Origin of the sequence: Paraburkholderia sabiae (genome assembly GCF_030412785.1) — a bacterium.
In the GTDB taxonomy this organism is placed as follows: domain Bacteria; phylum Pseudomonadota; class Gammaproteobacteria; order Burkholderiales; family Burkholderiaceae; genus Paraburkholderia; species Paraburkholderia sabiae.
This window is the reverse complement of record NZ_CP125295.1, coordinates 2470968-2701653: the sequence shown is the minus strand read 5'-3', so window position 1 is coordinate 2701653 and position 230686 is coordinate 2470968. Positions and strand designations below refer to the sequence as shown.

Here is a 230686-nt window from a genome sequence, read left to right as displayed (position 1 = left end):
AGCTGTGCGGTGCCGCGCTAATGGCATCGTATATTCGGCCAGTCGCATCGGCGCGATGATGTCAGGTTTTCTGATCGCTTTCCTGCTCAGGGACTTCGGCGTATCCGGAGTATTCGCGGGCATTACGGCTTGCATGCTTGCGGTAGTGATCTCGATCGGCATGTTCGGGCCGAAGACCAATGGTTTGCGTCTTGAGGAGTTGAACCATTGATCGACTGGCGTTCGATAGGGCCGTAAATATTCAGGAACTCGACTCGCGGCGTTCAGACAGGCGTGCAGCCGTGCGCGCCACATGTCCACGTCGGCTCACGTCCTGCAAATTCGTGAGCTGTTAGCCCGGCACCGCCGGGCACTTTTTTGAGCGATGAGAGCGATGAGAGCGATGAGAGCGATGAGAGCGATGAGAGCGATGAGAGCGATCAGGCGGCGGTTGTATCTTTGCGTGAGCGGGAGCCCGGTTGCGTCAAGCCCAAGTTCAGTCAACTCATTGCTCGTGCGACACCTCCTCGGGGCAAGCTAGCTGTAGCAGCCAATCGGGCGAGGAAAAATCCGTTGGGCGGGAATCAGATAAGGCGTACGTCCTGTCAATCCGCACAAGGGCGAACACCAGGAGATAGACCGTGAATCAACCGCATAACGAACCCTCTCATCCGGCACGAATGATTCGCTTCGAGGGACGGGTGCTGTTCCTGTCGCAGGACGCCTCTGTGATTGAGCGCCAACTACAGGGCGAGGACGTGAGCCTGGAGGAGGCGGGACCGTTGCGTAGCGATGTCTCGACGGACGAGATTACACCCGCCTACATCTGCTATCACTACAACGAGCAACTGGGTGAATATCCTTACCTTGGTCTCGAATGCTCCGGACGGCGGCCCGTGAAGCAGGGGGCAGTGAAGGCTGGCAATTTCCTGGTTACGGTGGCGGGTCGGCGCTATGGCAAGGGCTCTTCGCGAGAGGCGAGCCCATTTGCGGAATGGTGCGCGGGAGTCCGTCTTGTCATCGCGGAAAGCTTTGAGCGCATCTATCGGCAGAATTGTCGCAACCTCGGCATGCTCACGTCGACGGACTTCGGCCTGATTGAGCGCATCCGTCGGGGCGAGGAGATATCGCTTGATGAATTTACGCGGGGCGAAGACGAGCTGACTGCCGAACTGATCCGGCGAGGTGGGCTGTTCAGGCTAACGGAAGCGCGACGTGCTGGCTGGCGGCTACCCATGCCGACAGTTCCCGTTCGCCCGATGACCTACGCAGAAAAAGTCATTGCCAGGGCGAGCGGTTCCCGCCATGTGGCGACCGGGCAAAGTGTATTCGCGAAGACGGACTGGCGTTATGCGCACGAGTATGTCTCTCCGATGTCCATCAGTTTCCTGCAACGCGAATGCGGCGACGACATCAAGCTCCATGATCCGCATTCGATCATCTGTTTTTCCGATCACCTGACTTTCATTCACCGAAGCATGCCGCCAGAGCGACGCGCGCTGGGTTTGCTCGATCTGGCACAGCGGCTCGGGGAGGTTCAGGCAGCCTTTTGCGAGGAGTACGGCCTGCGTCATCATGGATTTCTGGCAGATCGAGAAGGCTCTGAAGGCATCAGCCATTCCATCATGGCAGAGCGCTATGTCGAACCTGGTCAGCTCGCGGTCGGCACCGATTCTCATACGCCTCACTGCGGCGCGCTGGGTGCGCTAGCGTTCGGGATCGGCGCCACCGAGATGGCGAATGCGTGGCTCACGGGTGATGTGCGTGTGAAGGTACCGGAGACCTGCCGCGTCAACCTGACGGGCGAACTGCCGCCGGGCGTCGAAGCGAAAGATATCGTGCTGCATCTGCTGCGGCTGCCTTACGTGAGAGAGGGGCGGGCGATCGGTCAGGTGTTCGAATACGCGGGCGATGCAGTAGCGCGGCTGACGACAGATGAGCGCGCGACACTGACAAACATGGTCGCTGAAATCGGTGGATTTACCGGCATCGTCGTACCCGACAGGGAGACGCAACGCTTCCTGCGAGAGCGCAGGGGCATCGAATTCAAGATCGAACCCTGGATGTACAGCGATCCCGATGCGCAGGTCGCGCACACAATCGAAGTGGACTGCTCACGGCTGGAACCGATGCTTGCCAGCCCGGGGGATCCGGGACGAGGCCTGATGGTTTCGGAACTGGGCAAAATCGTCAAAGTGGATATCGCTTATGGCGGCTCGTGTACGGGCGGAAAGCGCGAGGACCTCAGGCGCTGCTACGACGTGATCAGATGGGCGCTGGAGCATGGACTGAAAGTAGCGGAATCGACGCGTTTCATTCTGCAGTTCGGCAGTCAGGACGTTCGGGACTATTGCGTGCGCGAGGGCATGCTCGACATATTCGAGCGCGCGGGTGTTGAACTCATCGAGCCGGGATGCGGCGCATGCGTTAACGCAGGGCCGGGTGTTTCTGAGCGCGCAGACCAGGTGACGGTCAGTGCGATCAATCGCAACTTTCCGGGGCGCTCGGGGCCGGGACAGGTCTGGCTGGCGAGCCCGTCGACCGTTGCGGCGAGTGCAGTCGCCGGCCATATTACGAGCTTCGAACAGTTGCGATTGTCCGCCGGAGGTTGATCTGTAACTTCAGAAAATACCGCGCACCCAACGGATGAAATTGAAAGTTTGGTGCAGGTTGGTCGGCGTCGGCAATTCTCAGATCTGGCAGAAGAGTGCGGCTTTAGGCCACGTAAAGACAGGTGATTCACCGACGCTGCACGATGGTATATATCTGACACGCTACAAGTAATGCAATCCGTTGTCAGCGACGATGAACGGCCACGGTGCCGCGTATCCGGGGGCACGATACAAGGTGCAAGATTGTGAAGCGGTTATTGATCACGACCGTAAGGAAGTATGGCGATGCAACGCAATATATGCAAAGTTGCACTTCGATCTCGGAAAGATTTTATGTGTAACTCGGCCCACTGCAGCAAACGTCTGACGCGGTCGGAGCTTTAGGCTTGGCGACCACCTGTCGTCGTCAAGACGTCCGGATTGATGAGATTGGTCGGCGCACCCTTTTCGAAGGCGATTACATTGTCGAAGGCACCGCCGAAGAAAATTTCGTAAGTATCCTTCTCGACATACCCTAGATGAGGCGAGCAGACCACATTACGCATTGAGAACAACGGGTGCTCAATCGCCGGCTCTTCTTCGTAGGCGTCAACTGCAGCAAATCCCGGTCGACCCGCTTGCAGTGCAGCGGCAAGAGCACCTGTCTCGATCAGATCAGCTCGGCTTGTATTAACCAGTGTTGCAGTCGGCTTCATTGAGGCGAGATCAGCCGCGCTAATCCCCCAACGCGTCTCCGCATTGAGGCGCAAATGCACAGTAAGAACGTCGCTTCGCCGAAAGAAATCCTCCTTGCTTTCGGCGGCTTCGAATCCATCGTCGGCTGCACGAGACAACGAGCCTTCGCGTCCCCAGATGAGGACGCGCATCCCGAACGCCTTTCCGTACCCAGCCACGATCTTCCCAATTGATCCGTAGCCGAGGATGCCAAGGGTGCGCCCACGCAAGCTAGTACCGATCGTTTCTCGCTGCCATTTGCCCGCTCGCGCATTCGCGACCTCTTGCGGGAGGCGACGAGCCGAAGCCAGCACAAGCGCCCAGGTCAGTTCTGCTGGAGCGTACGAACTACCGCCACTCGCCGCGACCGCAATTCCTCGCCGCGTGCAAGCTTCTATATCAATGTGCGTAACACCTTTGCCGGTTTGACTAATGAGCCGCAGGTTCGGCAGGCGGCTAAGCAGCGCCTCGTCAATGATCGAGCGCTCGCGGATCGGCACCAGTACATCGGCGTGCTTGAGGCGCGCCGCGAGATGATCGATGTTCTTGACGAGGTCCGTGTAAATGTCCACTTGGTGGCCCGACAGTATGCTAAGAGCATCAAGATCCCGCACTGCATCCTGATAGTCGTCCGGAATAGCTATTCGCAGCGGCCGAGGAAGGTTGGTTTTTTGATCCATGATTAACTCACTTCGCGGGTTCAATGAGTTTTGCCTTAAATTTGTGCGGGATGTACATGTATCCATGTCTCGGCAAGGTTTCGGTCAAGCGAGACTTTTGTCTACATACCCATCAAGGAAAGTGCAGGGGACGTCGTGCACGCCGAGACTTAACTCCCGCAGACCCGCGAACGGGATTCAATCGGTCCGGAATATCGTGAGGTATTGATCATCACCGCCGAAGCATCGAGTCACGAAAAAGGGTGCATCGACGTGCCGTAGTTCCGACACAGCATTTTCATCGTGTGTGATTATATTCGTGTCTGACAATCAGTCAAGTGCTCATTCGGCAGCAGAACTGGATGAACAACGTCGTTGACACATACAGAGTCGTGAATAGAGCCGAAAAAAAGCCCGCTATAGCGGGCAAAAATCTCCTGGAGAAATGGAGGAAACTGAACCGACGGTCGGCACGATGGGCCGCAATCCGGCCGTCGGAGGTATTCGGATTCCGCCTACGCTTGAGATGTTCCTTCCTCGGCAGTTCTAGTAACGAAGCTCGGCTCCTAAACGTAAGGCGTCACGGCATCTGTGAGTTTTTCGCTCGATGCGTTTATGCCATGAATGGCGGGATCATTGATCGTATTGAGCGCCGAACTTGAGACACGGGCGAACTCGACTTCACGATCGAAATTTCGCATCAACGCGACATAGATCGTTGCCGAGATGAATAGCCCGACAGAAAAAGCGATGTCCGCCTTGTCCAGGAGGATGGCAAATGGACCCGTGTATAGAGAGGTACTGAAGAACGGGATCATTGCCAGAAAGCCGAAAGCGTAGCTAATGATGCCGGCTTCGTTCCACCGCCCATACATTCCACCATTTGACTGCATGATGTCCGAAATCGAATAGATGCCACGCCTCACGAAATAGTAGTCCGTAAGGTTGACGGCAGTCCAAGGTATGAGGAAGTAGCCGAGAATACTCAGAAATGCCGAGAATGAATCAAGAATGTTGGGCGGCATCAAGAGCACGGCGGCGATAGCCAACGCGCCACCGCAGACGATCGTGAAAGCACGAAGGCTGACCGTCGATTTCAATGGGCGAAATGCCTCGGCAGCACTCAGCAGCGCGACGGTGCCGCTATACAGTGTGATCGCACAGGTGATGAGGCAGGAGACTGCTGCCACAATCATCGTGGCAACGCCCAAGCCGAAGCCAAAGCTGTCGCCCAAATGTCGGATCGAAGCGATGACATCAGTATTCGGGAATGCGACCGAGAGTGCGGCGCCCAGGCTTTCCAGCCAGATTGCGGAAACCGACGTTCCGCAGAAAACCGCCGCGGATACTGCAGAACCGCGCGTTCTCGTTGGCAGATACCTGGTGTAGTCGGACACGATTGGGGCGATGGCGATCTGATAGGTAGCCGCCGCCCCGAACTGGGCGAGGAATGGCACCAATGCGAAGTGATGTTGCGACAACATTGAGCGGATCGGCAGAACCACGGAGGCCGCGATCGTCAGCAAGACCAAGTTGATCAGTGTCGCGTAGGAGGCAAACTTCTCAAAGCGCAGAACGAGCCGATAGCCGATCGTCGCGATCGCCATCGCTGTGATTCCGAATGCGATTTGAACGAGTGACGGGTGACTGATCCGCGTAACGTCGACAAAGGATTGTGCGCCTGTCTGGATGAAAAACACAGCGAACCCGAAATTGCATAGCATCGCGGCGAGCAAGGGAATGATGGCGCCGCGTGAGCCGAACTGCACACGTGACTGGATCATTTGGGGTAACCCCATTCGGGGGCCTTGGGCGCCGTGAAAGGCCTGGAAAAGTGTGCCGAATACAGTCCCTATGACTATGGCGGCTAACGTCCACGGAAGGTCCAGCTTGTACAGTGGGCCGACGGCGCCGGTAAATAGCGTGATGAGTGTAGCGTTCATCATGAACCATAGCTGCACCTGATTCATGACGTTGCCGTGTCGCTCCTGTTCGGGTATGAAGTCGAACGAACGAGATTCGATGACACTGGATTGACTCACGGGTACTCCTTTCATCTGGATGTTTTCGGTTGCTTCGTCCATGAGCCGTTTATCGACCGGATGCCTAAATGCCCGCTCAAGAACATCTGATGAGCAGTTCTTTGAACTTAAGCGTGGTCACGGCAAGGTTGGACGTGAGCTTTCCGCAGAGTACGATTGTCAATGTGCATCCACTGCGCTGGACGTGCCACTCGAATACGCCAGGCGTGCCAACTTGCATACGAAAGTATTCTGGAGGTGTCGTCTGCCCTGAGATGGCTGAGGCGCAGATTCAGTACACGTTCGGGGATCGGCAGAGCAAGATGCAAGAACACCGGCGTGCATAAGTTGCGTCGACATATAGATGCAGGTCGTTCGTCCGGAGGGCTGGATCGTCAGCTCGCAATACGCAAAACGGATGTTGAAGACGTTACTTCGCTTCAACTGCCGTCAACGTTACGCCCCTCGCGTGCCGAGTCAACAGCATGACTTCAACCCTCCGGCCAGCCGCATCAACGAACTGTTGCCACGCTGAACTCGCGTGCCTGGCCTTCTCGAGGCTCTTTTGTCTCTACCGACAGAGTCCTATGAACGCGGTGACATGCTCCGAGGCTCGGCGAGCGCATCAATGTGGCCCGGCCAGGCGCTCACGGACGCTTGGCGGAGTCGCTTGTGGGTCAACGCCATAAGGGTTTCACCCAAGGCAGTGATGTCGCGCGCAGGCCAACCGCTGGCACGCGTGGTCGGTCGCGTCCCAAGCCCCGCACCTATCATTCGTTCAGGTTTTCGTGCCACCTGAACGCCCAACTTCAGTCCACGCTATGCACACCATTGCCTTTCTATTCAAGCGACGCCCCGGCATGTCCCTGGCCGACTTTCACCACCACTACGAAAAGATCCATGGTCCGATCGCCCGGACTCTGCCGGGCCTCATCGAGTACCGTCAATATCCGATTCGCAGCGCTGGCCGGGGAGACGTGCACTTCAAGGACGCCTCCGGATTTGATGCATTGTCGATCTATGTCTTCGAAAACGCTGAAGCGGCCGACGCTGCATGGCAATCGCCAGAAAACGAGCCGGTGCAGGAAGACACCCTCCAGTTTATCGACCTCGACACCATGATCACGCTGCCGGTGACATTACGGACGGTGCTCGCGATGCGGGAGCTTGCGCGATGACTAAGCCTTGCGAGATCCCGGTCATGCCCGGCTGTGGGGTGCATCACGCAAAGATGTCTCCCAACTCCTAGCCAGTGCGTATCGGAAACACTATCGAGACATCGGGGCAGGGAGGGCTGGTTGCCCGGGACGCGGTTGACGCCCATGGATGATCGCGCCTGACAGGCACATTGAGACGGCGTGGCTAAGGGTTTTTATCGACCACGGCGGACAGTGCGAGTGTGGTTTGACTGATCTGGTAGGACTAACAGCAGGAAGGAAACGCGAAGTGAGTCAAGTCGTTGAGAAAATCAGGTTGCGCGTTGCCGAGAAGACAACGCTCACACCGCACGTTGTCGGCGTCCGCCTGGTTTCGGAGGCCGGGGAGCTGCCGCCGGCGGAACCGGGTGCGCACGTCGAGGTAACACTGCGGAATGGAATCTCTCGCCAATATTCGGTTGTACCGTCCCCAACTCGAGGTGATTGGTGCGTGGCCGTGCTACGAGAGGCCGATGGCAGGGGCGGCTCTGCCTATATTCACGACAAGCTTGCCGTGGGGGATGTTGTCGAAGCCACCAAACCTCGAAGCCTTTTTCCCCTCGAAGAAGCTCTGGAGTATCTCTTTCTCGCCGGCGGCATAGGGATAACTCCCTTTTTGTCGATGATCGAGGAAGCTGAGCGACGCGAGCGCCCTTGGAATCTCGTCTACACCGGGAAGTCGGCGGAGACCATGGCCTACGCGTCGGCCCTTCAGAGCCGTTACGGAGAGAGGGTCTCGATACACGAGACCCTGGGAGGAACGCGCATCGATTGTGCGAGTGTGATCTCTGCACATCCGCGAGCTGAGGTGTACTGCTGCGGACCATCGTCGTTCATCGATGGTGTGAAGACCGCTACCGAGGCAGCGAAGCGAGAGGTGCACGTCGAACACTTTCATGGAGAGGCGCACCCCCACGAGGGCGAGCAGGCTTTCGAGCTTGAACTCGTCGACACCGGGATCACCTTGATGGTTCCTGCAGATAGAACGGCCTTGGATGTCGTGGACGACGCGGGAGTGTTTGTGCCGTCGTCGTGCCGGGAGGGTACCTGCGGGACCTGTGAGACACCAGTATTGTCCGGCGAGATCGACCATCGCGACGTCGTCTTGAGCGCCAAGGAGAAGGCACAAAATTCGTGCATGATGCTTTGCGTTTCTCGAGCGGCAGCCGGAACATCTCGTGTTCGGATCAAGCTTTAATACCAAATACGGAGGAGTACAGAAACATGAACGGCGAAATGACGTGGCCCTCGACCGCCGATGAGTTCTACCGTCAATTTGATCAATACAACATTCCACACGGACCCGATGGCACGCCTTTCGAGTATCTGGATGCTTTCCGCGACGCAATCGCCGCGGAAGATCGATGGGTAAGCTGGTGTGAGAGTTACGGTGGCTATTGGCTGGTTGCCGGATGGGAAGAGGGTAGAGCAGTCTTCCGTGACACTCGAACTTTCGAGAACGGTGAAGCGCCAATTATCCCGACATGGGTCATGCCATCGGGGCGCCCTCAAATGCTGACTGGTTACGACGGTGCGAAGCACATGAAGTACCGGAAGCTGGTGCATGAGGCTTTCACTGCTCCGGCTGTCGCGAAAATGTACGACGAGCTGGTATCCGACGCGCGGACCCTGATTTCTCGGTTTGCGCGCGATGAGCGTGCGGACCTCGTCAAAGATCTTGCCACGGGCTTCGCTCATAAGATGGTTGCTCGCCTGACTGGTCTGCCGTTAAATGAAGCAGAGAAGTTCGGGCCGTGGGTCTATGCCATGTCGCACAGCAGTGCGCTCAGAAAAGATCTTTCGGCTGATCTCGAAGAGATGAATGCCAGATTCGAACGGCTGCATGCGGAACTTCGTCAGAACCCCAACGACAGCATCATGTCGCAGTTGATCAATTCTGGCGAGGTCGATGGGACACCCCTGACCTATGAGGACCTCCTCGACTGGTTCTCTGTATTCATGCTGGGATCCATCGAGAATACGTCTTTCATTATCGCGGACAGCGGTTGGCTGTTGGCTCAACGTCCCGATCTTCGCAAGAGACTTCTCGACGATCCTGACCTGTACGATCCATTCATTGACGAATGCATGCGTTACTTCAGTACAGCATCTGGCGCCGCGCGAACGGCTACTGTCGATACTGAAATCGGAGGCGTTAAGATCAAGGCCGGCGATAGGGTGTTCCCGTATTTGCCCCTCATCAACCGAGACCCTAGGGAGTTTGTCCATCCCGAAGTCTTCGACCCGACACGGACGCCCAACAGGCATCTCACGCTTAGTTTCGGTCCGCACCGTTGCCTGGGTGCAAACCTCATTCGCGTCGAACTGCAGGCGGTCGTGAAGACTCTCCTCGAAGAATTGCCTGATTTCAAGCTTGATCCGGGTGCGCCGTCTGTGTGGAGTCGCAGCCACGTGGCGGGAATGAGCTCGGTCCCGATCTTGATTGGGGGGTAGCTGTGACGCGGTTGAAATCTCTTTGGAACCTAGGCGATCAGCAGGGTTTGCGCAGGGTAGGCGCCAGTGTCGAACTCAGCGTGCTGTTCGGTCGAGTTCCGCTTCAATCAGGGGGATCAGTTGATTGACGATTCAGTTTCTGCCGCGTACAAGCAAAAGAAAACGCGCCTTCGCTGTCCCTGCGGAGAGTTCCTCCAGGCGGACACCCCCGAAGCACTTGTGTCTCTGGCTCGGGTGCACCTTGAAGAGGTGCACCCGGATTTTGCTGACAAGTATTCGGATGCCGATATTCTTTGGCTCGCTTACTAAACGATCCGTAGTCTCCCGGCGGCGACGCAGCGATCCTGCATCCATGCGATCGCGAGGTTCAGCGATTATTTTGAGCGACCGCCGGATAAGCTTACGCTCGACGACGTTCGGGCCGATCAGGTTCGATGCGGATCGAGAACGACAAGCGCGGCTAGCAGTGCAATGTCATGCTGTCGTCTGCGCTGTTCGGCAGTCTGCGCAGCTGTTGGCGGCTGGCGCGCCCGTCGCACCATCTATTCCCGGCCGAACACCCCATCAAGCCCAATTAGGCGACCGTGCAGGACGCGGCTTGCCGGTTTAACCGCCGGCGCGGTGGCTGGGATCGACAAGCGCGTCAGCGTGCATGTGCTGCAACTTTGGAGAGCGGAGCCGACATCCGCATCATCCAGGTTTGGTTGGGCCGCGAGAACCGTTCGGCGACGGCGCGTTACACCCGCGTCTCGACCGGCCTCGTCGTCGCGATGGCGAAGCCCCTTGGATCAGCTGGCACGGAAGCTGACGCCGTCGGAATAGGCCGTGCAGCCGGCGCTGGCGTCCGAGGTCGCGGACGTCATCCGCCGCCATGGCGAGACGCACGCGAAATAGCACGCTGGCCATCTCGCGCGCGTCGGCGAGGCGTGGAAGCGCCGTCAGGTTCCTCTCCACGTTACGACGACGGAGGGGTTGCACAAGTACCCGTTGCGACTGCTATCGAGAGGCCGTCGGCCACGGTTTGCAAGTGCCGTCCACGTTGTCCTTTGCCGTGACGGATGGCGACGGCACGTATCGGATCTTGTCGAGTTTCTTGCCGCCAAGCATTTCGGCCGCACTATCGACGGAGTAACGGGCCACGTCCATCGGCGACTGAAGGATGGTGCCGTAGAGCTTGCCCGACTTGAGCAGCCCCACGCCGATCGGCTCACATCCCAAGCCGACGATTGATAACCTGGACGGATCGAGGCCGGCTCGCTCGGCGGCGACGACTGCGCCGGCGGCCATCGCGTCTTCCTGCGCGAAGACCCCCTTGATGTCCTTCCCGAATTTGGTGAAGAGGCCCGCAGCTGCCGTGGCCGCCGTCCCTTGATCCCAGTTGCCCGGCTGCGAGCCGACGATCTTGATGCCGGGGGCAAGCTTGGCCAGTTCTTCGCGGAAGCCCTTGTCGCGCGCGATCACCTGCGCTTGCCCGACATATCCCGTGAGTTCGATGATGGAGCCGGAACTACCGAGGCCTTTCGCCTTGAATCCCTCGACCATCAGGCGGGCGGCAGCGCGGCCTTCCTCCTCGTTATTTCCGCCGGTGTACTGGAGCCACAAGGTGTCATACTTTTGGTCGGGCAAGACTTCGGTCAGCAGCAAAGGGATGCCCGCCGATTTGATCTTGTGCATGGACGGCAGGAGTGCCGTCCCGTCGATGGCCCAGAGAAGGATTGCGGCGGGCTTCTGCGCGATTGCCTGATCCACTTGGGCGGCTTGTGTGGCCGGGTCGAACTTGTTGGTGACCAGCTTCAGGTCGATGCCTTTCTGCTTGGCATATTCCATCGCTGTTGTGTTGTAGGCCGCGCAGTATCCGCAGACATCGTCTGCAGCGAGCAGGATGACTTTCGGATTTGCGGCCGCGGCGTGGGAGAGACCCGTCATCGAGACGGCCGCGACGGCGATCGCGGTGATCCGGCGTGCGAACGGAGCGCAAAGTTTCTGGATGGACATGACAGTGGGCTTGTGAGTTAGAAGGAGTGGGGTGCCAGGCATTACGGCATACTGGTTCACCGATCTCGGGCTCGGATTGCGATGACGCCTCGGATGAAGAGAAATGTACGTATGCGAAGTTCAAGGCACTCGATTAGGAATGCCATGTGTTGGACCAGGATCGCCAGTTTTTTCAGAGTTGATTGATTGGCTGTGTGCGGCGAGAGAGAAAACGTGCCTTGCCGGGCGACGCGGAATAACCCAAAGTTGCTGTTACGGGGCGGCGTTGTTCCCGACGGTAGCCCCGGGTTTCGAGGCGTAGTGCCCACGTTTGTGCAGAAAGGCCCGCCGAACGTGCGGAAGAGTTGCCCACTTCGTTGGAATGCTGCCGTACGAGTTTGTGCGTGTCGTGAGCCATATAGGCTCAGTTTTTGCGTGTGCTGTGCGCTTTTCCTTTTGGTATCGCTATGACTACAAGTTTCTCTACCTCTGAAATCGCGCCACAGGAGCGCCTCGAGTTCTGGCGGGACGTTGTATGTCGCACGTATGTGTCGGTGACTTGTGATCCGCTTGAGTGTGAGCTCGACGGTCAAGTCACGTTGTATCCGTTCGGCTTCACGCAATTGACTGATATTTCATCGTCGGCTGCGTCCTATAAGCGGACCGTGGAGATCATTCGCCAGTCTCCGAGCGAGGATTTGCAGTTCTGCCTCATCCTGGATGGCAGTCTTTCGATTGAACAGGCCGGCCAGCAGGCGGTGCTGGGGGCGGGAGATATCGGGCTTTACGACGCCGCCCAGCCGTTTTCACTGCATCTCGGGGAGCGATATCGCGCGCTGAACCTGAAGGTTCCCAGACCGGTTCTGCTGGCCCGCGTCGCCGACGTCGACAAGCTGATGGCGCGGCGGTTTCCGGGCGAGTCCAAGCTGGGAGCGCTCGTCAATTCCTTGCTTCGTGAGTCGGTCAGAGTCGGCGACTTCGCCGACGAGCAGCTAGCTGCTCGCTTGTGTGGCTCGGTCGTTGACATCTTGTCTGCAGCGATCGAGAACGAACTGCTGGGGTGCCGGGAAAACAACTCCCGACAGGGTGCACAACTCGACCGCATCAAGTGCTACATGCTTGAGCGACTCGGCGATACTGATCTCGATATCGCTACTATCGCCTCGGAATGCCATATGGCGCCACGTACCGTACATCGGCTATTTGCGATGGAAGGTACGACGGCTATCCGCTGGCTTTGGCAGCGGCGTTTGGCGGCGAGTTACCGTGCGCTAGCGGAAGGTCATGTCAGGCAGGTATCCGAAGCGGCCATCAATTTTGGTTTCAGCGATTTTTCACATTTCACACGTGCGTTCAAGAAGGCGTTCGGCATTGTGCCGCACAGCCTATTGTGCAAAACGCATTGATCGCCGTTCCTGCGGCGTCGCGTTTCTTCGTGGATCGTGGCGACGAATGTCCGTCATTCCGTTGAAGTGGGCAAATTTGGCCGGGTGAGCGATGGCCGACCATCCGTCAGATGATCAGAGGTCGGAGGCGCATGGGGCTGACGTAAAAAGCCGAAGGTGACCAGGCGGCCGCCTTCGGCGCAAATTCGACCGCCCAGGCGTTTCAGCTCAGACAGCCAGGCACAAGTACTTGATCACGACGTAGTCATCGATTCCATAGTGCGAGCCTTCGCGACCGATGCCTGACTGCTTCACGCCGCCGAACGGCGCGACCTCGTTCGAAATCAGTCCGGTGTTCACGCCGACCATGCCGTACTCGAGCGCCTCGGCGACGCGCCAGACGCGCGCGATGTCGCGGCTGTAGAAATAAGCGGCGAGACCGAACTCGGTGTCGTTCGCGTAGCGGATCACTTCGTCGTCCGAGCTGAACTTAAACAGCGGCGCGAGCGGGCCGAACGTCTCTTCCTTCGACACCTTCATGTCCGTCGTGACGCCTGTCATCACTGTCGGCTCGAAGAAGCTGTGGCCGAGCGCGTGACGCTTACCGCCGGTCGTCACGCGTGCACCCTTTGCGAGCGCGTCCTCGATGTGCTCCTCGATCTTCAGCACAGCCGCTTCGTTGATCAGCGGGCCTTGCGCGACGCCCGGCTCGATGCCGCGCCCGACCTTCAGCTCGCCGACCGCAGCGGTAAGCTTCTGCGCGAACGCGTCGTATACGCGCTCGTGCACGTAGAAGCGGTTCGTGCACACGCAGGTCTGCCCGCTGTTCCGGTACTTCGACGCGATTGCACCCTCCACCGCGGCGTCGAGATCAGCGTCGTCAAACACGATGAACGGCGCGTTGCCGCCGAGCTCCATCGATACCTTCTTGATCGTCGTCGCGCATTGCGCCATCAGCACGCGGCCGACCTCGGTCGAACCGGTGAACGTCAGCTTGCGCACGATCGGGTTCGACGTCAGCTCGGCGCCGATCACGCGCGACTTGCCGGTCACGACGCTCAGCACGCCGGCTGGCACGCCCGCGCGCTCGGCCAGCACGGCCATTGCGAGCGCCGACAACGGCGTCGCCTCGGCCGGCTTCACGACGATCGGGCAGCCGGCCGCGAGTGCAGGGCCGACCTTGCGGGTGATCATCGCCGCCGGGAAATTCCACGGCGTGATCGCCGCGCACACGCCGATCGGCTCCTTCGTCACGACAATGCGCTTGTCGACCGCCGGAGTCGGGATCGTGTCGCCGTACACGCGCTTGCCTTCCTCGGCGAACCACTCGAGGAACGACGCGGCGTACACGATTTCGCCCTTCGCCTCCGCGAGCGACTTGCCTTGCTCGGTCGTCAGGATCAGCGCGAGATCGTCCGCGTTCTCGACCATCAGGTCGTGCCATTTACGCAGGATCGCGGAGCGCTCCTTCGCAGTGCGCTTCCGCCAGGCCGGCCATGCGGCGTTCGCCGCGTCGATTGCACGACGCGTCTCGCTTTGGCCCATGAGTGCAACGGCGCCAATCAGCTCGCCGGTTGCGGGATTCACGACATCGAACGTTTTATCATCGTCCGCCGATTGCCACTGGCCGGCGATGTAAGCCTTCGTCTGCAGGAGGCTTGCGTCTTTCAGGTTCATCGTAGGTTTGCTCCAGAGTGTTCAGTAGACGCCAGCGGAGGATGTGCCACGGTCCGACGTTTGAATATTCTTCTGCTTGAAACGCTGCGAGAGCGAGGAAGCAGCTTGAACGAGGAGGGTGGTGTCGACGCCGACAGCGACGAACTGCGCACCGGCGTCGAGATACATCTCTGCCACCTGCTGGTTCGCCATCAGCACGCCGGCCGCCTTGCCAGCTGCACGGACGGTGTTGATTCCGTCGAGGATGGTTTGTTGCACGTCGGGATGATTCGGCTGGCCGCGAAGACCCATCGACGCCGAAAGATCTGCTGGACCGAAAAATACGCCGTCCACACCGTCGACCTCAACGATGGTCCGCAAATTCCTGATAGCGAGTGTCGTCTCCGCTTGCACGAGTAAACACATTTCGTCGTTTGCGCGATTAACGTAGTCCTCGATCTGATTCCAACGTGAAGCGCGCGCCAGCGCCGCACCCATTCCGCGGATGCCTTCTGGGGCGTATCGCATGGCGCGCACGATCTGTTCGGCTTGCTCGGCCGTATCGACCATTGGTACCAGAAGCGTTTGCGCGCCGACGTCGAGGTACTGCTTGATCAAGGACGTTTCACCGTTTACAGGGCGGACAACGGGGTGTACGGGATAGGGTGCCACGGCGCGTAGCTGTTCCAGGACTGTACGCACATCATTCGGCGCATGCTCGCCGTCGAATAGAAGCCAGTCAAATCCGCAAGTCGCCAGAAGTTCGGCGGAATTTGCGTCCGCCAGGCCGACCCACAACCCAATTCGGGTTTGTCCGGCGCGAAGTGCATCGCGAAAGGTATTGCCGAAATCTTTCATCTCGCGTCTCACACAAATTTGAAGCCAATCGCCCCAAGCGGACCGTAATCGACGTGGAAGGTATCCCCGGCGCGAGCCGCAATCGGGCTGGTGAACGAGCCACTGAGGATCACGTCGTTTGCATTGAGGCCTTCATCATAGGGCGCGATCTTGTTCGCGAGCCACGCGACGCCTGTCGCGGGATGATTCAGGACGGCGGCGGCGAGCCCGCTCTCTTCAATCGCGCCGTTCTTGTATAGCAGCGCACCGACCCAGCGCAAATCGACGTCCATCGGACGCACGGGGCGTCCGCCCATTACGATTCCCGCATTCGCGGCAAAGTCGGAAATCGTGTCGAACACCTTTCGCGGCGCTTTGGTCTCGCGGTCGAACTGCTCGATTCGTGCGTCGATGATCTCCACAGCGGGCGTCACGTAAGCGGTGGCATCCAGCACATCGAATAGCGTGATGCCGGGGCCTTTCAGGGGCTTGGAAAGAATGAACGCCAGTTCCACTTCGACGCGCGGCGCAATGAAGCGGTCGGCGCGAATGTCCTGACCGTTTTCGATAAACATACTGTCGAGCAGCGGTGCGTAATCAGGTTCGTCGATTTGTGACGAACGCTGCATCGCGCGCGAAGTCAGGCCAATCTTGCGGCCTTTGATCACGCGGCCTTCGGCCAGCTTGATCTTGACCCATTCGCGCTGGATCGCATAACCATCCTCGATGGTCATCTCGGGATACGCGGCTGAAAAATGGCGCAACTGCGTTCGTGTTTTTTCGGCCTGGTCGAGCTTCGCGGCAAGCTCGCGAATCGTCGTTTGGTCTAGCATGGTGAAGTCTCCCTGGTGCTGCTCAGCTTTTCAGGCGCACGTGCAGATTGTTGTGCTTCCAGGTGCCCGCTTCGCTGAACTCGTTGATTTCGAGCGAGAGCGCGAGCCCCTGTTTTTCGAAGGTCTGGGCGAAGTGAAGTTTGATCACTTCGAAAAGCGCGTCGCCCGTCGCTTTCTTCGCCGTCTCCGAACGGCCAGCGCCGATCTTCAGATTCGCGTGAAGGAATGCGGCTTCGGTTTTGCCATCGGCGATGCAGTACTGCTCGCAGCGCAATGCGCGCACGCGAATTCCGCCAGGTGGATACAGGCGCTGATCGTTCTCTCGTTGCGCATCGAGCGATTGTGCGAGCTTCCTGCAAAGGTCCCCGATCGATTCTTCATTCGCCAGATTGGCGCTGTATTCAAGCGTGAGATGTGGCACGTCGAACTCCTTCCGTCAGGCGGGCAACGGTGTCACGGGCAAAATCGCGTTGATCTGCCCGGTGCCGGAACTGCCGAAATATGGCGTAATCACCTCAGCCTTACCTTCATAACGGTCCCAACCGAGCGCGCCGAGCAGCATCGCTGTGTCGTGCATGCCGCCTTCGCCCCAGCACTTCTCGTTGTAGAGCGGCAGCATGCCGCAGAACGTCTTCCAGTCGCCTTTCTCCCAAAGCGACACGACGTGCCGGTCGGTCTGTTCGAGAAACGGGTCCCACACCTTGTGCATGAACTGTTCGGCAGTACCGTTGTTAGCGAAATGATGACTGAGCGAGCCACTTGCGAGAATCGCAACCGTGCCGTCGTAGTGCTCCTCGATCGCCTTGCGCACCGCGAGACCGAACCTCGCGCTCGTCGACAGGTCATGCCACATACACCAGCCAGCGACGGATACTGTTTTGAAGTGCTGATCCGAATTCATGTACCGCATCGGAACGAGTGTGCCGTATTCCAGGTCGAGCGAAGTCTCGCTGTGCGCCCGGCTTTTCACACCCATTTGATTCGCGACTTCTGCTATCAGGTTGCCCAGCTGCACATTGCCTGGATACGCGTACTCCATATTGTTGATGAAGTGCGGCAACTCATTGCTCGTATAGATCCCCTCGAATTTCGGCGCGCAGTTGATGTGATACTCACTGTTCACCAGCCAGTGCACATCAAACACGACGATCGTGTCGACACCAAGTTCGCGGCAGCGTCTTCCGATTTCATGATGACCCTCGATTGCAGCTTGGCGACACCCTTTGTGTGGTCCGTCCAGTTCCGACAGATACAACGAAGGCACGTGCGTTACTTTTGCGGCCAGTGCTAGTTTGCCCATTGCGATGTCTCCTCTGTGCGCACGCTCAAACGCCCCAACGCGGAATGTGATGCGAGCCGAGCGATACGCACACGTTCTTCGGCTCAAGGAATGCCTCGTAGCTCCACGTACCGCCTTCGCGTCCCACACCCGAGGCTTTTGTGCCGCCAAACGGCTGGCGCAAATCGCGTACGTTCTGGCTGTTCACGAAGCACATGCCTGCTTCGATGGAAGCCGCCACGCGCAGCGCACGGCCCGTGTTCTCGGTCCACACGTAGCTCGAAAGACCGTATGAAATATCATTGGCGAGGCGGATCGCTTCGGCTTCGTCCTCGAACGGAATCAGACACGCAACAGGACCGAAGATCTCTTCCTGTGCGATACGCATTCGGTTGTCTACGTCGACGAATACCGTGGGCTTGACGAAGTTGCCCTTCTTCAAAGCCTCAGGCAACGACGACGGCGCATCCAGCCCGCCGCACGCGAGCGTCGCGCCTTCCTTCGGACCGAGTTCGATGTAGCTGCGCACTTTCGCCAGATGCGCCTGGCTGATCATAGGACCGACGATCGTGCTGTCTGCCATCGGATCGCCGACAGTCAGCCCTTTTGCGCGCTCGACAAAGCGCTCCGCGAACTTCGCGTAGATCGACTTCTGCACGAGAATGCGCGAGCCTGCCGTGCAGCGCTCGCCGTTGTTCGAGAAGATCATGAACACGGCGGCGTCGAGCGCACGCTCGAAGTCGGCATCATCGAAGATCACGAACGGCGACTTGCCGCCCAGTTCCATCGAAAACTTCTTCAGACCAGCCGTCTGCACGATGCGGTTGCCCGTCGCCGTTGAACCCGTGAAGGAAATCGCGCGCACATCCGGATGCGCGACTAGTGGCTCGCCTGCGTCCTTGCCATACCCGTGCACGACGTTCAGCACGCCCGCGGGAATCCCGGCTTCGAGCGCGAGATCTCCCAGCATTGACGCTGTCAGCGGCGAAAGCTCGCTCATCTTCAGAACGGCCGTATTGCCGAACGCCAGGCACGGCGCGACTTTCCACGTCGCCGTCATGAACGGCACATTCCACGGCGAGATCAACGCGCACACGCCGACAGGAGAAAACAGCGTGTAGTTCAGGTGCGAGTCGGTCGGATAGGTGTGGCCGTCGACGCGCGTGCACATCTCCGCGAAGTACGTGAAGTTGTCGGCGGCGCGCGGCACCAGTTGCTTGCGCGTTTGCGAAATGGTCTGCCCTGTATCGCGCGTTTCTGAATCGGAGAGTTCGGGGACGTTCTTCGCGATCAGCTCGCCGAGCTTCCGCACGAGTTTCGCACGCTCGGCGGCGGGCTTCGCGGCCCATGCGGGGAACGCGTCTTTCGCGGCGAGCACGGCAGCGTCGACGTCCGACGCCGTGCCGCTCGCGACTTCAGCCAGCACTTCTTGCGTGGCGGGATTGACGGTTTCGAAATACTCGCGCGAAGCCGTATTTTTGCCGTTGATCAGATGTTCGATTCGCATTGGCATGTCCTTGTGAGTCAGTCGCGGTTGAAATCCGCGTCGGATGCAATTACGTTGGCGAGACGGCCAAGACCGTCAATCTCGCAGATGACTTCGTCGCCGACATCCACATTGACGATGCCATCGGGCGTGCCCGTCAGGATGATGTCGCCCGGCGCAAGCGTCATGAAGCTGCTGAGATATTCGATCAGCGCGGGAATGTCGGTAACGAGGTCACGGGTCCTGCCTTGCTGATGCAGCTTGCCGTTTACGTAGGTGCGCAATTCGAGCTGCGCTACGTTGGCAATATCCGCTGCGTCGACAAACCAGGGGCCGAGCACCGTACCCCCATCGCGGTTCTTTACGCGCAGGTTAGGGCGGTAGTAGTTCTCCAGATAGTCGCGGATGGCGTAGTCGTTCGCGATCGTGTACCCGGCTACATACTGCATCGCGTCCTCGCGCTTCACTTCTTTCGCGGGGCGGCCAATCACAACGGCAAGCTCGCACTCGTAGTGCATGAACGTGACATCGGCAGGACGGCGCGTTACACCGCGATGGCCAATTACGCCGCCGGGCCCCTTGAGAAACACGAGCGGCTCGTCCTGCTTCGAGAATTGCAACTCTTTTGCATGCTCGGCGTAGTTCAGGCCGAGCGCGAAGATCGTGCCGAATTCGATAGGCGCGAGCCACACGACGTCTTCTTCGCGACAAATTCGGCCATCGGCCAACCGCACGCCGCGTTCGTGCGGATACGCCTCGTGAATGGCGCCAGCGTATGCAACACGGCCTCGCATCATCGCGCGCCTCCTTGGGTGGTCATCGAAAAATCAAGCGGCGCCCAGTCGCCGATTGTGACGCGCACCTTGTCACCAGGAAGCGCTACGGGCGCACCGTGCGGCACGCCGAGTGTCAGGACGTCGCCTGGCGCGAGTGTCATGAAATCGGTGACATCGGCGATCAGCCGCGCGACGTTTCGAATCGACGTCGCGGTGTTTGCATGAAGCGTGTGCTTTCCTTCGATGCTGATTTCGATGTTCAACGCATCAGCATCGGCAACATGCCGACGCGCGACGATGGCGGGGCCGATCACGCAAAAACCATCGCGTGCGCGAAAGCGGACCGACGGCCGATAGACGCTTTCGTGTGGCACGCAGAGATCCGCGACGACGGTGTAACCCGCGACGAAGTCCAGTGCCTCGTCGACGTTCACGCGGCACGCCGTGCGTCCGATGACGATGCCCAGTGAACCGCCTATCTGTACGCCTTCGACGCCGTCTGGCACAACGATTTCTGTGCCATGCCCTGCGAGTGTGTTGCGCGGCTTGACGTACAGCACAGGGGCTTGTGGCGGCGCCTTGTACGGGGGCGCGTTCACCGCGCCGCCCAACGCATCGAGCGCGGCACGGTCGTTCAACAGTGTGCCGTAGACCGTACCGTCGACGGGGGTTCGGCAGGTTTTAACTTGCGCCAGCAGTTCACGGACGCGCCGCACATCCATATCGCGAGGCATGGGCTCCTCTTCGAGATGGATCAGATGGTCATTTACGACGAACATGGGCCTTGGTCGAAAAACACTAAGATGTTAGTGATTGTGCTCCTGTTACGATGGACGGTCAACGGGATTTTGTGGCGGGGTTTCCCCCATGACCGAGCACGAACGATCAATACACCATGCGAAATACGTCTGCTGATCAACTTTTGCACCGCAACCTTCCGATGCTGCTGTTGCGGGCCAGAGAAAAGATGATGGAACGCTTCCGTCCTTTGATAAGTGCATATGGACTGACCGAGCAGCAGTGGCGCGTAATCCGCGCGCTCGACGAGTGCGGGCCGTTGGAGCCACGGCAGATTTCCGACTTATGCACGATCTCGAGTCCCAGTATGGCGGGCGTTCTTGCGCGGATGGAGGCGCAAGACCTTGTTGTGAAAGAACGGTTTGCGGATGATCAGCGCCGCATTCTGGTTTCACTGACGGAGAAAAGCACGCAGTTGGTACTGACATTGTCAGCGGATCTTGAGGCCGAGTATCGGGTGCTGGAGCGTGACGTCGGTGCGCCCGTCGTCGACCGGTTGTATAAGGCTATCGACGAGTTGCTCGTCGGCCTGGATCGAGAGTGAGAATTCTCTTTACGCCTGTTCTTGCGCAGTCGGTCGGCGAGTTGGGGCGCCAGTCGGGTGTGTGAAGTCTCCTTGATGAGTACGGGTACTGATCGTCGATCATTCTTCGCCCTGCTAGTGGCAATTATGAACAGCAGGGCTACGCCATCACATTACGTATTGCTAGTCGCCGTCATCCTCACCAAGAGTTTGGGACTGAGGTGAGGGTTGCCGTATGCACGCCACATGCTGATCTGCCCACGGTACTCAGATTACGTTAACTGACTCCCCACCAGAACTGTCACGGTTGGCGCGCCCGGTCGATCGGATGGCACGCGAGACACTGTCAATTGAAATCTTTTGGCGTACGGTGGCCATCTAATGTCGCTGCGCCGTGCAGGGCGCGGGCTGCCGTCTCGATCCATCGATGCAGGGCCACGTTGCCCGGTCGATTCTTCGAGACAGGCCGCGCCTGATCACGAAAACGAGCGATTTTTCGAAGGGTCAAAATTGACAGGCCAAAGGAGACAACCGTGGCACGCTATATCAACGCCGACGATCGTGCGCTTATCCTCGATGCACTTGCAAAGTATTGCTGGGGCTACGACGAAGGCGATTTCGACATGCTCGCCGATGCCTTCACAGAAGACGCAACTACTGGCGGCACGGTAACGCATACCGATATCGGATGGGGCCCTGTAGTCGGGCGTGCCGAAATCGTCGCTGTCCTCTCTGGAATCCGCAGATCTCAGACGGATCAACGTCGCCACATCATCAGTACCGGGCGGTTCGAAGAGCAAACACCCACAACTGCGAAGCTCTCGATCTACATCGTCGTTCTCGCCTCAAAGGATGGCGAGACGCGTGTCGCGACGGCTGGCCGCTACCTCATTGAAGCCGTCAAGGAGACCGATGGCGAGTGGCGGATACGGCGGCTGGACGCGATTCTCGACAGCGCTTTTTGACGATTCTGTCGATAGCTGCGAGGACATGTATGAACAATGAAGTGTTTGACTACATCGTGGTTGGCGGTGGTGCGGCCGGGTGCGTCGTTGCGGGCCGGCTCAGTGAAGACCCAACCAAGCGGGTGTTACTGCTTGAAGAGGGGCCTCATGACAGGTCCATATTCATCAGAGCTCCGGGTGGATTCTTTAAGCTACATGGAACGAAGCGTACGTTCACATATGCAGGGGAGCCTGAACCTGCCTGCGGCGGTCGGACGTATCCGTTTCTTCAGGGACGCGTGTTGGGCGGGGGGCTCTCTATCAACGCGATGGTCTACATGCGCGGTCAGAAGGAAGACTTCGAAGACTGGCGAAACATGGGGTGCTCCGGATGGGGCTATGAGGATGTATTGCCGTACTTCCGGATGTCCGAAAGCAATGCACGCTATTCCCTGCCGTTTCACGGGGTAGACGGCCCGCTAACGATATCCGACGCCGATCACCGTCACGAACTTTCTAATGCGTTTGTCCGGGCTGCGCAGGAAGCGGGCTATCGTGACGGCCGACCGATTCCGTTCAATCCGGATTTCAACGGCGGTATGCAGGAAGGGGCAGGCTTTTATCAATCGTTCACGTACAGAGGAGAGCGCGTTAGCACCGCGCGAGCGTACCTGGACCGCAAGCAAAAAAATCTGGCTGTGCAGACGGACGCTATGGTGACCCGAATCATCGTGGAAAATCGTCGAGCGGTGGGTGTGGCCGTCAGGACGCGTTCTGGCGAACACAGGGTTTCGGCTCGAAACGAGGTGATACTCTGCGCGGGGGCCTTCATGAGCCCCAAGATCCTCATGCTCTCGGGCATTGGGCCTGCTGCGCATCTCGCTGAACTAGGTATCAAGGTTGAGGCAGACTTGCCGGGGGTCGGGGCGAACTATCAGGATCACCTGATCACACCCGTCGACGCGATCTTGAAAGAGCCTGTTAGTCTGATGGGGCAGGACAGAGGGTGGAATGCGGCGCGCAACGGTTTCCAGTGGTTAATGTTCCGAACTGGCGCACTGGCCTCGACCGTAGTCGAATGTGGCGGATATTTTGACATTGACGGCGACGGAAGGCCCGAGATCAATTTGAACGCGCTCGCTGTCTCTTCTGCGGGTTGGGGAGACCCGCTGCCTCAGGACGTGCACTGTTTTTCGCTTGCACCGTTATGCCTGACCTGCCATTCGAAGGGGGAAGTTCGTCTGCGGACCCGAGATGCGGAGCAACCACCACGAGTACTTGGAAACTTTTTTGCCCATGAGCAGGAAATGAGAAACCAGGTGGAAGGCGTCCGTCTGGCACGACATATAATGCGCGCGCCGTCGCTGGCGAAATATCTGAAATCAGAACAGCTGCCGGGGGCCGCTGTTTCGGACGAAACCAAGGATATCGAGGAGTATATTCGCGCACGAAGCTCCACCGGTCTGCACGCAGCCGGAACGTGCGCGATGGGCGTCACGAACGATGCTGTTGTTGATCTTCAACTGAACGTGCGGGGCATTGAAGGATTGCGCGTAGCAGATGCATCAGTAATGCCGAAGGTGGTTCGCGGAAACACCGCAGCCGCGACTATCATGATAGCCGAGCGAGCGGCAGATTTTATCCGCCGTTCCGGCAGTGGAAAGATTGAGAAACTCCAGTCTGTCGCAAGCGTTGCAACCGCGATATAAATCAGGCATGAAGTCTGGCGGATCTTAACGGAGACCGCTCGCGGCGCGCGATTGCTCACGATGTAACGGGGCGATGTGCTCGTTGAGTGTGACATTTGGCAAAAAGAGACGGTAGACATCAGTGTCTACCGTCTCTTTTTTGTCCATATGCCTTCCGAGTGATGAGTGAATTGGAGCGACGGGTTGTTGCTACCGTATTGAACCAGATGTGGTCACTGCCACTGATGTCGTTGGGTGTGGTCCATGGAAAGGATGCACCGCGCGATGTGCCGCGATGTGTACGGTATCGTCAGGCTCCAGCGCTCAGCAGGCGGGCGTCCATCGACTTACCCGCCGTCCAGTTTCGTGATGATCTAGTGCCGGAGGGCTAGCCGCGGGAATATCTGCCGGCCGTTGGAGACAAGAACAATGAACAGCAACCCACCATTCAGAAGGAGAATGGTCGCTGAAGGGACGCCGAGCAAACTTAAACCATTGTTCAATATCGCAAACGTCAGTGCACCCAAGGCAATTCCCGTTGGTGAACCGACCCCGCCACTGAGCGTAACGCCTCCGACAATTGCAGCAGTTGCAGCCTGGAGTACGAGGTCTGTGCCAAATCGCGAAGATGCCGTTGACAGGCTGATCGAAGTCAAGGCACCCGTCAGTGCGGCAAGGGCGCCCGACAAGGCGAACGCAACGTAAAGGGCAAGCGATACGTTTGCACCGGCCATTTCGGCGGCTCTCCGGTTACTGCCTGCTGCCCGGATGTCGCGGCCGACCCGCGTGAATGCCAGCATTCCTCCCGTCAGAGTGAAGACCCCGAGTGTGATCAGACTGCGTGTCGAGAGAATGCCGGCGATTGCTGAGTCCAGCAGATCGGCCTCCTCGAAATTGTTGTAGGCCAACACCTGGCCACCCTCGAGCCAGACAGCGACGCCATTGAGGAGGATCATCGAGCCGAGAGTAGTGACGAGGGAAGATACCCGCAACGTGCGCGTGAGACCGCCGTTTGCAAGGCCAATCGCGATTCCGGCTGCGAGGGCCGCCGCGATGCCAAGAATCGGGTGAGACTCTCCGCATTTTACGAGAACGAGGCCGGCCACCGCGGAGATGGAACCGACGCTCAGGTCGAACTCTCCGGCAACCATTGTTAGTGAAAGACCCAGCGTTACGAGGCCCAGAAGTGCGAACGACTGCAGCAGGGCGTAAACATTACCGAGCGACACGAAATCGCGATTGCTGATCGAGAAGATAAGCAGAAGAGCGATTGGCAAAAAGAGGCGCCACGGGGCACGCTGTATGAGTATGTTCATGGTGTTTGCCTGTCTAGAGAGGATTAGCGGCGCTTTCCGCTGAGGACGCTGCCGATCGCGACCGAGATGAGGACCGCTGCACCTTTGACCGCAAGTTGCGCTTCGTAGGGCAGGTTGTTGACGAGCAACAGGTTCCCGATTATCGCGAGGAAGAGGGCGCCGAATGCGGCGTCCGAAATCCTTCCCCGTCCCCCGGCAATACCGATTCCTCCAACGAGCACCGCGGCGATCGCGCTAAAGGTTAAATCGGTGCCGATCAGCAGATTTGCTGTCCCAGACTGTGATGCGACGAGAACGCCGGCCATCGCCGCAGTACCACCGGCCAAGGTGCAGCTGACAAGTGCAGTGAGCCGGGTTCTCAGACCTGCAATACGCGCGGCAACGCGATTGATGCCGACGAGCCGCAATTCACGGCCGAATCGGGTACGTTGCATAACGATCTCAAGCACAAGCGCCGCGACAACCAGAAGCAGCCCTTGATGAGGTAGCCCCGGAAACAACACACCCAGCCCAAGCCATGATACGTCGCCCTCGCCGATGATCGTCCTTCCGCCCGTGAGCAACGACGCCACTCCCGTAATCACTGATGCCGCTGCGATCGATGCGATGATCGGATTGCAACGCAGCAGTCCGACCGCTAGCCCTTGAAGAAAGCCGATGGTTAGCCCGACCGCCACGGCGGCAACGCATGCTGCGACCGAGCCAAATCCAAGCGCAGACACGAACACGATTGCTGCAAACGCAGCCGTCGCGCCGGTGGAGAGGAGAAATAGCTCGCCGCAAAGCGTAACGGCCGCAAGACCGATTGCCGCAGTGCCGATCGCCGCAGTTGAGTAGACGATCGAAGAGAGGTTGGCAGTTGAAGCAAAGTGCGGGACAACCATTCCCGCTCCGGCGAACACGATCAAACAAAGCAGCCGGACCGTCGTTGCCTGCACACGATTCGGGCTGAATTCGTTGCGTAACCAGATGCGGAATTGCGACTGGTTCGTTTTGGATGCGTTGGGGGTCGAAGAAATCACCATCTTCATACTGCCTCCAGGATACCACTGCCATGCAGAATGTCGTGCAGGATGTCGTCATTGGTCGCGGTTTCTCGCTCCCAAAATCGAACGATGCTCCCCCGGTAGACAGTTACGATTCGTTCTGCAACCTCCATAATCTCCTCGAGGTCCGTCGAATAAAAGATCACCGTCATGCCTCCTTCAGTGAGTTTTCGAATGCGCGTATAGATCTCGGCGCGAGCGCCGATATCGACGCCGCGCGTTGGTTCGTTTAGCAGCAGTAGCCGTGGTTTCGTGCTAACAGCCTTTGCAATTGCGACCTTCTGCTGATTTCCACCGCTTAGCGTCGAAACGTCGTGAGGTAGTCTGCTGGGGTCGATCTGGAATTCGCCGGCGAGGGACGACGCACGGTCGTGTTCTACCGGAGAAGAGATCCAGCCTCGCGTGCTCACTTGGGGAAGAATATGGGAGGTAAGATTGATGCCGATCGGCGCGTCCAGAAAGACGCCTTTTCCGGCACGATCCTCCGGAACGTAGGCGATGCCCTCCGCGTGCGCGGCTTCGATGCTATGCAATAGCACAGCTTTTCCGTCGAGTTCGATGTGCCCGGTATATGCTGGGTGCAATCCTGCCAGCGTTTCGATGAATGCGTCCGCTCCAGATCCTAATTGCCCAACGACGGCCACGATTTCCCCAGGGGCAAATGCCAGATCAAAGGCCTTGAATCGAGCCGCCAACGCGTGATTCCTTGTCCGGATGCGCAGTGTCCCGGAGTCGCGCGGCACTCTGGATGTGGCGTGGTCTCCGCGCACAAGATCGCGGCCGATCATGGCGCGAACCAGTTCATCGTTTGTGAGCTCGTCGGTCCGACGCGTCCAGACGTGCTGGCCGCTCCGGAACACCGTGACGCGATCGGTGAGGGCGAAGATTTCGTCAAGCCGGTGGCTTATGATGACTAGTGACGTGCCTGCATCCCTCAGAGTGCGGAGGACGCTGAACACGCGGCTAATTTCCGCATCTGATAGGGTTGCAGTGGGTTCATCGAGCAACAGTACCTTCGCACCCCGCGCGACCCCGCGTGCGATTTCGACGAGTTGACGCTCTGCCAGGCTGAGGGTAGAGGCAGGCTTCGAGGGATCGATGTGTGACAAGCCGACCGCGTCGAGGTGCTTGCGCACGATCGCATCGAAGCGGCTGCGCAAATAGATGGCTCCCACTTCCGGTGCTCCGAGCATGACGTTCTCGGAGACGGACAAGTGAGGGACGATTGATAGTTCCTGGTGGACGATGGAGATAAGGCGCGGGTCAACACGTTCACCAAGCGCGATCGATACTCCGTCGACCGTGACGGTTCCGGTGTCGGGTTTGACAAATCCGCCGAGGATCTTGACGATGGTGCTCTTGCCTGCGCCGTTTTCGCCGCACAGCCCATGGATTTCCTGACGTCTGAGTTCGAAGCCGACACTGCGAAGTGCTTGCACGCCGCCGTAGCGTTTGCTGAGATCGTGCGCGACGAGTATGGAATCGGTCATGATATTGCCTGCCAAGCAGAAGACCATGGGCGCGGTTTTGTACACCCATGGCACAAAATGGTAAAAAGTCGCCGCACTCGGCTCAGCTGGAGGATTTGGGCCAAGACTTGCAAACGCTATCGACACTCTCTTTTCCCGTTACCGCCGGATGCGGGACGTATCGCAGCTTGTCGGGCGCTTTTCCGTTGAGCAGGTCAACGACGCCATCGATCGCATAGTGCGCTTCGTCCATGGGCGACTGGAGAACAGTGCCGTAGAGCTTGCCCGACTTGAGCAGTTCGACTCCGACGGGCTCGCATCCCGAACCCACAATGGCCATCTTTGCGGGTGCCAGGCCCGCGCGCTCCGCTGCGACAATCGCACCGGCGGCCATGGCGTCTTCCTGCGCGTACACCCCTTTGATGTTTGCGCCGAACTTGGTGAACAGCCCTGCCGCAGCGGTGGTCGCGGTACCTTGATCCCAATTGCCCGGTTGTACGCCGACGATCTTGATTCCCGGTGCAATTTTGGCTAACTCGTCCTCAAAGCCGTGCTGGCGCGCAATGACTTGCGCCTGCCCCACGTATCCCGTAAGTTCGATGATCTCGCCTGTGGTACCCAGTCCCTTTGCCTTGAATCCGTCGACCAGCAGATGCGCTCCAGCGCGGGCCAGGGCCTCGTCGTTCACACCGCTGTATCCGGCCCACAGACTGTTATATTTTTGATCGGGAAGGACGTTCGTCAACAAGAGTGGAATGCCGGCACGCTGGATCTTGTGCATCGACGGAAGCAGCGCTGTGCCATCGATCGCCCACAGCAAGATCGCGGCCGGCTTCTGCGCGATTGCCTGGTCGACCTGCGCGGCTTGCTGAGCTGCATCGAATTTGTTGGTGACGATCTTCAGATCGATCCCTTTCTCCGTAGCGTATTGCCGCGCAGCGGTGTTGTAGGCTGCGCAATAGGCACAGACGTCGTCAGCGCCCAGCAGGATGACCTTTGCGTTGGCCGCAGCTGCATGTGCGGAGGTGGCGGTGGTAGCAACCAGCGCGATCACGGCGGTCGCGCGAGAGATTGTTGAAGCGAGACGTTTGGCGAGATGCATGATAGGCAATCCTTAGAAATGATGAGTCAGACCGATCAACGCTGTGTACTGGTTTAGGGACGTCATGTTTGGATTGTCGGTTCCCGTCCAGTAATACACTTGATCTCGAGCAGCGCCGCCTCTCAGTCGATATGTGTCGACTTCCGCATACAGAGCAGTGCGCTTGGAAAGGAAGTAATTGGCGGACAGCGCGAGAATGTTCGCGTGTCCGGCGCCACCGCCGCCTGAAATGCCAAAGATCTGGCCACCTCCGTTGCCCGATGCGACGGTCTGGCCAGCCGTACAGGTACCGGAACACGAAGATTGCTGATAGTAGAAGTAGCCACCAGACAGCAAAAATGCGGGGGTGACAGAGTACTGTGCGCCGCCGAAGTAAAGGTCTCTTCTCTGGTTATTTTGGCCGCTGTTAGAGTTATGCATGTAGCCTGCAAACAGTGTCGTTTTGCCAATGGCGTAACGGCCGCCCGCAGTCCAAACCTGTGCAAGGCTTGCGCCGTCAGCGCTCTTGTACTGATCGTACGCGCCGGCAATTTCGGCGCTTTCAAAGTTGTACGCAACGCTACCGCCTGCCGTCGCGCCCTTTGCGAGACTCCCGGGCTGGCCACCGAAGCCATAGTCAAGCTGAATCGCTACCGGACCAAAGGACTTCTTGTAGACTGCACTGCTGCTGATCCGGTAGCCGAGCGCCAGATTGTCGCCCGCGACATAAAACGGTGATGCTCCGTCGACCCATATCGGTGCATAGTCGAACAGGATATTCATTGCGTTGTACTGATGCCCGAACGTCAGTGCCCCGTACTTATCGCTTTCGAGTCCGACGTAGGCTTGACGTCCGAAGAGTTGTGGGCTTGTGCTGACAGGTGGGGCGGAACCATCGGCGCCTGAGAATTGATTTTCCAGGTCAAACACCGCCCGGAGGCCGCCGCCGAGATCCTCTGTTCCTCGGATACCGAATTCGTCGGGATTCATGCCACCTGATGCGAGGTACGTCTTGCTGTGCTGGCCGTCAATCGATGAAACGTAGCGAATCCCCGAATCGAAAATTCCATAGAGCGTTACGCTCGATTCGGCATGAGCGATGCCGATCGTTGCGGACATCAGTGCGCCGGCGAAAAAGTGGTGGCCCGCGCGTCGAAGGAAGGATGCGTCTCTAAAGGTCTTCCATTGTTGACGACATACGGAACTCCCGGCTAATTGGACTGGCATGTAATCTTCCCGATGATGTTGGTTATAGAAGGAATGGACGATTGAAATGTATGAAGGCGAAATTCTCTGTACTCGATCAGGAATGCCATCCGATGGACTTCGCTCGCCAGATTGGGTAAAAGAGTGATGGACCTGTCGACTCAGGCATTTGTGAATGGGGACACTCTCGAAGAGGACCCGCATCGATGGCGATGATGTTCGTCGACTGGAGCCGGCAAGTTCGGCTACCCGACAAGATGGGGGGCGATCTTTTTTGGGGATGCGTGACGGTTGCGCAGCCGACGAGCCTGTGCGCCGCCTATCGTGTTAAAGATCAAGGCGGCAAATGGTCAGCGGGATTGGAGGCGCGCGAACGTCGGCCCACCCGGCAGCATCGCGAAAGGTCCTGGTGGCGGGAGGTGGGCGCCATCAGGCGAACGGGCGTTCTAATATCGATATCTATTTTGGCCGCTCGCCATCGCCGGTCGGGAAAATGCTCATTGTGGGGCGCAGCGCATACGCGCACCATTTCCGATACGCTTCGCGAATATGGGGAACGTGTGTTCCTGGTATCGGTGGTGTGACCGATGCATCGCGCGGGGTGGCCGCTCGGTTTCTGTGCGCAGACGCTAATCGGGCACTGGTGGCCTGAAGATGGTCATCGAGATTGGCCTGAATCCTGCTTTGCATTTCACACCTTTCTAAATTCCTCTTCCCTCGCAGCTCATCCATGGCGACACATTTCTCAACCTCGCAGATTTCCGAGGATGACCGCTTCGACTACTGGCGTGACGTGATTTGCCGGACATATGTTGCGGTGACCTGCCTTCCGCTCGAGCGCGAACTGGACGCACGCGTATCAGTGCATGAATGGGGGCCAGCGCGACTCACGGATATTACGTCGTCTCCGATGGCTTACTCGCGGACGACCGACGACATTCGTCAATTGCCCAGCGACGACATACAACTCTGCCTGATCCAGGAAGGTAGTGTGGCGATTGCGCAGGATGGGCGCGAGACTACATTGGGGCCAGGGGATATCGGCCTTTACGACTCGGCGCGTCCATTCGGCATGCGTTTCGGAGAGCAGTATCGCGCGTTCGTCCTGAAATTTCCCCGTCTCGCGCTGTCGACCCGTGTGCCTTCCATTGACAAGGCGATGGCGTTGAAATTCGCAGGGGATTCCCGGCTCGGGGCGTTAGTTAACTCTGTGCTCCGGGAATCGGTAAAGGTCTGGGATTTCGCCGATGAACAGCTCGCCGCGCGGTTGAGCGGTCCAGTTCTTGACATTGTTTCTGTGGCAATAGAGAACGAGCTGCTGGGCGCGCGAGGGGTCGAATCGCGACAGGCAATGCAAGTCGAAAAGATCAAGCGTTACATGCTTGAGCGACTCGGCGATGCGGATCTCGATATCGCGACTATTGCGTTGGAATGCCATATTGCACCGCGCACGATTCATCGGTTATTTGCGGCAGAAGGTACGACCGCTATCCGATGGCTGTGGCAAAAGCGCCTTTCTGCAAGCTATCAGGCGCTATCGGAGGGCCGCGCAAGGCAAGTATCAGAGGCCGCCATCGACTGTGGGTTCAGTGATTTCTCGCACTTCACGCGTGCGTTCAAAAAGGCGTTTGGTGTCATGCCGAATAGCTTGTTGCGAAAGTCGCATTGAAGCCGCCCGTCCCATCGCGGATACGCGGCACACTGACTTGCGGAACGTCACACTACCGTGCGCACGAACAACGGTAATGTGACCATTGTCTCTACATCGATGAATTCGCGCGTGTCATGCTGCACCGGCTCGTTCGCCGGGGAATTCCACGCCGCTTCAGCCGCGCCCACGCTTTCGAACGTATAGATTGATAATGCGTCGAATCCGGATGGGACGTGTGCATGCACGTCACCCCGATTCGCCTCGCGGACCGGGCATTGTCGATACTCGATAAGGCCTGGCAGTTTTGCGACCATCGGGCCGTGCACTTCCTTGTAGTGATGCTCGAATGCTTCCCGTGTCATGCCCGGCTTGCGCTTGAAGAGAAAGGCGATAGTGTGCATAGCGTATTTGAGTCGGTGAAGGCGGCGGAGTTGCCGCCACCACAATGGCTCGGAAAGCGGAGCACTGCGGATCAATAATAGTCAGCGTAATCCGGTCAAAACAGCTGCACATGACTGGGAGCGACAATAGGCTGGTCTACGGCTGCCAGTTTAGGTCCGACGAGTTCTAACTGGGCGCACAGGCGACCATCTGAAAGTGCCGGCCTGCGGGGAATATGGGTGTTAGATTTCTTGCAGGCGTATGGTGCTCATAGATTACGTCACGACTCTGCATTTTGGCACTCAGGGTTTATTCCATTGGCACGCACAGCGAAGCCGCGTTCTTTCACCTACCTACACTTCTCATCAAGCGGTTTGATATTGAGTACATCAGTCTTACCGCGCCCAGTGCTGTTCTTGGAAATTGTTGATGTCGAGTGACGAAAATGGGACTTGGTGAAATATCCTTGCGGTCGCTGGTTGATAAATGGCTTGCGCCAACGCCTGCCAGACCGCTACACGTGAAGCAATTCGGACGCACCGCTAGCGGCGCGCGTTTCGTGGACATCGAGGTGGTGCGACTCGCGGGCCCGCTGAGGATCGCTTTCTTCTATCACGAGGATGGAGGTTGGTGTGTTTTTCCTCCAAACACCGGTGTCGCTCGAATGGCTCGATACGGGACATCTTAGTCTTGTAGGTCTTCGATGCATCCCGACTCGCGGATTATCGTGACATGACCGCTCGCCGCATTCTTCTCGGGCATCCCGTTTCGAACTCATCATCGACACAGACAGCATAGGAGTTGCTTCATGACCGAATCCAAAGACAAAACACTTCGTCTGATCTTTCCGCAGTGGCAAGGGGGCGACAATCCTCCCTACCATTTTGGCGCGAAGCTGCTTGCCTGGCTTGCTCCTGAGCCAACTGGTCCCGTCGAAGAGGTCCCGGTGGCGGCGCCTGGTGAAGAACCACTTCGGATGGAAGATGGCATCATTGCACGCGGTGCTCTGCTCGATCAGCAGCGTCAGGCGCGCCAATTGATTGATAAACATCAACCTGATCGAATCGTGGTGCTCGGAGGCGACTGTCTCGTCGACCTGGCGCCCTTTGCCTATCTCAACGAGCGCTATTCTGGTGAGTTGGCCGTGCTGTGGGTAGATTCCCACCCGGACATCATGACGCCCACGGAGTATTACAACGCACACGCGATGGTATTGGGTAACCTGATGGGGCAGGGCGACCGCGATTTTTCTCGAATGGTTAAGCATCCTATCAAACCGGAGAATGTCATGTACGCGGGTCTGCATGATCCGTCCGAGTGGGAAATGACCGAGATGAAGCGCATAGGGCTCAGGAACGTTGGGCCGACGCAACTTGCGCAAGAAGGCAGCAAACCTGTTCTGGACTGGTTCAAGTCCACAGGTGCGAAACACCTGGCAATCCATTTCGATCTCGATGTCCTGGACCCATCGATGTTCCGCGCACTTCTTTTCGCCAAGCCGGACCTGGCTGCTGACGCCTACATGGGCGTCGCGCGGGGCGAACTGACGATCGAGCAAACGGTGAAACTTCTTGGTGACGTTGCCAGTGTTGCCGACGTCGTCGGCCTTGGGATCGCGGAGCATTTGCCTTGGGACGCGCTCGCCCTGAAGGAAATGCTGGAACGGCTGCCCCTCATCGGCAATGCGACCGCTGTATAGTCGTCACAAGGCCTTATTGCAGCGCGTCAGATGTAGGGCGCCAGCGAAGAACTCCGTTCGCTCAGTTGGCGTTTCGCAATACTTCGTGAGGGAGCCGGCCGTAACGCTTCTTGAATGCGCGGCCAAAATGTGACAGGTCGTTAAACCCGCTATCAAAGGCGGCCTGGCTGACTTGCCGGACTTTTCCTTCGCTCAACAGCCTGTAACTGTTTGCGAGGCGCCGGGTCCAGATCCAGTTGACGGCTGTCGTGCCTTCAGCGGCGAACATCCGGTTGAGCGTTCGAACCGATACGCTGTTATGCACAGCGATCTGTTGGACGCTCAGGTCGGGATCAAGCAAATGCTCCTCCACATACTTTTTGACTTGAGAAAGCGGAACGGCACCTCTTGAGAGACTAGCCGTCGGCAAACTGTTTTCTATGACGGCTGTCAGGATTTCCAGTACACCATTGGCCAAGCGGCTGTCAGCAACATGATCACCCAGGTTTGCCGCGATGCATTCGCGAATCAGGGCACGGGCTATCGCTCCCCCGGGTGATGACCCGTCCAAGAGGTTTGCAGCTATGCGGTCGGTTGAACTGGTCCGGTCTTCCAGCAGCGAACTTGGGATTCTGATGACCTGGGTGGTGGATCCATTTGGGTAGCTGATTTCAGAAGCTTCCTGCGATCCGTATATGACCATATCACCGGGTCCGAACAGCGTGCGATTACCTCGCTGTTTAACAATGCCCTGGCCTTCCACCGCCAGTACAAGCAGGAAATGTCGCTCGTTTCCTGCTGCGATCTGGTTAGGGCCGCGGTGGTAGCTCATAGGAGGAGAGGTGACCTCACTCAGGTCGAGTCCTCCGACTCGACTCGCCCGAATGTTGCCGGCTAAGGACCGGTGATCAAGCCTCCGGCAGTCAACTGTCAGGTAGTTTTTGTAAATGGCGTCCTGCCAATACGCCATCCGTTGAAGTTCAGCTACCTCATTGAGACTGAACTTTGAAGCATTCATGGCTACCTCTCTCCTGACCACCAAACTGCGCGAGTGCGACCTTCGACGATGCGCGATCACTCATTCAGAGTAAATTGAAGTAAACCCTTAATCTTAAGCGGCACGAGCAGTCTAACGGTTGGCGCGAAAAGCAGAGTGGACATGAGCCTGCCGACGTATGGTCTGAGCCACGGTTCCTCGGCGATCCCTTTTGGAGCGCCGCCTGCTTTCCAACTGAGGACATATGAGTTCTATATTCACGCCGCTCACCCTTCGTAGTGTGACGATCAAAAACCGCATCGCGATGGCCCCTATGCTCATGTACACCGGCCAGGACGATGGACGGGTAACCGATCTCCATTTGGCGCATTACGGCGCCAGAGCGCTAGGTGGCGTCGGCCTCATCACGACCGAAGTGGTGGCGGTCGATCGCGCCGGGAGGATCAGCAAGAAGGATCTCGGCCTGTGGGACGACAACCAGATCGAAGGGCTCACTCGTCTTTCTGGTTTGATCCGCGCATGCGGCGCTGCGTCGGCACTGCAACTCGCGCACGCCGGACGCAAGTCGACGGCTGGCGAGCGGATTTTCGCCCCGTCTGCGATAGCTCACAGCGACGATGCGCTGCAGCCTGTTGCTTTGACGCTGGACGAAATCAAAGGCCTGGTGAACGCGTACGGAAATGCGGCTTCACGTGCTGCGCAGACCGGCTTCGATTGCCTGGAAATTCATGCCGCGCACGGTTACCTCATTCACGAGTTTCTCTCGCCGCTAAGTAACTTGAGAAATGACGAGTACGGCGGCTCGCGTGAGAACCGCTGGCGGTTCTTGCTGGAAATCGTCGAGGCGGTGAGGAAGGCATGGCCAGAAGACAAGCCACTTATCGTACGCCTGTCTGCCGAGGATAAGGCGGGCGAGGGTGGCGCGACAATCGTCGACACGATAGGTCTTGGCGAGCGTCTGAAGTCACTTGGAGTCGACGCGCTCAGCGTGTCGGCGGGAGGACTCACGCCCACGTTCGACGGCGAGATTTATCCCGGATATCAGGTTGGGTACGCGGAGCAAATCAGGCGCGCGCTCAATATCCCCGTCGGGTGCAACGGCTCAATCACTTCCAGTGAGCTGATCGAATCCATACTGCATCGAGAAGCGTCCGACCTTGTCTACATGGGCCGTGAACTTCTGCGAAACCCGTTCTGGCTCTTGAATGTGGCGAAATCGGCCGGCGCGAATCCGGAGCTGGCAATCCCCGCGTACGCACGCGCTACAGGCCCTTACGAGCGCGGACATTGAGTTCTTGCTCGCCTCAAGGGACATCGCATTTGCCTACGCGGGGCCATCTGACAAAGCGCACGACACTCCGCGACCGGGATATCCGCGTCATCACATATTGTTAGGGTCAAGCCCCGCGTGCTGGCCGTGGCGCGAGTGGTCGATCGAATGGCGCGGACGTCCGAGAGTAAAAAAAGCGAAGTACCTATAGTCCACCCTACTACCAGTAGATGAAAGTAAGCGGGCAGGAGACGTATGGAAAACGATACCTACGACTACATCATAGTCGGTGGAGGCGCTGCCGGCTGCGTGGTGGCGTCCCGCCTTAGCGAACTCAGTGGAAAGACCGTTCTTCTCCTTGAACAGGGAACACACGATCGAAGCCTGTCGATCAAGGTGAACGGTGCATATTTCCGCGCAATGGGTACTAAGCGCACGATTCAGTACTTTTCCGAGCCGCAACCTTACACGGACAACCGACCAATCCAGGTAATGCAGGCCAATACGCTTGGTGGCGGCCACTCGATTAATGCCATGCTCTATGTTCGTGGTCAGCAAGAAGACTACGACGGTTGGCGCGATATGGGGTGCCTCGATTGGGGGTACAGTGACGTACTTCCGTACTTCAAGCGCGCCGAAAACAACCTTCGAATCGCCAATCAGTACCACGGTAATGACGGCCCGCTCACGGTATCGGATACTCGATATAAGCACGTTCTAAGCGACGTTTTCATTGAGGCGGCAATACAGGCCGGTTCGCGCGCGGGGATAGATGTTGCCGCTAACGATGATTTCAACGGTGCTCGACAGGCGGGCGTAGGCTACTACCAGATTTCCAGTCGAAGGGGGGAGCGTGTTAGCACTGCACGCGCATATCTTCGGCCAGCGCAAGCACGTGGCAATCTCATCATCCAGACCGATACGCGAGTTCTTCGCGTAATCATCGAAAGCAAGCGTGCAGTGGGCGTGCTCGTTCGGGGCCACAACGGGTCCGAAAAACGCATCATGGCACGAGCGGAAGTGATTATTTCGGCGGGGGCGGTTGTTTCCCCCAAGTTATTAATGCTTTCAGGTGTCGGAAATGGTGACGAACTAGAAAGGCTCGGCATCAAGGTACACAAGAATCTGCCGGGAGTGGGCGAGAATTTTCAGGATCATCTGGTGGTGCCGGTGGACGGGGAGCTGAGATCTCCCATCAGCCTGCTTGGGCAAGACCGTGGAATACGAGCGATTCGTCACGGCCTGGAATGGATGTTGTTTCGAAAAGGTGTGCTCAGTTCGAATCTCGTCGAGGCGGGTGGCTTTCTCGATCTCGATGGTGACGGGCGGCCGGAAATCCAGATCCATACGCTGGCGATGGCCTCGACCAGTTGGGGAAAACTTGGCGACATAGCGCCGATTCATGGCTACTCGGTTGCGCCGTGCTGCCTGACAAGTTTTTCCCGCGGGTCGATCAAGCTGAGAAGTTCAGACCCGACGGAGACACCCATCATCGTCTCGAATTATCTGAAGGACGGTCGCGACGTGGAGAACTTGATCCGCGGGGTGAGATTTTCTCGCGAGGTCTTGAAGGCGTCGCCGCTCGCGAACTTCATTAGGCAGGAGACGCTACCTGGAGTCGCGGTCGGTAACGATAGACGATCGCTTGAGACGTATGTACGGCAACATGTACAGATGGCTTTTCACTGCGCAGGCACATGTGCAATGGGCAATACGGAGGATGCCGTCGTCGATAGTCGCTTACGTGTGCGTGGTATTAATGGACTGAGAGTGGTCGACGCATCGGTTATGCCGGTGCTGGTGCGTGGCAACACGACAGCTCCGGTTGCGATGATTGCAGAGCGCGCCGCCGACTTCATCAAGCAAGACGGGACAGACAAGAGTTTCGGTCTTGGTCAAGCATGCGCGAGTTCAGCCACTTACGTCCAGCCTCCGACCGGCGAGGTGGCGTGCATGGAAGCGAGACGCAGATCCGGATAACAGCTCTATCGGACGACGGCTGTGCCATCACATCGACGACATCATCGGGCCTCCGCTAGAAGCAGGACGGAAGAGGCAAATCGAACTTAGTGCCCCGCATAATCGGAGACAAACATATGGACACGCTGGATCACAATAAGACACTGGAAAGTTTGAAAGGTGTACCCGTCAGTAGGATATTCGTGGCGGCATTCATCACCCAGTTTGCGATGGGAATGATCATGCTGCTACGAATCAACGCTGCAACGGCCATCAAGAGCCAGTTCTTCGATGCGGTAGACCCCTTAACTTCGGGGGCACATATCGGAGAGATTCTCGGTGTTCTCTTTCTTGGCTTTGCGATTGCAAATTTTGTCATGTCTCCATTTGTCGACGCGCTCGGAATGCGTCGCGTACATATTGCCGGCATCCTGGTTTTTCTCGCGGGGACGGCTCTTCTGTGCGTCGCCCGTCCTACGGCCGAATCCGCTTATGCGTTGCTATGGGGAGGGTCACTGCTGCAGGGCCTCGCATGGGGAGCGTTGGAGAGTGTGCTCAATCCGCTTGTTGTGAGCATCTATCCCACGCGAAAGGTCGCAAAACTGAATCAGTTTCACGGTGCCTTCGCGTTGGGCGTTCTGGTTGCAGCTCCGCTGTGTATGGCGGTGGAGCGCTATGACCTTGGATGGCGTCTGCAACTTTGTACGGTGTTCCTCCCGTGCATGGTTGCAGTCATGATGGTGTTGCGGCTGAAGTATCCGTTGAGTGAGCGTGTTGTTCACGGAGTGTCGTTCCAGCAGATGTTGAAACATACGCTCAATCGGCCGCTGTTCTATTTTTGCCTGGTCGCGATGTTTCTAACGGCGGCAACAGAACTCGTTCCTAGCAACTGGATTGATCTTACGCTAACCAAAGTGGTTGGTATGCAAGGTTTCTGGTTGGTCGCATTTATCTACACCATTTCTTTCGTTGTAAGGCTTTTTGCGGGGCCGCTCAGTCAGCGCATCGGATCTGCAGGACTTCTGGTCTTCGCATCGGCGCTTGCACTCGCAGGACTGGTTTGCCTTAGCCAGGCGACAACGCCTACGAGTGGGCTGCTTGCGGCATTGCTGTTCGGATGCGGTACATCTTTGATGTGGCCAACGACCTTGGCGTCGGCCTCGGAGCGTTTCCCAGCCGGCGGCTCATTCGCAATCGGCACTATTGCGTCTGCCGGGATGTTGTCGACCTACGTAATGATGCCGATCTTCGGCAAGATGTTTGATGTTGCGAAAGTCAATGCTGCGGGCGGCGCGGCTGCATTCAAGAGCCTCGCAGCAGGAAGTGCGGCTTTCGATAAATCAATGGCAGTTGCCGCAATGACGATATTCAAGAGCGCGAGTGTCATGCCCGTCATCACCCTGGTGTTTTTCGCGTGCCTATGGTTTGCCGACAATCGTAGGCGTCAAAGACGCACGTCATTTCCTGAGTTGAGAGGGCTCAGCCGGTCTTAAGATTTTTCATGGTTAGAGATCCACTGACGCCTGTGTGGCCAGTGGATCGAGTTCATTTGGAGCGTATATGAGCAGTCTGTTTGATCAATTTCGTGTTGGCGACGTGACGTTGCCAAATCGTATTGTGATGGCACCCCTGACCCGTGCGCGCGCGGGCGAGGGTGACGTGCCCACCGAGTTAATGGCTGAATACTACGAGCAGCGAGCCAGCGCAGGTTTGATTATTTCGGAAGCGACGAACGTCAGTCCCCATTCACGTCCCTTCGATAGGGCTCCCGGACTGTACACCGCGGAACAGGTGGCCGGCTGGCGGCAAGTAACCGACCGGGTCCATGAAGCGGGCGGTCGCATTTTTGCCCAGTTGTGGCATGGCGGTCGCATTGGCGCAATGGGGTTGCTGAACTGGCAGGAGCCGGTTTCACCGTCAGGATTCAACGACGATATTGAGAATTTGCATGTTTGGGGGCTACTAGCCAACGGCAACTACGTCAGGGTTAGCGCCACTCCTTCGCGCGCAATGACGACTGACGAGGTCCAGGCAACGATCCAGGAGTATAAGACTGCCGCGGCGCATGCCAGGTCGGCTGGCTTTGACGGTGTCGAAATCCACGCGGCAAGCGGATATCTGCCGCATCAGTTTCTCTCTGCCCATGTCAACCGTCGTGATGACCAGTACGGTGGGTCGGTCGAAAATCGCGCGCGCTTCCTCGCGGAAGTTGTCGATTCCGTTTCGGAGGTGATGCCTCTGTCACGTGTTGGCGTTCGTGTCTCGCCTTACGCGACTTACAATAGTGCGCTGGATGACGCAGTGGAGGAAATGTACGGGCATGTCGCGGAGTTCTTGAACAATCGCGGGTTAGCTTACGTCCATATCGCCGATCAAAACGGCTGGTTCGGTGCTCCGGACATGGACAAGATACTCAAGATATTCTCGCCTCGGTTCACAGGGCCGCTGGTCGCTAACGGTGGCCTGACGATCGATACTGCGAAAGCGATGGTCGAGGATGGCGTTGTTCAACTGATCGCTTTCGGACGACACTTCATCGCCAATCCTGATCTGGTTGATCGGATCCGTGTAGGCGCCAAGCTTAATGCGCTGCAGGAAAAGGGATTATATGCGGGGGGAGGGGTGGGTTACACAGACTATCCAAGTATCTGACTAAGCGGTGGCCGCGCTGTCCGAAGACAGCGCGGCCCTTTGTCAGGTCAGAAGCGGTAACCTGTTTAACATATTCTTCATGGCTAGGGCGTCCCAAGGTAGATGCTCGGTGATTCCGAGGCCCACGACGTCGACTTCGACCGCAACGTCGCTGATAAGCCGGATGACCTGTTCGATCGACATGGATCCTTGAGGGACGCTATCCCAGGTGTGAGGAGCGTCGGCGGGATTTGCGAATAGCAGCGATCTGAATCCTGCCGGGTCAAGTACGTCAAGGTCGAAATGAATGGCCAGATGTTTCGCTCCAGTCTCTTTCAGCCAGCGGATAACCGGCGCGCTGTCCTCCGCCAGCTCTGCTGCTCCCGCGTGTCGGAGCCGTAGCCGACTAATAGATGCACTTTCGGCCTCCGACGTCTCCTTAAGACCCGCATACATGACGTTGCTCGGATTGAGTGGGCGGGGTACGTTCTTGACGAAATCGGGATCGCCTTCTCCAAGCAGGTTTGCGAGCACCATAGCATGCGCGTGCCGGAACTCGCGGGGCGTCATGATATCTGGATGAGCGTCGATCCATAGAACTGCAAGTTCGCCGTCATATCGCTCGTTTAGATAGGCGAACGGAGCCAGGTCGACCAGACAGTCGCCGCCGAAAACGACGATACGGTCAGGAGTGTGCCGTTCAATAAGCTCGCGTGCTGAATGCAGTTGGGCCAAAAGGGCGCTGCGGCCAACGATTCCTTCTTCCAAAGGCAAAGGAGACTCGTCAGGTGGAGTGATCGGCACCGTCTCAACCGGACCCTGTGCTGCCGGAGCTAGCCAGGACAAGAGCTGTGCCCCAAAAAAGTACGGCGGATTATTGCCGCCTTGCCACTGCGGCATGAGAAGACGTAGTGTAGTGTCGCTCTTGGATTTCATTTATCCCTTTCTCCCAACAATGGATATCCCCTGAGCTTCACACGCCGTTCTAGAACGGTCTCGACTGTGTGCGCCAATACATATGCTGAGCGCGCCAGCTCCTACGAAAAGGGCGGACTGACGAGAGATCAGGTGTTCACGAAAAGTCCATGGCTAGCGACCTCGTTTCGTCCGTACCCGTTTGTCAACGCGTGACGAGCAGGCGCAATCCTAGAAGGACAAAAACCGTTCCGGCGATTCGATCTAGGATTGCTCCTGCCTTAGGGCGCTTGTTGAACCATTGCCCGATCGCACCGGAAAAATTGCCTAGTAAGCCAAATAGCACCGCGGCCTGAGCAGTAAAGATCAATCCCAGGCCGGCCGTTTGAAGACCGATGTGGCCATTCTTTGCGATCACAAATTGGGGCAGAAAGGACAGGAAAAAAAGGACGACCTTCGGGTTGATCGCGTTCGCGAAGACACCCTTGAAAAAGAGCTTCGCGAGGGAGTTTTCCGCCAAATTTGCTTTCTCGACTTTCACGGCGCCCGCTTCACGAAGCGCGTTGACACCAAGCCATATCAAATATAGACCGCCGACGATCTTCAAAATGGTGAATGCGGTCGGTGAAGCGGCGATCAGCGCGCTGATACCGACAGAAGCAAGGAACGTGTGGCTAAGGCAACCAAGAGCACAACCAAGACCGAACACCATTCCTCGCGTTCGGCCCTTCGACATGCCCATTCCGAGCACGGCGAGATTGTCCGGCCCGGGGGTGGCTGTGATGAGGATTGCTGCGAACAGGAATCCGAATGACTGTTGTAGGGTTAGCATGGCAGACCGCACTTCTTGATAACGAACCGAAATTATAACGAGCCATCGCGACCGTCATGTTCTAAATTATTTCAAACCAGAACCATCAGGTAATAGGTGACACGACGGCACGCCTCACCATTCGTCGCGGACCCCATGGCGCGGGGAGAATATGGAACAGACCTCAAATCGATTTCCACATCCATAGTCTGATCGACGTCACGCTGTTGACGGAGGCGAAGCGGATCATGACGTGGAGCGGCATGTGTGAAAGGTGCTTGCAACAATGGCGTCATGCAAGCAGGCGTCTATCGCGCAGGGTGTGGTGCCCGCTAACGTTCAGGTCGTTAACGAAGGGTGGTGAACGTCGAACTGGTATTCGAATACTGTACTTGTCGATCGATTGAGACGTTCCCGTTCGGAACGAGTGACCTTCCAAAACATCGCTTCAATTTGTCACTCTGACGTTTTAGAGTTGGAGTGCATTGTGTCCACCGCTACGTGAATTTAAACGCCAGTGGATTCGCGAGTGGACTGGTGGGGCGTTTTTTGATTCGCTTGCTCGCTGTGTGATAGATGTGGACGCCAAACATGGAACTCAGTCATTGTGATAAAGAATAGTACCGCTCCCTTTGCAGCATTTCTTCTCAGAATAAGTCTCGGAATCCTCTTTCTCGCCCACGTAGGGCTTAAGATTTTCGTGATGTCGGTGCCTGGTTTTGTCGGATTCTTCGCATCGCTAGGGCTGCCTGCTATTGCTGCTTACGCGACCATATTCCTTGAGTTGTTGGGTGGCATCGCGCTGATTTTGGGAATCTACGCGTCATGGGTTGCGATTCCACTTGCACTCGAAATCGTAGGAACAGTCGTGATGGTCCACGGCAAGCATGGATGGCTATTCACGAACAAGGGCGGTGGATGGGAATATCCCGCCCTGTGGGCGGTCGCACTAGCTGTGCTCTTCTTGCTCGGGGACGGTGCGTATGCGTTGAAGCGGCCCTCGAGAAGCATGTCATAGTGCGACGCAACGCTGTCTAGGACTACTGGAAGCGTCGACGGATCCGACCGGGAAATCTGTCCGCCGCGGTCACGTCACGGGTGCCTCTAGCCTTCCGTAATAGCCGTTCGACGCGGTTCGAGGAGGAACACTAAGCGCGACAGGACCGCATAAGCCAACGGCTGGATTGTGGAATGAGCGACGCTGGGTGGATTCCAAAAAAACCTGGTGGCTCGGGTTGCGGAACGTCGGCCACGGCCACGCAGCCCGCAGAAGGCGAAATCCGCATCCTCCCCTGTGCCGAGAAGCTGCGCGCGGCTGCAGCGTGTCGCGAATCCAGCGCCCAGATTGCCGTGATAACCCGCGCCTTATCGCGGCGTCGGGCAACATCTATGGCGAAGATCTGTTTGCGACATCCTGCCGTGTGCGATTGCGGTAGGTTGGTAACTCGATTGCCATGCACACGGAAGCTGACCGCGTCCCTGAGCAGGCGGGCGATTCCGTGTCGTTCGGGGGCTTGTATCTGGAAAATTTATGCCCCATGCCTCGTAGAGACACTCCCAGCCGTGGCCTCTTGGAGGCATCCCGTTCTTTACCTTCCAGTACCAGTCCAGCGAATTTGCCGCCTGTTCCGTTCGGAGGCGACGCTCCCACTGCGCGCGAAAAATGGCTAAAAAGCGATGGTCGGGCAGTCGAACTGCGCCGGACAGGAGATATCGGTCTACCCCGCTCTCAAATCGGTTGATCCTCTTATCCACGTATCGGTTTCCTCTCTCGTATGCCGCCCAAAGGCTTGCTGCAAACGCAGTGGGAGCTTGGCAGCTTAATTGAGAAGAATAACTGCGTGCCAACGGCAGCCGGGGCTCGGCTATTTCCAGGTAGCGCAACAGCGGCTCATATATATGATTGAAAACCGCGTCGGTCTTGCGCAGTTTGTCATGCCATGCGTCGATCGCATGTGCCAGTTCTTGCAGGTCTGTATCTCCACCACCCGTAAATGTCAAGTCACGATATCGGATCCATAACTCGATATATTCCCGAAGAAACCGTTCTTGAGGAGCAGATTCGAACCTAAGACGGATACGCGTCAGGTCTTCCGGCGTGACAGTGCTGTCGAGCACTTCCCAAAGTAAGGAATGTAACCAGAGGCGAGCTGTCGCACCACCTGGTAAGGCGTGCAGTGCGCCGGTCAGATCAACCTTGTATTTGCCGCGTGGCCCTTCAACTGGACATCGTTCGCCGCGCAAATACTGATACATGATCTTGCTGTTAGGGGCAGATCGATCCGCCCGCTGCGTCCCATCGTCTGCTCCGAAAAAGACCGAGCGTCCTAGACGGCTGAGTCGTGAGGCCGTTTGGCAAATATTGAGTACGGCGGCGGCTGCCCACGACATTCCCTTCAATCCCCGCAGACGTCGAGAAAGTGACATCTCCTTTCGATCTTGAATATCTGCCGGCGCCGGCAAAAGTCGGCGCCAGTATCGGTAATCCTGGATGCAAGAGCGGTCCGGAGCTTCGTCAGCCATTGGGAGTCCCCAAAATACACTAATGCACCGCCGGCGCGAGCCCTTGCCGAGTCCCCCGGAGCCTCGGCTGGTGAGGGTTCTCGCACCAGGTTGTCGTCTCGACGTCGTGAGCTTGACTTCTGTGGCTAGGCTTCACATTGGCGCGCAGTACGTAGTCCTAGAGGCGGATATCGGGTTACGAGTAGCACTCAGGAACTAAACGATATGACCTTGTGCTTCGAAGCTCGGCAACTCTCAATTGGGAATCGGCTATCAGTAGTCGATAGGAAAGATATATCGATTGCTGGTGATCAATCGTGCTGGACGCCTGCCTTGACGTCCCTCAGGGCGGAGTGCTGGAAGCTTTTACAACCTTCTCACGCAATGCAAATTCACGAGGTACTTAAGTTATGAAGCAAGGTCCGTGAAAATCGCCAAGCAATAAAAAAGGGCACCCGGTCCTGCGAAGACCAGACGCCCTTTCGTCTCGGCCTGATCGGCAGAGTGGACAATCAACAAATCCATGATCTGCCGAATCCGGCCTCAAGTCAAGATTTGTTTAATGGAGGCTGGTATGAACTCGTCTGTAGATTTCGTGCGTTCGGACAAACCCGTAGCTGGCGGCATTATCAGGGGCGGTAAAGCTCCAGACCGTGATTCAAAGATGGTGAATGCGAGTTATAGGCGACTGCACGGAGCGCTCTCGCAGACACCGCGAGCAGTAGTTCCGTGCGCCAGGAACGTGGTGGAGCGGATCTTCGCCGCCAAGGAATCGCTTGTGGACCGAAGACTTCCGCCGCTTTCGCCGCGTGCCGTCAGCAGCGATCACGAGCGGCGAGAGATCCGATTTGTCATTGGGCCAGACACACCCAGCCGTAGAAGGGAGTTGGCCGCATGTGTGAATCATCTCGCGGGTCCGCGAGGACAAAAGCTGGTCGTGCCACGCAAGCACGGTGGACTCGACGAGCAGCTTGGTGACATCAGGGCATGGGTGACAGATCGATGTGCTCAATATGCTGCGCGGCGGGTCGTTGTCGGCATAGACGGAATGGACCAATGGCTGACATCAGCGAGTGCAGCTGCGTCTCAACTGCGAGCGATACTGAACGTCGGCGCCTCGGTCGCGTGTGCGGTCGACTCAAGATATGGGGATTTCCGTTTGCTGATGCTTCACCTGCGCATTCTTGGGATCGAGGTGATCTGCGAGCCATATTTCCCGAAGAGGCTGACCGGTGTTTCGACTGGTCCCGAGATGCAGCGTCTCTCGTCCGAAGCGAAGTGCGGGGTACCAGTTCGGCAATTCCCCTGTGTCCAGACCCCGGCACTGGCCGCATACGCGTTCGACCTCCAGCACGTCAAGATGCGCCCTACGTGGAATAACCGGGCCGGCCAGCAGCGGGAGTTGACGCACCGCTGGTCAAGCGAAGGCGGGACTCATTCCGCTTTTTCCCAATACAAGCAAAACGAATACGCGCGGTTATATCGGAACGACTTTGCCATCAATCGCCTTCTGCGTGAGTTGTTTGACGTTTAAGCATGGGAGCGATCACAGCGACGCTGAACTGCTGCGTGTGATGTCATGGTGGTCTTCGCCAGAAAGCGCGCAGCAGGCGCTTCGCTTGGCCCGACTGCAGCGCAATGATCAAAAAAGCAAAAACGCAACGAAATTGCGTCGTCCTCGATTTTGCGATCGGCTGTGAACCGGCTTGGCAACTTCTCCTATCCTCCCGAAGCGTCTCTAAGACGCTTCGGGACGTTACTGGTATTGGAGGGTGACATGACGACAGATGCGTTGAGAATCCGAAAAGGAACGCTAGCGCGCAAGCTCAAGGAACAGGCTAGCGCCAAAGAGAAGGGATCGCATCAGCGTTGGCTGCATACCCGGGACAGGCCAGGCGCTGGAATCACAACGCGACTCGTATGCGACAAGGCGGCAGGCGGGGAACTGCATTTGTTATCCGAGGCAGAGCATGCCGAATTCTTGGAGGGCTGGTACCGGCGAGATGTGAAAGTTATCTACGATCAGGTTGCACTTGACCGCGATAAAACCCGGCGAGCGGCAGCGTCCATCAACGTTGCGCATCCATTCTATCGGCATCTCGACGAGCCTTCAGTATTTAGTACGGCCCTCGTCTACCTCACAGGGCAAGGAGTGACTCTCAACCGGGAGGCCAGGTCGATCAGGTCCACGCGTAGTGGCAAAAACGGCGAACTGACGCGTTCTCAACTCATAGAAAAGAAGGCGTGGGAAGACGATGGAGTTTCGTATTTTGTCGTCAAGGCTAACGGCATGCATGCGCGCCGTTCCAAAAACCTCGCGTGGATATTTCGAGCGCACAACGACACGATCGGCCGCGATCTCTCTGACGTTGAGATGGGCGCGCAACGTGAATTGCTTCGTCTTTTTCGACTGAGGAAAGAGATGCGAGTCATCGATGCCTGCGGACTCGCAGATCGAACGTTGCATCTCTCTGTGGGTTCGGGCGTACGGGCGTTTCGACAACTCGCCGGTGCAAGACAGTTAACGTTTGATCTCGACGTGTCCGACCCGCTTGAGCTTAGGGTCGCTGAAATCTCGCGTTCAAGGCGCTAACGGCAAATCACGGCCTAGCATTCACTTTAATGGAGGCCCACATGCTCGTGAAATCGACATGTCCGCACGAAATCATGACTGGCGACGTGCTCAAGGATCGCCACGGGAAGCGTATTTACATTGTCTTGAAAACAGGAAGGAACTCAAGATGGACCCATCTTATCGATATTGAACACGAGGCAAAATCGGCTTCCTGCCGAAGAGCAGTTCCGTTCAAAGAAAGAACGGACGATCTGCTGTTGCGACTGTCACCTAATGTCGAGCCTGAACGCGCTCTCGAAAAACTTAAAAAGCTTCCGTGTAATGTTTCAGAGCGAAGACGTCCTTTGGCTTTTACTTTGTGTCGCCGGTCTGAGAAGTATAAGGAGATCGCAGAGGAGCCGATAAAGTCTCGAGGTTGGCAACTCATCGTGGGTCTGCTGACCTTCGATTTGCCAAACGGCAGCGACGGTACTCCTCCTGAAGCGTCGATTTACGGCGATACATTTGAAGAACTGCTTCATCGGGAAACACGGAGGAAGCGGATCCTGCGATATTGCGCATCCTCGGGCAAATCGGAGGACACTGTATACAAGACGTTCCGACGCTTTTGCCAGCAAGGGATGACTTCAGCGGCCGCCGCTGATGATTACGACCTGTGCGGAGGAAAAGGTCAGCAGCGGAACTGGAAATGTGCTCCCGGGAAGACACCGATACGGAGGAAGTTGAGGGGTTCAGCGCGTAACCTAGAGGTGCAGCGCTTGCTCGAACTTGCGGCGGATTATTACTTTTCATTCGAATACTCGAAAGGAAACCGAGCCCAAAAAACGTTAGATCAGGCCATAAACTGGATCAACAGAACATTTCTGCGTGATCGGGTCGTCTACAGCGAAAGGGGGGAAATGATCGAGTTGGATCTCAGTCGCCGTATCGTTCTAACCGCACGCCAACTTCAATACCATATCTATCGGAACTACAGCTACGAAGAACGTCGCATCCGCAGGGTTGGTCTCAAACAATACCTGCTCCACGAGCGACCGTTGACCGGTCGGCTTAGGACATCACGCGGGCCCGGCGAGCGTTTCCACATTGACGCGACCATCGCTGATATTTATCTAGTGGGGCAGGTCTTGCGGACGAAAGTGATCGGCAGACCGACGCTTTATCTTGTTGTCGACGACTACACAGCGATGGTTGTTGGTTTCTATGTGACATTTGAGCCGCCCTCATGGGATGGAGCAATGATGGCGCTTGCTAACGCTGTCAGTCCAAAAGTCCAGTTTTGCGCGTCAATTGGCATCGTGATCCGAGAAGAACAGTGGTCGGCGGACCGTTTGTGTGAAATTCTCTACGGGGATCGGGGCGAGGTAAGCAGCGTACATAAGGCGCATGCTCTGATCGCGCATTACCGGATTGAAATACAGAACCCGCCGAGCTATCGTCCAGACCTGCGAGCCATTATGGAGCGACGATTCGGCATCATTCCTGCGATCTGGAACTCGCTTGTGCCTGGGGTCGTCGAGAAAAGCTCGTTTGATCGTGGCGTCGAACATCCTGCATATCATGCGGCCTTAGACATCGTTGAATTTAAACGAGTCGTTTGCTATGCAATCCTAAGCTATATTAATAGACTAATAAGCGGTTATCCGACGCCTCCGGAAATGGTAGAGCGCGGACTTGCTCCAACGCCTCTTAATCTTTGGAAATACGGCACTGAGATCAATGGCTGCGGGAGGCATGTCGATGTAGACGAATTTCGAGCGAAGGCCATGCCGCGGACGACAGTTCCGATTGATGGTGAAGGGATCCTTCATAACGGGATGCATTATGACTGTCCTACGCTTTCGCTCATTGAGCGCCAGGCAATGTTTCGGGCGCAGAAAGTGAAGTCCATGGTCGAAATCGGCTACGACGCCGCGGATAACAGCAGCATTCAGCTCCATGGACTGGGCGAGCCCGTTTCCTGCCAGCTTTCTGAGCATGAAATCGACAAGATGCGCGGGCTGACGTATCGCGAACAGATGCTGTATACGGACATCAATGCGACTAACGGAGGTATGAGTAAGGAGGCATCGGAACCCGAACGCGCGATGACGGACTTCAACATTGAAAAGATCGCCAAAGATGCCGTCTCCAAGACCTCGACCGCGCTAAAAGATGCAGGTTTGACGCGACCGGACATCAGTGACATGGATGCAATGCGCCACGTTGAGCAGTCCGCCGAAATGGTGTCAGAAACAGGACGCGGTTGGAAAAAGTCCGGAAAACCCGAACGGAAAGGACGCCAAGGCGCGTCAATCAAGAAACTTATGAAGACGATCCGGGAAAGAACAACCTTGGATGATCCGGGATCGCAAGAGGTGTATGACGAAGAAGGAGACGCCTATGAGGAGTCGGCAAGTCGAGACAACGTAGCCTCTGCTGAGGCTGATCGCATGACCGCGAAGGAACTCCGTGAGAAGCGCGCGAGGGAGTTGCTCGCGGAAATGGACACATAGGAGCGCATCATGACCAGCAAGAAATCCGTCACCAATACGACCCCAGATGAAGCGTCGAATCAACCGGTAAGGCAGTGCGTTGAAGCAGTGGAAGCGTGCTACTACGAAGGCGAATCCCTGCTGCCCGAGTACCGAAGCAATCCGCTGATTTCAGCATTGGGGCCTGTTTGGGATCAAAAATCGATTTTGAAGGCGCTTGACGTTCCTGTTGCCTTTTCTGAGTGTGAGCGCACGAAGACTGAAGAGTATCGCTTACATGCCATTGGCAGACTTTCACGCCTCGTCGTCGCACTTCCCGCTCATCTTGACGTCGTCAGTACGATTCAGATCATTGTACGTCAGCATTACATCGGAAGCGAGATACGAGACGATTACGCAAAAGGCCTAAGGAACCGCTACAGGGCGAGTCAAGACGGGCAACTCTCTCCCGTCTACCCGCACCGGCGATCACACGCATATTGTGGAGGTGTCTTCGGGCTTTCGGGAGGCGGGAAATCCACAGCGTTGGAATCCGCGCTACGCTTGTTGCCCAAGGTGATTCTTCATAAGCAATATGGGCTTAGTCAGGTTGTTTGGATGAAGGTTGACTGTCCAAAGAGTGCCAGCCTCAAAGACACGCTCAAGCTTGTGATATTGAAATTTGATGACCTGCTCGGAACAGACTACACGGGGGAGGTTGGGCTTAGGGCCACGCTGGCTGACTACGCAAACAAGCTTCACTGTATTTGTGAACGGCACCATACAGGCCTCATTGTTATTGATGAAATGCAGAACGCGCTGCAGGCGGTGGCAAAGAACGATCCGCTCTTTGACTTTTTTGTCAATCTTACGAACGTAGTTGGAATTCCGGTCATCGTGAGTGGGACTCCCAAAGCAGCTCAGCTGTTCCGGAAGACGTTGCGTTCCGCGCGGCGCATTAGCAGTCAAGGCGTTACCGTCTGGAACGGGGTGAGGAATGAGGATGACTGGGAGCGGTTCTGCAATCAACTGCAGAAATATCAGTGGCTCGCCGACCCGGTCCCTCTGTCAGAGAGCATGCGTAAGTATCTGTATTTCTTGACCCAAGGGCTGCCGGGGATTGCGATTCCTCTTTTTCAGCTTGCACAGTCCGCAGCAATCGTTTCAGGGGCGGAGCGGTTGTCTCGAAAAATTGTTAGAGATGTCTTCGATGAAAAGATGGCTTCATTGAGGCCGATGATGACCGCGGTGCGGTCCGGGAATAAGGCAAGAATGGTTGAGTACGACGACCTGTTGGGCGACACGCTGGACGATATCGTCGAATCTATGGAGGCGGAGGCCAGGCGACACGGCTACTATGAAGCAGCCATGGAGCATGATAGGAATGAGTCTGCGATTAGCGCCGTATCCAGGTTGATGCTTCTGGGCGTGCCGCACGAGGTGGCGTCGTCGCTCGTGTGTACAGTCCAGAGAGAGTATCCCGCGGCATCATCGCAAGATCTGAGTAACGAGGCAGCACGCCGCTTCTACCAAAAGAAAGCTCCCTCGGAATCTCTGAAGAAAGGCGTGAAGGAGTCGAAGGAGGAAATTAGCTGAAAGCTACCAAGCTGTGAGGCGGCTTTGGCGGCCTCCAGCTTGGAGTTCAGTCGCCGCTGGCAACGTGATTTGCCCACGCTCATTTCATGCGATCCGCGCGTGAATGGGGGGCGATCTATTGCGCGTTTAATCGTGCTGGCATGTTCATCCAGGCGATTGAAGCGACTCTATGAGCGTTGGCATCTGACATGCGTGGGAAGAGAGTTAGTGGAGAAGGTACGCGGCGTTTTCATGCAGTCGTGTGAACACGGAGAAATATTATGGCAATCGCGTTGTTTCCTCTTTTGGATGGCGAGACCATTGGCAGCAATCTGGGGCGCTATGCTGACTTTATTGGGCTTGAGTCTACGCTACCCCTTAGGCAGCGTCTCTTCGGCTATGCCTCAAGGCCGGAAACGAGACTCCCAAGTGGAATTGACCATCTCGCGGCGGAAGCCAGGGACTATTGGGGTTTGGATACAGAGGCGATCATAAATGACCACACCGAGTTCCGCTACGCGACTCTGACGGTATCGGAGACACAGAGAAAAGCGATGCGCTCATGTATGGCCGATCAACCTGTTGGTAGATGTTTACGGAGGAGCGTCGGTGGCTGGAGTGGGGAGATCGTCACAAGGTTCCGGTATTGCGAGGAGTGCCTGCTGGAGTGGAGAGGGAAGGCGATCGCCGCTCATTGGAAGGCAGATCATCAACTACCAGGCGTGTATGTATGTTGCATACATTCACGCATGCTCAAAATGACGGCCCCGGGTTCTTCCGAAAACCTCACGGACCCTACGGTGCTGGCATTGATGAGGTGCGCCGATGAAGAAATTCTGACGCGATTGTCGCTTTCGGAGAGGAGCGCGATCGAGGATTTGGCTAAGCGAAGCACGCAATACAGAATGACCAACGATAGCCTCCCGTCTGCGAGCGCATATCGCGGATTGCTTTCGGACGCAGGGTTTTTGAGGTCTTGCGGAAAGACGGACAATTATGGCTTCGTCGCGTCGGTCTTAGAGTATTTCGGACTCGGCTATTGTCGACTGGTGGGTTTGAATTTGCAAAAAATGACGGTCTGGCTACACAACATCGTTGATCGGGCAAAAGGTATCGAGTCGTGCCACCCGTTTATGTCCATCGCGGCCGAGTCGTTGTTGAATCGCCTTTGTGCATCGCCTGGATCATTTGTGCCAATGACGCAAAACGGCGCAATAGATTCTGATAAATCGCTGCAACGGGATGTGAATGCCGTCGATATGCGCAAGGCTAGATTATCGTGCGTTGGAATCCTTCATCGAAAGATTGACACCTGGAAAGAGTGCTCGAGAGAGGGCACAGATATAAAGCTAAGCTGCTCTTGCGGTGTATCGTATCGAATGTCGAATATCTCGTTTTCCGAAACGGCGCAGTTGAAGGTGGAGACATATGGTGTCCGATATCAAAGTTTGCTTTCCACTGGGCTCAATAATGACGTTAGGGTTAAAAATTTATTGCAACGACCGCACACGGCAGATGTTAGGTTCCTACGATGGGCCCGTTATGCTGGATTTTCAAAAAACACGGATGTGTCAAATGAGGAGATTCAACGGATGCGCGACCGCTGGCGCTTGCTGGTTATGAGCGGTCGGCCAGATAAGAGAATCACGTCGGCTCATCGTAGTGATTCGATATTATACAGGACATTAAGCCGATACGATCGTGATTGGTTTGTAGCATTCAACTTGGAAAATCGGACACGGTCCAAACATTCGTCGACTACCTCGCGAATCGCCAAATCTTGACCTTCCGTCGAGAAATTGACGAGGCCACTTGTTGATGAGCGAGTTTGGCTGGCAAGTATTCCTGCCCTGCGAAATTGAGCTTAAAAGGTTTCTGCAGTGCGGCCATAGAAGAATTAATGCTTGGGGGTAATCGGATCAGAGTTGAAGTATGCACGATATTGTGGGTCGTCACTGTTGCGATTGATTTTGAATTGACATCCAATGTGCGTTGCAGACTCTGGATCTATCAGAAGTTGTTTCTAGGTGGTTGCAGGTATTTAATCACTCGTTCACCAAGACAAGGAGCAATTCGATGGCAATCGCCCTGCTTCCGCTAAAGGAAGGTGAAACTCTTGGAAGTAATTTCGGACGCTATGCAGAGCTGATGGGATTGAAAGCTACCTGGAGACTTCGGCAATCGCTTTTTGGTTGCTCTCCCGAACCAGGGTCGCGGCTTCCAACGGCCATTGACCATCTTGCGCAGCAGGTGCGCGATTACTGGAACTTGACGGCAGAAGAGATAGTTAAACGGCATACAGAATTTCAATATTCCACAATGATGGCTTCGGAATCGCTCAGAGAGACGTTACTTCAAGTGATGCTGGCGCCACCTTCGGGCGAAAGGTTTGCATTCCCGATGAGAATTTATGGTTTGAAGGGTGAGCGCACCGGGACATTGCGATATTGTGAAACGTGTTTGGCGGAATCGATCGAGCAACAACAGACGCCGTATTGGAGGATCGACCATCAGTTGGCTGGAGTGTATTGCTGCGTTAAGCACGGTTGCATACTGAAATCAGTGAAGAGAGTGCAATCTGAACGTTATTTTGATCAGACTGTTTTTCGCCTCGTTAAGAAATCCGATGAGATGGTTTTGCAGCGTGTCACGCCACAGGAAAAGTATGCCGTTGAGGATATTGCTAAAAGAAGCGTCCTGCAGAGAGTGGAGTGGGGAGGTGGACAATCAAGGCAGGTATATCGCGACATGTTGATGGATGCGGGATTCGTACGCACAAAATCTCAAATAAAATTCGAAAAGGTAATTTTCGCGTGGTTCGAATATTTCGGACCGGAGTATTGTCACGTGACAAACATGACTTCCGGGAGAATATCAAAATGGCTTCACTGTTTATCGGAGAGTCATGTGCGATCGGAGTGCCCGCACCCGTTCATCTATATCGCGGCAGCGTCGTTTCTTGAACACTGCGTTAAATCCTCGGGGTCGTATATTCCGCAGATCCGCCGTAATGCTCCTGCATGGGTGGGTGAGGGAGCGGTGATAGCATCAGCTTTGGATGCGTACACATGTACCGGTGCGTTGCATCGAAGATCTGATTTCCTTGAATTTGTTTCCTTGCGAAGAGACAGGTGGAAGCTCGTGTGTACCTGCGGAATATCATATCGACTGGTAAAAGCAGATCTTTGTGACGTCGTGAAACTACTTCCGATCGCGTATGGCGATCGCTATCGAAACCGATATTGTGCGTTGATTGCTAAAGGACTGAACTTATCGTCCGCCGCACAAACGTTGCGGCTGTCTATAAACGTCGGTATTCGTTGGGCATATGAGGAAAGGGCAGCCAATATTAAGTTGTTGCCTTGTAGAGAGATTAACAAGTTACACTCGAAATGGCGGTGGCTGGTTAAGAACGCACCACCGGAAAGACCCATCACTGCGGCAGCTGAAGCTGACCCAGCCGTTTATAAAGCGCTCTTGAAAAATGATCCTAACTGGCTGCGCACATTTAATCAAAACCATCGGTCACCCGGGCGAACGAAAGGCGCTGTCCGGCTGAAGGAGCCAACACCTGACCAGATTCGCGAAGCGTGGCGTGGACTAATCTCGGCCGTGCCCCCAATGATGGCGACTCGGAGCGCCATTCTCGAACGAGCCGGTTTTCCTCGGGTAACGATGGGTCGGAACAGATCTTTTGAACCCGTTTTGATGGAACTCGTTGAATGCCGTCCTGCCTATCTTGAGCGGGTGATTTCTTGGCTTGCCAACTTGGCATCGGGACATCGGTTGGGCGATTGCGATGAAGCTATGCGGACAGCCGGGTTGCGAAGAACTCGTTTTACGAAAGAGCAACGAGATCGAATTCGGTCGATCGAATTGACGAATCCTGACGAAGGGCATTCCACTCGGAAATATTAGCTCAGTTCCGAAGAAGGATCGCCCTATGTGTTATCACAAACGAGCGCGGAGCAAAAGTACGCCTTCCGGCGAAAGTCGAAGTTGGTCGTTGACTGCCGCAGGTCGAAAACCATGTATTAGGCATTTCGTCAGTGGGGTGATGTCTCAGATTTTTGCTGCGCTGCAGCATGGTTTCGATGAAACCCTTGTTATTTTCGGCCTTGAAAGCGTTGTTGGTGGATGTTCCCGCAGACTTTGTGGATGTGGAATGGCTGGCGTCTTAGAGATCGCAGCCACTGCGGCAAACTTTGTCCCCATTCCGCGTTTGAGGCGGCAACGGTAGCAGCAGGCTTCCGATCGATTTTCCCAGCAAACTTTGATGTTTCTCCATATCTATCGGGGCACAACAAAGTCCGCGGGATTGCAAAAATCTTCGTTCCGGGACAAACAAAGTCTGCGGCATGGCGTGGACGAGCGCGGCTGCAATGACGTGCTGCAACTCATCACGAATCGCCGCGGCGCGATGAATGGCTTGCTGGCCGTCGTGCTGGAAGACCATATACGCACGCATCTGGTCGATGCCGAACACGAGCATGCGCACGATGAATGGAGTGCGACCGAGCAACTGATCGAAGTAGTCCACAGCTACTTCAACCGCACGCATTCAGTGCGGTAGTCCGCCTGCCCAACGGAGAACATCAGGTCGAATTCGAGGAACACAATCATGACCACGCGAATGCAAAATCTGCCGCAACTCGTGACCACAACATCCGCTCGGCCTACGTTCACGTCATTGCCGACGCCGCGGTTTCTGTTCTGGCGATTATCGGCCTTCTGCTGGCACGTGCGTTTGGCTGGGTCTGGATGGACCCGCTTGCAGGGGTAATCGACGCACTGGTGATTGCGAACTGGTCGTGGAGATTGATGCGCGATACAGGCGGCATTCTGCTCGACATGAATCTCGATAAGCGCATGGTCGAAAACGTCCGTCATGTCGTCGAAGACATCGCCGGGCGCCCCTGAACTAAGGCTCCCTGAAACGTTCAAGGCTGACTTTCGTAAGGTCGAAGGCCAAATGCGTGACGTAGCCCGTTGCTATTTGCGGCGAGTCGCTCGCATCGATACTGTCAGGCTTGAGCAGCAAGGCTGGTCCATGTACCACATCGCCCAGATTACAGACGGGAGCGTAGATGCCGCTGACGCAGAGACCGAGTTGTGCGGCGCGCAGACGGCCGCTTTCGACTGCTTCTTTCAGACCGTCCAGGCTACTGGCAGGTATATCGATCGATGTCCACCATACAGGCGGTTCTTCAAGTTCATCATCCTGGCGGTTGAAGCCGACTCTGGCGGTGCCTAACGGAACATCGGAGAGGCTCGTGCCGAGCGTGTCCTGCAGGTCGCGTAGTCCGTCGTGGTCTGCGCTGCCAATCTCGCGGGTCGTGAATGTGACGCGGACCGTGCGGGTTGTGAGCCAGGGTTCTCCGATAATGGACAAGTCGCCATCGTCGAGGGACGCGATGCCGCAGATGGAGGTTGAAAGGATGGGATGGGCCGCGCCGGCGACGGGCTCCAGCTGTCGTACGACCTGGAGATCCTGCATATGAAGCCAGATTGAGCCATTCATCTCCAATCTTGACACGCTTCCGTCGTCCTTCAACCATTCGAGTGCGTTTCTACCTGCACGTCGAAGATGTATCGCGTTTTGAGTTATGTCTGTCTTGCCGGCCACGATCCCGGGGGTAAGTCCAGGGTCGGACGTTTGATCACCCGTGTGCGAGATATTCGAAGGCCACCGCCCGACGTTTCGAGCAGACGTAACGTTGTCGAGAATATCGTGCCGCTGCATGCGGACGCTGGCCGTTTGCGCTATTTCGTGCGGTAACGATGGGTTCTTCCGGGCGTGCCGGAGGTCGTCGTGGTCTGTGTCTGACGGATCAACAAGCCTGCTCCAGGCGGGCATCAGGCGACTCAGAAGGTCCCCGTATGGCACGAGAAGCGGCATGAACGCTGCCGCCACGATAAGGTTGAACAGCGTATGGAAGTTCGCCACGACGCGACCATTGTCCGGCTCGATCGAGACCATCACGCGGCCGATAGGCACCAGCGCCGCGAGCGCAACAGCAACTCCCGCCAGCAACATGAGCAGGATGCCGACGGGAACACGCCGGGATGACGGATCACCACCGGGCGCTGCCCGGTCAAGGACTGGCCGGGCAGCGGTACCGAGATTCGCACCGAGGACAAGCGCGAATGCAGTATCCGGCGGGACAACATTTTTCGCACAGAGCGAGGCGATCAGCAGCACGGCCGCCACGTTCGATTCCGCCGCCCAGCTCAGGCTCGCGGCCAGCAGCATGTCGACCGCCGGCATCGTTGACGCGGCGCCCAGCACCATGCGAAGGCTGGGCGCATCTTCGTAGTCCGTCATCAGATCGAGCAGCGCATGCAACGCGAGCAGCATCAATCCCAGCCCGATCAATGCCCGCCCGAGATCGTGCGCGCGGGTGTTCGATGCCTTGCGAAACATCAGTACGCCAGCAAGGATTAGCGCGGGAGAGATGGCGGGCTGGTCGACAATCAGAAGTACCTGTACCGCCAGCGTCGCACCTATGTTCGCGCCGAGTACGGCCGCGAGCGGTGGCGCCAGATCCGCCGGGCGCGTGATGACGACACGCGCCATGACCCATCCCATCACTGTGCTGCCGGGCTGGATGGCAGACACGGTCAAACCACCCAGAAAGCCGTGCCCACGATCGCGCACCGCGCGCAGGAGAAATGGCTCGAAGACGGGGCTGAAGGCCCGGTACAGGCCGGACTGGAACATCTGCACACCCAGGAGCAGCAGCGCGACGGAGCCGGCGAGGTCGATAAGCGTGAAGGTTTGCACTGGCATGGCGACTTGTGCGGTTCCCGCAATCTGGTTTGCCATTCACATCTGACACGCCGGCCCTTGGGAAGAACCCAGGGCGAATCAGGGCTGAATAACCGAACAACCGGCGACGCGCAACTGAAAGCAATTCTCCACGACATTGCGAAGACGATACGTGCGCGAACGAACAGCGTGATCATTCAGACCTGAACGTCAATTTGCGAATCGTTCGCGATTTCTGCGCATGGCTCGTCCGGGAACGCAGACCGTTCTTCAGAATGTCTTGATGCGCTCGAGCAGACGATGGAGTCTTTGCTGTTGCTTTGGATCCAGTCCTTTCGTGGCAGACGCCCGGAGAACACGTTCCCGCCAGTATGCTGGTGAGAAGAGTGAACTCGCGCCCTCGGTATCCAGCACGATTTCCAGGTGAGAAATCGCAGCGTCGATGTCGCGGAAAGTGTATGGACTGGGAATCGGTTCTGTCCGGCTGATCCGCAGCGAGAGTCCGTCTGACGTGCGCTGCCACGTCCGCATGGACGTCATTTCCGATTTACCCAATTTTCCAAACTCGATACAGCCGGCGATCCGCCGGCATATTTCAATCTGTCGACGGAGCAATCATGAGTCTTGACATCTTCTGGCTCCTGCCGACCTCGGGCGACACCCGCTATCTCGGTAAATCCGATTTCGGCCGGCCGCCGACCAATGAATACATGCGCCAGATCGCTGTCACCGCGGAGAATCCCGGCTATGACGGGCTGCTGATTCCAACCGGCAGCAGTTGTCAGGGTATTTCCGCTGCTTCCAGGCAAGAAATCCATCACGTTGCGCGATCGGGCGCTGACAGGCGGCGCGTTCGATGTGCGGGCAAGCGGCGATCCGACCGGGACGCTCAGTCGATAGATGGTCGATGTCGATTGATTTCGACCGTGCCCGCATACCCGGAGAAAATGCGAACGATAAATATTGAGTCGATATAAACATATAGGAATTGAATAATTCTCAAGGCGGTCCGTCGTCGCTACGCTGTGCCTGATACGCACAGTGAGGACTTATGACCGCTTCTGTTCCAACGTTCTTATCGACGTCGATGTACTCGCGTCGGCGCGTGCTACGTTCGCTCGCCGCCGCGCCGCTCGCGATGGCGACGGCTTTGACAGGCACACGCAACGCCCGGGCAGCCGACGACGTGACCATCGTGCTCGGCGATCAGGCAGGCGGCACGCGTGCGCTCGTCGAAGCAGCGAAGGTACTCGACGGTGCGCCTTACGCGTTCCGCTGGGCCAACTTCCAGGGCGCAGCGCCGCTGTTCGAAGCGCAGCGCGCGGGCTCCGTCGATCTCGCGCCAGCGGGCGACCTGCCCGTGCTGGCCGCCGCCGTCGGCGACCCGACGCTGAAGATCGTTGCGACGCGCATCGGTTCGGGCGCGCAACTCGGTATTCTCGTTGCACCCAATTCGACCGTCCGCCGCGTCGCCGATCTGAAGGGCCACACGGTGTTCGTTTCGTCGGCGCGCGGCAGCATTTCGCAGTTCCAGCTATACGGCGCGCTGGCCGAAGCAGGGCTTACGAAAGACGACGTGACGGTACGCTTCATCCTGCCCGTCGATGCATTCGCGGCATTCGCATCCGGTGCGATCGAAGTGTGGGCGACGTTCGATCCGTACTACGGCATCGCCGCGCAACGCGGCGGTCGCATCTTGCGCGACGGCTCGGGCATCAATAGCGGCATGGGGTTCATCACGGCTTCGGGTGCGTCGCTGACCGATCCGCGCAAGCGTGCCGCCATCGCCGACGTGCTCGTTCGCTATCAACGTGCGGGCGACTGGGCGCTCGCGAATCCCGACGCCTACGCGCAAATCTACGCGACGCTCACACGCTCGCCATTCGATGCCGCCAGGCAGATCACGAAGCGCGCATCGCTCAGGCAGCACTTCGTCACCGATGCCGATATCGCTGCGCTGCAAAAGGTAGCGGACCGTGCGCATCAGGACGCGATCCTGCCGCGCCGCATCGACGTTCGCGCGATCTCGGAGACGCATCTTGTCAGCGCATGAACTTGCATTGATCGACGGAGCACGATGACATGTCCACGCAAACACAAACGCTCGAACTTGCAGGTGTCGCAGACGAAGGCAAGCACGATGCACGCGAGCACGGCAAACGCCTGATTCCGTTGCTGGCCGCGTTCGGCTGGCTCGGCGGCGCGGCCGTCACGCAATGGTGGCCCGCGCTCGACGACTGGCCTTATACACGCGAACTGTCGATCCTGAAGCTGCTGTTGGCGGCGTTGTCGCTTGCCATCAGCATCGCGGGTTGGCGTGTGAGTAATTCTCGAAGCGCTCGCATCGAAGCATGGCTCAATGCCGCGCCGTGGCTGCTCGCGCTATCCATCGGACTGACCGCATGGGAAGTCGTCACCGCGCAACTCGAGTGGCTGCCTCGGCCATTCTTTGCGCCGCCTCAAGCGTTGATCGCCGTCTACGCCGACGATCTGCCGCGTCTCGCCGCGAGCGTCGCGCATTCGTTCGAGTTGCTCGCATATGGTTATTTGCTGGGCGCGCTGACGGGCTTTGTGATCGGCGTGAGCATCGGCTGGTCGAAGGCAGTCGGATACTGGCTGCATCCTGTGCTGCGGCTGATCGGTCCGCTGCCGGCTACCGCGTGGCTGCCGCTCGCGTTCTTCTTCTTTCCATCGAGTTTCAGCGCGAGCGTATTCCTGATCGCGCTGGCGACGGCGTTTCCCGTCGCCGTGCTCACGTGGTCGGGCGTGGCGAGCGTGAATTCCGCGTTCTACGACGTGGCGCGCACGCTCGGCGCGAAACCTTTGTTTCTGATCCTGCGCGTAGCGATTCCCGCTGCGTTGCCGTCTGTTTTCGTCGGCCTGTTCATGGGGCTTGGCGCCTCGTTTGCCGTGTTGATCGTCGCGGAGATGATGGGCGTGAAAGCGGGGCTCGGCTGGTATCTGCAATGGGCGCAGGGATGGGCCGCATATCCGAACATGTACGCCGCGCTTCTGGTGATGGCGCTGATGTGCTCCGGCCTGATCACCCTGCTGTTCCACGTTCGCGACCGCTTGCTCGTCTGGCAAAAAGGAATGCTGAAATGGTAGCCGCTGCTTTTACTCACCCATCCGACGCGCGGCACGGCGCGCGCATTGACGTGCGCAACGTCACGCATCGTTTCGCGCTGCGGGGCGTTGCGCTGCCCGTGCTCGACGATATCAGCCTGACGATCGAGCCCGGCGAATTCGTCGCGCTGCTCGGACCGAGCGGTTGCGGCAAGTCGACTTTGCTCCGGCTCGTGGCGGGCCTCGATGCGCCCGCGCAAGGCGTCATTCATGCGGACGGTGAAGCCGTCACAGGACCCGATCCGTCGCGTGTGGTCGTGTTCCAGGATCCGACGCTGTTCCCGTGGCGTACGGTGCGCGACAACGTGGCGCTCGGTCCGCAGGCTCAGCATGCGCAGCGTGACGCGGCGAAGCGTATCGATGCCGCACTCGAGCTCGTGGGCCTTTCGGCGTTTGCAAAGGCCTTTCCACATCAGCTTTCGGGCGGGATGGCGCAGCGCGCGGCGCTGGCACGGGCACTCGTCAACGATCCGCAACTGCTCGTGCTCGACGAACCGTTCGGCAAGCTCGACTCGTTGACGCGCATCCGTATGCAGTCGGAGTTGGTACGTCTCTGGCAGGCCGAAGGGTTTTCAGTGCTGCTGGTCACACACGACGTCGAAGAAGCGCTGTATGTGGCGAACCGCGTGATCGTGCTGAGCGAGCGCCCGGCGCGCATCGTCTCGCAAGTGCGCAACGACGCGCCGTATCCGCGCCATCGCGACGACCCCGATCTTGTCAGATTGCGCCGCGAAGTGCTGGCGCTGCTCGGCCTCGACACCTGAGCGGCACTCAGCGAACAACACCATAACTTAGGGGAAATCACGCGATGAAGCATGCAGACGACAACACACCATCGAACGCCGCGCGCCGCACGTGGCTGCGCAACACGGCATGGACAGTGGGCGCTGCGGCGCTCGGCGGCGCGACGTTCGGACTGCCCGGCGTACGCGCATCCGCCGACGAGGCATTGAAACCGCTCAAACTCTCATGGAATGCAGGCGCGATCTGCACGGCGCCCGTGCCCGTCGCCGTGCAACAGGGCTTCTTCCGCAAGCACGGCTTGCAGGTCGAGCTGATCAACTTCGCGGGTTCGACCGACCAGCTGCTCGAAGCGATCGCAACGGGCAAATCGGATGCGGGCGTCGGCATGGCGCTGCGCTGGATCAAGCCCCTGGAGCAGGGTTTCGACGTCAAGCTGACGGCGGGCATCCACGGCGGCTGCATGCGGCTGCTCGCGACGCGCGCATCGGGTATCGTGGATTTGCAAGGGTTGAAGGGCCGCACCGTCGGCGTGAGCGATATGGCGAGCCCGGCGAAGAACTTCTTTGCTATATCGCTCAAGAAGATCGGCGTCGATCCCGACAACGACGTGCACTGGCGCCAGTATCCGGCGCCGCTGCTGGGTGAAGCACTGAAGAAGGGCGAAGTGCACGCGATCGCGGATGGCGACCCGACCATCTGGACATTGCGCGAGGCCGATCATCTGCAGGAAGTGTCGAACAACCTGTGCGGCGAGTACGCGAACCGCGTGTGCTGCGTGCTGGGCGTGCGCGGCTCCCTCGTCCGCAAGGACCGCGCGACGGCACAGGCGCTGACGCAGGCGCTGCTGGAAGCGACCGAATGGACCGCGAATCATCCCGCCGAGGCGGCGGCGATCTTCGCGCCGAATGCACCCGGCGCAAACGTCGCGCAACTGGCGGAGATGTTGAAGAGCCACACGGATCACCATCATCCCGTGGGCGATGCGTTCAGGAAAGAGATCTCGCTGTACGCGGACGATCTGAAGTCGGTGGGTGTGCTGAATTCGGGGACGAACTCGGACCGGTTTGCGACCCGGGTGTTTGCGGACGTGCTGGCCTGATGGAAGGACGCAGCGCGCCGGCATCGGCGCGTTGCGTGTACGGAGAATGCGGTTAAGCGGTAAGGGCTTCTCGCGTCGTGTTCTTCTCTGCGACAGCGCCGCGTACGAGCGGCAGGAGATCTCGTCCATACGCAAGCGCATCCTCAAGTGGATCAAATCCACGAATCAGGAAAGTCGTCACCCCGAGCTTGTGATATTCGAGCAGCGCATCGGCGACCTGTTGCGGCGTGCCGACGAGTGATGTCGAGTTGCCCGCAGCCCGCGTGAGAGCAGTGATTCCCGTCCACAGTCGCCTGTCGACTACGCTTCCCTTGTCCGCCTCGGCCAGCAAACGCAGTGCGCCGACATTCTTCGGCTCCTTCGGCCTGCGCGTGAAATTCGGCGAGGCAGCGACGACATTTTTCGCACGCTCCAGAATCGACTCGGCGCGCGCCCATGCGGCATCTTCCGTCGCGGCGATGATCGGGCGAAGCGACAGGCTGAAGCGGATGTGATCTTCCCGTCCATGGCGTGCAGCAGATCGACGCACCTTCGCAATCGTCTCTTCGACGGCTGCGAGCGATTCGCCCCACAGCGCATAGACGTCGGCATGCTTGCCCGCGACCTCGATTGCAGCGTCCGACGAGCCGCCGAAATACACAGGCAAATGAGGTTGCTGCAGCGGACGGATCTGCGACTTGTGACCCGCGACGCGATAGTAGGCGCCTTCGTGATCGAACGGTGTGTCACTCGTCCATGAACGTTTGACGACGTCGAGATATTCGTCCGTGCGCCGATAGCGCTCGTCGTGCGACAGAAAATCGCCGTCGCGCTGTTGCTCGACGTCGTCGCCGCCCGAAATGACGTGGACGGCCGTGCGTCCCCCGCTGAAATGATCGAGCGTCGAGAGCTGACGTGCCGCGAGCGTCGGCGCGACGAAGCCCGGACGATGCGCGAGAAGGATGCCGAGGCGCTTCGTCTGTTGCGCGACGAACGAAGCGATCTGAAAGCCGTCGGGCGATGCGCTCGAATGCGCAATCAGCACACGGTCGAAGCCGCCATACTCATGCGCTTGCGCGACGGCGGCAATGTACGGCGGATTGACGGCGGGCCCTTTCGGCAAATGAATTTCGCTTGCTTCCTGATGGCTCACATAGCCGATGAATTCGACGCTCATCTGGGTTCGCTCCTCGCGGGTAACGTGGTGGTAAATGCGGCACGGCCCAGATTGCCGAGCACGGTGTCGTTTTGCGGTGTGTGAATGCGCGCGCACAGCACGTCGCGATAATGACGCTCCAATGCGTTGTTGCGACTCAGGCCGGGGTTGCTGCTCGCTTCGAGCGCGAGTTCAACGGCATCGATAGCGTGCTTGCTGACGAGATACTTGATCGTCGGCGCTTCCGTTGTGCTGACCGGACCGCCTGCGCCGGTATCGAGCAGGATGCGGTTGTTGAACAGCAGCGCGTCGATGCGTCCCACTGTCTGCTGAAAACTGTCGAGCGTCGATAGCGGGGCGTTCAGTCCCGAAGGCACGCGTTGCGCTGCCCACTGCACGAACCAGTCGCGCGCGGCGCGTGCGACGCCGTCGTAGATCGATGGCAGCAACACGTTCATCCACACGCTCGTCACCGGGTCCATGCCGTTCGCGGGGCCCGGAGGTTGAAGATCGACGGCCTGTTCGAACGGGACACGCACGTTGTCGAAGATCACTTCGTGGCTACCCGTCGCGCGCATGCCCAGATGATTCCACGGCTCGCCGAAACGCACGCCTGGCGTGTCGCGATGAACGAGCCATGTGCCAACGCGCGGCGCCGCTTCGTCCGTGCGTCCCCAGACGGCGAACCACGTCAGGCCGGGACTGCCCGTCGAATACAGCTTGCGGCCGTTCAGTATCCAGTGATCACCTTCGCTGCGCCCAACCGTTGCGGGCAGACCGCCACGCGACGGTGAGCCGAGTTCGGGCTCGACGCGCAACGAGTTGATCAGGGCGCCGCGTTCGACGGCATCGCGCGCAATGCGTTGTTTCAGCGCGAGTGGCCAGTTTGGATTGGCTTGCAGACGCAAATGGTAGAGGCATTGCATGACGAGAATCAGCGCGGTCGAAGGTTCGCCCCGAGCGACGGCGCGAATGACCTTGAGCGCCTGTGCAAGCGTGGCTTCGCGTCCGCCGAGCGCGCGCGGCACGGTCAGCGAAAGCAGACCGGCGCGACGCAAGCGGGCAAGATTTTCGTGTGGAAAGCTCGGGCCCGCATCGAGCGCGGCGGCGCCTGCGCTGAATTCGGCGGTGAGCGCGGCGAGCCATGCATCGGCTTGCGGGCTGTCGAGATCCGCGAGTGCTTCGAGCGCATCGCCGTCGCGTTCTACATCGGCAAGCGCGCTATCGGGGTGACGGCTGGTCATGGTCGGTTCACTGTGCGTTAAGCGGAAATTGCCGGTCAAAACTCTTCGTGACATCGAGACGCGTCTTGATCACATCCGCACGGTGATAGAGATCGGCCGTCTTTTGCTGTTCGGCGATAAGGCCATCGTCGATGACGACGGGATGCAGTTGCGCCCGCTGGTATACGGTCTTCAGAACTTCGGGCGGCAAGCCCGTCACCTTCGATTGCATTGCGGCCACTTCGTCCGGATGCGAGAGCGCCCAGCGCTGGCCGGCCGCGACGCGCTTGAGGAAATCGGCGATTTCGGCATGCTTGTCTTTGATGGACGTTTCCGTCGCGGCCTGGAAGCTGAGGCCGGAAGACAGGTCGACGCCATTCGCGATGCTGCGATCGTGATCGCGCTGCTCGGCGAGCGCGACATACGGGTCCCACGTGGACCACGCGTCGACGTTGCCGGACGCGAGCGCTGCTTTTGCGTCGGCAGGCTGCATGAAGCGCAGCGACACATCCGAGAGTTTGATGCCCGCGCGTTCGAGCGTTGCAATCGCGAGGTAATGGCCGATCGAGCCGCGCGTGGTCGCGATGCGCTTGCCCTTGAGATCGGCGGCCGTTCTGATCGGCGATGCGTCGGGCACGATGATCGCGAGATCGGTCGGCGTCGAACGTGTTGCCGCCACCGCGCGCACTCTGGCACCCGCTGCGTAGGCGAAGATCAGCGGCGCGTCGCCAAGCCCGCCGACGTCGATTGCGCCCGCGTTGAGGGCTTCTCCGAGCGGCTGCGCGGCGGGGAAGTTGAACCATTCGATCTTGTACGGCACGTCCTTCAACTGGCCTGACGCTTCGAGCATGCCGCGCGTCTGCAACTGCTGGTCGCCGACTTTCAGCGTCGTGTCGGCCAGCGCAATATGCGAGCCGGTCACGACGATCGCGCCGAATAAAAGACAAAAGAGTCTTTGCAGGAATCGATTGGGAAAGAAATGCATGAGTTGCGCGGGAGGAAGTGGTGACTGAAAACACACGATACGGTCGCAGGTTTTATAAGGCAAACGCATTGTTCTTCTTTGTTAATATGCGCAATAGGAAAACGGAAAGCTGGAAGTGCCGCTTGAGCCCGCGGGCGTTGGCACGCTAAGGTGTGCTCCACCAACACTTCATCAAACGACAAGACCATCCATGAAACTCGATGAAATCGAGGCGTTCGTTGCCGTCGTGCGCAGCCAGTCGCTGAGTCAGGCCGCCGATTCGCTCGCGCTGACGCAACCTGCCGTGACGCGCCGCATCCAGAACTTCGAAGAGGCGCTCGGCGTCGAGCTGCTCGATCGCAATACGAAACCGCTGAAGACGACGCCGATGGGCCGCGTCGTTTTCGAGCAATGCCGCGCCATCGTGCGCGAGGTGGACGCGCTCAGGCATCTGGTCGCGGACGACGCACCGCTGGCGGGCGTATTGCGACTCGGCGTCGCGCAGACGGTCGCCGATGTGGCCATGCTGAAGGCTCTCCATGCGCTGCGAAGTGCGCATCCCGAGTTGCAGGCGCGCGTGTCGACGGGATGGGGCAATCCGCTGCTACAGAGAGTCGATGAAGGAGAACTGGATGCCGCAATCGTGCTGCTGCCGGCCAACCGTACGTTGCCCGATACCCTAACGGGCGAAACGCTCGGCGAACTGAAGCTGGCTGTTGTTGCGCAAAAAGGCAGCCTGAAGAAGCGCGCGCATACGCTCGCCGAATGCCAGGCGTATGGCTGGGTGTTGAATCCCGATGGCTGCGGTTTTCGCGCGGGCTTGCAGCAGGCGCTCGCGTCACAAGGCTACACGTTGAGGCTCAACCTCGAAACGCTCGGCACCGAATTGCAGCTCGGGCTTGTCGCCGACGGCGTAGGCCTGGGGCTGGTTCCGCTGCCCTTGCTGCGCAACAGCGTGCATGCAGCGCAACTCGACGTGGTTCAGATCACTGACTTCAAACCAGAAATTGCCGTGTGGATCGTACGCTCGCGTGCGTTGGGCAAGATGCAGTCCGCGCTGGCAGTGCTCGCGGAAAGCGTCGAACAGAGCTTCAAGGCGGCACGTCTGTCACGCGCCGCCTGATCCCGGTCAGACCACGAAAAAGCCATGCGTGCCGTCGCGATCGAGTTGCGCGACGAGGCCATATTCCCATTCCAGATAGGCGTTCATCGCTTCGCGCGCATTGTCGGTGCCTTCATACGGACGACGATAGCGATCGATACGCGGCGAAACGAGCTGGGCGTCTCCCGATTCGGTCCGAAAGCCCGCACGTATCCACGCCGATGTGCCGCCCTCCAGCAGATGCACGGGCTTACCGGTTAGTGCGGCGACTTCGGGCGCCGCGAACGGTGCGAGCGCGTTGGTCGCGCAGGTGACCACGTAGCGTTTCGCATCGGGCAACGTGCGCAGATCGCCCACCTCGTTGGACAGGCGCGAACGTACGATCCAGTGCGCGCCCGGAATATGCGCCTTTACGTGATTGGCGCTCGACGTGACGTCGATCACAACGGTGCCGCTCGATGGATTGGCGAGCAGCGAGGCGAGTTCGTCGGCGGACAGGGCGGGTGTATGCGCCGGTTCCGGCTTGGCGCCGCGCCATGCGCCGTTGGCAGTCAGATGATGTTCGGCGGCATCGTCGATCACGTAGACGTCGATATTCATCTGCGCGAGCCACGAGCCCGTCATGTTGGCGCGCACGCCTTCGTCGTCGAACAGCACGACGCGTGCGCCGCGCACGGGTACGAACATGTCCGTCTCCTGCACCAGCTGGCCGCCTGGTGCGCCCTGGAATCCCGATGCATGCGCGCGTTCGTATTCAGTCGGGGTGCGCACGTCGAAGCGATAGGTGGTGCGCGACGGGTCAGACGCCCAACTGGTGGCTTCATCGAGCGTCGTGCGTTGCACGCCTGCGCGGTCGGCGAGCGCGCGCGCTGCGGCGCGCGACGCAACGAGGTTCGTCCGATCGAAACCGGCCTCGGCATCGAACTGGCGGTTGCTGCCGTGTTCCAGCGTCTGCCCCGCGAGTGTCCAGCCGATGGTGCCGTTGCGCAGCGCTGCGACGGGATTGGGCAGCCCGGCATTGACCAGCGATTGCGTGCCGATGATGCTGCGCGTGCGTCCCGCGCAATTGACGATGACACGCGTCTTTGGGTCTGGCGCGAGCGCACGGGCACGCAGCACGAGTTCCGCGCCGGGCACGCTGATGCTGCCGGGAATATTCATCGTCTGATACTCGTCGAAGCGGCGCGCGTCGAGTACGACGACATCGTCGCCGTTTTCGAGCAAGGTTCCGACCGCCTCGGCGGAAAGCGAGGGCGTATGCCGCTGCGCTTCGACGAATTCGCCGAATGCCTTGCTCGGTACATTGACGTCGCGAAACACTTCGCCGCCTGCGCGAATCCATCCATCGAGTCCGCCCGCGAGCAGCGCGATCTGCGTGTAGCCGAGCAAAGCGAGCTTGTCGGCGGCGCGCGTCACAAGTCCTTCGCCAGCGTCGAACAGCACGATGGGCACGTCGCGGCGCGGCAAACGGGTGTACGCATCGAGTTCGATCTTCGACAGCGGGAAATTCGCGGCGAAAAGCGGATGAGCCTGTGCGTGCGGGTCTTCTTCGCGCACATCGAGCAGCGCGATTTCGCGGCGCTCAAGCAGCGCTTCGCGCACGTCTTCATACGTGCGGACGGGATATGACGTCATGGCAGATGCGGTTCCTTGCTGAGATCCCACAGGTTGGGGAGCGTGTCGTTCGAATAACCTGAAATAAACGGCTTGGGCCGCTCGTTTGGCGGATACGTGGAGCGGCGCACCGCTCCGATGTTCGCGCCATAAACGTGGATGCTGACGGACGTGCGGTCGTCGTAGGCATTGCGCACGCGATGGATATCCCCGATGGTGGGCGACACCGCTTCGACATCGCCCGCATCGAGACGCTCTTCGGCGCCCACCACACGCAGCGTGCCGTCGTCGTTGCGGGCATAGGGTGCCGCAAGTTCCGCGCCGCGCAGCACACCGATGAGTCCCCACACGGTGTGATCGTGAATCGGCGTCTGCTGGCCCGGACCCCAGACGAAGCTGACGACGCTAAAGCGTTGACGTGCATCGGCGTAGAGCAGAAATTGCTGATAGCGTTCGGCGGACGGCTGCGTGTAGGCATCGGGCAGCCAGTCGTCGACGCGAATCAGTTCGCGCAGCGCAAGCGCGCCCTGATCGAGCAACCCGGCTTCATCGACGCCGGCATCGATGAGTTCTGCAATCTCTCCGACAAAGTGCCGCAGTTTGTGAATGGCCATCAGTCGAGCAATTCCCGTTCGCTTTCGATCAGCCCTTCATACAGGCTGTCGAACGCATGACGCGCACCGTTTGCTCGGCCGACCTGCTGATGCGTGAGGTCCGCCATATCGTGAGGAATCGGCTGCGGCGTGCCTGCCGCTTCCGCAAGCAGTTGAGCGTGGCATGCGTTGTCGAGCGCGATGTACCACCATGCAGCCGCTTCGACTGTTGGACCTGCGGTCAGGATGCCATGATTCTTCAGGATCACAGCCTTGCGCGAACCGAGCGCTTCTGCGATGCGCGCGCCTTCCGTTGTATCGAGCACGACGCCGCGAAAATCATCGAACAGCGCGTGGTCCTCGTAGAACGCGCACGAGTCCTGTGTCAGCGGATCGAGCTTGCGGCCGAGCGTCGACCAAGCCTTGCCATACAGCGAATGCGTGTGCGCGGCTGCGACGACATCGGGGCGCGCCTCGTGAATCGCCGCATGAATGGCGAATGCCGCCTGATTCACGGGACCATCGCCGACGACGATCTCGCCGTCGCGATTGACCAGCAGCAGATCCGACACGCGCATGCGGCCGAAATGCCGACCCAGCGGATTGACCCAGAAGTGATCGGTCCATTCGGGGTCGCGCGCGGTGATATGGCCCGCGAGCCCTTGCGCAAAGCCGTATCGTGCGAACAGCCGAAACGCGCCCGCGAGACGTTGCTGACGATGCAGACGTTCTTCTGCAAGCGAGCGCTGCGATTCCTGTTCATCGTCGAACCAGAACTTGCGCACGGGCGTGTCGCGCCGTGCGAGCGACGGTTGATCGGCGAGTACGGTGCTCATGATCGCTCCTGTCAGGCGGCGCGGCGTGCGCGGGACGTGAGTTCGCGGGTCGCGGGAATCAGTTCGCGGCCATAGTCGATGGCGTCTTCTAATGGATCGAAGCCGCGAATCAGGAAGGTCGTGACGCCGAGTTCATGATATTCGGCAAGCGTCTGTGCAACCTGAGCAGGCGTGCCGACAAGTGCTGTCGAATTCGAGCGTCCGCCGATCTCCTTCGCCACAGCGGTCCAGAGACGCTCGTCCGCGCGCACGCCTTCACCTGATGCAGCGAGCAGGCGACGTGCGCCTTCGCTCTGTTGCGGACCGCCGCGCGAGAAACCCTGTTCGACACGCAAGCGGCGCGTCTCGTCGAGGATGTGTTCCGCGCGCTCCCATGCGACCTTTTCCGTCGCGGCGAGGATCGGTCGGAACGACACGGAGAAGCGCACGCTGCGGCCATGTTTTGCGGCTTCCGCCCGCACGCGCGTCACCTGTTCGTGGACCTGCTGTTTCGATTCGCCCCACAGCGCGTAGACATCGGCGTGCTTGCCCGCGACGGCCAGTGCAGGCTCCGATGCACCACCGAAATAGATTGGCACATGCGGCGACTGCTTCGGCTTGACCTCGGAGAAGGCCTTTTCCACGCGGTAAAAGCGGCCTTCATGATCGAACGGTTGATCTTCCGTCCACACGCGACGCAAAATCTGCAGATATTCGTCGGTGCGTGCGTAACGTTCGTCGTGACTCAGGAAGTCACCGTCGCGCCGTTGGTCCTCGTCGCTGCCGCCGGAGATGAAGTGCACGGCAAGCCGTCCGCCTGAGAAGTGATCGAGCGTGGCGATCTGCCGGGCCGCGAGTGTCGGCGCGACGAAGCCGGGACGATGCGCGAGCATGAAATGCACCTTCGATGTCACGCTCGCCGCATAAGCAATCGTGATCGTCGCATCGGGGCTCGTCGAACTGTGCGGAACCAGGATGCGATCGAAGCCGGCAGTCTCGTGCGCCTGCGCAAAGGCGCGCACGTAGTCGGTGTCGATAGCGGGGCCTTGCGGAAGATGCGTTTCCGATACCTTGCGCTGCTGGATCATGCCGATGAATTCGACGCTCATGTTAGCTCCTTGCGGAAATCCGTTTCGATGGAGAAATGCTTGCCGCAACAGACGCAACGATGAACGCGCGTCAGTGGACGATTCCGTCGAGGCTAACACTGCGTTATGCGGGGGCTAAATAGTAAATTCAGATAAACATATAGGATGTGCATGTTGTCCGGCGGCGCGATTTAGCGTCGACGGCTTAATGATTTTCAGGCAATACCATATCGGTAGAAATTAGATCGGCGGGCACGCAGGCAGCGTTAGCATGGGCATTCTTTTAGATAGGCTCTCTGCTTCTCGAAACAATGTCAGCCAATTCACCTCGCTTCGGCGTCTGGGCGCTCGTGCACGGAAGTCGTGCAGCGCTCCAGGACCCTGACGAGCCCTACGATGCCTCCTGGGCGCGCAACAAGGCACTTGTACTCGAAGCCGAGCGCCTGGGCTATGACTCGGTGCTCGTCGCGCAGCACACGGTCAATCCGCACGATCCCGCGCTCGATCAACTGGAAGCGTGGACATCGTCGGCCGCGTTGGCGGCGCTCACGTCGCGCATCGAAATCATCGCGGCGATCAAGCCTTATCTCTATCACCCTGTCGTGCTCGCGAAGATGGCGCAGCAGATCGAGCACATCAGCGGCGGGCGTTTCGCAATCAATCTGGTGAACGCGTGGAATCGGCCGGAACTGGAACGAGCGGGAATCGGCTTTGCAGAGCACGACGAACGCTACGCGTACGGATGCGAATGGATCTCCGTAGTGGACGCGCTATTACGCGGCGAGACTGTCGATCATCGGGGGGATCACTTCCGCATCGATGGCTATCAACTGCATCCCGCCGATCCGTTTCGCGCACGTCCGCGTATCTACGTCGGCGGCGAGTCGGAGCCGGCCCGCTCGCTGGTCGCCGCGCACGGCGACGTGTGGTTCATCAATGGCCAGCCATACGAGGATGTCGCACGCCTGATCGCCGATGTTTCCGCCCGCAAGCGCCCAGGCGGACACGAGCCGTTGCGGTTTGGCCTGTCGGCATTCGTGATTGCACGCGAAACGCAGGCACAGGCGGATGTTCATCTCGAACACCTGTTCGAGCTCGCCGAACTCGACAAGCCGCTGCGCGAGCGTCACAAGGCGAACATCGATCCGAACGTGGTCATGATTCAAACCTTTGCTCGATCGGCTCGTGTTGGATCGAACGGAGGCACGGCAGCGGGACTCGTCGGCGATTACGACACGGTCGCGCAGCGCATCGCGGCGTTTCATCGCGCGGGTATCGAGCTGTTCATGCTTCAGTTCCAGCCTTTCGAGGCGGATATGCGCAGCTTCGCGGAAGAAGTCGTGCCGCGAGTTCGCCGGCTGCTGTCCGCTTAGACGCCGGACGGCTCACGCTTGATTCACATCGATGCGTGCCGTCCTCAGCATGCTCTCGGAATCAGAAAAAAGCCCCGGTCGGCGGAAGCTGACCTGTCAATGCGTTTTGCCCGAGCAGCTTCTCCTTGTAAAGCCGTGGATTGTGCGAAGCGATGACCTTGATATTGCGCCAGTGCCGGTCCAGCGCTCCCGCGCGGGAGACGACGGAGCCTGAGCCGAGATCGATGAGCCAGCTGGCGATCTGCGGCGCGAGATCGTCGATGACGACTTTTGCCTCACTAGCCGACAGCGTTGCCGCAAGCGTCGCATCGTATTCGTTGGGAGTATCAAAGCTGTCCCAGGCGCGCTGCAATGCGTCGATCGCACGATCTGCCGTCGCTTCGACGCTCGCCGAATACGCGCGAATACGGCCAAGCAGAGCCTGAAGCACCGGCTCTTCGGCCGGATGCGTGGCATCGCCGTGGTAGTAGTTGCGCCTGCGTGTGCGCAGGACTTCTACGGCGTCGATGGCGACTCGCCGCGCGATGCCTGCAATGCAATTCGTCAGATACACCTGGTGGAATGTGAAGCCCCAGGGCGCGGCGTCGTCGGATCGTGGCGGATCGGCGGGATACACATGCGCGGCGGGCACCGTGACCGCGCGAAATCGTGCTGTGCCCGAGCCTGTCATGCGCTGGCCGAATCCTTGCCAGTCGTCGTCATCGCTGACTCCCGAGCTGCGTTCGAGCAGATACTGCACGGTACGGCCCGCGCGGCTTTCGATCGCGAGGCCGACGAACGCGTCGTTGAACAGGTTGCCCGTTGCATAGACCTTGTCGCCCGAGCCGACATAGGCGTCGCGTGTCGCGTCCCATTCGAGCCGGCTCAGCACGCGGCTCGCACGCGCGCCAGCGGCGGCTGCGTCGGTTTCGGTGAAGCTGAGGCCGATAGTCTTTCTTTGCCCCGTCAACCTCAGAACATGCTCATGAAAGGGGTGGTCGCACCGTCTGAGCGCGGCTTCGACCTGCCAGAAATGATTGCGAAACGCGTGCGCAAGATTGGAATCGGCGGCTGCGATGTCGCGCGCGACGACGAACATTTCGCGCAATGACAATCCATGTCCGCCAGATTCGACAGGCAGGCGCAGTGCACCAAAACCGAGTGACTTGAGCCGCGCGATTTCTTCGTGGGGCAGGCGACTTTCGCGTTCCCTTTCCGCTGCGGTCTCCGCGATGGCGCTGATTGTTTCGTTGAATCCGAGTTGCGCGGACTGCACCGAAACAAGTCGCGTGCCGCCGTTAGCCGTTTTTGTATCGCCCATGCGCGAGCCTCTTTAAACTTTGACGCTGTAGTCCGCGACCTTGATGCGCGAGTTGATGATCTTCCGTTCCGCGAGCCAGTCGGCGGCGCGTTGAAACTGCGCGATAAAGGCGGCGTCATCGGGTTCGTGGAACTGATTGACGCGCTTGAGGCTTGCGAGGTAATCGCGCACCTGGTCGGGATACTTTGCTTCGCGCTGCACGAGCGCTTCGGATTCGGCGGAATGTGCAGATTGCCATGCGCCTTCGACGTAATACGCGTCAATCACCGCGCGGATCAGCTCGGCATTCTCTTCGACGAACTTGCGACGCGTTACGAGCGAACTGTAGTCGATCAGGAAATCGAGGTCGCGTCCTTCATTGAAGATATCCTTTGCGTCGTTCGAGAAGCGCGCGATGTCGACGCCGGGCGACCACATCGACCATGCATCGATCCTGCCTTGCGCGAAAGCGGGCGCGGCATCGGGTGGATTCAGATAGACGAACTGCACCTTGTCGCGGTCGACATGATGCTTCTCGAGCGCCGCGATCAGCAGAAACTCGCCGAGTCCCGAGCGATTCACGGCGACCTTGCGTCCCGCAAGATCGGCGACGGATTGAATGCCGCTCGACTTCTTGACGATGATGGCCGTCGACCGAGGTGAGTACACGTCGAATGCGGTGAAGACGATAGGCGAACCCGCCAGCATCGCGGCCAGCGCGGGCGTCGTCGAGCCCCAGAAGCCGAAGTCCGCGCTGCCGCCTACGACAGCCTGAATCGACGGCGCGTGATTCGGGAACGGCCCGATCCATTCGACCTTGATGCCTTTTGCGGCCAGTGTCTTCTCGAAGACGCCGCGTTGCTTTGCGATGTCGGGCAGACTGCCGTAGCCCCAGCCGATGCGCACGGTATCGGTATTGCGCGTCAGCTTGCGCGGCTCGGCTGCGTACGCTGGAATCAGGCTGCCGGCGGCGGCGCCCGCCAGCAGTCCACCCGCCGCGCGCAACAACTGGCGGCGGCTCTGCGAGATATCACTCATTCTGATCTTATCCTTGGCGTGTGATGCGATGTGCTGCGAGGTTATGGTGTGCAGATGCGATGCGGAGTGACACACTCACTGCGACTGAACGCCCAACTCATTGAGCAGAATCGGGCGAAGTGCTTGTGGCGTGTCGGCTTTCGGACGGAAAGAAGCGGCGATGCGGCCCGCACGCATCACAAGAATGCGGTCGGCGAGCGTCAGCGCTTCATCGACGTCGTGAGTCACGATGAGCACGCCAGGCTGATGACGCGCGACAAGTTCCCTGACCAGCCCGTGCATCTTGATGCGCGTCAGCGCATCGAGTGCGGCGAACGGCTCGTCGAGCAACAGCAGGGCGGGGTCGCGCACCAGTGCGCGCGCCAGCGCGACACGCTGCGCCTGGCCGCCAGACAGATTGCGCGGCCAGTCGTTTTCCCGGCCTGCGAGGCCCACTTCGGCGAGCGCGCGGGATGCGCCTTCACGACCGACCGTCGTTTCATGGCCAAGCGCGACGTTTTCCCACAGCGTGGCCCACGGCAGCAACCGGTGCTCCTGAAACACGACGGACGGGCGTTCGGGCGCGCGTATCTGGCCGTTATCGGGCAGATCGAGACCAGCCAGCGCGCGCAACAAGGTGGTCTTGCCACAGCCGCTTTCACCGAGCAATGCGACGAATTCGCCTTGATGGATGTCGAGATCCAGCGCGTCGATGACGACGCGTGCGCCATAACGGCGTTGCAGGCCGCGCACCGACACGGCGAGCGACGAAGGGCCGACGCGGCTGTCGACTCGTACCGCCGGATTGGCGTCACGCAGGAGTGCAATGCTCGCGCTCATTTCTGCTCTCCCTTCGCGTAATTTGCGTGCCATGACAGAAGGCGCGCTTCGAGCAGGCGCACGAGCGCATCGGCGACGACGCCGATGAACGCGTAGATGATCATCGTCAACAGAATCACATTGGTTTGCAGAAACTCGCGCGCGTCCATCGCAAGAAATCCGATGCCTTCGGTCGTTGCGAGCGTTTCGGCGACGACGAGCGCAAGCCATGCATGCGCAAGCGCGTAACGCACGCCTGTGAGAATCGATGGCATCGCGCCGGGCAGGATGATGCGCCGTACGATCGCACGCCAGCTCAGGCCGACCACTTTGGCAAGTTCCATCAGCTTTGGATCGATCTGCCGGATGCCGAGCATCGTATTGATGTAGATCGGGAACAGCACGGCGAGCGCGACAAGAAAGATCTTCGCGGGTTCGCCAACGCCGAACCAGACGATCACGAGCGGCAGCATCGCAAGAAAGGGAACTGCGCGCACCATCTGGATCGAGCGATCGAACAACGCTAGCGCGAGCGGCGAAAAGCCCGTGAGTATGCCCAACACGAGTCCGATCGTTCCGCCGATCACGAAGCCCACGACGGCGCGCAATAGCGATACACCGAGATGTACGAACAGATCGCCGCTTCGCGCGAGATTGACCGCGGTATCGAGCACGCTGCTCGGCGCAGGCATCACCTGCGGCTCGATCCATCCGAGACGCGCGGCGGCTTCCCACAGCACGACGATAGCCGCGGGTACTGCCCACGATAGCCATTTGTACAGCGTGGACTTTGAAACGCCCGCATGCGCACGTGTCGACGAGACCTGGCTGTTGCGGAGAGAGGTGAGTTCAGCCATGCACATCCTGTGAGATCTGCAAAAAAGGAGCGCTTCGCGCGTTGACCGCGAAGCGTGTATGAGTCGATGCGACGGCAAAGCGCGCGGCGCATCGTAGCGGTGAGCTTGTTATTTAAAGTCGACTGGCATTGCGCTGACAAACAGTTTTTTGTTCTTTGCTTTTCTGTTTCGGTGAATTTCATGGCGCGGCGGCCGTTGCTTCGAGTGACGTACGCGGTGCGTCAGCTTCGACAAGGCGTCCGCGCTCTTTGCGGCGTAATGCGCGTTGGCGACGAGACTGGTCAGCAGCGCGACGTATAACGATATGCGGATTAATTGGTGGTCGACGGATGGCCCGCGCAACGACAATCGGCGGCGCATGCGTCGCATATACGCACGCGCCAACCATCGATCCGTTCCATTCATAATTCCGATGACTTCTGCCCGCTTTCCTCTTGCCTGTTTTTTCGTTGCGCTAGGTATCGCTGTCGCGAGCCTGACCAGCGTCGCACACGCCGCGCCTTCCGGCACACTCGTATTTTGTTCGGAAGGCAGCCCTGCCGGTTTCGATCCAGGCCAGCACACGACGAGCACTGACTTCGACGCAAGCACGAACGCCGTCTACAACGAACTCGTGCAGTTCAAACGCGGCACCCTCGATCTCGAACCCGCGCTGGCAACGAGCTGGGACGTATCCGCCGATCAGCGCACGGTCACGTTCCATCTGCGGCGCGGCGTGAAGTTCCAGACGACCGCGTATTTCAAGCCGACGCGCGACTTCAATGCCGACGACGTGCTGTTCACTTTCAACCGGATGCTGCATACGGATGATCCGTTTCGCAAAGCGTATCCTGTGAGCTTTCCGTATTTCAGCGACCTCGGTTTCGACAAGAACATCGACAGCATCGACAAGACGGACGATTACACGGTGCGCTTCCATCTGAAAGAGCCGGACGTGATTTTCGTGCGCAACATTGCGATGAATTTCGCGTCGATCCTGTCGGCCGAATACGCGTCGAAACTCAGCGAGACGCACCGTGAAGCCGATATCAATCAGTATCCCGTCGGCACCGGACCGTTCACGTTCCGCTCATATCAGAAGGATGCGCTGATCCGCTACGATGCGAACCCCGACTATTGGCGGCCCGCGGATGTCGGGCTTGCACATCTGGTGTTCGCGATCACGCCCGATCCTGCGGCGCGCATCCAGAAGCTCGCGAGCGGCGAATGCCAGGTGTCGGTGTTTCCGCGCCCCGCCGATCTCGATGTGGTGAAGCGCAATCCGTCGCTGACGCTGGTGTCGGGCGTCGGCTTCAATGTCGGTTTCGTCGCGTACAACACACAACATAAGCCGCTTGATCAGATCGCCGTGCGGCGGGCGCTCGACATGGCCATCGACAAACCCGCGATCATTCAGGCCGTGTTTTCAGGCAACGCAACTGTCGCGACCAATCCGATGCCGCCCGCGCAATGGTCGTATGACAAGGCGTTGAAGGACGCACCGTTCGATCCGTCGAAAGCCAAAGCGCTGCTCGCGCAGGCGGGCTTCCCTAACGGCTTCGATCTGACGCTCTGGGCGATGCCCGTGCAGCGTCCGTACAACCCGAACGCGCAACTGATGGCGCAACTGATCCAGCAGGACTGGGCGAAGATCGGCGTACACGCGAAGATCGTCAGCTATGAGTGGGGCGAGTACAACCGTCGCGCGAAGCAGGGCGGCGAACACGACGCGATCCTGTACGGCTGGTCGGGCGACAACGGCGATCCTGACAACTGGCTCGGCACCTTGCTCGGATGCGACGCCGTGCATGGCAGCAACGTGTCGAAGTGGTGCGATCCGGGCTTTAACGGCCTGATCGAAAAGGCACGGGCGACATCGGACGTCCAGGAGCGCACGCGTCTCTATGAGCAGGCGCAGGTGATCTTCAAGCAGCAGGTGCCGTACACACCCGTTGCGCATTCGATCGTGTCGCTGCCGGAATCGAAGCGGGTGAAGGGTTTGGTGTTCTCGCCACTCGGCAGTCACCGCTTCGATGGGGTGACGTTGAACTAGACGCTACTCGCCGATGTTTTCAGGGCTGCGCGATGCCGTCCAATGCGGCCTCTGCAGTTCGCTGCCTGAACGCTCTCGGGCCGGCGAGCCGCTGCTGCAGACTTCACTGATGGTGATGCCACCCATCACGAATCGTCATTTGTGTCCGTCGACCGCTTGACGTACGGTTTGAGCAGCGGAAGTTGCGGGCAGCGAGGCGCCGCCGCCATCTCCAGCTACTTCCTGGCGATGCGATATTGGCAAATGAGCCGATCCGTTCGCAAGCAATGCTCGGTTACAGGGCGTCCTGTCGCTTCCGAAAAGTAGGCCGCCATTGCACGACACACGCATGAGGTCTCCCGTACCGCACCGGCGACGGGACAACTGTAGTTGCGGACCATGATCGCGTCGCCATCGTGGACCGCTTCAGTGTGGGCGCCGAGTGCGTCAACAATTGCCATCGCTTTGGCGAGGTTGGATTTGAAGTCGCGTGACGCGGGCAGCTTGTTCTCGCGTGCAAGCCGGCGCCCTGTCTCCGTGAGAATCTCGCCGAGCTGGTCGTCGTCGAACTGCTGCCGCAGTGTGCCGAGCAGGCCGAGCAGGAAGGCGGGATAGGCGCTCGACGATACGTCCTCGCTGCCCGGCGCAGCCTCATAGAGGACGGCTGGCTTGCCGGGGGTGCCCGTTTGCAACGGCTTGCGCCGATGGACGAGCCCCTCCGCTTCGAGCTGCTTCAACTGCATGTTGATCGCGGTGCGGGTCACGGCGAGGCGTTCGCAGAGCTGTTCGACTGTCAGCGATTCTCGTTGCAGCGCGCGTAAGACGTCGTTCTTCGTGGTCACAGGGGACGGGGAGTTTCGGCAGTAGCGGCCGATTATAGCGTCGCGAGGTGCGGGACCGTATTAACCATAATGACATATATAATTGTCATTATTGTCGATATGCACTAGACTTCGGTCCGGTCCCGTCAATCAACCCAAAGAGTTCCTCATGAAACACGCCGTGCTCCGTCTCGCGTTAGCCGTACTGTTTGCCGTGTCAACGGGAGCAGCGACTGCTCAAACGCCGGATACCCCAGCTAGCCAGAAGTCGACTCCCGTACAACTCGTTGACGCACTGAACGGCGTATTTGGAAAGCATCCGGGCGCACGGGCGGTGCACGCCAAAGGGGTTGTACTCGAGGGTACCTTCGTACCCAGTGCCTCCGCGCTCACGGTGAGCAAGGCACCGCATTTTCAAACTCCCGTTCCCGTCATCGTGCGGTTCTCCAACTTCGCAGGCATTCCGGATATTGCGGACACTCATCCTCTCGCGTCACCTCGCGGAATGGCCATCAAGTTCAAGCTTCCGGACGGCAGCGACACCGATATCGTTTCGCACTCGTTCAACGGATTTCCCTCTGCGACGGCGGACGATTTTCGCGATCTTCTGATTGCCCTCGGAACGAGCGGGCCAGATGCGTCGAAGCCGACCCCGCTGGACGCCTATCTCGGCAGCCATCCCGTGGCGAAGGCGTTTCTCACCGCCCCGAAGCCATTTCCCGTCAGTTATGCATCGCTGCCGTATTTCGGCGTCAACACGTTCAGGTTCCTTGATGCGAACGGCGTCGTGACCTATGGGCGCTATCAGATTCTCCCGGTCGGCGGCGAGCACTATCTGCCGGATGCAAAGGCATCCAAGGCTGCGCCGGACTACCTGCAGTCGGAAATCCGTCAACGCGTAGGCCACGCGCCTGCCAGGTTCCGTCTGGTACTGCAGATCGCTGAATCCGGCGACAAGCTGGACGATCCGTCGGTGGCGTGGTCGTCGGCTCATCGCACTGTGGAACTCGGCACGATCTCGATCACGAAAGCGGTAGCGGATAACGACGCCGCGCAGCGCCGCCTGCTTTTCCTGCCAAACGCGTTGCCGGCTGGCATCGAAGTAGCGGATCCAATGATCAACGCGCGTTCCGCGGCCTATCCCGTTTCGTTTGCACGACGTCAGCAATAGTCGCAAATGCCGAAGCAGTTCAGCCGCTTTGACATGTTTGTTCACTGTGAATAGAGAGGTGCGCAACGATGGATCCGACACTCGTCCCCGGCAATTCGCTCGTCACGGCGACCCCGGAAGAAGGGAGGCAACTGGCAATCAAAATGGCGCGGCTAATCATCAAGGCGACGCAGCCGGATGAGACCGTGCGTGAAAAGCTGCGTGACGTATATGCGAACGGCGCGAGCATGCTGCTTCAGGTCGGGCACATCGTGGCGCTCGAGTTCGCGACGATCGCAGCAGCCAACCGCTACTGGCGGACCTGACCGAAGCCAGATCGAATCACGGCACGCGGTGCCCGGAGGTTTGCCGGAGCGCCGCTCTGACGCGGTTTCCACTAAAGGAGAAGTTCACATGCCAATGCTCAAATTCAACATCATCGAGGGCCGCACCGACGAACAGGTTCGTGCGCTTCTGGACGCCGCCCATCATGCAATGGTGCAGGCCTTCGACGTACCGGTAACTGATCGCTACCAGAGCGTCACACAGCATCGCCCAGGTGAGCTGGTGGTGGAAGACACCGGACTCGGCTACACGCGATCCAGGGACGTGGTTTTGTTGACGGCGGTAAGCCGCAAGCGTACCGAGCCGCAAAAGCTCGAGTTCTATCGCCTGCTGGTTGAGAATCTGCAAACGAAATGCGGTATTTCTCCGGACGACGTTATTGTGTCGATCGTCGAGAACGACGATGCGGACTGGTCCTTCGGCCGGGGGCGCGCCCAGTTCATTACGAAGGAACTGACATAGCGTTGGAGGTCCGCGAAGTCCGTGTGACAGGGGACCATCTCAGCGCTTTTCGCAGGAACTCCCGCTCGAGACTCAATGCGGTCTCGGGCGGAATCGCCATAGCTCAGCGCAGTGAAGTTGTTGTCATCTACCGGGAATATTGCGGAACCGAGCATCATGTCGCGCGTTGACGCTCTTCGCCGCGCGCGGGTTGAATCCGCCACCGCAAAGGTTGCGGTCGGGTTTGCAGATTCATCCATAAATCAAGCAGCACGCGAAGCGCCTGCCGACGTGCGCCAGCTCGCCCGTCCGAGGCGTGCTCGGCATTCGCGATCGGCAGCAGCCGTCTCGTCGAGTGCGGCGAGCTGTTGCCTGATCGAGATCGAGCTTCAGTAAACCTTCAACGCAGTATCAGAATCACTAATCGTCGCGTCCAGCTAATTTGTCGCGCTTCAGGGCTCACTACACTGGCCCTCATCGGACGGCAGTCAGACGAATCCTTCGGCCCAACATCACACAGTCCGATCAGAGCGGTCGCGTCATCCCGACGCAATCGCCGCCTTTACACTTTCCCATTCGGAGTTCGCTTTGAGAGACGTACATTGTCTATCGCGCAGTTACAGACGCGTTGTCTGCAAGCTTCTGGTAATCGGTTGTATCTTTAGCGAGCCGACCCTCGCTCAAACCCAACCTCAGTCTGCAACGCAAACACCGCTTCCCCACGTCGCGGTGCTCGCAACAGGTGGCACCATCGCGGGAACTGCTGCTAACGAAACGCAAAGCACGGGTTACAAGTCCGGAGTACTCACGGCAGATGCGCTTCTGAAGTCCGTTCCCTCGCTGGGTAAGGTGGCGCACGTGTCCGGAGAGCAGGTATCGAACGTCGGAAGCGAAAACATCACCAACGAGATCCTTCTCAAGCTGGCGAGACGGGTCAATCAGCTCCTCGCGCAGCCTGACATCGCTGGTGTCGTCATCACGCACGGAACGGATACGCTCGAAGAAACCGCCTACTTTCTCAACCTCGTTGTGAAAAGCGACAAGCCTGTCGTGCTGACGGGTTCAATGCGTCCGTCGACTGCCATCAGCGCGGACGGTCCGAGCAACATTCTCCAGGCGGTCACCGTTGCGGCATCGCCGACCGCCCGCGGACGGGGCGTCATGATCGTGCTCAATGACCGCATTGGATCGGCGCGTTTCACGACCAAGACCAACGCGAATACCCTCGATACATTCAGGAGCCCCGACGACGGCTTCCTCGGCACGCTGATCGACAACGTGCCGCATTTCGAAACAACCGTAGCGAAACTCCAGACTACGCAAACGCCGTTCGACGTGTCAAAGATGGATTCGCTTCCAGAAGTCGATATCGTCTACGGGCACCAGAACGACGGTGGTTATATGTATGACGCCGCCGTGGCGCACGGTGCGCGCGGCATCGTCGTAGCGGGTGTCGGCGCGGGCAGCGGATCGCTGCTTACGCTGCCGTCCATCAAGAGGGCAATCGAAAAGGGCGTAATCGTCGTCCGCTCGTCGCGGACCGGTAGCGGCTACATCCCCGAAGATCCTGCGTATGTCGGTTTGCTCGGCGACAACCTCAATCCTCAGAAAGCCCGCATCCTTTTGATGCTCGCGCTTACAGTGACGAATAACCCGGAACGTGTGCAGGAGATATTCCACCAGTTCTAGTCGTTCGAGAGCGCGGTGAAGCGCCTGCATCGCCGCGTGCTTTCAGTCGCATTGACGCATAGTATTAGAATTGCTGATACTGTCAGGTCATCCGCTGTTTTTCTGAAGTCGTCGCTCTACACTGGTCTCCAAGGTGCCTCGAAACGTGCACCACACTAGAGACAGGAGACGATTGTGAGCAAACAGGTGTTACTCGAAGACTTGCCTCTTCGCCCATTCCACGTCGGCGTGGCGTTCAGCGGTACGGGCGGGCAATTCAGCGATGGCTTCGTTCTCGGCATCATCGGCATTGCGGTCAGCATGGCAGCCGGCCCGCTACATCTCGACGCGCTATGGATGGGGCTGCTTGGCGCGGCATCGCTCGCAGGCCTGTTCTTCGGCAGCATGCTCGCTGGACCGATCGCGGACAAATACGGCCGCCGCACGATCTTCGCGTACGACATGCTGCTTTTCGCCGTCGTCTCAGCCGCACAGTATTTCGTGACCTCGCCAACGCAGTTGCTCGTGTTGCGCGTGTTGCTGGGGCTCATCCTCGGCGCCGACTACGTGGTGAGTAAATCCCTCGTAACCGAGTACTCGCCGCGCCGCTATCGTGGCCGTCTGCTGAGCGTACTTGCTGCAGCCTGGGCGGCGGGCTACGTCGGTGCGTATCTCGCGGGCTTTGCGATGCGCGACATCGGGCCCGATGCGTGGCGGATCATGCTCGCGGCGAGCGGCGTTCCCGCACTGCTTATCCTTCCATTCCGCCTGATCGTGCCCGAGTCGCCGATGTGGCTGATGAAACGCGGCCGCGGTGACGAAGCGCTTGCCATCATCCGCCACAGATTCGGGCCTGATGTCACGCTCCAGACGTCAACAACGGCGGCGCGGCAACACAAGGGCGCGTGGTCACAGCTGTTCTCGCCGCGCTGGCGCAAAAACACGCTGGTAGGCTGCGTGTTCTATACCTGCCAGGTCATTCCTTATTTTGCGTTGGGCACCTTCGCACCGCGCGTCCTCGAAGCGCTGCACGTCAAGGACAAGTTCGTGGGCGGGCTCGTCTACAACGTCCTGCTTCTCGCGGGTGCAGTGATCGGCCTGCTGCTGATCGACAGGATTTCCCGCCGCACATTTCTGCTCGGCACCTTCTATCTCGCCGCACTCGGCCTCGCGGTGCTGACCTGGGCGAGCTTTGGTCCCGTCGGTACGATGCTTGTTTTCGGGCTGTTCGCATGCGTGCTCTCGGCAGCAGCGAACCTGGAGTTCGTCTATCCGCCCGAGCTTTTTCCGACGCATCTTCGCGCGTCGGGTGTCGGCCTGGCGGTCGCTTCGAGCCGCTTCGGCTCGGCGATCAGTACGTTCCTGCTGCCAATCGCGGTTCAGCAGGTCGGCATTCACACCGCGCTGGGTGTCTGCGTCGCGGTACTGCTTTTCGGCGGCGTCTTCTGTCACTTCATGGCGCCCGAAACGGGCAGCGAGAATCTCTCCGACGTGAAGTCGGACAGCGCCGCCGGGGACGAGGCCGATATCGGGCAGCACGACGCATCGTTCGCGACGTCCGCGCCGGGCGGCGGGAAGCGAACCTAGGCAGTGCGCTCACGTCAGGAAACGATATGCCGCTGAACAAACCTATCGATATGCATGCGGTACAGGTCTTCGTCGCGGTCGCGGAAGAGGGAAGCATGTCCGCTGCAGCGACGAGGATGGGCATATCGCAGTCCGGCGTATCGCAGATCATCCGGCAGCTTGAAGAAGAATTGGGCGTCGTGCTCGTCAACCGGACGACGCGGCCGATGGCGTTGACGCCCTTTGGCATCGCGCTCAGAAATCGCGGTGCGGTGCTGAGCGAGGAAATCGCCAATCTCAAGGCACAAGTCGTCGAAGCAGGGCGAGGCATCAAACCCGACTTGCGCATCGGACTGGTCGACTCGTTCGCATCCACATGCGGTTCGGTCTTTACGAAGAAGCTGCTGGGCAAGGTGTCGCAACTGTCGATCCGGACAGGGCTGAGCCCGCAGCAGGGCGAGGCGCTGCTGCGGCGCGATCTGGATCTGATCGTGACGAGCGATCCGCTGATCGACGCGAACGACGTCGTCCGGTATCGGCTGTTCTCCGAGCGGTACTTCGTGATAACGCCGAAAAACCTCGGCATGCCGGTGAAGACCATCGACGACCTGAGGACGCTGATCAACAGCTTGCCGATCGTCAGGTTCAACCGGACGTCGCAGGTCGGCATGCAGATCGAGCGATATTTGCGGCGCATCGAGATCCGCGCACCGAACCGGCTCGAACTGGACAACGCCGATGCGTTGACGTCGATGGTTGCGGAAGGGATCGGCTGGGCGATTACGTCGCCGATGTGCCATCTGCAGGGCGTGACGCATGCGGGCAACGTGGCCACGCATGTCATCGAGACGCTGGGCCTGGAGCGCTCGCTGTACCTCGTGGCGCGGCGGGACGAATACAACGTTTTCTTCGACGACGCCTGCGAGACGGCGCGCGAAGTGATCGAGACTTCATTCCTGCCGAGGCTGACGGCGCTCGGCGGGGACATTGAAAAACTTATTACCGTTGGCGGAAGGAATCTCTATGAATAAGCTTGCTCAGGGCGAGGCCCGCATCGAACGCGATTACGTCGGCGAGGTCACCATTCCGGGCGACCGACTGTACGGCGTGAACACGGTTCGCGGAGTCGACAACCTCACGGTCTCGCCGTTGAATATCGCCTCTTATCCGGCGTTTCGCGATGCGTTTGCACAGGTCAAATGGGCGGCGGCACTGGCCAACCGCGACAACGACGTCATTACCCGCGAGCAATGCGAGGCGATCGTTGCGGCCTGCAAGGAAGTGATCGAAGGGCAGTTCGATTCATCGCTCGTCGTCGATCTGATGGAAGGTTCGGGTGGCACATCGACCAACATGAACTTCAACGAGGTCATCGCGAACCGTGCGCAACAGATTCTTGGGCATGCTGCCGGAAACTACGAGGTCGTTCATCCAAACGACCATGTGAACCGCTCGCAATCGACGAACGATGCGTATCCTGCCGCGCTGAAGATCGCCACGCACGCGATGCTCGGCGCGCTCATCGGCGAGGTCGGGCAACTCGCGGCGCTTTTCAGCAGCAAGGCCACCGAGTTTGCCGATGTGCTGCACCTGGGCCGCACCTGTCTTCAGGATGCGCAGCCGATGCGCCTCGGCCAGCTCTTCGGAGGCTATGCGTCGCTGACCGAACGGCTCGCAGAGGAACTGGTCGCGGTGCGCGACAAACTGCGAACGCTTCCGCTCGGCGGCACGGCGATCGGCACCGGCTTCGGTGCACCTGGGGGTTATCGCGCGGCGGTTTATTCGCATCTGCAAAGTGTCACCGGCGTTGGATATCAGGCACCGGAAAATCCGTTCGATGCGATGCAGAACATGGACGTGTTCTCGCGCGTCTCGGCAGAACTCCGCACCTGCGCGGTATCGCTTGCGAAGATCGCTTCTGACCTGACCGTACTGTCGTCCGGTCCTGTCGGCGGACTCGGCGAACTGACTTTGCCCGAAGCACAGGCAGGTTCTTCGATCATGCCGGGCAAGGTCAATCCCGTGCTGCCGATGGCGATGATCCAGCTGAGCTTCGCGGTTGTCGGCAACGACGTCGCCGTCGCTCAGGCTGTCCAGTACGGCGAACTGGAAATCAATCACTTCGAGCCTGTGGTCGCCTCACGCGTGTTCGACAGCATTGCGCTGTTGACCAACGGCATTCAGCGCTTCGGCGACAAATGCGTGAAGGGCATCAAGGCGGACATCGCGCGCAACGAGAAGCATCTGATGGAGTCGATGGCTGTCGCCACGGCGCTGGTTCCGAAGATTGGTTATGCTCGCGTGAGCAAGCTGGCGCGGCAATCGGTGGCGGAAGGCCGTCCGCTGATCACGATTCTCGACGAGTCGGGACTGCTCTCCCGAGAGGAAACCGTTGAGGCGATCCGCAAGGCTTCGCGCCCTGTGTTCGACGCCTGACTCTCCGGCGGGCGAGAACGGGCTTCGGAATGTTTCCGGGGCCGCTCCGCTCGCCAATCACGATATACGACAGCATGCTTGGAAAAAACGAAGTACTGAAGCTCCTTGAAGAACGGGAGATTCCGTTTTATTGCGAGGAACACGACTCGGTACTCAACATGGCCGAGTCCGGAAAGCTTGCGCTTTCCGTCGAGGGCGCGCGCTGCAAGAACCTGCTGCTGCAGGACAAGAAGGGGCAGTACTTCCTGATCGTCACAACCGCTGCGAAGTCGCTTGATCTGGTCGGTCTGTCCCAGACGCTCGGCAGCAAACGTCTGTCGTTCGCGTCTGCGGACACGCTCTTCGCGTTGCTCGGCATCCGTACGGGCTCTTTGAGTCCGCTCGCACTGGTTAATGACGAAGCGAAACAGGTGCGACTCGTCATCGACGCTGAGCTGGCCCGCGAAGAAACATTCCTGTTTCATCCACTCGAGAACAATGCGAGCGTATCGCTTTCCAGAAGTGCTCTGGATGGCTTTCTTCGCAGCATCGTACACCTTGCGGACTGGCTTCCCCTCGCTGCGAGAAGAGATTGAGCTCGTTGCTCACGTTGACGTCAGCTTCCGCTGTCGTCTCTTATCAGGGGCAACTCGCCAAGCTGCATGGAGTCGAGATCGAGACGGGACAAGCGGCCACAAACGGCCGTTCGACACCGGCGGCTCGATCGTCGACACCCATTAGCGGACCCGGTGTCAAGCGAGCAAACAATCTCCTCGGCCAGGTGAGCGGCCGATGTCGCTTCTACTGATCGAAGGCAGTAGCCAATCGCACCCGTTTCTTCGCTTCGTGGCTGCGACGGATCGCGCCAGACACCCATCAGGATCAAGCGATCGGCGTGCAGCGGTTGCCTGTCGCCCTGGTGGCTCTGCCACCCCAGAAGAACTTTGGTGCCGCAACGCGTCCATCGGGTTCGCACAATACTCGTGGTTGCCAAACGTCCGGCACCAATCCAGGGCTGGCTCGTGTTGCAGGCGATCCGCTTTGCTGTACTTCGGGGACGGCGGCACGACATCCCATTCAATCTCGGTGGCTTCTGGCCCAGTCAACGATAAGGGCTTGCCGGTCGCCGTCGTAACGCTTATGCGAAGCAGCGAGTCACATCAAATGGTTTGCGCTCCTTCAGCATGTGGAAACACGCGCGGGCCAGCTTGTGAGCCAGAGCCTTGCGAGCGAGCACTGAATTCGTCCTCGCTTTCTTGCGTTCGTAGAACCGCCGGGCTTCGGTGCTAAAGTGCATCGCGAAGTTGGCCGCCTCGATGAATGCCCAGCACAGGTATGGATTTCCGTTCCTGGTATTGCCTTCGCCCTTTTTCTTGCCGTTGCTCATGCGCTGGCTGTCCACGCACCGTGCGTAAGAAGCGAAGTTTCCAGCGTTGGCGAAACGATCGATGGTTCCGGTTTCGAGCATGATCACGGTGGCGAGCGTCTGGCCGATGCCGGGCACCGTGGTCAGCAAGACATAGTCGGGATGTCGCGCGACTTCCTTCCGGAGACGCCTTTCGACGATAGCAATCTGATCGCGAAGCGTCGTGATGACCGCGATGTTCGCGCGGACCGCGAGCGCCACATTGTCGGGCAGGCCCATCTGATTGACAGCATGTTCGTCGAGTCGCTTGACCTGATTACTCGTGATTCGCGTGCCATACTGACGCGCTGTAATGTTCTCGACGGCGAGAATGTGACTGGTGCAGCTGCGTACCAGCTGCATTCGCTTGCGTGCCAGGTCTCGTACCTCACGGAGTCTCGCCGGCAGGATGGTGCCCACCGGAAGGATCCCCAGGCGTAGCAGGTGGGCCAGGTAACGCGCGTCGGTCTCGTCGCCACTATGTTTGAGCCCGTCGTATTTTTTGATCGCGGTGGTGTTGGCGAGATGAACCACGTAGCCGGCCGTCTGCAGGCCGTCGACAAGCCAGTACCAGTTGAACGTGGATTCGACCACGACCCCGGCCATCCCGGCTCGCCATGGGGCAAGGAAAGCCAGGATCTTCGTCAGGTCGTTCGGCAGGCGTTTTTCGGCGACCACGCGGTCCGTTTCGTCGATCACGCTCACCACGCTATTGTTCGAATGCAGGTCAATGCCGCTATAGTTCATGATGACCTCCTTCTGGTTAAAGCTGTTTCGGCAAACTCACTTTAACCCCGTCGCCCGGCAGGGCGACGGCAGGGGTCCGCTAGATGATTTTCAATCCCATTCACTGGCTCGGGGCGAGAGATAAGGGTGAATCGATTGGGACGTGATTCAGCGCGTCAGGCTGGGAGTTCCCCTTCGCCTCGACGGGCAAGCGCTTCGAGCGCGAGTTCCGCCGTGCGGCTGATATGCGCGATCGACGCAGCAAATGCCGCCTCGCCATCGCGTCGCTCGATTGCATCGAGCATCCTGTTCATCTCGCGATTCGACTCGATGCTGCGCCCCGGCGTGGCGATCGTGAGCGCCCGCAAGCGATTGATCCGCGCATTCAACGACTTGACCACCGCGAGCGAGACAGTCTTCTGCGCGCCTTCGAATAGCGCGTCGTAGAAATGCTCTGTGTGGGCTAGCACGGCTGACAGGTCTTCCGCCTGGAACGCGGCCTCGATTTTCTTGCGGATGCCTCGCAACTGCTTCACGAGTTCGGGAGTCGACCGCCCGGCGCACGCGCGCGCCGCGTTCGCTTCCAGCAAACCGCGCAGCTCGTAAATCTCGCTAACCTGGGCAGGATTCAGTCGCGCGACGACGGGCCCCTGGCGGGCTGCTACGTCGACGAGTCCTTCAGTCTCCAGGTGTCGCAACACCTCGCGCACGATCGTTCGACTCACGCCCAGTTCGTCGCACAACGTGCGTTCAACCAGACGCGCGCCCGGCGGAAAGTAGCCTCGCACGATCGCGTCGCGCAGCTTGTCTAGGGTCAGTTCGCGAAGGGTTTTGGTCTCACGGACAACTTTAAGGTCTGACATATCGAGAAAAAGGTGGTCGAGTAATACCAAGCCACGGACTGGCCCGATGCGCATCATGCAGGGCCGTATTGTCTCCCATCCGTCAGTGTCCGCCATAGCCCCGCGACTCTCAGGCGCGCCGGCTCGTCCTCATCGCACCCCTACCAAAAGCCCTTCGTCAGATTATGGTATTCCATAATATTAACCGGCAGGCGACGCCTATACTATGGCATACCATAATCCTGTCGAAAGCGATTCGATCGCGGAAAGAGCGACGGGACGAGCGACCAGCACATCGGAGGACACCATGTCTGAGCAGACCATCGAACGGTTTTTTCCTGCTGCAGCGGGCGCGCGCGCCCAGGTCGGCGCGATTCTCGAACATCGCGACGGCCTTGTGCTCCTGGACACGGAAGACGGTTTGCAGCTGCCGACGGGCGTCAAGCTGCAGCCCGAGAGCGATTCGGGAAGCCTGCGCGGCGTGCTGGCGAAGCTCGGCCTGACGGCGCATCTCGACTTCATTTTCTCGGTCTTCGAGTCCGGCAACGGCCCGGCGTCGAGCGTCAGCGTCGTCTATCGAGGCCGCGTGAACAGCAGCCTCGCGGCGATGATGGACATGTCGATCCGCATCGTCCCGCTGTCGCGCATTCCATGGGGCGAACTGCGCGACGACACCGTGCGCACGATGCTTCAGCGCTATCTGCGCGAACGCAGCGAGGACGCGTTCGGCATCTATGTCGGCGACGCGCAGGCGGGAACCGTCCAGGCGCTCGCAGCAGTGCATTGACCCCAGCCACGATTCCGATTCACCACAAGCATTCAACGCAGCGCTACGCATCGAATTCAAGGAGACAGACATGACCCTCACACGCACGCTGAAGACCGCTCCGCTGATCGCGCTCTGCGCGACTGCCCTCACGGCGACGCCGGCGCTCGCTGCCGATCCCATCGTTTTCACGAGCTGGGGCGGCACGACGCAGTCTTCGCAGCAGAAGGACTGGGCGCAACCATTCACCCAGGCGACGGGCGTCAACGTGCTGATGGATGGCCCGACCGACTACGGCAAGCTCAAGGCGATGGTCGACAGCGGCAACGTGAACTGGGATGTCGTCGATGTCGAAGGCGACTTCGCGTATGCCGCGCAAAAAGCCGGGTTGATCGAGCCGATCGACTATTCCGTCGTGAAGAAGGACGAACTCGATCCGCGCTTCTCGGCGCCGGATGCGGTCGGCAGCTTCTATTACTCGTTCGTGCTCGGCTACAACAAGTCGAAGTACACGGGCGCGCAGCCGCAAAACTGGGCCGATCTGTTCGACACGAAGAAATTCCCCGGCAAGCGCACGTTCTACAAGTGGTCCGCACCCGGCGTGCTCGAAATCGCACTGCTCGCCGACGGCGTGCCCGCCGACAAGCTCTATCCGCTCGACCTCGATCGCGCGTTCAAGAAGCTCGACACGATCAAGGGCGACATCGTCTGGTGGAGCGGCGGCGCGCAATCGCAGCAATTACTGGCATCGGGCGAAGCGCCTGTCGGCATGTTCTGGAATGGCCGACTGCATGCGCTCGAACAGACGGGCGTACCCGTCGGCGTTTCATGGAACCAGAACCTGACGGCGGCCGACATGCTCGTGATTCCGAAGGGCGCGAAGCACAAGGCAGAAGCGATGAAGTTCCTCGCTGCCGCAACGAGTGCTCAGGCGCAGGCGAAGTTCGCGCAGAACACGGGCTACGCGCCGATCAACGTGAAGTCGGCTGCGCTGATGCCGCCCGCCGTCGCGAAGACGCTGCCCGATCAGTACAAGACTTCGCAGATCAATCTCGACATGAAGTACTGGGCTGACAACCGCGACGCGATCGCCAAGCGCTGGTACGCATGGCAGTCGAAATAAGCGTCAGCGGAAGGGTTCAAGCAGAAAGCGCATAGCAGTATCTGGAGACATGCAGGAGACACGATGCCTAACGTTCTAACGACCGTCGCGCATGCGCCGGTGACACCCACACGCCAGCGTCGCGACTGGCGCAACATTCGCCTGTTGATACCGGGCATCGTGCTGCTCGTGATCTTCTTCATGCTGCCCGTGTTGTCGCTGCTGCTGCGCAGCGTGCTGGATCCCACGCCGGGGCTGCACAACTATGCGCAGCTTCTCGGCTCGTCGACCTATCTGCGCGTGTTCGGCAACACGTTCCTCGTCGCGACGGTCGTGACCGTGGTGACGGTGGCGATCGGCTTTCCGACCGCGTGGCTGCTCGCCATCGCGCCGCGCAGGCTGACCTCGCTGCTGTTTTCGATTCTGCTGCTTTCGATGTGGACCAACCTGCTGGCGCGAACCTTCGCATGGATGGTTCTGCTTCAGGCGACGGGCCCGATCAACCGCATGCTGATGGCAATCGGTCTGATCAGCGAGCCGCTGGCGCTCGTCAACAACCTGGTCGGTGTGACGATCGGCATGACCTACATCATGTTGCCGTTTCTCGTGATGCCGCTGCATGCGACGCTGCGCAGCATCGATCCGTCGACACTGCGTGCCGCGGCCGTTTGCGGCGCGAGCCGCTGGCAGGCCTTCTGGCGCATCCTGGTGCCGCTCGCGATGCCGGGCATCGCATCGGGTGCGCTGATGGTGTTCGTGATGGCGCTCGGCTATTTCGTGACCCCGGCGCTGCTCGGCGGCGCGCAATACATGATGCTCGCCGAACTGATCGCACAGCTCGTGCAGCAGTTGCTGAACTGGGGTCTTGCAGGCGCAGCCGCGTTCGTGCTGCTCGCCGTGACGCTCGGGCTCTATGCGCTGCAACTGCGCTTCACCGGCGCACGCGCCACTAGCGGAGGTCTCTGAGATGTTGCTCGACTTCGACCGTCTTGGCGCGCTGCGCTGGGCGCTGCTCGCAATCGGCGGCGCCGTCGCGCTGTTCCTGCTGCTGCCGATTCTCTTCATCGTTGCGCTGTCGTTCGGTGATTCGCAATGGCTGATCTTTCCGCCGCCGGGCTGGACGCTGGAATGGTATCGCCAGCTGTTCACTGACCCGGGCTGGATCGATTCGCTGCTCACGAGCGCGAAGCTCGCCGTGATCGTCACGGTGCTGTCCGTGTTCATCGGCTTTCTTGCGTCGCTTGCACTGGTGCGCGGCAAGTTTCGCGGCCGCAACGTGGCGAAGGCGTTTTTCCTCACGCCGATGGTGCTGCCGGTGGTGGTGCTGGCCGTCGCGCTGTATGCGTTCTTTCTGCGCATCGGCCTGAACGGCACGATGACGGGCTTCGTGATCGGGCATCTGATCATCGCGTTGCCGTTCTCGATCATTTCCATCAGCAACTCGCTGTCGAGCTTCGACACGGCGCTCGAAGATGCCGCGCTGATTTGCGGCGCATCGCCGCTCGAAGTGAAGCTGCGCGTGACCCTGCCTGCGATCCGGCTCGGCCTGTTCGCGGCAGCCATCTTCGCGTTCCTTGCGTCGTGGGACGAGGTGGTCGTGTCGATCTTCATGTCGAGCCCGACCTTGCAGACGTTGCCCGTACGCATCTGGGCGACGCTGCGGCAAGACCTGACGCCCGTCGTCGCGGCAGCGTCCTCGCTGCTCGTCGGACTGACAACCATTTTGATGTTGGCGGGCGCGGTTCTGCGTCGCGCACGCTAATCGATGTAATGAGTGAGGTGAACGAGATGACTGCATTCCTCCAAATCCAGCGCCTGCGCAAGACCTACGACGACGTCGTCGCCATCGATAACGTTTCGCTCGACGTGCGCAAAGGCGAGTTCATGACTTTCCTCGGGCCGTCGGGTTCGGGCAAGAGCACGACGCTCTATATCGTCGCGGGCTTCCAGGAGCCGACGGAAGGGCGCGTGCTGCTCGACGGCAAACCGCTGCTGTCGGTGGCGCCGAACAAGCGCAACATCGGTATGGTGTTCCAGCGCTACACACTGTTTCCGCATCTGACCGTCGGGCAGAACGTGGCCTTCCCGTTGCGGGTCCGCCGCCGTCCCGAGGCTGAAATCGCCAAGAAGGTCGAGCAGATGCTCGCGCTGGTTCATCTGTCGGAGTTCCGCGACCGCATGCCTGCCCAATTGTCGGGTGGCCAGCAGCAGCGCGTGGCCATCGCGCGTGCGCTGGCGTATGACCCGCCCGTGCTGCTGATGGACGAGCCGCTGTCCGCGCTCGACAAGAAGCTGCGCGAAGAGATTCAGCTCGAACTGCGCCGCATCCATCAGGAAACGGGCGTGACGATCCTCTATGTGACGCACGACCAGGAAGAGGCGCTGCGTCTATCGGATCGTATCGCCGTGTTCAACAAGGGCTGCATCGAACAATGTGGAACGGGCGAAGAACTTTATGCGAACCCGTCTTCGCGCTTCGTCGCCAACTTCATCGGTAACTCGAACTTCCTGCCGGTGCGCATCACCGCGCGCGACGCGGCCGAGGCGAGCGCCGTCTTTCCGAGCGGACATCAGGTCGTGGCCGCCGGCGATGCCGCGCTGCCCGTCGGCGGAGACGGCACGCTGATGGTACGCCCCGAGCAGATCCGCATTCGCGCGACGGAAGCGGAGAAGAACGCCGCGGGCTTGCCCGTGAAAGTGCGCGACATCACGTATCTCGGCGACGCGATGCACTACTCGGTGATGACGCCGTGGGAACAGGAGATGTCGGTGCGGATGCCCGCCGGCGACCATCGGGACAGCGGAATCGTCATCGGCACGCAGGCCTGGGTTCACTGGGACTCGCGCGATGTGCGGCTGTTCTCGCAGGCCTGACGGGACACAGCAATGGACGAGCCGACATCGTCATTGAAAGTCGAGCGTCGAACGACGACGCTCCGGGAGCTTGCGCTCGAGAAAATGCGCAGCGCGATTCTCGACGCGCGTTTCCAGCCGGGCGACCGGCTGGTCGAACGCACGCTGTGCGCGGAACTGGGCGTGAGCCGCACCGTCGTGCGCGAGGTGCTGCGCCATCTGGAGACGGAAGGGCTCGTCGATACCCTGCCGAATCAGGGGCCCATCGTCGCCGTGCTCGATATCGACACGGCAATCGAAATCTACGAGATTCGCGGGCTGCTGGAGGGCGAGGCGGCGTCCGCCTGTGCCCGGCACGCCGACGCGCAGACGATCGACCAACTGGAAGCGTGCATCAATCGCATCGAGCGAGCGTTTCATGATCAGGACTATCGCGAAGTCCGGGCGCTGACGACAGCCTTTTACGAGCGCATGTTCACGGCGGGACACAAACAGGTCGCATGGGAAATCGTGCAGTCGCTGATGGCGCGAATCAACCGTCTGCGAGCGTTGACCATCTCATCCAGTGATCGGGGCAGCCAGGCGGTGATGGAAATGCGTCAGGTGCTCGCCGCAATCAGGGCGAAGGACGAGGCCGCCGCACGCGACGCTGCCATCAGCCACATCAACCGCGTGCTGGAAATCGCGAGGAACCTGTTGCTCGACGGACAGCAACACCTGACGCTGAAACGCGCGGGCTGATGTCGCCATCCGATCGCACCACACTTATTTAGCAACCCTTGTAGGAAAGACTATGGAATTGGGAACCCGGTTGAAGGACCCGCTGCTGCTTCGACAACAGGCTTACGTCAACGGCGAATGGCAGAACGCCCTCAGCGCAGAGTCGTTCGAGGTTAACGATCCCGCGACGGGCGAGATCGTCGGCAATGTTCCTTTGATGGGCGCGCCGGAAACGCGTCAGGCAATCGACGCGGCGAACGCGGCCTGGCCCGCGTGGCGCAAGAAGACCGCGAAAGAGCGCGGCGCGATTCTGCGCAAATGGCACGATCTGATGATGGAAAACGCCGATGACCTCGCGCTGATCCTGTCGACCGAGCAAGGCAAGTCGCTCGCCGAGGCGCGCGGTGAAATCGGCTATGCGGCGTCGTTCTTCGAATGGTTCGCCGAAGAGGGCAAGCGCGTATACGGCGATACGATTCCGACGCCGGCGAGCGACAAGCGCATTGTTGTGGTGAAAGAGCCGATCGGTGTGTGCGCCGCGATCACGCCGTGGAATTTTCCGGCCGCGATGATCACGCGCAAGGTCGGTCCCGCGCTCGCGGCGGGCTGCACGATCGTCGTCAAGCCCGCCGAGGCCACACCGTTCTCCGCGCTGGCATTGGCGGTACTGGCCGAACGCGCGGGCGTGCCTGCTGGCGTGTTCAGCGTCGTGACGGGCGACCCGAAGGCGATCGGCGGCGAACTGACGTCGAACCCGGTCGTGCGCAAGCTGTCGTTCACGGGGTCGACCCAGGTCGGCCGAGTGCTGATGAGCCAGTGTGCTGCGACAGTCAAAAAGGTCTCGCTCGAACTCGGCGGTAACGCGCCGTTCATCGTGTTCGACGATGCGGACATCGATGCAGCCGTGCAAGGCGCCATCGCATCGAAGTATCGCAACAGCGGGCAAACGTGTGTCTGCACGAATCGCTTCTACGTGCACGACGCCGTGTATGACCAGTTCGCCGAGAAGCTCGCGGCCGCTGTCGACCGTCTGAAGGTCGGACGCGGCACCGAGCCCGATGTCGCGCAAGGGCCGCTCATCAACGAAGCGGCCGTGCAGAAGGTCGAAGCGCATATCGCCGATGCGCTCGCGAAAGGTGCATCCGTCGTCACGGGCGGCAAACGCCACGCGCTCGGCCACGGCTTTTTCGAACCGACGGTGCTTCGCGACGTGACGCCCGCGATGAAAGTCGCGAAGGACGAGACGTTCGGCCCGCTCGCGCCGCTCTTCAGATTCAGCAGCGACGACGAAGTGATCCGCTTCGCCAACGACACCGAGTTCGGCCTCGCCGCGTATTTCTATAGCCGCGACTTCGCTCGCGTCTGGAAGGTGGCGGAAGCGCTGGAGTACGGCATGGTCGGCGTGAACACGGGTCTGATCTCGAACGAGGTCGCGCCGTTCGGAGGCGTGAAGCAGTCGGGCATGGGACGCGAAGGTTCGCACTACGGCATCGACGATTACGTCGTTATCAAATATCTCTGCATGGCGGTTTGACCTGACATAACGCAGTGCAAAAGGGGGCGCTTGAACATGAGTACGTGGTCTTCCACTAACAATGAAACAGGCGCGCACCGTTTGCACGGCGCAGCGCCGGAAGAAAATGAAGCCGGCTCGGTCGCGATACCGCTGCCGGTGACGATACGCGTCGTCGCGATCTGTCTGGCGATGATCCTCGCCGAAGGTTACGACGTCGCGATATACGGCGCTGTGCTGCCGATGCTGACGCACGGCACGAACTGGTCTCTTTCGCCGTTCCAGTTGGGCGCAATCGCGAGCTGCTCGCTGGCGGGCATGATGATCGGTGCCATGTTCGCCGGTACGGTGAGCGACCTGGTTGGACGTCGCCGCGTGTTGCTCGGCAGCGTGGCGCTGTTCTCGGCGATGATGGGTGCGGCGGCACTCGCGCCTACGCCGATGGCGTTCGTCGTTGCGCGTGTAATTGGCGGGCTGGGACTGGGCGGTGTCGTGCCGACTGCGGCAGCGCTTACGGTCGAATACTCGCCGTCGCATCGTCGCTCGTTCAACTATGCGTTGATCTACACGGGTTATTCGCTAGGCGGCATTCTGGTCGCGCTGCTGGCGATCGCCTGGCTGCCGTCGCACGGCTGGCGATGGCTGTTCGGTCTCGGCGCGCTACCGCTGCTTCTGGTGTTCGCAGTGGGTCGTTCGTTGCCGGAGTCGCTCGATTTCCTGATCGCGAGGAAGCGCTTTGCCGAGGCGCGGTCGCTGGCGAGTGCGCTGCGAATCCGTCACACGGCGCTCGATAGCGAGCACGAAGAACAACAGCGTGTCACTCATCAACAACCTCATGCGCCGGTGCGCTCACTGTTCGATCGTCACTTCTTATTCGCCACGCTGGCATTCTGGCTCGCGATGTTCATGGGCCTGCTTCTGCTGTATGGCCTGAGCACGTGGCTGCCGCAACTGATGCGCAGGGCGGGCTATCCGCTCGGATCGAGTCTCGCGCTGCTCATGACGCTCAATCTCGCCGCCGCTGTGGGCTCACTCTTCGGCGGCGCGGTAGCTGACCGTGTCGGTTCGAAGCGGGTGGTGAGCGCGCTTTATCTGCTCGCGGCGGCGAGCCTGTGCGCGTTGCCACTGACACATGACGTCGTGCTGACGTACGTGCTGGTCGGGCTCGCGGGCGTGGGCGCGATCGGCAACACGATGCTGCTCGGCGCGTACATCACGCGGTACTACCCGGCCCGCAACCGGGCGACGGGAATCGGCTGGGCGCTTGGTATCGGGCGGTTTGGCGCGATCGCGGGACCGTTGATCGGCGGCGCTCTGGCGCAAGGCGGCGTGGCGCTCGAGTGGAACTTCTATGTCTTTGCGGCAGTGGGGCTGATGGCTGCCATTGCTGTGCTGCTGGTGCCGCGCCAACGCGCGGCGTAGCTTTGCGACTGATTCACACAACCATAACTTGCACGTTTCACCATGAAAACCATAAAAGACCTGCCTATCGGGAGCAAGATTTCAGTCGCGTTTTCCAGCGCGATTTTTGCTTTTATCGTCAGCACATGCATCTGTCTCTACAGCGTCCGGGCGATCGACCAGAAGCAGAAAGAGATCGAGGCATCGGAGCAGATGCTGCTGCTGTTGAAGGACGGCACGGGCGACTACCTGAACATCATCTGGGCGGTGCTGGCGAACAACCTGAACGGGAAGGCGTCGCACGGGAAGTGGATCATCGATCACCGTGCTGACTTCGATAGCAAACTGATGAAGATCAGCCAGATGGATGCGACGCCCGAAGGCGCCTCATTAGCCCGGGAGGGCCAACAGGAATACAACGCTTGGCTGAAAACCGTCGTCGACCCGCTGGTGGAAATGCGTAAGAAGGTGGATGCGTTTTCGGTCGGCGTGGGCGATCTTTCTGCGTTGACGGAGAGCTTCGGTTCGTATCTGGGAACCGAAAAGCTGATCGCAGCGGTCGGAAAACTGGAAAGCTACGAACAACAGCGCGTGCTGGCGAGTCGCGCACAACTCGATACCTTGCGCGCGTCGATTTATGTCAGTGTGCTCAGCGCTTCACTGATCGCCGTGCTCGCATCGATTCTCGCCGGGCGTTGGCTTTCGCGCTCGATCTCGCGACCATTGAAAGAAGCGGTGTCGGTAGCAAGCTGCGTCGCCGACGGCGATCTGACGAATCGCATCGAGGCGACATCGGCGGACGAAACGGGGCAACTGATGCTGGCGATGAAAACGATGAACGAAAGTCTCGCGAGCATCGTAGGCGGCGTTCGTTCGAGCGCCGATCGCATCGCTTCCGCGTCCAGCGAGATCGCCGCAGGCAATCTCGACCTGTCGTCGCGCACCGAAGAGCAGGCGAGTTCGCTGGAGGAGACGGCGGCGAGCATGACGCGACTGACGGAAACCGTGCGCCAGAATGCGGACAACGCACGTCAGGCAAGCACGCTGGCGACGCGTGCATCCGACATCGCCGACACGGGCAACGACGCGGTGCGCGGCATGGTCGAGGTGATAGGCCGTATCAGCGGCAGCTCGGACGAGATCTCCGACATCACCGCCGTGATCGAAGGTATCGCTTTCCAGACGAACATCCTGGCCTTGAACGCGGCCGTCGAAGCCGCGCGGGCAGGCGATCAGGGACGCGGGTTCGCCGTCGTCGCGAACGAGGTGCGCGCGCTCGCGCAGCGCTCGGCAACGGCAGCGCGCGAGATCAAGGAACTGATCGGCACGTCGGTGGAGACGATCCAGAGCGGGGCGAGGCAGGCGCAGGACGCAGGCAGCACGATGACGGAAGTGAAGCTCGCGATCAGACAGGTGGCCGACATCGTGAGCGAGATCGCGGCGGCATCGGACGAACAGAGCCGCGGCATCGAGCAGGTGAATCAGGCGGTGAATCTGATGGACAAGGTCACGCAGCAGAATGCGGCGCTCGTCGAGCAGGCCGCAGCGGCGGCGCAGTCGCTCGAAGACCACGCAAAGGATCTGAAGCACGCGGTCTCGGTGTTCGTCGTCGCGGAGCATGTTGAGCAGCGCGCATAATCCGCGGCCTCAAAGCAAAGCCGGCTCGTTGAAACAACGGGCCGGCTTGCGTTTACGACATGAAAAACGCGCTTATTCGGAGGCCGTCGCGCCAGCCGGTGAACGGCGAGGCGCCCGCGAGCCGTCGTTCGGCGAGAGCAGGTAGTACGCGAGCGCCGTCGCAACGAGGCCGACCATCCACGACACGTCCGCACCGCCGAGGATCGAAGCCAGCGGGCCGTGAAAGAAGCTCTCTTCCATGAACGGCACCTGAACCGCAATGCCGAAGACGTACAGCGCGATTGCCTTGACATTGAACGAGCCGTACACGCCGCCGTTGCTACTGACGATTTCCGCTACGTGATAGTGCCGCTTGCTGACGAGATAGAAGTCGACGAGGTTGATCGCGATCCAAGGCGCTAGCACGATGCGCATCGCGAAGATCGCATTGAGGAAGATGGCGATGAAGTTGCTCGACGCCCACAACGCGGTCGCAGTGGAAGCCACCAGCACGACCGTCGACACCGCGACGCGAACATTGCGGCCAGGCACCCAGTGCGGACGGAACGTTTGTGCAGCCGTGATGAACGACAGCACTGCGCCGTACAGATTCATGCCGTTATGGCCAATGATGTTGACGAGAAACAGAAAGATCAGCACGTAGCCGAACATGCCCGTTTGCGTGCGAATCGCCTGCATCGCGTCGGTGGCGTGGCCCGTGCTCACGGCCACGACGCCGAACACGAACGCGAAGATCGTTCCCAGTGACGTGCCGAAGTACGTGAACGCAAACGTTCTGCGGAAGCCGGTGGTGGTCGGCAGATAGCGCGAATAGTCGGACGTGTACGGTGCGAAACTGATTTGCCACACCGCGCAGAGTCCGAACATCGCGAACCAGCCTGACAGATCGAAGTGGCCTTGCTGAAGAACGCGAGCGTCGAGACCGGGCGCCATCAGGATCAGGCCGATCAGGAGCGCGCTGCCCATGAACCACGCACCGATCTTGTTGAAACGATGGATGAAGTGATAGCCGATCACGCCGACCAGGGTCGCCAGAATCGCGCCCAGCACCGTTGCGATATGAATGGGAACGACAGGGATAGCGGCGTTGAGCGTCTTGCCCGCGAGAATGATGTTCGAAACGAAGAAGCCGAGATAGATCAGCGTCGTGAAACCCACCACGAGCAGCGATCCATAGCGGCCGAACTGCGCGCGGCTCTGGATCATCTGCGGCACACCGACGAGCGGCCCCTGCGCGGAAGTCAGGGCGTGGAAAATGGCGCCGAAGAATTGCCCGGCCACGATCGCGAGAATGGCGCTGATCAGGTCGAGGTGAAAGACCAGTACGGACGTCGCGCCGGAAATGACCGCGAGCGGCGCGACATTCGTGCAGAACCACAGGGTGAAGAGATCGGCTGGCTTACCGTGCCGGTTCTCTGGGGGAACATACTCGATCGAGTTGCTTTCGATGGTCAGAACGCTGTTGTCGTTCGACGGGTTTGTCATCATGTCTCCATCTTTATTGCCAGGCTGTGCCGCGTCGCCCCCGCGATGAACGCGATGGGCGTGACGAAGCACAGCCTTTACGGCCGTGAGTCGATACCGCAGTGAACACGCGCCCGATTAGCGCATGACGAACGGATCGCTGATCGGTTCGTCCGACGTGCGAAGCCACACGGACTTCGTTGTCGTGTATTCGAGCGCTGCGGCGAAGCCGCCTTCGCGACCGTGCCCCGACAAGCCGAAGCCGCCGAACGGCACGAGCGGCGACACCGCCCGATACGTGTTGATCCAGACGATGCCCGATTGAACGCGCTTCGACACGCGGTGGGCGCGCGTGAGATTGGTGGTGAAAATGCCGGCGGCGAGCCCGTAAGCCGTGCTGTTCGCCTTGTCGATCGCTTCCTGTTCGGTCGTGAAGGTATCGACGGACAGGACCGGCCCGAAGAGTTCGGTCGTGATGCTGTCTGCGTTTGAGACGCCCGTGCAATCCAGAATCGTCGGCGCGTAGTAGTAGCCCGCGCGCTCGATCGGCTTCCCGCCCGCAAGCACTTTCGCGCCCTGACGCACGGAACTTTCGACAACCGACTGAATGAGTCGACGTTGCCGCTCCGTGCACAGCGGACCGTATTCCGTTTCCATCTCACCCGGCGCACCGACGCGAATGCGCGAGACACGTTCCACCAGCAACGCAAGGAACTGGTCCTTCACCGACGCCTCGATCAGCAGCCGCGAACCCGCGACACAACTCTGGCCGCTCGCGGCGAAGATGGCCGCGACCTGCGCGTTGACCGCGCTCTGAATATCCGTATCGGCGAAAACGATGAACGGCGATTTGCCGCCCAGTTCCAGCGACACCTTCGCGAGATTGTTCGCCGTGTTTCTGACGATATGCCGCGCCGTGTCGGGGCCGCCCGTGAAGGCGACCTTGTCCACGTCGGGATGGCTGCTCAGCACCGCGCCACATTCCGGGCCGAAGCCCGTGATCACGTTCACGACGCCGGGCGGAAAGCCCGCTTCATGCACGAGCCTTGCGAATTCGAGTAGCGGTCCGGGCGCTTCCTCCGATGCCTTGAGCACGACCGTGCAGCCGGCGGCGAGCGCCGGGCCGAGCTTCACGGCGGAGAGGAACAACTGGCTATTCCACGGAACGATAGCGGCCACCACGCCGACGGGTTGCCGGTCGAGCCAGACCTGCATGTCGGGCTTGTCGACGGGGACGTGGCTGCCTTCGATCTTGTCGGCGATACCGGCGTAATAGCGGTAGTACTCGGCGACATACGCGATCTGGCTCGACGTCTCGCGGATGATCTTGCCCGTATCGCGCGTTTCGATTTCAGCGAGCCGCGGCGCTGCCTTCTCGAGAAGATCCGCGAGTTTGTACAGCAGCTTTCCGCGCGCCGACGCGGTCAGTCTGGCCCACGCGGCGTCGCCGAGCGCGCGACTGGCCGCTGCCACGGCGCGGTTCACTTCGTCCGTGCGGGCTTCGGGCATCTGCGCCCAGACTTCGCCCGTGGACGGGTCCACGCTGCCGAAGGTGGCGGCGCCCGGCTCGAACTGGCCGTCGATATACAGCTGGAAATCGAAACTCATGGAATCAGAACCTCACTTAAAGGCAGGCATCACGTCGTTGATCATCCTTTCGAGCGACGCCTTCTTGCGCTCGAAGCTCATGCCGGTGTCGATCCAGAACGAGTACTCGTCGAACCCGAGTGCCTCGTAGGCCTTCAGGCGCGCGATCACTTCTTCCGGCGTGCCGATGACGTTGTTCTTGCGCATCGCTTCCGGCGTGTAGAACGGGTGAGCCTTGATTTCTTCCTGGCTCAGCGTCTTGATCAGGCCACGGCTGACGGGCCGCTCGTTCTTGAACCATGCGCCGAAGTAGTTGTAGAACACGTTCACTTCGTCGGCGGCGACCTGCGCGTCGTCTTCGCTGCTCGCGACATAGGTATGACGAAGCAGCATGATCTGCGGACGCGGCACGTCGCTGAACTTCTCGCACGCAGCGTTGAAGTGGCCGACCAGCTTCTCGACTTCCTCATCGCCGAGATGCAGCGGCGTGACCTGCACGTTGCAGCCGTTCGCGACGGCGAACTCGTGGCTGTTCGGATCGCGCGCGGCGACCCAGATGGGCGGATGCGGCTGCTGCAGCGGCATCGGCGAGGAAGTGGTCGACGGAAATTTCCAGAACTCGCCTTCGTGCGCGTAATCGCCTTCCCACAGCTTCTTCACGGCGGGAATGAGTTCGCGCATTCTCTGACCCGCGCCCCATGCATCGAGGCCCGGCATCAGGCGCTCGTACTCGAACGAATAGGCGCCGCGCGCGATGCCGAGTTCGAGACGGCCGTTCGTGATGATGTCGGTCATCGCGGCTTCGCCCGCGAGCTTGATCGGGTGCCAGAACGGTGCGATCACCGTGCCCGTGCCGAGCCGGACGTTCTTCGTCTTGTTCGCCAGGTCGACGAGATTGAGGAACGGATTCGGCGCGATCGTGAAGTCCATCGCGTGATGCTCGCCCGTCCAGACGGCGTGCATGCCGCCACGGTCCGCGATCTGGCACAACTCGACCATCTCTTCGTAAAGCTGCTTCTGGCTCGTCTTGTCGGAGACGCGCTCCATGTGAGCGAAAAGGGAAAAGCGCATTGGATACCTTTCAGGAAAGAAGCGGGCGGACCGTGCCGCTGCTGTGGTCGCCGTAGTACATGCCGTAGCTCTTCAACTGGCTTTCCTTGCGGTAGCGCCCGAGCATGCTGGCGAGCGCACTGTCCTGGAACTGAGCCGGCTCGATGTCGTCGAGGCTCACGAATTCGCCCGAGACGGCGGCCTCGTCGGGCGCGCTGCAGAGAAACGAAATGTACTGGTACGACGTTTCGGTGTTGTTGTAGACCGAGTAGATGAAACTGGCCGATGCATCAGGCTGGTACTTTGCGAAGAGATCGGCGAGCGCCTTGTCGGCGCCTTCGGAGCCAATCTGCTTCGACGGCAGGCCCCACTTGTTGTCCGCGGAGCGCGTCAGCAGGACCTTGTCGTCGCGCGCGATGATCGCGCTGACGATGACCTTCGGACCCGCGATGACTTCGGCGGAGACCTTGGCGGGCGTGAAATAGCCGCCACGGTAATAGCCGAGGCCTGCGTAACCGGCGGAGTGGAATGCCTCGACCTTGCCGATGATGAGCGCGTGATCGCCCGCATCGATCACCGCATGGGTCGTGCAGTCGAACCATGCGCTGACCTCGCCGAGCAGCGGGTTTCCGATCGCGCTCATCTGCCAGTCCACGTTGGCGAAGCGGTCTTCGCTAGGCCGCGCGAACGTATTGGACAGATCCTTCTGGCTTTCCGCGAGGATGTTGATCGCGAAGTGCCCCGTGGTGGAGAACGTCTGATAGTTGCCCGACGTCTTCGCGATGCTGACCAGCAGCAAGGCAGGGTCCAGCGACACGGACGAGAACGAGTTCGCGGTGAAGCCAAGCGGCTGGCCATCGTCGCGTGTCGTGGTAACGATCGTGACGCCTGTCATGAAGGCGCCGAATGCGTCGCGCAATTCGCGGGTGTTGATCTGGGCGGGTTGCTGGCTCATGTCACGCCTCCGACTTCATTGATTCGGCCACGGGCTCGGTCTGTAACCAGGCACGCAGCGCACGATTGACTTCGTCCGGTGCGGTCAGATTCACCATGTGCCGCTCGTTTTCGATCACGACGGCGTTGCCGCTGTGGGCGGCACTGGCCATCTGTCTCGTCATCTCGGGCGTCGAGTTCGGGTCGTCCGAACCCGTCAATACGAGAGCGGGGCAGGCAATCTTGTTCCAACCGTCGGCATACACCTCGTCGCCCTTTGCGAAGGCCGTGTACGCCGTGGCGTAGCCGGCGAGATCGACGGATTTCAGCCAGGACTCGACCTTCTGCGCGGCGATGCGTTGCGCTTCTTCGGCATTGAACCAGCGCTTGAGCGGCGTCTCGATGTCGATGGAACCCGAGCGCAGTTCGGCCGCCCGTTGCAGCACGGCGTCGCGCGCTTCGGCTGTCCGGCGATACACGCCATTCAGCACCGCCACGCGCTTTGTCAGATCAGGACGCGTGACAGCCACGCCAGCCGCAATCAACGAACCCATCGAATGGCCCGCGAGATTGACGGGGCCGACGTTCAGCGCTTCGATGAACTCGATCGCCCAGTTCACGAAATCCTGCAAGCCGGCGTTCGCGTCCAATGCGGTGCTCTCGCCGTGGCCCGGCATGTCGACGGCAATCACCCGGAAGTCGGACGACAGATCATCGATCTGCGGATACCAGGCACCCGCCTGCATGCCGACGCCGTGAATCAGGACCAGCGGCTCGCCCGTCCCGCGTTCGAGATAGTGCGCGACGCGATTATTTGACAGCGGCAGGGTTGTTGACATCATTTCCAAGCTCTGCAAGGTCTTTATAACGATCGCCGATGCGGTGATGCGGACGGCCGCCCGTTGCGCCGCCGATTGCGATCACGATTTCGTCAGCGGCCGGTGCGTCGGGAATCGCGAACTGAAGCGTCAGGTAGTGCGAGCGGCGGCCTTCGTCGTTCTTGTCCATCATCGGGATCAGCAGCGGCGCATTCGCCGGGCCGCGCGTGTTGTTAAAGGCCAGATACGACTTGGCGCCGACAGCCTTGCGATAGGTGTTGCCGAAGTGCAGCGTGTGGATCAGCGCCGACGCGTGTTCCAGTTCGCCATCCAGGCCGACGATCGCGCTCTTGCCGAATGCCTCGACCGCTTCGCCCGAACCGGCTTCGTCGATGATGAGTTTCGTCAGGTGCTCGCTGAGTTGCGGCGCGATGGCGCGAATCTCCGGCGACAGGTCCTCGACAAAGCCGCGGCCTGCCCAGGGGTTCTTGATGACGGCCACTGCGCCGATCAGCTTCAACGGCTTTGCCGCCTCTTTGCCGCCGTCGACGAACACGTTCTCGACATGGAGGATGGATTTGCGAATCAGGCTCATTGCAACTTCCCACGTTCAGTTAATGATGGGAGAATTGTGGTATGCCATAGTACGGCGTACCATGCGTGTTAACCCTGAAAGGTTGCCGGGGCCTTGAAAACAAAGGGGTTTGGCGGGCGCGGTGGTGGAAGAGTGAGGGTGTCGCCGATGTCCGCGCGCATGCGCGGCTTCGGGTCAATGGATGAATGAAAGGGAAAAGGAGCAGAGATGACTGCATATTGGATCGCCCATGTCACCGTGCTTGATCCGGTGAAATACAAGGATTACACCGACATCGCGCCGCTGGCGTTCAAGAAGTTCGGCGCCGTTTTCCTGGCGCGTGGTGGCGCATCGAAATCGCTCGAGGGGGAGTCGTTCGAGCGCCATGTGGTGATCCAGTTCAGCGATCTGGAAACGGCGCTGGCCTGCTACAACTCGCCCGAATATCAGTCAGCCAAACTCAAGCGCGATGGGCATTGCATCGCGCAGGTGGCGATCGTCGAAGGATTAAGCGCCTGACGGGGCGCGCGGGTGGGTCGGGATCAGGGTATCGAGGCCGCCACGAAATGACGGGCTGCGGAGCCCGGCGCCGTGAGAGGCGTCGCGCGATGAAGGGCTGGAGCGCTATCTAGCCATCCAGCCTCTTTATTTCTGGACATTTCTACCAAGTCGCAAAAATGCGGTTCGCGATAGTCTCGCGGATGCGCCGGCCGACGACGACCGCGAGGCGTCGAAAGTGGAAGCGGACTATGCCGAAGCGAAGCGCTTCCTGCCCGCGCTCGAGCGCCGCGCCGGCAGGCTGCTGGTGAACGGGTTCGGTACGGGTGTCGAAATCGGCCATGCGATGGTCCACGGAGGCCCGTATCCGTCTACGGCAGATGGCCGCTCGACCCCGGTCGGCACCCTTGCGATCGACCGGTTTCTGCGGCCGGTGAGTTATCAGGATCTGCCGGATGCGTTGCTGCCTGACGCGGTCAAGACGGAGAATCCCCTCGGTGTGAACCGTCGCATCGATGGCAGGTTGCAACCCGCGGCTTAACGTCGTGCAAGCCGTGGGTGCGTTGTCCCAAGGCAAAAGCTTGTAAAGCGTCGGGCTTGTGTCAGCACCCCATTCTGGAGCCGATGTCTACGTGATCGGCATCTATCAAAAGTCTTCGGGAACCGACTCCAGAAACCTCCCGGCGATCGTGTCGATCAATTTTATAGTGCCGGTGAACAGGTAACGATGACACTGCGGGCCGGGAGATAACTTTTTTTAGTTATAGCCTAGTATCGCTGCGGTAGCGACGTCGGGGCGGTCGTTCGAACTACATGCCAGCGATACGGTGGGCTCTCGAAGTGCGAGCAGGTAGGATGTCACAGCGTTTTGATTTTCGTGGTCAATGTGCTGTGCGGGACTTTGCTTCTGGCTCTTTTCGGCGACGGTCATGCGTGTTCCTGTTGAGAATGAAGGGGCGGATTCAAGGGTTTAACTACACATCTTTCATCAGTTGCGTTTCCCTTCGCGAGCCGACCTCGGGTGCGACGGGTAATGGCGATCACGGCAAGTACGACGGGTCCAATCGCTATGCCTTCGGCGAGTTCGGGCTCGATTGGAATGCTCAACAGGTGCAATGCCTTGAATGCTGCGGCAACCAGCGATAGCACGTAGTAAGAAATCGCCGCTACGGATAGGCCTTCGACGGCGTGCTGCAAATGCAACTGGTTGCGCGCCGTGCGCTCCATGCCGGCGAGCAGGCGGGTGACATCCTGCTCCTGTGCAAGGTTCACGCGCGTGCGCAGCAAATCGACGGCGCGCGCAATCCGTGCCGCAATCTGTTCGTGACGCGCCCAAACGCTACGGCAGGTTTCCATCGCGGGCGCGAAGCGTCGCTCCATGAACTCCTGGATCGTCGGCATCCCTTCGATCCGCTCTTCCCGCAACTCCTGTATTCGTGCGAGAACGAGTTTTTCGTAGGCACGTGACGCGCTAAAGCGTCCCCCGGAGCCGGACAGGGATTCGAGGCGAACCGCGAGGTGTGTGAGTTTGACGAGCAACTGCGAATCATCTCCGTTCACACCGGGGGAGTCCATCTGCTGCATCAGGGATTGAAGCGAATTATGAATCTCGTCCAGATCGCGTCCTAACTTGCGAGCGATTGGCAGTGCCAGCAAGGCCATCATCCGGTATGTTTCGATTTCATAGAGCCGCTGCAGCAGCCGCCCGCCTTGTTCCTCGCGGAAGCCCTCGTCGATGACGAGAAAGCGCATGAAACCATCTGCCCGTACGCTCCAGTCGCAAAACACCCGCCCCCCGCCGAGTACGCTGCTGCCTACGACGATGGGTCCGTCGATCCATTGAGAGGATGCCTCGCGCGCCGCATGCGCATGGTCTCCCGATAGCAGTTCCATACGGCACGCGACGAATCGGCTGCCGGCAATTTGCTCAAACCAGTTTGCTGGAACGCCTTGAATCTCTGCGTCGCTGAAATAATCAATGTCATTGCGGGCGATGACAAATGTGAACGTGGAGAATTCAGTGTGCCGTTCCCACTTCAAATGCCACCCGAACGAAGACTGCACGGAATAGTGCGTGGCACCGTCCACCGGAAGCGGGATGCTCGTGTCGCGGCACAACGCACGCAATACCGTTTCGTGCATTGACGGATCGTTTTCCGTGTAGATAGCGTAATGCAGCAGTGAAACAGACTCGGCCAGTTTGAGAAACGGGCGAGCATGCAGTTCTGCGGCCAGTTGGGCGCGCAGTGGATGGTCCATGATCATTGTTTTCACGGTTTCGTGCTCATGCTGCAGTTGACGCTGTGGAGAGGGTCCATGCGGCAACTTTGGCAGAACTACGCTAACAAGAGAATCTCATTGTTTTGATCGAAGGCTTCAGATTTTCTGATGGCGAAGTTAATCAGTTGCCGTGATAACCCGTGCCTTATCACTGCATCGCAGAACATGCCCGGTGAAATGTGGTGCGCAAACAGTCCCACTTTCAACGGCGAAACCAGTTCGGTTACGCATTAGCCGGTTAAGCCTAAATCAGTTTAGCTTGCGCCTGCAGAAAAGGGCGGCGACGAGTCGTTCGCATGTCCAGAGATATGTGATAGTCGGGGGTGATATATCCCCCAATGCCTCACATAAACCTTCCCAACCGGTGCCTTTCGGAGGTAGCCCCTTGCGTACCTTCCGGGACCATTCCATTGAATGCAGCACTTCTTCACCCGCCACGTAAGAACGCCACAGGCCATGGAAAGTAGCGATAAACCGGTGATCGGGCATCCGTGTTCGACCTGACAGGACCCACGCCCGTGCCCATTCGAGGCCGATGTGTTCCGCATCCCAAGGATGCGCATCGCGACGCATGGCTGAATCTCGACCCGAAGCGTCTGGACGCGCGATACGCGATACTCGACGACAGGGAGCGGCCATATTACGAGCACCGGATGGCCGCCTGAGTGGCCGACTATTGCCGTTCGTCCGAACCGCCAGCCGGTCAGTTTCGCTTCCCTTTGAGCGTGAAGGGCGCGAGCAACGCCTCCATGTCGAGCTGATGCCCCTGAAGCAGAAGCAGTCGCGCGTGGAGCACCGTGTTTTCGAGAACAAGCTTGGCGGTGCTCAGGAGGTATAGCGCATGGACGTCCGAGACGGACATGTCTGCTTCCACACTGTGATGACGCTCAACGAGCGAGCTGACAATGAGCCGTCTAAGTTCCTGTTCACCAAACGGCAGGTCTGCATAGTCGATGGGATCTTCTGCTTCCACTTCGCGAAGCATGTCGACAAGCATTTCCGTGCTCACTTGCATGAATCCTCCCGGGAATGAAGGTCAAGGTCAGTGCGGTCGAGGCTTTGTTCTGTGCAAGCAGATTACCAATGGCGTTCACCTTGGTCCAGCATCGGCATCGACGGCCACATCGGGCGCGTGCCGTTTTGGCATATCAGACTCAGCGGGTCTTCCTGACGTCAGCCGGGCAAACCAGGCGCCTACTCACAGGTCTCGATGCGACGGCTGACCGGCCGCTAGCCGGCTGCCTGCAAACGGATCCTGACGCCAATCCACCTTCGAACGAGGCTCGGGCTCTGGCTGTGCCTGGCGCGCGACGGTAAAGTGCTCCAGAGTCTGACCCGCGCTAATGGCCTGCTTCAGCCATTGCGGCATCTCACCGTCGCCTGACCAGCTTTCTCCCGTCGCACTGCGATATCGAGCCGCCTTCTGCCGGATCTGGTCTTCGGCGATCGCCGCCGCGAGATCATCCAGTTCGATTCCGACTTCGGCCATCCTGCGGCGCAGGTAAGCGACCATACTGTCGCGTTTTCGCTCATCCATGACATTTCCCCGTTTTACGAATTGCACCCACTGACATGTTCGGTTGCCAGTGCAAGCGCTGTGCCTTGAGATTATCACTCCGGTTTGAGTGCCGCGTATAAGGTATGTCGCTCGATGGTCTGTTTGCGCGGTTATATGGCATAGTGCCGCCAACACTAACGACGGGGAGAAATATCAATGACAACACTTGAAAAGGTTCAGGCGCAGATCGCAAAGCTCCAGGCTCAGGCGGAAGCGCTAGCCGCGAAGCAGTCGTCCGGCGTGATCGCGAAGATTCGCGACATCATGGAAGAGCACGGTTTGACGACGGCCGACATCGACGCGCATATCGGCGCTTCGACGAAAGTTGGACGCAAGCCGGGCATCAAGGTTGCGGCCCAGCCGTCCGCATCGACAGCAAAGTATCGCGACCCGAAAAGCGGCGCGACCTGGACGGGCCACGGTCGCGCGCCCGCATGGATTGCCAGTGCGAAAGACCGCAGCAGGTATCTGATCGAAGGCAACGCTGTCGCTTCGGGATCTGCAATGGCGAAGAACGAAAAGGCTGGCAATTACGTTCGCGGCCCGCAGGCGCCGAAGTACCGCGATCCAAAAACGGGAGCCACATGGAGCGGCCGCGGTCCTGCACCCGCATGGCTGGCCGGCGCAAAGGATCGCACCAGGTTTCTGATTGCAGGGGTGGTTGAGAGCGCTACGGAGTCGAAACCTTCAGTAGCGAAGAAAGCATCGGCGCCGGTGAAGAAAGTCGCTGCAAAGGAAGCAGCCGCTAAAACGGCGGTCGCCAGAAAGGGCGCGGCGAAGAAGGTTGCTACCAAAAAAGCAGTCATGCGTAAGGCAGCGAAGAGAGTGATTGCGAAGAAGCGGGCTGTCAGTGTCGACGCGGGTAGCACTGTTCCTGCTGTTGCACCCGAAGTCGTCAGCGAGACGTCTGCCTCCTGATTGATTGTTAGGTATTACTGGAGTCACGAGCGGGACCGGTGCGTCCCGCACAAAAATTCCGTCTCGATTGTCCCTTCGTGTGCCCGATCCGCGGCGGCCGACAGATTACCAAAGATCGGCGATGATCGGCTGGGTGCGGCCCATCACCGAACATTCGAGACCGGGATTAGAATTGTCGACACCCATTAGCGGGCCTGACGCGGATCCCCGCCAAGACCGCCTGGCGCCTGTCATCATCGGTTCCGACTATCAAGGGCCGCAAAGCACACACTCGATCCATGTCAGAGGGGTTGTGAGAAGGCTGTTCGAAATGTTCGAATGCACGGCACTTGCGGTCGGAATGGCTGCGACAGGCACATGCGGGCAATGCGGTTCTCTTCAACTGCCCTGAAGAAATCAACCATGCGTATTCCCCCCGTCAAGGCCATTATTGCCTTCGAATGCATTGCGAGAACCAGGAGTGTGAACCGCGCAGCCGAGGAGCTTGGCCTGACGGCGTCAGCAGTGAGCCATCAACTCAGCAATCTTGAGTCGATCATTGGCCAGCCCCTGTTCCAGCGAACGGGGCGCGGTCTGGTCCTGACGCCCACGGGCGAGCGCTACCTGTCCGACGTAACGGGTTCTCTGGCGGACCTCAGTCGCGCGACGGAACGGGCGTCGAGCCGCAAGGAGGTCGACATCCTGCGGGTCCATTCAAGCCCGAGCTTCGGTCTCATGTGGCTGTTGCCGCGGCTGGCTTCGTTCCAGGAGGCGAACGGCGACATCCAGCTGAACCTCGCCTGCTCGTATGAAAACGTGTCGTTTTCGAACGGCTACTACGACATCGACATTCGTCACGGATACGGTGAGTGGACCAACGTCGAAGTCAAGACGCTGCGCGGCGAGTTCATCGCGCCGCTGGCCTCGCCGGAATATCTGGAGCGGCACCCGGTAACGACGCCCGAAGATCTCCTCGGGCATCGGCTCATTTTTTCCGAGACGCCGCTTGTGCAGTGGCGTCAGTGGTTTGGACGCCTCGGCGTTGCTGGCGCGCAGAAGACTTTCGATTTTTCATTCGACCGTTCATACATGTCTATCGAAACGGCCGCGCTGGGCCTGGGCATCGCATTGGAAAGTCTCATGCTTGCCTCCGTCAAGATCCGGGAAGGCGCATTGGTGCCCGTGTTCGACGACGCGCATTCCGTCGAGGTCGGCGCTCACCACCTGGTTTACCCGAGCCAGAACGCCGATCTGCCGCGCGTAGCCCGGTTCCTCGCATGGATCGAGCAGGAGGTCGGGCGCAGCGCGCCTCGCATGCCAGGGAAACCCCGCAGCTGAAATTTTCTCAGCACCGATTGAGCAAAACTGCGTTGATGGTCAGGTCGCAGGCGGAGAAACTTCGCCTACACCTAGTTCACCAACGGAGACACCAACATGTTGCTCGAGAATCAAGTGGTCATCATCACGGGCGCGGCATCGGCGCGCGGTATCGGCAAGGCGACGGCGAAAGCGATGGCCGCGCAGGGCGCGCGCGTTGCGATCCTCGACCTCAAACAGGCCGAAGCCGAAAGCGCAGCGCGCGACCTGGGAGACGGCCACCTGGGCCTGGCGTGCGACGTCACCGATAAGGGCGCGTGTATTGGCGCGGCCAATGCCGTCGTCGAGAAATACGGCCGCATCGATGCGCTGGTGAACAATGCGGGCATCACGCAGCCCATCAAGACGCTGGAAATCGCCCGCGAAAACTTCGACGCAGTGATCGGCGTCAGCCTGCTCGGCACGTTGTACATGTCGCAAGCAGTCATTCCGCAGATGAAGAAACAGCAAGGCGGCAGCATCGTGTGCATGTCGTCCGTCTCCGCGCAACGCGGCGGCGGAATCTTCGGCGGCCCGCATTACAGCGCCGCGAAAGCAGGCGTGCTCGGCCTCGCGAAGGCCATGGCGCGCGAGTTCGGTGGCGACCACATCCGCGTGAACTCGATCACGCCGGGTCTGATTCAGACTGACATCACGGGCGACAAGCTGACGCCGGAAATGCGCGCCGACATCATCAAGGGCATTCCGCTCGGACGTCTCGGCGACGCCAACGATATCGCCAACGCCTGTCTGTTCCTGGCAAGCGGCTTGTCGACGTATCTCACGGGCATCACGCTCGATGTCAACGGCGGCATGCTGATTCACTGACCATGCATTCGCGTGTGCTTCGCAACGATGCGCACGCTCACGACGCACCCGAACACACGGGGTGTCGCGCCGTATAGACGGCTCACAAGCTTGCGGTCAGACGTGGCATCGAAGGCATGCGTCCGGCCAACAGGAGACAACTCATGAAACCCAAAATGGCCTCGCCCATGATCGGCGCAGAGCTTCGCGTATCTGACGACGCCGTCGGCTTCGAAGCAGGAACCTATGCCAAGGTCGCGCGCCGTCTGATCCCCTTTCTGATGCTCTGCTACCTGGGGGCGTACCTCGATCGCGTCAACGTCGGTTTTGCGAAGCTTCAGATGCTCAACGATCTGCGCTTCTCCGAGACGGTGTACGGCATCGGCGCGGGTATCTTCTTTCTGGGCTATTTCCTCTTCGAAGTGCCGAGCAATGTGATCCTTCACAAGGTGGGGGCGCGCAACTGGCTCGCGCGCATCATGCTGACGTGGGCGCTGATTTCGGCGAGCTTCGTGTTCGTGAAATCGCCGACTGTGTTCTATGTATTGCGTTTCCTTCTCGGCGTCGCCGAGGCGGGATTTGCGCCCGGCGTGATTCTGTACCTCACGTACTGGTTTCCCGCAGCACGGCGCGCGAAGGCGCTGTCGATGTTCTTCATGGCGATTCCGCTCGCGGGTATCGTGGGCGGGCCGCTGTCGGGCTGGATCATGCATTCGTTTCAGGGGCTGCATGGCCTTGCCGGATGGAAATGGCTGTTCATGCTCGAAGCGGTGCCGTCGCTCGTACTTGGCTTTGCGATCATCCTCTATCTCGACAACGGCATCGCCAGTGCGAAGTGGCTGACGGATGACGAGAAGGCCTTGCTCAAGCGCAACGTCGACAAGGACCGCACGCAGACCACCGAACACATGTCGATTCGTGCATTCATCGCCGACCGGCGCCTGTGGCTGATGGCCGCCATCTACTTCTGTGTCGTGCTGGGCCAATACGGACTCACGTTCTGGCTGCCGACGATCATCCGCCGCACGGGCGTAGCCGACCCGTTGTGGGTGGGCATCCTGACGGCGATCCCGTACCTCTGCGCCATCGTCGCGCTGCCCCTGCTCGGCAGCAGCGCAGACAAGCGACGTGAACGCCGGCTGCACCTGGCCATTCCGATGCTCGTCTCGGCAGCCGGCTTCGCTACCTTGCCGATGCTCGGCAGCGTGGGTGCGTCGATCGTCTGCGTGAGCGTTGCAGCGGCGGGCATTCTCGCCTCCTCGTCGCTGTTCTGGGCGCTGCCTACGGCTGTCCTTGGCGGTATGTCGGCTGCGGCGGGGATTGCCGCCGTCAACTGCTTTGCCAATCTCGCCGGCTTCTTCTCGCCCGCTATCGTCGGCTGGTTGAACGACCTCACAGGCAAGTCCACGGCAGGGCTGATCTTTATCTCATCGGCGGTCGTACTTGGCGCGGTCCTGGTGTTCTTCGTACCCGCAAAAACCGTCAATCGCTAATACCTGATTCTTTTCTGGAGACAAGCAAATGAGTACTCCCGTCATCGAGGATGTGACGCTCGCCGAGCGCGCCTATCGCATCCGACGCAATGCCCTTCTGATGGGCGAAGTGCAAGGCCAGGGCTACATCGGGCAGGCACTCGACATCGCTGACGTGCTGGCCGTCTCGTACTTCGGCGCAATGAACTACCGTCCCGGCGATCCCGAATGGGAAGATCGCGACCGCTTTTTGCTGTCGAATGGTCACTACGCGATTGCGCTGTACGCGGCGCTGTTCGAAGCAGGCATTCTTCCGCAGGAAGAACTCGAGACCTACGGCAGCGACGACAGCCGTCTGCCGATGTCCGGCATGGCCAGCTACACGCCAGGCATGGAGATGTCGGGCGGCTCGCTGGGTCAAGGGTTGACGATCGCGGTGGGCCGTTGCCTCGGTCTCAGGCGCAAGGGCTCGAAAGCATTCGTCTACACGCTCTTCTCCGACGGCGAACTCGACGAAGGAGCGATCTGGGAAGGCCTGATGTCGGCGGCTCACTGGAAGATCGACAACCTGATCGCGATGGTCGATGTGAACAACCAGCAAGCCGACGGTCCGTCGACGCAAATCATGGCCTTCGAGCCGCTCGTGCCGAAGCTCGAAGCGTTCGGCTGGTATGTGCAGCGCGTGAACGGCAACGATATCGACGCTGTGAAGCACGCATTCGACAACGCGCGAAACCTGAAGGAAGCCAAACCGCGCATCATCGTGTGCGACACGAAGATGGGCTGCGGCGTGCCGTTCCTCGAGCAACGCGAGAAGAATCACTTTATCCGCGTCGATCCGCACGAATGGAAGCTGGCGCTCGAAGCACTCGATGAAACTTTCGCAGGGAGAAAAGCATGAGTTCGGTCATTGATAAAAAGCCTCGCCTGAAGACCTCGGCGATGATCGCATCCATTGCGGGCGAAGGACAGATCACGCGCTCCGCGCCGTTCGGCCACGCGCTCGCCGAACTCGCACGTACGAATACCAACGTGATCGGCATGACGGCCGATCTCGGCAAATACACCGACCTCCATATCTTCGCGAAGGCGTTTCCGGAGCGCTACTACCAGATGGGCATGGCCGAGCAGTTGCTGATGGGCGCGGCAGCCGGCTTCGCTCACGAAGGCGCGCAGCCGTTCGTCACCACCTACGCAGTATTCGCGACGCGGCGTGCGTACGACTTCATTCACCAGACCATCGCGGAAGACGACCTGGACGTGAAGATCGTTTGTGCGCTGCCTGGACTCACCACGGGCTACGGCCCGAGTCACCAGGCCGCCGAAGATCTCGCGCTGATGCGCGCAATGCCGAACATGACCGTCATCGATCCATGCGATGCGCTGGACATCGAGCAGATGGTACCCGCCATTGCGGCTCACAAAGGCCCGGTCTACGCGCGCCTGTTGCGCGGCAATGTACCGGCTGTGCTGGACGAGTACGACTACCGGTTCGAACTCGGCAAGGCGAAGATGCTTCGCGACGGCAGGGATGTACTCATCATCTCGTCGGGGATGATGACGATGCGTGCGCTCGAAACCGCGAAGGCGCTCGAAGCGGACAAGGTGGATGTCGGTGTGCTGCACGTGCCGACCATCAAGCCTCTGGACACGGAAACGATCATTCGCGAAGCACAGCGAACCGGGCGAATGGTTGTGGTCGCCGAAAACCATACGGTTATCGGCGGACTGGGTGAAGCCGTGGCGACGACGTTGTTGAGTGCGGGCGTTTCTTGTGCCTTCAGGCAGATCGCGCTGCCCGATGCGTTCCTCGATGCAGGTGCACTGCCCACGCTGCATGACCGCTATGGCATTTCCACGAGCGTGATGGCCGGTAACATCAGGAAGTGGCTGGCATAGGAGGCGCTGCCATGTTCGCAATCTGACGGGCTAACGGGTGATGTTCGCGAGGCATGTTGGCGTGATTGATATGACCACGCACAACCTGTTCGACACAATTGCGTTGTAGGCCGCTCGCCGCACGGCATCTCTTTCGACATCTGTGCGCCGGTCGTCGCGCCTGATCCCGGCCAGGAAACGCGGTTCCTACTCATTGAACAGATCGCTTCGCGCCGCATTCATGATCGTCGCGACCGCGGGATGACTGATGTGACGCTCGATCGAAATCGCAAAGAACTCTTCGACGATCGTCTTGATCTGCCCGATCATCGTCAGCTTGTGCTCGGCCTTTAACTGACTCTCCAGCACAGTGGGTGCGAACAGCAGGCCGCGGCCTTCGCGGCCGAACGCCATGGCCATCGCCCCGTCGTCGAATTCGCCGACGATGTGCGGCGATATGGCATGTGACGCAAGCCAGTGATCCAGCTTGCGACGCACGGCCGATTCCGTGCCCGGCAGTAGCACCGGCAGCTGGCCGAGCAGCAGCGGGAAGCGTTTCTTGCCGCTCCTGATCAGCGTCTGCGCCCCGAAGCAGCCCAGCGTCGAACGGCCGAGACGGTGGTTGAACGCCTTGATGTTGACGTCGGCGGGAATGGGGGCGTCTGTGATGATCAGATCGAGGCGATGCACAGCCAGTTGCGCAAGCAGCGCATGCAGCTTGCCTTCGTGACAGATCATGCGTACCGGTACTGAAGCGCTCAGCGCGGGTTCCAGTAGCCGGTACGCGATCGCCTTCGGAACCGAATCTGCAATTCCGACACGAAACCGCATTTGCGCACCGGATTCGTTCTCGCGCCGCACCGCGCTCTCAAGCTCCGAGCCCAAAGAGAATATTTCGTCCGCGTAATCGAGCACCAACCGGCCAGCATCGGTCAGTTCGATGGTGCGCCCGCTCTTCCTGAACAGTTTTCTATCCAGCGCTTCCTCGAGCAGCTTGATCTGGCCGCTCAGCGTTTGCGGTGAGATATGCAACTGCTCGCCCGCCCGGACGATTGCTCCTGCGTGTGCCGTGACCCAGAAGTAATGCAGATGTTTGAAGTTCACGCTCCCTCCGTCGATCAGCCAACGCTACGGTTTTTTCGAGGTATTGGCAATAAAAATACGAGTTTTCTATTGGATCCGGTTCGGATAGATTGAAGCCTCGGACGTGGACGTCAACGGGCGGATCTCGATAACGGACAGAGGTGAGCTATGGCATCGGTTGCGCAATTTCTTCGCTTGAAAGTTTCGCAGGCAGTGTGGACCACGGAGGCGTCCGCATCGGTCTACGACGCGATCGCGATCATGGCGTACCGGAAGGTGGGCGCGCTGATCGTCGCACATCAGGGGCGCCTCGCCGGCATCGTCACGGAGCGCGACTACGCACGGAAAATCGTGTTAATGGACCGTTCATCAAGGGATACGCCCGTGCGCGACATCATGTCGGCGGCGGTGCGCTACGTCAGTCCGCATCAGACCACCGACGAATGTATGGCGGTCATGACAGAACATCGCATACGGTATCTGCCCGTGATTACGGCGGGGCAGGTGATTGGAATGGTGTCGATCGGCGACCTGATCAAGAACCAGATTGCCGAGCAGGAACACACCATCCGGCAACTGGAGCACTACATCCATGGCAACGGCTTTCACGCTGGCCGTAACGGCGTGCAAACACAATCGGCGCAACTATGACGACCTCAAAATATTACTTTTCGTAATTTGAAATGCGTGCTTTCAGGGCGCGCGATGCAGGAAGACCGATTTACCACTGGAGAGATTTTTTATGTTCACGCGATTCGTCAATCAACTTCGACGTGCTGCCGGCGCGGTGACGCGCGGGACCGCGGCGCTCGGTCTGGCGGGCCTGCTCGCGCTTGGCGCCGTGGCATCGAACGATGCCGAAGCGAAGCGGGTGGGCGGCAGTCAAAGTATCGGGCGTCAATCACAGACGGCGTCGCCGTCTGGACAAACGCAGCGAAGCCAGCAAGCCCAGCCGGCGCAACAGACCGCGCAGACGCCTGCTGCCGCGGCAGGTAACCGCTGGATGGGCCCGCTTGCGGGCCTCGCGGCCGGCTTGGGCATTGCGGCACTGCTGTCGTCGTTTGGCCTGGGTGAAGGGCTGGCGCAAATGCTGTCGAATGCGCTGCTGATCGGCCTCGTGGTTCTCGCGGGTGTGATGTTGTTCCGCTTTATCGCCAACCGACGCCGTCCGGATCTGGCGTATGGGCATGGCGCCGCAAACCGGCAGCAGACCAACGGTTCATCGCTGTTCAACCAGTTTGGCCATGCGCGGTCTGACGCGCGGTCGGACAACTGGCCGGCTGCCGCGACGGGTTCGACGGGAGTTGCAGGCGCCGTGAAGGCTCCGGAGCTCGTGTCCGGGTCCGACCAGGCTGCCTTTCTGGCATCGGCGAAGACCCTGTTCATGCGCCTTCAGAGCGCGTGGGACCGGAACGATCAGGGCGACATGTTCGAGTTGACGACGCACGACATGTTCATGCGGCTCAAGCAAGATCTGGAAGCTCAAGGCGGCAAGCCGGGTGTGACAGAAGTGACGCAACTCGACGCCGAAGTGCTGGGCACGGAGAGCAACGCCGATGAAACGCTGGTCAGCGTGCGCTTCTACGGTCAGATGCGAGAAGACGACGCACAGACTGCCGAGCCGTTCCAGGAGATCTGGAATCTGGTGAAGAACGCGCAGGGCGGCCGAGCGTGGCGCCTGGCGGGTATCCAGCAGATCAGCCACTAAACGCGCATTGTTGTAAGGGCATCGGTCTGCTGCATGTCAGCAGCCGATGCCGTTCGTACGGGAAGATCGTCGTCACCTTGGAATTAGTGCGCTTCGAACACGAGAAGACGAAGGCGCCTCCTGGTGCCCTGGTTGTCAGAACGGCCGTAGCAACATCCCGTACCCATTTCGATTTGGCGGCTCGCAAGTCCTGGTCGTTCGTGAACCGTGTGGTTAGACGGACAATCGGAAGCTCGAGTGACGAGCGGTAGTGGAGGGTCGACTTCAGGCATCCATGGGACTGACGATCGCGCTGACGCAGTCCAAAAGCGGACCATTCCTCTGCGGGTCACGTGAATGCCATCGCTGGCGCCGACGATGTTCGCATAAGACAGATAGCCTTCGTATAGGTCGAAATCTCAGGATATCGACGCGGTGCTTGCCACGTATCCATCGTTTCGTCCGAGAACGTGCTATTGCTAATCTACCGCGTAGCGCTCACTGCGCCTCGCCACCGGCCATCGTCTGAATGATGGCCGCAAGCTGCGCACTCATCGGCAGGTTGAGGCTGGTGCCCGACGGCAGGCGGCGCAAGAACCACCGCTTGTATTGACGGTCGATTTCTCCGTCCGCCGCGAGTTCCTGGAAGGTATCCTTCACCACTTGCGCGAGCTGCGGGTCGTCCTTGCGGAACATGATCCCATACGGGTCATAAGACAGATAATCGCCGACAACGCGATACTCACCCCGCTCGCCGGCATGCTCCGCGATCAAGCCATACAGCAGTACGTCGTCGGTGGCAAACGCGTCGGCCTGTCCGTCGGCCACCTGCGCGAAGCCCTGCGCATGGTCGGGCACCACCTGCAACTGAATCCCGAGCCTGAACTTCCTGTCCAGATCGCGCAGCGCCTTCTCGTTCGTGGTGCCGGCCGTCACCGCAACCCTTCTGCCCGCGAGATCGCGGAACGAGCCGATTGGCGAACCTTTCTTTACCATCACTTTGGTGCCGGCAACGAAGATGATCGGAGAGAAGGCCACACGTTTCTGACGTTCCACGTTGCTGGTCGTAGAACCGCACTCCAGATCCACCCGGCCGCTGACCACCGCGTCAATGCGGTTTTCGGGGGTGACAGGCACCCACTGGATGGTCAAAGTGCGGTTGACTGCGTCTCCTATCGCCGACACCAGTGCCTTGCACAGTTCGATCGAATAGCCGATCGGCTCCTTGCGCGTGTTCAGCCAGGAAAACGGCACGGACGACTCGCGGTAGCCGAGCGCGATGGTGCCGCTCTCTCGCACCTTGGACAGCGTGCCCGTCAGCGCCGCCGGCGCGAAGCTGTCGGGAACCGGGCGCGACAGCTTCGTGTCCTCCTGCGCCCCCACTGTGGCACCGGCCATCAGCAGCCCCGCGATGGCCAGCACCGACCAGAATCGCTGCGTCTTCATGGCTCGGTCCCTGTCAGCTTTCTGCCGGATGGGCGATCGTCGCGTCCAGCTCGGCGTCGATGCGCGCCGCGTTGGCCTGCGCCTCGGCTTCTGACATCAGTTCGCCTTCCCACTTGGCGACCACCGCGCTCGCGATCGAGTTGCCCACCGCGTTTGTAGCCGATCGGCCCATGTCAAGGAACGTGTCCACGCCCAGAATCAGCAGCAATCCGGCTTCGGGGATGCCGAACTGGTTGAGTGTGGCGGCAATCACGACCAGCGACGCGCGAGGCACGCCCGCCATCCCTTTGGACGTCAGCATCAGGATCAGCAGCATCGTCAGCTGCGTGCCTAGTGAGAGGTGCATGTTGTACGCCTGGGCGATGAACAGCGTCGCGAAGGTGCAGTACATCATCGAGCCGTCGAGGTTGAACGAGTACCCCATCGGCATCACGAAGCTGGAGATTTTGCGCTTCACGCCGAAACGGTCGAGCGCGTCGAGGATCTTCGGATACGCGGCCTCGGAGCTTGCCGTCGCAAACGAAAGCATGAAGGCCTCCTTGATCAGCGCCAGCAGCTTGAACACGCGCGGCCCGAGAAAGAGGAAACCGGCCGCCGTCAGCACCGCCCACAACAGAAAAAGGCTGAGGTAGAAGTCCCCCATGAAGACCGCGAACTTCAGCAGAATCGTCAGGCCGTTGACCGCCACGGTTGCGGCCATCGCCGCGAGCACTGCCAGCGGGGCGAGCTTCATCACGTAGCCGGTGATCTTGAGCATGACGTGCGAAAGCTGATCGATCGCGGCCACGAGAACCTTGCCTTTCTCACCGAGCGCGGCAAGCGCGATGCCGAAGAACATCGAGAACACGACGATCTGCAGAATCTCGTTGTTGGCCATCGACTCCGCGAAGGACCTTGGGACCATGTGACCGACGAAGTCCTTGAGCGTGAACTTGGCAGTCGCCAGGTTCGCTGATGCGCCGATGTCGGGCAAAGGCAGCCCGAGATTCTCGCCAGGCTTGAGCAGATTGGACATCAACAGGCCGAGAAGCAGCGAGATCAGCGACGCGGTGATGAACCAGCCTAGCGCTTTCGCGAACACACGCCCAACCGAGGCGGCATCGCCCATGTGCGCAATGCCGACGACGAGTGTAGAAAAGACGAGCGGGCCGATCACCATCTTGATCAGACGCAGGAACACGTCCGACACCAGCGAGATGTAGCCCGCGATCTCCGTCGCGCTCTTCCTGTCCGGAAAGCTCGTGTAGATCATATAGCCGATCGCGATGCCGACGAGCATCGCGATCAGAATCCAGATGGCCGCGGCATTCTTTCTGTTCATCTCGAAGCCTCCATTCACTGCATATGGTTGCGGATGGAAAGGTCGAAACAGGATGCGACAGGCGTTGCCCGGGATGCTATCGGCTGCGTATAAGGCAGCGACTGACTCGGAAGATCACTCGCCGTTCGTCGCCCGAGGGCCGTTCAGGACCGTCAGGCCCGCGAACCCACGCCCGTCTCGACAGCTTACGGCGGATCGCACAATAGAGTGTAGTGCAGCCGCGCAACCAGGCAACCCTCGAGCGCAGCCATGTTCCCAAGCGCTCGACATACAGATACACCACGCGCCGGCGCCGATTGCCGACCATTGGTTCGTAAAGACAGGTTGTTTCGCAAATACCAGTATCACTTCGGATAGACGCAATCAAGCGTACGACCTTGCGCGACCATATGCTGGATGAGCCTTGAGGTCCGTGCCACTGCTTGTAGCGGCGACCGTGTCCTTCGCTTGTGCTCCCGGTTCGGCACAAGAACGACGAAACAATTCTGGAGAAGGAATGACCACTATCAATCGAACACGAGCTCCTTCAAGCGTCCCTGCGACGACAAGCAACCACGGCATGGAGGGGCCAGCTGCACAAGCCCGTCCCAAGGTTTCCCGCTCAGCCTCTGCGCCGGCGGCATTGGCCGGCTTGACAGAAAAGGCGCCGCCGCCAAAGATGCAGTTTCGAGCGGGGACACCATCGAAATACAAGGCGGAGCAGGAGGCCATCGCGCCGCTCATTGCTCGCAGAAGTGATGAGCAATCCGCATTCGAAAAATGGAATCAGGCGGCAAGCGGGCGTAACCAGGGGCTTGTTCACGTTGTTGACTATGGCTATGGAAGACCTCCCGTGTCCAATGTCGACGCGCGCCTGAAGCCAGATGCGGCGATGGGGCCACATAAAAGCCTGCCGGGTTCTGTGATTGCAGCCAAGGTGGGTGCGTCTCAAGCCTCGTTCAATCCGGATAAGCTCGGCGTGGTTGCGCACGGCCCTCGCTACAGTGCAGAAATCGAAGCCAGGAAAAGTGCTCTGGCGGATCTGAGGGAAGCTGAGAAAGCGGCGGGCCGGGCGGGCATGTTGAAGAGCCACCCGGAATTTCAGAGGTTGAATGGCGAACTGCGGGACCTGCAGTCAAAAAGCCGGTTCGAGTCGGCGTATGTCTTCAAGACGGATGAGTCAAAAAAAGGGCGCATCGCTCTGGCCGACAAGTCAGCAGGACGACCCGCTCCGGAGCCACAAGCTCGGCAAGACGAAAATATCCGCCCGATCGGACGAAGCGAGATCAAGGACGTCACGACCGAAATGGATCGGCTGACGGCTTCGTCCAATACAACTGTTGAAACGAAAGGGCCTTCAGGAAAAAGCGTCGCGCTACCCCAAAAATGGGTTAAGACGCAGGAAGCATCCGGAAACCAATCGTCACGCTGGGAACAAAAGGATGAGACGGTGACCGACCAGTCGATAACCACAAGTCACACATCCAACAGCAACGGTACAGGCTTGAAAATTCAATCCTGGGGACCGGACGAAGATTCGCTGAAGTACTCAACTGTGATGGGTCACAGTAGCAAGACCTGAAGGCATGGATTCAGAACCCCCTCGGTTTGAGCGACTCGCCCTTCATAAGTCTCCTTTATCAAGTCATACGTCGAAACGATTAGACCTTCGCCACGCCTCTGGTCAACACTCTGTGCGTCGATCGGCCGCAAGCAGCGCGATCGTACGCGGGCAGCCCCATGGCACCCGGTTCCTATTCCTTCAGAGCGGAGACAGAAATCGTGGCGAAAATTGTTTGTGTGTTGTACGACGATCCGGTCAACGGTATGCCGAAGCAATATGCGCGTGACACCATTCCGGAAATCACGCGCTATCCGGACGGACAGACCACGCCGACTCCCAAGGCGATCGATTTCACACCGGGGCATCTGCTGGGATGCGTGTCGGGCGAACTGGGCCTGCGCAAATATCTGGAATCGAAAGACCATCAGCTGGTCGTGACGTCCAGTAAAGACGGCGCCGACAGCGTGCTCGACCGCGAACTGCATGACGCAGAAATTGTCATTTCGCAGCCGTTCTGGCCTGCATATATGACCGCCGAGCGTATTGCGAAGGCACCCAGGCTCAAGATGATCGTCACGGCGGGTATCGGTTCCGACCACACCGATTTGCAGGCTGCGATGGATCGGGGCATCACCGTTGCGGAAGTCACGTACTGCAACAGCAATAGCGTCGCCGAACACGTCGTGATGACCACGCTTGCTCTCGTCCGCAACTATATTCCGTCCCATGACTGGGCCAACAAAGGCGGCTGGAACATTGCCGATTGCGTCGAGCGCTCGTACGACGTCGAAGGGATGCACGTGGGTACCGTCGCCGCCGGCCGGATCGGACTGCGCGTCCTGCGGCTGCTCAAGCCGTTCGACATGAAGCTGCACTACCTCGATCGCCACCGTCTGCCCGAATCCGTGGAGAAGGAACTCAACCTCACGCATCACACTAGCCTCGAGAGCCTGACGAAGGTGTGTGACGTCGTGACGCTGAACTGCCCGTTGCACCCGGAAACGGAACACATGATCAATGCGAACACGCTGAAGAACTTCAAGCGCGGCGCTTACCTGATCAATACGGCACGCGGCAAGCTGTGCGATCGCGATGCAATCGTCGATGCGCTGAAGAGCGGTCAGCTGGCGGGCTACGGCGGCGACGTGTGGTTCCCGCAGCCTGCACCCGCGGATCACCCGTGGCGCAGCATGCCGCACCAGGGTATGACGCCGCACATTTCGGGCACCAGCCTCTCGGCGCAGGCTCGATACGCAGCAGGCACACGCGAAATCCTCGAGTGTTATTTCGAAGGACGCCCGATCCGCGATGAATATCTCATCGTACAAGGCGGCAAGCTCGCAGGCGTCGGCGCGCATTCATACAGCGCGGGCAACGCGACGAAAGGATCGGAAGAAGCGGCTCGCTTCAAGAAAGGCTAAGCCCTATGACCATCCCGTCCGCTGCTCCTGCTGGCGATAGCGGGGCCTCGACGTGGCGTGCCCAGGCCGGCAGCATACTGCTCGCCGGCCTGGGCGGATTCATCGCCCTGGCTCTCGTGGGAATGCTCGCGACCAGAACTGCCCAGCCATGGATTCTCGGCTCGTTTGGAGCAACCTGTGTGCTGCTGTTCGGCTTCCCGGCCAGTCCATTCTCACAACCGCGCAACATCGTCGGTGGTCACGTTTTGACGACCCTGACGGGTCTGCTCTGTTTGCACCTGTTTGGTCCGGGGTACGTTCCCATGGCCGCTGCGGCCGCGTGCGCCCTGATGCTGATGATGATCACGCGGACCGTTCACCCACCTGCCGGAAGCAACCCGGTGATCATCTTCGCCGCTCAACCTGGCTGGTCTTTTCTGGTGTTGCCGACGATGTCAGGGGCAGTCGCGCTGGTTGCAATTGGCTGGGTCTACTGGACTACGATTAAACGCGGCTCATGGCCACTGCGATGGAACTGACGTTGTCCTCTAGCCATCCGAAATGGCTAGAGGATAAGTCGCGCGGAGTACGCCAATGCGAAGAGCGTCCGCATGGTCCGGGAATGACCTCCGTGATACCAATGCTCCTATGGCCGGACGCCCGCATCCGCCACGCTTATTAACCGTGACGCCTGACCTGGCTTCGCCAGCGCGTCAGCCGGGTCAACGGCAATGTGCCACTTCGGAAACGTCCCGGAGCCGTCGACTTCCCATGACTCGCCCATTTCGTCGACATACGTCGTGTTCGCGCTTCGCCTGGCCGCCGACGCGCGCCGTTGGGCGCCCGGCGCAGCGCGCTCGAACGACCGGCTGCCCTGTTCGTTGAACACGGTCGCGAGCGGCCTGCGCGCCTGGCCTGACCGGCTGACGGGCGTGGCAAGCGGTCCGACGGGCGCGCGCAGCACCCCCTCGGCGGGCACGCGGCCGGCGAGGATCGCACTGAGCAGCGCGGACGGACCGCTTGAGGCCGATGCTTCGTTAACCGTATCGGCGGCGCGCTTCGCGGTCGATACACCCGGTGAATCGAGCACGAGCGGTTCGCTCGCGTTGTCGACCTGTACGACGAGGATGACGTGCCAGTCGTCCGCCGTGTTGTTGTAGCGCGGCGCGAGCGACACGAGACGCAGCCGCGCGATGTCGAAACCCGCGTCGCGCAGTAGCAGGTATTTGGCGACGGCGAAATCCTTGCACACGCCGCTTTCGGCAAAGAACCTTGCCGGAGAGTAGTAGCTGCCGTCGGTTCCATCGCGGTAGCGGACTTCGTTGACGAGCGCGTCGGCGAGCAGCACGGCTGACGCATCGCCGGCCTTCATGCGCGTTGCCCGTACCTGCGCAACGAGGCGGGTCCATCCGGCAGGTTCGCGTATCAGGTGGCTACGCAGCGCTTCGCGCAGACGCTGTACGCGGCCGATCGCATCCGACGATGGTTCGAGCTTCCTGTCGGCAAGCGGCAGGAGGAACATCAGGTCGCCGACTTGCGCAAGTTCCGGGCGGATCTTGCGATTGGCTTCCCACCACGTTCCGGTGCGCAGACGCTCGATGCCGGCTTTCAGCGCGTGTGGCGAAGCGGAATCGCCTGGGCCCGCGTCGCGCGAAGCGGATGCATAGCGTTGCGATCCGGCTGGCAGGTTGACGGCGACCGCGATCGCGGGCGAAAGCACTGCGGCCGCGAACGTACACTGGAGAATGCAGAGAAGCAGTCGAGCGAGCGGCATGGGTCAACTCCAGGAAGCCACACCGGGCGTCGGTGCGCCCGGTGTTTCGAAGCCTCTCAGTGCCGGTTTAGCCATTCGGCGCAAGGTAAAGCAGGCTTGTGACCAACATTGCAGGTCACGTGCCAATGCGGCATATCGGTCTACACCATTGATTAGATGCGCAATTGCCTTTGCGGGTCGGGTGCTGCAAACGCCATTTGACGTCAGTCGTCCAACAGACAGGCGATGACTGTTCGCGTTAGCCGCACAGTTTGAGTCGACCGAAGTCTCAGGTTGTGTCCTCGGTCCTTGACTCTGCGTTTCAGGTCTTTCACGCTCGCGGCACTCGATTTCTTCGAGCGTTGAGCCGGGGTGCGCCCGGTTTAGTGCGGTGCAGCATAGTTTCGATGCATCCCCTTTTGCTGCCTTACACGGCTACTTACGGCTACTCGCGACCTCTCGCGGTGTCTCACAACCCTATCTGACGTGACGGAGACGCTCCTTCTGCAGCGCCGGAAGGACGGCACTACACTTGCTCCATTGACCGGATTGCCCGCTGCGGCACCTGTCGTGCTTCAGCACACTCTGCAAAGGAGTCGTCGCTCATGTCACAAGCCACACCGAAGTCTTCGTCCGAACTCGACCAGCTTGCGATCAACACGATCCGCACGCTTTCGATGGACGCCGTGCAAAAGGCCAATTCCGGCCACCCTGGCACACCGATGGCGCTTGCGCCCGTCGCATTCCATCTGTGGCAGAACCACCTTCGCTACGATCCCGACGCGCCGTTGTGGCCCAATCGCGACCGTTTCGTGCTGTCTGTCGGGCATGCATCGATGCTGCTGTATTCGCTGCTGCATCTCGCAGGCGTGAAAGCCGTCGACGACGACGGCAAGCTGACGGGCAAGCCCGCTGTCTCTATCGACGACATCAAACAGTTCCGCCAGCTCGACAGCGTGACGCCCGGCCACCCCGAGTACCGGATGACGACGGGCGTCGAGACGACCACGGGCCCGCTCGGGCAGGGGCTCGGCAATAGCGTTGGCATGGCGATGGCGGCGCGCTGGCACGAGGCGCATTTCAACCAGCCCGACGCGCCGCTCTTCGATTACCGCGTCTATGCGCTGTGCGGCGACGGCGACATGATGGAAGGCGTGTCGCACGAGGCCGCATCGCTGGCGGGGCATCTGAAGCTGTCGAACCTGATCTGGATTTACGACAGCAATCGAATCACGATCGAAGGCCACACCGACCTCGCGTACAGCGACGACGTGGAATCGCGCTTTCGCGGCTACAACTGGCACACGCTGCACGTGGACAGCGCCAACGACACGGACGCTTTCGAAGCCGCGATCAACGAAGCAAAGTCCATCACCGACCGGCCGACGCTGATCGTCGTGAAGAGCATCATCGGCTGGGGTGCGCCGAACAAGCAGGACACCGCGTCCGCGCATGGCGAGGCGCTCGGCGAAGAAGAAGTCAAACTGGCCAAGCGCGCTTATGGCTGGCCGGAGGACGCGCAATTCCTCGTGCCCGACGGCGTGCGCGAGCACTTTGCGCAAGGCATCGGCGCGCGAGGCAAGGCGGCGCACGACGCGTGGGATAAACGCTTCGAAGCGTACGCAAAAAAGTATCCGCAGCTCGCGAAGGAATTCAACCAGATGCAGACGTCGCAACTGCCGGAAGGCTGGGACGCGGATATCCCCGTGTTCGACGCCGACGCGAAAGGCATTGCCACGCGCGAGTCGTCGGGCAAGGTGCTCAACGCGATCGCCCAGCGCGTTCCGTGGATCATCGGCGGCGCGGCGGACCTTGCGCCATCGACGAAAACGAATCTGAAATTCGAAGGCGCGGGCAGCTTCGAGCATGACAACTACGGCGGCCGCAATCTGCACTTCGGTATCCGCGAGCACGGCATGGGCGCGGTGGCGAATGGCCTCGCGTTGTCGGGACTGAGACCATTCGCCTCGACGTTCCTGATTTTCAGCGACTACATGAAGCCGCCGATCCGCCTCTCCGCGATCATGGAGGTGCCCGTCATCTACGTGTTCACGCACGATTCGATCGGTGTCGGCGAAGACGGGCCGACACACCAGCCGATCGAGCAGCTTGCGTCGTTGCGCGGCGTTCCCGGCCTGACAACGCTGCGCCCCGCCGACGCGAACGAGGTTAGCGAAGCGTGGCGTCTCGCGCTGTCGCGCCCGCATGTGCCCGCGTGCATGGTCCTGACGCGTCAGCCGCTGCCGACCTTCGATCGCAAGAAGTACGCGTCCGCCGAGGGCGTGCGGCGCGGGGCGTATGTGCTCGCCGACACGTCGGGCGGCAAGACGCCCGACGTGCTTCTGCTGGCAACGGGCAGCGAAGTGGCGCTGTGCATCGACGCATACGAGACGCTGAAGTCCGAAGGCATCAACGCGCGCGTCGTGTCGATGCCATCGTGGGACGTGTTCGAACAACAGGACCAGGCCTACAAGGAATCGGTGCTGCCGCGCGACGTCCATGCGCGCGTCGCCGTCGAACAGGCTGCGACGCTAGGCTGGGACCGCTATGCGGGTCGTCTCGGCTCGCAGATCGTGATGCATACGTTCGGCGCGTCGGCGCCGCTCAAGTCGTTGAGAACGAAGTTCGGCTTTACGCCGGAACGCGTCGTGGACGAAGCGAAGAAGCAGATTGCGCGGTGCAAATCGAACGTCAAGGAGTGAGACATCATGCAGATCGGTATCGTGGGACTGGGCCGCATGGGCGGCAACATCGGCAGGCGGCTGATGCGAGCCGGCCATCAGTGCGTGGTCTACGACCATAATCCGCAGGCCACCGACACGCTCGCCAAAGAGGGCGCAACGGGCGCGAGCGATCTGGGCGATCTTGTCGCGAAGCTCGACGCGCCGCGCGTCGTGTGGCTGATGCTGCCCGCAGGCAAGATCACCGAGGACACGCTCACCGACCTGCAGCGCATCCTCAAGGCCGACGATGTGGTGATCGACGGCGGCAACAGCTTCTATAAGGACGACATCCGGCGGGCCGCGCAGCTTCGCGAGATCGGCGTGCATTACGTGGACGTGGGGACATCCGGCGGCGTCTGGGGACTGGAGCGCGGCTATTGCATGATGATCGGCGGGGACGTCGACGTCGTGAAGCGCATCGATCCGATTCTGTCGACGCTCGCGCCTGGACGCGGCGATGTGCCCGCCACGCCCAATCGTGACGGACGCGATCCGCGCGTCGAGAACGGCTACATGCACACGGGCCCCGTCGGCTCGGGACACTTCGTGAAGATGGTGCACAACGGCATCGAATACGGGCTGATGCAGGCGTATGCGGAAGGGTTCCACATCCTCAGACACAAGGACCTCGCCGAGTTGCCCGAAGCCGAGCGCTACACGCTGGATCTCGCCGATGTGGCCGAAGTGTGGCGGCGCGGCAGCGTGGTGTCTTCGTGGCTGCTCGATCTGACGGCTGGCGCGCTCGCACAGGATGGCCAGCTCGAACATTTCTCGACGGAAGTCGCGGACAGCGGAGAAGGGCGCTGGACCATCGAGGCGGCGATCGAGGAAGCCGTGCCCGCGCAGGTGCTATCAGCGGCGCTTTATACGCGCTTCCGCTCACGCGACGCCGAGTCGTTCCCCGAGCGCATGCTCTCGGCGATGCGCTTCGGCTTCGGTGGACACAAGGAGTTCCCCGTCAAGTAAGCGAGGCCGTGAGACGCGTTGAACTGCGATCACCGGAACCGACGAGGCAAACGGGCGCGCCTGATGCAGACGCGTCCTGCGCATTGCGACGGTTGTCTCTCACCATTCAGTGAAGATGGACTACTGCGTTAAAAACAAGCGCCATGACCAGTCCGACTACAGCCACGATGGATTGAACCACCGAAATCGTTTTGGTAGCGTCGCTCATGGTCATGCCAAACGACTCCTTGACCATCCAGAAGCCGGCGTGGTTCGCGTAATTGAAGAACAACGAACCGCAACCAATGGACAGCGCCAGCAAGGGCAGGTTCAGGCTGGGATCGGCGCCGGCCAGCGGCGCGAGCAAGCCCGCTGCGCCCACGATACCTACGGTAGCCGAACCCGTCGAGACAGAGAGCAGCATGGCGATCAGCCAGCCCAGAATGAGCGGGGGAAAGGCAAACTGCTGGGTCAGATGCACGATGGCATCGCCGACCTTGGCACTCGTCAGCATTTGCTGGAAGGCGCCGCCTCCCGCAATGATCATGATGATGGATGCGATGGGTTTGAGACTTCGGCTCAGTGCGTCGCGCAGCTTTCCGGCGTCGCCGCGGCGGGCGAGGACGAGAGCAGCAGCGGCGAACAGCACACCTAGAAGCATGGCGATCAAGGGATCGCCCAAAAAGCTGGCCACATGCATCGCCGGAGTGCCTTTGGTCAGCACCATCTCAGCGACGGCATGAACCAGCATCAGGATCGCGGGAAGCAAAGCTGCCAGCACGCCGAGCCCGACCCCGGGTCGCTGGCCGACGTCGGCATTCTCTGTGAGGGTGAACTGGTCCAGCAAGGCCTGGTCGGGTTTCGTGCTCATGCGCGGCGAAATGAATGCACCGTAGAGCGGGCCGCCCAGAATCATGGCGGGAACAGCGGCCAGAAAGCCATACAGCATCGTAGGGCCCACCGAGGTTTTGAGGGTAGCGATGGCTGTCAGAGGGCCCGGATGGGGCGGCACCATGCCGTGCATCGCGGCAAGCGCGGAGATCACGGGCACGCCGACATACACATATGCCGAGCCGTTAAAGCGCGCATGGCTTTCGAGCTTGCGCGCCACACTGAATATGAGGGGCAGCAGGACCACCAGACCCACTTCGAAAAACATCGGAATGCCCACGACGAACGCCACGAGCGTCATGGCCCAAGGGATCATCCGGTCCGAGGCGCGACTTAGAATGGCTTCTGCGATCTGCTCAGTGATGCCGGCATCGGCGAGAATTTTGCCCAGCATGGCACCCAGTGCGATCACGATCCCCACCGCGCCCAATGTCTTGCCTGCTCCGTTGATCAGATGCTTGACGATGCTTTGCGGCTCCATACCGGTTGCAAAGCCCACGCCAATGGAAACGACCAGCAGGGCCAGAAGCGGGTGCATCTTGATGCGCGACACGATGAGCGCGACGAGCACAAGCACGCTGACCAGTGCGGTCAGTAACAGGTCTATGTCTAGAGGGGTCATGAAAGAAATTTTGGTTTGAGTGATTTAGCCGACGCGCGCATGGTCGAACATGTAGATGCTTGCCGGTGTGCCCGCCAGAACGACGCTGCGCTCGTCGTCATCCGGAATCAGTACGCGCAACTGCTGTAGCGCACGGGAAAAGCGCTCGCTTGCCTCAAATTGCGTATTGGGCCAGTCGCTTCCCCACATCATGCGATGAAGGCCGAAGGCCCCCTTCAGGAGGCGGAACGTATCGAGCATCTGCTCGCGACCGCCGCTATCGTCCGGCCAGTTCCGGTATGCGCCCGATATCTTGATCCACACGCGTTGTGTGTGAGCCAACTCGAGGAGACGGCGAAACCCTGCGTCGCTCACACCGAGGCTGGCATCGGGCCTGCCAAAATGATCCACGACGACTTTCATGTCTGCTTCGAGAAGCGGTTCGACGATGTCCTGCATCCTCGCGGCTTCGGCGTGTACTTCGACATGCCAGTTGAGTTCGCGAACGTGCGCGAGCGTTTGCGCACTCAACCATTTGTCTAGCGTCAGGTCATCATGCCCGATCAGGTTCAGCCGGATCCCCGCGACACCCGCATTCGCCATCTGCTTCAGCGTATCGAATCCGCAATCGCGCTCGATCACCGCGACGCCGCGTAGCCTGGCAGGCGCGCGACGCAGCGCATCCAGCAAGTAGCCGCAATCGGTGCCAAGAAAGCTGGGCTGAACGAGCACTCCATGCGATATGCCGTGCGCATCCAGTTGCGCAAGATAGGCGTCGAGTAGCGCGTCGTAGTCGGGTGCGTAGCGGCGCTGCTGAGCGAGCGGCAGACCGCGCTCGAATACATGGGCGTGCGTGTCGACCGATGCAAGGCGGGAGGGCCGATGCGCCGGCTGCCGGCGGCCTGCATAGGTCTCCGACTTGTCCATCATGAACATTCCTTCATCAACAATGTTTGGCGGCGACAGGTTCATGCCGGGCGGGTCAATGCCGTTGAGCAGGCGAGAGTGGATGGCGGACGTTGGTATCGCGAGCGGCTTCGCCTAGCGCGCGGCCTCGTGTCTCCGGCAGCATGAGCACGGACAGTACGACAATGGCGTAGGCCAGTGCTGCATCAATGCCGATCGCCGTTCCGAGCGACATGTTCGTGGACATATGCCCGACCAGCACAGGAAATCCCGCCGATACGACGCGCCCGAAGTTGTAGCAAAACCCGACACCCGTGCCGCGCATGCCGCTCGGATACAGTTCGTTGAACAGCGCGCCCATGCTCGCGGGAATGCCTGCCGCAAAAAATCCAAGCGGGAAGCCGAAAAACAGCATCGCGGTGTTGCCGAGCGGAAGAAACAGATAGGCGATCACCGTCACTACGCAGCAGATCGCAAAGATGAGAATCGTGTTGCGGCGCCCGATGCGATCAAGCAGTTGCGCACTCACGAGGCAGCCGCAGAAAAACGCGATGATCACGACAGCAAGGTAGCCACCCGTACTCAAAACTGACAGGTGACGCTCGGTCTTCAGAAACGTCGGCAGCCAGGTCATCAGCGCGTAATAGCCACCATGTGCGCCGACGCCGAGCAGCGCACCGATCAAGGTCATGCGCAGCATTTTCGGCGCGAAGATACCGACGATCAGGCCGGATGCCGTTTCGTCGTGAGGCGCGCTTGCCGCGCGCGTCGTGTGCGCTGACTTTGTCGGCTCCTGGACGCCGCGTCGAACGTACAGGATGAGCAGCGCTGGAACGATGCCGATTCCGAACATCACGCGCCATGCGGTGTGTCCGGGCAGCAGCGAGAACATCAACAGATAAAGCAGCACCGCTGCGCCCCAGCCGACAGCCCATGCGCTCTGGACACTGCCCATTGCCTTGCCGCGATGCCTGTCGCGGATCGTCTCAGCCATCAGAACGGCGCCTGCCGCCCATTCTCCGCCGAAGCCGAACCCCTGCAGCGTCTTCAGCACCAGAAACTGGGGATAGTTTTGCGTGAAGGCACACAGAAACGTAAACACGGAAAAGAACGCGACGGTCCATTGCAGCGTCCTGACCCGTCCAAACCGGTCCGAAAGCATGCCCGCGATCCAGCCGCCCAGCGCTGACGCAACGAGCGTGGCGCCGCTGACCAGGCCAGCCTGAGTGCGGCTGATCGACCATTCGGCGATGATTGCCGGAATCACTAGGCTGAACATCTGCACGTCGAGCGAATCTAGCGCCCATCCGCCGAAGCACGCCCAGAACGTCCGGCGTTCGTTGCCTGAAATCTCGCTGAACCACTTGAACATTGGCTGTCTCCTGCGTCGCCGTTCCTGCTTGAGAACGACGTATTTGTGATGAGCGCCCGATCGCTAGCGGATCTCGGCCTGATAGATGAATTCGCTGGCGGGCCCGCGTGAGCGGCGCCATTCGAGCGGCTGTCTGTCGTAACCATAAGCAAGGCGCTCGATCACGACCGCGGGCGTACCCGGTTCGATGCGTAACAGCCGTGCATGCAGCGGGCCAATGGCTTCGACGGTCAGTGTTTCGGAGGCGGACGCCACGACCTGATTGCACTGCGTTTCGTACACGGGATACAGCAGGTCGCCGACTTCGTTCAGGTCCATCTCCGCAAACGCCACGAAACGGACGTAAGGCAGCCAGATTTCTTCGGCAAGCATCGGCACGTCGTCAATCAGCCGCAGGCGCAGCATCTGGATCACGCGCGCGCTACTCGAAATTTGCAAGGTCGCGGCGACAGCCGAAGGTGCGTCGACGATCTCGCGCCGCAAGATGCGGCTCTCGGGAATGCGCCGTTCGCCTTGCCGGGTCTGGAAGCGGAAGAAGCGAAACAGGGAACTGTCGAAGCTCGCGCGGCGCACGAACGTCCCTCTGCCCTGGAAGCGCTCGAGCAGTCCTTCAGCGACGAGCAGATCGACGGCTTTGCGAACTGTTCCAACCGCCACGTCATAGCTTTTCGCGAGCGCCTGTTCCGTCGGAATGGCCTCACCGGGGCGCCAGTGGCGAGCCGCGATAAGAGCGACCATCTCGTCGCGCAACCGCTGATAACGGGGCAAACGGCCGTCCGCGTGCATTACCGTCCTCCTGAAAAATTCATATATATGATTACATTTTTTCCCGATAAATGATTCCGGGATAACCCTTATATATGGCAAAAGCAGGCTGTCGTCGGCACAGGAATGTCGTCGTGGAAGCGATACATCTATATGAATATGATGTTGCCCCTATTTGTTTCGCCGGGCGGTTCGCGACAGACCGACCGTACTTCTGAATCACAGTTGAGCCGATATAGCTGTCTCGTTCGAGGTCGCACAGGCGACCGTCGTTCGGGCGGGGTACCATGAGGGACAAGGTAGAGGAGAGCATCCATCACTATGAGCAGCGAGTTTCGAGTCCTCTTTGTCGGCAACAGCTATACAACGAGAAACGATATGCCGACGATGCTTGCCAGGCTCCTTGGGGCAAGCTTTCCCGGTATGCAGGTGAAGACAGATGTAATCGCATTTGGCGGAGCATCGCTTGCGGCGCATTGGAACCGAGGCGAAGTCCAAAAGCGTCTAACTGCCGAGAAATGGAATGCGGTCGTGTTGCAGGACCAAAGTACTCGAGCGCTCCGTGCATTGAAAAGCATGCAAGAACATGTGCGAAGGTTCGTCGGTGCGATTCAGGTTGCTGGGGCGAAGCCATATCTGTACATGACATGGGCTCGGAAGAATGATCCGGCGTCGCAGGCAAATATTGTTACTGCGTTTCAGGGTTTGGCTGAAGCGACCGGGGCCAGAGTTATTCCGGTCGGGCTGGCTTGGGATCAGTTCCGCAGACTCCGGCCTGAAATCGATCTATATGAACCCGATGGAAGTCATCCATCAACGATAGGGTCATATTTAGTGGCGTGTACTCACCTTTTCTCGTTTGCCGACATTGAGGCAGTTCCCGATACGTCGGCCGAGAATACATTGAGTACTATCGACCGGAATTTGCTCCATGAAGTATGCAGGACGGCCGTAAGTCATGTCGGCGGTTGATTAGCTTAACGAAATGGTTTCTGCGCAGCGCCGATCGACGTTCTTCGCGATGCTTGCTACTGTCGGTGCAGCAGCGACATGCTGGTACGGAGCAGTGGCGCTCGTTCTATCGCAAGCGGCGATTGCGACGGCGTATCGTCGCGCGAAGGCATGGATCGACCTCACATGCGGAGGGCTCATGATTGCGCTGGGAATCCGGCAGGCATTTCGCTAGCAAAGCGCACGTCGGAGCCTATCTGTACGGCCGCCCGGATTCGCTCGAAGGTCCGCCGAGTCCGACAAGCGATACATCATTCACGCGAATTCGCTGGCCGTTTCCTTTGCGGAATCGACACCAGCAATTCTGAACGGCGGTGCGAGGCGTGTCAGCGCCGCCAAACGTCGGTCAGCTCAAGATGTTTTTCTCGCAGTCCTCCCAATACCGAAGCGGGTCGAGATGATGGGGATAGCGCGACTTGAGCCACTCTTACAGCCTGGTCCAGTCTGGATGGTTGGTACCCGTTTGAGCCGACCAGATCGACGACCGTTCAAGAATTTGGCCGTTCCCGCGATCACGGACCAGCAAACTGCCCAATCCGCTTAGACCGTTCGCCTGTGACTCAACCAGATACCTTGGCAGAATCCTCAGTTCGGCATCGTTGGCCCATCCGTACACAGCGCGGACCACTCCGAAGGGATCTCGCAGCTCTGTGGGTCCGCTTGCCGGGCGTACGGCCGTCCACCCTTCAGGGAATTCGGTGACAACCTCGTTTTTATCTTCTCTCACCCACTTCACGCGCCATGCCCGCACCATCGACTCGCGCATGCGAGACACCGACTCGTAGCAAGCAGGCAACTCGATCGCCATCGGAAGGGTAATGAGGTTGTCTTTCCAAAGTCTGGTTTCGTCGTCGACGCGCTCAACCTCGTCGAACATCCCTGGCTCAAACGGGTTGTCGGGGCGGCTCGATACTCTCGTCTGCCCTTGGGGCAATCCCTCGAAAAGGCGCTCAGCATCATGCCGGGTCAGTTTCGTCTTTCCTTTTTTCATTGTGTCTCTCTACAGTAAGGTTGTCGCTAGCGTCTGCACCCTCACGCCCGGCTCGTGATCTCATTGTGCGCCATTCGTCGGCTTCACCTGGGCACCGGGCAAGGACGGCGCCTGCTTCACCGCATCGGCCCTGTCAGAAGCATTGCTGGACGGTGGTCAAATGGAGAGAATAAGGTGGCTGTCCGGAGCTGGTCCGTTACGCCCACTGTTAAAATCGCGAACTTTTTCCTGGGAGCCGAAAATGTCCTGGTTCATCTATGAAGTGCCGGAATACAACGAAGACGGGGCGCGCATCGAACCCTTCAATGACCTTCGTGACCGCGTCCTGAAAGTAAGCGGGCAGGCAATGGCTGACGAGCTGGAAAGCGTCCGCGAGAACGCCGCGACGACGGCGGACACGCCTGAGCACCCACTCCGCGCAGCGGAAAATCCTCACGTATTCCCGATTCCCTATGCCGACTCGATGATCCTCGTCGGATTCATTTTCGAACTGAAACGCGAGTCCCGACATCTGGTGGTGTCACCCGTGGAAATGCCCTGGCTGAAAGACGCATAAAAGCGGGGCGATCGAGACGCCCGCCCGGGGGTAACCCAGATGATGGCCCTCGGCTATGCGGTCGCCTCCTCGCGAATGCGACGGGCTTCGTCGCGCAGGAACTGCTGATAGTCGTCCAGATCGCCGTCGAAGGGCTCGACGCCGCCTTTGGTGACCAGCCAGAACTCATCACAAACCGCGCGCAGCAAGGCCCGGTCGTGACTGACCAGCATCACCGTGCCTTCGAATTCGTTGAGCGCCATGGCTAGCGCTTCGCGTGTGGCCAGGTCGAGGTGATTGGTCGGCTCATCGAGCAGCAACAGGTTGGGGCGCTGCCACACAATCATGCACAACACGAGCCGCGCCTTTTCGCCACCGCTCATCGTGCCAACCGCCTGATGCACCATGTCGCCACTAAAGCTGAAGCTGCCAAGGAAGGTGCGCAGCGATTGTTCCGTTCCACTCTGGCCGGGCGCGCGCATGTGAGCCGGCGTGTCTCGGGCAAGGCGAATCATGTGTTCCATCGGCGTGTCGAGCGGGCGCAGCACGTCAAGCTCCTGCTGGGCGAAGTAGCCGATGTTCAGGCCTTTGCCTTCGCTGATTTCGCCGGCAATCGGCGCCAGCGCGTGCGCCACCGTCTTCACCAGCGTGGACTTGCCCTGGCCGTTTGCGCCGAGAATGCCGATACGCTGCCCGGCCAGCACCGAACGGTTGATGCCCCGCACGATGACCGTGGGCGGCGTGCCCGGCAACGCGTCCGTCGGCGCGGGGTAGCCGAAGCTCGCGTCCAGCATCGACAGCAGCGGGTTCGGGACGTTGAGGGGTTCTTTGAACTCGAAGTTGAACTCGGCCTCGGCCAGCACCGGTGCGATCTTCTCCATGCGCTCCAGCGCCTTGACCCGGCTCTGGGCCTGTTTTGCCTTCGAGGCCTTGGCCTTGAAACGGTCGATGAATTTCTGCAGGTGAGCGATCTTGTCCGCCTGCCGGGCTACCGCGGCCTGCTGCAACACGAGTTGCTCCGCGCGCATGTCTTCGAACTTGCTGTAGTTGCCGCCATAGCGCACCAGCCTGGCGTTGTCGACGTGCACCGTCACCTCCGTCACCGCATCGAGGAATTCGCGGTCGTGGCTGATCACGACCATCGTTCCCTGATAGCGCTTGAGCCAGGCTTCCAGCCACACCAGCGCGTCGAGGTCGAGGTGGTTGGTCGGCTCGTCGAGCAGAAGCAGGTCGGACGGGCACATGAGCGCGCGCGCCAGTTGCAGCCGCATGCGCCAGCCGCCGGAGAAGCTGTTGACGGGCTGGCCAAGCTGCGCAGCACTGAAACCCAGGCCCAGGATCAGCGCCTGGGCACGGGCGGGGGCATCATGTGCGCCGGCGTCGTGTAGGGCCATGTACGCGTGCGCCATGCGCATACCGTCGTCGCTCGCTTCGGCGGCGGCGACTTCGGCCTGCGCGGCCAGCAAGACGGTGTCACCCTCGATGACGAAGTCCGTCGCGCTCTGCTCGGTCTCCGGCATCTCCTGCGCGACCTGGCCCATCCTCCACGCGCCGGGAATCGAAAACTCGCCGCTGTCTTCGTGCAAGGTGCCGTTGAGAAGACCGAAAAAGGACGATTTTCCGGCGCCATTGCGCCCGACAAGGCCGATCTTTTCCCCTGGCGTGAATGTGATGGAGGCGCGGTCGAGTACGACATTGACGCCGCGGCGGAGTGTGAGATTACGGACGGAAATCATAAGAAGCTACTTCGGAGAGGATCGCCATGATAGCCGAGCGGACCTGCAAGACTGACTTTTCTCTGACTCTTCTCCGATCCTCTTCCGCTGTGCCTTACTCACGCCCGACAGCCCGACATCCCGGCGCGCGACGCCTGGACCGCGCTAATGGCAACCGCCACGGGTCGGGAGTCAGATTTCCCCGAAACCACCGCCCCCCGGCGTTTCGACGACGAACACATCTCCTGCCTCCATCTCGACACTCGCGATGTGACCTAGTGCAACGATCTGACCATCCGCGCGTTCGACCCGATTGCTGCCGTGTCTTCCCGCGCGTCCGCCACCCGCACCGAAGGGCGCATGAATGCGGTTATTCGACAGAATCGATGCCGTCATCGGTCTGAGAAAGCGAATCCGCCGGATCGCACCGTTCCCGCCGTGCCAGCGTCCGGGGCCACCTGATTTCGCCCTGATCAGATGCGATTCGAGCCGCACCGGGTAGCGCCATTCGAGTACTTCGGGATCGGTCAGGCGTGAGTTGGTCATGTGCGTCTGCACGGCATCGACGCCGCTGAAACCGTTGCCCGCGCCGCTGCCGCCTGCGATCGTTTCGTAGTATTGGTAGCGGTCATCGCCGAAGGTGAAGTTGTTCATCGTCCCCTGGCTCGATGCCACGATACCGAGTGCGCCGTACAGCGCATTGGTGATTGCCGACGATGTCTCGACATTGCCCGACACCACCGCCGCCGGATATACCGGATTGAGCATCGAATGGTCGGGAACGATCACCGACAATGGTTTGAGGCAGCCCGCGTTCAGCGGGATATCGTCGCCAACGAGTGTGCGAAACACATAGAGCACAGCGGCCATGCAGACCGCCTTCGGCGCATTGAAGTTGTTCGGCAACTGCGCAGACGTGCCGCTGAAATCGACCGTCGCGCTGCGTGTGGTGGCATCGACGCGGACCGCGACGGCGATCACCGCGCCGTTGTCGAGTTCGTAGCGGTAGCTACCATCCTTGAGCGCCCCGATCACGCGGCGCACGGCCTCTTCGGCGTTGTCTTGCACGTGACGCATGAAAGCGAGCACCACGTCGCGGCCGAATTGCGCGACCATGCGGCGCAATTCGTCCACGCCCTTCTGATTCGCGGCGACCTGCGCGCGCAGATCGGCCATGTTCTGCACGATATTGCGTGCGGGATAGCGGCCCGACGCGAGCAGCGCACGCGTTTCGGCGTCGCGCAATACGCCTGTGCGCACCAGCTGCCAGTTGTCGATCAGCACGCCTTCCTCTTCGATATGTGACGAGGACGCGGGCATCGAGCCCGGCGTGATGCCGCCGATATCCGCATGATGGCCGCGAGAGCCGACGTAGAAGAGGGGTTCGGACGAACCGTCCGCGAATACGGGCGTAATGACGGTCACGTCGGGCAAGTGCGTGCCGCCGTGATACGGGTCGTTCAGCATGAACACGTCGCCATCGCGCATGGCGCCGCGGTTGCGCTCGATCACGGTACGGATGCTTTCACCCATCGAGCCCAGATGCACGGGCATGTGCGGCGCGTTGGCAATCAGGTTGCCTTCGTCGTCGAAGATCGCGCACGAGAAGTCGAGACGTTCCTTGATGTTGACCGAATACGCCGTATTTTGCAGGCGCAAGCCCATCTGCTCGGCAATCGACATGAACAGATTGTTGAAGATTTCGAGGCGAACGGGGTCGGCCTCGGTACCGATCGTGCGGCGCGTGGGAAGCGGCTGCACGCGCGTCATGACCACGTTGCCCTGGGCGGTGAGTTCGGCCTGCCAGCCCGGTTCGACCACGGTCGTGCCGTTCTTTTCGGCGATGATCGCCGGACCGTCGAGCGTGTCGCCGGCGCGCAGTGCGTCGCGTTGAAAGAGCGATGCGTCGTGCCACTGACCGCCCGAGTACATGCGTACGGTCGTCTGTGCACGAAGCGCGTCGTTTGCCTCGCGTCGCGGCAGGCTGCCGGTGTCGACAGGCGCATCGGAATGGCCGATGGCCTCGACGGAAGCGAGTTCCGCGATGAGCGGCGTATCCGTCATCAGAAACGCGTAGCGTTGACGATAGGCCGCCTCGAACGCGGCGCGCATGTCGTCGACGCTGCCCGCCGGCACGGCGAGCGACGAATCGGTACCCTGATAACGCAAGTGCACGCGCCGCTCGGTCGTGATACGCGTGGCGTCCACATTCTGATCGAGCAGTGCGCGTGTCGCATCGTCCGCGAGCGCATCGAGTGCGGCGTCGAGCACAGGCAGAGAGGCATCGTCGAGCGTGATTTCGAGCGCACGCTCGCGCATGGCCGTCTGATCCGCGAGTCCCATGCCGTAAGCGGAGAGCACGCCCGCGAGCGGATGCGCGAACACGCGCGTCATGCCGAGCGCATCGGCCACGCCGCAGGCATGCTGGCCGCCAGCGCCGCCAAACGTGGTCAGCACATACTGCGAGACGTCGTGGCCGCGCTGCACGGAGATCTTCTTGATCGCGTTCGCCATGCTGCCAATGGCGATCTCCAGATAGCCTTCGGCCAGTTCTTCGGGTGCGCGCCGCTGGCCTGTCGCCGCAAAAATCTCATCGGCGAGGGATTGAAAGCGGTACGCGACGACGGCGCGATCGAGGGGCTCGTTTGCGTGCGGACCGAACACACGCGGGAAATAGTCGGGCTGGATCTTGCCCAGCATCACGTTGCAGTCGGTGACCGCGAGCGGCCCGCCGCGCCGGTACGCCGCGGGGCCCGGATTGGCGCCCGCCGATTCCGGGCCGACGCGCAGTCGCGCGCCATCGAAGCCGAGCACGGAGCCACCACCTGCCGCCACCGTATGGATGCTCATCATCGGCGCGCGCATGCGCACGCCAGCCACCTGCGTTTCGAACACACGCTCGAACTCGCCGTTGAAGTGCGACACGTCCGTCGACGTGCCGCCCATGTCGAAGCCGATGACGCGCTCGAAGCCTGCCGCCTGCGCTGCGCGCACCATGCCGACAATGCCGCCCGCCGGGCCGGAGAGAATCGCGTCCTTGCCCTGAAAGACGTCGGCCCGCGTCAGTCCGCCGCTGCTTTGCATGAACTGCAGGTTCACGCCCGGCATTTCATGGGCGACCTGATCCACATAACGACGCAGGATCGGCGACAGATACGCATCGACGACAGTCGTGTCGCCACGCGAGACCATTTTCATGAGCGGCGAGACTTCGTGGGACACCGAAATCTGCGTGAAGCCGGTGCGACGCGCGATGTCGGCCAACTCACGTTCATGCGACGTGTGACGATAGCCGTGAATCAGGACGATCGCGAGCGCGCGGAGGCCGCTGTCGTAGATCTCGGTCAGTGCGCGCTGTGCCGCGTCACGATCAAGCGGCGTGACGACTTCGCCCTGTGCGCTCATGCGTTCGTCGATTTCCACCACGCGCTCATAGAGCGCTTCCGGCAATGCGATGTCGAGATCGAAGAGCCGTGGGCGGTTCTGGTACGCGATGCGCAAGACATCGCGGAAGCCTCGCGTCGTGACGAGCGCGACGGGTTCGCCCTTGCGTTCGAGCAGCGCATTGGTCGCGACGGTGGTGCCCATCTTGACCATCTCGACCAGGCGCGGCGTGATGGCTTCGCCTGCCTGCAAGCCGAGCAGATGACGAATGCCGGCGACGGCCGCATCGCGATACTGTTCGGGGTTTTCGGAGAGGAGCTTGTGCGTGACAAGCGTGCCGTCCGGGCGACGCGCGACGATATCGGTGAACGTGCCGCCGCGGTCGATCCAGAACTGCCAGCGGGACGGCGTGAAAACATCGGAGGCTTGATGGTGCTTCGTCATGTCGTGGTCCTGATGCGAAAAATTCAATACGGTGCGCAAGGTGCAGTTCAGGCAGCTTCGAGTTCGCGGCCTCGTGTTTCGGGCAGCGTGAGCGCGGCGACGATCAGTACGCCATACGCAGCCACCGCAAACAGGCCGATACTCGTGCCGAGGCCGAAGCGGCTCGACAGCGTGCCGATCAGCACGGGGAACAATGCGCCGATCGCGCGGCCGACGTTGTAGCAAAACCCCTGGCCGGAGCCGCGTACGCGAGTCGGAAAGAGTTCGGTGAGAAATGCGCCCATGCCGGAGAAAATGCCCGACGCAAAGAAACCGAGCGGAAAGCCGAGCCACAGCATCGACGCATTCGTCAGCGGCAACGAGGTGTACGCGAAGGCAATCGCCATCGAACCCAGCGCGAACAGAATGAAGTTCGGTTTGCGGCCAATGCGGTCCGTGAGCCAGGCGCTGCACAGATACCCCACATACGAACCCGCGATGATCATCGCGAGGTAGCCGCCCGTGCCCATCACGGTCAGATGACGCTCGGTCTTGAGAAAGGTCGGCAGCCACGTCGTGATCGCGTAGTAGCCGCCCTGTGCGCCCGTCGTGAGCAGCGCGGCGCGCAGCGTCGTCGAAAGCAGTCTGGGTGAGAAGATTTCAGTAAAGCGAGGCTTATCCTGCGTGTGCTGCTGACGGACTTTTGCGTGCTCGAATACTTCGGGTTCCTTCACGTAGCGGCGAATGAAGAGCACGAGCAGCGCCGGCACGAGTCCGATCAGGAACAAGGTGCGCCACGCGATTTCCGGCGCCATCACGGAAAACAGCACGGCGTAGAGCAGGGCGGCCATGCCCCAGCCGAGCGCCCAGCCCGACTGAACGAGACCGACCGCCTTGCCGCGATCGCGTGCGCGGATCACTTCGCCGATCAGCACGGCACCCGCCGTCCATTCGCCGCCGAAGCCGAAGCCCATCAGCGCGCGCGCCGCGAGCAACTGGCCGTAGTTCTGCGCGAGACCGCACAACGCGGTGAACACCGCGAACCACAGCACGGTGAGCTGCAACGTACGCACGCGGCCGATGCGATCGGACAAAATCCCCGCGATCCAGCCGCCGAGCGCGGAGGACAGCAGCGTCATGGTGCCGATGAAGCCGGCGTCGGCGAGCGAGATGCCCCAGGTCGCGACGAGTGTCGGAATGACGAAGGACAGCATCTGCGTATCCATGCCGTCGAGCATGTAGCCGACCTTGCAACTCCAGAACGCGCGACGGGCGCGTGGACTGGCTTCGGCGTACCAGGAAAGCGCTGGCGTGTCGGCCGTTGCGTTCATGTCGGCGTCATCGTCGACGTTTGCCGTGAGTGTCTTGCTGTCCATCTGTTGCTCCCGTGGATAGACGCATGAGTAACGAGCGAAGCCGCGCAGGAGCGTAGGGATGCGTCATTCCCTCCGGGCCGGATGGCCGGATGGCTTCGAGATACTGTGGGTGATGCCTTGAACCGGCGGCGGCGCGGCGACGGTCGATGTCGCGCCATGCGCGGCGCTGGAACGGTCAGAAGATGGCCAGCGACGCGTTGGTGATGTCCGTCATCAGCATGTGGCCCGGCGCGTGCGCGATGGCGAGCGGCAGCTTCGCGGCCATCAGCGCGGTTTGCGGCGTCACACCGCACGCCCAGTAGACGGGCAGCTCGCCTGCGCGGATCGTCACGGCATCGCCGAACTCAGGGCGCGCGAGATCGGCGATTCCGAGTTCCGCCGGATCGCCGATATGCACGGGCGCGCCATGCACGCCCGGAAAGCGGCTCGTGATCTGCACGGCGCGGATCGCGTCGGCGCCGCGCAACGGGCGCATCGACACGACGAGTTCGCCGCCGAAAACGCCTGCGGGATGGTTAGCGATCGTGGTGCGGTACATCGGCACGTTGCGGCCTTCTTCGACGTGGCGAAGCCCGATGCCTTCCTTTGCGAGCATCTGCTCGAACGAGAACGAGCAGCCGATTGCGAAAACGACGAAATCGTCTTGCCAGAGCGCCTCGATCGATTCGACGCTCTCGCTCAGCTTGCCGTCGCGATAGATGTTGTAGGCGGGCACGTCGGTGCGGATGTCGATATCGCGCCCGAGCACCGGCACGCGGAAATCGCCCGGTTCACCCACGCCCAGTAGCGGACACGGCTTCGGATTCGCATGGCAGAAGCGCAGAAAATCGTGCGCGTGCGCGGCGGGCAGGATCGCGAGATTGGCCTGCGCGTAGTCGCCGCAATGGCCGGCCGTCGGACCGCGGAAGTCGCGATGGCGGACAGCCTGGCGGAATTCGAATGGAGTCATGGTGTCGGCGTGCTCGTGCGGGTTGCTCTGGTTCGTCTGCTATGAAGTGAGATGCGTGAAACATTGTTGCTGCGTTCAAACAAAGCATAGAAAAGAAGAAAATTTGACGCCAACTAGTTTTATTTGCATCGCATGGATAGAATTTCTTAACGACTTCGCGGGTTTTCCCGAATCACGTCGATATTTTTGAAGCGCTTTCTTTCGTCGCCCAGGCGGCCTTCGCCCTATGAATACGCGCTTTCTCGAGACTTTTGTCACGCTGGCCAAACTGCGCAGCTTCCGCACCACGGCGACCGCATTGCACGCCACGCCCGCTGCGATCTCGCAGCGGCTGAAGGCGCTGGAAGACGAGTTGCACACCACGCTCGTCGATCGCGAGAGCCGCGATTTCCGGCTCACGGCGAACGGCGAATATCTGCTGGGCTATGCGAAGGCCGTGGTGGAAGCGACGCGTCAGTTGCAGGCGGCGGCCTCGCATGAAGGCGCGATGCGCGGCAAGCTGCGGCTCGGCGTGATCGAGACGGTCGTGCATAGCTGGCTCGCCGATTACATGCGACGCCTCGCCGATGACTTCCCGCAACTCGAAGTCGAACTGGCCGTGGACGTGAGCGTGGTGTTGCAGCGGCGTCTGATGGCGGGAGAGCTTGATCTGATCATCCGCGTGGAAGGCAGCGACGAGGAATCCGTGGTGTGCGATGCGCTCGCCAACTATCCGGTGCACTGGATCGCGCGCGCGGGTCTGCTGCCGCTTTCGCGCAGCGGGCTCGCCAAGCGTGTGCTGCGTCATCCGATCCTGACGTTCGGGCGCGGAACGGCGCCGCATCGTGCGCTGGAGGACATCGTCGGCAAGCTGGCGCTCGCGAATGGTGTACCGCTGGCGGACACGCGCATCACGGGCTCGCCGTCGATCTCGGTGATCGTGCAACTCGTGCGTGATGGATTCGGCGTGGCGGCGATACCGCGTCTTTTCGTCGACGATCTGATCGCGCGCGGCGAGGTGGTGGAGTTACCGTTGCTGCCTTCGCCGCCTTCCATCGTGGTGTCGATGTCGCGACGCTCGGACGCGCCACTGTTCGTGCACGGCGCGGCGAATGCGGCGCGTACGGCGTGTCATCAGTATTGCGCAGCGGGGGATCAGCGCCTGATTGAACGCCTGTAAAGCCAGGGGCAGGTTGTTTTCAGCGCCGCTTCGCATTCGGCCGCTCGCCGGCGATCACCCGTTCCAGCGACATCTTCAGGTGACGCTGCATGCTCGCCTGAGCCTGGATCGGATCATGTGCTTCGAGCGCTTCGAGGATCAGGCGATGCTCATCAGGAACCGCGCCCCATGTGCTCTCGTTTTCGAAATGGCCGCGCAGCTTTTCGGACAGCGGGCTGTGTCGCGCATCGAACAGTGAGCTAACGGTGCGCACGAGCACCTCGTTGCCGGTCATCTGCGCGATCGCGAGATGAAATGCGCGATCGGCGGCGACGGGAATCCGTCCCGAAGAAACTTCGTGCTGCATCTCGTCGTACAGCTCGCGCAGGTGCTTCAGCTCCTTCGCTTTGCAAAACGGTGCGACGCTTGCCGCAATCGAGCCTTCGATCACACAGCGCGCAAGCATGATGTCGAGCAGGCTGTCGCCGAGTTCGGCGCGCGACAACGGCTCCTTGCTGTGCGCCGGCGGCGTTGCGCACACGTAGACGCCGGAGCCCATGCGGATTTCGACCAGCCCTTCCAGTTCCAGTGCAACCAGCGCCTCGCGCACCGACGGGCGCGACACCGCAAGCGCTGTCGCGAGTGCGCGCTCAGAAGGCAAGCGGCCGTTCGGCGCGAACTCCGGCTGCGCGATCAGATCGCGCAGCTTCTCCGCGATCTGCAGATAGAGGCGGCGAGGGTCGGCGGGTTTGTCTGTCACAAGCTTTCCTGACGAGGTGGCGCGGGTATTCGCCGTTGGGCGAGCGCCGATTGTAGATCGAAGGGTGCTGCCCGCAAACGAACGACGCGGCGCGACAGCGGACGTTCGTCCAACCCGGGATTTCCCGAATTTTCCGATAATTGGCTTGACCACTTACCGGTGGCATTTTAATTTGTCGCATCTGGTAAGGCCAGATGGATTCTGGTGTGCGGCGCGGCTACCGCACGGCGAAGTTCATCGTGCTGCTGCGCGCGCCCGGCGGAGGCGCCACGCCGTTGACACTGCTGCCGTGCGAGCGGGTGCCGTGGAACGGCGATGCGCTGCGCGCCGCAATCGCATAAGTCGCCCGCATTGCGCGCGATCAGGGAACCGGTCCCATATTCGATCACGGAGGAGACATGCCATGCGCAAAATGCGTTGGGTGGTGATTTTTCTAAGCTTTCTGGCGATTGCGGTGAACTACATCGATCGTGCGAATCTGGCGGTTGCGGCGCCGGAGATCGAAAAGGCGCTGGGCATCGGACCGGCGGAGATGGGCTTCATCCTGAGCGGCTTCTTCTGGACCTACGCGTTGATGCAGATGCCGTTCGGCTGGTTCGTCGATCGCGTCGGCGCACGTATCGCGTTGCCGCTCGCCGTTGGCTGGTGGTCCGTGTTCACCGCGTTGACCGCGGCGACAAGCAGCGTTGCGGGGATGTTCGGCTGCCGGCTGCTGCTCGGCGTCGGCGAGGCGGGCGCGTATCCGTCATGCGCGAAGCTCGTGAGCCAGTGGTTCCCTGTCAAGGAGCGCGCGCTCGCGACGAGTATCTTCGATAGCGGTTCACGTGTCGGCTCCGCGCTGTCGATTCCCGTCGTCGCGCTGATCATCAGCTCGGTCGGCTGGAAAGCCGCGTTCGTCATCACGGGTGCGCTTGGCGCGGTATGGATTCTCGGCTGGTTCGTGATCTACCGGAACCCCGAGCCGCACGATACGGGCAGCTCGAAAGCGGCCGCCAACGCGCCCGGCGTCAGACAGCGCCAACGCGTCACGTGGGGCTCGCTGTTTCGCCACCGCACGCTGTGGGGAATGATGCTCGGCTTCTTTTGCCTGAATTTCGTGATCTATTTTTTCATCACGTGGTTTCCGAGCTATCTCGTGCAGACGCGCGGCTTCTCGCTGAAATCGCTCGGCACGCTCGGGATGATTCCGGCGCTGATCTCGATCCCGGGCGGCTGGCTCGGCGGTTATGTGTCGGATGCGCTGTTCCGGCGCGGCTGGAGCCTGACGGCTGCGCGCAAGACCTGCATGGTCGGCGGCATGCTGTTGTCGTCGGTGATCACGCTGTCGGCATTCACGGCGAACGTTTATCTGATGCTCGCGTTCTTCGGCATCGCGTACGGCAGCCTCGCGTTCGCCGCGGCCAGCATCTGGTCGCTGCCGGGCGACGTCGCGCCGACGCCGGACCATGTCGCATCGATCGGCGGCATTCAGAACTTTGCGTCGAACCTCGCCGGCATCGTGATCACGACATTCACCGGCGTGATGGTCGCCATGACCAAGGGCTCGTTCACGATTCCCCTTGTCGTGGCCGGTGGCTTCTGTTTTCTCGGGGCGTTCAGCTATCTGGTGATCGTGGGCCGCATCGAACCGCTGTCCATTGCTTCCGATTCCGAAGAAGCGTCGACGCGTGTGACCTCAACGATCTGACGTAGCGGGCAGCCGCCCCGCAATTCATTCCATTCGAGGCTTTCTCATGTTGACTCAAGCTGGCAGCGCGCCCCAGGTGATTCGTCTGCATCCGAACGACGATGTAATCATCGCGACCCGGCAGTTGTTGCCCGGCACGCGCATCGACGCAGAACGACTGGTCGTGACAGGACTCGTTCCGCCCGGCCACAAGATCGCTACGCGCGATATTGCGAAGGGCGAGCCGGTCAAGCGCTACAACCAGATCATCGGTGTGGCGCGCGAAGCGATCGCGCGTGGCCAGCACGTTCACGTGCACAACCTCGGCATGTCCGAATTCTCGCGCGATCATGCGTTCGGCGTCGACACGCATCCGACCGACTACGTCGCCGAGCCCGCGCACTTCATGGGCATTCGCCGCGACGACGGCCGCGTCGCGACCCGCAATTACATCGGCATCCTGACGAGTGTGAACTGTTCGGCCACGGTCGCGCGCGCGATCGCCGATCACTTCAGGCGCGACGTGCGCCCCGAAGCGCTCGCCGACTTCCCGAACGTGGACGGCGTCGTCGCGTTGACACACGGGCTCGGCTGCGGAATCGACATGCAGGGAGAAGGCATCGCCGTATTGCGCCGCACGTTGGCCGGCTACGCGGTCCATCCGAACTTCGCGTCGGTGATGTTCGTCGGACTCGGCTGCGAGACCAACCAGATCGACGGCGTGCTCGAAGCGGCCGGCCCGGCCGGCAAAGAGATGAAGCTGCGCAGCTTCACGATTCAGGACAGCGGCGGCACTCGCAAGACGATCGAGCGCGGCGTCGCGCTGGTCAAGGAAATGCTCGCCGACGCGAACCGCGTTGAACGCGTGCGGGTGCCCGCGTCGCATCTGTGCGTCGGTCTTCAGTGCGGCGGTTCGGACGGGTATTCGGGCATTTCCGCGAATCCCGCGCTAGGCGCCGCAGTCGACCGGCTGGTGGCGCACGGCGGCACCGCAATCCTCTCGGAGACGCCGGAGATCTACGGCGCCGAGCACCTGCTGACGCGCCGCGCCACGAGCCAGGCGGTGGGCGACAAGCTGCTCGCGCGGATCGCGTGGTGGCAGGACTACTGCACGCGCAACGGCGGTGCGCTCGACAACAATCCGTCGGCCGGCAACAAGGCGGGCGGCCTGACGACAATCCTCGAAAAATCGCTCGGTGCGGTCGCGAAGGGCGGCACGACGAATCTCGTCGAGGTCTACGAGTATGCGCAGCCTGTCGACGCAAAGGGCTTCGTATTCATGGACTCGCCCGGCTACGATCCCGTGTCGGCGACGGGGCAGGTCGCCTCGGGCGCGAACCTGATCTGCTTCACGACGGGGCGAGGCTCCGCATATGGATGCGCGCCGTCGCCTTCGCTGAAGCTCGCGACCAACACCGCGCTGTGGGAGCGGCAGGAGGAGGACATCGATCTCAACTGCGGCGGCGTTGTCGATGGCACCGCCAGCATCGACGAGCTGGGCGAAGCGATTTTCCGGATGATGCTCGACTGCGCATCCGGCACACGCTCGAAAAGCGAGCTGCATGGCTACGGGCAAAGCGAGTTTGTGCCCTGGCAGGTCGGCGTGGTGACCTGAGAAGCGATGCGTGCCAGAGAGGCGAACAGAAGAGCAGAACTGTATTGAAACGCCGCCTTTATTCAGGCCGCGACGTGAACCGCGCGCACAGCATCGACGATCTGCGCGCGATGGCACGCAGGCGGTTGCCCAACTTCTGTTTCGAATACATCGAAGGCGGCGCCGAGGACGAGGCGACGCTGCGTCGCAATCGGGACGTGTTCGACGAAATCGCGTTCTTGCCGCGCACGCTCGTCACCCCAGCAGGTCCGCTCAAGGCTGTCGACGCAGGTCAAATATCGGCTGCATCCGAATCCACTTTTCGCCTGCTGGCGTCCACGGCGTGGCGGCCTGGAATGTCCACATTAATTCCTCCCACTTGCGAATCACCGGATGCGATTGAGCCGCTCGGGACATCTTGTCCTGGTCGAAGACCATATCGTCTGTGTCCATTACCATGGTCAGACGCGTTCCAAGCCGGAAAATTTCCATCCCCACCACGCCATGCTCGCGCAGATGGTGCAGCACTTCAGGCCACACGTGACGATGATGTTCTTCGTAGCTTTCGATCAGCGCCGGGTCATCTTTCAGGTCTAGCGCGAGGCAAAAACGCATAACGACTCCGCGTCGGGGATAGGTGAAAAGAATGGTGCGAGTGACGATGCGTCACGACGCGTCCGCCTTTTGCGCCGAAGGCATCGCTTCGTGCCGTGCGAGTGTAACGCGCAGGCGCGTCTGAAGAGGCGGCACCGACAGCGAATCAGCCAGATCGATCAGCGGCAGAATCCGCCGGCGAACCTTCTCAGGATGGTTGCTGGCGATGTCCGCGATGCGATGGCGAAGGTAGGGATTGAGAAAACGTTCGCGCACGCTCGCGGCATACTGCTCCGCACGATTGCGCAGACCCATCGCATCGAAAACGGGCAACACTTCTTCCGCCCACACGGCTTCAAGACCGTCGCGCAGGACCGCGTCGTTCATCGCTTCGACGACGGTCTCGGTGGCACTTCGTCCGTGCGCAAGCCACTGGTCGGCGAGCCAGGTATGTCCGAGGTTCAGAAAGAAGAGCTTCAGTTGCTCATAGCTGCGCAGGTCCTCCGTCACGACGATATTTTCATGCGTACACGGCAGGTCCATGCCCGGCCGTCGCTCGATTGCCCACAGCGCATAGGGTTCGGCGACTGCGCCCACCGGCTCGATCGGCTCGGATACGATCCGGTCGACCAGCGAATTGATCCACACGCATCGCTGCGACAGATACGCGATAAACGACGCAGGCGCTTCCCATCGTTCGGCGAGGCCAATGACCAGATCGCGAAGCGTGTCCCCATTGCTGGCGACGAGTTCGCAAGGGAAGACGGATACGCCCGAGTCCGGCCGTTCGCGCCATCGGGCATGAAGGAGGGCGAGCAGCTTCGCGGGATAGCTATGTGGCACGGGTCCGTCGGACGCGAGAACGGCAGCGGTATCACGTGGATCGAGACAGTAGCCCGTGTCGCCCGTGTTCGAGACGATGGCGCGCACGTCATGAATCACGGCGCTCCGGATCGTCGCCCAGTCGCGATCGGCAATCCACGCGGCTCCTATGGCGCGGCCGTGAACCACTTTGTCCACGATCGCACCGCGCTCCCTTCCACGGATCTTCACCGGGTAGCTGCCCGTCTCGTTCAATGCGGCGACGCGCGCGCGGCTCGAAGGGTTGCTCGTGGTCTGCACGACGCTGATGCCGCCGATTGCGTCGCCGCGTTCAAGGGCTTCCGAAACGAACAGCGCGACGTGTGCCAGCAGAAACCGGCTGGTGCCGAATTGAAGAATGGGTTCACTCATCTCGAACGATTCCAGCGGTTTCGGTTAGCACTCGACCAGCGCCTTGACGACGGTCCGTCCAGGCTCGAGCAGTTTGGGAAACTCGGTGGGAACATCGGACAGGCTCATCCGGTGCGTATTGAGCGCCTTGTCGGGAATGCGGCCCGCCCGCATCGCATCAAGGACCGTCTCGAAGTCTTTCGCGGTCGCATTCCGGCTACCGAGTAGCGTCGCTTCGCGCTTATGAAATTCGGGATCGGAGAACGAGATCTCGCCCGGCACGATCGAAATCAGCACGTACTTGCCGCCGTGCGCGATGAAGGCGAAACCGCGATTCATCGCCTTGACGTTGCCCGTCGCATCGAACACGACGTCGAAAAACTCGCCGCCCGTGAGCGCCGACAGTTCCTCGACGTCATTCGCTCCGATTTCCACCGTGGAAACCGCGAAATGCTCGCGACAGAACGCCAGACGATCGGCGCGCGTATCCAGGCAGGTCACGCTGGCGCCGCGCAGAGTCGCAAACAGCACGGCCGCCATGCCGATCGGACCCGCCCCGACGACCAGAACCCGCTGACCGGCCGACACATCGGCACGCCTCACGGCATGCGCGCCGATAGCAAGAAATTCGAGCATGGCGGCCTGATCCAGCGTCACGCCTTCGGCCCGATGCACGAACTGCGCGGGTACGGACAGGTATTCGGTCAACGCACCATCGCTATGCACACCGAGCACCTTGATGTTGACACAACAGTTGGTTTTGCCCTGTCTGCACGCGATGCAATGTCCGCATGACAGGTAGGGCATCACGTAGACGGTGTCGCCGGAGGTGACGTGCGCGCCGGGATCGGCTTCGACGACGGTCGCTGACAACTCGTGTCCCATGACGCGCGGATATTGCAGGTAAGGCTGGTTGCCCGAGTAGATGTGCATGTCCGTGCCGCAAATGCCGACACGGCGCACGCGCAACAGAACCTCGCCGTCCGCGCGCAGAGGCAGTTCGCGGTCTTCGTGGCGCAGCACACCGGGCGATTCGCAAATGACGCTAAGCATTCTGGCTTCCTCGTTATTGAGCGTATCGATCGCCGGACGGGTGATCGATTCTATGGAAATGACATGCATGGCCACCGGAAACGCGGGCGTGCGCTTCGGGCTCCAGAACATTGCCGCAACATGGCGGATGGGCACCGGTTCGCAGCGTCACGCGCACACTCCCGGCACGGGCGCCGACGGGTCGATCAGCCGCTCCGCCGTCAACGCGTCCCAGAGTTCCGGTGGAATGGGCGTGTCGAGCCACGCGAGATTTTTTTGCAACTGGTCGATGCTGCGCGCGCCGATGACGCACGATACAACTGCCGGGTGCGCCAGCGGAAACTGGAGTGCGGCGGCGCCGAGCGGCACGTCGAAGCGGGCGCAGATGTCGGCGAGACGGCTCACCCTGCGCGCGACTTCGGGCGGTGCATCGGCGTAATTGAACTTGCCGTTGCCGACCAGAACGCCCGAATTGAACACGCCGCCGGCGACGATCCTCACATCGTCGCGCATGCACCCGTCCAGCAACGGGGAGAGCGCTTCCTGTTCGAGCAGGGTGTAGCGGCCAGCCAGCAGGATAAGGTCGAGATCCGTCTCCTGCATCGCGTCGGCAGCGACCTGCCATTCGTTCACGCCGAGCCCGATTGCGGCAATCGCGTGCGAGTCGCGCAGTTCGGCGAGTGCCCGGAAGCCGCCCCCTCGTGTCAGTTGCTCCCAGTAGTGCGAATGCCGGTCGCCGTGCGTAGCGGCGCCGATGTCGTGCACATAGAGAACGTCGATTGTCCGCATCCCGAGACGTTGCTGGCTATCTTCGTACGAGCGCATGATGCCGTCGAACGTATAGTCGAAACGAGGCCGGAACGGAAGGGGTTGCGCCCACCCGTCGTCGCCCGCCTGAACGGTGTCGTCGGGCTGCATGAGCCGCCCGACCTTGGTGCTCAGCGCGTAATGCGCGCGCTCGCGCGTTTGCAGCGCTAGTCCGATTCGCCGTTCAGAGAGGGTATAGCCATAGAACGGCGCGGTGTCGAAATAGCGGATGCCGGCTTCCCACGCCCAATCCACGAGCGCGTTGGCCTCTCCGGCCGACATCGGCTTGTAGAGCCCGCCCAGTTGCGAGCAGCCCAGGCCGACTGTGGTCAGCGTCAATCCGTTGCGCGGTAGCGCGCGCGTCGCAATGGCTTTCATGGAGGCGATATCTGGATGAGTAAGTAAGCGGCCTGGCGGACGACCCGGCGCTGTCCGCCAGCACGTTCATCAGTAGAGAACGTTCTTTGCCTCGGACGAGTCGAGGTTCTGCTTTTCGACCATCATGACGCCCGTGTCCACCTGCTTCGACACGGATTTGCGCTCGATCACGCTGACGAGAGTCTGGATGCCCTTGTACCCCATCTGGTACGAGCTCTGGACCGCGATCGCCTGGATCGTGCCGTCGCGCACGAAGCCTTGCAGATCCTGGTTTCCGTCGAAGCCGATCGCCACCACCTTGCCGCCTTTTCCGGACTGCTGGAGGGCGCGCCCCATCCCTACGGCAGTCGGCTCGTTGGCGCCGAATATTCCCTTGAGGTCGGGGTTTGCCGACAGAACGTCAGTGGTCTGGTTCAGCGCGTTCGCCATCTGCGACTGTGAATAGAACGGTCCGACGACCTGCAGCTTCGAATGCGCGGCGATGTACTTGCGGAACCCGCCCACGCGACCGACTTCCGAGCCCGCGCCCGGCACATACGACATGATCGCCACCTTGCCGTTCTGTCCGACACGATCGATCATCGCTTTCGCACACAATTCGCCGGCTTTTGCATTGTCGGTCGATAGGAACGACTGATAGTACTGCTTGCCAGAATCGGACACCGATGAGTCGATGAGCACAACGGGAATATGCGCTTCCCACGCTTTCTTCATCGCAGGGACGAGGGCGTCGGGGTCCGACGGCGCGAGCACGATGCCGGCCACATGCCGGTTCACTGCGTTCTCGACCATGTTGACTTCGTCCGCGATGGCGGACTCCGCGGCAGGCCCCTGGAAGGTCATCGTGTAGCCCTTCGCATCGGCCATGGCGGCCGTTGCGCCTTTCTGAACGTTCTGCCAGTAATTGGAGTTGGCTGTTTTCACGATGACGGCAATTTCACCGCCCGCCGCCTGCGCATACACGCTGAACATCGCGCACGTCATGGCGGCCGCGGCCAGTATGGATAGCTTTTTCATGTCTCGCTCCTCGATTGTGGTCTGGGACTTCGTCTTTCGATTACAACTTCCGGTTCCGGAGTTGATCGATCCATACGGTGCCGAGAATGACGACACCGATGATGATTTGCTGGATGAAGCTGGACACGCCGTTCATGTTCAGACCGTTGCGCAGCACGCCGATCACGAACGCACCGATCGCGGTGCCGGAGATCGTGCCGACACCTCCCATCAGCGACGTGCCACCGATGACGGCGCTGGCGATGGCGTCGAGCTCGTACATCACCCCTTCGTTCGGCTGCGCAGTCACGAGGCGCGACATCAGCACACAGCCGGTGGCACCCGCCAGCAATCCCGAAAGCACGTAGGTGAACAGCTTGACGCCCTGCACGTTGACGCCGGACAGACGCGCGGCTTCCGCGTTTGAACCGACTGCGTAGATGTGACGGCCCAGCGAGGTTCGCGACAACAGAACCGAGACCGCCGCGAACAGGATCACCATGATGAGCACGGGATACGGAATGCCAGGGAAGACTGTGTCGGGGAAACCGTCGGCGCCCACGTGGGAGATCTTGAAAAGGGCGCCGTTGCCCAGTTCGCCGAAAGCATCGCCTAGCCCCGAGACAGGTCTTGCACCCGTTATCTGCAGCGCGATTCCGCGCGCGACCAGCATCATGCCGAGCGTCGCAATGAACGGAGGCAAACCCATACGCGTGACGCAGATGCCATTGACCCATCCGCACGCCCCACCGACGAGCACGCCGCCGAGCATGGCGACGGGAATGGGCACACCTGCCTTGACGAGAAGGGCCGCCGCGACCCCGGCTAGCGCCAGCACGGACCCGACCGACAGATCGATCCCGCCCGTGATGATCACGCACGTTGCCGCGACGCCGAGATAGGCAATGGAGGTGACCTGCAACGCGACCGTCATCGCGTTGCCGACGGAGAAGAAGGCGGCGCTGGTCAATGAAAACGCGACGATAAGGACAACGAGGCTACCCAATGCGGCGAATTTCTGAATGAGATCGCGACGTCGCTGTCGAGCCTGCTTTTCGACGGCCTGTGTGGCACCTGATGACATTTCAAGCATGACTTCTCCCCGATGCATGATGCAGGATCTCCTCCTGGCTGGTCTGACTGGTCTCGAGGACCGCGGTGATACGTCCTTCGTGAAAGACGGCAATGCGATCCGTCATGCCGAGCAGTTCAGGCAGTTCGGAGCTGATCAGGACGACGCCGACGCCGTCTGACGCGAGTCGGTCCATCAACCCATAAATCGCGTACTTCGCGCCGACATCGATGCCCCGGGTCGGTTCGTCGAAGAACAGGATGCGCGAGCCGCGGTATAACCATTTGCTGATCACGATCTTCTGCTGGTTTCCGCCGGAGAGATTCTTCGCAATCTGCCGGACCGTCGGCGTGCGGATGCCAAGCTCCCGCACATAGCGCCCAGCGACGGCCGCTTCTTCGGAGAAGCGCAGAAAGCCGCGCGACGAGATGGCCCGCACATTGGCGAGTGTGATGTTTGCCGAAACGGGCATGGAGAGCGCGAGACCATCCTTCTTGCGGTCTTCGGACAGATACGCTATGCCGTGACGGATCGCCTCGCGCGGCGATCCGATCGACACAGGGGTGTCGCCTAGCAGGATCGAACCGGAGTCGGGGCGATCGGCGCCGAAGATCGCACGCGCGACTTCGGTACGACCCGCGCCCATCAGGCCTGCGAAGCCAAGTATTTCGCCCTTGCGCAGTTCAAACGAAACGGGACCGAACGTGCCCGTCCGTTGCAGATCGCGCACGCGTAGCAGGAGCTCGCCGGTAGGCGTGGACTGGCGCGGCGGATAGGCGTCGTCGAGCGGACGTCCCACCATGCGAGCCACGATCTCGTTGATGCTTGTCGACGCAAAATCGCTTGTCGCAATGTGTCGGCCATCGCGCAGCACCGTGACGCGGTCCACGATTTCGGCCATCTCGTCCAGCCGGTGCGAGATATAAAGAATCGCCACGCCATCGGCGCGTAGCTCCCGGATGATCCGGAACAGCTGGACCGTTTCCGATTCCGTCAGTGAGGACGTGGGCTCATCCATGATCAGAACGCGCGCGTCCAGCGAGAGCGCCTTCGCAATCTCCACCATCTGCTGCTGCGCGATCGAGAGTGCGCCGACCAGCGTCACCGGCGACACGTTCAGCCCGATGCGTTGCAGACACTGCCGCGCATTGGCGTTAAGCGTGCGGTAGTCGACGAACGGCCCGCGTTTGGGTTCGCGCGCGAGGTAGATGTTTTCCGCGACGGACAGATGCGGAACGAGATTCAGCTCCTGATGGATGATCGCGATGCCGGCGGCCTGTGCTTCGGACGTCGAAGCAAACTGGACTGGTGCGCCTCGATAGCACACGGTGCCCTCATCGGCACGGTATTGACCGCTGATGATCTTCATCAGCGTGGATTTTCCGGCGCCGTTCTCGCCGCATACGGCATGGACTTCCCCTGCGCGTAGATCGAGATCGATGCCGTCCAGTGCAACGACGCCGGGAAAGCGCTTGCCCACACCCCGCAGTCGCAATAGGTCTTCCTCCGCAGGCGGCGCGAACGAAACAGCAGCCCCGCCGTGCAACGTCTCACCTGTCAATCTCGCCTCCAGATCGTTAAGGACATCGCCGCGTGCCGATGCCCCGCAAGCGGGAAAATTGGCCTGTCCAATTGGTAGCGAATTAAAGCCCGGAAGAGGGCATCTGGTCAAGCCAATATAGGTATTTGCGCATTGTTCTTGCCAATAAGGAATACCCTGGTACGGCGTCTTGCCGTGAGCAGCAAGCCTGAGAGGCCTGCGTGCTAGACTGCTGTCGCGGTCCGCGCATGCGGACGACCGACAGGAATACGGGTAGAAATGAAGCAAACCGAACCCAAGCGGCTTTACCAATCCGTTGCGATGCAGATTCTCGCGCTGATTCGTCAGGGAGGGATGTCGCCGGGAGCGCGTCTGCCACCCGAGCGGGAACTCGCAAATACACTAGGCGTATCGCGACCCTCGTTGCGAGAGGCGTTGATCGCGCTGGAGATCGGAGGGCAGGTTGAGATACGCATCGGCTCCGGCGTCTATGTCAGGGAACAGCCGGAGGGGGGCGAAAGTGTCGTGCCGCCACTGGGAGAAAGCCCTTCCGAGCTGATGCAAGCCAGAGCGGCGATCGAAGGGACTGTCATTGTGCTTGCGGCCGGCAAGTTCTCGGCGGCCGCGCTCGACCGCTTGGCTCGCACCGTGGAACGCATGAAAAAATTGGCAGCGGCGGGAAAATCGCCGATCGACGCTGACCGCCAGTTCCACATGCTGATTGCCGAAACGGCCGGCAACTCGGTTCTGAGTCGCTTCGTGGCGGAAATGTTCGACAGCCGGCACGATCCAATCGCCGCGGCGATTCGCGGTCACTCGGAGAGTACGGCGACCTGGTCAGCTGCGGTACGGGAACACGAGGAAATTCTCAAGGCGTTACAGCTGGCCGATCCCATTGCAGCGCAAACGGCGATGCGGGCGCACCTGAAGGCATCGGAGGACCGCTGGATCGCCGGGGCTCTGCAGCAGGGACCACATTGACTATCCGATGGGCAGGTCTTTGGTAAAAGCGCCCGGGCATTGGGACGTCCGCAATGGCGTGAGATTGCGCGAACATGGACGGGAACGGGTGTTGATCGAATCCATCACAAGGCGCTCCGCGGTGAGTGACCCGGACGGCCGCTTGTGAGCGGGATGGCGATGTTTGCAAAAGCTCGTTGAACGGCGGGAATGGGGCGCTTCATGCTTTCCGAATGAGGTGGATTCCCCGTGACAACGGTGCGCCCGTTCGCGAGACGCAGTGCGGCCAGGACGAGACATTCGGACGCATCGTCCCTTGGACATTCATACGTCCGCTGCAGCCAGGAAGCAATCAACCAGCTTGAGCAGTCGACCCTAAAGGAGCAGGCAGGTGTCGTTACGGATTGAGGACGGCTGCCTGACTCAACTTCTTTTCGTTCCCGAATAGTCAGTCTGTGGCGCAAGCGCGGACCTTGGTTCAGTTGGCGCCAGTTCACAACGCCAGAGCCGCGGACGACATTCTGTTCCCTCCCACCCCAGACATTTCCAAGCGGGCAGCGACGCCCCCTGAAAGACTCATTGCGTTCCTCATGCACCTTGCATGAATTGTTGTATTGCCACCTCGCCTCGCATCTTTTGACATTTGTTACTAAATGTTTCTGCTACATTACGCGCGCTTTCCAGAACTACCGCAGCGAATAAAAAATGAACAAGAGAGCTTACCGGCTGGTGTTCAGCCGGATCCGGGGAATGCTTGTCGCAGTTGAGGAAACCGCAGTTGCGACTGGCAAAAAGAATCAAGGCGAAACGACGGGCGGCGGCGCGACAGCCACACATGGCGTTGTCTGCGCTGGGCTACGTTCGGTTGCGGCAGCGATAGGCTTAGGTGTTGTCGGCGTGGCAGCGGCCTCTGCGCAGGTCGTGGCCGATCCGAACGCGGGCGCGCATCGTCCAACGGTCATCCAGACCGCGAACGGCATCCAGCAGGTGAACGTCTCGCGTCCGTCGGCAGCAGGTGTGTCGATCAACGGCTACACGCAGTTCGACGTACCGAAAGCCGGCGTGATCCTGAACAACTCGCCGACCATCGTCAACACGCAACAGGCCGGCTACATCAACGGCAATCCGAACTTCGCGGCGAACCAGTCCGCGAAGATCATCGTCAATCAGGTCAACAGCCGCGCGGCCAGTCAGATCAATGGCTATGTCGAGGTAGCGGGCAACCGGGCCGAAGTCGTCATCGCAAACGGCTCCGGCATTTCGGTCAACGGTGGCGGGTTTATCAACACATCGCGTGCCATTCTCACGACGGGCACGCCTAACTTCGGTCCCGATGGTTCGCTGACGGGCTTCAACGTCACTGGCGGCAACATCAGCATTCAGGGCGCGGGACTGAATGCGTCGAATGTCGATCAGGTCGACCTGATTTCGCGCGCCGTGCAAGCCAACGCCGCCATCTACGCGAAGAACCTGAACGTCGTGACGGGCGCGAACAGCGTCAACCACGATACGCTCGCCGCCACACCCATTGCCGGCGACGGCCCCGCACCGGGCGTCTCGATCGACGTGAGCAACCTCGGCGGCATGTACGCGAATCGCATCATGCTGGTCGGCACGGAGAACGGCGTCGGTGTCTCGAATAAAGGCGTGCTGGCCGCTCAGGCGGGCGATCTGACTCTCACGACACAGGGCAAGCTCGTTCTCGCAGGACAGACGAATGCGAGCGGCAACATCAGCGCGAACGCGCGCGATGGCATCGACAACAGCGGCACAACGTACGCGCAGCAGAACATCAACGCGAGCACGTCGGGTGCGCTGACGAACGGCGGCACACTCGCCGCACAGCAGAATGCAACCGTCAACGCATCGAGCATCGCGTCCAGCGGCACGCTCGGCGCGGGCGTCAATGGCGACGGCAGCATTGCGAAGAGCGGCGATCTGACGCTCGCGGCAAGCGGCTCCGATATCAACCTGTCGGGCACGTCCACGACGGCGGGCGGCGCGTTGAATGTGAATGCGACGGGCACGCTTTCCGTCGCGCAGGGCAAGCTGTCGAGCGGCGATGCCATGCACGTCACCGCATCGAATGTCGCCAATGCCGGTGGGCAAATCATGTCGCAATCGACGATCGACGTGAACGCTTCTCACGCGCTGGACAACCGGCAGGGCACTATCCAGTCGGCGGCGCACGCGTCCATCAATGCGGACTCTCTCGACAATACTGCAGGCCGCATTGTTTCGCTGAATAACGATGGCATGTCGTTGACTGCGAAGAGCGCACTGGTGAATGGCTCGGTAACAACAGCATCGGGCGCAACGGGCGGCGTGATTGGCACCAATGGCGCGCTGGCAATATCGGCGGGTACGCTTTCGAATCAGGGGCAACTCAGCGCGGCCAGCGACGCAAACGTTCACGCACAATCCGTCGACAATCACGGCGGCAGCATCACGGCGGGCGGTGCGCTGGATGCGAAGGCGACAGGTGCGCTGAACAATACGGGCGGCACGCTTTCCGGTGCATCGACGAATGTCTCTGCTGCATCGATCGATAACACGAGCGGCAGCATCGACGGCGACACGCTGACTGTTTCGGCGTCCAGCAACCTGACGAATCGCAGCGGCAAACTCACGCAATACGGCGCGACGGATCAGACCATCAGCGTGGGCGGCGCGTTCGACAATACGAACGGCACGACGGCGTCGAACGCGGACAAGCTGAACATCGCTGCAGGCAGTATCGTCAATGACGGCGGCACGATCCAGCATGCGGGCACGAGCACGCTTGGCATCACGACGACGGGTGATGTGTCGAACGTCGCGGGTGGAATCGTCACGAACGGTGCGCTCGATGTGAAGTCCAACGGCGCATTGAACAACGTCAGGGGCTCGGTGCAGGCGGCAGGCGGCGCACGCATCGAAACCGCGTCGCTCGACAACAGCGCGGGCCGCATCGTTTCGCTGAGCGGCGACGGCATGACCGTGAAGACGACGGGCGTGCTCGCCAATGCAGCCGGCACGACGGCATCGGGCGATGCGGGCGGCGTCATCGGTACGAATGGAGTGCTCAGCGTCGCAGCGGGCACGCTCTCGAACCAGGGGCAACTGAGTTCGGCAGGCGATACGACTATTCGCGCCGGGGCTGTCGACAATCACGCGGGCAGCGTCACCGCAGGCGGTGCACTCGACGCTACGTCGACGGGCGCGATGAACAATACGGGCGGCACGTTGTCCGGTTCCACGACGAGTGTCTCCGCTGCTTCGATCGACAACACCAATGGCAGCATCGACGGCGACGGGCTGAGCATTTCCGCGACGGGCGATTTGACGAATCGCGGCGGCAAGCTCACTCAATACGGCACCACGGACCAGACCATCCGCGCAGGCGGCACGCTCGACAACACGAGCGGCACCGTTGCATCGAATGCGAACAACCTGAATGTCTTCGCCAATCGTATCGTCAACGATAGCGGCACGATCCAGCACGCAGGCTCAGGCGCGTTGGCCGTAAATTCGACTGGCACGATGTCGAACGTGTCAGGCAGGATTGTCACCAACGGCGCGATGACCGTCACGGCTGCGAGCATCGACAACACGGCGGGCACGCTGTCGGCGCAAAAAGCTGCACGCTTCAACGCATCGTCGGGTATCACGAATCGCGGCGGCGCGCTGTATGGCGGCGACGGGCTGACGGTCGAATCGCAGGGCGGTATCGACAATACAGGCGGCTCCGCGCAAACGGCCGGCGATCTTATCGTCAGCACGGGCGGACAGCTTACGAACGCGCGCGGTACGTTGTCCGCGAACGGCGCACACGGGTCAGTGAACGCGAGCGCTGCGAGTATCGACAACACGGGCGGCAAGCTGACTAACGCGGGCGATGGCGCAACCACGGTGACGTCATCGACGGGCGTAGCGAACACAGGTGGCACGCTTGGCGGCAATGGCGACGTCACACTGAACGCACAAACGTTGAGCAACGACGCGGGCGCGAACCTCGTCGCAAGCGGCTCGGCAACACTCAACGTGACGCAGAGCGTCAATAATTCGGGCGGCACGATATACGGCGGTGCGAACCTGACGCTCAATCAGGCCGGCGCGGCTGTCCTCAATAACGGCGGCTCGATACTCGGTGGCGTCGATGCGTCGCTTGCTGTCGCCTCTCTTTCGAATGCGGGCGGAGCGATCCGGGCGAATCGCGACATCGCAGCAGGCGGCACGATGTCCGGCAACGGCAACATCGTTGCCGGGCGAAACCTGACGCTGAATGTCGCGGGCGACTACACCAATACATCGGCGAACAATCTGCACGCGGACGGCAACATGACCGTCAATGCGACGGGGACGCTGACCAACACAGGTACGCTCGCGGCGAACGGCGCGCTGACCGTGAGCGGGGCGAATGTCGTCAACGCGGCGGGCGCTGACGTCAATTCGGTATCGACGACGGTTAATGCAGCAGGCACGTTATCGAATGCCGGGCGTATCGAAGGCAACACGGTGACGACGACGAGCGCCGTGCTCTCGAATACGGGTGCTGTGATCGGCAATGATGTGACGGTCAACGCAAGCGACGTGCAGAACACGGGTGCTGCTGCCGTCATCGCAGGCGTCAACAGCGTGCATCTGTACGCAGCGAATTCCGTTACGAACGCGGATGGCGCGCTGATCTATAGCGCGGGAAATCTGGAGATCGCGAGAAACGGCGCGCGCGATGGCTCGGGCATGCTGGCCAATCAGACGAACGTGTTGACGAACAGTGCCGCGAGTATCGAGGCGGATGGAAGTATCGATATCGCCGCGCACACGGTGAACAACGTACGCACCGGTGTCGCGACGGTCATGGGGACGCCGCAGGATGCGGGCGATCAGACGCTGACCTTATGGACAGCAGGCATCCCGATCGGCGACCTGTTGAACAGCCATAGCAGTTCCAGCTTTTCTCAATGGAGCTGGACGAAGGACAAGGCGCCGCTCAAGGCGGAAATCGTCGGCAAGCTCGCGACGCCGATCAGCGTGACGGTGCCGAAGTCGGAGGTGACGACCCTGAATACGGCGACGCAGACGTTCTCGCTCACGCAACCGCTGACCGAAACGTATAGCGATAACTCGCTAACAACAGAAATCTGTAATGTCCGCGATGTATGTACCCAGCACCCGGTGCCGCAAACCCGCAACATCGCGACGAACCCGACCCAGTGGTACAACAGCATTGCTGACAACGGTGACTCGTACACCATCACGTTCTGGCCGGATTTCGATCCGAACAAGAACATCCGCCCGGACCAGGTAAAGACCCGTTTCGACCTCGGCCCCGACTCGCACGATTACAGCGAAACCACACGCACGGTCCATACGACCACGACGACCGACCAGTTGCTGAGCGCAGGTAACGCCGCGATCATCCAGGCGCAAGGGGCGATCCGCATCAATGCAGATGGCGGTGCGATCAACAACCAGTCATCGACAATGAGCGCAGGTGGCAGTCTCGTGCGCCGCGCAACGGACGGCAAGGTCAACGATACGGGCATCGTCCTTCAGCAGACCATCACGCAGGACCAGCAGTCGACGTTCTACTGGCACCAGAAAACGGGCGGCAGCAGCGACACGCAAACTATCGAGGACGGTGTCACGCAATCCACATCGACGGTCGCGTCTTTGCTTGCTATCGCCACGTCGAATCAGGGCGTGCAGACGACGGCGCAGAACATCACGATCGGATCGGTGAATCGCCAGGGGCAGACTGTGACGGGCTCCGGCGTGACGGGTGGCAGTGCCGACGGCACGCAGACGGGCAGCGTCAGTGGACAAACGTCGCAACCGCAGTCGGTTGGCGGCGCACAGCAGGGCACTGTCACCGGCGGGCCGAACCGTCCGCAGACGGTTGGCGGGACAACAGGCGGCATTCCGAATCTCAAGCTGCCGTCGAATGGCCTCTACAAGTACAACACTGCGCCCGGTTCGACCTATCTTGTCGCTACCGATCCACGTTTCACGCAATACACGAATTTCGTATCGAGCGATTACATGCTTAACCAGCTGGGCCTCGATCCTTCGAAGGTCGAGAAACGCGTTGGCGACGGCATGTACGAAGAGACGCTCGTGCGCAACCAGATCACGCAACTGACGGGGCGCACGTTCCTCACCGGCTACTCCGACAATCTCGACGAATACACGGCGCTGATGAACAACGGCGTCAAGTATGCGAAAGAATTCGGCCTGGCGCCGGGTGTCGCGCTGACGCCCGGGCAGATGTCGCAACTGACGACCGACATGGTCTGGCTCGTCTCGCAGGACGTGACGTTGCCGGATGGATCGCATCAGAGCGTGCTTGTTCCGCAGGTGTATCTCGCGCAATCGGATACGGTTGACCTGACGGGCAGCGGCGCGCTTGTTGCGGGCAACAGCGTGAGCCTCAACGCGAACGGCGATGTGAACAACAGCGGTCATATCGTCAGTGACGTGGCGACGACGATCATCGGCAACAACATCACGAATAGTGGCGTGATCGGCAGTGCGGAGACGACGACTGTTGCAGCCGTACAGGACGTGCGCAATACGAGCGGACGAATCGGCGGTACGGATGTCGTCGTGCAGGCCGGCCGCGATGTGATCAACGAGACGCAGACGAATAGCGTAACGAAGACCTTCGGTTCGAACACGCTCACGGGCAGCGTAACGGGGACAAGCGTCGACGCGATCGGCACGATTTCGGCGACAGGTAGCGCAACCGTGATCGCGGGTCGAGACGTGAATCTGACGGGCGCGACGATTCAGGCCGGTGGCAATGCGGCTGTCGCGGCTGGGCGTGATCTGAATGTGGGCACGACGACGCTGACCAGCACGCAGGACGTTCAGACGAAGGACGGGCTCAACGGCGGGCACGACGCGGTCACCCAGAACCTGGGCAGCGCGATTGTCGCCGGTGGCAGTTTGACGACGGTATCAGCGCGGGATACGACGCTCACCGACGCGACCTTGAAGGCAGGCGGCGACGTGGCGATGGTGGCAGGCGGCAACCTGACGGTGACTGCCGCAAAGGACACGCACACGAGCAGCGAACAATCGATGGGCGGCGAGCAGTCGCATCATACGAGTTCCAGCTATGACGAGGCAGTGCAGGGTTCGAGCGTCGGCGCGGGCGGCAACATCACGCTCGCGGCGGGTCAGGGCGGCAACGGCAACTTGTCGATTCTCGGGTCATCCGTCGCGACGGATGCGGGCGGTGGCGGGGTCAAACTCGTATCGACGGGCGATGTCACGATTGGCAGCGTCAGCGAGACGCACGATTCGCAAAGCTGGTCGCAGAACAGTCATTCCGGCTTTCTGTCTAGCGAGAAGGAGACCGATTCGACCAGTTCGCATCAGGTGGTGGCCAACGGCTCGACGGTGTCGGGCGATACGGTGGCGGGTGCGGCTGGCCATGATATGACGATCACGGGATCCACGGTCGCTGCGACGCATGACGTGACATTGTCGGCGGGGCATGATCTCACCATTACGACGTCGCAGGATACGAGCGAGAGCAGCCATTTTCATGAAGATCTGAAAACGGGGCTAGGTAGTTCGGGCGGCGCGGGCATTTCATATGGCTCGAACGATCATAAGGACACGACGCACGATAGCGCCGTGACGAACAACGCGAGCCTTATCGGCAGTACGGATGGCAGTCTGCATCTGTCGGCCGGCAACGATCTGCATGTCACGGGCAGCGACCTGATCGCGGGGCAGAACATCGTTGGCACGGGCGCAAACGTGATCATCGATGCGGCAACGGGCACCACGCACCACGACGAAACGCATGAGGTGAAAACCACTGGCTTTACGCTCGGGCTCGCGGGAAGCATCGGCAATGCGATCAACACGGCAATTAGCGAGAGCCAGGCCGCGTCGCACAGTGAAAACGGACGCGCCAAGGCGCTTCATTCGATCGCTGCAGCGGGTGCGATCGGCAATGCCGTTGCGGGCCAAGCGCTGAGTCCGGGGCAGAAGCCAGATATCAGCGTGCAGTTGAGCTTTGGATCGAGCCAGAGCAAGAGCACGTCGACTGAAGACCAGACGACGAGCACAGGATCGAGCGTGATGGCGGGCGGGACAGCGGCATTTGCTGCTATGGGTGATGGCACGCCGGGAAGCGGCAACCTCACGATCGCTGGTTCTAATGTCAACGCGAATGACGTGTTGCTGGCTGCGAAGAATCAGGTCAACCTGCTCAACACGACCAATACAGACACGACGCGCAGCACGAATGAATCGAGCAGCGCCAGTGTCGGTGTGTCGTATGGCACGAATGGTTGGGGCGTGTCCGCATCGATGTCGAAGGCACACGGCGACGCGAACAGCGACGCGGCGACACAGACCAATACGCACGTACAGGGCGCAAACAGCATGACGATCGTGTCCGGCGGCGATACGAACATCATCGGGGCGAATGTGAGCGGCAAGCAGGTGAGCGCCGATATCGGCGGCAATCTGAATATTGCTAGCGTGCAGGACACGACGACCAGTTCCGCGCATCAGTCGAGTTCGGGCGGAGGGTTTAGCATCAGCCAGGGCGGCGGGGCCAGCGGGAGTTTCAGTACCCAGCACGGCAGCGCAAACGGGAGCTATGCCGCCGTGAGTGAACAGGCGGGTATTCAGGCAGGAACAGGCGGCTTCGATATCAATGTCAAAGGCAATACCGACCTGAAGGGCGCGTACATCGCGAGCGGTGCGGACGCGTCAAAGAACACGTTGACGACGGGAACGCTGAGCTGGTCGGATATGCAGAATCATTCCGAGTACAGCGCGTCGAGTGGCGGCATGACGTTCGGCGGCGGCGGGCTTGGTATCACGCCGATGATTTCACAATCGGACAACGGTAACGAACACGCGACGACGCGGAGCGGCGTCGCGGCCGGTGGCATAGTCATCACCGATGCTGCAAACCAGAAGCAGGATGTCGCTTCTTTGAACCGCGATACGACCGATCTCAACGGCACGGTATCGAAGTTGCCGGATGTGAATGACCTGGTATCGCAACAGCAGGATGTCATGAATGCCGCCAATGCGGCAGGCGCGCAAGTGGCGCAGGCGATCGGCACGTATGGTGATTACAAGGAGCATCAGGCGAAGAGTGGTGAAAAAGCTGCCGCGTTGTTAGGCGAAACGGATGATGCTGCGCAGTACAAGCAGGAAGCGAATGACTGGAGCGAAGGCGGGACCGACCGGATACTGCTTCACGTGGCCGGCGGTGCCTTGCTCGGTGGGTTGGGCGCGGGAAGTCTGATGGGCGCGATTGGCGGTGGAGCGGGTGCTGGTGTTTCTTCTGCGCTCTCGGGACAGTTGAACAATCTCGCCGATTCAATGGGGGCGCCCGGGACGATCGGACACGCACTCGGGAACGGGGTAGCGAACGTGATTGCGACGGCGGCAGGTGCGGCAGTCGGTGGAAATGCGGGCGCGTTCACGGCTGCCAATGCTGACATGAATAACCGGCAGTTGCACGAAACGGAAGAGCAGAAGCTTGCGCGACTGCAGGCTGGCAAGACCCCGGAAGAGCAGTATCGGCTTGCAGCTGCCGAATGTGCGCTGGTGCAATGTGCGGCCGGGGTGCCGGCCGGTGATCCCAATCAGGTCATCTTGCAAAAAATGCAAAACGATGGTCAAAGCTATGCTGCTGAGCAGAGTGCACTAATAAAGGCGGGAGCGTTCGATGGCTACAACCCGTTCACCGATGGTGTCGTGGACTGGAATAGTCGAATGCAAGCGACAACCCGAGCGGCAGGCGCTGTGCAGGGGGTAACAGGGGTAGCCGTGGCGGCCGCTGCGTTTGGCGCTGGTTGCGCGAGCGTAGTGGCGTGCACGGCGGGAGCAACGATCGCGGGCACGAGCCTGGATTATTCACAGGCAGGTTTTACACAAATGATCACAGGCTCGCCATCATTGACATACGGTGAGCAGGCTTTACAAGGTTTGGGCCTCAGCCCACAGGCAGCAGCAATCGCATATGCGGGTCTGAGCTTAGGTGGAGCGGTCACAGCGGCAACGTTGGAAAACCAGGCTGGGAAGCAGGCTGCCGCTGCTGCTGACGCCTCGCGTCTGACATACACAAACGAGAAATTCAGTACTCAAGGTATGCAGCCGACAAGCGATGTTATGGCGACGGCGCAGGCGATTATTGATGCATATGTCTCCGCCGGGCTCTCTTCGAAAGACGCACAGAGATATGCGGCGGGTCTTATCGAGTCGGGAACGGGTCTGCCTACCAACCTCCCCGTCAATCAAAATACAGAGTTAATCAAGCTTGTTCCCAAGGGGACGTTCGGAGGAGACTCCGTGGCAGCATACTCCCCATATTTTATGACGAAAACGGAATATGATTCACTGTCCCGATTGCCGGCTGACCAGATCGCGGCCAAATTAGGCTTACCCGCCGAGCAGGCAGTTCGCGGTTCGCAACTCGGTTTCGACGTATATTCGATGAAACCGCTGCCAGGTAATAGCCCACAAGTTTTCACAAGTCAAGTTGCGCCAGTTCAGCAAGGCGGGTACTCGGCACCGGGTGGCGCACAACAAGTTTTGGTACCCAACCGAAGCCAGTGGACGGACCCGAACGCGAACAAGATCGGTGAAATCAAGGGTCATTTATGACTCCGCTAAAATGAAGTTGACCACGTAGATGCCAGAGGAAAATATGAGTAAACCGGCGGACAAAATACGGTCGAACGTCAGCATCGGTGCTTATCAACAGGCGTATTTGCTGGGCGTCAACGCGCTCGAAACGGCTAAGAGCGACAGGTCGGATATCGTGGCGGCGCTTCGTGATTTGACTGCCCGACTGAGATCCGAGTGTATGGAACGAGCAATTCAAAAAATGGATTTTGGACCGGAATATGAGGCGCTTGAGAGACTGTTGCGCAATTCAAATGAGTTGACTGGGCAGGATATGTACGGTTTCCCGAAGTGACGTGAGATAGACGACGTTAATGTTATCAGGCAGGCGCTGAGAATGACGTATCGATCACTTGGCTCGATTCGCTATCACCGACGATGGAGGCGGCGCGTCCATCTAAAGTGACAGGAGTTTCGGTGTGGAATCAGGCGGAAGAATCGCTAGCGAACGGACGGTTTATGTGGGTCGACACAGATAGCTAGCGACGCGCGGAGCGGCCAGAAATGAAATCCTTGTACCGAATGTGCCTTGCCGCCTCGGTCGGTTCGCTATATCTAACGGCGTGTTCACTGTTGCCACAGCCGGCACATCGGATAGAAGTGGAATCGCCAAAGTTCGAAATGAGAAATTCAGCGCGCGTGCGTGTATTTTCGTCTGAGAACAATCAACCGTACGCTGTATTCCGTTCAGGCGATTGCTACCAGAGTTGGATAAGTTTCGACGGCACACGTGTCGATGACGGAATGGCTGGCAGCTTTCGTTACTCAACCCGCAGCGTGCTGATTGGCATGCCGCCGAGCCCGCGACCCTGGATGCGGGTGCAAGGTCTAACGGGGAAAACATTCATACGCGAGTACGTAGTTGCGGCGGGGCAGCCGATCACATATTCGATGGGATGGGTGGTTTATTCAGGTCAATATGGGCCAACCCGTCGATGCGTCGCGTCCTCGGTGGTATTGACACCGGAAGCAGGCCGCGACTACGACGTGTTTCTAACGCAACAAGGGCGTCAATGCGAAATCGAGGCTCGGCAAATTGATGATCTAGGTCTAGATGAACCAGTGCAGATGGGCGTAGCGCTTGAATGTCGGGCAGGTAACAAGTAGGACCTTGCGTGGAGCGGCGACGGGGCTTTCGCCGCCCGCAGGGATGATTCTCGGAAGAAAGACAATGAACAGCATGAAGAGGCTGGCGGCACTGTCGCTCACAGCCCTGATATCACTAACGGGCCAGGCGCAGCAGGCGCCGACTCCTGCAGACACCGCAGCCGCCGCACGCGCGAACGCTGAACAGAATCAGCAGGTACAACAGCAGCGGGACGCGCAACGGCGCGCGCAGGCAGTAAACGCGCCGGCAGTACGCTCGACGGCGCCGAAAGCGCAAGGCTTCCCAGAGCTTCCCGTCGAAGCCCCGTGCTTCCGCATCGACACATTCGTACTCGATGTCCCCGCCACGCTGCCGGACGCGATCCGCAAACAGGGTGCATCGTCGTTACCGCTTGACCGCTTTGCATTCGCACGAGAATGGCTGGAGCACTACGTCGGTCAATGCATCGGCAAGCAGGGGTTCGACCTTCTCACCAAGGGATTGCAACAGACGATCCTGAGTCGCGGCTACATCACCACACGCGTGCTACTGCCTGAGCAGGACGTCTCGACAGGCACGCTGAAGGTTGCGCTCATCCCAGGCGTGGTCCGTCATCTACGCTTTTCCGACCCGAACATGCGCGGTACATGGAAGACGGCATTTCCGGATCGGGATGGCGACATGCTGAATCTGCGCGACCTGGAGCAAGGACTTGAGCAGATGAAGCGGGTTTCGAGCCAGGATGTCGACATGAAAATCGAACCGACATCATCGCCTGGCGAGAGCGACGTCGTGATCGAGGTGAAACGCGCAAAACCCTGGAGTCTCGTCGCGTCGGTTGACAACTCGGGCACGCGTGCGACGGGGAAATTGCAGGGCAATCTGAGCCTGGGTCTCGACAATCCGCTCGGTATCAACGACGTGCTTGCACTGGGTGCGAACCAGGATCTGGAGTTCGGCGACAAGGGTCTCGGTTCGCATGGTTTCAATGGTTCGTATTCAGTGCCTTGGGGTTACTGGACCGCGACGATTTCTGGCAACACGAACACGTACTATCAGCAGATTGCTGGTGTGAATCAGACCTTTGTGTCGAGCGGCAATTCACAAACGACCGCATTCAGGCTGGCGCGCGTGCTTTCGCGGAGCCAGAGCGATGTTTTCGGCATCGAGATGCAGTTATCGAAGCGCTTCGGCGAAAGCTTTATCGACGACACCAGCATCCGCACCCAAAGGCGCAATAACACGTTTGTCGAAGCGGGAGTCACTGATCGCCACTATTTCGGCACGGCGCAGTTCGACGGGACACTGGCATACCGGCAGGGCGTCGGTGGATTGGGCGCGACGCAGGACCCGTATCCCGAGGGGCCGACGTATCGTTTCCACATGGCTGTGTTCGATGCAAATCTGTCCGTGCCGTTCCTGGTCGCGAAGCAGCAGTTTCGTTACGTGACGACATTACATGGTCAGTTCACAAACGACACACTCTTCTTCATCGATGACTTGACCATCGGTAGCCGCTACACAGTTCGTGGCTTCGATGGCGAAACGCTCCTCGCTGCAGAAAAGGGTTTCTACTGGCGCAATGAACTGCAATGGGCAATCGGGCAGACTGGGCAATCGCTATATGCCGGGCTGGATTACGGCCATGTCTATGGTCCGAACACCGCGTTCCTCGCGGGCACGCAACTGGCGGGCGCGGTCGTTGGTATTCGCGGAAGCGTACCGACGCGATTCGCGGGATTCACGTATGAGCTGTTCGCAGGGACGCCTGTCTATAAGCCAGCTGAGTTTCCGACCGCGCGTGTGACCGTGGGTTTCCAGCTGACTGCTCAGTTCTGAGGCTTCGCCGTGACACGGCATGCCGATCGGCGGGTACTTACGACCGCGTGACGGCGATGGGAGGAGGAGAGCGTTGGAGCAGCACTAGAGGCGAATCGGGGAAGTTACCTCATGCGCAAAGGGTCGCCGGCAAGCTCCGGGCAGATGCGCACATCGCGCGATGACCCGCGAAGCCGTAAAGGAGCTTGCGAAGAAGGACCACCAACGCATTCTTGAGACAGGCGTCGACGCCCTTATCGGGCCAGGTAGAAATCCATGGGGATAAGCTCGACGGCCCATCCACCTTCTTCGCCCAGCGTGGCGGCCGGGTGCATGGACGCGATGCGCAACGCCTCTTCACGGCTATCCGCTTCGATGATGAACAGGCCCCCGACGACTTCCTTCGACTCGGTGTAAGGCCCATCGGTGACGTGCGTCTTGCCATTGCGCGGGCGAAGCGTCTTCCAGTTGTCCAGATCGCCAAGCGACGCGGAAACGAGAACCTTGCCGGTAGCGCGCATCTTCTCGTCCAATGCAGGGCATTGGCTCACCAGTTCCTTGACATCGTCTGACGCCATCGCGGCGAATTTTTCGGGATTGAAATAGGCCAGGCCGAGGTATTTCATGGGACGTCCTTTGAGTGGTGATGTACTGACGACGAAGATGATGATCGAAAATCGACAATGCGCTGGAAGAGTTTTCGATGGACCTCGCCAGCCTGGCCGCTTTCGATCGAGTTATGCCTCGCGTATGAGGTGCGTGCCCGATACGATCTCCGTGCACGACCGTTGGGGCGAGATACGGTCAAAAGCGGACGTACGACATCGCCCGCACGTGCCCATCAGAGCGGCGGCTGCGCATCGGTGAGTGGACGCTTCACACACGACGGTGAATGTCGCATCTCCGGCCCCCCGGTTGTTCGTTTAATCGCCGACGTAAAGGCTCCGCTGAAATGCCGTCGGCTGACCCGACTACAATGGATCCTGGCCAAAAAACGAATACGACCAGCCATGCCTCTTATCTCGATCCATCAAGCGCGGAAACGAACAGCCCGGCCAGTCTGGCTCGCCGTGTGCGTCGCGCTCCTACTGTTGCCGGCAGCCCTCGTTGCCCAGGAAGAAAAACCGGGTATTGCCTTTTCCTCGATCGAGCCCGGCGAATCACTTCCTGCAGGCTGGAAGAACCTGCCGGTTGCGCACGGCAAGCGCGTGACGCAATACACGCTTGTTCGCGACGGCGACACCACCGTCCTGCAGGCGGACGCGAACCGCTCTGCTTCGGCGCTCATGCACGAGGGTAATATCGACCTCGTCCGCACACCTGTCGTAGCGTGGCGCTGGAAAGCAAAAGGACCGATCGAGGGCGCCGACAACCGCGTCGGATCAAAGGAAGACGCGCCAGCGCGACTGGTGTTCTTATTTGACGGCGACAAAAGCAAGCTATCGTTTTTTGACAGGGCCAAGATGGACCTTGCAAAGCGCTTGAGTGGCGAAGAACTGCCCTATGCCACGCTGATGTATGTCTGGTCAACCAGCGCTGCGCCAGGCACCGTCATTGCCAATCCTCACACGAACCGCGTACAGATGATCGTGGTCTCTGGTCTGTCCGGCGATGCGGGTCACTGGCAAACCCTGCACCGCAATATCGTGCAAGACTACGAGCGCGTCTTTCACGAACCGCCTGGACGAATCAGCGGCTACGGGCTGCTGACAGATACCGATAATACCGGTACTACTACGCGCGCCTGGTACGGAGACGTCGAGTTCCTGCCCGGGCCTCGATAACGCAAAGCGGCCGAACTAACTGAGTCTATCTGTCCGATCGGAGCGGGCTGTGCTTCAGTCTTTTCGCCGGAAGGTGCCAGTCGAACCCGTTCTCCCTGCGCGGACGATAGACGGCTTGGGTCAAGGCGTGCAAAGGCCATTTGCGCATCATATTTGTTTGCGGTTTGGACATCGGACTGTATGCGATGGAGAAGTCAAGGTCATCCGCAGGCCGAATGACTGATGTACCACGCGGAACGGCCGCTCGTAGGCCAATGTGTTGCATCGACCGGTTGAATCCGCCCTCGGTTTGATGCATTCGCCGTCGGCCCGGATTCGACCAATAGTTGCAGTTCAGCAGCCGTGCCACCTGGACGCTCAGACGTCAGCGACACCTTCGTGAGCAGCCGTTCAACCCATGTGGCTATTTTCACGGACCTCGACTCCGATCGGGCAACCTTCCACGACTGCCATCGCGACATTTTTTCTGGGCGCTAAATCCCCGTTCATAGCGGGCGGTTTCAAAGTGAAGTGCACACGTCGCTCGGCGGGATTATCGCTGTCTCGCTTGGGCCGGTGCGCGAGGCACTCGCCATGCGTGGCCAGTACCCATGCAGCGCAGGCAAGTCGGTGTTTGGCGCGGCACGCTTCTACTTCGCTCAACATTGAGCGCGCAGTCAGGCGCGAGGCGCGCAATCATTCTTCCCGCGCGTTGAAGAAGATCGGGAAGGTTGCCGCGGAACAATGGTTGATTAATCCGGCGCGCCACTATCTGCACACTCTGTCGCGTGAACCGGCATCGCGCCCGTGTCGTCGATGTTGCGCGCAGCCGCTTTCTCGGCACGCCAACGCTTGCGCGATTCGTGCATGGTGCTCAGCGCGCTACGCGCCATCTTTACCCATCCGGAAGGCCGTGGGTCCGCCAACATGCTAAGCGCACGCGCATAGTCCAGCGTCAGCCCAGGCGTCCATGCCATCGTCGCCGCGCGCTTTCTTACTTGTGCCGCCACCCACAGTTCGGGAGTCGCGGCGATGCGCAGCAACGGCTTCCAGCCTCCCTTCGTTCCCCAGGCGCGAGTTGATGCTCCCTCGATCGCGGCCTCGAGTGCCTTTGCGACCGTGCTCGAGCAATTGCGGTACGTCAGGTTATAGGTCGTGGTGCGGCGATATTCGGCCCAAAAGCGTTCCAGCCGCTCCGGATCATAATTGCGTATGCGCACTTGCCGCGTGGAGGGACACCATGCTTTCGATTCCGTCGCGTAGTCCGGCTGGAACAAGCCGGGCACGTCGTTGTCGCGCGTTGCACGCAGAATGCGCGAGAACTCGTCGGGTGACCGCTCGATTTCAACGGCAGGGTACAGGCTGATATAAACGCCCTCGCTCGATTCGAGCGCGGCATGGCCCGTCGAGATGGCGCCGTTTTTGTCGACTGCGGCAATATAGCGGTCAATGACAGGCTGCCGCCGCGCCTGTGTTTTCGCTGAACCGACCGGTGTCCACACGTGTATTGTCAAAGCGTGTTCGAGCGGTTCCGGGGGGCCGTCGAATGAATTCGACGTTGGCAGGATCAGTCTGTCTGGCGTGATCTCGTTCGTCGCCGCATTCGCCGTCGCGACAGTCGTCTCCGACTCGACCTTGTGTTTCGTCCGCTTTTCGTCGGCTACCACGGGGTTAGTCGCCATGCGGCGCACGCGCACCGCGAGCAGGGTCATGTTCCAGCCGCCGAACAGCAATCCGAATGCGACACAGTATGCGATGGTCCCCGCGTAGTAATCGGGGTAGGGCTGATAGAAGAAGATGGCAATGGCGATCTCCAGCGCGCCGGCTCCGATAGCAATCTTCCACGTTCGGTAGCGCACGAGTCCTGCGGAAATCATCTGGAGCATGCCGTCCGCGAGAAACAGTGTGCCGAATATCATCGACAGGATGAAATTGCCGTGCTCTCCCCCCATCAGCACGAGCCCAGCGGACACAATGAAGGTCACGCCCTTCACATATCGCAGCGTACGTTGGCCGCCCATGCCCGTCCATGCAACGGCGAGTGTCGCGAGGCCTTCGAGCATCAGCAACGCTGCAAACGGAATGATGGGGAACCAGAGCGCGCCGTCGAGCGCATCGCAGAAGATCGTCACACCGAGCGCGATGCTAAGCAAACCTATCGCCAGCAGTTCGCGCCAACGCGTGCGCAGATAGTCGACACCGAGCAATATCATCACGAGGCGGACCATGGCCGAATCCTCCCTGCGCTTTGCGAAACCTTGCTCACCGAAAACAACTTGCCGCTGGAATGAGCGTGTCGCGGGCGTCGTGCTGTCCGGCACGTCAACAACGGATGATAGTGCGATTTCGCTCGGGCGTGCGTTGCATTGGGTGACGCCCGACTGCGTCGGACGAGAGACTTTACCCACCTGTTTTTTTCGGCGAAGACGCCGAACGACCTTATCGGGTGTGAAGAAAGCCGCTTTGATGTGTGCGCTTAATTATCGACCTGTGCGGCGACCCGGCAACTCATTGGATAGAAGTTCATCCTTGTCTGAGCCAACGAATAGCTTACAATCGCACTTCGCATTGCAGACGAGAGCGTTGCTTTTCCTTGTTCACGATTTTCTACGGGTCGGGGGACGTCATGCATTTCTACCATCACGGCGTAGCGATTCAACCGTCGGTTGCGCGCAGTGGCAACACGTTTGTTGCGCGCGTATCGATTCTCGAAGAAGACGGAGATGTCACGTCGCTTGGCGACCTCGGGCATTTTGCCAATCGTCAATCAGCTTTTGCGTTTGCCGTGCGGTGTGGCACTGCATTTGTCGACGAAGAGCCAATGCCGCTGCCGCCTTGCGATATTCGCCCAACGCGCTTTGCCTGAACTACGTTGTTCCGTCGCGCGAAGACGTCGTTAGCTAAAAATGCGACGGTAAAGACTTCAACGCGTGGGGCGAGTACCGGAACCACAAAATTTCGCTTCGTTCGCCAGCAGAAACAAACCCTCAGTGCATGAGCATTACACTCACATCGCCAACAAGGGTGGCGCCGATGATCGCGCCATCGTCTGCTTCCAGCGGCACCGCGAGATGCTCGCCGTTGATCGCATTCGTACTCAAGGCAAGTGCCGCACCCAACCACTCATCGATTGTCGCAAGACCGCGTACGACGTTTGATTCGGCGAGCGCGTGATCCGCGTTCTCGTCACGCTGGACCGGCGTGACGTCGCGCCCATCGTAGCCCGCTAGCAGCACGCGTGCGCGCCCGCTTCCAGGTCCAATGAACACCGAGACGCTGTGATTTTCGCGCGTGGCGCTGACTGCAGCGGCCATCACCGCGACTTGCTTCGCATGGTCGATGGCCGAGTTCGCCACAGTGCGATTCGAACCAACCACTTCTGCCTTGCTGTCGATCACCATCTCCGGCGGTTTTTCGATCACCCGTCCGCCTTGCCCTCAAAAAGTCCAGTACCTCCAGGCCGCGCGTGCCGGTAACCCCTTCTCTGCCGCACAGAGTTCGTCCTCCCACACATCGAGATCATCACGCCAGGCAAAGCGTTTGACAGCGCGTCATACCTGCGTGAGAAATCTGCGTGAGAAATCTGCGCGTCGCGCCATGTAAGGGTTATTACTTATTTTGACGCTTTATTGGATTGATATATTAAATCCACGGATACAAATATCCAGCCTTACAAATAAATTTCAACGAGTGCAACGATCCAGAACATCATGGAAGACAGCGTTCATTCATTTCGTGCCGGGTTTGCGGCCACGGCGGAAGAAGAGGCCTACGCGTATGTGTTGTATCGCATCCGCATGGGTACATATCGCGCCGGTGACCGGTTGATTCCGGAAGAGATCGCCGCTGAGATCGACACGAGCCGCATGCCCGTACGCGAAGCATTCCGCCGACTCGCAAGCGAAGGACTCGTCGTCATCCGGCCGAATCGCGGGGCGATCGTTCGCGGGCTGGATGCCGACGAAATGGAAGAGGTCTTCTGCATGCGCGGCGCGCTCGAAGGGCTCGCGGCGAAGATGGCGCTTCCCCGAATCACGCCGACGCATGTCGGTGAACTCGCCCGGCTGCTGGAAGTCATGGAGAGCCACGAGCAGGACGCGCACCAGTGGGTCAGCGCGCACCGCAATTTCCACGAGTACCTGTGTCAGCTGAGCGGGCGCAAACGCCTTGTCGCACAGATTGCCGGTCTTCACACCGTCGTCGAACCCCACATGCGACTCTGGTTGCAACTCGCTGACAAGCCAATGACTTCGCGCGACGACCATACGACCATCATCGATGCCATCAGCAGCGGCGATCCCGTAGCCGTTGAAACCGCCGTGCGGGAGCACATCGAAGCGACCGTGCCGGCGCTGCGTCAGTGGATGACGTCGAATCGCTAAAGGCGAAAGTCATGCAAAGATCTGGGGAACAAGTTTTTGCATCAGTAGTACGAACAAAAAAGACGGAGACGGAAGCGCCTGACTGCACGCGATTACATCAACCCATTGAGCCTCGACATGAAACGACTTGCAAAGAATCTTCTGGGACTGGCCGTATGCATGCTTGCCTTGAACGCATATGCGAAGGAATGGAAAGACATCCGCATCGGCTATGAAGGCGCTTATCCGCCGTTCTCGTCGATTCAGCCGGACGGCAAACCGGTTGGTTTCGATATCGACATGATCCACGCGCTGTGTGCGCAAATGCACGCGAACTGCACGCTGGTGCAGATCAACTGGGACGGCCTGATTCCTGCATTGCAGGCCGAGAAGATCGACGCGATCGTCGCTTCCGTGGCTATCACGGCGGAGCGCAAACAGAAGGTCGACTTCACGGAAAAGTACTACAACTCGCCGCGCAGACTGATCGCATCGAAGACGAGTCCGATCAAGGACGCAACGCCCGCTGAACTGAAGGGCAAGCGCGTCGGCGTCCAGCGCGGCACGCTGGCTGACAAGTACGCGAGCGCGTACTGGGTGCAGAGCGGCGTGCAGATCGTGCGCTATGCAACGCAGGACGAGGCGTACATGGACCTTCGCTCCGGCCGTCTCGACGCAGGTTTGCAGGATGCGACCGCCGCCTATAGCGCGTTCCTGACCAAGCCGGAAGGTGCAAACTTCAAGTTCGTCGGACAGCCGATTCTCGGCGCGACGCCGGAACAGAAGGCATTGCTCGGCGAAGGCTACGGCATCCCCGTGCGCAAGGGCGATGACGATCTGAAGCAGCAATTCAATCACGCCATCGAAGCGATCCGTGCAAACGGCACCTATCAGTCGATCGAGAAGAAGTACTTCGACTTCGACATCTACTGATATCGCCGGCGAGCTGCTGCACGCACTCCTGCATCGCGGTTTCCCATCACGCAATCACAGGCGGAATCATGCTCGAACTTCAGCGGTACTTCCCCGCGCTTTTGCAGGGTGCCGGGATCACGCTCATCCTCGCCGTTCTGTCGGTGGTACTCGCGGTGTGCCTCGGCATGGTCGGCGCGGTGGCGAAGCTCTACGGGTCGCGGGCGGTCGTATCGATGGCATCTGCCTATACGACGCTCATTCGCGGCGTGCCCGAGTTCGTCATGATGCTGCTCGTGTTTTACGGCGGGCAACTGATCCTCAACCGGATCGCCTCGTTACTCGGCTTTCATGCACCGGACGTCGACGCCTTCGTTGCAGCCGTGCTGACCATCGGCTTCATATTCGGCGCATATTTCACCGAGACCTTTCGCGGCGCAATTCTCAGCGTGCCGCGCGGGCAGATGGAGGCGGCGCGTGCATATGGCTTTTCCGGCTGGCTCGCGTTCCGGCGCATTCTGTTTCCGCAGATGATGCGTCTGGCGCTGCCTGCCGCCGTCAACAACTGGCTCGTGCTGCTGAAGGCGACGGCGATCGCGTCGCTGATCGGCCTGCACGATGTGATGTTCATCGCCGACCAGGCGGGCCGCACGACGCAGACGCCCATGACTTTCTATCTGGCCGCCTGCGCCGTCTATCTCGTGGTCACATCGGGCTCGACGGCCTGTCTCGCGAAGGCACGCACGTATCTTCAAAGAGGCGTTCGCGAAGGGAGTCTGCACCGATGACATACGAACAATTCGGCCAACTGTTTTCTTCGTACGCGAGCGGCCTTTGGGTGACGGTGCAGTTGACGGTTCTCTCCCTCTCGCTAGGGCTTCTGATTGCGATTCCGCTAGCAGTACTGCGCGTGTCGCCGAAGCGCGTCGTAAGCGGGTCGGTCGCGGTGTACACATGGTTCATGCGCGGAACGCCGCTGCTCGCGCAACTGATGATCGTGTACTACGGCTTCGGCCAGTTCCAGTGGATGCAGGACGCCTGGCAGCGCGGCAATCCTGTTCTCTCGCTGTTGCGTGATCCGTACTGGTGCGCACTGATTGCATTGACGGCGAACACCTGCGCATACACGACTGAGATTCTGGCGGGAGCGCTACGCGCGACACCGTACGGCGAAATCGAAGCGGCACAGGCCTATGGCATGAGCCGCATGATGGCCTGGCGACGCATTCTTCTACCGTCGGCGCTGCGCCGGTTCATTCCCGCATACAGCAACGAAGTGATCCTGATGCTGCACGGAACGTCGATTGTGAGCGCCATCACGATCGTCGATCTGACGGGCGTCGCGCGCGATTTCTACGCGAACTATTACGCGCCGTTCGAAGCATTCATCTCGGTCGGGACGGTCTATTTCGGGCTGACGACCATCATCACATTCCTGGTGCGGCTCACCGAGCGCAGGTATCTGGTTTATCTGCGTCCCCAGAACTTTGCGACTCTCGCTAAAGGCTAAAGCACGTCATATGAACGCATTGACTGTCGAAAATCTGCACAAACGATACGGCGACAACGAAGTGCTCAAGGGCGTTTCGCTCTCGGCGAAAAGAGGCGACGTGATCAGCATGATCGGTTCGTCGGGTTCCGGTAAGAGCACCTTCCTGCGATGCATCAACTTTCTCGAATCGCCGTCGTCGGGACGTGTGAGCCTGAACGGCAGCGAAGTACGCACATCGACGGGCGGAAAAGGCGAAATCCGGATCAGCGATCCCGCGCAGTTGCGGCAGATGCGGACCCGGCTCGCAATGGTCTTTCAGCACTTCAATCTCTGGGCGCATATGACCGTGCTGGAAAACGTCATGGAAGCGCCCCGGCACGTGCTGAAGCTGACCAAACCCGAAGCCATCGAGCGCGCGCAGCGCTATCTGGAGCAGGTCGGCATGACGCGCTTCGCGAACGCCTACCCATCGCATCTGTCGGGCGGACAGCAGCAGCGGGTGGCCATTGCGCGCGCTCTCGCAATGGAGCCGGAAGCGTTGCTGTTCGACGAGCCGACATCGGCGCTGGACCCCGAACTCGTCGGCGATGTGCTCAAGGTCATGCGCGATCTCGCGGAAGAAGGCCGCACGATGATCGTGGTCACGCACGAAATGGGCTTTGCGCGCGAGGTCTCGAATCATGTTGTCTTTCTTCATCAAGGCGTGGTCGAGGAAGAAGGGCACCCAAAAGAAGTACTGAAAACGCCGAAAAGCGAGCGGCTGCAGCGTTTTCTCTCAGGGGCGATGAAGTAGAACACGCCGCACGAACAGAACTCCGACGTGGAAGAGACGAACAAGGAATGAACTCATGCAAAACCTGAAACAGAACGACATCGATCATTACCTGCATCCATACACCAATCTGAGTCTTCATCGCGAAGTCGGACCGATGGTGATCGAGCGCGGCGAGGGTGTGTACGTCTACGATGCAGAGGGCAAACGTTATATCGAAGGGCTCGGCGGGCTGTTCTGCGCATCGCTTGGCTTTAGCGAACATCGGCTCGCAGACGCAGCCGACCGGCAGATGAGAAAGCTGCCGTTCTATCACGCGTTCGGCCACAAGTCGTCGGAACCCTCAATCCGGCTGGCAGAGAAGTTGATTTCGATGGCGCCTGTGCCGATGTCGAAAGTGTTTTTCGCGAACTCCGGTTCCGAAGCCAACGACACCGCTGTCAAGCTGATCTGGTATTTCAACAACGCCATCGGCCGGCCGCAGAAGAAGAAAATCATTTCGCGCGCGCGTGCCTATCATGGGGTGACGATTGCGTCGGCGAGTCTCACCGGCTTGCCGAACAATCATCGCGACTTCGATCTGCCTGTCGACAGAATCCTGCACACCGACTGTCCGCACTTCTATCGTCATGGCTTGCCGGGCGAGAGTGAAGAGCAGTTCGCGACGCGTTGCGCCGAATCGCTGGAGCGGCTGATTCTCGCGGAGGGCGCGGACACCATCGCGGCGTTCTTTGCCGAGCCGATCATGGCGTCCGGTGGCGTGATCGTTCCGCCCGCCACCTACATGGAAAAGATTCAGGCGGTGCTTAAGCGGCATGACATTCTGCTCGTCGCCGATGAAGTCATTTGCGGTTTCGGCCGTACGGGAAACATGTTCGGCTCGCAGACCTACGGGATGCAGCCCGACATGATCACGATGGCCAAGCAGCTGTCCGCAGGCTATCTGCCGATTTCGGCGCTGATGGTCAACGAGCGGATCTACAAAGGCCTCGTGACCGAAAGCGAGAAGATCGGCACGTTTGGGCACGGCTTCACGTACAGCGGACATCCCGTGTGTGCAGCCGTCGCGCTGGAGACGCTGAAGATCTACGAGGAAGACGGCATTCTCGAACATGTGCGCGCCGTCACGCCGCACTTTCAGGAGCGCGTGGCGGAACTCGGCCGGCATCCTCTCGTTGGCGAAGCGCGCGGCGCCGGTCTGCTGGCAGCTGTCGAACTCGTCGCGGACAAAGAGAGCAAGGAGCCTTTTCCTCCGTCTGAAGCCGTGGCCGCCTATGCGGGCACGCGTGCCTTGTCGCACGGACTGATTACGCGCGCGCTGGGCGATACCGTCAATTTCTGTCCACCGCTGATCGTGTCTCACGCGCAGATCGACGAAATGTTCGATGCCGCAAAACGCGCGCTCGACGACACGCTCCAATGGCGCAAAGCGCTGCACGACAAATGATGGAACGGGGATACAGTATGAGAGATTTCGAGCAACCGGGCAGGTCGCTGGTGATGTCGAAAGATGGCATGGCGGCAACATCGCATCCCGCATCGACGCTGGCGGCAGTGAAGATTCTGGAGGCAGGCGGCAACGCAATGGATGCGGCGATCGCCGCGTGCGCGGTGCAATGCGTGGTCGAGCCGGGATCGACGGGAATCGGCGGCGACTGCTTCGCGCTGTATTCGCGTGGCGGCAGCGACGACATCGTCGCGTTCAACGGCTCAGGTTGGGCACCGAAGGCAGCCAGCGTATCCATGCTCGCGTCGATGGGCGTTTCATCGATCGAGCGCCATTCGCCGCATGCGGTCACTGTGCCGGGCGCCGTCGACGCGTGGGCGACGCTCGCGCGCGATCATGGCTCGATGCCGTTCAAATCGCTGTTCGCATCGGCGATCAGGCTTGCAAGCGAAGGCTACGCAGTGGCGCCGCGCGCAGCAGCCGACTGGGCGAATCAGGCCGCGGTACTGCGTCTGGACAAGACGAGCCGCGAGCAGATGCTGATCGACGGCACGTCACCGGCTGCGGGCACGCTTCACCGGCAGCCGTTGCTCGCGAAGTCGCTGATGGCCATTGCGGAAGCGGGGCCGCGTGTCTTCTATGAAGGCTTTATCGCGGAAGATATCGTCGCCTGTTTGCAGGGCAAGGGCGGCCTGCATACGCTCGACGATTTCGCGCGATATCGCGGCGAATACGTGAAGCCGATCAAGGCGAGCTTCCGTGGCTACGACGTGCATGAGTGTCCGCCGAACGGACAGGGCATCATCGCACTGCTGATACTGAAGATTCTCGAAGGATTCGATGCGACCGACGACCCGCTCGGCGCTGACCGGATTCATCGGGAAATCGAAGCGACGCGGCTGGCGTATTCGATTCGCGACGCGCTGCTAGGCGATCCGCGCGGGCAACCGCTCGATATCGAAGAGTTGCTGTCGGACGAAACCGTGTCGAAGCTGCGCGCGAGAATTTCCCTCGACCATGCGATGACCGACGTATCCACGCATCGTCCCGCCGATCACAAGGACACGGTCTATATCTGTGTCGTCGACAAGGATCGCAATTGCGCGAGCTTTATCAATTCGCTGTTTCATCCGTTCGGCAGCGGGATCATGGCGCCGCACAGCGGCGTGATGCTGCATAACCGTGGCCAGAGCTTTACCGTCGAGGAGGGGCATCCCAATGCGATCGCGCCGCACGCGAGACCGATGCACACCATCATTCCCGGCATGGTCACGAAAGACGGCAAGGTGCAGATGACCTTCGGCGTGATGGGCGGCCACTATCAGGCGATGGGACACGCGCATTTCTTATCGAAGGTGCTGGACTACGGAATCGACATGCAATCGGCGATCTCGTTGCCACGCGTATTTCCGCAACCGGGCACGGGTATCGTCGAAGCGGAATCCACATTGTCCGCCGCGACGCGCGACGAACTGACGAAACGTGGATTCAGGCTGGCGCCGCCGAACTGGGCTATCGGCGGTGCGCAGGCAATCCGGATCGACTGGGAAAACGGCACGCTGACAGGCGCGTCGGACCATCGCAAGGACGGCTGCGCGCTGGGCATCTGACTTCTCTGCAACGACCACTCTCGCGGATCGACATGGACAAAAGCGAAGTCATACGCGGCGACGGCGCGATTCGTCGCGAGTCGCCATACGGTTCATCGAAGGAAAACACCTATGCCGGTGTCGTGTCCTTCATGAGGCGGCTCTACACGAAAGATCTAACGGGTATCGACCTTGCCGTGACAGGCGTGCCGCTGGACATCGCAACGACGAACCGGCCCGGCGCGCGTCTCGGGCCTCGCGCGATCCGTTCGGCGAGCAGCCAGCTCGGCGTGCTGCTTCCGTATCCGTGGGGTATCAATCCGTTCGACGACTATGCGGTGATCGACTACGGCGATTGCTGGCTCGACGTGCACAACCCGGCGACGGTGAAGGAGACGATCGTCGCGCACGCGCGCACCATCCTTGCGTCGGGCGCGAAGATGCTGACGCTAGGCGGCGACCATTACATCAGCTATCCATTGCTGGTTGCGCATGCGGAGAAGTATGGCAACGCATTGTCGGTAATTCATTTCGATGCGCACTGCGATACATGGCCCGACGACCAGCCGGAAAGCCTCAATCATGGTTCGATGTTTTACAAAGCCGTCAAGGAAGGTTTGATCGACCCGCATCGTTCCGTGCAAATCGGCATCCGTACATGGAACGACGATTTCATGGGCTTTCACGTTCTGGATGCACCGTGGGTACATGAACATGGCGTCAAGGCCACGATAGAGCGCATCGTGTCGGTGGTCGGAAATCGTCCGGCGTACTTCACGTTCGATGTCGATGGACTCGATCCCGCATTTGCGCCGGGCACGGGAACGCCTGTACCCGGCGGTCTTTCCACAGCTCAGGCGTTCTCGATCATCCGTGGGCTCGGCGCAATCGACCTGATTGGCGCGGACGTCGTGGAGGTCGCTCCGGCTTATGACCACGCGGATATCACGGCGCTGGCGGCCGCGCACGTAGCGAGCGAGCTGGTTTGCCTGTTCCGGCATCGCGCGAAGAGTGGCAAAGCGATATCGAACACTGCGACGTGACCGGTTGTACGTTCGTTTTCTGGGAATCGACACGTCTCACCTGCATGGTCCCCATCAAGGTCTGAGCAGACGGGCGCCATCCCCGATGGGCTCTCGCGGCCGAATCATGCAAAATACCCGGCATCCAAAATGCGGAGGCTGGCCCGTGGGCATTAACTTTGACCTGAATGACTTGCAGGCTTTTCGCGCGGTCGTTGAGCTGGGAAGCTTCCGAAAGGCCGCCGAGGCGGTCAGCATTTCCCAGCCGGCCTTAAGTCGTCGGATCGACAAGCTCGAAGAAGCGCTCGGCGTGCGTCTCTTCGAGCGCACCACGCGCAGCGTCACGCTTACTACCGTCGGCCGCGTGTTCGCTCCAAGCGCAGAACAACTGCTCGATGATCTCGACGTCGCGCTGCTCGGCATCCGCGACGTTTCATCGAGCCGTCTGGGTCATGTGACTATCGCGTGCGTCCCTTCGGTGGCGTATTACTTTCTGCCGAGCGTTATCGCGAGCTATCATCGCCGCTTTCCGCGTATCCGCGTCAAGCTCCTCGATTCGAGCGCGAATGAGGTGCTTGGCGCCGTCATCAGCGGCGAGGCCGATTTCGGCGTGAGCTTCATGGGCAGTCAGGAGTCCGAGATCGAGTTCAAGGTGCTGCTGCAGGAGCGGTTTGTTGCGGCCTGCCGCCGCGACCATCCTCTCGCGCGCAAGAAGCGCGTGACCTGGGACGAACTCTACGAACACGACTACGTCTCGGTGGACAAGACTTCCGGTAACCGCCTGTTGCTCGATCAGGCGCTCGCGGCCGTCGCGCCACATGCGCCGAGCGTCTGCGAGACGCGTCACGTGACGACCATGCTCGGGTTGGTCGAAGCGGGGCTCGGTGTCGCCGCGGTGCCGTCGATGGCCATGCCGGGACATGACCACCCAATCCTCACGAGCGTGCCGCTCGTCGAACCCGTGGTGAAGCGACGCGTGGGAATCGTACGACGGCGCGGAAGGCCGCTCACTCCGGCCGCACAGGAGTTTCACCGGACGATCATCGAGACGAAGCGCGCCGGTGTCGGAAGCAGTGATGCCACAGGAGATAACGTGACGGCGACAACGAAGGCAAGAAGGAAGACGGCATCGTGAGGTTGGCAAGACCGCTTCGTTTGCTCTATGTGCAGGTTCTGCTGGCCATGCTATCCGGAATGGCGCTCGGCCACTTCTGGCCGCCGGCAGGCGCGCTGCTCAAGCCGCTCAGCGACGCATTCGTCGGACTCGTGCGGATGATGATCGCGCCGATCGTCTTTTGCACGATCGTCTCGGGCATCACGTCGCTCGCCAGCGGGAAGGCTATCGGACGTAAGATCATTCAGGCGCTCGCGCTTTTCTATTTTTTGACGGCCGTCGCGCTCATGCTCGGACTCGCCGTCGCGTTCGCGCTGCGACCTGGCGCCGGCATGCACATCGACGTGCATCATCTGGATTCGAGCATCCTCGTGCAATATGCGAAGCACGCGCAGGCGGGCGGGCTCGTGGCGTTCGGATTGAGTGTGATCCCGGAGACGATTGTCGGCGCCTTCGAGAAGGGCGAGGTGCTGCCGGTGCTGCTGCTCTCGCTGCTCTTCGGCTTCTCGCTGAATTCCTGTCCGAGCGCTGGCCGGCCAGTGCTGGCGCTCATCGACGGCGTCGCCCAGATATTCTTTCGCGTGCTCGCGATGATCATGCGACTCGCTCCGCTCGGAGCATTCGGCGCGATGGCTTTCACGGTGGGCCGATTCGGCATCCGCTCGGTCGGCTCGCTCGGCATGCTGATGGTGTCCTTCTACGTCGCATGCCTGCTGTTCGTTGCGCTGGTACTCGCGCCGCTCGCGCGCCTGCACGGTTTCGCGCTCTGGCGACTCTTGCGCTACATGCGCGAGGAATTGCTCATCGTTCTCGCGACATCGTCGACGGAACCTGTACTGCCGCGCCTGATCGTGAAGCTCGAAGCACTGGGTTGTGACAAGGGCGTCGTGGGGCTTGTGCTGCCCGCGGGCTATTCGTTCAATCTGGACGGCACCGCGATCTATCTGACGCTCGCGTCGATGTTCATCGCGCAGGCGTGCGATGTGCCGCTTTCCGCGACGCAGATCGCGACGATGCTCGCCGTCATGTTGCTGACTTCGAAGGGTGCGGCCGGCGTGTCCGGCAGCGGGCTGGTCGCGCTCGTCGCTACGCTCACGGTGATTCCCGACCTGCCCGTTGCCGGAGTGGCGCTGCTGGTGGGTATCGACCGCTTCATGTCCGAAGCGCGCGCCCTGACGAGCGTCATCAGCAACGCCTGCGCCGTGATCTTCGTCTCGATGTGGGAAGGCGCGTGCGATCGTGCGCGTCTCGCACAGATGCTCAGGGCGGCCGAGCCAGGTCGCACGGACGTTGCGAATGACCCCGCGACAGACACACTGCGGTGACGGGAAGGCTGGCTGAGACAAGCCTTCCCATGGTTTGCCTCAATGCGCGGAGACGGAATCGAGCCCGGTCGATCTCACGTCGGCTTGCACATCGGGCGATGCGAGATAGTCGAGGAGTGCCTTCGCTTCCTTCGGATGCTGCGCGCCGACGGGAATGCCGGCGGCGAAACGCGTGACGGACTGCAGTGACTCGGGAATCTTGCCAACGAACGTGGCACCCTGGACGGGCAGCAGTTCGCTCACCTGCTGGAAGCCGATTTCGTAGTCACCGTTCGCCACCTCCGACGCCACGGGAATCCGCGGGATCATCTTCGCCTTCGCCCTGACCTGATCCTCGATGCCGAGCTTTTTGAACAACTCCCGCTCGATATAAACGCCGCTCGCGCTGTCCGAGTAGGCAATCGACTTCGCATGGAGCAACGTCTGCCTGAGGCCCTCGGCCGAGCCGATATTGGGCTTCGCCGCACCTTCGCGCACGACCATGCCGATGCGCGAATCGGCCAGCTCGACCCGCGATGCAGGGATAACCTTGCCTTGCCTGATCAGATCGTCGAGTGCGTAGCCGACCATGATGACGACGTCCGCAGGCTCGCCACGTGCGAGCCTGTTGGGGATCGCTTCGGGCGATTTGCCCATCGAGGGTCCGAGCGCGGTGTCGAGCGTGTTGCCCGTCTGTGACGCGAACCTGGGGCCGAGCATCTTGTACGCGGCGGTGAAGCCGCCCGAGCTCATGACGTGCAGGTCGGCGGCCTGCACGTTCGCCGCAGCGGCCGAGGTTGCGACGAGCGCTGCCGCGCAAAGTTTCAGAAGCAGGTTTCTCATGGTCGTGGTCGTGCAGGGTTGCGATGGGTGCTGCGGGAAGCGTATCAGAGCGCCGGAGTCAGGGTCGCTGCACGGCGGCGATAGAGCGCGAACGTCGCCAGAAGCGCGCACGCTGCGGCGAGGCTCATCCAGTAGCCGGGTGCGGCCTTGTCGCCCGTCATATGAATGAGCGCCGTTGAGATCGCGGGCGTGAAGCCTCCGAACACGGCAGTAGCGAGACTGTACGCGAGCGAGAAGCCGGCAACGCGTACCTGCACGGGCATCACTTCCGTGAGCGCGACGACCATCGCGCCGTTATAGATTCCGTACATGAACGAGAGCCAGAGGAGGACGAGCAGCATGTTGACGAAGCTCGGCGCCTGAGCGAGCAGCGACAGCGTCGGGTATGAGGTCGCGATGGCGAGCACCGTCATGCCGACGAGGAGCGGCCGGCGGCCGATCTTGTCGGAGAGCGCCCCGCCGATCGGCAGCCACACGAAGTTCGACACGCCGACACACAGCGTCGCGAGCAGGCTGTCGGCGGTGCTCAGGTGCAGGACCGTCTTGCCGAAGGTCGGCGCGTAGACCGTGATGAGATAGAAGCTCGTGGTGGTCATCGCCACCAGCATCATGCCGGCGACGACGACGGTCCAGTTCTGGACCAGCGTGCCGAATACTTCCTTCATGCCCGGACGATGCTGGCGCGCCTTGAACTCCTGCGTTTCCTCCAGATTGCGACGCAGCATGAAGATAAACGGCACGATCATGCAGCCGACGAAGAACGGTACGCGCCAGCCCCATGCGGCGATGGCCGATGCGTCAAGCCATTGATTGAGCGCGAAGCCGAGGCCCGCAGCGACGACGATCGCCACCTGCTGGCTCGCGGACTGCCAGCTCGTGAAGAAGCCTTTGCGGCCGGGCGTGGCCATCTCGGCGAGATACACCGACACGCCACCCAGCTCGGCGCCCGCCGAGAAGCCCTGCAGCAGCCGCCCGAGCAGCACGAGCGCGGGCGCCAGAAGTCCGATCGTCGCATAGCCCGGTACGAACGCGATCAGGATGGTGCCGCTCGCCATGATGGCAAGCGTAACGATGAGGCCCTTCCGGCGGCCGACGTCGTCGATGTAGGCGCCAAGCACGATCGCGCCCAGCGGCCGCATCAGGAAGCCGGCGCCGAAGACGGCGAACGTCATCATCAACGAGGCAAACTCGCTTCCGGTGGGAAAGAAAACGTTGGCGATCTGCGTAGCGTAGAAGCCGAACAGGAAGAAGTCGAACTGCTCCAGGAAATTCCCGGCCGTTACGCGGAAAACCGCCGCGGCTTTTGAATGTCCGGTCGAGAGGTGAGGCGAGGGGTGCATCGAGGTGTCTCCTGAAATCCAGAAAGTGCGCGGCGTTCCGGGCGATTGTGGTTTTGGCAATGTTCGCCCGGCACCGGTGAAACGTTAAGTGCAATTTTCTGAACGATTGATGTTCTTTCGTTATCAATCGATATCTGGAGACATCGCGGAAACGAGTCGACAAGAGCCTCACGACGTCCGCTCAAGATGCGACTACGGGATTTGACCGAATGCGACTGTTCAGCGCGCGGGTGCGCGCTGCCGGTCGGTGACGCGCGCAGCGCCGACGATCGCGCCATCCGACGCTTCGAGCAGTACCGCCATGTGTTCGCCCGTAATCGCGTTCGCACGTAGCTGAAGAGGCGCACCGGCCCATTCGCCAATCGAGGTGAAGCTGCGCACGATGTTCGACTCGGTGAGCGTTTCGCCCGAGTTCTCGCCGCGTCCGACGGGCGTAACGTGCCGCGCGTCGTAGCCGACCAGCAGTATGCGAGCGCGTCCACGCCCAGGTCCGATCGATACTGAAATTTCGCTGCCGTCGCGAATGGCGTCGACCGTGGCTGACGTCACGGAAGTGGATTTCGCGTCGTCGATGGCAGAGCGGGCCGCCGGCCGATTCGAGCCGACCACTGCGACCTTGCCGTCGATCACCATTTCAGGCGTGTAGGCAAAATCGCCGAAGCGCCTGACATACTGTGCCTGACGCGCATCGGCGGCATCGAACGAAAATGGATCTTTCCAACCGAGCTGGTTCCAGTATGTGACGTGAAATGCGAGCGGGAGCACGTCGCTCCGTGTGTCGCTCAATTCAGACAGATAGCGATCGGCGGGCGGACATGACGAACAGCCTTGCGACGTGAACAGTTCGACGACAACCGGGCGCGGCGCGGCGGCGAACGCATGTGATGTATAGAGCGCCACGGCTCCAGCACAGATCGCTGCGAGAGAACGAAGTAGCATTTTCTGACTCCAGATGACATACATGCCTTTAGTTCGATTGCTGGCATGGAACGGTTACAGTGGATCCGCTACTGATGCGTCAAAACGCTTCAATCGGCGCCGTCCGTGTCATCGCCGAGGAAGCCGAGATAAGTTGGCGTTTCCGGCGAGCGCGGCATGCCTCCGGTCGCGTGTGCTACCGCGCTGAGCGAGCGCAGTGTGCCGAGCGTTGCCGCGCGATTCGTAATGAAGTGCCACGGATGCGATGAATGCGGCTCGGGATCGACGTTTTCCGCGGGCATTGATTGCGTCAAGGTCGAGCGCGGCGGTCAGGCCGAAGGGCGAATCGCACCGCGCTCCTTCTCGTCCGGAATGGCGAGTTCGAGCACTCGCAACGAACGGTCCATGGACAAAAGGTATTATCTTGTCGTTTGGCGGGCATTCCTTCGGACCGTCACAAATACGCGCGCAACATCAATATGCCGGATATCCACGGCAACAGCGGAGACCCGAACATGCGGCTTGCAGACTTCATCTTGCGAGACATGGAGCCAATACTGACGAAATGGGAGGCGTTTGCGGCCACCCAGCTGCCGGCGTCGGCGTATATGGGATCTCCCGAGTTACGCGAAGGGGCGGAGCAAATGCTGCGCGCCGTAGCAGCAGACTTGCGGACCCCGCAAACCCGGGAAGATCAACGCAAAAAGTCATTGGGCGAGGGCACGGGGGTGATCGGGGTGACCGAATCGGCCGCGCGAACTCACGGCACGCTGAGGGCTCGTGCCGGTTTCACAGTCAACCAGGTTGCCGCCGAATATCGCGCGCTGCGTGCAAGCGTGCTTCGCCTGTGGATGGACGACAGCGCGCCGGAATTAACCGAGCTCGACGACGTCATCCGTTTCAATGAAGCGATCGATCAGGCGCTCGCCGAATCGGTCACCTCGTTCAACTCGCAGATCGAGCAGAACCGCAACCTCCTGCTTGGCATGCTGGGACACGATATGCGCAGCCCGCTTCAGGCGATTCAGGTCACCTCGTCGTATCTGGCAGCGCTGAATGCAGGGGACGATGTGTCCAAGGCGGCCGGCCGACTGATACGCAGCGGGTCCCGGATGCAGGCGTTGCTCGATGACCTGACGGAATTCAACCGGACAAAACTGGGCTTGGGCATCAACGTCACGCCCACGGATGTCAATCTGGCGGATGTGCTTGCCGACGAACTGGAGGAGTTGCGTGCCATTCATCCCGAAAGGCGGATTGACTTGCACGTGATGGGTGATCTGCAGGGAGTCTGGGACAGCCAACGCCTGCAGCAATTGCTGGGAAACCTTGTTGTCAATGCCATCAAATATGGAGCGCAGAATACACCTGTGCGCGTGACGGTGACGGGCGATGCAACCCACGTCCGGATCGATGTCAGCAACAATGGCTCTGCGATCGAACCCGCTATGCTTTCCCGCATCTTCGATCCTCTGGAGCGGGGGCGAGACAGTCAGAATCAGGACGAGAGAGCGGGCAGCCTGGGGCTGGGATTGTATATCGCAAGTGAGATCGCCAAAGCCCATCACGGTGCCATCGAGACGCGGTCGGACGAGTCGGAGACTACCTTTTCGGTGTCGCTCCCGCGGGCAGAATCGTAACGCGGTGCTGCCAGTATCGCCGCACGCATTGCGCGTGTGCGCGTCCGCCGAAGGGCGGATTCCGGAAGCGACGCTCGTATCAGCACGCCTGCTAGCCGTCGACCAGATCCTTCTCAGCGCAAGCGCTACGCGCCTCTCGTCTCAACGACTGCGGGGTGGTTCCATAAGTCCGGGTGAAAACTTCCCGGAGATGGCGCCCGTCACGAAAGCCGGCTTCCCTCGCGATTGTTTCAAGCGAATGACGGCCTCGCTCGATCATGTTTCTCGCCGCTTCGAGGCGGAGTCGCTCGATTGCCTTGGCAGGCGATTCACCCGTCTCCGAAAGAAAAATGCGGCCGAATTGCCGGGTACTGAGGTGTGCAGCCTTTGCCAGATCGTCGACGCGCAACGGCTTTGACAGATTCACGCGAGCATATTCGAGCGCCATTTGAATTCTGTCCGACTTCGGTGCGAGTGCCAGCATTTCCGAATGCTGCGACTGTCCGCCTGATCGCCTGTGGTGCATGACGAGCGCACGCGCCACCGACGTCGCGAACTTGGAGCCATGATCCTTTTCCACCATGCCGAGCGCGAGATCCATTGCAGCCGTTAATCCCGCCGACGTCCATATCGCACCGTCGACGATAAAAATCCGATCGGCTTCAACCTGAGCAAGTGGGCAGCGTGCCTGCAAGGCATCCGCATACGCCCAATGAGTAGTCGCGCGTCTTCCGTCGAGAAGCCCGGCTTCGCCAAGCACGAACGCTCCCGTGCAAAGACCTGCTGTACGCCGCGAACGCCCGGATGCCTCGTTGATGAACTGGAGTTCTTCAGGCGCGGTGATTCGATTGGTCGGGTCGGCCATGCCGCTGATCATCCAGGTGTCTTCCTCCGTTTCCGCGCTAACCGCTTTAGTCATGACGGAAACACCCAGTGACGAGTGAGTTTCTCCGCCGGCGAGCGAATAGTTTGTTACGCGATAAATCGGCTCGCGCGCCACGATGTTTGCGATCTCGAACACAGCCTGGGTTCCGATGGCCATTACCTGAAAACCATCCGTCAAGAAGTAGCCAATCCGATGCATTAATGTTCACCAATCGCCATGTCCGAAAAGCTGATTATAAATGTCGTTGGAGAATAACGTGCGTGGGATGGATCATAAGCACCTATCTCGCACCGGGCAAAAAAATACTTCTATGGCGCTAGTTCGTGGAACCGCGGTTGTGAGTGGGGCATTGTCGATTATTGGTTCGGCATTTTCCCATTATCTGGCATCCAGAGGCCATGATCTCGTGCTTGTGGATCGGCATCGGCCGCGCCTGAACGCGCTTGCGAAAGAACTGACATCGCTTAGCCGGCAGGCCGTAGAAGTCGCCGTGGTGACTTCCGGTTCATTGCTGGACGTGGCTGCCATCACGGAAAAGATCAGACAGGACGCCAGTATTGTTCTTGTCGTCGATATAGCGGACGAGGCGGGTGATGTTTTACTTTCAGCGCGGCAAGCGAATGCGCTGATCGGTGTCCTTGAGCATGGTCGCGCGATTACATCGGCCGCTATAGGAAAGTTTTCTGCGAAGGGGGACGGGGTCAGCGTATATCGCGTGGGCGTGGTGATTACGTCTGCGGCTGGTTTCGATGATCTTCCCGGTTTATTCCGGAGCTTTGAGCTCGAATAAGCGGATCTTAAAGCGGAAATATGGACTTTTTTCTGACATTTCTTTAGCGGGTACGCATTGATAAGCGTCTGACTGGCCGGCGTCCAGTGATTTTGATCATCGCATTTAAATGCTGACCTATCTGTGAAAATGCAAAACTCGACTACGACTCCTTTCATATATCCGTCGTCAGACGATGGCGATATTGTCGAGCGGGCGCTCGTGCGTTTGCTCTTTCCTGTCACGATGCTGGCGTCGCCGCCTGTCGAAACATCGTTCAGGAAAAAAATGCGTCGGGCACAAGTCGTGGTCGGACGAAGAACGCACGAGGCTGAATGGATTCCTTTGCCTGCGCGCATCCTTGTGCGTGAAATCCTGTCCGCGCATACGCTCAGTGTCAGCTGGAGCGATTCGCAGACAGGGCACTACGCGGAGCAGGTCTGGCGATTAGGTCTGGCACGCAGTGACGGCTTCTGTGCGCTTTCCGGTCGGCGCATCGTTGAAGGGGATGATGTGTTCCGCCCTCGACGGAGTGTGACGTACGTTCCGGCAAACTGGAGCCGTATGATTCTTGCGTCGGCGGTGCCGGACGAGCGCCAATTCCCGGCCTTGAATGCATCGCAATGCGAAGATAGAGAAGAGTCAGTCGCTCTCGATGACTGACTCAGCGGTGACTTGCGCGTATCGCTCGCTTCGTGATTGAAGCGAGCTACCGCAATACAAACAGAGCCCGCGCGTCCCACACAGACAGTGAGCATGTGCGAAAGCAGCGCGGGAAAGACGTCGCGAGCCTCAGCCGACAGGAATCGGATTATCCCGCGTGTCGATGCCCGGATTCGCCTTTGCGACGTCGTCCAGCAGCGCCTTGCGGCGCCCCGCGACGATGACCTTGTTGCCGCGTTTGTGAAGAGCTTCAGCAAGCGAACGGCCGATGCTCAGCAGGATGCCGTATAACGCGGCGCAGGCGTGTTGCTCGACAGCAGGCTCGACATCGCGCGTCGTGCGCTTTCGTAGTCGTCCCATTTGTCTGCGTCATGCAGCGACGGGATCGTCACGAGTTCACCGCGATCGAAGCCGACCAGTGCGGCATCGACCAGGTTGTCGGCGGACATTACGATCGCCTTGTCGAGGTTTTCGAGGGGAAGGCCGCCCGTTTGCCAGAAATCGGTGGCCGTTGCGCCGGGCAGGACGGTCTGGACCTGAATGCCCTTGCCGCCGAGTTCGTGATGCAGCGACTGGCTGAACGCGAGCACGAACGCCTTGCTGCCGCCGTACACGCCGTTGAGCACTTCCGGTGCAATCGCAACGATCGATGAGATGTTGATGACAGCGCCCTTGCCGCGCGACAGAAAGCCCGGCACGGCAGCGTAGGTGAGACGCGTCAGGGCCGTCACGTTAAGATCGATCATGCGCGACATCGCGTCGACGTCGCTGTCCGCGAGCGGCGTATGCGTGCCGACGCCCGCGTTGTTGACCAGCAGCGTGATGGTTGCGTCCTGCTTGAGCCTGGCTTCGACGCTCGCGAGGCCGTCTTTGTCGCCGAGATCGGCGTCGAAGATTTCGACGTTGCGATGCGTTTCGGTGGTGATGCGGCTGGCCAGCGTGGCGAGGCGTTCGCGGTTGCGCGCCACGAGTACGAGGTCGTAGCCGCGCCGCGCGAGGCGCTCGGCATAGATTGCGCCGATGCCCGACGAAGCGCCCGTGATCAGTGCCGTGCCCAAGTGTGTTTGCGTCATGCTTTCGCTCCAGTTCAGAAGATGGTGTGAGCGAATTGTGGAGCAGGCAGCGCGCGGCGAAAACGACGTAGAAGGTAGTGTTTTAGGACATTCTCTTTGATAAAGGTGTCCAGAAATGCAGACGCATATCAGAATCGCCCGTCCCGTCCGCGATCTTGCCCGCACTGAGCACATGTACTGCGCAGCGCTCAACCTGAGCGTGCTGGCGAAGTTCGAGGATCATCAGGGGTTCGACGGAGTGATGCTCGGAAGTCCCGGTATGGACTATCACTTCGAGTTCACCCGTTGCCCCGGACATCCCGTCGTGCCAAGCCCGACGAGTGAGGACTTGCTGGTGTTCTACATCCCGGATCGACAGGAATGGCAATCAGCCTGCGATCGTCTTGTCGAGAACGGGTTTGTACACGTCATCTCGCTCAATCCGTATTGGGACGTGTCGGGCCGGACGTTCGAGGACCCGGACGGCTACCGGATCGTTCTGCAAAATGCGGCGTGGGCCGCTTAGCCGTCACGTAAGCGTTCCGGCCGCCGACGCAGCACGGCCGCGCAGCCAGTTGATGCTCGCAAACAGCAACACGGCGAACACGATCAGCATGGTCGCAACGGCGAGGATCGACGGATCGATCGAATCACGGATGCCGCTCCACATCTGGCGCGGCACGGTCGTCTGGTCCGGCCCGCCGATAAACAGAATGACGATCACTTCGTCGAACGAGGTCGCGAAGGCGAATACGCTGCCCGTGGCCACGGCGGGCGTGATGAGCGGCAACGTCACGCGCCGGAACGTGACCCACGGCGCGGCGCCGAGCCCCGATGCCGCGCGCAGCAGGCTCTGATCGAACGACAGCAGTGAAGCCGTGACGGTGATGACGACAAACGGTGTGCCGAGCGCCGCGTGGGCCAGCACGACGCCGGGATACGAATTGACAAGCCCGAGCGGCGCGAAGATCAGATAGAAGCCCGCCGCGACGACCACGATCGGCACGATCATCGGCGAGATGATGATGGGCATGATCAGCGAACGCAGCGGGAATTTCGTACGGCTCAGGCCCAGTGCGGCGAGCGTGCCGAGACACGTCGCGATCAGCGTCGATGCCGCGCCGATGCCGAGACTGTTCAACAGCGCGCGCTGCCAGTCCGCGCTGGTGAGCGCCTGTTCGTACCAGCGCAACGAAATGCCCTGCAACGGGTACGAGAAATACGAACCCGAATTGAACGAGAGCGGGATGATCGCGAGAATCGGCGCGATCAGGAAGAACAGCACGAGCGCGGTATGCACGCGCACCCAGCGCGCCGCGATGCGTTCCGTCAGCACCTTTTTCCGTTGTTCCTGCATGTCGGTCTCTCTTCGTCGTGTATGAATGGCTCAACCGAAGCGCAAACGGTCGATGCCGACGATGCGGTTGAACAGGAAATAGAAGATCGCCGTGAAGATCACGAGATACGCCGAGAGCGCGCCCGCCAGGCCCCAGTTGAGTTGCGTGTTCGTCTGCATCGCGATCAGCTGGCTGATCATCTCGTCGCCCGCTCCGCCGAGCAATGCGGGCGTGATGTAGTAGCCGAGCGCGAGCACGAACACAAGGAAGCACCCCGCGCCGACGCCTGGCAGCGTCTGCGGCACATACACGCGCACGAACGCAGTGAACGGATGCGCGCCGAGCGATTGCGCCGCGCGCACATAAACGGGCGACACGCTCTTCATCACCGAAAAGATCGCGAGAATCATGTAGGGCAGCAGCACATGCGTCATGCCGATCAGCACGCCGGCGCGATTGAAGATGAGCGGCAACGGATGCGTCGTCAGGCCGAGTCCCATCAGCAGGCCGTTGATGACGCCGCCCGGTTGCAGCAGCACGTACCACGCGGTCGTGCGCACCAGCAGCGAGGTCCAGAACGGCACGATCACGAACAGCATCAGACGGTTGCTGCTTTTCGCGGGCAGATTGGCGAGCATCCACGCGACGGGATAGCCGAGCAGCAAACATAGCAGCGTGACCGTCGCGCTGATCGAAATGGTGCGCAGAAATGCCTGCCGATACACGGACGCGTTATCCGGCACGAAGCCGACGGAACCTTGCGGCGTGACTTGCGCATCGACGGCGGCGAGCAGGTAATCGGGCGTCGGCGATTGGGCGGCGCGTTTCAGAAGACGCCACGTTTCCGGCGCGTTCCAGCGTTCGTCGAGTTCGATGAGCGCGGGCTTCCACGCGGTCGGCGCATCGGCGGGCAGATTGCGCGCGGTGCGCATCAGCAGGCTGCGGAACTCCGCCTGAGAGAAATTCAGGCGCCGCGCAACCGTGCCGAGCTGACCGCTCTCCTGTGCCTGCTTGAGCCCCGACGCGAGCAGCGCGAACGTGTGCTCGTCGGGAATGCCACGACCGTCCCACGCGTCGAGCGCCCGCGTGAGCGCAGGCATGCTGTCGGGCACTTCGTGATTCTGCACGCTGCGCGCGAGCAGCAACGCAATCGGCGCGATGAACGTCGACAGCAGGAACACAATCAACGGCAGCGCAAGCAGCAGCGCCTGCGCCGACGCGCGGCGCTGCGCCTTCTGGAAGGACGCGCGGCCATCGGCTCTCGGCGGAGAGCCCGGCGCCGCGGCGTGGGCCGATACGGGCATGCTGGTAGTCACGTCAGGCTCTCGCTCAGGAGGTTATTGCTCAGGAGGTTATTGCGTCAGCCAGGTCTGGAAACGCTTGTTGATCTGGTCCGCGTTGTCGGCCCAGAAGCTCGCGTTGATCTGCAATGCGCGTTTGAAGTTCTGCGGCGCGGTCGGCAGATCGGAGAGTCGCTGCTTGTCGACGAGTTCGATGGCATCCTTGCGCGGCGGCGCATACGCGATGTACTTCGAGAGGTCTGCGTAAGCCTTCGGCTGCGAAGCGGAAACGATGAACTTTGCCGCCGCATCGGCATGCTTCGCGCCCGTCGGAATGCCCCACCAGTCGAAGTCGTAGACCTGCGCGTCCCACACCGCCTTGAAGGGCTTGTTGTCCTTCTTCGCGGCATCGTCGATGCGGCCGTTATAGGCTTGCGTCATCACCACCGCGCCGTCCGCGAGCAGCTGCGGCGCCTGTGCGCCCGACTCCCACCACACGATATTCTTCTTGATCGTGTCGAGCTTCCTGAACGCGCGATCGACGCCTGCGGGCGTGCCGAGCACCTTGTACACATCTTTCGGATCGACGCCGTCGGCGATCAGCGCCCATTCCATCGATACCTTCGGCGACTTGCGCAGACCGCGCTTGCCGGGGAATTTCTGCAGGTCGAAGAAATCGGCGACCGTGGTCGGCGCGCTCTTCAGCTTGCTTGCATCGTAGGCGAACACCGTGGACCAGACCATGCTCGCAACGGCGCAATCGCTGATCGATCCGGGAATGAAATCGCTCGTCTTGCCCAACGTCTTCTTGTCGAACTTCTTCAGCAGGCCTTCGTCGCAGGCGGTGATCGCGTCATTTGTTTCGAGGTCGATCAGGTCCCACGTGGTGTTCTTCGCCTGCTCCATCGCGGAGAGCTTGGCGAGACCGCCGTCGTACGATTCCGTCGAAAAGCCCACGCCCGTCGCTTGCGTGAACGGCTCGAAATAGGCCTTTTTCGCGGCGGCTTCATAGGCGCCGCCGAACGTCACCACGGAAAGCGTTTCCGCCGCCGACGCATGCGCGGCGGCGAAAGCGAAAACGGAAAATGCGGCGAGTGCGGCACGTCGTGCGTTGATAGGGGTGCGCATGTCAGTTGGCTCCTGCAGGTGCGGTCGTCATGATTGAAGGTAAGGGAGACGGCGAGGAATAGTTCGCGGGCGCGCTGCGATGCGCGCTGGCGCTTGCTGCGAGAATCTTGCAGTCGTCGTGGCGCCACGCGACCTCGACGGTGTCGCCGGGCGAAGGCAGCGCATGACGTTGCGTATTGGGCACCTTCACGACGATGTCGTCGCGCGAGCCGAGCTTCAGATGAACGCGATGATGATCGCCGCAATACACGAGTTCTTCGACGCGCGCGCGCACCACGTTGCTATGCGCTTCCACTTGCGCGCCTTCGGCGGCCGGAATGTGCGCGCGCTCGGGGCGCAACGCGAGCATCGCGTCATCGCCCGCACACAGGCCGGTTTCGCAGCGTCCGCGAATGAGGCTGCCGTCCGCTAGCGCGAGCGTCGCAATCGCATCGCTCACATCGACGACGCGCCCCGTCAACCCGTTGTTCTCGCCGACGAAGTTCGCGACGAACGCGTTCTGCGCGTTCTCGTAAAGCTCGCTCGGCGTGGCCGCCTGCTGGATGCGGCCATCGGAGAACACGGCGACGCGGTCCGACATCGTCAGTGCTTCCGCCTGGTCGTGCGTCACGTAGACGATCGTGAGCGAAAGCTCGCGGTGCAGGCGCATGATTTCGTATTGCATCGTTTCACGCAGACGCTTGTCGAGCGCGCCGAGCGGTTCGTCCATCAGCACGACGCTCGGCTCGAACACGAGCGCGCGCGCGAGCGCAACGCGCTGCTGCTGTCCGCCAGAAAGTTGCGCGGGACGACGATTCGCCAGATGCGGTAACTCGATCATCTCCAGCGCGCGCTTCACCCGTGCCTTCTGTTCGGCGCGGCTCACGCGGCGCACGGACAGCGGAAACGCGACGTTCTCCGCAATCGTCAGATGCGGGAAGAGCGCATAGTTCTGAAACACCATGCCGATGTCGCGCTGATGCGGCGGCTTGTCGTCGAGCCGTTTTCCGTCGAGCCGGATCTCGCCTTGCGTGGTCGATTCGAAACCCGCGAGCATCATCAGCGTGGTCGTCTTGCCGGAACCGGACGGTCCGAGCAGCGACAGGAATTCGCCCTTGCGCACGTCGAGGTTCAGATCGTCGACGACGTAATGCGCGCCGTCATACGATTTGCTCACGCCTGAAAACGAAATGTAGGAAGGGTTTGACATCGTGCTTGCGTCCTGTCGGTGTTGCGTCGTGATCAATGCGCACGGAGCTTCGCTGCGAGATAGCGGGCAAAGTCGTAATTGGGGCGTTCGAGATGACTCAGATGACCGGGCTTCGCGAGCGGCGCATGCACGCCGCGAAATACGGCCTCCACGCCGCGCCGGTCTTCCGCGTTCACTTCGTCGAGCAGCGTTTTCAGCGTCGCCATGTGCGCCTGCGCTTGCGGGTCGGCGATGAACTCCGGCGCCAGTCCGCCGCCGAAGCGGATATGTACGCGCCCCACGCCCTCGGGTTGCAGCACGAGATACCAGAAGTAACCGGGCGTGAGCGTGACGAGATGCGTCGGATAGATGGCGAGCAGAGCCGTCGTCTTGCGCCAGTGCCCCGTGAGACGCGTGTTGTCGGGATGCGCATTGCCGATGGGCAGTGACGCTTCCTTCGTGATCCAGTGATAGTTGAAGGCGGGAAAGCCCGGCGGGCATTCCATTTCTTCGAGGCGGGAATGCGGACCTACCGTCGCGCGATGCAGCATGGGGAGGTGATAGCTCTCCATGAAGTTCTCCGCGAGGATCTTCCAGTTCGTATCCCACACATGTTCTTCGTGGAACGTTTCGATGTAGTCGGACATGCCGTATGCGCCGATCAGCTCGCTCAGGTCGGCGAGTTGCACATGAACGGGCGGGGCGGTTTGATCGAGCGTCACGTAGATCCAGCCTTGCCACGTTTCGCAGCGCAGCGTGGGCAGGCGATAGCTCTCCTTGCAGAAGCCCTCTTGCCGGTCCATCAGCGGCGCGCCTTTCAGTGCGCCGTCGAGCGAGTAATTCCACGCGTGATAAGGACAGACGATACGGCGTACGTTGCCGCGTCCTTCGAGCAGCACCGATATGCGATGCAGGCACACGTTCGACATCGCCTTCAGCTGCATCTGCTCGTCGCGCAGCACGACGATCGGTTGCGCGCCGATGCGCGCAGTCAGATAGTCGCCGGGCGCTTTCAGCGCGCTCGCACGGCCGACGCATTGCCATTCGCGCGCGAAGATGTCGCGTTCTTCGAGTGCGAGAAATTCGGGGGATGTGTAGACGCCGGGCGGCATCGAGCGCGCTTCGCCGAATGACCGTTCGCAGCCGGTCTGCAGTTGGTCGACGAGCGCTTGCGCTGTGATAGTGCTTGCCGGGTTTGCCATGCCGCCTCCTCGTTTCGAGCTTGCGAGAGCGCGCGTCCACGCTGGATTACGCGGCGTTGCGCTCGACATGGACATCAATCTATCAAGCCAAATTCCCAGTCAAAATATTGTTTTCGGATACAAAGCAGAGGTTTTGGCTATGCAGCGAACTTGCTGCTGCCAATGGCTCGTGTCGCGCGATATATGCGTGTTCGAAAGCGCGATCAGGTGTCCAGATGCAGCCGCCGGATATAGGTTTCGCAGAACGACGCAAAGCGCTGCACCACTTGCCGCGGGCGCATCGTGCGCGATTGCGCGATGCCGAGCGTCGTCGCGTTGACGTTGTCCTTGAAGCGCTTGACGACGAAGTCTGCGCCGTCGACGGTGCGGTTCGACTTGAGCGGAAAGTTGAGGATGCTGTAGCCGAGGCCGTTGGCCACCATGCCTCGCACCACTTCCGGCTGCGACGAGCGGAACGCCGGCACGGGCCGTGTGCCCACGGCGTCGAACAGGGCGGCGAAATATTCGCGGCTGTGCGGCAAATCCAGCATCACATAAGGCTCGTGCGACAGATCGGCGAGCGACACCTTGCGTGCGCGTGCAAGGCGATGAGACGTCGGCAGGATCACATAGGGCGGCAAGGACAGCAGCGGCGTGAAGGCGATGTCCTCGGTGAGGTCGAGGCTATAGGTCAGGACTATGTCGAGCGAACCGTCGTGCAGACCGCGCAGCAGCCCGTCCTGATGCGCTTCGACGGTGCGGAACGAAATGCCCGCATATTCGCTGGCGAAGCGGCTGATGAGGCGCGGCATCAAAGGCGGCGCGAGCGAAACGAGGCACCCGAGCGCGATCGAACCCGTCATGCCGCCATCCATTTCCTTCGCGGACATCTGCAATTCTTCCGCGATTTTCAGGAGATTGCGCGCCTGTCCCAGCAGATCGCGGCCCGCCTGGGTGAGCGACAGGCCGCTCGCGTGATGCCGAATGAAAAGCTGCACGCCGAACGACGATTCGAGGTCAGCCAGCGCCGTGGAGATCGACGGTTGCGAGATGTGCAGGCGCTTCGCGGCGGCCGTGAACGACAGCGCTTCGGCCGTGACGACGAAGTAACGCAGCTGGCGAAGCGAGTAACGCAGGGGATGGTTTTCCATCGTCGATGCTCCAGATTCGGACCACAGTAGGCACTTCTTTATGCAGATGAGTGTGCATAGCAATGAGCACTGCAATGAGCACTGCAATGCGCACCATTGTGAGGCGGTCAAAAAGCCTTGCATAGGTAAATCCGATGCCATGCATTTTTTAAATATATTTTTCGGATTCGGACGGCGCGCGTAGATTCCGCATCAGGACAGCTGATTCACGGTGCAGTGCACCTATCGATATGCGCTTCGCTCTTCAGGTGCGAAGGCATGACGGCTCGGATCGAACCGCCTTTGAGAAGGACTTGGACATGGCAGTGAAAACAACGTCAATCGACACGCTCGTGGTCGGCGCCGGTCAGGCCGGCGTCGCGATGAGCGAACACCTGAGCACGATCGGCGTGCCGCATATCGTGCTCGAACGCGCGCGCATCGCCGAGCGGTGGCGCACGGGGCGCTGGGATTCCCTCGTCGCCAATGGCCCCGCGTGGCACGATCGCTTCCCCAATCGCGAGTTCGCGGAAGTCAGCCCCGACGGCTTCGCGTCGAAAGATCAGGTCGCGGATTACTTCGTCGAGTACGCAAAGCAATTCGATGCGCCGATTCGCACGGGCGTCGAAGTAAAGAAAGTGGTGCGCAATGCGGGTCGTCAGGGCTTTACGGTTGAAACATCGGACGGCGTGTTCGAGGCGAGCCGCGTCGTCGTCGCGACGGGCCCGTTCCAGCGTCCGCTGATTCCCGCCGTCGCGCCGAAGTCGGACCGTCTCACGCAGATTCATTCCGCCGACTATCACAACCCGCAGCAGTTGCCGGAAGGCAGCGTGCTGGTGATCGGTGCGGGTTCGTCAGGCGTGCAGATCGCGGATGAACTGCAGCGCGCGGGACGCCAGGTGTATCTGTCCGTCGGTCCGCACGACCGGCCGCCGCGCGCCTATCGCGGCCGCGACTTCTGCTGGTGGCTCGGCGTGCTCGGCGAATGGGATGCCGAAGTGATGCGGCCGGGCAAGGAGCACGTGACCATTGCCGTGAGCGGCGCGCGTGGCGGCCATACCGTCGACTTCCGCCGTCTCGCGCATCAGGGCGTGACGCTCGTCGGCTTGACGAAATCATTCGAAGGCGACGTCGTGAAGTTCGATGCGGATCTCGCGGACAACGTCGCGCGCGGCGACGAGAACTATCTGTCGCTGCTGGATGCCGCCGACGCCTACGCCCAGCGCAATGGGCTCGATCTTCCGGAAGAGCCGGAAGCACGCGTGATTCCCGCTGATCCCGAATGTCTGCTCAATCCGCTGCTGAAACTCGATCTGGTCGAGGCGGGCGTGACGTCGATCATCTGGGCAACCGGCTATGCCGTCGATTTCGGCTGGCTGCAAGTCGATGCATTCGACGACAAGGGCAAGCCGAAACATCAGCGCGGCGTATCGAAAGAGCCGGGCATCTATTTTCTCGGCTTACCGTGGCTGTCGCGGCGAGGTTCCGCGTTCATCTGGGGCGTCTGGCACGACGCGAAACATATCGCCGATCACATCGCGACGCAGCGCAAATATCTCGCTTATTACGACGCGCCGAAACGCGACGCCGAAGCGCAGCGCAAGCCCGCCGGTTCGCCCGTTCAGAAAGTCAGCGAAATGGACTTGAGCTGAGCCGTTCACGAAGACGGTCACAAAGCCAAGCGCATTTTTCTTTTATTCGTTTCAAGGTGCATTCAATGAGCCAACCTACGCATACCCGCATCCGCATGTTCAACACGAAGGACACGTATCCGAACCAGTCGCTCGACAACGACCTCTGTCAGGCCGTGCGCGCCGGCAATACGATCTATGTGCGCGGCCAGGTGGGGACCGATTTCGACGGGCGTCTGGTGGGACTCGGCGATCCGCGCGCGCAGGCCGAGCAGGCGATGAAGAACGTCAAGGCGCTGCTGGAAGAAGCGGGCAGCGATCTCTCGCATATCGTCAAGACGACGACCTTTCTGACGGACGTGCGTTATCGCGAGCCCGTGTATCAGGAAGTCGGCAAATGGCTCAAGGGCGTGTTCCCGATTTCGACGGGCCTCGTCGTCACGGCGTTGGGCCAGCCGCAATGGCTGATGGAGATCGACGTGATCGCGGTCATTCCGGACGGATGGACGCCGCAGGCGTGAGGAGCACGACATGACTTTCTCTATCGTCGGACGTTGCGCGCAAACGGGACAGTTCGGTATCGCGATCAGTTCTTCGAGCATCGCGGTCGGCGCCCGTTGTCCGTGGCTGCGCGCTGGAGTGGGTGCAGTGGCGACGCAAAACGTGACGCTGCCCGCGCTCGGTCCGCAGATTCTCGATCTGCTGGAGAGCGCGCAACTCGAACCCGCTGCCGCGCTGGATCGTGCGCTCGGTGCCAACGCGTGGAGCGAGTACCGGCAGGTGACGGTGATCGATGCGCGCGGTCGCACGGCGTTCTTCAGCGGCAAGGAAGCGCTCGGCACGTATCACGCGGTGGCGGGCACGCAGTGCGTTGCAGCGGGCAACATGCTCGCGGACAAGGGCGTGATCGAAGCGATGGTGCCCGCGTTCGAAAACGCGGAGGGCCTGCTCGCCGATCGCCTGCTGGCGGCGATGCATGCGGCGATGGACGCGGGCGGCGAAGCGGGGCCCGTGCATTCGGCGGCGTTGAAGATTGTCGGCGATCTGAGCTGGCCGATCGTCGACTTGCGCGTCGACTGGGCCGACGCTGATCCCATTGGGCAGGTGGACCGTTTGTGGCAGGCGTACAAGCCGCAAATGCAGGACTACGTGACGCGTGCGCTCGATCCGACGGCCGCCCCGAGCTACGGAGTGCCGGGCGATGAATGAGATGTCGAGCCGCGCGCTGCTCGAGCGGCTGATCGCGTTTCCCACGGTCAGCCGCGACTCCAATCTGGAGATGATCGATTTCATCCGTCACACGCTCGGCGATCTCGGCGTTCGCAGCGAACTGTTCTACAACGCCGATCGCACGAAGGCGAACCTGTTCGCGACCATCGGCCCCGATCGGGCGGGCGGCATCGTCCTGTCGGGACATACCGACGTCGTGCCCGTCGACGGTCAGCCGTGGACAGTCGAGCCGTTTCGTCTGAGCGAGCGCGAAGGCCGGCTGTATGGGCGCGGCACGGCCGACATGAAAGGCTTCATCGCGTCGGTGCTGGCGAGCGTGCCCGCGTTTCTCGAGCGTGATCTGAAGGTGCCCGTGCATCTTGCGTTCTCGTACGACGAGGAAGTGGGATGTCTGGGCGTGCGGCCGATGCTCGCGGAACTGGCGCAGCGTCCGCACAAGCCCGCGTTGTGTCTGATCGGCGAACCGACGGAACTGAAGCCGGTGCTCGGCCACAAAGGCAAGCTCGCGATGCGCTGCCAGGTCAGGGGCGCGCCGTGTCACTCGGCGTACGCGCCGTATGGCGTCAACGCGATTCAGTATGCGGCGCGCCTGATCAATCGGCTCGAAGAGATCGGCGAACAGCTATCGACGCCCGAGCATCACGATGAACGATTCGATCCGCCGTATTCGACCGTGCAGACGGGCGTGATCAAAGGCGGACGCGCACTGAACATCGTGCCTGCCGAATGCGAATTCGACTTCGAAGTGCGCGCGCTGCCGGGTTACGACGCGACGCACGTCGCCGACGAACTGCACGACTATGCGCAGACGCATTTGCTTCCGAAGATGCGTGCGGTGAACGACGGGACGGATATCCGCTTCGAGCCACTGTCGGCGTATCCGGGACTCGCGACGCCGCCCGACAGCGATGCGGCGCGACTGCTCGCGCGGCTGTGCGGCTCGAATGAGTTCGGCACGGTGGCGTTCGGCACCGAGGGCGGACTGTTCCATCAGGCGGGCATTCCCGCCGTGGTCTGCGGACCCGGCAGCATGGATCAGGGACACAAGCCGGACGAATTCGTGACGGTCGCGCAAATCGCCGGATGCGATGCGATGTTGGCGCGACTGGCGGATTACCTGTCGGCCTCATCCCGTTCGTGATCTGAAAACACGTGCGCCCGGGTCATGCCCGAGCCGTCATGAAATGCAGCACGGCTGCGCAAGACAGGAGACAGCATCGTGGCTACCACGGAGCGTAAAGCATCCCAATTGATCGAGAAACACACGATTGGCTACGTGCCACCCGAGGATCGTCACGGCAAGGTCCGCGATCTCTTCACCCTCTGGTTCGGCGGCAATATCGCACCGTTGCCGATCGTCACGGGCGCGCTCGGCGTGCAACTTTTCCACCTCAATCTGCTGTGGGGAATCGTTGCTATCGTGGTGGGGCAGGCGGTTGGCGGCGTGCTGATGGCGCTGCATTCCGCGCAAGGCCCGCAGATGGGCATTCCGCAGATGATCCAGAGCCGCGCTCAATTCGGCTCGTGGGGTGCGTTGCTCGTCACGGTGATCGCTGGCGTGATGTACGTCGGCTTCTTCGCTTCGAATATCGTGCTGGCGGGGAAATCGCTGCATGGCATCGAGTCGTCCGTGTCCGTACCGACGGGGATCGTGGTCGGTGCGCTGGGGTCGGGGCTGATCGGCATCATCGGTTATCGCTTCATCCACATTCTGAATCGCATCGGAACGTGGGTGCTCGGCATCGGTATCTTCATCGGCTTCGGCTATATCCTGACGCACGTCTCGACTGCCGACTTCCTGACGCGTGGCGGCTTCAACGTGGCCGGCTGGCTCGCGACGGTCTCGCTGTCCGCGCTCTGGCAAATCGCGTTTGCGCCATACGTGTCCGACTATTCGCGCTATCTGCCCGAAAACGTCAGCGTTGCATCGACATTCTGGGCCACGTATCTGGGCTGCACGATCGGCTCGACGCTCGCGTTCGTGTTCGGTGCGGTCGCAGTGCTGGCCGTGCCGCCCGGCGTCGATGCGATGGATGCCGTCAAGCAGGCGACGGGGCCGCTCGGTCTGCCGATGCTCGTGCTCTTCCTGCTCAGCGTCATCAGCCACAACGCGTTGAATCTCTACGGCGCGGTGCTCGCATCGATCACGTCGGTGCAGACCTTCGCGTATCGCTGGATTCCGACGGCGAAGACGCGCGCTGTGTTCTCGTTCGTGATTCTGGCTGCATGCTGTTATGCCGCGATCGGCGCATCGACGAACTTCGTGGGCAATCTGGTCGATCTCGTGCTGGCGCTGCTGGTCGTGCTCGTGCCGTGGACGGCGATCAATCTGATCGACTTCTACGTGATTCACAAAGGGAAGTACGACATCGAATCGATCTTCCAGGCGGACGGCGGCCTCTACGGACGTTTCAATCCGCAGGCGCTCATCGCGTACGCAGTGGGTATTGCCGTGCAGATTCCGTTCATGAACACGCCGATGTATGCCGGTCCCGTGCCCGGCTATCTGGACGGCGCCGATCTCTCATGGGTGATCGGCCTGGTTCTGACTTCGCCTCTTTACTACTGGCTGGCGACGCGGGATTCGACGTATCGGCGACGCTTGAATTCAGGCATGCGCGCGACGGTGCGATAAGCTTTAAACCGTGTCGCGGGTCGGCTCAGGCAAGCGCTTCGTCGATAGCATGCAAGAAGCCGTTGAATCCGGCATCGGCGACGGCTGCACGCACGCGTTCGAGTTCGCCGCGAGCATCGCCGGACGCCGGATCGAGTTGCATGGCGGCCAGTGCGCGTCCACGCGCTGCAAACAGTTGCGCCCACGGCAGCGGCTCCGCTTGCGTGTAGCGTTCCAGCGCTTCGACATAGCGCAACACGCCAGCGGCATCGCGGACCCATAACATCGCTTCGATTGCATCGCGGTAAAACCAGAGATGGTTGTGCCCGACGGCGCCACGGCGCAGCAGTTCCGCGCCCTCGTCGAGCAGTTGCAAGCGTGCGGCGTCGTCATCGACAGCGCGGCTCAGCGCGCTCAGCGCCTTCGGTGCGCTAAATTGCATGCCGACTTCGCGGCATAGTTCGAGCGCGGCCCGCAACGTCCGCGCGGCTTCTGTCCGTTGTCCGCTGTCGAGCAGCAGGCGCCCCTCGATCTCCATGTTCTGCGCCTCGAAGCGGCGCGCACCGAGTTGCCGGATCAGCCGCCGTTCCTGTTCGAGATGCACGCGTGTCGCTTCGATGTCGCCCATTTCGTAGCACGCGAAAGCGCCGAGCGTTTCGCACAACATCTGCGCACGTGGCTGCCCGACGAGCGCGGCTTCGCGCGACGCATCGACGGCATCGTCACGCGCCTCTCGCGCCTCGTTGAGGTAGATGCGGCTGAAGCCCTTCATCGAACGGTTGGCCACTTCGATGCGGCCAAATCCGTGCTCGCGGCTCAGCGCCACGCAACGGCTGAAGTATTCGAACGCGGAGCGCATGCGGCCTTGCGCGTAGGCCGCATCCGCAAGGCCGCCTAGCGCGCGTGCTTCCGCTTCCGGCAGCCCCAGACGACGGGCATGTACGAGCCCGCGCTCATGCTCGACCCGGCAATCGTCGATGCGGCCGAGCGGAAAGAGTATGTTGCCGCGCAGATGATGCAGACGCGCCAGTTCGTTGGTGTGGTTCTCGCGTTCGGCCGTCTTCTGTGCGGCGTCCAGCAGCGCGAGCGCTTCTGTCAGGCCTTCGTTGACGCGCAGTCCCTCCGCGAGCCCGAGTTGCGCAATGCACAGGGCCGTGTCGTCGGGCGCGATCGCGGCAGCATCGCGGTAGGTTGCAATCGATGCCTCGATGTCGCCCAGGTCGCGCTGCAACTCTCCCTTGAAGCAGGTCAGCGCGTGCCGGTCGATGGGTGTCTGTGCAATCTCCAGTCCGCGATTAACGAGTTGCAGCGCCGACTCCGTGAAACGGGCCGTGCGCTGCGCCATCGCAGCGACGAGGCAGGCGTGCGGGGCACGCTCGTCTTCCGCCCGATCCAGATGTTGCGCGTGAAGCACGGCATCGCTGTCGGCAAACCATTCAGCGGCTCGCCTGTGCAGTTCGCGCCGCCGCGTGCGCAGCAGCGTCGAATAGGCGCTCTCCTGGATCAGTGCATGAGCGAACAAAAAGTCTTCGCCTTCCGGTAGCACGAGCGCATTTTCGACCAGCCTTTCACAGCTATAGTCGGGCTCGTCGACAAGATGCCTCAACATCGCCACGGCAAAGCGCTGGCCAATCACGGACGCCGCCTGAAACGCGAGCCGGTCGCGCGGCGCGAGCCGGTCCATGCGCGCGAGCACGAGGCTCTGGATCGACGCGGGCACCGCCTCGCTGCTGCCTTCCTCAGCGTTGTGCAAGAGTTGTTCGAGGAACAGCGGGTTGCCGTCCGCCCGTTCTATGCAGGCGAGCGCTACGCGCTGTGTCGCATCGATGAAATTGCCTGCCAGGGTCAGCGCTTCGTCGCGCCGCAGCGGACCGAGATCGATCGTCGCGAGCGGCGTGTCGCGCAGACGCACGCGCCACGCAGCATCGAGCGGATCGCCTTCGGCTCGCGAGGTCAGCACCAGCAGCCCGGCGCCGCTCGCCACACCTGACGCGAACGCCGCGAGATAGCCGAGCACCTGCACATCGGCCCAATGCAGGTCTTCGACCAGCAACATGACGGACCCGCGCCGGCACGCATCGGCCGTCAGCGCCGCCACGACTGCCTGCTTGCCGCGCTTGCGCGCCGTATGATCCATCGCGTCATGGAGGGTGCGCCATTCTCCCGTTTGCGGCAGGTCGAGCAGGTCGTGCAGAAACACGCGTTCCTCGTTGCTGATGACGCGTTCAGCCACCAGGCGTTCGGCGGCTTCGAGTCGCTCGTCGATCACGGACGCCGCTGACAGGCCGAGCAGGCTGTCGATGATCGCGCGCACGGGGTCTTGTCCCTTGCCGACGCCGAAGTCGAGCACGAGCCCCCGATGCACCGCAAAACCCTGCGCCTGTGCGAAGACGCGCATCTCGTTGACGAGACGCGTCTTGCCGATGCCCGCATCGCCGCGCACATACACGACGTGGCCCGCGCGTTGTTCGAGACAGGTTCGGGCGATGCCGTGGAACTGTTCCAGTTCGGCCTTCCGTCCGACAAACTGGCTGCGGCTCGCGCGGCCTGGCTCACGCGCGACGCTGCACAATCTCCAGACGCGCACGGGCGCGGTGATGCCTTTGAAGTGCATCTCGCCCAACGATTCGCACGTGGCGTTTTCGCCCAGCGCTCGCTGTACGCCATCGGACAGCAATGTCTGCCCCGCAGTCGCCGCCGCGACGAGGCGTGCTGCCAGGTTCACGGAATCGCCATGCACCGTATAGTCGAGCGCATCGGCCCGACCGACGGCGCCCGCTACCACCTCGCCGCTCGCAATGCCGATATGCGCCTGCAACGGGTGCGCGCTTTTCGCGCTGAGTTGCGCGAGCGCATCGTGGATATCGAGCGCAGCGCGGGCGGCACGCAGCGGATCGGTCTCATGGGCGCGCGGCGCACCGAACAGTGCCATCACTGCGTCGCCGATGTGTTTGTCGACCGTGCCGCCATAGGCGAGCAGGATGCCATCGACCAGCGATATGAAGCGGCCGATCACCTCGCGCAACTCTTCGGGATCGAGCGTTTGGGAAAGCGCCGTGTAACCGCATAGATCGGCGAACAGAATGGTGACCTGTCTGCGATCGTCGACGGGCGATGCGACTGGTCCCACTGGCTTTGCGCTCGACGTCGAAGTGGTTCGTTCGGCGATCGCCGCCAGCAGGCGCTTGCGATGTCCTAGCGACTGGACGCCGAGTTCCTTCAGATCCGCGTCGGTCAGCTCGGGCAGCATCGCAAGCTCGATGTCGTTATCCGCGAACGCCCGCGCGTATTGATCGAGGCCAAGTCCGCCCAGCCATTGTTCGATATCCATCGTCATCGCCGGAAGCCCAGGAGCCGTTTCTTCGCTGTTCCGATTCGTAGTGTAGGCGCATGGCCCATGCGATGCGGGAAAACGAGTCTGACCGGGCAGCGCCTCGTGCACTAGTCTTCGTGCATGGAAAGCGGATGCGTTACGCTTCGCACGCAGGAGACAGCGCTATGAAAGGCAATCTTCTCTTTACCGGCATCATGCTGCTGGCGGGATTGGCGGGCGCCGCGTCGCCTGTTTTTTCTCAGGTATCGCCTCCGTCGTCCGAGATATCCAAGCAGACGGTCGCGCTGGTCGACCAGGCCGCGGCATTAATCGATAGCAAAGGAAAAGCCGCATTTGCCGGGTTTAGAATCAAAGGCAGCGAGTGGTTCCACGGCGACACATATCTGTTCGTTTACGATCTGAAGGCAAATGTGTTGCTGAATCCTGCCTTTCCCGCCCGCGAGGGGAGCAACGTCAGCGGTCAGAAAGATACGAACGGCAAGGCCTTTCACGACGCCATGATTCAGACGGCTGAAACGAAGGGGACGGGCTGGGTCGACTACATGTTTCTGAGGCCGGGGCAGACCGAGCCTTCGCATAAGTGGACTTATGTGAAGGCGGTTACGATCGACGGCGTTCCAGGTCTGGTCGGCTCGGGCTTTTATTCGCAGTAGCTTCGCGCCAGCGATCAGAGATCTTGACGCCTGCGGACTTGCCCCTAAACTGCACGCTTGTCCGTGAGCGCTATCGAGGCGCCCGCATCACATCCAAAGAGTTCGAACAATGAACGACATGCAAGAGCAACTGCGCTATCTCACGGCCTGCGCGGTTGCGCGTGAGGCCGGTGCACTCATCCGCAAGCGCTTCCTGGAGCGGGACGATACGCTTGCGCTTCAGTTCAAGGGGCCGCAGGACTATCTCACCGAAACGGACGGCGAGGCAGAGCGCCTGATCGCGCAACGACTGGCCGCGACGTTCCCGGACGATGGTTTCTTCGGAGAAGAGGGCGGCGGCGCATACGGTCCGCGCGCCTGGGTCGTCGATCCCATCGACGGGACGTCGGAGTTCGCGCGCGGCGTGCCGTACTTCTGTCTGTCGATTGCCTTTCTGCTCGATGGCCAGGCGCACATCGGCGTGCTCTACGACCCGATGCGCGACGAACTATTCGCGGCCTGTCGTGGCCGCGGCGCGACGCTGAACGGTCAGCCGATCAAGGTGAGCACGATCGACGATGTCGCACGGTCGGCCGTGGAACTGGGCTGGTCCTCGCGCGTGCCCTACGAGCGCTATGCGACCGTACACGGCCGTCTGCATGCGCTGGGTGCGGGTGTGAAGCGACGCGGCTCGGGCGCGCTCGGTCTCGCGTATGTAGCGATGGGGCGGCAGGATGCCTACTGCGAATTGCACATCAACGCGTGGGACGCCGCTGCGGCCGTGCTGATCGTGGCGGAGGCGGGCGGCTGGGTCAACGACTTCCTCACGCCGGAGTGTCTCGCGCACGGCAATTGCGTGATCGCCTGCACGCCCGCGTTGCGCGCGGCACTCGAGGAAGCCATGGACGCCTGAGCGCACCTCACGGCGCCGCAACACTCTCCCGACACACATTCGTTTTGTCACTGCTGCCAAAGACTGCTGCGAACAGGTTTCTGCATGCGCATCGAGCCTAATCGGTATTCATTCCGGCGAACCCATCGCCGATTGCTGGTAGTTCTGGATTCCGACCTTATCGATCAACGCGATCTGAATCTCCAGCCAGTCGATATGATCTTCCGTGTCATCGAGAATGTCGGAGAAGATCATTCTCGATACGTAGTCATTCACCGATTCGCAATAAGCGATCGCCTCCTTGCAATGCGCCTGCGCGGACTGTTCGAGCTTGAGGTCACATTGCAGCACCTCGAGCGTGTCTTCGCCAACGAGCAGCTTCGCGAGATCCTGCAAATTGGGTAAGCCGTCGAGCATGAAGATGCGCTCGATCAGCTTGTCGGCGTGCTTCATTTCCTCGATCGACTCGTCGTATTCGTGTTTGCCGAGTGCTTCGAGGCCCCAGTGCTTGTAGAGGCGTGCGTGCAGAAAGTACTGATTGATCGCCGTCAGTTCGTACTTCAGTTCGGCGTTCAGATATTCAATGACTTTTGGATCGGCTTGCATGGCAGCTCCCGTCGTTCCGCAAACTCTCATACAGAATAGGCGGTTGATTCGAGCGGGGCGGTAATGAGATCCGAAATCATTCTCTCTCGATTCCCTGGCGACCGGCGGCTCGGGCTCGGTCAAAGCTCGATCGCTTACCCCTAAGCAAGGGAAGGGTGTTTCCCATAGCGACAGCACAATGTAATCGTTAGTCTTTCTCGTGCCGTTCGAGTTGACGTGTCAGAGACGTATCAAGAATGAACAGCTTTTATATAACAACTGCAGTCATTGTCTGCGTGTCAATTCTCTACGTTTTGTGTAACGAGAAGGGATTTCGTGAGGAGCGCGAGCGCGCTCGCCCGCAAGACGACAAACGAAAGGCCCAACTCGCAAGACAAGAGCCAGCGCAATCGACGGGGCAAACAGCTGCTGATGGGAGACCGCTGCCCGATGCCGCGTCGACGCGCGTGCCCCCTTCAGCCTGATACCGACTCACGCAACGGCTCGGCTTCCGCGATATGCCGCACGATAGCCGCGTTGACTTCATCGGCGTGCGTGACCGGCCCCATATGTCCTGCACCCTCGATCACCGCCAGCCGCGCGGCCGGTATCAGCATCGGCAGCCGTTCGGCGATTGCGCGCGTTGGAACAGGTGCGTGCTGGCCGCGCAGGATCAGTGCGGGCACACGCAGATCGGCATACGCATGGGTGGGCGTACGCTCCTCGATCAATGCGCGGAAGTCGAGTGGCGCCTTCGGAGCCCAGCGTGTGAGTGCGGCCTGTATGGAGGGCCGCAGTGCGTCCCATGAGCCCGGACCGCCCCAGTAATCGACGAAAGAAGCCGCCGCGCCCCGATAGTCGCCACAACTGACGCCGTCGGCCGTACGCTTCGATATCGCCACGATCTCTGCGAGCGCATGCGCGCCATACGAGCCCATCGTCTTGAGCAGATGAAACGCCGACGGCTCGTATAACGTCAGACTTGCGATACGCTTTGGCCGCTCGAGCGCGGCGTGCAACGCAACGCCGCCGCCATACGAATGACCGACGAGATGGACCTTGCCGCTCGATGCGTCGATGATGCCGACCGTCCTCGCGGCCTCGTCAGCGAGTGTGAATGCGCGCTCGCCGCTCCACGGGCCCGTGCTTTCGCAGCCATAGTGCTCGGGTGCGACCAGGACGTGGCGCGAGCCGAGTACTTCGCTGAGCTTTCGCCATTGCGCGGCTCCCGAGCCAGAGCAATGCAATGCGATGACGGGCGTTGCAGATGAGAAGGCTTGCGATGCGGCAGTGCTATTCATATCGTTCATGGACTTTGTCGATCGATCGCGGATTGGCGTGAATGCCGTTCGCTTGCAGAGTCTGTGCCAATGTTGCAGCAAGCCTTTGCTGACAGGCTTTTTGAGTGTCTGCGGCGGTGTCGGTGGGGTGAAATGTCGGCGCGGAGACGACAGATCTATGGTTTGACGTTGGACACTGGCAAACACGTCGACAGGCTGATTCACTCACAGTCGTTCCACCACGACTTCGAGATACTCGCTCGGCAGGACAAGCGTCGCGTCGTTCGAGCGGTTTCCGTTCTCGATCAGTGTCATCAGATCGGTGAGGAATGCCGTCTGCCTTTCTCCTTCGAGTGCAGCAAACGCTTTGTTCATCGGCCCGTAATACGTGCGAAACACGTCGATGAAATGTGCCGGTGACCGATAACGGAACGTGAAATAGCGGCTCGTCGCGGTGATCTTTCGCGCGTTGCCTTCGAACAGTTCTTCCAGGCGTGCCTTTGTGCCCCAGAGTGCCGGCGACTTCACGCCTGGCAGCGGGGGAATGTACTTGCCGATCGTTTTGAACATCTGCCCGATGAAACTCTCCGGCGTCCAGTTGGCGAGGCCTATCCGACCGCCTGGCTTGCAGACACGAGCGAGTTCGGCAGCCGCTTTTTCCTGAGCGGGGGTGAACATGACGCCGAACGTCGACATCACGATGTCGAATGAAGCGTCCCCGAATGGAAGTGCTTCTGCGTCCGCCTCCTGGAACTGCACGGGGAGTCCTTCAGCCTGTGCACGCAGACGGCCCGAATCGAGTAGCGAAGCGACATAGTCAGTCGACGTGACGTCGCAATAGCGGCGCGCGGCGGCAAGCGTCGCATTGCCGTTGCCCGCGGCCACATCGAGAACGCGACTGCCGGCACGGACGTCGAGCGCTTCGCAGAGGCTCTCCCCGACGATCTGCAGAGTGGTGCCAACCACAGCGTAGTCGCCTGTCGACCAGGCTGCCTGTTGGCGAGTCTTGATGGCGGCGAAATCTGTATCGGGCGAAGCAGCGGAATAAGCGGCGGACATAAAGAACTCCAGGAAGACAGGGAAGTACAACGCAAATGCGCGGGTACTCATATCAGCACGCCGGCCGCATTCGAGGAATGACCAGGCGTCCAGATGTTCTGCGCAGAACGCCGGAACTGCTGGGCGGGCTTGCGCGGCTGCTTTATCTAAGCACCGATTTAACCGGAGTTTTGCAGCAGCATTTTCGGAAAGTCACACAGAAAAAGAGAAACGGGACCAGACGGTCCCGTTGAAATCAGGCTTGCGGCTTTCGGTTTGCCGAGGCGACATCTGCTCGACTACCGTCCCCTGTAGGTCAACGTCGCGGGGTCGCTGCGACGGAGGATCAGAAACCAGGGAGATATGAGCGCTCCGCCCGCTGCCACGAGAGGATCACAAACCTTCGTTTTCGTATCGCAGCGAAGAAGCTCGCCGCTCGTTTTAGGTGCGTTGCCCGATATGGGCACAAAGAGCTTACCGTCCGGTCCGAACAGGATGGCTTGCGCGAAGGCTCTTGGATCCCCCGTTTTCCAAAGCGGAATGGAATCGAGTAGACGGCCAGTTCGTCCATCCAGTTTCAGAATCCGGTCGACATCGTTGGCATCGCTGTTATCACGGAAGCTCGTAATCCAGAGATTCCCCTTGTCGTCGAACACCAGTCCCTCGGGTCGATGAAAGCCCGCGACGGTCCTGTTCGAAGCAAATACATCGACGAATTTCCGGGATTGCGGATTGAAGCGCAATACATAGGCAATCAGCGAGTCATCCGCATTCGTCGAAAGCGGGCAGCCTCTGGCGGACACATAGAGCAGTCCGTCAGGCCCGAAGACGACGCCACGCGGATAGAACGCCGCTCTGAAGCCGCGCCGGTCCAGGTTGCCGAGAAATGCACCTCGATGGTTGTACTCTTTTACGTCGCCTTGATTGGCACAGTCGTCGTCTCGAACGCCGAGATCTGCAATATAGAATCTGTCACCCGGGTCGCCCCGAACGATTCCCTGCGGAGCAAAAGGTGCCCCACGGTCTGTCGATGAAATGAGCTTGCCCAGAAACAGGCCCGTTGTAGCGTCAAAACGAAAAACCTCGCCATTGGGCTGATTCGTTCCCTGACTACTGTTCTCACTGACAACCAGCAATTCGCCATCAGTGAAAATCATCCCCATTATTCCGTTGAGGCCTTGATTCATGGCAAATACGCCGCGAACCTTTCCATTCGATGTATCGATCTGCTTGACTGTGTTGTCTCCAAGATCTCCGATGAAAAGCTCGTCTGCTTTGCAAACAGAACTAGCCATCAGTGTGCCGACGATAAGCGCCGCACCCGTAATCATCGAGCGCAGTGTCTTGAGTGTGGCCGCGTTGCGTTTTTCGCGTCGGCCCTCGCGGGAAATTGCGAAATAACCTGAGTTCATCGCCTGTCTCCATCGATGTTGTGCATTGTTCAGGGGTTGCCTGAAGCTGCCTGAAGTTGCCTGAAGCCCGTCAGTCATTCATTCAAACAGGAGCGGACAACAACGGTGGCGATACAGGAAGATCTCGCGATGTGGCTGTACGTAAAGACGTACAGAGAGTCGAATTGCGTGCAAGACGTTTGCACAAAGTCCTCGGATTCATGGCCAACTCCTTTCTTCGGTTCGTGTTAGCGACTGCCTTCGAGACGTCATGCCGGGATAGGAATGCCTGCACTGCACAGAGCTGTCAGCTCTCGGAACAAAACGACAAGCCATAGGTGGCCATGCTTGCTTGAGCAAGGCGCTATAGGTGATAGAGGGAGGGCTGCCGCCTGGTCGGCAGAGTGCTTCGACGTAGCGACGAGTACTTTTATCTGAATTGACTGCGTCGAGGCTCGCTTGAGCATAGACGGAACGCCGGCAAACGCAAGGCGTCCGGAAGCCGGACGTTATACCGGCTGATTATCAGCGGAAAGGGGAAATGCCGTAATGAAACGCTACAGGCGGACAGCTATGCCGCTTTGTCGCCCGGCTAGCTATTTCCAGCAATGACCACGGTATTCGCTATGCGATCATGCAAAGCCTGTTTCTTTTGATTGAAGAAGATCCATAAGAAGCCTGCGCCGAGCATGCCAAAGGTGAGCAAATAGCCGATTGTCCGTAAAACGGCTTGCTTGACGGTCATAGGCTGTCCGGAGTCTGCATCGACGATTCGAATATGAACCGCCCGCTTGCCGGGTGACGTGCCCCACGTTGCCCACATGATTCCGGTGATGAGTATCGGAATGCATTGACCGACGATAAGCCAGAAAACGATGGTCGAAGTAAAGGCATCTGGATTAGCGAGGATCTCGTCGGTTGGCGGACCGAGCGGAATAAACAAGACGACGACCGTCCACCATATCGAATCGATGAAGAGGGCACGGGCGCGCTGCGAATAGATTGTTTTTCTTGAGTCGAATGCCAGTCTTATTCTTGTGCAGCGATCGACGTCAGTCGAAATCGACCGCACCGCTGTCATGTAGTTCTGTTATCCGCCGAATCTGTTCGGGAAGCACGCGGCCGAGCGATAAGGGAGGAATGTCCTCAAGGGCAAAGAAACCGACGTTATCTGTTTCCGTGCCGCTGACCATTCCGGCTTTCTCGATAGCGCCTGAAAATACGATCTTCCAGATGTGGAAAGGGGAAACGGGGTGACCGTGTTTGTTCATGTCCCACACGGCCAGCAATCGCTCGATGCGTACCGTGTATCCGCTTTCCTCCTGAACCTCTTTCGCTGCATTTTCGGCGGGTGACAGACCTACGTCGGCCCAGCCGCCGGGAAGTGACCAGCGTCCGTCAGCAATCTCGCGAACAAGCAGTATTCGACCGGCTTCGTCGAAAACCGCACACCGCACGTCCAGTTTCGGATTGGCATAGCCCGATTCGAACTCGAACAGTTCGGCGACCTTGATCGTATCCAGTGACGCAGCTTCGGCAATCTGTCGATGAGCAATCTTCGCGATTTCGTCGTAGCGTTCCTTGTCGAAAGCGCTGGTCGCGTAGTGCAGTCCCGTCTGTGCCAGCGCAAGCAAGCGACGAGCTTGTTCAAGCCGTATTCGCGCCGCGTCGCTCGAGGTTGGTTCGGTCATTGGGCTCCCGATGTGTCCAGCATCACGCGCTCAAATGTGCGATTTCCACTCGCGTTACTGCGACGCTAGCGCATCGAGGCGAGCGCGGGCGGTTTCATCGGGATGCATGCAGTGATACGCATCGAAAAGCTGCGAGCAGATCTGCGCGAGATCCGCGAGATAAACCGCCTGGTCCGGGTATTCGACCTCTTTCGCATTGAGTATGTCGTCCAGCACGGGAGCGAGACGACGTAATCGCCGGAATGTCTCCAGATCTAGTTCCATATCAGTTCCTGTGGCCGCGCGAATCGTGGCTCATCCTGCTGACGGATTGTGCTGCTTCGCTCGCGCTACGTCCTTGCTGAAAATGTCCTTGCCGAAAGCCGCGGACAAGATAGCAATAGGTCCGCGCACTCGACACGCTAGCATTTCCATAAAACACGCGCAGAGAGGGGCTTTATCGCCTGCAGTTCGTACGACTCGCGCATTGCGCCTTCAGTTCCGGAAGATTTCGCAGCGCACAATCCGCTTGATCGAACGCGACATGACGCTTCTGGAGCGCTGCAATCCGCCTGGATTGTGCGCCGCACACAGATCAGATTGTTAAATTCGGGAGAAAGGGTATACGCTTACGCAACTTCCCTACTGGAGGCATTTGCTCGTGTCTACTCTCCTTGACCAGGACGGACTCGTTGCTACGTGGTGTCGAATCAACGGTGGCGCCGAACCGGATGGCCTCGCGTGCAGTGAGCTTGACGCTTCCGGCGAAACGGTGCCGCATCCTCATCCTTCGGCGCGTCGGCAGATTGTCATGACCGACATCTACTGCCAGATTGCCGAGCAGATTGGCCACGTCGCGGCCATGTCGGTCGCGGTGACGACGCGTTCGTTTGGCATCCGTGTGCCGGACGTCATCTGGATGTCACCGGAAAAGTGGGAAGGAATCGACCGTGAAAAAGGTCCTATTCCGTTTGTACCGGACCTGTGTGTCGAAGTGCTCCTCGACCGGGACGTTCCGCGAGATATCGAACACAGGGTGAGAGGTTATCTGGAAGGCGGCGCGCGCGAAGTCATTGTCGTCGGCCAGCGCGGCGAAGTGCAGTTCTATGGAGTCGACGGACTGCGGCAAGCCTCGGCGTTCGGAATAGTGCTTTCGCTTGAGCCGATGTACTTCGATGCTTAGCGTTTTCTTTTTACGGCGTCATGCCACCCGCTAAGCATAACGGGCGGATGGCCGCGCGATAGCCACCGCGTCGGCGAACACGGCTCCGTCCGCGTCCGCCGACATGCATCATGAATTACGCAGCTTTGCCGACAATGTCCTCCGGCCAATGCTGCATGACGCTCTTGTAGTGCGTGTAAAAGCGCACGGCTTCTTCGCCGTAAGCGTGATGATCGCCGAACAGCGACCGCTTCCAGCCGCCGAACGAATGCCACGCTGACGGCACCGGACTCGGCACGTTAATGCCCACCATCCCCACCTTGATCTGCCGGGAGAACGTGCGCGCCGCGTTGCCGTCGGAGGTGTAAAGCGACACGCAGTTTCCCAGCTCGTGCGCATTGACGAGCGCTATCGCACTCGCGAGATCGGGCACGCGGACAACCGAGAGGACCGGCCCGAAAATCTCTTCGCGATAGATGCGCATGTCAGGCTTCACGTCGTCGAACAGCGAACCGCCGAGAAAGAAGCCCTCTTCATGGCCGGTCACGGTATGTCCGCGACCGTCGACAAGCAGCCGTGCGCCCTCCGCGACACCCGCTTCGATATAACCCACCACCTTGTTGCGATGCGCGGCGCTGATGAGCGGCCCCATGTCCAGATTCGGCTCCATGCCGCTGCCGATCCTGAGCGAGCGCACGCGCGGCACGAGACGCTCGACCAGTTCGTCGCCGATATCGCCGACGGCCACCGCGACCGACGTCGCCATGCAGCGCTCGCCTGCGGAACCGTACGACGAGTTGATCAACGCATCGATTGTTCGGTCGAGATTGGCGTCGGGCATCACGACCAGATGGTTTTTCGCGCTGCCGAGAGCCTGCACGCGCTTGCCGTGCTTTGCGCTTTCTGTGTAGATGTATTCGGCAACGGGCGTCGAGGCGACAGCCGACATCGCCATCACATCGGGATGCGCCATCAGCGCATCGACGACGGCCTTGCTGCCATGCACGACGTTGAACACCCCTTTGGGAAAACCGGCTTCGATGAATAGCTCGGCAAGCCGTATCGAAGCGGATGGCGTGCGCTCCGAGGGCTTGAGGATGAACGTGTTGCCCGTCGCTGCCGCCATGACGAACATCCAGCACGGCACGACCACGGGGAAATTGAACGGCGTGACGCCCGCGGACACGCCAAGTGGCTGACGCAGATTCCATGCGTCCATGCCGATGCCGATCTGATCGGTGAAGTCGGTTTTAAGGAGGTCCGGAATGCCGCACGCGAATTCGACGATCTCGATACCGCGCAATACCTCGCCCTTCGAATCTTCAAACAGCTTGCCGTGATCGCGCGTAATGAGTTCGGCGATTTCATCGGAATGCTTTTCGAGCAGTTCTTTGAACTTGAACATCAGGCGCGCACGCTTCAGCGGTGGCGTCTCGCTCCATGCTGGAAACGCGGCTTTTGCAGCGGCGACGGCGGCGGCGACTTCATCCGCATTCGCGACGGGCACGCGTGCCGAGGGCCGGCCTTGCGCCGGATCGAATACGTCGGCGAACTGGCCGCTCGCGCCAGCGACGAGTCGACCGTCGATGAAATGATTTAGCTCGCGCACTGAGCTTCGATTTGCTTCGCTCATAACTTCTCCTATCGAGGATACGGGCGTTGCCCGTCCCAAGTCGTTTCCAGATTTCAGGCGTGGGTTGGTCGGCGTGGACGCCGATCGATCCACAAGTGGGATAGCCGGAAATATAGGAGATCGTCGCGGGTTTTTGACCCCCACATAGCGCACAAAAGTCTTGCCCAGTGGGAATAAATCGTCATTTGACAGAAGGCTGGGCCCGCGCATGTTTGTCCTGTTTCGCATCTTCCGCCAGGGCAGGAAACTCAATGCGCGCCCGACGCATCTCCACCGCCGCCGCGCGCGGGCCGTGTAATCCAGATCAGCGGAATGATCAGCACGAAGATGATCGCCGACGCATAGAAGATGTCGTTCAGCCCCATCATCGCGGCCTGCGTGTTCACGGTGAAATCGAACAGCGCATTCGATGTCGACGGACTCACATGCAGCAGCGTCTGCGTCGCGTCCGTCTGCTGCGCGAAGAGCGGATTGGTCGCGTTGGCCTGTTCGGTCAGGCGTTCGTGATGCAGGATCGTGCGGCTGTTCCATGCCGTGCCCGCGATCGATGTGCCCACCGCGCCGCAAAACACCCGCACGAAGTTCGAGAGCCCGGCGGCGGCGGGCACCTTCGGCCCCGGCTGTCCCGAGAGAATGATGGCCGTCAGCGGCACGAAGAACATCGCCATCGGAATGCCTTGCAGCAGCGTCGGCAGCACCAGATGCCACGTGTCGATCTCGATCACGTATTTCGAGCGCATGAAGAACACGATCGCGAAGCCGATGAACGCAAGTGTCGCGATGATGCGCGCGTCCGAGCGCGGCAGCACGCGGCCCATCACGGGCGCGAGGATCACCGCGAAAATGCCGAGCGGCGCGGTCACGAGGCCGGCGTCGACGGAACGGTAGTTCAGGTACTCCTGCATCCATTGCGGCAGCAGCACGAGGTTGCCGAAGAACACGGCATACGCAACCGAAATCGCAATCGTGCCGCCGAGGAAGTTGCGCTGCTTGAAGAGGCGCAGATCGACGATCGGGTTCGGCTCCGTCAGCTCCCACACGAGGAAGAACGCGAAGCTGATGACGGCCGTGATCGCGAGCGTGACGATCACGGGCGAGCCGAACCAGTCGAGATCCTTGCCCTTGTCGAGCATGATCTGCAGCGACGCGACCCACGTGACCAGCAGGCCGAGGCCGACGATGTCGATGGGCAGCTTGCGCGTCGGCGTTTCGCGCGTGCGGTAGATCATCCACGTGACGCCCGCCGCGAAGATGCCGACGGGAATGTTGATGTAGAAGATCCACGACCACGAATAACTGTCCGTGATCCAGCCGCCGAGCGCCGGGCCTGCGATCGGGCCGACGGTCGCCGTCATCGCCCACAGCGCGAGAGCCGTCGACGATTTTTCTTTCGGCCACGAACTGAGCAGGATCGACTGCGATAGCGGAATCAGCGGACCGGCCACCACGCCTTGCAGCACGCGCGCGAATAGCAGCACGGGCAGCGACGGCGCGACGCCGCACAGCCACGACGCAACCACGAAGCCGAGAATCGCGCCGACGAACAGCTTGATCTGCCCGAAGCGCTGCGTGAACCAGCCCGTTAGCGGAATCGCCACGGCATTCGACGCGGCGAACACGGTGATGACCCAGGTGCCTTCGTCGACGGATACGCCGAGGTTGCCCGAGATAGTGGGAATCGCGACGTTGGCGATCGACGTGTCCAGCACGTTCATGAACGTGGCGAGCGCGACGGCGAAGGTCGCGAGCACCAGCTGGCTGCCGTGCAGCGCCGGCTGGGGAGGCGGGCCGGCGGGCTTTGCAGGGGCGGGTTGGTCCGATGATCCGGCGGGTGGGTTCGGTTCGCTCAAACGGGTCTCCGGGCGGTGAAAGGGCAACGCGTCGAATGAGTTCGCGGGTCGTGTCGCGCGGCGCAGCAGACGGATAAAGGCCGATGATAGTCGCAAGCGGCGAACGGCATCGGCAAGGTGCGCATCCGCGCGCGCGGAGCGGATCAGAAATGCGTTGTCCAGTGCGAGATCGCGTGCGTGCATCACGTGTTGGGCGCCGCTGACGGTCGTCACAAAATTCACGCACAATCGAGGCGTGCGGCGTATGCTGCCGCCTGCGCGTGACACGGCAGCGGCGCCATGCCCTCGGTGCGCCGCGCGATAGAGCGAAAGCGAAAGGAATGATGGCGATGGCCTGGGAACAATTCGACAACGGCTGGCGGCTCGCGCCCGCCGACGGACCGGCGACGGCGCTGGTCGTGCTGCTGCATGGCGTCGGCAGCAATGCTCAGGATCTTGTGCCGCTCGCGGACATCTGGCGCGAAGCGCTGCCGCAAGCGGCGTTCGTCTCGCTCGATGGCAGCGAGCCGTTCGACGGCGGCTTCGGCGGCCGTCAGTGGTTCTCGCTGCGCGATGTCGACGTAGACAATCGTCCGGGCCGCGTCGCCGCCGCATGGCCCGCGCTGCAGACAATGCTCGACGCCGAACTCGCGCACTGGAAGCTCGGCTATGGCCAGCTCGCGCTGGTGGGCTTCTCGCAAGGCTCGATGATGTCGCTGCATCACGTGGCGACGAATCCGCAGGGCGCGGCCGTCGTCGTTGCGTTCTCGGGGCGGCTTGCGTCGCCCGTTACGACGCACAGCGCCACGCCCGTGACGCTGATTCACGGCGACGACGACGCCGTGATTTCCGTCGACGAAACCGAACGCGCCGCGATCGCGCTGCACGACGCGGGCTTCGACGTCGAGGCGTTCGCGCTGCCGGGTGTCGGCCACACGATTTCCGGCGACGGCGTCGCGCTGGGCCGCGATGCACTGGTACGCGCGCTCGCGCCGTTGGCCCGCAGCTAATCCATAACGCATCGAATCCCGTCACTTGAACTGTCAAACCGGCCGCGCCGTAAGCGGCCGTAAGACAGTTTTCGAATTCATTCTCCTAAAGTTCGCTGGGCATTTGCCGATATGCGCTCAAGAGCCGGAAAAACTTTCCGACGCACGAACGCGCCGCTTCATTGCGCCGTACGTTTGACATTTCCGCTGCCCGCAAGGCAGCTCACTTCTTTCAAAAGAGCCTGACCATGGCCAGATCGAATGCGCAGTCATCGCTTTTTGGACGCCTGTTCCGCCAGTCCGTGGCGGTCGATCTCGGCACGGCCAACACGCTGATCTACACCGACGACGGCGGCATCGTGCTCAACGAGCCGTCCGTGGTGTGCTTCGACAAGCAGGAATCGGCGGCGGGGCGCAAGGTCGTCGCGCTGGTCGGCAGCGAGGCCAAGCAGATGATCGGCCGCGCGCCGTGCAACCTCGAACCCGTGCGGCCGATGCGTCACGGCGTGATCGCCAACTTCCCCGCAGCCGAGCACATGATCCGGCAATTCGTCGATATGGCGAGTCCGCGTCCGTTCTTCGCGCGCCGCGCCGCGTTCACGATCTGCGTGCCGTCGGGCGCGACCCAGGTCGAGCGCCGCGCGATCCGCGAGGCGGCGGCAGCGGCAGGCGCGTGGAAGGTGAACCTGATCGACGAATCGCTTGCCTCAGCGGTCGGCGCGGGCTTGCCGGTGTCGTCGGCGACGGGCTCGATGGTCGTCGACATCGGCGGCGGCACGACGGAAATCGGCGTGATCGCGCTGGGCGGCACGGCGTACAGCGGCTCGATCCGCGTCGGCGGCGACCAGTTCGATGCCGCGATCATCAAGCACGTGCGCAACAACTTCGGCGTGCTGCTAGGCGAGCAGACGGCGGAACTCGTGAAGAAAACGATCGGCTCGGCGCTCGCCGTCGTGCCGCCCGACACGATGCGTGCAACGGGACGCGGCGTCGACGACGGCTTGCCGCGTACGGTCGAAGTGTCGACGCAGGATGTCGTCGATGCGATCGCCGCGCCGCTGCGCCAGGTGCTCGCCGCCGTGAAGACGGCGCTGGAAAGCGCACCGCCCGAACTCGTGACGGATATCGCCGACGCGGGCATCGTGCTGACGGGCGGCGGCGCGCTGCTCGGCAATATGGCGCGCTATTTCAGCAACGAACTGGGCCTCGAGGTGCGCGTCGCCGACGAACCACTGACCTGCGCCGTGCGCGGCGCCGGCGCGGCAGCGAGCGCAGGCCTGCTGGAAATGTCGGCGTACGACTGACGCAATCGTTTGACATAGCTGACTGCGCGCGCGGGCCGCGCAGCGTCATGTAAGAATGAGGCTTCTACGGCGCCTTTATCGTGGATAATGCGCGCCTTTTCATTCTTGCCTCGTTCAGTGAATCAGACTCCCGCTTCATCCGCACTTTCCATCGAATTGCCCAACGGCCTGCGCATGCCGTATGTCGAACAGGGCGACGGCGAACTGCTGCTCTTCGTGCATGGTTCGCTGTGCGATTACCGCTACTGGGAGCCGCAACTCGCGGGTCTGTCGAAGCGTTATCGCTGTGTTGCCGTGAGTCTCACGCACTATTGGCCCGTCACGGATACGCCCGATGCGTTTCCGTTCAGCTGGAGCGATCACGCGGATGAAGTCGCGCAGTTCATCGAACTGTATGGCGCGGGACCGGCGCATGTCGTCGGTCATTCGCGGGGCGGCTGCGTCGCGTATCACTTCGCGCGACGTCATGGGCAGCATGTGAAGACGCTGACGCTCGCCGATCCGGGCGGGCCGTTGCAGATCGCGGGCCGTGCGCCCGCGAGTTTGCCGGAGACGGTGAACGCACTGCGTGCACGCGCGGCGCAACTGATCGAAGAAGGAGAGGTCGACGCGGGCTTGCAGCTATTCGTCGATTCCGTGAGCCGCCCGGGTTTCTGGTCGAAGAGCACGCCGGGTTTCCGGCGCATGGCCACCGACAACGCACACACCCTCGCGCGTCAGTTCCGCGATCCGTTGCCCGCTTACACGCCTGAAAGCGCGTCGGACGTGAAGTGCCCTGTGCTGCTGATCGACGGCGAGAAGAGTCCGTTGATGTTCCGGCGCGCGGCCGAAACGCTCTCGACCTGGCTGCCGGATGCGCGCCGCGAAACGGTGATGGGCGCATCGCACGGAATGAATCTCGCGCATCCCGCCGCCTTCAACCGTTTCGTCGACGCGTTCATTCAAGGTACGCGTTGAGACTTTGTTGACCGGTCAGTCTTTTGCGTGCGCGTCGATATCGAGCGCGCGCTCGGCCGGTTCGCCGACGAGACCGCAGTAGTAGAGATGCACGCCGATCGCGAGCGAGTCGTGGCGGATCTCGTTGAATGCCTTCCACGCCTTTTGCGGTTCCTTGAACACCAGATAGTGCGCTTCGTGCGAAACGAGGCGCGCGACCTGATGCAGCCCATGTCCGTGCAGACGGTCGACAAGTTCGTCGAGGCTGCGGTGCGTGCGCGCGTCGGTACGCGGATACAGCATGTGCAGAACGGCGACCTTTTCCGTCGCCAGCGCCGCCGACATCGCGAGCACGATGTCCTGATGGTTCAAGGCCGTGACGACGATGTCTTCTTCGGCTTCTTCGGTCGCGGGAAAGAGCGTGTCGATGTTCATGTTCATTGTCGTTATTCCTGTTTGTTCCAGTGTCTGACTTTTAAAAAAGACCCGCCAAAAAAAGGCGGGTCCAAGACAGCAATGTGTTTGCAGGGGAAGCTAAACACAGGTTCAGTATCTCAGACGCGCTTGCGTTTGACGTCCTGCCCCGAAGCAAAACATTGTTGCACTGGATGCGCTTACTTTCATTTGTCTGTCGACGAATAGGCTTGTGCACGCGTCGAGTATTGCTTGGTGCGAGATGGATTGTTGCGCGCAAGCGATGCAATCAAACGGCTTGCGCACCGTAGAATGCTGACGGCAGCCGGGTGCGGCAATACGCGCAGTAGCGAGTGCGTGAATGATTCGTTCAATGCGCAGGTTATGCGCTGCAGCCCGGTCTCACGTGTTTCGCGTGCCTCCAGCAATGCAATGTCGAAAGGAATCCCAGATGAACGTATCAACGACCAAAGCCACGCTGTCGTTTTCCGATAGCGACGAGAAGATCGAACTACCCGTTTATAAAGGATCGTTGGGTCCGGATGTAATCGACATTCGCAAGCTGTACGGGCAAACGGGCAAGTTCACTTACGATCCGGGCTTCATGTCGACGGCGTCGTGCAACTCGGAAATCACGTATATCGACGGCGATAAGGGCGAACTGCTGTATCGCGGCTATCCCATCGATAACCTCGCGCAAAACGCGGACTTTCTCGAAACGTGCTACCTGCTGCTGAAAGGCGAGCTGCCGAACGCGCAGCAGAAGAAAGAATTCGAAGACACCGTCACGAAGCACACGATGGTGCACGAGCAGATGCATTTCTTCTTCCGTGGCTTCCGTCGCGATGCACACCCGATGGCGATTCTCGTCGCGGCAGTCGGTGCATTGTCGGCGTTCTATCACGACTCGCTCGACATCAGTAACCCGCTGCATCGCGATGTCTCCGCGATCCGCATGATCGCGAAGCTGCCCACGCTGGTCGCGATGGCGTACAAGTATTCGATCGGCCAGCCATTCGTGTATCCGCGTAACGACCTGTCGTACAGCGCGAACTTCATGCACATGATGTTCTCGAACCCGGCCGAAGAGTACAAGGTCAACGACGTGCTGGTTCGCGCGCTCGATCGCATCCTGATCCTGCACGCCGACCATGAGCAGAACGCATCGACGTCGACGGTGCGTCTGGCCGGTTCGTCGGGCGCGAATCCGTTCGCATGTATCGCTGCCGGTATTGCATGTCTGTGGGGCCCGGCGCACGGCGGCGCAAATGAAGCCGCGCTGAACATGCTGGAAGAAATCGGCTCGGTCGATAACATTCCGAAGTTCATCGAGCAGGTGAAGGACAAGAACTCGGGCGTGAAGCTGATGGGCTTCGGCCATCGCGTCTACAAGAACTACGATCCGC

At 60.3% G+C, this 230686-nt stretch carries 190 protein-coding genes and 10 pseudogenes (2 of these 200 only partly in view); 107 read left to right on the top strand and 93 right to left on the bottom strand.

What is annotated here, in order from left to right; translation table 11 throughout:
* On the top strand, window positions 1-211 hold the final stretch of the coding sequence (locus QEN71_RS12105) for an MFS transporter (protein WP_201658379.1). The gene continues 1229 nt to the left of window position 1, outside the view; only the last 211 of its 1440 coding nucleotides appear in the window; its start codon lies beyond the left edge, outside the window; it ends in the stop codon at window positions 209-211.
* A 448-nt stretch (window positions 212-659) separates the two neighbouring features.
* A complete protein-coding gene (locus tag QEN71_RS12100) occupies window positions 660-2591 on the top strand; it encodes an aconitase family protein (RefSeq protein WP_201658451.1) in 1932 nt (643 codons plus the stop codon).
* 380 nt (window positions 2592-2971) lie between these two features.
* Here QEN71_RS12100 and QEN71_RS12095 read toward each other — a convergent pair whose 3' ends face one another.
* Complete coding sequence (locus QEN71_RS12095; RefSeq protein ID WP_201658448.1) at window positions 2972-3955, bottom strand: D-2-hydroxyacid dehydrogenase family protein; 984 nt, start codon at window positions 3953-3955, stop codon at window positions 2972-2974.
* Window positions 3956-4530: 575 nt separating this feature from the next.
* Window positions 4531-6048, bottom strand: a complete 1518-nt coding sequence (locus QEN71_RS12090) for a purine-cytosine permease family protein (protein ID WP_201658376.1) — start codon at window positions 6046-6048, stop codon at window positions 4531-4533.
* Between the two features lie 797 nt (window positions 6049-6845).
* Between QEN71_RS12090 and QEN71_RS12085 the strand changes: the two genes are divergently transcribed.
* From QEN71_RS12085 to QEN71_RS12075, 3 genes are all read left to right on the top strand, one after another.
* Complete coding sequence (locus tag QEN71_RS12085; RefSeq protein WP_201658372.1) at window positions 6846-7163, top strand: EthD family reductase; 318 nt, start codon at window positions 6846-6848, stop codon at window positions 7161-7163.
* Window positions 7164-7431: 268 nt separating this feature from the next.
* Complete coding sequence (locus QEN71_RS12080) at window positions 7432-8379, top strand: PDR/VanB family oxidoreductase (protein ID WP_201658369.1); 948 nt, start codon at window positions 7432-7434, stop codon at window positions 8377-8379.
* Window positions 8380-8405: 26 nt separating this feature from the next.
* Window positions 8406-9635 (top strand): cytochrome P450, encoded by a 1230-nt coding sequence (locus QEN71_RS12075; protein WP_201658366.1) that lies wholly within the window; start codon window positions 8406-8408, stop codon window positions 9633-9635.
* 996 nt (window positions 9636-10631) lie between these two features.
* On the opposite strand, the gene QEN71_RS12070 is transcribed toward QEN71_RS12075, so the two are convergent.
* Window positions 10632-11630, bottom strand: coding sequence for a sugar ABC transporter substrate-binding protein (locus QEN71_RS12070; protein WP_201658363.1), 999 nt, complete (start codon window positions 11628-11630; stop codon window positions 10632-10634).
* Window positions 11631-12076: 446 nt separating this feature from the next.
* On the opposite strand from QEN71_RS12070, the gene QEN71_RS12065 reads away from it, so the two are divergent.
* Window positions 12077-13015, top strand: a complete 939-nt coding sequence (locus QEN71_RS12065) for an AraC-like ligand-binding domain-containing protein (RefSeq protein ID WP_201658360.1) — start codon at window positions 12077-12079, stop codon at window positions 13013-13015.
* Window positions 13016-13222: 207 nt separating this feature from the next.
* Here the strand turns inward: QEN71_RS12065 and QEN71_RS12060 are convergent, their stop codons facing one another.
* The 8 genes from QEN71_RS12060 to QEN71_RS12025 are packed head-to-tail and all read right to left on the bottom strand — an operon-like array spanning window position 13223 to window position 20640.
* Complete coding sequence (locus QEN71_RS12060; RefSeq protein WP_201658357.1) at window positions 13223-14671, bottom strand: NAD-dependent succinate-semialdehyde dehydrogenase; 1449 nt, start codon at window positions 14669-14671, stop codon at window positions 13223-13225.
* A 21-nt stretch (window positions 14672-14692) separates the two neighbouring features.
* The gene (hpaI, locus tag QEN71_RS12055; protein ID WP_201658354.1) at window positions 14693-15508 is read right to left on the bottom strand and encodes a 4-hydroxy-2-oxoheptanedioate aldolase; all 816 of its coding nucleotides are present in this window, start codon (window positions 15506-15508) and stop codon (window positions 14693-14695) included.
* Window positions 15509-15516: 8 nt separating this feature from the next.
* Complete coding sequence (gene hpaH, locus QEN71_RS12050; RefSeq protein WP_201658351.1) at window positions 15517-16320, bottom strand: 2-oxo-hept-4-ene-1,7-dioate hydratase; 804 nt, start codon at window positions 16318-16320, stop codon at window positions 15517-15519.
* Window positions 16321-16342: 22 nt separating this feature from the next.
* Complete coding sequence (locus QEN71_RS12045) at window positions 16343-16741, bottom strand: 5-carboxymethyl-2-hydroxymuconate Delta-isomerase (RefSeq protein WP_201658348.1); 399 nt, start codon at window positions 16739-16741, stop codon at window positions 16343-16345.
* 15 nt (window positions 16742-16756) lie between these two features.
* Complete coding sequence (hpaD, locus tag QEN71_RS12040; RefSeq protein WP_201658345.1) at window positions 16757-17620, bottom strand: 3,4-dihydroxyphenylacetate 2,3-dioxygenase; 864 nt, start codon at window positions 17618-17620, stop codon at window positions 16757-16759.
* Window positions 17621-17645: 25 nt separating this feature from the next.
* A complete protein-coding gene (hpaE, locus tag QEN71_RS12035; RefSeq protein ID WP_201658342.1) occupies window positions 17646-19106 on the bottom strand; it encodes a 5-carboxymethyl-2-hydroxymuconate semialdehyde dehydrogenase in 1461 nt (486 codons plus the stop codon).
* A 17-nt stretch (window positions 19107-19123) separates the two neighbouring features.
* Entirely contained in the window at window positions 19124-19882 is a 759-nt protein-coding gene (locus QEN71_RS12030) for a fumarylacetoacetate hydrolase family protein (RefSeq protein WP_201658339.1), read from the bottom strand.
* Entirely contained in the window at window positions 19879-20640 is a 762-nt protein-coding gene (locus QEN71_RS12025; RefSeq protein ID WP_201658336.1) for a fumarylacetoacetate hydrolase family protein, read from the bottom strand. The genes QEN71_RS12030 and QEN71_RS12025 overlap by 4 nt, the downstream gene beginning before the upstream one ends.
* A gap of 161 nt (window positions 20641-20801) precedes the next feature.
* Between QEN71_RS12025 and hpaR the strand changes: the two genes are divergently transcribed.
* The 3 genes from hpaR to QEN71_RS12010 all read left to right on the top strand — a co-directional run bounded on the left by hpaR (window position 20802) and on the right by QEN71_RS12010 (window position 23835).
* Window positions 20802-21203 carry a homoprotocatechuate degradation operon regulator HpaR gene (gene hpaR / locus QEN71_RS12020; protein WP_201658445.1) on the top strand — a complete coding sequence of 134 codons (402 nt, stop codon included), beginning with the start codon at window positions 20802-20804 and terminating at the stop codon, window positions 21201-21203.
* Between the two features lie 512 nt (window positions 21204-21715).
* Window positions 21716-22147 carry a nuclear transport factor 2 family protein gene (locus QEN71_RS12015; protein WP_201658321.1) on the top strand — a complete coding sequence of 144 codons (432 nt, stop codon included), beginning with the start codon at window positions 21716-21718 and terminating at the stop codon, window positions 22145-22147.
* Between the two features lie 29 nt (window positions 22148-22176).
* Entirely contained in the window at window positions 22177-23835 is a 1659-nt protein-coding gene (locus QEN71_RS12010) for a GMC family oxidoreductase (protein ID WP_201658318.1), read from the top strand.
* Between the two features lie 353 nt (window positions 23836-24188).
* Here the strand turns inward: QEN71_RS12010 and QEN71_RS12005 are convergent, their stop codons facing one another.
* From QEN71_RS12005 to QEN71_RS11985, 5 genes are all read right to left on the bottom strand, one after another.
* Window positions 24189-25130 (bottom strand): ABC transporter permease, encoded by a 942-nt coding sequence (locus QEN71_RS12005; RefSeq protein WP_201658315.1) that lies wholly within the window; start codon window positions 25128-25130, stop codon window positions 24189-24191.
* Window positions 25131-25153: 23 nt separating this feature from the next.
* Window positions 25154-26161, bottom strand: a complete 1008-nt coding sequence (locus QEN71_RS12000; protein WP_201658312.1) for an ABC transporter permease — start codon at window positions 26159-26161, stop codon at window positions 25154-25156.
* Complete coding sequence (locus tag QEN71_RS11995; protein WP_233472069.1) at window positions 26158-27666, bottom strand: sugar ABC transporter ATP-binding protein; 1509 nt, start codon at window positions 27664-27666, stop codon at window positions 26158-26160. The genes QEN71_RS12000 and QEN71_RS11995 overlap by 4 nt, the downstream gene beginning before the upstream one ends.
* An 82-nt stretch (window positions 27667-27748) precedes the next feature.
* Window positions 27749-28747 carry a sugar ABC transporter substrate-binding protein gene (locus QEN71_RS11990; protein WP_201658309.1) on the bottom strand — a complete coding sequence of 333 codons (999 nt, stop codon included), beginning with the start codon at window positions 28745-28747 and terminating at the stop codon, window positions 27749-27751.
* Window positions 28748-28759: 12 nt separating this feature from the next.
* Window positions 28760-29845 carry a porin gene (locus QEN71_RS11985; protein WP_201658306.1) on the bottom strand — a complete coding sequence of 362 codons (1086 nt, stop codon included), beginning with the start codon at window positions 29843-29845 and terminating at the stop codon, window positions 28760-28762.
* 293 nt (window positions 29846-30138) lie between these two features.
* Between QEN71_RS11985 and QEN71_RS11980 the strand changes: the two genes are divergently transcribed.
* Entirely contained in the window at window positions 30139-30516 is a 378-nt protein-coding gene (locus QEN71_RS11980; protein WP_201658303.1) for a hypothetical protein, read from the top strand.
* 146 nt (window positions 30517-30662) lie between these two features.
* Entirely contained in the window at window positions 30663-31601 is a 939-nt protein-coding gene (locus QEN71_RS11975) for an AraC-like ligand-binding domain-containing protein (RefSeq protein ID WP_201658300.1), read from the top strand.
* Window positions 31602-31648: 47 nt separating this feature from the next.
* On the opposite strand, the gene QEN71_RS11970 is transcribed toward QEN71_RS11975, so the two are convergent.
* Window positions 31649-32059, bottom strand: a complete 411-nt coding sequence (locus tag QEN71_RS11970) for an EthD domain-containing protein (protein WP_201658297.1) — start codon at window positions 32057-32059, stop codon at window positions 31649-31651.
* Window positions 32060-32772: 713 nt separating this feature from the next.
* Here QEN71_RS11970 and QEN71_RS11960 point away from each other — a divergent pair.
* The gene (locus tag QEN71_RS11960) at window positions 32773-33663 is read left to right on the top strand and encodes an arginase family protein (protein ID WP_201658295.1); all 891 of its coding nucleotides are present in this window, start codon (window positions 32773-32775) and stop codon (window positions 33661-33663) included.
* A 61-nt stretch (window positions 33664-33724) separates the two neighbouring features.
* On the opposite strand, the gene QEN71_RS11955 is transcribed toward QEN71_RS11960, so the two are convergent.
* Window positions 33725-34660, bottom strand: a complete 936-nt coding sequence (locus QEN71_RS11955) for a helix-turn-helix domain-containing protein (RefSeq protein ID WP_201658293.1) — start codon at window positions 34658-34660, stop codon at window positions 33725-33727.
* A gap of 223 nt (window positions 34661-34883) precedes the next feature.
* Between QEN71_RS11955 and QEN71_RS11950 the strand changes: the two genes are divergently transcribed.
* From QEN71_RS11950 to QEN71_RS11935, 4 genes are all read left to right on the top strand, one after another.
* Window positions 34884-35930 (top strand): NADH:flavin oxidoreductase/NADH oxidase, encoded by a 1047-nt coding sequence (locus tag QEN71_RS11950; protein ID WP_201658291.1) that lies wholly within the window; start codon window positions 34884-34886, stop codon window positions 35928-35930.
* 234 nt (window positions 35931-36164) lie between these two features.
* Complete coding sequence (locus tag QEN71_RS11945; RefSeq protein ID WP_201658289.1) at window positions 36165-37889, top strand: GMC family oxidoreductase; 1725 nt, start codon at window positions 36165-36167, stop codon at window positions 37887-37889.
* Window positions 37890-38005: 116 nt separating this feature from the next.
* The gene (locus QEN71_RS11940) at window positions 38006-39361 is read left to right on the top strand and encodes an MFS transporter (protein WP_201658287.1); all 1356 of its coding nucleotides are present in this window, start codon (window positions 38006-38008) and stop codon (window positions 39359-39361) included.
* A 67-nt stretch (window positions 39362-39428) separates the two neighbouring features.
* Window positions 39429-40520 carry an alkene reductase gene (locus QEN71_RS11935; protein ID WP_201658285.1) on the top strand — a complete coding sequence of 364 codons (1092 nt, stop codon included), beginning with the start codon at window positions 39429-39431 and terminating at the stop codon, window positions 40518-40520.
* A gap of 42 nt (window positions 40521-40562) precedes the next feature.
* Here the strand turns inward: QEN71_RS11935 and QEN71_RS11930 are convergent, their stop codons facing one another.
* A complete protein-coding gene (locus tag QEN71_RS11930; RefSeq protein WP_201658282.1) occupies window positions 40563-41435 on the bottom strand; it encodes an arginase family protein in 873 nt (290 codons plus the stop codon).
* 184 nt (window positions 41436-41619) lie between these two features.
* A complete protein-coding gene (locus QEN71_RS11925) occupies window positions 41620-42246 on the bottom strand; it encodes a LysE family translocator (RefSeq protein WP_201658279.1) in 627 nt (208 codons plus the stop codon).
* 586 nt (window positions 42247-42832) lie between these two features.
* On the opposite strand from QEN71_RS11925, the gene QEN71_RS11920 reads away from it, so the two are divergent.
* The gene (locus QEN71_RS11920) at window positions 42833-43243 is read left to right on the top strand and encodes a DoxX family protein (RefSeq protein ID WP_201658276.1); all 411 of its coding nucleotides are present in this window, start codon (window positions 42833-42835) and stop codon (window positions 43241-43243) included.
* Window positions 43244-43590: 347 nt separating this feature from the next.
* On the opposite strand, the gene QEN71_RS11915 is transcribed toward QEN71_RS11920, so the two are convergent.
* The gene (locus QEN71_RS11915) at window positions 43591-44748 is read right to left on the bottom strand and encodes a hypothetical protein (protein WP_201658273.1); all 1158 of its coding nucleotides are present in this window, start codon (window positions 44746-44748) and stop codon (window positions 43591-43593) included.
* A gap of 724 nt (window positions 44749-45472) precedes the next feature.
* Here QEN71_RS11915 and QEN71_RS11910 point away from each other — a divergent pair.
* The 8 genes and pseudogenes from QEN71_RS11910 to QEN71_RS11880 all read left to right on the top strand — a co-directional run.
* Complete coding sequence (locus tag QEN71_RS11910; RefSeq protein ID WP_201658270.1) at window positions 45473-46261, top strand: hypothetical protein; 789 nt, start codon at window positions 45473-45475, stop codon at window positions 46259-46261.
* A gap of 243 nt (window positions 46262-46504) precedes the next feature.
* Complete coding sequence (locus tag QEN71_RS11905) at window positions 46505-47320, top strand: TnsA endonuclease C-terminal domain-containing protein (protein WP_201658267.1); 816 nt, start codon at window positions 46505-46507, stop codon at window positions 47318-47320.
* Window positions 47321-47361: 41 nt separating this feature from the next.
* Complete coding sequence (locus tag QEN71_RS11900) at window positions 47362-49797, top strand: DDE-type integrase/transposase/recombinase (RefSeq protein ID WP_201658264.1); 2436 nt, start codon at window positions 47362-47364, stop codon at window positions 49795-49797.
* Window positions 49798-49806: 9 nt separating this feature from the next.
* Complete coding sequence (locus tag QEN71_RS11895) at window positions 49807-51351, top strand: ATP-binding protein (protein WP_201658261.1); 1545 nt, start codon at window positions 49807-49809, stop codon at window positions 51349-51351.
* A gap of 260 nt (window positions 51352-51611) precedes the next feature.
* Complete coding sequence (locus QEN71_RS44775) at window positions 51612-53114, top strand: TniQ family protein (protein WP_201658258.1); 1503 nt, start codon at window positions 51612-51614, stop codon at window positions 53112-53114.
* Window positions 53115-53406: 292 nt separating this feature from the next.
* Window positions 53407-55248, top strand: coding sequence for a TnsD family Tn7-like transposition protein (locus QEN71_RS11890; protein WP_201658255.1), 1842 nt, complete (start codon window positions 53407-53409; stop codon window positions 55246-55248).
* Window positions 55249-55696: 448 nt separating this feature from the next.
* Window positions 55697-55903, top strand: a pseudogene (locus QEN71_RS11885) (metal-sensing transcriptional repressor); the annotation flags it as partial.
* Window positions 55879-56232: pseudogene (locus QEN71_RS11880) on the top strand (cation transporter); the annotation flags it as partial. The pseudogenes QEN71_RS11885 and QEN71_RS11880, both read left to right, overlap by 25 nt.
* 19 nt (window positions 56233-56251) lie before the next feature.
* Here the strand turns inward: QEN71_RS11880 and QEN71_RS11875 are convergent.
* Window positions 56252-58156 (bottom strand): Na/Pi symporter, encoded by a 1905-nt coding sequence (locus tag QEN71_RS11875; RefSeq protein ID WP_233472067.1) that lies wholly within the window; start codon window positions 58154-58156, stop codon window positions 56252-56254.
* A gap of 560 nt (window positions 58157-58716) precedes the next feature.
* On the opposite strand from QEN71_RS11875, the pseudogene QEN71_RS11870 reads away from it, so the two are divergent.
* The 5 genes and pseudogenes from QEN71_RS11870 to QEN71_RS11850 all read left to right on the top strand — a co-directional run.
* A pseudogene (locus tag QEN71_RS11870) lies at window positions 58717-58881 on the top strand (alkanesulfonate monooxygenase); the annotation flags it as partial.
* 269 nt (window positions 58882-59150) lie between these two features.
* On the top strand, window positions 59151-60152 hold the full coding sequence (locus tag QEN71_RS11865) for an ABC transporter substrate-binding protein (RefSeq protein WP_201658236.1): 1002 nt from the start codon (window positions 59151-59153) through the stop codon (window positions 60150-60152).
* 29 nt (window positions 60153-60181) lie between these two features.
* Entirely contained in the window at window positions 60182-61207 is a 1026-nt protein-coding gene (locus tag QEN71_RS11860; RefSeq protein WP_201658233.1) for an ABC transporter permease, read from the top strand.
* The gene (locus QEN71_RS11855) at window positions 61201-61989 is read left to right on the top strand and encodes an ABC transporter ATP-binding protein (protein ID WP_201658230.1); all 789 of its coding nucleotides are present in this window, start codon (window positions 61201-61203) and stop codon (window positions 61987-61989) included. The genes QEN71_RS11860 and QEN71_RS11855 overlap by 7 nt, the downstream gene beginning before the upstream one ends.
* A 44-nt stretch (window positions 61990-62033) precedes the next feature.
* Window positions 62034-63068: an ABC transporter substrate-binding protein gene (locus QEN71_RS11850; RefSeq protein ID WP_201658228.1), complete on the top strand. Its 1035-nt coding sequence runs from the start codon at window positions 62034-62036 to the stop codon at window positions 63066-63068.
* 52 nt (window positions 63069-63120) lie between these two features.
* On the opposite strand, the gene QEN71_RS11845 is transcribed toward QEN71_RS11850, so the two are convergent.
* From QEN71_RS11845 to QEN71_RS11835, 3 genes are read right to left on the bottom strand one after another with little or no spacing between them, the layout of a single operon-like run.
* Window positions 63121-64224, bottom strand: coding sequence for an LLM class flavin-dependent oxidoreductase (locus QEN71_RS11845; protein WP_201658226.1), 1104 nt, complete (start codon window positions 64222-64224; stop codon window positions 63121-63123).
* Complete coding sequence (locus QEN71_RS11840; RefSeq protein WP_201658224.1) at window positions 64221-65447, bottom strand: acyl-CoA dehydrogenase family protein; 1227 nt, start codon at window positions 65445-65447, stop codon at window positions 64221-64223. Before QEN71_RS11840 ends, QEN71_RS11845 begins: the two co-directional genes overlap by 4 nt.
* 7 nt (window positions 65448-65454) lie before the next feature.
* Window positions 65455-66411, bottom strand: coding sequence for an ABC transporter substrate-binding protein (locus QEN71_RS11835; RefSeq protein WP_201658222.1), 957 nt, complete (start codon window positions 66409-66411; stop codon window positions 65455-65457).
* Between the two features lie 190 nt (window positions 66412-66601).
* On the opposite strand from QEN71_RS11835, the gene QEN71_RS11830 reads away from it, so the two are divergent.
* The gene (locus QEN71_RS11830; protein ID WP_201658220.1) at window positions 66602-67513 is read left to right on the top strand and encodes a LysR family transcriptional regulator; all 912 of its coding nucleotides are present in this window, start codon (window positions 66602-66604) and stop codon (window positions 67511-67513) included.
* A 6-nt stretch (window positions 67514-67519) separates the two neighbouring features.
* On the opposite strand, the gene QEN71_RS11825 is transcribed toward QEN71_RS11830, so the two are convergent.
* From QEN71_RS11825 to QEN71_RS11810, 4 genes are read right to left on the bottom strand one after another with little or no spacing between them, the layout of a single operon-like run.
* Window positions 67520-69127, bottom strand: a complete 1608-nt coding sequence (locus QEN71_RS11825) for a rhodanese-related sulfurtransferase (protein WP_201658218.1) — start codon at window positions 69125-69127, stop codon at window positions 67520-67522.
* Window positions 69124-69720, bottom strand: coding sequence for a cysteine dioxygenase family protein (locus QEN71_RS11820; RefSeq protein WP_290468247.1), 597 nt, complete (start codon window positions 69718-69720; stop codon window positions 69124-69126). Before QEN71_RS11820 ends, QEN71_RS11825 begins: the two co-directional genes overlap by 4 nt.
* The gene (locus tag QEN71_RS11815) at window positions 69720-70535 is read right to left on the bottom strand and encodes a class II aldolase/adducin family protein (RefSeq protein ID WP_201658216.1); all 816 of its coding nucleotides are present in this window, start codon (window positions 70533-70535) and stop codon (window positions 69720-69722) included. Before QEN71_RS11815 ends, QEN71_RS11820 begins: the two co-directional genes overlap by 1 nt.
* 11 nt (window positions 70536-70546) lie before the next feature.
* The gene (locus tag QEN71_RS11810) at window positions 70547-71623 is read right to left on the bottom strand and encodes an LLM class flavin-dependent oxidoreductase (RefSeq protein ID WP_201658213.1); all 1077 of its coding nucleotides are present in this window, start codon (window positions 71621-71623) and stop codon (window positions 70547-70549) included.
* 290 nt (window positions 71624-71913) lie between these two features.
* On the opposite strand from QEN71_RS11810, the gene QEN71_RS11805 reads away from it, so the two are divergent.
* The gene (locus QEN71_RS11805) at window positions 71914-72975 is read left to right on the top strand and encodes an LLM class flavin-dependent oxidoreductase (protein ID WP_201658210.1); all 1062 of its coding nucleotides are present in this window, start codon (window positions 71914-71916) and stop codon (window positions 72973-72975) included.
* Window positions 72976-73036: 61 nt separating this feature from the next.
* Here the strand turns inward: QEN71_RS11805 and QEN71_RS11800 are convergent, their stop codons facing one another.
* The 4 genes from QEN71_RS11800 to QEN71_RS11785 form a co-directional block, all read right to left on the bottom strand.
* The gene (locus QEN71_RS11800; protein WP_201658208.1) at window positions 73037-74275 is read right to left on the bottom strand and encodes an acyl-CoA dehydrogenase family protein; all 1239 of its coding nucleotides are present in this window, start codon (window positions 74273-74275) and stop codon (window positions 73037-73039) included.
* A gap of 12 nt (window positions 74276-74287) precedes the next feature.
* Complete coding sequence (locus tag QEN71_RS11795) at window positions 74288-75292, bottom strand: NrtA/SsuA/CpmA family ABC transporter substrate-binding protein (RefSeq protein WP_201658206.1); 1005 nt, start codon at window positions 75290-75292, stop codon at window positions 74288-74290.
* A 75-nt stretch (window positions 75293-75367) separates the two neighbouring features.
* On the bottom strand, window positions 75368-76111 hold the full coding sequence (locus QEN71_RS11790) for an ABC transporter ATP-binding protein (protein ID WP_201658204.1): 744 nt from the start codon (window positions 76109-76111) through the stop codon (window positions 75368-75370).
* Window positions 76108-76947, bottom strand: a complete 840-nt coding sequence (locus QEN71_RS11785; protein ID WP_201658202.1) for an ABC transporter permease subunit — start codon at window positions 76945-76947, stop codon at window positions 76108-76110. Before QEN71_RS11785 ends, QEN71_RS11790 begins: the two co-directional genes overlap by 4 nt.
* Before the next feature lie 412 nt (window positions 76948-77359).
* On the opposite strand from QEN71_RS11785, the gene QEN71_RS11780 reads away from it, so the two are divergent.
* Window positions 77360-78979: an ABC transporter substrate-binding protein gene (locus QEN71_RS11780; RefSeq protein WP_201658200.1), complete on the top strand. Its 1620-nt coding sequence runs from the start codon at window positions 77360-77362 to the stop codon at window positions 78977-78979.
* A gap of 215 nt (window positions 78980-79194) precedes the next feature.
* On the opposite strand, the gene QEN71_RS11775 is transcribed toward QEN71_RS11780, so the two are convergent.
* Window positions 79195-79800: a helix-turn-helix transcriptional regulator gene (locus QEN71_RS11775; RefSeq protein WP_201658198.1), complete on the bottom strand. Its 606-nt coding sequence runs from the start codon at window positions 79798-79800 to the stop codon at window positions 79195-79197.
* A gap of 148 nt (window positions 79801-79948) precedes the next feature.
* On the opposite strand from QEN71_RS11775, the gene QEN71_RS11770 reads away from it, so the two are divergent.
* From QEN71_RS11770 to QEN71_RS11735, 8 genes are all read left to right on the top strand, one after another.
* Window positions 79949-80950, top strand: coding sequence for a catalase family peroxidase (locus QEN71_RS11770; protein ID WP_201658195.1), 1002 nt, complete (start codon window positions 79949-79951; stop codon window positions 80948-80950).
* A gap of 68 nt (window positions 80951-81018) precedes the next feature.
* Window positions 81019-81255, top strand: coding sequence for a hexameric tyrosine-coordinated heme protein (locus QEN71_RS11765; protein ID WP_201658192.1), 237 nt, complete (start codon window positions 81019-81021; stop codon window positions 81253-81255).
* 88 nt (window positions 81256-81343) lie between these two features.
* On the top strand, window positions 81344-81736 hold the full coding sequence (locus QEN71_RS11760; RefSeq protein WP_201658189.1) for a tautomerase family protein: 393 nt from the start codon (window positions 81344-81346) through the stop codon (window positions 81734-81736).
* Between the two features lie 567 nt (window positions 81737-82303).
* Window positions 82304-83404 carry a type II asparaginase gene (locus tag QEN71_RS11755; protein ID WP_201658186.1) on the top strand — a complete coding sequence of 367 codons (1101 nt, stop codon included), beginning with the start codon at window positions 82304-82306 and terminating at the stop codon, window positions 83402-83404.
* 174 nt (window positions 83405-83578) lie between these two features.
* Complete coding sequence (locus QEN71_RS11750; protein ID WP_201658183.1) at window positions 83579-84970, top strand: MFS transporter; 1392 nt, start codon at window positions 83579-83581, stop codon at window positions 84968-84970.
* A gap of 26 nt (window positions 84971-84996) precedes the next feature.
* The gene (locus QEN71_RS11745; protein WP_201658179.1) at window positions 84997-85980 is read left to right on the top strand and encodes a LysR family transcriptional regulator; all 984 of its coding nucleotides are present in this window, start codon (window positions 84997-84999) and stop codon (window positions 85978-85980) included.
* The gene (locus tag QEN71_RS11740; protein WP_201658176.1) at window positions 85973-87385 is read left to right on the top strand and encodes an aspartate ammonia-lyase; all 1413 of its coding nucleotides are present in this window, start codon (window positions 85973-85975) and stop codon (window positions 87383-87385) included. The genes QEN71_RS11745 and QEN71_RS11740 overlap by 8 nt, the downstream gene beginning before the upstream one ends.
* A 74-nt stretch (window positions 87386-87459) precedes the next feature.
* A complete protein-coding gene (locus QEN71_RS11735; RefSeq protein WP_201658173.1) occupies window positions 87460-87960 on the top strand; it encodes a prolyl-tRNA synthetase associated domain-containing protein in 501 nt (166 codons plus the stop codon).
* A gap of 542 nt (window positions 87961-88502) precedes the next feature.
* Here QEN71_RS11735 and QEN71_RS11730 read toward each other — a convergent pair.
* Together QEN71_RS11730 and QEN71_RS11725 are read right to left on the bottom strand one after the other, a co-directional pair.
* Window positions 88503-89516, bottom strand: a complete 1014-nt coding sequence (locus QEN71_RS11730; RefSeq protein ID WP_201663006.1) for an IS110 family RNA-guided transposase — start codon at window positions 89514-89516, stop codon at window positions 88503-88505.
* Between the two features lie 155 nt (window positions 89517-89671).
* The gene (locus QEN71_RS11725; RefSeq protein ID WP_201652459.1) at window positions 89672-90358 is read right to left on the bottom strand and encodes a GntR family transcriptional regulator; all 687 of its coding nucleotides are present in this window, start codon (window positions 90356-90358) and stop codon (window positions 89672-89674) included.
* Between the two features lie 319 nt (window positions 90359-90677).
* Between QEN71_RS11725 and QEN71_RS11720 the strand changes: the two are divergent.
* From QEN71_RS11720 to QEN71_RS11680, 9 genes and pseudogenes are all read left to right on the top strand, one after another.
* Window positions 90678-91124: pseudogene (locus tag QEN71_RS11720) on the top strand (flavin reductase); the annotation flags it as partial.
* Window positions 91125-91194: 70 nt separating this feature from the next.
* On the top strand, window positions 91195-92226 hold the full coding sequence (locus QEN71_RS11715; protein ID WP_201652463.1) for an ABC transporter substrate-binding protein: 1032 nt from the start codon (window positions 91195-91197) through the stop codon (window positions 92224-92226).
* Window positions 92227-92289: 63 nt separating this feature from the next.
* Window positions 92290-93171: an ABC transporter permease gene (locus QEN71_RS11710; RefSeq protein WP_201652466.1), complete on the top strand. Its 882-nt coding sequence runs from the start codon at window positions 92290-92292 to the stop codon at window positions 93169-93171.
* Window position 93172: 1 nt separating this feature from the next.
* On the top strand, window positions 93173-93967 hold the full coding sequence (locus QEN71_RS11705) for an ABC transporter permease (RefSeq protein ID WP_201652469.1): 795 nt from the start codon (window positions 93173-93175) through the stop codon (window positions 93965-93967).
* A gap of 26 nt (window positions 93968-93993) precedes the next feature.
* Window positions 93994-95079, top strand: a complete 1086-nt coding sequence (locus tag QEN71_RS11700; protein ID WP_147236564.1) for an ABC transporter ATP-binding protein — start codon at window positions 93994-93996, stop codon at window positions 95077-95079.
* Between the two features lie 12 nt (window positions 95080-95091).
* The gene (locus tag QEN71_RS11695; RefSeq protein WP_201652472.1) at window positions 95092-95799 is read left to right on the top strand and encodes a GntR family transcriptional regulator; all 708 of its coding nucleotides are present in this window, start codon (window positions 95092-95094) and stop codon (window positions 95797-95799) included.
* Between the two features lie 52 nt (window positions 95800-95851).
* Window positions 95852-97312, top strand: coding sequence for an NADP-dependent succinate-semialdehyde dehydrogenase (gene gabD, locus QEN71_RS11690; RefSeq protein ID WP_201652475.1), 1461 nt, complete (start codon window positions 95852-95854; stop codon window positions 97310-97312).
* A 36-nt stretch (window positions 97313-97348) separates the two neighbouring features.
* On the top strand, window positions 97349-98713 hold the full coding sequence (locus QEN71_RS11685; protein ID WP_201652478.1) for an MFS transporter: 1365 nt from the start codon (window positions 97349-97351) through the stop codon (window positions 98711-98713).
* A gap of 42 nt (window positions 98714-98755) precedes the next feature.
* Complete coding sequence (locus tag QEN71_RS11680; RefSeq protein WP_233471952.1) at window positions 98756-100330, top strand: methyl-accepting chemotaxis protein; 1575 nt, start codon at window positions 98756-98758, stop codon at window positions 100328-100330.
* A 72-nt stretch (window positions 100331-100402) separates the two neighbouring features.
* Here the strand turns inward: QEN71_RS11680 and QEN71_RS11675 are convergent, their stop codons facing one another.
* The 6 genes from QEN71_RS11675 to QEN71_RS11650 all read right to left on the bottom strand — a co-directional run bounded on the left by QEN71_RS11675 (window position 100403) and on the right by QEN71_RS11650 (window position 106777).
* Entirely contained in the window at window positions 100403-101818 is a 1416-nt protein-coding gene (locus QEN71_RS11675) for a purine-cytosine permease family protein (RefSeq protein ID WP_233471953.1), read from the bottom strand.
* Window positions 101819-101932: 114 nt separating this feature from the next.
* Entirely contained in the window at window positions 101933-103402 is a 1470-nt protein-coding gene (locus tag QEN71_RS11670) for an aldehyde dehydrogenase (RefSeq protein WP_201652481.1), read from the bottom strand.
* 12 nt (window positions 103403-103414) lie between these two features.
* Window positions 103415-104452, bottom strand: a complete 1038-nt coding sequence (locus tag QEN71_RS11665) for an LLM class flavin-dependent oxidoreductase (RefSeq protein ID WP_201652484.1) — start codon at window positions 104450-104452, stop codon at window positions 103415-103417.
* 10 nt (window positions 104453-104462) lie between these two features.
* A complete protein-coding gene (locus QEN71_RS11660) occupies window positions 104463-105386 on the bottom strand; it encodes a flavin reductase (RefSeq protein ID WP_201652487.1) in 924 nt (307 codons plus the stop codon).
* Between the two features lies 1 nt (window position 105387).
* Entirely contained in the window at window positions 105388-106206 is an 819-nt protein-coding gene (locus QEN71_RS11655) for an alpha/beta fold hydrolase (RefSeq protein WP_201652490.1), read from the bottom strand.
* The gene (locus QEN71_RS11650; RefSeq protein WP_147236556.1) at window positions 106175-106777 is read right to left on the bottom strand and encodes an amino acid synthesis family protein; all 603 of its coding nucleotides are present in this window, start codon (window positions 106775-106777) and stop codon (window positions 106175-106177) included. Before QEN71_RS11650 ends, QEN71_RS11655 begins: the two co-directional genes overlap by 32 nt.
* Before the next feature lie 207 nt (window positions 106778-106984).
* Between QEN71_RS11650 and QEN71_RS11645 the strand changes: the two genes are divergently transcribed.
* Together QEN71_RS11645 and QEN71_RS11640 are read left to right on the top strand one after the other, a co-directional pair.
* Entirely contained in the window at window positions 106985-107275 is a 291-nt protein-coding gene (locus QEN71_RS11645) for a DUF1330 domain-containing protein (RefSeq protein WP_201652493.1), read from the top strand.
* A gap of 253 nt (window positions 107276-107528) precedes the next feature.
* A pseudogene (locus QEN71_RS11640) lies at window positions 107529-107795 on the top strand (aldehyde dehydrogenase (NADP(+))); the annotation flags it as partial.
* A gap of 386 nt (window positions 107796-108181) precedes the next feature.
* Here QEN71_RS11640 and QEN71_RS11635 read toward each other — a convergent pair.
* A complete protein-coding gene (locus QEN71_RS11635; RefSeq protein WP_201652890.1) occupies window positions 108182-109516 on the bottom strand; it encodes a DUF3422 family protein in 1335 nt (444 codons plus the stop codon).
* Window positions 109517-110067: 551 nt separating this feature from the next.
* Here QEN71_RS11635 and QEN71_RS11630 point away from each other — a divergent pair.
* Window positions 110068-110199: pseudogene (locus tag QEN71_RS11630) on the top strand (SOS response-associated peptidase family protein); the annotation flags it as partial.
* A gap of 38 nt (window positions 110200-110237) precedes the next feature.
* On the opposite strand, the gene QEN71_RS11625 reads toward QEN71_RS11630, so the two are convergent.
* Complete coding sequence (locus tag QEN71_RS11625) at window positions 110238-110549, bottom strand: hypothetical protein (protein ID WP_201652496.1); 312 nt, start codon at window positions 110547-110549, stop codon at window positions 110238-110240.
* 183 nt (window positions 110550-110732) lie between these two features.
* Window positions 110733-111071 (bottom strand): H-NS family nucleoid-associated regulatory protein, encoded by a 339-nt coding sequence (locus QEN71_RS11620; RefSeq protein WP_201652499.1) that lies wholly within the window; start codon window positions 111069-111071, stop codon window positions 110733-110735.
* 177 nt (window positions 111072-111248) lie between these two features.
* On the opposite strand from QEN71_RS11620, the gene QEN71_RS11615 reads away from it, so the two are divergent.
* The 6 genes from QEN71_RS11615 to QEN71_RS11590 all read left to right on the top strand — a co-directional run bounded on the left by QEN71_RS11615 (window position 111249) and on the right by QEN71_RS11590 (window position 117523).
* The gene (locus QEN71_RS11615) at window positions 111249-112010 is read left to right on the top strand and encodes an H-NS family nucleoid-associated regulatory protein (protein ID WP_201652502.1); all 762 of its coding nucleotides are present in this window, start codon (window positions 111249-111251) and stop codon (window positions 112008-112010) included.
* 402 nt (window positions 112011-112412) lie between these two features.
* Window positions 112413-113327, top strand: a complete 915-nt coding sequence (locus tag QEN71_RS11610) for a LysR substrate-binding domain-containing protein (RefSeq protein WP_201652505.1) — start codon at window positions 112413-112415, stop codon at window positions 113325-113327.
* A 96-nt stretch (window positions 113328-113423) separates the two neighbouring features.
* Window positions 113424-114173 (top strand): SDR family NAD(P)-dependent oxidoreductase, encoded by a 750-nt coding sequence (locus tag QEN71_RS11605; RefSeq protein ID WP_201652508.1) that lies wholly within the window; start codon window positions 113424-113426, stop codon window positions 114171-114173.
* A gap of 143 nt (window positions 114174-114316) precedes the next feature.
* On the top strand, window positions 114317-115645 hold the full coding sequence (locus tag QEN71_RS11600) for an MFS transporter (protein WP_201652510.1): 1329 nt from the start codon (window positions 114317-114319) through the stop codon (window positions 115643-115645).
* Between the two features lie 28 nt (window positions 115646-115673).
* Entirely contained in the window at window positions 115674-116525 is an 852-nt protein-coding gene (locus QEN71_RS11595) for a transketolase (RefSeq protein WP_201652513.1), read from the top strand.
* A complete protein-coding gene (locus tag QEN71_RS11590) occupies window positions 116522-117523 on the top strand; it encodes a transketolase family protein (protein WP_201652516.1) in 1002 nt (333 codons plus the stop codon). The genes QEN71_RS11595 and QEN71_RS11590 overlap by 4 nt, the downstream gene beginning before the upstream one ends.
* Before the next feature lie 186 nt (window positions 117524-117709).
* Here QEN71_RS11590 and nhaR read toward each other — a convergent pair whose 3' ends face one another.
* Window positions 117710-118606: a transcriptional activator NhaR gene (gene nhaR, locus QEN71_RS11585; protein WP_201652520.1), complete on the bottom strand. Its 897-nt coding sequence runs from the start codon at window positions 118604-118606 to the stop codon at window positions 117710-117712.
* A gap of 147 nt (window positions 118607-118753) precedes the next feature.
* Between nhaR and QEN71_RS11580 the strand changes: the two genes are divergently transcribed.
* Window positions 118754-119236: a CBS domain-containing protein gene (locus QEN71_RS11580; protein ID WP_201652523.1), complete on the top strand. Its 483-nt coding sequence runs from the start codon at window positions 118754-118756 to the stop codon at window positions 119234-119236.
* A 91-nt stretch (window positions 119237-119327) separates the two neighbouring features.
* Entirely contained in the window at window positions 119328-120293 is a 966-nt protein-coding gene (locus QEN71_RS11575) for a Tim44 domain-containing protein (protein WP_201652526.1), read from the top strand.
* Between the two features lie 477 nt (window positions 120294-120770).
* On the opposite strand, the gene QEN71_RS11570 is transcribed toward QEN71_RS11575, so the two are convergent.
* On the bottom strand, window positions 120771-121718 hold the full coding sequence (locus QEN71_RS11570; RefSeq protein WP_201652529.1) for an amino acid ABC transporter substrate-binding protein: 948 nt from the start codon (window positions 121716-121718) through the stop codon (window positions 120771-120773).
* Between the two features lie 13 nt (window positions 121719-121731).
* Complete coding sequence (locus tag QEN71_RS11565; RefSeq protein ID WP_201652532.1) at window positions 121732-123039, bottom strand: dicarboxylate/amino acid:cation symporter; 1308 nt, start codon at window positions 123037-123039, stop codon at window positions 121732-121734.
* A 496-nt stretch (window positions 123040-123535) separates the two neighbouring features.
* Here QEN71_RS11565 and QEN71_RS11560 point away from each other — a divergent pair, with 496 nt between their 5' ends.
* The 3 genes from QEN71_RS11560 (at window position 123536) to QEN71_RS11550 (ending at window position 126521) form a co-directional block, all read left to right on the top strand.
* Entirely contained in the window at window positions 123536-124600 is a 1065-nt protein-coding gene (locus tag QEN71_RS11560; RefSeq protein WP_201652535.1) for a hypothetical protein, read from the top strand.
* A 200-nt stretch (window positions 124601-124800) separates the two neighbouring features.
* On the top strand, window positions 124801-126003 hold the full coding sequence (locus QEN71_RS11555; protein WP_201652538.1) for an NAD-dependent formate dehydrogenase: 1203 nt from the start codon (window positions 124801-124803) through the stop codon (window positions 126001-126003).
* A gap of 5 nt (window positions 126004-126008) precedes the next feature.
* Window positions 126009-126521, top strand: coding sequence for an HPP family protein (locus tag QEN71_RS11550; RefSeq protein WP_201652541.1), 513 nt, complete (start codon window positions 126009-126011; stop codon window positions 126519-126521).
* A 107-nt stretch (window positions 126522-126628) separates the two neighbouring features.
* On the opposite strand, the gene QEN71_RS11545 is transcribed toward QEN71_RS11550, so the two are convergent.
* The gene (locus QEN71_RS11545; protein ID WP_201652544.1) at window positions 126629-127756 is read right to left on the bottom strand and encodes a transglutaminase domain-containing protein; all 1128 of its coding nucleotides are present in this window, start codon (window positions 127754-127756) and stop codon (window positions 126629-126631) included.
* Between the two features lie 584 nt (window positions 127757-128340).
* Here QEN71_RS11545 and tkt point away from each other — a divergent pair.
* Both tkt and gnd read left to right on the top strand, forming a co-directional pair.
* Window positions 128341-130437, top strand: a complete 2097-nt coding sequence (gene tkt, locus QEN71_RS11540; protein ID WP_201652546.1) for a transketolase — start codon at window positions 128341-128343, stop codon at window positions 130435-130437.
* Window positions 130438-130443: 6 nt separating this feature from the next.
* A complete protein-coding gene (gene gnd, locus QEN71_RS11535) occupies window positions 130444-131424 on the top strand; it encodes a phosphogluconate dehydrogenase (NAD(+)-dependent, decarboxylating) (protein WP_201652549.1) in 981 nt (326 codons plus the stop codon).
* Window positions 131425-131530: 106 nt separating this feature from the next.
* Here the strand turns inward: gnd and QEN71_RS11530 are convergent, their stop codons facing one another.
* From QEN71_RS11530 to QEN71_RS11515, 4 genes are all read right to left on the bottom strand, one after another.
* The gene (locus QEN71_RS11530) at window positions 131531-132916 is read right to left on the bottom strand and encodes a GntP family permease (protein ID WP_201652552.1); all 1386 of its coding nucleotides are present in this window, start codon (window positions 132914-132916) and stop codon (window positions 131531-131533) included.
* A gap of 24 nt (window positions 132917-132940) precedes the next feature.
* On the bottom strand, window positions 132941-133825 hold the full coding sequence (locus tag QEN71_RS11525) for an amidohydrolase family protein (protein ID WP_201652555.1): 885 nt from the start codon (window positions 133823-133825) through the stop codon (window positions 132941-132943).
* 52 nt (window positions 133826-133877) lie between these two features.
* Window positions 133878-135173, bottom strand: coding sequence for an MFS transporter (locus tag QEN71_RS11520; RefSeq protein WP_201652558.1), 1296 nt, complete (start codon window positions 135171-135173; stop codon window positions 133878-133880).
* 63 nt (window positions 135174-135236) lie between these two features.
* On the bottom strand, window positions 135237-135959 hold the full coding sequence (locus QEN71_RS11515; RefSeq protein ID WP_201652561.1) for a GntR family transcriptional regulator: 723 nt from the start codon (window positions 135957-135959) through the stop codon (window positions 135237-135239).
* Window positions 135960-136316: 357 nt separating this feature from the next.
* On the opposite strand from QEN71_RS11515, the gene QEN71_RS11510 reads away from it, so the two are divergent.
* Both QEN71_RS11510 and QEN71_RS11505 read left to right on the top strand, forming a co-directional pair.
* Window positions 136317-136910: an SGNH/GDSL hydrolase family protein gene (locus QEN71_RS11510; protein ID WP_201652564.1), complete on the top strand. Its 594-nt coding sequence runs from the start codon at window positions 136317-136319 to the stop codon at window positions 136908-136910.
* Window positions 136911-136947: 37 nt separating this feature from the next.
* Window positions 136948-137124, top strand: a pseudogene (locus QEN71_RS11505) (LysE family translocator); the annotation flags it as partial.
* Window positions 137125-137295: 171 nt separating this feature from the next.
* Here the strand turns inward: QEN71_RS11505 and QEN71_RS11500 are convergent.
* A pseudogene (locus QEN71_RS11500) lies at window positions 137296-137940 on the bottom strand (hypothetical protein).
* A gap of 241 nt (window positions 137941-138181) precedes the next feature.
* Between QEN71_RS11500 and QEN71_RS11495 the strand changes: the two are divergent.
* Window positions 138182-138496 (top strand): helicase, encoded by a 315-nt coding sequence (locus QEN71_RS11495; protein WP_201652567.1) that lies wholly within the window; start codon window positions 138182-138184, stop codon window positions 138494-138496.
* A gap of 53 nt (window positions 138497-138549) precedes the next feature.
* Here QEN71_RS11495 and QEN71_RS11490 read toward each other — a convergent pair whose 3' ends face one another.
* From QEN71_RS11490 to QEN71_RS11475, 4 genes are all read right to left on the bottom strand, one after another.
* Entirely contained in the window at window positions 138550-140211 is a 1662-nt protein-coding gene (locus tag QEN71_RS11490) for an ABC-F family ATP-binding cassette domain-containing protein (RefSeq protein WP_201652570.1), read from the bottom strand.
* A gap of 171 nt (window positions 140212-140382) precedes the next feature.
* Window positions 140383-144018, bottom strand: a complete 3636-nt coding sequence (locus QEN71_RS11485; protein ID WP_201652574.1) for a hydantoinase B/oxoprolinase family protein — start codon at window positions 144016-144018, stop codon at window positions 140383-140385.
* Between the two features lie 47 nt (window positions 144019-144065).
* Window positions 144066-145373 (bottom strand): MFS transporter, encoded by a 1308-nt coding sequence (locus QEN71_RS11480; RefSeq protein WP_201652576.1) that lies wholly within the window; start codon window positions 145371-145373, stop codon window positions 144066-144068.
* A 175-nt stretch (window positions 145374-145548) separates the two neighbouring features.
* Window positions 145549-146322 (bottom strand): putative hydro-lyase, encoded by a 774-nt coding sequence (locus tag QEN71_RS11475; RefSeq protein ID WP_201652579.1) that lies wholly within the window; start codon window positions 146320-146322, stop codon window positions 145549-145551.
* A 226-nt stretch (window positions 146323-146548) separates the two neighbouring features.
* Between QEN71_RS11475 and QEN71_RS11470 the strand changes: the two genes are divergently transcribed.
* Window positions 146549-147481 (top strand): LysR family transcriptional regulator, encoded by a 933-nt coding sequence (locus tag QEN71_RS11470; RefSeq protein WP_201652582.1) that lies wholly within the window; start codon window positions 146549-146551, stop codon window positions 147479-147481.
* 19 nt (window positions 147482-147500) lie between these two features.
* On the opposite strand, the gene QEN71_RS11465 is transcribed toward QEN71_RS11470, so the two are convergent.
* Window positions 147501-148220 carry a FadR/GntR family transcriptional regulator gene (locus QEN71_RS11465; RefSeq protein ID WP_201652585.1) on the bottom strand — a complete coding sequence of 240 codons (720 nt, stop codon included), beginning with the start codon at window positions 148218-148220 and terminating at the stop codon, window positions 147501-147503.
* 194 nt (window positions 148221-148414) lie between these two features.
* On the opposite strand from QEN71_RS11465, the gene QEN71_RS11460 reads away from it, so the two are divergent.
* From QEN71_RS11460 to QEN71_RS11445, 4 genes and pseudogenes are all read left to right on the top strand, one after another.
* Complete coding sequence (locus QEN71_RS11460) at window positions 148415-148561, top strand: hypothetical protein (RefSeq protein ID WP_158512216.1); 147 nt, start codon at window positions 148415-148417, stop codon at window positions 148559-148561.
* Between the two features lie 62 nt (window positions 148562-148623).
* On the top strand, window positions 148624-149907 hold the full coding sequence (locus tag QEN71_RS11455; RefSeq protein ID WP_201652588.1) for an MFS transporter: 1284 nt from the start codon (window positions 148624-148626) through the stop codon (window positions 149905-149907).
* 46 nt (window positions 149908-149953) lie between these two features.
* Window positions 149954-151501, top strand: coding sequence for a UxaA family hydrolase (locus QEN71_RS11450; protein WP_201652591.1), 1548 nt, complete (start codon window positions 149954-149956; stop codon window positions 151499-151501).
* A 44-nt stretch (window positions 151502-151545) separates the two neighbouring features.
* A pseudogene (locus QEN71_RS11445) lies at window positions 151546-151737 on the top strand (alpha-hydroxy-acid oxidizing protein); the annotation flags it as partial.
* Window positions 151738-151753: 16 nt separating this feature from the next.
* On the opposite strand, the gene QEN71_RS11440 reads toward QEN71_RS11445, so the two are convergent.
* From QEN71_RS11440 to QEN71_RS11410, 7 genes are all read right to left on the bottom strand, one after another.
* Window positions 151754-152095, bottom strand: coding sequence for an L-rhamnose mutarotase (locus QEN71_RS11440; RefSeq protein WP_201652594.1), 342 nt, complete (start codon window positions 152093-152095; stop codon window positions 151754-151756).
* Between the two features lie 51 nt (window positions 152096-152146).
* Entirely contained in the window at window positions 152147-153307 is a 1161-nt protein-coding gene (locus QEN71_RS11435; RefSeq protein WP_201652598.1) for a mannitol dehydrogenase family protein, read from the bottom strand.
* Window positions 153308-153331: 24 nt separating this feature from the next.
* Entirely contained in the window at window positions 153332-154339 is a 1008-nt protein-coding gene (locus QEN71_RS11430; RefSeq protein WP_201652601.1) for a zinc-binding alcohol dehydrogenase family protein, read from the bottom strand.
* 147 nt (window positions 154340-154486) lie between these two features.
* Window positions 154487-155503 (bottom strand): aldo/keto reductase, encoded by a 1017-nt coding sequence (locus tag QEN71_RS11425; RefSeq protein ID WP_201652602.1) that lies wholly within the window; start codon window positions 155501-155503, stop codon window positions 154487-154489.
* A 69-nt stretch (window positions 155504-155572) separates the two neighbouring features.
* Window positions 155573-156520, bottom strand: a complete 948-nt coding sequence (locus QEN71_RS11420; RefSeq protein ID WP_201652605.1) for an ABC transporter substrate-binding protein — start codon at window positions 156518-156520, stop codon at window positions 155573-155575.
* Window positions 156521-156560: 40 nt separating this feature from the next.
* Entirely contained in the window at window positions 156561-157592 is a 1032-nt protein-coding gene (locus QEN71_RS11415) for an ABC transporter permease (protein ID WP_201652607.1), read from the bottom strand.
* Window positions 157585-159117 carry a sugar ABC transporter ATP-binding protein gene (locus QEN71_RS11410; protein WP_233471963.1) on the bottom strand — a complete coding sequence of 511 codons (1533 nt, stop codon included), beginning with the start codon at window positions 159115-159117 and terminating at the stop codon, window positions 157585-157587. Before QEN71_RS11410 ends, QEN71_RS11415 begins: the two co-directional genes overlap by 8 nt.
* 273 nt (window positions 159118-159390) lie before the next feature.
* Between QEN71_RS11410 and QEN71_RS11405 the strand changes: the two genes are divergently transcribed.
* The 4 genes from QEN71_RS11405 to QEN71_RS11390 all read left to right on the top strand — a co-directional run bounded on the left by QEN71_RS11405 (window position 159391) and on the right by QEN71_RS11390 (window position 173647).
* Window positions 159391-160092, top strand: a complete 702-nt coding sequence (locus QEN71_RS11405) for a FadR/GntR family transcriptional regulator (protein WP_201652611.1) — start codon at window positions 159391-159393, stop codon at window positions 160090-160092.
* A gap of 684 nt (window positions 160093-160776) precedes the next feature.
* On the top strand, window positions 160777-170700 hold the full coding sequence (locus QEN71_RS11400; RefSeq protein ID WP_201652613.1) for a hemagglutinin repeat-containing protein: 9924 nt from the start codon (window positions 160777-160779) through the stop codon (window positions 170698-170700).
* 43 nt (window positions 170701-170743) lie between these two features.
* Window positions 170744-171016 (top strand): hypothetical protein, encoded by a 273-nt coding sequence (locus tag QEN71_RS11395; RefSeq protein ID WP_201652615.1) that lies wholly within the window; start codon window positions 170744-170746, stop codon window positions 171014-171016.
* Window positions 171017-171892: 876 nt separating this feature from the next.
* Window positions 171893-173647, top strand: a complete 1755-nt coding sequence (locus QEN71_RS11390; protein WP_201652617.1) for a ShlB/FhaC/HecB family hemolysin secretion/activation protein — start codon at window positions 171893-171895, stop codon at window positions 173645-173647.
* Window positions 173648-173880: 233 nt separating this feature from the next.
* Here QEN71_RS11390 and QEN71_RS11385 read toward each other — a convergent pair whose 3' ends face one another.
* The gene (locus QEN71_RS11385; RefSeq protein WP_201652619.1) at window positions 173881-174252 is read right to left on the bottom strand and encodes a YciI family protein; all 372 of its coding nucleotides are present in this window, start codon (window positions 174250-174252) and stop codon (window positions 173881-173883) included.
* A gap of 384 nt (window positions 174253-174636) precedes the next feature.
* On the opposite strand from QEN71_RS11385, the gene QEN71_RS11380 reads away from it, so the two are divergent.
* Window positions 174637-175410, top strand: a complete 774-nt coding sequence (locus QEN71_RS11380) for a DUF3047 domain-containing protein (protein ID WP_201652621.1) — start codon at window positions 174637-174639, stop codon at window positions 175408-175410.
* A 731-nt stretch (window positions 175411-176141) separates the two neighbouring features.
* On the opposite strand, the gene QEN71_RS11375 is transcribed toward QEN71_RS11380, so the two are convergent.
* On the bottom strand, window positions 176142-177383 hold the full coding sequence (locus QEN71_RS11375; RefSeq protein WP_290468246.1) for an HdeD family acid-resistance protein: 1242 nt from the start codon (window positions 177381-177383) through the stop codon (window positions 176142-176144).
* A 15-nt stretch (window positions 177384-177398) separates the two neighbouring features.
* On the opposite strand from QEN71_RS11375, the gene QEN71_RS11370 reads away from it, so the two are divergent.
* Entirely contained in the window at window positions 177399-177680 is a 282-nt protein-coding gene (locus QEN71_RS11370) for a hypothetical protein (RefSeq protein ID WP_233471958.1), read from the top strand.
* 335 nt (window positions 177681-178015) lie between these two features.
* Complete coding sequence (locus QEN71_RS11365) at window positions 178016-178255, top strand: hypothetical protein (RefSeq protein ID WP_201652625.1); 240 nt, start codon at window positions 178016-178018, stop codon at window positions 178253-178255.
* A 121-nt stretch (window positions 178256-178376) separates the two neighbouring features.
* On the opposite strand, the gene QEN71_RS11360 is transcribed toward QEN71_RS11365, so the two are convergent.
* Window positions 178377-178790 (bottom strand): DUF1223 domain-containing protein, encoded by a 414-nt coding sequence (locus tag QEN71_RS11360; RefSeq protein WP_201652627.1) that lies wholly within the window; start codon window positions 178788-178790, stop codon window positions 178377-178379.
* A 309-nt stretch (window positions 178791-179099) separates the two neighbouring features.
* Here QEN71_RS11360 and QEN71_RS11355 point away from each other — a divergent pair, with 309 nt between their 5' ends.
* From QEN71_RS11355 to dctA, 10 genes are all read left to right on the top strand, one after another.
* On the top strand, window positions 179100-179771 hold the full coding sequence (locus tag QEN71_RS11355; RefSeq protein ID WP_201652630.1) for a GntR family transcriptional regulator: 672 nt from the start codon (window positions 179100-179102) through the stop codon (window positions 179769-179771).
* A gap of 117 nt (window positions 179772-179888) precedes the next feature.
* Window positions 179889-180683 (top strand): ABC transporter substrate-binding protein, encoded by a 795-nt coding sequence (locus QEN71_RS11350; RefSeq protein WP_201652633.1) that lies wholly within the window; start codon window positions 179889-179891, stop codon window positions 180681-180683.
* A 68-nt stretch (window positions 180684-180751) separates the two neighbouring features.
* Window positions 180752-181450, top strand: coding sequence for an ABC transporter permease (locus QEN71_RS11345; protein WP_201652636.1), 699 nt, complete (start codon window positions 180752-180754; stop codon window positions 181448-181450).
* The gene (locus QEN71_RS11340) at window positions 181447-182172 is read left to right on the top strand and encodes an ABC transporter permease (protein WP_201652639.1); all 726 of its coding nucleotides are present in this window, start codon (window positions 181447-181449) and stop codon (window positions 182170-182172) included. Before QEN71_RS11345 ends, QEN71_RS11340 begins: the two co-directional genes overlap by 4 nt.
* A 10-nt stretch (window positions 182173-182182) precedes the next feature.
* A complete protein-coding gene (locus QEN71_RS11335; protein WP_201652642.1) occupies window positions 182183-182947 on the top strand; it encodes an ABC transporter ATP-binding protein in 765 nt (254 codons plus the stop codon).
* 55 nt (window positions 182948-183002) lie between these two features.
* Window positions 183003-184373 carry an aspartate aminotransferase family protein gene (locus tag QEN71_RS11330; protein WP_201652645.1) on the top strand — a complete coding sequence of 457 codons (1371 nt, stop codon included), beginning with the start codon at window positions 183003-183005 and terminating at the stop codon, window positions 184371-184373.
* Between the two features lie 17 nt (window positions 184374-184390).
* A complete protein-coding gene (gene ggt, locus QEN71_RS11325) occupies window positions 184391-185983 on the top strand; it encodes a gamma-glutamyltransferase (protein WP_201652648.1) in 1593 nt (530 codons plus the stop codon).
* A gap of 32 nt (window positions 185984-186015) precedes the next feature.
* Window positions 186016-187005, top strand: a complete 990-nt coding sequence (speB, locus tag QEN71_RS11320; RefSeq protein WP_201652651.1) for an agmatinase — start codon at window positions 186016-186018, stop codon at window positions 187003-187005.
* A gap of 145 nt (window positions 187006-187150) precedes the next feature.
* A complete protein-coding gene (locus tag QEN71_RS11315; protein ID WP_201652893.1) occupies window positions 187151-188119 on the top strand; it encodes a LysR family transcriptional regulator in 969 nt (322 codons plus the stop codon).
* Complete coding sequence (dctA, locus tag QEN71_RS11310) at window positions 188116-189423, top strand: C4-dicarboxylate transporter DctA (RefSeq protein WP_201652654.1); 1308 nt, start codon at window positions 188116-188118, stop codon at window positions 189421-189423. The genes QEN71_RS11315 and dctA overlap by 4 nt, the downstream gene beginning before the upstream one ends.
* A gap of 39 nt (window positions 189424-189462) precedes the next feature.
* Here dctA and QEN71_RS11305 read toward each other — a convergent pair whose 3' ends face one another.
* The 4 genes from QEN71_RS11305 to QEN71_RS11290 form a co-directional block, all read right to left on the bottom strand.
* Window positions 189463-190245: a substrate-binding domain-containing protein gene (locus QEN71_RS11305; RefSeq protein WP_201652657.1), complete on the bottom strand. Its 783-nt coding sequence runs from the start codon at window positions 190243-190245 to the stop codon at window positions 189463-189465.
* A 44-nt stretch (window positions 190246-190289) separates the two neighbouring features.
* A complete protein-coding gene (gene tcuC, locus QEN71_RS11300; protein WP_201652660.1) occupies window positions 190290-191585 on the bottom strand; it encodes an MFS transporter in 1296 nt (431 codons plus the stop codon).
* Between the two features lie 219 nt (window positions 191586-191804).
* Entirely contained in the window at window positions 191805-192524 is a 720-nt protein-coding gene (locus QEN71_RS11295) for a DUF1223 domain-containing protein (protein ID WP_201652663.1), read from the bottom strand.
* 89 nt (window positions 192525-192613) lie between these two features.
* Window positions 192614-192805 carry a hypothetical protein gene (locus tag QEN71_RS11290; RefSeq protein ID WP_201652666.1) on the bottom strand — a complete coding sequence of 64 codons (192 nt, stop codon included), beginning with the start codon at window positions 192803-192805 and terminating at the stop codon, window positions 192614-192616.
* A 213-nt stretch (window positions 192806-193018) separates the two neighbouring features.
* Here QEN71_RS11290 and QEN71_RS11285 point away from each other — a divergent pair, with 213 nt between their 5' ends.
* The gene (locus tag QEN71_RS11285) at window positions 193019-194143 is read left to right on the top strand and encodes a sensor histidine kinase (RefSeq protein ID WP_201652896.1); all 1125 of its coding nucleotides are present in this window, start codon (window positions 193019-193021) and stop codon (window positions 194141-194143) included.
* A 91-nt stretch (window positions 194144-194234) separates the two neighbouring features.
* Here QEN71_RS11285 and QEN71_RS11280 read toward each other — a convergent pair whose 3' ends face one another.
* Window positions 194235-195206 (bottom strand): GlxA family transcriptional regulator, encoded by a 972-nt coding sequence (locus tag QEN71_RS11280; protein ID WP_201652668.1) that lies wholly within the window; start codon window positions 195204-195206, stop codon window positions 194235-194237.
* A 67-nt stretch (window positions 195207-195273) separates the two neighbouring features.
* Here QEN71_RS11280 and QEN71_RS11275 point away from each other — a divergent pair, with 67 nt between their 5' ends.
* Window positions 195274-195798 carry an NAD-dependent epimerase/dehydratase family protein gene (locus tag QEN71_RS11275; protein ID WP_201652671.1) on the top strand — a complete coding sequence of 175 codons (525 nt, stop codon included), beginning with the start codon at window positions 195274-195276 and terminating at the stop codon, window positions 195796-195798.
* Between the two features lie 129 nt (window positions 195799-195927).
* Window positions 195928-196440 carry a DUF3331 domain-containing protein gene (locus QEN71_RS11270; protein WP_201652899.1) on the top strand — a complete coding sequence of 171 codons (513 nt, stop codon included), beginning with the start codon at window positions 195928-195930 and terminating at the stop codon, window positions 196438-196440.
* A gap of 156 nt (window positions 196441-196596) precedes the next feature.
* Here QEN71_RS11270 and QEN71_RS11265 read toward each other — a convergent pair.
* Window positions 196597-196722: pseudogene (locus QEN71_RS11265) on the bottom strand (short-chain dehydrogenase); the annotation flags it as partial.
* Window positions 196713-197513, bottom strand: coding sequence for an SDR family NAD(P)-dependent oxidoreductase (locus tag QEN71_RS11260; protein ID WP_201652674.1), 801 nt, complete (start codon window positions 197511-197513; stop codon window positions 196713-196715). The pseudogene QEN71_RS11265 and the gene QEN71_RS11260, both read right to left, overlap by 10 nt.
* 115 nt (window positions 197514-197628) lie before the next feature.
* On the opposite strand from QEN71_RS11260, the gene QEN71_RS11255 reads away from it, so the two are divergent.
* Entirely contained in the window at window positions 197629-198018 is a 390-nt protein-coding gene (locus tag QEN71_RS11255; protein WP_201652677.1) for a VOC family protein, read from the top strand.
* A 3-nt stretch (window positions 198019-198021) separates the two neighbouring features.
* Here the strand turns inward: QEN71_RS11255 and QEN71_RS11250 are convergent, their stop codons facing one another.
* The 6 genes from QEN71_RS11250 to QEN71_RS11225 all read right to left on the bottom strand — a co-directional run bounded on the left by QEN71_RS11250 (window position 198022) and on the right by QEN71_RS11225 (window position 204737).
* Complete coding sequence (locus tag QEN71_RS11250) at window positions 198022-198849, bottom strand: ABC transporter permease (RefSeq protein ID WP_201652681.1); 828 nt, start codon at window positions 198847-198849, stop codon at window positions 198022-198024.
* A 30-nt stretch (window positions 198850-198879) separates the two neighbouring features.
* Entirely contained in the window at window positions 198880-200133 is a 1254-nt protein-coding gene (locus QEN71_RS11245) for an ABC transporter permease (RefSeq protein ID WP_201652902.1), read from the bottom strand.
* A gap of 48 nt (window positions 200134-200181) precedes the next feature.
* The gene (locus QEN71_RS11240; RefSeq protein WP_201652684.1) at window positions 200182-201237 is read right to left on the bottom strand and encodes a polyamine ABC transporter substrate-binding protein; all 1056 of its coding nucleotides are present in this window, start codon (window positions 201235-201237) and stop codon (window positions 200182-200184) included.
* A gap of 1 nt (window position 201238) precedes the next feature.
* Window positions 201239-202426: an ABC transporter ATP-binding protein gene (locus QEN71_RS11235; RefSeq protein WP_201652687.1), complete on the bottom strand. Its 1188-nt coding sequence runs from the start codon at window positions 202424-202426 to the stop codon at window positions 201239-201241.
* Between the two features lie 32 nt (window positions 202427-202458).
* Window positions 202459-203607 carry an SRPBCC family protein gene (locus tag QEN71_RS11230; protein WP_201652690.1) on the bottom strand — a complete coding sequence of 383 codons (1149 nt, stop codon included), beginning with the start codon at window positions 203605-203607 and terminating at the stop codon, window positions 202459-202461.
* A gap of 203 nt (window positions 203608-203810) precedes the next feature.
* A complete protein-coding gene (locus QEN71_RS11225; protein WP_201652693.1) occupies window positions 203811-204737 on the bottom strand; it encodes a LysR family transcriptional regulator in 927 nt (308 codons plus the stop codon).
* 299 nt (window positions 204738-205036) lie between these two features.
* Between QEN71_RS11225 and QEN71_RS11220 the strand changes: the two genes are divergently transcribed.
* From QEN71_RS11220 to QEN71_RS11200, 5 genes are all read left to right on the top strand, one after another.
* The gene (locus QEN71_RS11220) at window positions 205037-206368 is read left to right on the top strand and encodes a flavin-containing monooxygenase (RefSeq protein ID WP_201652696.1); all 1332 of its coding nucleotides are present in this window, start codon (window positions 205037-205039) and stop codon (window positions 206366-206368) included.
* A 65-nt stretch (window positions 206369-206433) separates the two neighbouring features.
* A complete protein-coding gene (locus QEN71_RS11215) occupies window positions 206434-206868 on the top strand; it encodes a RidA family protein (protein ID WP_201652699.1) in 435 nt (144 codons plus the stop codon).
* A gap of 10 nt (window positions 206869-206878) precedes the next feature.
* Window positions 206879-207556 (top strand): DUF1028 domain-containing protein, encoded by a 678-nt coding sequence (locus QEN71_RS11210; RefSeq protein ID WP_201652702.1) that lies wholly within the window; start codon window positions 206879-206881, stop codon window positions 207554-207556.
* A complete protein-coding gene (gene argE / locus QEN71_RS11205; RefSeq protein WP_201652705.1) occupies window positions 207549-208718 on the top strand; it encodes an acetylornithine deacetylase in 1170 nt (389 codons plus the stop codon). The genes QEN71_RS11210 and argE overlap by 8 nt, the downstream gene beginning before the upstream one ends.
* A gap of 78 nt (window positions 208719-208796) precedes the next feature.
* Window positions 208797-210212: a purine-cytosine permease family protein gene (locus QEN71_RS11200; protein WP_201652708.1), complete on the top strand. Its 1416-nt coding sequence runs from the start codon at window positions 208797-208799 to the stop codon at window positions 210210-210212.
* A gap of 25 nt (window positions 210213-210237) precedes the next feature.
* Here the strand turns inward: QEN71_RS11200 and QEN71_RS11195 are convergent, their stop codons facing one another.
* A complete protein-coding gene (locus tag QEN71_RS11195; RefSeq protein ID WP_233471960.1) occupies window positions 210238-213522 on the bottom strand; it encodes an adenylate/guanylate cyclase domain-containing protein in 3285 nt (1094 codons plus the stop codon).
* Window positions 213523-213689: 167 nt separating this feature from the next.
* Here QEN71_RS11195 and QEN71_RS11190 point away from each other — a divergent pair, with 167 nt between their 5' ends.
* Both QEN71_RS11190 and QEN71_RS11185 read left to right on the top strand, forming a co-directional pair.
* Window positions 213690-214178 (top strand): cache domain-containing protein, encoded by a 489-nt coding sequence (locus QEN71_RS11190; RefSeq protein ID WP_201652714.1) that lies wholly within the window; start codon window positions 213690-213692, stop codon window positions 214176-214178.
* 109 nt (window positions 214179-214287) lie between these two features.
* Entirely contained in the window at window positions 214288-215070 is a 783-nt protein-coding gene (locus QEN71_RS11185) for an inositol monophosphatase family protein (protein WP_201652716.1), read from the top strand.
* Between the two features lie 108 nt (window positions 215071-215178).
* Here QEN71_RS11185 and bfr read toward each other — a convergent pair whose 3' ends face one another.
* The 7 genes from bfr to QEN71_RS11150 form a co-directional block, all read right to left on the bottom strand.
* Window positions 215179-215655 (bottom strand): bacterioferritin, encoded by a 477-nt coding sequence (gene bfr / locus QEN71_RS11180; RefSeq protein WP_201652718.1) that lies wholly within the window; start codon window positions 215653-215655, stop codon window positions 215179-215181.
* Between the two features lie 455 nt (window positions 215656-216110).
* On the bottom strand, window positions 216111-216935 hold the full coding sequence (locus tag QEN71_RS11175; protein ID WP_201652905.1) for an alpha/beta fold hydrolase: 825 nt from the start codon (window positions 216933-216935) through the stop codon (window positions 216111-216113).
* 204 nt (window positions 216936-217139) lie between these two features.
* Entirely contained in the window at window positions 217140-217973 is an 834-nt protein-coding gene (locus QEN71_RS11170; protein ID WP_201652721.1) for a class I SAM-dependent methyltransferase, read from the bottom strand.
* Between the two features lie 278 nt (window positions 217974-218251).
* Window positions 218252-219364, bottom strand: coding sequence for an NHL repeat-containing protein (locus QEN71_RS11165; protein ID WP_201652724.1), 1113 nt, complete (start codon window positions 219362-219364; stop codon window positions 218252-218254).
* Window positions 219365-219935: 571 nt separating this feature from the next.
* Complete coding sequence (locus QEN71_RS11160; protein ID WP_201652727.1) at window positions 219936-220424, bottom strand: RDD family protein; 489 nt, start codon at window positions 220422-220424, stop codon at window positions 219936-219938.
* The gene (locus tag QEN71_RS11155; protein ID WP_201652730.1) at window positions 220396-221034 is read right to left on the bottom strand and encodes an NUDIX hydrolase; all 639 of its coding nucleotides are present in this window, start codon (window positions 221032-221034) and stop codon (window positions 220396-220398) included. Before QEN71_RS11155 ends, QEN71_RS11160 begins: the two co-directional genes overlap by 29 nt.
* A 54-nt stretch (window positions 221035-221088) precedes the next feature.
* Window positions 221089-221298 carry a hypothetical protein gene (locus QEN71_RS11150; RefSeq protein WP_201652733.1) on the bottom strand — a complete coding sequence of 70 codons (210 nt, stop codon included), beginning with the start codon at window positions 221296-221298 and terminating at the stop codon, window positions 221089-221091.
* 526 nt (window positions 221299-221824) lie between these two features.
* Between QEN71_RS11150 and QEN71_RS11145 the strand changes: the two genes are divergently transcribed.
* Window positions 221825-222196 (top strand): Uma2 family endonuclease, encoded by a 372-nt coding sequence (locus QEN71_RS11145; protein WP_233471961.1) that lies wholly within the window; start codon window positions 221825-221827, stop codon window positions 222194-222196.
* 115 nt (window positions 222197-222311) lie between these two features.
* On the opposite strand, the gene QEN71_RS11140 is transcribed toward QEN71_RS11145, so the two are convergent.
* Both QEN71_RS11140 and QEN71_RS11135 read right to left on the bottom strand, forming a co-directional pair.
* Window positions 222312-223808 carry a CoA-acylating methylmalonate-semialdehyde dehydrogenase gene (locus QEN71_RS11140; protein WP_201652736.1) on the bottom strand — a complete coding sequence of 499 codons (1497 nt, stop codon included), beginning with the start codon at window positions 223806-223808 and terminating at the stop codon, window positions 222312-222314.
* 248 nt (window positions 223809-224056) lie between these two features.
* Window positions 224057-225658 (bottom strand): DHA2 family efflux MFS transporter permease subunit, encoded by a 1602-nt coding sequence (locus QEN71_RS11135; protein WP_201652739.1) that lies wholly within the window; start codon window positions 225656-225658, stop codon window positions 224057-224059.
* 329 nt (window positions 225659-225987) lie between these two features.
* On the opposite strand from QEN71_RS11135, the gene QEN71_RS11130 reads away from it, so the two are divergent.
* The 3 genes from QEN71_RS11130 to QEN71_RS11120 all read left to right on the top strand — a co-directional run bounded on the left by QEN71_RS11130 (window position 225988) and on the right by QEN71_RS11120 (window position 228887).
* The gene (locus QEN71_RS11130; RefSeq protein WP_201652741.1) at window positions 225988-226647 is read left to right on the top strand and encodes an alpha/beta hydrolase; all 660 of its coding nucleotides are present in this window, start codon (window positions 225988-225990) and stop codon (window positions 226645-226647) included.
* A gap of 227 nt (window positions 226648-226874) precedes the next feature.
* Window positions 226875-227930: a rod shape-determining protein gene (gene mreB / locus QEN71_RS11125; RefSeq protein ID WP_201652744.1), complete on the top strand. Its 1056-nt coding sequence runs from the start codon at window positions 226875-226877 to the stop codon at window positions 227928-227930.
* 174 nt (window positions 227931-228104) lie between these two features.
* Window positions 228105-228887, top strand: coding sequence for an alpha/beta fold hydrolase (locus QEN71_RS11120; protein ID WP_201652911.1), 783 nt, complete (start codon window positions 228105-228107; stop codon window positions 228885-228887).
* A 15-nt stretch (window positions 228888-228902) separates the two neighbouring features.
* Here QEN71_RS11120 and QEN71_RS11115 read toward each other — a convergent pair whose 3' ends face one another.
* The gene (locus QEN71_RS11115; protein WP_028364614.1) at window positions 228903-229307 is read right to left on the bottom strand and encodes a hypothetical protein; all 405 of its coding nucleotides are present in this window, start codon (window positions 229305-229307) and stop codon (window positions 228903-228905) included.
* 424 nt (window positions 229308-229731) lie between these two features.
* Here QEN71_RS11115 and gltA point away from each other — a divergent pair, with 424 nt between their 5' ends.
* Window positions 229732-230686, top strand: the 5' portion of a protein-coding gene (gene gltA / locus QEN71_RS11110) for a citrate synthase (RefSeq protein WP_201652747.1). It continues 347 nt past the right edge of the window; the window shows 955 of its 1302 coding nt (coding positions 1-955); its start codon is at window positions 229732-229734; its stop codon lies beyond the right edge, outside the window.

What these genes read in the sequence shown, in the direction of transcription:
- QEN71_RS12100 (WP_201658451.1), top strand. Translation starts at nt 660, where the DNA reads ATGATTCGCTTCGAGGGACGGGTGCTGTTCCTGTCGCAGGACGCCTCT.
- QEN71_RS12090 (WP_201658376.1), bottom strand. Translation starts at nt 6,048, where the DNA reads ATGGACGAAGCAACCGAAAACATCCAGATGAAAGGAGTACCCGTGAGT.
- QEN71_RS12085 (WP_201658372.1), top strand. Translation starts at nt 6,846, where the DNA reads ATGTCCCTGGCCGACTTTCACCACCACTACGAAAAGATCCATGGTCCG.
- QEN71_RS12075 (WP_201658366.1), top strand. Translation starts at nt 8,406, where the DNA reads ATGAACGGCGAAATGACGTGGCCCTCGACCGCCGATGAGTTCTACCGT.
- QEN71_RS12070 (WP_201658363.1), bottom strand. Translation starts at nt 11,630, where the DNA reads ATGTCCATCCAGAAACTTTGCGCTCCGTTCGCACGCCGGATCACCGCG.
- QEN71_RS12065 (WP_201658360.1), top strand. Translation starts at nt 12,077, where the DNA reads ATGACTACAAGTTTCTCTACCTCTGAAATCGCGCCACAGGAGCGCCTC.
- QEN71_RS12060 (WP_201658357.1), bottom strand. Translation starts at nt 14,671, where the DNA reads ATGAACCTGAAAGACGCAAGCCTCCTGCAGACGAAGGCTTACATCGCC.
- hpaI (WP_201658354.1), bottom strand. Translation starts at nt 15,508, where the DNA reads ATGAAAGATTTCGGCAATACCTTTCGCGATGCACTTCGCGCCGGACAA.
- hpaH (WP_201658351.1), bottom strand. Translation starts at nt 16,320, where the DNA reads ATGCTAGACCAAACGACGATTCGCGAGCTTGCCGCGAAGCTCGACCAG.
- hpaD (WP_201658345.1), bottom strand. Translation starts at nt 17,620, where the DNA reads ATGGGCAAACTAGCACTGGCCGCAAAAGTAACGCACGTGCCTTCGTTG.
- hpaE (WP_201658342.1), bottom strand. Translation starts at nt 19,106, where the DNA reads ATGCGAATCGAACATCTGATCAACGGCAAAAATACGGCTTCGCGCGAG.
- QEN71_RS12030 (WP_201658339.1), bottom strand. Translation starts at nt 19,882, where the DNA reads ATGATGCGAGGCCGTGTTGCATACGCTGGCGCCATTCACGAGGCGTAT.
- QEN71_RS12025 (WP_201658336.1), bottom strand. Translation starts at nt 20,640, where the DNA reads ATGTTCGTCGTAAATGACCATCTGATCCATCTCGAAGAGGAGCCCATG.
- hpaR (WP_201658445.1), top strand. Translation starts at nt 20,802, where the DNA reads ATGCTGCTGTTGCGGGCCAGAGAAAAGATGATGGAACGCTTCCGTCCT.
- QEN71_RS12010 (WP_201658318.1), top strand. Translation starts at nt 22,177, where the DNA reads ATGAACAATGAAGTGTTTGACTACATCGTGGTTGGCGGTGGTGCGGCC.
- QEN71_RS12005 (WP_201658315.1), bottom strand. Translation starts at nt 25,130, where the DNA reads ATGAACATACTCATACAGCGTGCCCCGTGGCGCCTCTTTTTGCCAATC.
- QEN71_RS12000 (WP_201658312.1), bottom strand. Translation starts at nt 26,161, where the DNA reads ATGAAGATGGTGATTTCTTCGACCCCCAACGCATCCAAAACGAACCAG.
- QEN71_RS11995 (WP_233472069.1), bottom strand. Translation starts at nt 27,666, where the DNA reads ATGACCGATTCCATACTCGTCGCGCACGATCTCAGCAAACGCTACGGC.
- QEN71_RS11990 (WP_201658309.1), bottom strand. Translation starts at nt 28,747, where the DNA reads ATGCATCTCGCCAAACGTCTCGCTTCAACAATCTCTCGCGCGACCGCC.
- QEN71_RS11985 (WP_201658306.1), bottom strand. Translation starts at nt 29,845, where the DNA reads ATGTCCGCAACGATCGGCATCGCTCATGCCGAATCGAGCGTAACGCTC.
- QEN71_RS11980 (WP_201658303.1), top strand. Translation starts at nt 30,139, where the DNA reads ATGGCGATGATGTTCGTCGACTGGAGCCGGCAAGTTCGGCTACCCGAC.
- QEN71_RS11975 (WP_201658300.1), top strand. Translation starts at nt 30,663, where the DNA reads ATGGCGACACATTTCTCAACCTCGCAGATTTCCGAGGATGACCGCTTC.
- QEN71_RS11960 (WP_201658295.1), top strand. Translation starts at nt 32,773, where the DNA reads ATGACCGAATCCAAAGACAAAACACTTCGTCTGATCTTTCCGCAGTGG.
- QEN71_RS11955 (WP_201658293.1), bottom strand. Translation starts at nt 34,660, where the DNA reads ATGAATGCTTCAAAGTTCAGTCTCAATGAGGTAGCTGAACTTCAACGG.
- QEN71_RS11950 (WP_201658291.1), top strand. Translation starts at nt 34,884, where the DNA reads ATGAGTTCTATATTCACGCCGCTCACCCTTCGTAGTGTGACGATCAAA.
- QEN71_RS11945 (WP_201658289.1), top strand. Translation starts at nt 36,165, where the DNA reads ATGGAAAACGATACCTACGACTACATCATAGTCGGTGGAGGCGCTGCC.
- QEN71_RS11940 (WP_201658287.1), top strand. Translation starts at nt 38,006, where the DNA reads ATGGACACGCTGGATCACAATAAGACACTGGAAAGTTTGAAAGGTGTA.
- QEN71_RS11935 (WP_201658285.1), top strand. Translation starts at nt 39,429, where the DNA reads ATGAGCAGTCTGTTTGATCAATTTCGTGTTGGCGACGTGACGTTGCCA.
- QEN71_RS11930 (WP_201658282.1), bottom strand. Translation starts at nt 41,435, where the DNA reads ATGAAATCCAAGAGCGACACTACACTACGTCTTCTCATGCCGCAGTGG.
- QEN71_RS11925 (WP_201658279.1), bottom strand. Translation starts at nt 42,246, where the DNA reads ATGCTAACCCTACAACAGTCATTCGGATTCCTGTTCGCAGCAATCCTC.
- QEN71_RS11915 (WP_201658273.1), bottom strand. Translation starts at nt 44,748, where the DNA reads ATGGCTGACGAAGCTCCGGACCGCTCTTGCATCCAGGATTACCGATAC.
- QEN71_RS11905 (WP_201658267.1), top strand. Translation starts at nt 46,505, where the DNA reads ATGACGACAGATGCGTTGAGAATCCGAAAAGGAACGCTAGCGCGCAAG.
- QEN71_RS11900 (WP_201658264.1), top strand. Translation starts at nt 47,362, where the DNA reads ATGCTCGTGAAATCGACATGTCCGCACGAAATCATGACTGGCGACGTG.
- QEN71_RS11895 (WP_201658261.1), top strand. Translation starts at nt 49,807, where the DNA reads ATGACCAGCAAGAAATCCGTCACCAATACGACCCCAGATGAAGCGTCG.
- QEN71_RS44775 (WP_201658258.1), top strand. Translation starts at nt 51,612, where the DNA reads ATGGCAATCGCGTTGTTTCCTCTTTTGGATGGCGAGACCATTGGCAGC.
- QEN71_RS11890 (WP_201658255.1), top strand. Translation starts at nt 53,407, where the DNA reads ATGGCAATCGCCCTGCTTCCGCTAAAGGAAGGTGAAACTCTTGGAAGT.
- QEN71_RS11875 (WP_233472067.1), bottom strand. Translation starts at nt 58,156, where the DNA reads ATGGCAAACCAGATTGCGGGAACCGCACAAGTCGCCATGCCAGTGCAA.
- QEN71_RS11865 (WP_201658236.1), top strand. Translation starts at nt 59,151, where the DNA reads ATGACCGCTTCTGTTCCAACGTTCTTATCGACGTCGATGTACTCGCGT.
- QEN71_RS11860 (WP_201658233.1), top strand. Translation starts at nt 60,182, where the DNA reads ATGTCCACGCAAACACAAACGCTCGAACTTGCAGGTGTCGCAGACGAA.
- QEN71_RS11855 (WP_201658230.1), top strand. Translation starts at nt 61,201, where the DNA reads ATGGTAGCCGCTGCTTTTACTCACCCATCCGACGCGCGGCACGGCGCG.
- QEN71_RS11850 (WP_201658228.1), top strand. Translation starts at nt 62,034, where the DNA reads ATGAAGCATGCAGACGACAACACACCATCGAACGCCGCGCGCCGCACG.
- QEN71_RS11845 (WP_201658226.1), bottom strand. Translation starts at nt 64,224, where the DNA reads ATGAGCGTCGAATTCATCGGCTATGTGAGCCATCAGGAAGCAAGCGAA.
- QEN71_RS11840 (WP_201658224.1), bottom strand. Translation starts at nt 65,447, where the DNA reads ATGACCAGCCGTCACCCCGATAGCGCGCTTGCCGATGTAGAACGCGAC.
- QEN71_RS11835 (WP_201658222.1), bottom strand. Translation starts at nt 66,411, where the DNA reads ATGCATTTCTTTCCCAATCGATTCCTGCAAAGACTCTTTTGTCTTTTA.
- QEN71_RS11830 (WP_201658220.1), top strand. Translation starts at nt 66,602, where the DNA reads ATGAAACTCGATGAAATCGAGGCGTTCGTTGCCGTCGTGCGCAGCCAG.
- QEN71_RS11825 (WP_201658218.1), bottom strand. Translation starts at nt 69,127, where the DNA reads ATGACGTCATATCCCGTCCGCACGTATGAAGACGTGCGCGAAGCGCTG.
- QEN71_RS11820 (WP_290468247.1), bottom strand. Translation starts at nt 69,720, where the DNA reads ATGGCCATTCACAAACTGCGGCACTTTGTCGGAGAGATTGCAGAACTC.
- QEN71_RS11815 (WP_201658216.1), bottom strand. Translation starts at nt 70,535, where the DNA reads ATGAGCACCGTACTCGCCGATCAACCGTCGCTCGCACGGCGCGACACG.
- QEN71_RS11810 (WP_201658213.1), bottom strand. Translation starts at nt 71,623, where the DNA reads ATGAGCGTCGAATTCATCGGCATGATCCAGCAGCGCAAGGTATCGGAA.
- QEN71_RS11805 (WP_201658210.1), top strand. Translation starts at nt 71,914, where the DNA reads ATGTCAGCCAATTCACCTCGCTTCGGCGTCTGGGCGCTCGTGCACGGA.
- QEN71_RS11800 (WP_201658208.1), bottom strand. Translation starts at nt 74,275, where the DNA reads ATGGGCGATACAAAAACGGCTAACGGCGGCACGCGACTTGTTTCGGTG.
- QEN71_RS11795 (WP_201658206.1), bottom strand. Translation starts at nt 75,292, where the DNA reads ATGAGTGATATCTCGCAGAGCCGCCGCCAGTTGTTGCGCGCGGCGGGT.
- QEN71_RS11790 (WP_201658204.1), bottom strand. Translation starts at nt 76,111, where the DNA reads ATGAGCGCGAGCATTGCACTCCTGCGTGACGCCAATCCGGCGGTACGA.
- QEN71_RS11785 (WP_201658202.1), bottom strand. Translation starts at nt 76,947, where the DNA reads ATGGCTGAACTCACCTCTCTCCGCAACAGCCAGGTCTCGTCGACACGT.
- QEN71_RS11780 (WP_201658200.1), top strand. Translation starts at nt 77,360, where the DNA reads ATGACTTCTGCCCGCTTTCCTCTTGCCTGTTTTTTCGTTGCGCTAGGT.
- QEN71_RS11770 (WP_201658195.1), top strand. Translation starts at nt 79,949, where the DNA reads ATGAAACACGCCGTGCTCCGTCTCGCGTTAGCCGTACTGTTTGCCGTG.
- QEN71_RS11765 (WP_201658192.1), top strand. Translation starts at nt 81,019, where the DNA reads ATGGATCCGACACTCGTCCCCGGCAATTCGCTCGTCACGGCGACCCCG.
- QEN71_RS11760 (WP_201658189.1), top strand. Translation starts at nt 81,344, where the DNA reads ATGCCAATGCTCAAATTCAACATCATCGAGGGCCGCACCGACGAACAG.
- QEN71_RS11745 (WP_201658179.1), top strand. Translation starts at nt 84,997, where the DNA reads ATGCCGCTGAACAAACCTATCGATATGCATGCGGTACAGGTCTTCGTC.
- QEN71_RS11740 (WP_201658176.1), top strand. Translation starts at nt 85,973, where the DNA reads ATGAATAAGCTTGCTCAGGGCGAGGCCCGCATCGAACGCGATTACGTC.
- QEN71_RS11735 (WP_201658173.1), top strand. Translation starts at nt 87,460, where the DNA reads ATGCTTGGAAAAAACGAAGTACTGAAGCTCCTTGAAGAACGGGAGATT.
- QEN71_RS11730 (WP_201663006.1), bottom strand. Translation starts at nt 89,516, where the DNA reads ATGAACTATAGCGGCATTGACCTGCATTCGAACAATAGCGTGGTGAGC.
- QEN71_RS11725 (WP_201652459.1), bottom strand. Translation starts at nt 90,358, where the DNA reads ATGTCAGACCTTAAAGTTGTCCGTGAGACCAAAACCCTTCGCGAACTG.
- QEN71_RS11715 (WP_201652463.1), top strand. Translation starts at nt 91,195, where the DNA reads ATGACCCTCACACGCACGCTGAAGACCGCTCCGCTGATCGCGCTCTGC.
- QEN71_RS11710 (WP_201652466.1), top strand. Translation starts at nt 92,290, where the DNA reads ATGCCTAACGTTCTAACGACCGTCGCGCATGCGCCGGTGACACCCACA.
- QEN71_RS11705 (WP_201652469.1), top strand. Translation starts at nt 93,173, where the DNA reads ATGTTGCTCGACTTCGACCGTCTTGGCGCGCTGCGCTGGGCGCTGCTC.
- QEN71_RS11700 (WP_147236564.1), top strand. Translation starts at nt 93,994, where the DNA reads ATGACTGCATTCCTCCAAATCCAGCGCCTGCGCAAGACCTACGACGAC.
- QEN71_RS11695 (WP_201652472.1), top strand. Translation starts at nt 95,092, where the DNA reads ATGGACGAGCCGACATCGTCATTGAAAGTCGAGCGTCGAACGACGACG.
- gabD (WP_201652475.1), top strand. Translation starts at nt 95,852, where the DNA reads ATGGAATTGGGAACCCGGTTGAAGGACCCGCTGCTGCTTCGACAACAG.
- QEN71_RS11685 (WP_201652478.1), top strand. Translation starts at nt 97,349, where the DNA reads ATGAGTACGTGGTCTTCCACTAACAATGAAACAGGCGCGCACCGTTTG.
- QEN71_RS11680 (WP_233471952.1), top strand. Translation starts at nt 98,756, where the DNA reads ATGAAAACCATAAAAGACCTGCCTATCGGGAGCAAGATTTCAGTCGCG.
- QEN71_RS11675 (WP_233471953.1), bottom strand. Translation starts at nt 101,818, where the DNA reads ATGATGACAAACCCGTCGAACGACAACAGCGTTCTGACCATCGAAAGC.
- QEN71_RS11670 (WP_201652481.1), bottom strand. Translation starts at nt 103,402, where the DNA reads ATGAGTTTCGATTTCCAGCTGTATATCGACGGCCAGTTCGAGCCGGGC.
- QEN71_RS11665 (WP_201652484.1), bottom strand. Translation starts at nt 104,452, where the DNA reads ATGCGCTTTTCCCTTTTCGCTCACATGGAGCGCGTCTCCGACAAGACG.
- QEN71_RS11660 (WP_201652487.1), bottom strand. Translation starts at nt 105,386, where the DNA reads ATGAGCCAGCAACCCGCCCAGATCAACACCCGCGAATTGCGCGACGCA.
- QEN71_RS11655 (WP_201652490.1), bottom strand. Translation starts at nt 106,206, where the DNA reads ATGATGTCAACAACCCTGCCGCTGTCAAATAATCGCGTCGCGCACTAT.
- QEN71_RS11650 (WP_147236556.1), bottom strand. Translation starts at nt 106,777, where the DNA reads ATGAGCCTGATTCGCAAATCCATCCTCCATGTCGAGAACGTGTTCGTC.
- QEN71_RS11645 (WP_201652493.1), top strand. Translation starts at nt 106,985, where the DNA reads ATGACTGCATATTGGATCGCCCATGTCACCGTGCTTGATCCGGTGAAA.
- QEN71_RS11625 (WP_201652496.1), bottom strand. Translation starts at nt 110,549, where the DNA reads ATGCAAGTGAGCACGGAAATGCTTGTCGACATGCTTCGCGAAGTGGAA.
- QEN71_RS11620 (WP_201652499.1), bottom strand. Translation starts at nt 111,071, where the DNA reads ATGGATGAGCGAAAACGCGACAGTATGGTCGCTTACCTGCGCCGCAGG.
- QEN71_RS11615 (WP_201652502.1), top strand. Translation starts at nt 111,249, where the DNA reads ATGACAACACTTGAAAAGGTTCAGGCGCAGATCGCAAAGCTCCAGGCT.
- QEN71_RS11610 (WP_201652505.1), top strand. Translation starts at nt 112,413, where the DNA reads ATGCGTATTCCCCCCGTCAAGGCCATTATTGCCTTCGAATGCATTGCG.
- QEN71_RS11605 (WP_201652508.1), top strand. Translation starts at nt 113,424, where the DNA reads ATGTTGCTCGAGAATCAAGTGGTCATCATCACGGGCGCGGCATCGGCG.
- QEN71_RS11600 (WP_201652510.1), top strand. Translation starts at nt 114,317, where the DNA reads ATGAAACCCAAAATGGCCTCGCCCATGATCGGCGCAGAGCTTCGCGTA.
- QEN71_RS11595 (WP_201652513.1), top strand. Translation starts at nt 115,674, where the DNA reads ATGAGTACTCCCGTCATCGAGGATGTGACGCTCGCCGAGCGCGCCTAT.
- QEN71_RS11590 (WP_201652516.1), top strand. Translation starts at nt 116,522, where the DNA reads ATGAGTTCGGTCATTGATAAAAAGCCTCGCCTGAAGACCTCGGCGATG.
- QEN71_RS11580 (WP_201652523.1), top strand. Translation starts at nt 118,754, where the DNA reads ATGGCATCGGTTGCGCAATTTCTTCGCTTGAAAGTTTCGCAGGCAGTG.
- QEN71_RS11575 (WP_201652526.1), top strand. Translation starts at nt 119,328, where the DNA reads ATGTTCACGCGATTCGTCAATCAACTTCGACGTGCTGCCGGCGCGGTG.
- QEN71_RS11570 (WP_201652529.1), bottom strand. Translation starts at nt 121,718, where the DNA reads ATGAAGACGCAGCGATTCTGGTCGGTGCTGGCCATCGCGGGGCTGCTG.
- QEN71_RS11565 (WP_201652532.1), bottom strand. Translation starts at nt 123,039, where the DNA reads ATGAACAGAAAGAATGCCGCGGCCATCTGGATTCTGATCGCGATGCTC.
- QEN71_RS11560 (WP_201652535.1), top strand. Translation starts at nt 123,536, where the DNA reads ATGACCACTATCAATCGAACACGAGCTCCTTCAAGCGTCCCTGCGACG.
- QEN71_RS11550 (WP_201652541.1), top strand. Translation starts at nt 126,009, where the DNA reads ATGACCATCCCGTCCGCTGCTCCTGCTGGCGATAGCGGGGCCTCGACG.
- QEN71_RS11545 (WP_201652544.1), bottom strand. Translation starts at nt 127,756, where the DNA reads ATGCCGCTCGCTCGACTGCTTCTCTGCATTCTCCAGTGTACGTTCGCG.
- tkt (WP_201652546.1), top strand. Translation starts at nt 128,341, where the DNA reads ATGTCACAAGCCACACCGAAGTCTTCGTCCGAACTCGACCAGCTTGCG.
- gnd (WP_201652549.1), top strand. Translation starts at nt 130,444, where the DNA reads ATGCAGATCGGTATCGTGGGACTGGGCCGCATGGGCGGCAACATCGGC.
- QEN71_RS11530 (WP_201652552.1), bottom strand. Translation starts at nt 132,916, where the DNA reads ATGACCCCTCTAGACATAGACCTGTTACTGACCGCACTGGTCAGCGTG.
- QEN71_RS11525 (WP_201652555.1), bottom strand. Translation starts at nt 133,825, where the DNA reads ATGATGGACAAGTCGGAGACCTATGCAGGCCGCCGGCAGCCGGCGCAT.
- QEN71_RS11520 (WP_201652558.1), bottom strand. Translation starts at nt 135,173, where the DNA reads ATGTTCAAGTGGTTCAGCGAGATTTCAGGCAACGAACGCCGGACGTTC.
- QEN71_RS11515 (WP_201652561.1), bottom strand. Translation starts at nt 135,959, where the DNA reads ATGCACGCGGACGGCCGTTTGCCCCGTTATCAGCGGTTGCGCGACGAG.
- QEN71_RS11510 (WP_201652564.1), top strand. Translation starts at nt 136,317, where the DNA reads ATGCCGACGATGCTTGCCAGGCTCCTTGGGGCAAGCTTTCCCGGTATG.
- QEN71_RS11495 (WP_201652567.1), top strand. Translation starts at nt 138,182, where the DNA reads ATGTCCTGGTTCATCTATGAAGTGCCGGAATACAACGAAGACGGGGCG.
- QEN71_RS11490 (WP_201652570.1), bottom strand. Translation starts at nt 140,211, where the DNA reads ATGATTTCCGTCCGTAATCTCACACTCCGCCGCGGCGTCAATGTCGTA.
- QEN71_RS11485 (WP_201652574.1), bottom strand. Translation starts at nt 144,018, where the DNA reads ATGACGAAGCACCATCAAGCCTCCGATGTTTTCACGCCGTCCCGCTGG.
- QEN71_RS11480 (WP_201652576.1), bottom strand. Translation starts at nt 145,373, where the DNA reads ATGGACAGCAAGACACTCACGGCAAACGTCGACGATGACGCCGACATG.
- QEN71_RS11475 (WP_201652579.1), bottom strand. Translation starts at nt 146,322, where the DNA reads ATGACTCCATTCGAATTCCGCCAGGCTGTCCGCCATCGCGACTTCCGC.
- QEN71_RS11470 (WP_201652582.1), top strand. Translation starts at nt 146,549, where the DNA reads ATGAATACGCGCTTTCTCGAGACTTTTGTCACGCTGGCCAAACTGCGC.
- QEN71_RS11460 (WP_158512216.1), top strand. Translation starts at nt 148,415, where the DNA reads ATGGATTCTGGTGTGCGGCGCGGCTACCGCACGGCGAAGTTCATCGTG.
- QEN71_RS11455 (WP_201652588.1), top strand. Translation starts at nt 148,624, where the DNA reads ATGCGCAAAATGCGTTGGGTGGTGATTTTTCTAAGCTTTCTGGCGATT.
- QEN71_RS11450 (WP_201652591.1), top strand. Translation starts at nt 149,954, where the DNA reads ATGTTGACTCAAGCTGGCAGCGCGCCCCAGGTGATTCGTCTGCATCCG.
- QEN71_RS11440 (WP_201652594.1), bottom strand. Translation starts at nt 152,095, where the DNA reads ATGCGTTTTTGCCTCGCGCTAGACCTGAAAGATGACCCGGCGCTGATC.
- QEN71_RS11435 (WP_201652598.1), bottom strand. Translation starts at nt 153,307, where the DNA reads ATGAGTGAACCCATTCTTCAATTCGGCACCAGCCGGTTTCTGCTGGCA.
- QEN71_RS11430 (WP_201652601.1), bottom strand. Translation starts at nt 154,339, where the DNA reads ATGCTTAGCGTCATTTGCGAATCGCCCGGTGTGCTGCGCCACGAAGAC.
- QEN71_RS11425 (WP_201652602.1), bottom strand. Translation starts at nt 155,503, where the DNA reads ATGAAAGCCATTGCGACGCGCGCGCTACCGCGCAACGGATTGACGCTG.
- QEN71_RS11420 (WP_201652605.1), bottom strand. Translation starts at nt 156,520, where the DNA reads ATGAAAAAGCTATCCATACTGGCCGCGGCCGCCATGACGTGCGCGATG.
- QEN71_RS11415 (WP_201652607.1), bottom strand. Translation starts at nt 157,592, where the DNA reads ATGCTTGAAATGTCATCAGGTGCCACACAGGCCGTCGAAAAGCAGGCT.
- QEN71_RS11405 (WP_201652611.1), top strand. Translation starts at nt 159,391, where the DNA reads ATGAAGCAAACCGAACCCAAGCGGCTTTACCAATCCGTTGCGATGCAG.
- QEN71_RS11400 (WP_201652613.1), top strand. Translation starts at nt 160,777, where the DNA reads ATGAACAAGAGAGCTTACCGGCTGGTGTTCAGCCGGATCCGGGGAATG.
- QEN71_RS11395 (WP_201652615.1), top strand. Translation starts at nt 170,744, where the DNA reads ATGAGTAAACCGGCGGACAAAATACGGTCGAACGTCAGCATCGGTGCT.
- QEN71_RS11390 (WP_201652617.1), top strand. Translation starts at nt 171,893, where the DNA reads ATGAACAGCATGAAGAGGCTGGCGGCACTGTCGCTCACAGCCCTGATA.
- QEN71_RS11385 (WP_201652619.1), bottom strand. Translation starts at nt 174,252, where the DNA reads ATGAAATACCTCGGCCTGGCCTATTTCAATCCCGAAAAATTCGCCGCG.
- QEN71_RS11380 (WP_201652621.1), top strand. Translation starts at nt 174,637, where the DNA reads ATGCCTCTTATCTCGATCCATCAAGCGCGGAAACGAACAGCCCGGCCA.
- QEN71_RS11365 (WP_201652625.1), top strand. Translation starts at nt 178,016, where the DNA reads ATGCATTTCTACCATCACGGCGTAGCGATTCAACCGTCGGTTGCGCGC.
- QEN71_RS11360 (WP_201652627.1), bottom strand. Translation starts at nt 178,790, where the DNA reads ATGGTGATCGACAGCAAGGCAGAAGTGGTTGGTTCGAATCGCACTGTG.
- QEN71_RS11355 (WP_201652630.1), top strand. Translation starts at nt 179,100, where the DNA reads ATGGAAGACAGCGTTCATTCATTTCGTGCCGGGTTTGCGGCCACGGCG.
- QEN71_RS11350 (WP_201652633.1), top strand. Translation starts at nt 179,889, where the DNA reads ATGAAACGACTTGCAAAGAATCTTCTGGGACTGGCCGTATGCATGCTT.
- QEN71_RS11345 (WP_201652636.1), top strand. Translation starts at nt 180,752, where the DNA reads ATGCTCGAACTTCAGCGGTACTTCCCCGCGCTTTTGCAGGGTGCCGGG.
- QEN71_RS11340 (WP_201652639.1), top strand. Translation starts at nt 181,447, where the DNA reads ATGACATACGAACAATTCGGCCAACTGTTTTCTTCGTACGCGAGCGGC.
- QEN71_RS11335 (WP_201652642.1), top strand. Translation starts at nt 182,183, where the DNA reads ATGAACGCATTGACTGTCGAAAATCTGCACAAACGATACGGCGACAAC.
- QEN71_RS11330 (WP_201652645.1), top strand. Translation starts at nt 183,003, where the DNA reads ATGCAAAACCTGAAACAGAACGACATCGATCATTACCTGCATCCATAC.
- ggt (WP_201652648.1), top strand. Translation starts at nt 184,391, where the DNA reads ATGAGAGATTTCGAGCAACCGGGCAGGTCGCTGGTGATGTCGAAAGAT.
- speB (WP_201652651.1), top strand. Translation starts at nt 186,016, where the DNA reads ATGGACAAAAGCGAAGTCATACGCGGCGACGGCGCGATTCGTCGCGAG.
- QEN71_RS11305 (WP_201652657.1), bottom strand. Translation starts at nt 190,245, where the DNA reads ATGAGAAACCTGCTTCTGAAACTTTGCGCGGCAGCGCTCGTCGCAACC.
- tcuC (WP_201652660.1), bottom strand. Translation starts at nt 191,585, where the DNA reads ATGCACCCCTCGCCTCACCTCTCGACCGGACATTCAAAAGCCGCGGCG.
- QEN71_RS11295 (WP_201652663.1), bottom strand. Translation starts at nt 192,524, where the DNA reads ATGCTACTTCGTTCTCTCGCAGCGATCTGTGCTGGAGCCGTGGCGCTC.
- QEN71_RS11290 (WP_201652666.1), bottom strand. Translation starts at nt 192,805, where the DNA reads ATGCCCGCGGAAAACGTCGATCCCGAGCCGCATTCATCGCATCCGTGG.
- QEN71_RS11285 (WP_201652896.1), top strand. Translation starts at nt 193,019, where the DNA reads ATGCGGCTTGCAGACTTCATCTTGCGAGACATGGAGCCAATACTGACG.
- QEN71_RS11280 (WP_201652668.1), bottom strand. Translation starts at nt 195,206, where the DNA reads ATGCATCGGATTGGCTACTTCTTGACGGATGGTTTTCAGGTAATGGCC.
- QEN71_RS11275 (WP_201652671.1), top strand. Translation starts at nt 195,274, where the DNA reads ATGGATCATAAGCACCTATCTCGCACCGGGCAAAAAAATACTTCTATG.
- QEN71_RS11270 (WP_201652899.1), top strand. Translation starts at nt 195,928, where the DNA reads ATGCAAAACTCGACTACGACTCCTTTCATATATCCGTCGTCAGACGAT.
- QEN71_RS11260 (WP_201652674.1), bottom strand. Translation starts at nt 197,513, where the DNA reads ATGACGCAAACACACTTGGGCACGGCACTGATCACGGGCGCTTCGTCG.
- QEN71_RS11255 (WP_201652677.1), top strand. Translation starts at nt 197,629, where the DNA reads ATGCAGACGCATATCAGAATCGCCCGTCCCGTCCGCGATCTTGCCCGC.
- QEN71_RS11250 (WP_201652681.1), bottom strand. Translation starts at nt 198,849, where the DNA reads ATGCAGGAACAACGGAAAAAGGTGCTGACGGAACGCATCGCGGCGCGC.
- QEN71_RS11245 (WP_201652902.1), bottom strand. Translation starts at nt 200,133, where the DNA reads ATGCCCGTATCGGCCCACGCCGCGGCGCCGGGCTCTCCGCCGAGAGCC.
- QEN71_RS11240 (WP_201652684.1), bottom strand. Translation starts at nt 201,237, where the DNA reads ATGCGCACCCCTATCAACGCACGACGTGCCGCACTCGCCGCATTTTCC.
- QEN71_RS11235 (WP_201652687.1), bottom strand. Translation starts at nt 202,426, where the DNA reads ATGTCAAACCCTTCCTACATTTCGTTTTCAGGCGTGAGCAAATCGTAT.
- QEN71_RS11230 (WP_201652690.1), bottom strand. Translation starts at nt 203,607, where the DNA reads ATGGCAAACCCGGCAAGCACTATCACAGCGCAAGCGCTCGTCGACCAA.
- QEN71_RS11225 (WP_201652693.1), bottom strand. Translation starts at nt 204,737, where the DNA reads ATGGAAAACCATCCCCTGCGTTACTCGCTTCGCCAGCTGCGTTACTTC.
- QEN71_RS11220 (WP_201652696.1), top strand. Translation starts at nt 205,037, where the DNA reads ATGGCAGTGAAAACAACGTCAATCGACACGCTCGTGGTCGGCGCCGGT.
- QEN71_RS11215 (WP_201652699.1), top strand. Translation starts at nt 206,434, where the DNA reads ATGAGCCAACCTACGCATACCCGCATCCGCATGTTCAACACGAAGGAC.
- QEN71_RS11210 (WP_201652702.1), top strand. Translation starts at nt 206,879, where the DNA reads ATGACTTTCTCTATCGTCGGACGTTGCGCGCAAACGGGACAGTTCGGT.
- argE (WP_201652705.1), top strand. Translation starts at nt 207,549, where the DNA reads ATGAATGAGATGTCGAGCCGCGCGCTGCTCGAGCGGCTGATCGCGTTT.
- QEN71_RS11195 (WP_233471960.1), bottom strand. Translation starts at nt 213,522, where the DNA reads ATGGATATCGAACAATGGCTGGGCGGACTTGGCCTCGATCAATACGCG.
- QEN71_RS11190 (WP_201652714.1), top strand. Translation starts at nt 213,690, where the DNA reads ATGAAAGGCAATCTTCTCTTTACCGGCATCATGCTGCTGGCGGGATTG.
- QEN71_RS11185 (WP_201652716.1), top strand. Translation starts at nt 214,288, where the DNA reads ATGAACGACATGCAAGAGCAACTGCGCTATCTCACGGCCTGCGCGGTT.
- bfr (WP_201652718.1), bottom strand. Translation starts at nt 215,655, where the DNA reads ATGCAAGCCGATCCAAAAGTCATTGAATATCTGAACGCCGAACTGAAG.
- QEN71_RS11175 (WP_201652905.1), bottom strand. Translation starts at nt 216,935, where the DNA reads ATGAATAGCACTGCCGCATCGCAAGCCTTCTCATCTGCAACGCCCGTC.
- QEN71_RS11170 (WP_201652721.1), bottom strand. Translation starts at nt 217,973, where the DNA reads ATGTCCGCCGCTTATTCCGCTGCTTCGCCCGATACAGATTTCGCCGCC.
- QEN71_RS11165 (WP_201652724.1), bottom strand. Translation starts at nt 219,364, where the DNA reads ATGAACTCAGGTTATTTCGCAATTTCCCGCGAGGGCCGACGCGAAAAA.
- QEN71_RS11160 (WP_201652727.1), bottom strand. Translation starts at nt 220,424, where the DNA reads ATGACAGCGGTGCGGTCGATTTCGACTGACGTCGATCGCTGCACAAGA.
- QEN71_RS11155 (WP_201652730.1), bottom strand. Translation starts at nt 221,034, where the DNA reads ATGACCGAACCAACCTCGAGCGACGCGGCGCGAATACGGCTTGAACAA.
- QEN71_RS11150 (WP_201652733.1), bottom strand. Translation starts at nt 221,298, where the DNA reads ATGGAACTAGATCTGGAGACATTCCGGCGATTACGTCGTCTCGCTCCC.
- QEN71_RS11145 (WP_233471961.1), top strand. Translation starts at nt 221,825, where the DNA reads ATGACCGACATCTACTGCCAGATTGCCGAGCAGATTGGCCACGTCGCG.
- QEN71_RS11140 (WP_201652736.1), bottom strand. Translation starts at nt 223,808, where the DNA reads ATGAGCGAAGCAAATCGAAGCTCAGTGCGCGAGCTAAATCATTTCATC.
- QEN71_RS11130 (WP_201652741.1), top strand. Translation starts at nt 225,988, where the DNA reads ATGGCCTGGGAACAATTCGACAACGGCTGGCGGCTCGCGCCCGCCGAC.
- mreB (WP_201652744.1), top strand. Translation starts at nt 226,875, where the DNA reads ATGGCCAGATCGAATGCGCAGTCATCGCTTTTTGGACGCCTGTTCCGC.
- QEN71_RS11120 (WP_201652911.1), top strand. Translation starts at nt 228,105, where the DNA reads ATGCCGTATGTCGAACAGGGCGACGGCGAACTGCTGCTCTTCGTGCAT.
- QEN71_RS11115 (WP_028364614.1), bottom strand. Translation starts at nt 229,307, where the DNA reads ATGAACATGAACATCGACACGCTCTTTCCCGCGACCGAAGAAGCCGAA.